The 230,686-nt window shown below is 59.4% G+C and carries 209 protein-coding genes (1 of these 209 running past the window's edge); 82 read left to right on the forward strand and 127 right to left on the reverse strand.

Features of this window, described 5'->3' with window-relative positions; translation table 11 throughout:
- Positions 1-91: 91 nt before the first annotated feature.
- The 4 genes from AC3IT6_RS20585 to AC3IT6_RS20600 form a co-directional block, all read right to left on the reverse strand.
- Positions 92-1,900: an aminopeptidase P family protein gene (locus AC3IT6_RS20585; protein ID WP_489352387.1), complete on the reverse strand. Its 1,809-nt coding sequence runs from the start codon at positions 1,898-1,900 to the stop codon at positions 92-94.
- A gap of 65 nt (positions 1,901-1,965) precedes the next feature.
- On the reverse strand, positions 1,966-3,123 hold the full coding sequence (locus AC3IT6_RS20590; protein ID WP_489352389.1) for a cysteine desulfurase family protein: 1,158 nt from the start codon (positions 3,121-3,123) through the stop codon (positions 1,966-1,968).
- Positions 3,124-3,329: 206 nt separating this feature from the next.
- Positions 3,330-3,944, reverse strand: a complete 615-nt coding sequence (locus tag AC3IT6_RS20595; protein WP_007993943.1) for a LysE family translocator — start codon at positions 3,942-3,944, stop codon at positions 3,330-3,332.
- Between the two features lie 101 nt (positions 3,945-4,045).
- Positions 4,046-4,315, reverse strand: a complete 270-nt coding sequence (locus AC3IT6_RS20600) for a hypothetical protein (RefSeq protein WP_008054245.1) — start codon at positions 4,313-4,315, stop codon at positions 4,046-4,048.
- A 289-nt stretch (positions 4,316-4,604) separates the two neighbouring features.
- On the opposite strand from AC3IT6_RS20600, the gene AC3IT6_RS20605 reads away from it, so the two are divergent.
- The 10 genes from AC3IT6_RS20605 to AC3IT6_RS20650 all read left to right on the forward strand — a co-directional run bounded on the left by AC3IT6_RS20605 (position 4,605) and on the right by AC3IT6_RS20650 (position 12,789).
- On the forward strand, positions 4,605-5,063 hold the full coding sequence (locus tag AC3IT6_RS20605; RefSeq protein WP_489352391.1) for a VOC family protein: 459 nt from the start codon (positions 4,605-4,607) through the stop codon (positions 5,061-5,063).
- Positions 5,064-5,310: 247 nt separating this feature from the next.
- On the forward strand, positions 5,311-6,258 hold the full coding sequence (locus AC3IT6_RS20610) for an IS110 family RNA-guided transposase (protein ID WP_489352329.1): 948 nt from the start codon (positions 5,311-5,313) through the stop codon (positions 6,256-6,258).
- A 270-nt stretch (positions 6,259-6,528) separates the two neighbouring features.
- On the forward strand, positions 6,529-7,731 hold the full coding sequence (locus AC3IT6_RS20615) for a PepSY-associated TM helix domain-containing protein (RefSeq protein WP_489352393.1): 1,203 nt from the start codon (positions 6,529-6,531) through the stop codon (positions 7,729-7,731).
- On the forward strand, positions 7,728-8,270 hold the full coding sequence (locus AC3IT6_RS20620; RefSeq protein WP_489352395.1) for a thiamine pyrophosphate-binding protein: 543 nt from the start codon (positions 7,728-7,730) through the stop codon (positions 8,268-8,270). Before AC3IT6_RS20615 ends, AC3IT6_RS20620 begins: the two co-directional genes overlap by 4 nt.
- Positions 8,267-8,596, forward strand: a complete 330-nt coding sequence (locus AC3IT6_RS20625) for a hypothetical protein (protein WP_489352397.1) — start codon at positions 8,267-8,269, stop codon at positions 8,594-8,596. The genes AC3IT6_RS20620 and AC3IT6_RS20625 overlap by 4 nt, the downstream gene beginning before the upstream one ends.
- A complete protein-coding gene (locus tag AC3IT6_RS20630; protein WP_489352399.1) occupies positions 8,593-9,168 on the forward strand; it encodes a DUF6162 family protein in 576 nt (191 codons plus the stop codon). The genes AC3IT6_RS20625 and AC3IT6_RS20630 overlap by 4 nt, the downstream gene beginning before the upstream one ends.
- Before the next feature lie 35 nt (positions 9,169-9,203).
- Entirely contained in the window at positions 9,204-10,130 is a 927-nt protein-coding gene (locus AC3IT6_RS20635; RefSeq protein WP_489352401.1) for a metal ABC transporter substrate-binding protein, read from the forward strand.
- Entirely contained in the window at positions 10,127-10,987 is an 861-nt protein-coding gene (locus tag AC3IT6_RS20640; RefSeq protein WP_489352403.1) for a metal ABC transporter ATP-binding protein, read from the forward strand. Before AC3IT6_RS20635 ends, AC3IT6_RS20640 begins: the two co-directional genes overlap by 4 nt.
- Positions 10,987-11,886, forward strand: coding sequence for a metal ABC transporter permease (locus tag AC3IT6_RS20645; protein WP_056727050.1), 900 nt, complete (start codon positions 10,987-10,989; stop codon positions 11,884-11,886). Before AC3IT6_RS20640 ends, AC3IT6_RS20645 begins: the two co-directional genes overlap by 1 nt.
- Complete coding sequence (locus AC3IT6_RS20650; RefSeq protein ID WP_489352405.1) at positions 11,887-12,789, forward strand: metal ABC transporter substrate-binding protein; 903 nt, start codon at positions 11,887-11,889, stop codon at positions 12,787-12,789.
- Positions 12,790-12,976: 187 nt separating this feature from the next.
- Here the strand turns inward: AC3IT6_RS20650 and AC3IT6_RS20655 are convergent, their stop codons facing one another.
- The 4 genes from AC3IT6_RS20655 to AC3IT6_RS20670 all read right to left on the reverse strand — a co-directional run bounded on the left by AC3IT6_RS20655 (position 12,977) and on the right by AC3IT6_RS20670 (position 16,981).
- Positions 12,977-13,204, reverse strand: a complete 228-nt coding sequence (locus AC3IT6_RS20655; protein ID WP_057713869.1) for an MbtH family protein — start codon at positions 13,202-13,204, stop codon at positions 12,977-12,979.
- A gap of 81 nt (positions 13,205-13,285) precedes the next feature.
- Positions 13,286-14,686 carry an aspartate aminotransferase family protein gene (locus tag AC3IT6_RS20660; RefSeq protein ID WP_489352408.1) on the reverse strand — a complete coding sequence of 467 codons (1,401 nt, stop codon included), beginning with the start codon at positions 14,684-14,686 and terminating at the stop codon, positions 13,286-13,288.
- Positions 14,687-14,978: 292 nt separating this feature from the next.
- Complete coding sequence (locus AC3IT6_RS20665; protein ID WP_489352410.1) at positions 14,979-16,304, reverse strand: ATP-binding protein; 1,326 nt, start codon at positions 16,302-16,304, stop codon at positions 14,979-14,981.
- Positions 16,301-16,981 (reverse strand): response regulator, encoded by a 681-nt coding sequence (locus tag AC3IT6_RS20670; RefSeq protein WP_489352412.1) that lies wholly within the window; start codon positions 16,979-16,981, stop codon positions 16,301-16,303. The genes AC3IT6_RS20665 and AC3IT6_RS20670 overlap by 4 nt, the downstream gene beginning before the upstream one ends.
- A 193-nt stretch (positions 16,982-17,174) precedes the next feature.
- Here AC3IT6_RS20670 and AC3IT6_RS20675 point away from each other — a divergent pair, with 193 nt between their 5' ends.
- The 4 genes from AC3IT6_RS20675 to dsbG all read left to right on the forward strand — a co-directional run bounded on the left by AC3IT6_RS20675 (position 17,175) and on the right by dsbG (position 21,590).
- Entirely contained in the window at positions 17,175-18,125 is a 951-nt protein-coding gene (locus AC3IT6_RS20675) for a tetratricopeptide repeat protein (RefSeq protein ID WP_489352414.1), read from the forward strand.
- A 125-nt stretch (positions 18,126-18,250) separates the two neighbouring features.
- Positions 18,251-19,993, forward strand: a complete 1,743-nt coding sequence (dsbD, locus tag AC3IT6_RS20680) for a protein-disulfide reductase DsbD (protein ID WP_489352416.1) — start codon at positions 18,251-18,253, stop codon at positions 19,991-19,993.
- On the forward strand, positions 19,993-20,847 hold the full coding sequence (locus AC3IT6_RS20685; protein WP_489352418.1) for a TlpA family protein disulfide reductase: 855 nt from the start codon (positions 19,993-19,995) through the stop codon (positions 20,845-20,847). Before dsbD ends, AC3IT6_RS20685 begins: the two co-directional genes overlap by 1 nt.
- Positions 20,823-21,590 carry a thiol:disulfide interchange protein DsbG gene (gene dsbG, locus AC3IT6_RS20690; RefSeq protein ID WP_150755976.1) on the forward strand — a complete coding sequence of 256 codons (768 nt, stop codon included), beginning with the start codon at positions 20,823-20,825 and terminating at the stop codon, positions 21,588-21,590. The genes AC3IT6_RS20685 and dsbG overlap by 25 nt, the downstream gene beginning before the upstream one ends.
- 94 nt (positions 21,591-21,684) lie before the next feature.
- Here dsbG and AC3IT6_RS20695 read toward each other — a convergent pair whose 3' ends face one another.
- Together AC3IT6_RS20695 and AC3IT6_RS20700 are read right to left on the reverse strand one after the other, a co-directional pair.
- Positions 21,685-22,497: an alpha/beta fold hydrolase gene (locus AC3IT6_RS20695; RefSeq protein ID WP_489352420.1), complete on the reverse strand. Its 813-nt coding sequence runs from the start codon at positions 22,495-22,497 to the stop codon at positions 21,685-21,687.
- A gap of 204 nt (positions 22,498-22,701) precedes the next feature.
- Positions 22,702-35,700, reverse strand: coding sequence for a non-ribosomal peptide synthetase (locus AC3IT6_RS20700; RefSeq protein ID WP_489352422.1), 12,999 nt, complete (start codon positions 35,698-35,700; stop codon positions 22,702-22,704).
- Positions 35,701-36,094: 394 nt separating this feature from the next.
- Here AC3IT6_RS20700 and AC3IT6_RS20705 point away from each other — a divergent pair, with 394 nt between their 5' ends.
- Positions 36,095-36,643, forward strand: a complete 549-nt coding sequence (locus AC3IT6_RS20705; RefSeq protein ID WP_046040580.1) for an RNA polymerase factor sigma-70 — start codon at positions 36,095-36,097, stop codon at positions 36,641-36,643.
- A gap of 148 nt (positions 36,644-36,791) precedes the next feature.
- Here AC3IT6_RS20705 and AC3IT6_RS20710 read toward each other — a convergent pair whose 3' ends face one another.
- The 3 genes from AC3IT6_RS20710 to AC3IT6_RS20720 all read right to left on the reverse strand — a co-directional run bounded on the left by AC3IT6_RS20710 (position 36,792) and on the right by AC3IT6_RS20720 (position 39,419).
- Positions 36,792-37,805: a GNAT family N-acetyltransferase gene (locus AC3IT6_RS20710; protein WP_489352425.1), complete on the reverse strand. Its 1,014-nt coding sequence runs from the start codon at positions 37,803-37,805 to the stop codon at positions 36,792-36,794.
- A gap of 75 nt (positions 37,806-37,880) precedes the next feature.
- Positions 37,881-38,699, reverse strand: coding sequence for a substrate-binding periplasmic protein (locus tag AC3IT6_RS20715; protein WP_489352427.1), 819 nt, complete (start codon positions 38,697-38,699; stop codon positions 37,881-37,883).
- 93 nt (positions 38,700-38,792) lie between these two features.
- On the reverse strand, positions 38,793-39,419 hold the full coding sequence (locus AC3IT6_RS20720) for a TetR/AcrR family transcriptional regulator (RefSeq protein WP_458370155.1): 627 nt from the start codon (positions 39,417-39,419) through the stop codon (positions 38,793-38,795).
- Positions 39,420-39,597: 178 nt separating this feature from the next.
- Here AC3IT6_RS20720 and AC3IT6_RS20725 point away from each other — a divergent pair, with 178 nt between their 5' ends.
- From AC3IT6_RS20725 to ppnP, 8 genes are all read left to right on the forward strand, one after another.
- Complete coding sequence (locus AC3IT6_RS20725; protein ID WP_489352429.1) at positions 39,598-41,400, forward strand: acyclic terpene utilization AtuA family protein; 1,803 nt, start codon at positions 39,598-39,600, stop codon at positions 41,398-41,400.
- 12 nt (positions 41,401-41,412) lie between these two features.
- Complete coding sequence (locus AC3IT6_RS20730) at positions 41,413-42,282, forward strand: SDR family oxidoreductase (RefSeq protein ID WP_150755986.1); 870 nt, start codon at positions 41,413-41,415, stop codon at positions 42,280-42,282.
- A gap of 3 nt (positions 42,283-42,285) precedes the next feature.
- Positions 42,286-43,902, forward strand: coding sequence for a geranyl-CoA carboxylase subunit beta (atuC, locus tag AC3IT6_RS20735; protein ID WP_489352432.1), 1,617 nt, complete (start codon positions 42,286-42,288; stop codon positions 43,900-43,902).
- A gap of 24 nt (positions 43,903-43,926) precedes the next feature.
- Positions 43,927-45,084, forward strand: a complete 1,158-nt coding sequence (atuD, locus tag AC3IT6_RS20740; RefSeq protein ID WP_489352434.1) for a citronellyl-CoA dehydrogenase — start codon at positions 43,927-43,929, stop codon at positions 45,082-45,084.
- The gene (locus AC3IT6_RS20745; protein ID WP_489352436.1) at positions 45,081-45,878 is read left to right on the forward strand and encodes an enoyl-CoA hydratase/isomerase family protein; all 798 of its coding nucleotides are present in this window, start codon (positions 45,081-45,083) and stop codon (positions 45,876-45,878) included. Before atuD ends, AC3IT6_RS20745 begins: the two co-directional genes overlap by 4 nt.
- 131 nt (positions 45,879-46,009) lie before the next feature.
- Positions 46,010-47,971, forward strand: coding sequence for an acetyl/propionyl/methylcrotonyl-CoA carboxylase subunit alpha (locus tag AC3IT6_RS20750; protein ID WP_489352438.1), 1,962 nt, complete (start codon positions 46,010-46,012; stop codon positions 47,969-47,971).
- 70 nt (positions 47,972-48,041) lie between these two features.
- On the forward strand, positions 48,042-48,584 hold the full coding sequence (locus AC3IT6_RS20755; RefSeq protein ID WP_489352440.1) for a 3'-5' exonuclease: 543 nt from the start codon (positions 48,042-48,044) through the stop codon (positions 48,582-48,584).
- A gap of 69 nt (positions 48,585-48,653) precedes the next feature.
- Positions 48,654-48,938 (forward strand): pyrimidine/purine nucleoside phosphorylase, encoded by a 285-nt coding sequence (gene ppnP / locus AC3IT6_RS20760; RefSeq protein ID WP_095946252.1) that lies wholly within the window; start codon positions 48,654-48,656, stop codon positions 48,936-48,938.
- Between the two features lie 84 nt (positions 48,939-49,022).
- On the opposite strand, the gene AC3IT6_RS20765 is transcribed toward ppnP, so the two are convergent.
- A complete protein-coding gene (locus AC3IT6_RS20765; RefSeq protein WP_489352442.1) occupies positions 49,023-49,829 on the reverse strand; it encodes an MOSC domain-containing protein in 807 nt (268 codons plus the stop codon).
- A gap of 188 nt (positions 49,830-50,017) precedes the next feature.
- Positions 50,018-50,953, reverse strand: a complete 936-nt coding sequence (locus tag AC3IT6_RS20770; protein WP_150726327.1) for a chemotaxis protein CheV — start codon at positions 50,951-50,953, stop codon at positions 50,018-50,020.
- A 462-nt stretch (positions 50,954-51,415) separates the two neighbouring features.
- Between AC3IT6_RS20770 and AC3IT6_RS20775 the strand changes: the two genes are divergently transcribed.
- The 4 genes from AC3IT6_RS20775 to AC3IT6_RS20790 all read left to right on the forward strand — a co-directional run bounded on the left by AC3IT6_RS20775 (position 51,416) and on the right by AC3IT6_RS20790 (position 54,545).
- Positions 51,416-51,886 (forward strand): hypothetical protein, encoded by a 471-nt coding sequence (locus tag AC3IT6_RS20775; RefSeq protein WP_150726326.1) that lies wholly within the window; start codon positions 51,416-51,418, stop codon positions 51,884-51,886.
- 501 nt (positions 51,887-52,387) lie between these two features.
- Positions 52,388-53,281, forward strand: coding sequence for a sensor histidine kinase (locus AC3IT6_RS20780; RefSeq protein WP_489356635.1), 894 nt, complete (start codon positions 52,388-52,390; stop codon positions 53,279-53,281).
- Positions 53,278-53,937: a response regulator gene (locus AC3IT6_RS20785; RefSeq protein WP_489352445.1), complete on the forward strand. Its 660-nt coding sequence runs from the start codon at positions 53,278-53,280 to the stop codon at positions 53,935-53,937. Before AC3IT6_RS20780 ends, AC3IT6_RS20785 begins: the two co-directional genes overlap by 4 nt.
- Before the next feature lie 293 nt (positions 53,938-54,230).
- Entirely contained in the window at positions 54,231-54,545 is a 315-nt protein-coding gene (locus tag AC3IT6_RS20790) for a hypothetical protein (protein ID WP_223449143.1), read from the forward strand.
- 64 nt (positions 54,546-54,609) lie between these two features.
- Here the strand turns inward: AC3IT6_RS20790 and AC3IT6_RS20795 are convergent, their stop codons facing one another.
- Positions 54,610-55,836 (reverse strand): molybdopterin molybdotransferase MoeA, encoded by a 1,227-nt coding sequence (locus AC3IT6_RS20795; RefSeq protein WP_489352447.1) that lies wholly within the window; start codon positions 55,834-55,836, stop codon positions 54,610-54,612.
- The gene (moaB, locus tag AC3IT6_RS20800; protein WP_150755993.1) at positions 55,820-56,359 is read right to left on the reverse strand and encodes a molybdenum cofactor biosynthesis protein B; all 540 of its coding nucleotides are present in this window, start codon (positions 56,357-56,359) and stop codon (positions 55,820-55,822) included. Before moaB ends, AC3IT6_RS20795 begins: the two co-directional genes overlap by 17 nt.
- A gap of 81 nt (positions 56,360-56,440) precedes the next feature.
- Between moaB and mobA the strand changes: the two genes are divergently transcribed.
- Complete coding sequence (gene mobA / locus AC3IT6_RS20805) at positions 56,441-57,043, forward strand: molybdenum cofactor guanylyltransferase MobA (RefSeq protein ID WP_150726322.1); 603 nt, start codon at positions 56,441-56,443, stop codon at positions 57,041-57,043.
- A 77-nt stretch (positions 57,044-57,120) separates the two neighbouring features.
- A complete protein-coding gene (locus tag AC3IT6_RS20810; protein WP_007994800.1) occupies positions 57,121-57,342 on the forward strand; it encodes a YgdI/YgdR family lipoprotein in 222 nt (73 codons plus the stop codon).
- 84 nt (positions 57,343-57,426) lie between these two features.
- Here AC3IT6_RS20810 and AC3IT6_RS20815 read toward each other — a convergent pair whose 3' ends face one another.
- From AC3IT6_RS20815 to AC3IT6_RS20830, 4 genes are all read right to left on the reverse strand, one after another.
- Entirely contained in the window at positions 57,427-58,317 is an 891-nt protein-coding gene (locus AC3IT6_RS20815; RefSeq protein WP_489352450.1) for a pseudouridine synthase, read from the reverse strand.
- A gap of 155 nt (positions 58,318-58,472) precedes the next feature.
- The gene (locus AC3IT6_RS20820) at positions 58,473-58,790 is read right to left on the reverse strand and encodes a hypothetical protein (RefSeq protein WP_008020364.1); all 318 of its coding nucleotides are present in this window, start codon (positions 58,788-58,790) and stop codon (positions 58,473-58,475) included.
- 172 nt (positions 58,791-58,962) lie between these two features.
- Positions 58,963-59,199 (reverse strand): glutaredoxin family protein, encoded by a 237-nt coding sequence (locus AC3IT6_RS20825; RefSeq protein ID WP_095946325.1) that lies wholly within the window; start codon positions 59,197-59,199, stop codon positions 58,963-58,965.
- 105 nt (positions 59,200-59,304) lie between these two features.
- Positions 59,305-60,513 carry an ammonium transporter gene (locus tag AC3IT6_RS20830; RefSeq protein WP_489352453.1) on the reverse strand — a complete coding sequence of 403 codons (1,209 nt, stop codon included), beginning with the start codon at positions 60,511-60,513 and terminating at the stop codon, positions 59,305-59,307.
- 328 nt (positions 60,514-60,841) lie between these two features.
- Here AC3IT6_RS20830 and AC3IT6_RS20835 point away from each other — a divergent pair, with 328 nt between their 5' ends.
- The 7 genes from AC3IT6_RS20835 (at position 60,842) to AC3IT6_RS20865 (ending at position 68,528) form a co-directional block, all read left to right on the forward strand.
- Positions 60,842-61,156 carry an ElaB/YgaM/YqjD family protein gene (locus tag AC3IT6_RS20835; protein WP_489352455.1) on the forward strand — a complete coding sequence of 105 codons (315 nt, stop codon included), beginning with the start codon at positions 60,842-60,844 and terminating at the stop codon, positions 61,154-61,156.
- 1 nt (position 61,157) lies between these two features.
- Complete coding sequence (locus tag AC3IT6_RS20840) at positions 61,158-61,547, forward strand: phage holin family protein (RefSeq protein ID WP_150755997.1); 390 nt, start codon at positions 61,158-61,160, stop codon at positions 61,545-61,547.
- On the forward strand, positions 61,544-61,888 hold the full coding sequence (locus AC3IT6_RS20845) for a hypothetical protein (protein ID WP_489352458.1): 345 nt from the start codon (positions 61,544-61,546) through the stop codon (positions 61,886-61,888). Before AC3IT6_RS20840 ends, AC3IT6_RS20845 begins: the two co-directional genes overlap by 4 nt.
- Before the next feature lie 216 nt (positions 61,889-62,104).
- On the forward strand, positions 62,105-63,433 hold the full coding sequence (locus AC3IT6_RS20850) for a deoxyguanosinetriphosphate triphosphohydrolase (protein ID WP_150755999.1): 1,329 nt from the start codon (positions 62,105-62,107) through the stop codon (positions 63,431-63,433).
- A gap of 178 nt (positions 63,434-63,611) precedes the next feature.
- A complete protein-coding gene (locus AC3IT6_RS20855; protein WP_458370168.1) occupies positions 63,612-64,019 on the forward strand; it encodes a response regulator in 408 nt (135 codons plus the stop codon).
- Positions 64,020-64,251: 232 nt separating this feature from the next.
- On the forward strand, positions 64,252-64,878 hold the full coding sequence (locus tag AC3IT6_RS20860) for a response regulator transcription factor (protein WP_008002663.1): 627 nt from the start codon (positions 64,252-64,254) through the stop codon (positions 64,876-64,878).
- An 8-nt stretch (positions 64,879-64,886) separates the two neighbouring features.
- Positions 64,887-68,528 (forward strand): transporter substrate-binding domain-containing protein, encoded by a 3,642-nt coding sequence (locus AC3IT6_RS20865; RefSeq protein WP_489352460.1) that lies wholly within the window; start codon positions 64,887-64,889, stop codon positions 68,526-68,528.
- A 101-nt stretch (positions 68,529-68,629) separates the two neighbouring features.
- Here AC3IT6_RS20865 and AC3IT6_RS20870 read toward each other — a convergent pair whose 3' ends face one another.
- The gene (locus AC3IT6_RS20870; protein ID WP_115948251.1) at positions 68,630-69,112 is read right to left on the reverse strand and encodes a GAF domain-containing protein; all 483 of its coding nucleotides are present in this window, start codon (positions 69,110-69,112) and stop codon (positions 68,630-68,632) included.
- A complete protein-coding gene (locus AC3IT6_RS20875; protein ID WP_489352463.1) occupies positions 69,109-69,999 on the reverse strand; it encodes an ATP-binding protein in 891 nt (296 codons plus the stop codon). The genes AC3IT6_RS20870 and AC3IT6_RS20875 overlap by 4 nt, the downstream gene beginning before the upstream one ends.
- Before the next feature lie 123 nt (positions 70,000-70,122).
- Between AC3IT6_RS20875 and AC3IT6_RS20880 the strand changes: the two genes are divergently transcribed.
- Positions 70,123-72,483, forward strand: coding sequence for a hybrid sensor histidine kinase/response regulator (locus tag AC3IT6_RS20880; RefSeq protein WP_489352465.1), 2,361 nt, complete (start codon positions 70,123-70,125; stop codon positions 72,481-72,483).
- Here AC3IT6_RS20880 and AC3IT6_RS20885 read toward each other — a convergent pair.
- The 3 genes from AC3IT6_RS20885 to msrB form a co-directional block, all read right to left on the reverse strand.
- Complete coding sequence (locus tag AC3IT6_RS20885; RefSeq protein WP_150759480.1) at positions 72,467-72,928, reverse strand: MarR family winged helix-turn-helix transcriptional regulator; 462 nt, start codon at positions 72,926-72,928, stop codon at positions 72,467-72,469. The two genes, AC3IT6_RS20880 and AC3IT6_RS20885, sit on opposite strands and share 17 nt — an antisense overlap.
- Positions 72,925-73,410 (reverse strand): glutathione peroxidase, encoded by a 486-nt coding sequence (locus AC3IT6_RS20890; protein WP_056727098.1) that lies wholly within the window; start codon positions 73,408-73,410, stop codon positions 72,925-72,927. Before AC3IT6_RS20890 ends, AC3IT6_RS20885 begins: the two co-directional genes overlap by 4 nt.
- Before the next feature lie 102 nt (positions 73,411-73,512).
- On the reverse strand, positions 73,513-73,908 hold the full coding sequence (gene msrB, locus AC3IT6_RS20895; protein ID WP_218479702.1) for a peptide-methionine (R)-S-oxide reductase MsrB: 396 nt from the start codon (positions 73,906-73,908) through the stop codon (positions 73,513-73,515).
- 226 nt (positions 73,909-74,134) lie between these two features.
- Here msrB and AC3IT6_RS20900 point away from each other — a divergent pair, with 226 nt between their 5' ends.
- Together AC3IT6_RS20900 and htpX are read left to right on the forward strand one after the other, a co-directional pair.
- Positions 74,135-75,346 carry a pyridoxal phosphate-dependent aminotransferase gene (locus AC3IT6_RS20900; protein WP_007973513.1) on the forward strand — a complete coding sequence of 404 codons (1,212 nt, stop codon included), beginning with the start codon at positions 74,135-74,137 and terminating at the stop codon, positions 75,344-75,346.
- Positions 75,347-75,661: 315 nt separating this feature from the next.
- Entirely contained in the window at positions 75,662-76,552 is an 891-nt protein-coding gene (gene htpX, locus AC3IT6_RS20905) for a protease HtpX (protein WP_007973520.1), read from the forward strand.
- A 188-nt stretch (positions 76,553-76,740) separates the two neighbouring features.
- Here htpX and AC3IT6_RS20910 read toward each other — a convergent pair whose 3' ends face one another.
- Positions 76,741-77,397: a thiopurine S-methyltransferase gene (locus AC3IT6_RS20910; RefSeq protein WP_489352469.1), complete on the reverse strand. Its 657-nt coding sequence runs from the start codon at positions 77,395-77,397 to the stop codon at positions 76,741-76,743.
- A gap of 102 nt (positions 77,398-77,499) precedes the next feature.
- Between AC3IT6_RS20910 and AC3IT6_RS20915 the strand changes: the two genes are divergently transcribed.
- Positions 77,500-78,267, forward strand: a complete 768-nt coding sequence (locus AC3IT6_RS20915; protein WP_489352471.1) for a DODA-type extradiol aromatic ring-opening family dioxygenase — start codon at positions 77,500-77,502, stop codon at positions 78,265-78,267.
- A 221-nt stretch (positions 78,268-78,488) separates the two neighbouring features.
- Here AC3IT6_RS20915 and AC3IT6_RS20920 read toward each other — a convergent pair whose 3' ends face one another.
- On the reverse strand, positions 78,489-80,162 hold the full coding sequence (locus AC3IT6_RS20920; RefSeq protein ID WP_150726297.1) for a DEAD/DEAH box helicase: 1,674 nt from the start codon (positions 80,160-80,162) through the stop codon (positions 78,489-78,491).
- Between the two features lie 422 nt (positions 80,163-80,584).
- On the opposite strand from AC3IT6_RS20920, the gene AC3IT6_RS20925 reads away from it, so the two are divergent.
- Positions 80,585-81,376, forward strand: coding sequence for a crotonase/enoyl-CoA hydratase family protein (locus AC3IT6_RS20925; protein ID WP_489352473.1), 792 nt, complete (start codon positions 80,585-80,587; stop codon positions 81,374-81,376).
- A 124-nt stretch (positions 81,377-81,500) separates the two neighbouring features.
- Here AC3IT6_RS20925 and AC3IT6_RS20930 read toward each other — a convergent pair whose 3' ends face one another.
- On the reverse strand, positions 81,501-82,256 hold the full coding sequence (locus AC3IT6_RS20930) for a spermidine synthase (RefSeq protein WP_150726295.1): 756 nt from the start codon (positions 82,254-82,256) through the stop codon (positions 81,501-81,503).
- Positions 82,257-82,406: 150 nt separating this feature from the next.
- On the opposite strand from AC3IT6_RS20930, the gene AC3IT6_RS20935 reads away from it, so the two are divergent.
- A complete protein-coding gene (locus AC3IT6_RS20935; RefSeq protein ID WP_150759484.1) occupies positions 82,407-83,753 on the forward strand; it encodes a class II 3-deoxy-7-phosphoheptulonate synthase in 1,347 nt (448 codons plus the stop codon).
- Positions 83,754-83,899: 146 nt separating this feature from the next.
- Here AC3IT6_RS20935 and AC3IT6_RS20940 read toward each other — a convergent pair whose 3' ends face one another.
- Both AC3IT6_RS20940 and AC3IT6_RS20945 read right to left on the reverse strand, forming a co-directional pair.
- The gene (locus AC3IT6_RS20940; RefSeq protein ID WP_489352476.1) at positions 83,900-85,129 is read right to left on the reverse strand and encodes a winged helix-turn-helix domain-containing protein; all 1,230 of its coding nucleotides are present in this window, start codon (positions 85,127-85,129) and stop codon (positions 83,900-83,902) included.
- A gap of 64 nt (positions 85,130-85,193) precedes the next feature.
- Complete coding sequence (locus AC3IT6_RS20945; RefSeq protein ID WP_007983517.1) at positions 85,194-85,409, reverse strand: DUF1127 domain-containing protein; 216 nt, start codon at positions 85,407-85,409, stop codon at positions 85,194-85,196.
- 95 nt (positions 85,410-85,504) lie between these two features.
- Here AC3IT6_RS20945 and AC3IT6_RS20950 point away from each other — a divergent pair, with 95 nt between their 5' ends.
- Positions 85,505-86,359 carry a LysR substrate-binding domain-containing protein gene (locus tag AC3IT6_RS20950; protein ID WP_150726292.1) on the forward strand — a complete coding sequence of 285 codons (855 nt, stop codon included), beginning with the start codon at positions 85,505-85,507 and terminating at the stop codon, positions 86,357-86,359.
- On the opposite strand, the gene AC3IT6_RS20955 is transcribed toward AC3IT6_RS20950, so the two are convergent.
- Entirely contained in the window at positions 86,349-87,083 is a 735-nt protein-coding gene (locus tag AC3IT6_RS20955) for a sulfite exporter TauE/SafE family protein (RefSeq protein WP_489356637.1), read from the reverse strand. The genes AC3IT6_RS20950 and AC3IT6_RS20955 overlap by 11 nt on opposite strands.
- Positions 87,084-87,210: 127 nt before the next feature.
- Between AC3IT6_RS20955 and AC3IT6_RS20960 the strand changes: the two genes are divergently transcribed.
- The 4 genes from AC3IT6_RS20960 to AC3IT6_RS20975 all read left to right on the forward strand — a co-directional run bounded on the left by AC3IT6_RS20960 (position 87,211) and on the right by AC3IT6_RS20975 (position 90,536).
- Positions 87,211-88,167, forward strand: coding sequence for a LysR family transcriptional regulator (locus AC3IT6_RS20960; protein WP_489352478.1), 957 nt, complete (start codon positions 87,211-87,213; stop codon positions 88,165-88,167).
- Positions 88,168-88,234: 67 nt separating this feature from the next.
- Complete coding sequence (locus AC3IT6_RS20965; protein ID WP_489352480.1) at positions 88,235-88,696, forward strand: MarR family winged helix-turn-helix transcriptional regulator; 462 nt, start codon at positions 88,235-88,237, stop codon at positions 88,694-88,696.
- Positions 88,697-89,065: 369 nt separating this feature from the next.
- Positions 89,066-89,485, forward strand: a complete 420-nt coding sequence (locus AC3IT6_RS20970; RefSeq protein WP_046031808.1) for an organic hydroperoxide resistance protein — start codon at positions 89,066-89,068, stop codon at positions 89,483-89,485.
- A gap of 34 nt (positions 89,486-89,519) precedes the next feature.
- Positions 89,520-90,536: an alpha/beta hydrolase gene (locus AC3IT6_RS20975; RefSeq protein WP_489352482.1), complete on the forward strand. Its 1,017-nt coding sequence runs from the start codon at positions 89,520-89,522 to the stop codon at positions 90,534-90,536.
- 191 nt (positions 90,537-90,727) lie between these two features.
- Here the strand turns inward: AC3IT6_RS20975 and AC3IT6_RS20980 are convergent, their stop codons facing one another.
- Both AC3IT6_RS20980 and earP read right to left on the reverse strand, forming a co-directional pair.
- Complete coding sequence (locus AC3IT6_RS20980; protein WP_007943632.1) at positions 90,728-91,297, reverse strand: elongation factor P; 570 nt, start codon at positions 91,295-91,297, stop codon at positions 90,728-90,730.
- Positions 91,298-91,345: 48 nt separating this feature from the next.
- On the reverse strand, positions 91,346-92,488 hold the full coding sequence (gene earP / locus AC3IT6_RS20985; RefSeq protein ID WP_489352485.1) for an elongation factor P maturation arginine rhamnosyltransferase EarP: 1,143 nt from the start codon (positions 92,486-92,488) through the stop codon (positions 91,346-91,348).
- Between the two features lie 124 nt (positions 92,489-92,612).
- Here earP and AC3IT6_RS20990 point away from each other — a divergent pair, with 124 nt between their 5' ends.
- Entirely contained in the window at positions 92,613-93,023 is a 411-nt protein-coding gene (locus tag AC3IT6_RS20990) for a hypothetical protein (RefSeq protein ID WP_489352487.1), read from the forward strand.
- 2 nt (positions 93,024-93,025) lie between these two features.
- Positions 93,026-93,508, forward strand: a complete 483-nt coding sequence (locus tag AC3IT6_RS20995) for a GreA/GreB family elongation factor (protein ID WP_489352489.1) — start codon at positions 93,026-93,028, stop codon at positions 93,506-93,508.
- A 15-nt stretch (positions 93,509-93,523) separates the two neighbouring features.
- On the opposite strand, the gene cysB is transcribed toward AC3IT6_RS20995, so the two are convergent.
- The 5 genes from cysB to AC3IT6_RS21020 form a co-directional block, all read right to left on the reverse strand.
- Complete coding sequence (gene cysB, locus AC3IT6_RS21000) at positions 93,524-94,498, reverse strand: HTH-type transcriptional regulator CysB (protein ID WP_046043380.1); 975 nt, start codon at positions 94,496-94,498, stop codon at positions 93,524-93,526.
- A gap of 112 nt (positions 94,499-94,610) precedes the next feature.
- Positions 94,611-95,114, reverse strand: coding sequence for a universal stress protein (locus tag AC3IT6_RS21005; RefSeq protein ID WP_414876599.1), 504 nt, complete (start codon positions 95,112-95,114; stop codon positions 94,611-94,613).
- A 95-nt stretch (positions 95,115-95,209) separates the two neighbouring features.
- Entirely contained in the window at positions 95,210-96,115 is a 906-nt protein-coding gene (locus tag AC3IT6_RS21010) for a 5'-nucleotidase (protein ID WP_489316795.1), read from the reverse strand.
- Between the two features lie 25 nt (positions 96,116-96,140).
- On the reverse strand, positions 96,141-97,094 hold the full coding sequence (locus AC3IT6_RS21015) for a putative 2-dehydropantoate 2-reductase (RefSeq protein ID WP_489352492.1): 954 nt from the start codon (positions 97,092-97,094) through the stop codon (positions 96,141-96,143).
- The gene (locus AC3IT6_RS21020; RefSeq protein WP_489352494.1) at positions 97,091-97,477 is read right to left on the reverse strand and encodes a thioredoxin family protein; all 387 of its coding nucleotides are present in this window, start codon (positions 97,475-97,477) and stop codon (positions 97,091-97,093) included. Before AC3IT6_RS21020 ends, AC3IT6_RS21015 begins: the two co-directional genes overlap by 4 nt.
- Here AC3IT6_RS21020 and AC3IT6_RS21025 point away from each other — a divergent pair.
- Both AC3IT6_RS21025 and AC3IT6_RS21030 read left to right on the forward strand, forming a co-directional pair.
- Positions 97,476-97,919 (forward strand): PilZ domain-containing protein, encoded by a 444-nt coding sequence (locus tag AC3IT6_RS21025; RefSeq protein WP_489352496.1) that lies wholly within the window; start codon positions 97,476-97,478, stop codon positions 97,917-97,919. The two genes, AC3IT6_RS21020 and AC3IT6_RS21025, sit on opposite strands and share 2 nt — an antisense overlap.
- Before the next feature lie 187 nt (positions 97,920-98,106).
- Entirely contained in the window at positions 98,107-99,183 is a 1,077-nt protein-coding gene (locus AC3IT6_RS21030; protein ID WP_007973561.1) for a 3-deoxy-7-phosphoheptulonate synthase, read from the forward strand.
- Positions 99,184-99,267: 84 nt separating this feature from the next.
- On the opposite strand, the gene AC3IT6_RS21035 is transcribed toward AC3IT6_RS21030, so the two are convergent.
- Complete coding sequence (locus AC3IT6_RS21035; RefSeq protein WP_007973562.1) at positions 99,268-99,555, reverse strand: GNAT family N-acetyltransferase; 288 nt, start codon at positions 99,553-99,555, stop codon at positions 99,268-99,270.
- 639 nt (positions 99,556-100,194) lie between these two features.
- On the opposite strand from AC3IT6_RS21035, the gene oprI reads away from it, so the two are divergent.
- Positions 100,195-100,446 (forward strand): outer membrane lipoprotei OprI, encoded by a 252-nt coding sequence (gene oprI / locus AC3IT6_RS21040; RefSeq protein ID WP_003199355.1) that lies wholly within the window; start codon positions 100,195-100,197, stop codon positions 100,444-100,446.
- Between the two features lie 123 nt (positions 100,447-100,569).
- On the opposite strand, the gene AC3IT6_RS21045 is transcribed toward oprI, so the two are convergent.
- From AC3IT6_RS21045 to AC3IT6_RS21060, 4 genes are all read right to left on the reverse strand, one after another.
- The gene (locus tag AC3IT6_RS21045; protein WP_489352498.1) at positions 100,570-101,544 is read right to left on the reverse strand and encodes a L,D-transpeptidase family protein; all 975 of its coding nucleotides are present in this window, start codon (positions 101,542-101,544) and stop codon (positions 100,570-100,572) included.
- A 499-nt stretch (positions 101,545-102,043) separates the two neighbouring features.
- Entirely contained in the window at positions 102,044-103,471 is a 1,428-nt protein-coding gene (locus tag AC3IT6_RS21050) for an IS1182 family transposase (protein ID WP_489352500.1), read from the reverse strand.
- Positions 103,472-104,227: 756 nt separating this feature from the next.
- A complete protein-coding gene (locus AC3IT6_RS21055; protein WP_007991769.1) occupies positions 104,228-104,521 on the reverse strand; it encodes a hypothetical protein in 294 nt (97 codons plus the stop codon).
- Between the two features lie 56 nt (positions 104,522-104,577).
- Positions 104,578-105,183 (reverse strand): arylesterase, encoded by a 606-nt coding sequence (locus AC3IT6_RS21060; protein WP_008049055.1) that lies wholly within the window; start codon positions 105,181-105,183, stop codon positions 104,578-104,580.
- Between the two features lie 10 nt (positions 105,184-105,193).
- Here AC3IT6_RS21060 and AC3IT6_RS21065 point away from each other — a divergent pair, with 10 nt between their 5' ends.
- The 3 genes from AC3IT6_RS21065 to greB are packed head-to-tail and all read left to right on the forward strand — an operon-like array spanning position 105,194 to position 108,913.
- The gene (locus tag AC3IT6_RS21065; RefSeq protein WP_046043370.1) at positions 105,194-105,877 is read left to right on the forward strand and encodes an ABC transporter ATP-binding protein; all 684 of its coding nucleotides are present in this window, start codon (positions 105,194-105,196) and stop codon (positions 105,875-105,877) included.
- Positions 105,877-108,381, forward strand: a complete 2,505-nt coding sequence (locus AC3IT6_RS21070) for an ABC transporter permease (protein WP_489352502.1) — start codon at positions 105,877-105,879, stop codon at positions 108,379-108,381. The genes AC3IT6_RS21065 and AC3IT6_RS21070 overlap by 1 nt, the downstream gene beginning before the upstream one ends.
- A 34-nt stretch (positions 108,382-108,415) precedes the next feature.
- Positions 108,416-108,913 (forward strand): transcription elongation factor GreB, encoded by a 498-nt coding sequence (gene greB / locus AC3IT6_RS21075; protein WP_007973570.1) that lies wholly within the window; start codon positions 108,416-108,418, stop codon positions 108,911-108,913.
- 3 nt (positions 108,914-108,916) lie between these two features.
- Here greB and AC3IT6_RS21080 read toward each other — a convergent pair whose 3' ends face one another.
- From AC3IT6_RS21080 to AC3IT6_RS21090, 3 genes are all read right to left on the reverse strand, one after another.
- On the reverse strand, positions 108,917-109,225 hold the full coding sequence (locus AC3IT6_RS21080) for a class I SAM-dependent methyltransferase (protein ID WP_489352504.1): 309 nt from the start codon (positions 109,223-109,225) through the stop codon (positions 108,917-108,919).
- A gap of 247 nt (positions 109,226-109,472) precedes the next feature.
- The gene (locus tag AC3IT6_RS21085; RefSeq protein ID WP_150726277.1) at positions 109,473-109,907 is read right to left on the reverse strand and encodes a DoxX family protein; all 435 of its coding nucleotides are present in this window, start codon (positions 109,905-109,907) and stop codon (positions 109,473-109,475) included.
- Between the two features lie 103 nt (positions 109,908-110,010).
- The gene (locus AC3IT6_RS21090; protein ID WP_489352507.1) at positions 110,011-111,432 is read right to left on the reverse strand and encodes an MltF family protein; all 1,422 of its coding nucleotides are present in this window, start codon (positions 111,430-111,432) and stop codon (positions 110,011-110,013) included.
- Positions 111,433-111,669: 237 nt separating this feature from the next.
- On the opposite strand from AC3IT6_RS21090, the gene AC3IT6_RS21095 reads away from it, so the two are divergent.
- The 3 genes from AC3IT6_RS21095 (at position 111,670) to AC3IT6_RS21105 (ending at position 114,657) form a co-directional block, all read left to right on the forward strand.
- Positions 111,670-112,476, forward strand: a complete 807-nt coding sequence (locus AC3IT6_RS21095; RefSeq protein ID WP_489352509.1) for a TatD family hydrolase — start codon at positions 111,670-111,672, stop codon at positions 112,474-112,476.
- A gap of 113 nt (positions 112,477-112,589) precedes the next feature.
- Positions 112,590-114,071 carry a methyl-accepting chemotaxis protein gene (locus AC3IT6_RS21100; RefSeq protein ID WP_489352511.1) on the forward strand — a complete coding sequence of 494 codons (1,482 nt, stop codon included), beginning with the start codon at positions 112,590-112,592 and terminating at the stop codon, positions 114,069-114,071.
- A 220-nt stretch (positions 114,072-114,291) separates the two neighbouring features.
- Positions 114,292-114,657, forward strand: coding sequence for a terminase (locus tag AC3IT6_RS21105; protein WP_489352513.1), 366 nt, complete (start codon positions 114,292-114,294; stop codon positions 114,655-114,657).
- Here the strand turns inward: AC3IT6_RS21105 and AC3IT6_RS21110 are convergent, their stop codons facing one another.
- The 3 genes from AC3IT6_RS21110 to AC3IT6_RS21120 form a co-directional block, all read right to left on the reverse strand.
- Positions 114,658-115,455: an acyl-CoA thioesterase gene (locus tag AC3IT6_RS21110; RefSeq protein WP_150753913.1), complete on the reverse strand. Its 798-nt coding sequence runs from the start codon at positions 115,453-115,455 to the stop codon at positions 114,658-114,660. It lies immediately after the preceding gene.
- A 245-nt stretch (positions 115,456-115,700) separates the two neighbouring features.
- A complete protein-coding gene (locus tag AC3IT6_RS21115; protein ID WP_489352515.1) occupies positions 115,701-116,459 on the reverse strand; it encodes a CHAD domain-containing protein in 759 nt (252 codons plus the stop codon).
- A gap of 100 nt (positions 116,460-116,559) precedes the next feature.
- Positions 116,560-116,838, reverse strand: a complete 279-nt coding sequence (locus tag AC3IT6_RS21120; RefSeq protein ID WP_034150181.1) for a hypothetical protein — start codon at positions 116,836-116,838, stop codon at positions 116,560-116,562.
- Between the two features lie 221 nt (positions 116,839-117,059).
- Here AC3IT6_RS21120 and AC3IT6_RS21125 point away from each other — a divergent pair, with 221 nt between their 5' ends.
- On the forward strand, positions 117,060-118,097 hold the full coding sequence (locus AC3IT6_RS21125; RefSeq protein WP_489352517.1) for a patatin-like phospholipase family protein: 1,038 nt from the start codon (positions 117,060-117,062) through the stop codon (positions 118,095-118,097).
- A 165-nt stretch (positions 118,098-118,262) separates the two neighbouring features.
- Here the strand turns inward: AC3IT6_RS21125 and AC3IT6_RS21130 are convergent, their stop codons facing one another.
- The 6 genes from AC3IT6_RS21130 to kdpF form a co-directional block, all read right to left on the reverse strand.
- Positions 118,263-118,961, reverse strand: coding sequence for a response regulator (locus AC3IT6_RS21130; protein WP_150753916.1), 699 nt, complete (start codon positions 118,959-118,961; stop codon positions 118,263-118,265).
- 48 nt (positions 118,962-119,009) lie between these two features.
- Positions 119,010-121,661 (reverse strand): DUF4118 domain-containing protein, encoded by a 2,652-nt coding sequence (locus AC3IT6_RS21135; RefSeq protein WP_489352520.1) that lies wholly within the window; start codon positions 121,659-121,661, stop codon positions 119,010-119,012.
- A 159-nt stretch (positions 121,662-121,820) separates the two neighbouring features.
- A complete protein-coding gene (kdpC, locus tag AC3IT6_RS21140; protein ID WP_489352522.1) occupies positions 121,821-122,366 on the reverse strand; it encodes a potassium-transporting ATPase subunit KdpC in 546 nt (181 codons plus the stop codon).
- Positions 122,367-122,496: 130 nt separating this feature from the next.
- A complete protein-coding gene (kdpB, locus tag AC3IT6_RS21145) occupies positions 122,497-124,554 on the reverse strand; it encodes a potassium-transporting ATPase subunit KdpB (RefSeq protein ID WP_489352524.1) in 2,058 nt (685 codons plus the stop codon).
- Positions 124,555-124,564: 10 nt separating this feature from the next.
- Complete coding sequence (kdpA, locus tag AC3IT6_RS21150; protein ID WP_489352526.1) at positions 124,565-126,259, reverse strand: potassium-transporting ATPase subunit KdpA; 1,695 nt, start codon at positions 126,257-126,259, stop codon at positions 124,565-124,567.
- Between the two features lie 9 nt (positions 126,260-126,268).
- A complete protein-coding gene (gene kdpF, locus AC3IT6_RS21155) occupies positions 126,269-126,358 on the reverse strand; it encodes a K(+)-transporting ATPase subunit F (RefSeq protein WP_007899818.1) in 90 nt (29 codons plus the stop codon).
- Between the two features lie 344 nt (positions 126,359-126,702).
- On the opposite strand from kdpF, the gene rfbB reads away from it, so the two are divergent.
- The 6 genes from rfbB to AC3IT6_RS21185 all read left to right on the forward strand — a co-directional run bounded on the left by rfbB (position 126,703) and on the right by AC3IT6_RS21185 (position 132,230).
- The gene (gene rfbB / locus AC3IT6_RS21160) at positions 126,703-127,785 is read left to right on the forward strand and encodes a dTDP-glucose 4,6-dehydratase (protein WP_489352528.1); all 1,083 of its coding nucleotides are present in this window, start codon (positions 126,703-126,705) and stop codon (positions 127,783-127,785) included.
- Positions 127,782-128,657 (forward strand): glucose-1-phosphate thymidylyltransferase RfbA, encoded by an 876-nt coding sequence (gene rfbA, locus AC3IT6_RS21165; protein ID WP_477798166.1) that lies wholly within the window; start codon positions 127,782-127,784, stop codon positions 128,655-128,657. Before rfbB ends, rfbA begins: the two co-directional genes overlap by 4 nt.
- A gap of 46 nt (positions 128,658-128,703) precedes the next feature.
- Positions 128,704-129,573 (forward strand): dTDP-4-dehydrorhamnose reductase, encoded by an 870-nt coding sequence (gene rfbD / locus AC3IT6_RS21170; protein WP_489352530.1) that lies wholly within the window; start codon positions 128,704-128,706, stop codon positions 129,571-129,573.
- A gap of 259 nt (positions 129,574-129,832) precedes the next feature.
- A complete protein-coding gene (eat, locus tag AC3IT6_RS21175; protein WP_489352532.1) occupies positions 129,833-131,197 on the forward strand; it encodes an ethanolamine permease in 1,365 nt (454 codons plus the stop codon).
- Positions 131,198-131,338: 141 nt separating this feature from the next.
- Entirely contained in the window at positions 131,339-131,506 is a 168-nt protein-coding gene (locus AC3IT6_RS21180) for a DUF2897 family protein (RefSeq protein WP_489352534.1), read from the forward strand.
- A gap of 166 nt (positions 131,507-131,672) precedes the next feature.
- Positions 131,673-132,230 (forward strand): TetR/AcrR family transcriptional regulator, encoded by a 558-nt coding sequence (locus AC3IT6_RS21185; protein ID WP_489352536.1) that lies wholly within the window; start codon positions 131,673-131,675, stop codon positions 132,228-132,230.
- Here AC3IT6_RS21185 and fabF (AC3IT6_RS21190) read toward each other — a convergent pair.
- Positions 132,227-133,501 (reverse strand): beta-ketoacyl-ACP synthase II, encoded by a 1,275-nt coding sequence (fabF, locus tag AC3IT6_RS21190; protein WP_489270960.1) that lies wholly within the window; start codon positions 133,499-133,501, stop codon positions 132,227-132,229. The two genes, AC3IT6_RS21185 and fabF (AC3IT6_RS21190), sit on opposite strands and share 4 nt — an antisense overlap.
- Before the next feature lie 30 nt (positions 133,502-133,531).
- On the reverse strand, positions 133,532-134,326 hold the full coding sequence (locus AC3IT6_RS21195) for an SDR family NAD(P)-dependent oxidoreductase (RefSeq protein WP_489352539.1): 795 nt from the start codon (positions 134,324-134,326) through the stop codon (positions 133,532-133,534).
- Between the two features lie 388 nt (positions 134,327-134,714).
- On the opposite strand from AC3IT6_RS21195, the gene AC3IT6_RS21200 reads away from it, so the two are divergent.
- Positions 134,715-135,989 carry a Wzz/FepE/Etk N-terminal domain-containing protein gene (locus AC3IT6_RS21200; protein WP_489352542.1) on the forward strand — a complete coding sequence of 425 codons (1,275 nt, stop codon included), beginning with the start codon at positions 134,715-134,717 and terminating at the stop codon, positions 135,987-135,989.
- A 90-nt stretch (positions 135,990-136,079) separates the two neighbouring features.
- On the opposite strand, the gene AC3IT6_RS21205 is transcribed toward AC3IT6_RS21200, so the two are convergent.
- The 29 genes from AC3IT6_RS21205 to mtnA form a co-directional block, all read right to left on the reverse strand.
- Entirely contained in the window at positions 136,080-136,409 is a 330-nt protein-coding gene (locus AC3IT6_RS21205) for a ComEA family DNA-binding protein (RefSeq protein ID WP_489352544.1), read from the reverse strand.
- Positions 136,410-136,521: 112 nt separating this feature from the next.
- On the reverse strand, positions 136,522-138,516 hold the full coding sequence (locus AC3IT6_RS21210; protein WP_489352547.1) for a polysaccharide biosynthesis protein: 1,995 nt from the start codon (positions 138,514-138,516) through the stop codon (positions 136,522-136,524).
- A gap of 83 nt (positions 138,517-138,599) precedes the next feature.
- Positions 138,600-139,637, reverse strand: a complete 1,038-nt coding sequence (locus AC3IT6_RS21215; RefSeq protein WP_489352549.1) for an MraY family glycosyltransferase — start codon at positions 139,635-139,637, stop codon at positions 138,600-138,602.
- Positions 139,634-140,599 carry a UDP-glucose 4-epimerase family protein gene (locus AC3IT6_RS21220; protein WP_489352551.1) on the reverse strand — a complete coding sequence of 322 codons (966 nt, stop codon included), beginning with the start codon at positions 140,597-140,599 and terminating at the stop codon, positions 139,634-139,636. Before AC3IT6_RS21220 ends, AC3IT6_RS21215 begins: the two co-directional genes overlap by 4 nt.
- Entirely contained in the window at positions 140,599-141,852 is a 1,254-nt protein-coding gene (locus tag AC3IT6_RS21225) for a glycosyltransferase family 4 protein (RefSeq protein ID WP_489352553.1), read from the reverse strand. Before AC3IT6_RS21225 ends, AC3IT6_RS21220 begins: the two co-directional genes overlap by 1 nt.
- A gap of 230 nt (positions 141,853-142,082) precedes the next feature.
- A complete protein-coding gene (locus AC3IT6_RS21230; RefSeq protein ID WP_489352555.1) occupies positions 142,083-144,077 on the reverse strand; it encodes a polysaccharide biosynthesis protein in 1,995 nt (664 codons plus the stop codon).
- Positions 144,078-144,391: 314 nt separating this feature from the next.
- A complete protein-coding gene (locus tag AC3IT6_RS21235; protein WP_489356639.1) occupies positions 144,392-145,570 on the reverse strand; it encodes a DegT/DnrJ/EryC1/StrS family aminotransferase in 1,179 nt (392 codons plus the stop codon).
- 86 nt (positions 145,571-145,656) lie between these two features.
- The gene (locus AC3IT6_RS21240; protein ID WP_489352557.1) at positions 145,657-146,283 is read right to left on the reverse strand and encodes an acetyltransferase; all 627 of its coding nucleotides are present in this window, start codon (positions 146,281-146,283) and stop codon (positions 145,657-145,659) included.
- Entirely contained in the window at positions 146,280-146,876 is a 597-nt protein-coding gene (locus AC3IT6_RS21245; protein ID WP_150726253.1) for a sugar transferase, read from the reverse strand. The genes AC3IT6_RS21240 and AC3IT6_RS21245 overlap by 4 nt, the downstream gene beginning before the upstream one ends.
- A 47-nt stretch (positions 146,877-146,923) precedes the next feature.
- A complete protein-coding gene (locus tag AC3IT6_RS21250; protein WP_489352560.1) occupies positions 146,924-148,144 on the reverse strand; it encodes a glycosyltransferase family 4 protein in 1,221 nt (406 codons plus the stop codon).
- Positions 148,145-148,149: 5 nt separating this feature from the next.
- Positions 148,150-149,280 (reverse strand): non-hydrolyzing UDP-N-acetylglucosamine 2-epimerase, encoded by a 1,131-nt coding sequence (wecB, locus tag AC3IT6_RS21255; protein ID WP_489352562.1) that lies wholly within the window; start codon positions 149,278-149,280, stop codon positions 148,150-148,152.
- 312 nt (positions 149,281-149,592) lie between these two features.
- Complete coding sequence (locus AC3IT6_RS21260) at positions 149,593-150,756, reverse strand: EpsG family protein (protein WP_489352564.1); 1,164 nt, start codon at positions 150,754-150,756, stop codon at positions 149,593-149,595.
- A gap of 239 nt (positions 150,757-150,995) precedes the next feature.
- A complete protein-coding gene (gene wbjC, locus AC3IT6_RS21265; protein WP_489352566.1) occupies positions 150,996-152,114 on the reverse strand; it encodes a UDP-2-acetamido-2,6-beta-L-arabino-hexul-4-ose reductase in 1,119 nt (372 codons plus the stop codon).
- A gap of 4 nt (positions 152,115-152,118) precedes the next feature.
- A complete protein-coding gene (locus tag AC3IT6_RS21270) occupies positions 152,119-153,153 on the reverse strand; it encodes a polysaccharide biosynthesis protein (RefSeq protein ID WP_150726248.1) in 1,035 nt (344 codons plus the stop codon).
- A gap of 7 nt (positions 153,154-153,160) precedes the next feature.
- A complete protein-coding gene (locus AC3IT6_RS21275; RefSeq protein ID WP_489352569.1) occupies positions 153,161-153,565 on the reverse strand; it encodes a hypothetical protein in 405 nt (134 codons plus the stop codon).
- 24 nt (positions 153,566-153,589) lie between these two features.
- Complete coding sequence (locus AC3IT6_RS21280; protein WP_489352571.1) at positions 153,590-154,795, reverse strand: glycosyltransferase family 4 protein; 1,206 nt, start codon at positions 154,793-154,795, stop codon at positions 153,590-153,592.
- Positions 154,792-156,045: an O-antigen translocase gene (locus tag AC3IT6_RS21285; RefSeq protein WP_489352573.1), complete on the reverse strand. Its 1,254-nt coding sequence runs from the start codon at positions 156,043-156,045 to the stop codon at positions 154,792-154,794. The genes AC3IT6_RS21280 and AC3IT6_RS21285 overlap by 4 nt, the downstream gene beginning before the upstream one ends.
- Positions 156,046-156,962: 917 nt before the next feature.
- Positions 156,963-158,021, reverse strand: coding sequence for an LPS O-antigen chain length determinant protein WzzB (locus AC3IT6_RS21290; protein WP_489352575.1), 1,059 nt, complete (start codon positions 158,019-158,021; stop codon positions 156,963-156,965).
- 55 nt (positions 158,022-158,076) lie between these two features.
- Positions 158,077-158,301 (reverse strand): hypothetical protein, encoded by a 225-nt coding sequence (locus tag AC3IT6_RS21295; RefSeq protein ID WP_489352577.1) that lies wholly within the window; start codon positions 158,299-158,301, stop codon positions 158,077-158,079.
- 23 nt (positions 158,302-158,324) lie between these two features.
- Positions 158,325-158,627, reverse strand: a complete 303-nt coding sequence (gene ihfB / locus AC3IT6_RS21300) for an integration host factor subunit beta (RefSeq protein ID WP_150726241.1) — start codon at positions 158,625-158,627, stop codon at positions 158,325-158,327.
- Between the two features lie 150 nt (positions 158,628-158,777).
- Complete coding sequence (locus AC3IT6_RS21305) at positions 158,778-159,065, reverse strand: hypothetical protein (protein WP_489352579.1); 288 nt, start codon at positions 159,063-159,065, stop codon at positions 158,778-158,780.
- Positions 159,066-159,276: 211 nt separating this feature from the next.
- Complete coding sequence (gene rpsA / locus AC3IT6_RS21310) at positions 159,277-160,968, reverse strand: 30S ribosomal protein S1 (RefSeq protein WP_007973639.1); 1,692 nt, start codon at positions 160,966-160,968, stop codon at positions 159,277-159,279.
- A 120-nt stretch (positions 160,969-161,088) separates the two neighbouring features.
- On the reverse strand, positions 161,089-161,778 hold the full coding sequence (gene cmk / locus AC3IT6_RS21315; protein ID WP_007985391.1) for a (d)CMP kinase: 690 nt from the start codon (positions 161,776-161,778) through the stop codon (positions 161,089-161,091).
- Positions 161,775-163,982, reverse strand: a complete 2,208-nt coding sequence (locus AC3IT6_RS21320) for a bifunctional prephenate dehydrogenase/3-phosphoshikimate 1-carboxyvinyltransferase (protein ID WP_489356641.1) — start codon at positions 163,980-163,982, stop codon at positions 161,775-161,777. The genes cmk and AC3IT6_RS21320 overlap by 4 nt, the downstream gene beginning before the upstream one ends.
- Positions 163,983-164,010: 28 nt before the next feature.
- Positions 164,011-165,123: a histidinol-phosphate transaminase gene (gene hisC / locus AC3IT6_RS21325; protein WP_489352581.1), complete on the reverse strand. Its 1,113-nt coding sequence runs from the start codon at positions 165,121-165,123 to the stop codon at positions 164,011-164,013.
- 12 nt (positions 165,124-165,135) lie between these two features.
- On the reverse strand, positions 165,136-166,230 hold the full coding sequence (gene pheA / locus AC3IT6_RS21330) for a prephenate dehydratase (RefSeq protein ID WP_102700283.1): 1,095 nt from the start codon (positions 166,228-166,230) through the stop codon (positions 165,136-165,138).
- On the reverse strand, positions 166,230-167,315 hold the full coding sequence (gene serC / locus AC3IT6_RS21335; protein WP_489352583.1) for a 3-phosphoserine/phosphohydroxythreonine transaminase: 1,086 nt from the start codon (positions 167,313-167,315) through the stop codon (positions 166,230-166,232). The genes pheA and serC overlap by 1 nt, the downstream gene beginning before the upstream one ends.
- 232 nt (positions 167,316-167,547) lie before the next feature.
- Complete coding sequence (gene gyrA, locus AC3IT6_RS21340) at positions 167,548-170,202, reverse strand: DNA gyrase subunit A (protein WP_056727165.1); 2,655 nt, start codon at positions 170,200-170,202, stop codon at positions 167,548-167,550.
- A gap of 416 nt (positions 170,203-170,618) precedes the next feature.
- Positions 170,619-171,695: an S-methyl-5-thioribose-1-phosphate isomerase gene (gene mtnA / locus AC3IT6_RS21345; protein ID WP_150753948.1), complete on the reverse strand. Its 1,077-nt coding sequence runs from the start codon at positions 171,693-171,695 to the stop codon at positions 170,619-170,621.
- Between the two features lie 108 nt (positions 171,696-171,803).
- Between mtnA and AC3IT6_RS21350 the strand changes: the two genes are divergently transcribed.
- The 5 genes from AC3IT6_RS21350 (at position 171,804) to AC3IT6_RS21370 (ending at position 176,772) form a co-directional block, all read left to right on the forward strand.
- Entirely contained in the window at positions 171,804-173,138 is a 1,335-nt protein-coding gene (locus tag AC3IT6_RS21350) for a TRZ/ATZ family hydrolase (protein ID WP_489352586.1), read from the forward strand.
- A 58-nt stretch (positions 173,139-173,196) separates the two neighbouring features.
- On the forward strand, positions 173,197-173,895 hold the full coding sequence (gene ubiG / locus AC3IT6_RS21355) for a bifunctional 2-polyprenyl-6-hydroxyphenol methylase/3-demethylubiquinol 3-O-methyltransferase UbiG (RefSeq protein WP_033055822.1): 699 nt from the start codon (positions 173,197-173,199) through the stop codon (positions 173,893-173,895).
- A 4-nt stretch (positions 173,896-173,899) separates the two neighbouring features.
- Positions 173,900-174,571: an N-acetylmuramic acid 6-phosphate phosphatase MupP gene (gene mupP, locus AC3IT6_RS21360; protein WP_057713765.1), complete on the forward strand. Its 672-nt coding sequence runs from the start codon at positions 173,900-173,902 to the stop codon at positions 174,569-174,571.
- Between the two features lie 166 nt (positions 174,572-174,737).
- Positions 174,738-175,478, forward strand: coding sequence for a YciK family oxidoreductase (locus AC3IT6_RS21365; RefSeq protein WP_007999919.1), 741 nt, complete (start codon positions 174,738-174,740; stop codon positions 175,476-175,478).
- 367 nt (positions 175,479-175,845) lie between these two features.
- Positions 175,846-176,772: a GGDEF domain-containing protein gene (locus AC3IT6_RS21370; protein ID WP_489352588.1), complete on the forward strand. Its 927-nt coding sequence runs from the start codon at positions 175,846-175,848 to the stop codon at positions 176,770-176,772.
- Positions 176,773-176,908: 136 nt separating this feature from the next.
- On the opposite strand, the gene AC3IT6_RS21375 is transcribed toward AC3IT6_RS21370, so the two are convergent.
- The 7 genes from AC3IT6_RS21375 to AC3IT6_RS21405 form a co-directional block, all read right to left on the reverse strand.
- The gene (locus AC3IT6_RS21375) at positions 176,909-177,670 is read right to left on the reverse strand and encodes an iron-containing redox enzyme family protein (protein WP_489352590.1); all 762 of its coding nucleotides are present in this window, start codon (positions 177,668-177,670) and stop codon (positions 176,909-176,911) included.
- A gap of 76 nt (positions 177,671-177,746) precedes the next feature.
- On the reverse strand, positions 177,747-180,206 hold the full coding sequence (locus AC3IT6_RS21380; protein WP_489352592.1) for an EAL domain-containing protein: 2,460 nt from the start codon (positions 180,204-180,206) through the stop codon (positions 177,747-177,749).
- Positions 180,207-180,394: 188 nt separating this feature from the next.
- Positions 180,395-182,212, reverse strand: a complete 1,818-nt coding sequence (locus AC3IT6_RS21385) for an ABC transporter ATP-binding protein (RefSeq protein ID WP_489352594.1) — start codon at positions 182,210-182,212, stop codon at positions 180,395-180,397.
- Complete coding sequence (locus tag AC3IT6_RS21390) at positions 182,205-182,807, reverse strand: DsbA family protein (protein WP_185754836.1); 603 nt, start codon at positions 182,805-182,807, stop codon at positions 182,205-182,207. The genes AC3IT6_RS21385 and AC3IT6_RS21390 overlap by 8 nt, the downstream gene beginning before the upstream one ends.
- A 36-nt stretch (positions 182,808-182,843) precedes the next feature.
- Complete coding sequence (gene trhO, locus AC3IT6_RS21395; protein WP_458370199.1) at positions 182,844-183,785, reverse strand: oxygen-dependent tRNA uridine(34) hydroxylase TrhO; 942 nt, start codon at positions 183,783-183,785, stop codon at positions 182,844-182,846.
- Positions 183,786-183,887: 102 nt separating this feature from the next.
- A complete protein-coding gene (locus tag AC3IT6_RS21400; protein ID WP_102702334.1) occupies positions 183,888-184,187 on the reverse strand; it encodes a BolA family protein in 300 nt (99 codons plus the stop codon).
- A gap of 12 nt (positions 184,188-184,199) precedes the next feature.
- Positions 184,200-184,724 carry a DUF2059 domain-containing protein gene (locus AC3IT6_RS21405; RefSeq protein ID WP_007997268.1) on the reverse strand — a complete coding sequence of 175 codons (525 nt, stop codon included), beginning with the start codon at positions 184,722-184,724 and terminating at the stop codon, positions 184,200-184,202.
- A 191-nt stretch (positions 184,725-184,915) separates the two neighbouring features.
- On the opposite strand from AC3IT6_RS21405, the gene AC3IT6_RS21410 reads away from it, so the two are divergent.
- Positions 184,916-186,310: a class II fumarate hydratase gene (locus tag AC3IT6_RS21410; RefSeq protein WP_489352597.1), complete on the forward strand. Its 1,395-nt coding sequence runs from the start codon at positions 184,916-184,918 to the stop codon at positions 186,308-186,310.
- A 128-nt stretch (positions 186,311-186,438) separates the two neighbouring features.
- On the opposite strand, the gene AC3IT6_RS21415 is transcribed toward AC3IT6_RS21410, so the two are convergent.
- The 3 genes from AC3IT6_RS21415 to pap form a co-directional block, all read right to left on the reverse strand.
- Positions 186,439-187,398: a DMT family transporter gene (locus tag AC3IT6_RS21415; RefSeq protein ID WP_489352599.1), complete on the reverse strand. Its 960-nt coding sequence runs from the start codon at positions 187,396-187,398 to the stop codon at positions 186,439-186,441.
- Positions 187,399-187,661: 263 nt separating this feature from the next.
- The gene (locus tag AC3IT6_RS21420; protein WP_489352601.1) at positions 187,662-188,846 is read right to left on the reverse strand and encodes a thiolase family protein; all 1,185 of its coding nucleotides are present in this window, start codon (positions 188,844-188,846) and stop codon (positions 187,662-187,664) included.
- A gap of 102 nt (positions 188,847-188,948) precedes the next feature.
- The gene (pap, locus tag AC3IT6_RS21425; RefSeq protein ID WP_489352603.1) at positions 188,949-190,469 is read right to left on the reverse strand and encodes a polyphosphate:AMP phosphotransferase; all 1,521 of its coding nucleotides are present in this window, start codon (positions 190,467-190,469) and stop codon (positions 188,949-188,951) included.
- Positions 190,470-190,622: 153 nt separating this feature from the next.
- Between pap and mnmC the strand changes: the two genes are divergently transcribed.
- The 5 genes from mnmC to AC3IT6_RS21450 all read left to right on the forward strand — a co-directional run bounded on the left by mnmC (position 190,623) and on the right by AC3IT6_RS21450 (position 198,069).
- Positions 190,623-192,602, forward strand: coding sequence for a bifunctional tRNA (5-methylaminomethyl-2-thiouridine)(34)-methyltransferase MnmC2/FAD-dependent 5-carboxymethylaminomethyl-2-thiouridine(34) oxidoreductase MnmC1 (mnmC, locus tag AC3IT6_RS21430; protein WP_489352605.1), 1,980 nt, complete (start codon positions 190,623-190,625; stop codon positions 192,600-192,602).
- A 170-nt stretch (positions 192,603-192,772) separates the two neighbouring features.
- Positions 192,773-194,545, forward strand: a complete 1,773-nt coding sequence (locus AC3IT6_RS21435) for an N-acetylglutaminylglutamine amidotransferase (RefSeq protein WP_489352607.1) — start codon at positions 192,773-192,775, stop codon at positions 194,543-194,545.
- A gap of 3 nt (positions 194,546-194,548) precedes the next feature.
- Positions 194,549-196,297, forward strand: a complete 1,749-nt coding sequence (gene ngg, locus AC3IT6_RS21440; RefSeq protein WP_489352609.1) for an N-acetylglutaminylglutamine synthetase — start codon at positions 194,549-194,551, stop codon at positions 196,295-196,297.
- Positions 196,298-196,467: 170 nt separating this feature from the next.
- Positions 196,468-197,658 carry an osmoprotectant NAGGN system M42 family peptidase gene (locus AC3IT6_RS21445; protein ID WP_489352611.1) on the forward strand — a complete coding sequence of 397 codons (1,191 nt, stop codon included), beginning with the start codon at positions 196,468-196,470 and terminating at the stop codon, positions 197,656-197,658.
- A gap of 183 nt (positions 197,659-197,841) precedes the next feature.
- Positions 197,842-198,069, forward strand: a complete 228-nt coding sequence (locus AC3IT6_RS21450) for a YheU family protein (RefSeq protein ID WP_056727184.1) — start codon at positions 197,842-197,844, stop codon at positions 198,067-198,069.
- A gap of 5 nt (positions 198,070-198,074) precedes the next feature.
- On the opposite strand, the gene csrA is transcribed toward AC3IT6_RS21450, so the two are convergent.
- The 3 genes from csrA to AC3IT6_RS21465 form a co-directional block, all read right to left on the reverse strand.
- Positions 198,075-198,260: a carbon storage regulator CsrA gene (csrA, locus tag AC3IT6_RS21455; RefSeq protein WP_150726220.1), complete on the reverse strand. Its 186-nt coding sequence runs from the start codon at positions 198,258-198,260 to the stop codon at positions 198,075-198,077.
- Positions 198,261-198,414: 154 nt separating this feature from the next.
- A complete protein-coding gene (locus AC3IT6_RS21460) occupies positions 198,415-198,747 on the reverse strand; it encodes a YnfA family protein (protein ID WP_150726219.1) in 333 nt (110 codons plus the stop codon).
- Positions 198,748-198,811: 64 nt separating this feature from the next.
- Positions 198,812-199,627: an SDR family oxidoreductase gene (locus AC3IT6_RS21465; RefSeq protein ID WP_150758262.1), complete on the reverse strand. Its 816-nt coding sequence runs from the start codon at positions 199,625-199,627 to the stop codon at positions 198,812-198,814.
- A gap of 279 nt (positions 199,628-199,906) precedes the next feature.
- On the opposite strand from AC3IT6_RS21465, the gene AC3IT6_RS21470 reads away from it, so the two are divergent.
- The gene (locus tag AC3IT6_RS21470; RefSeq protein ID WP_172435350.1) at positions 199,907-200,065 is read left to right on the forward strand and encodes a DUF3309 family protein; all 159 of its coding nucleotides are present in this window, start codon (positions 199,907-199,909) and stop codon (positions 200,063-200,065) included.
- Positions 200,066-200,123: 58 nt separating this feature from the next.
- On the opposite strand, the gene AC3IT6_RS21475 is transcribed toward AC3IT6_RS21470, so the two are convergent.
- The 10 genes from AC3IT6_RS21475 to AC3IT6_RS21520 all read right to left on the reverse strand — a co-directional run bounded on the left by AC3IT6_RS21475 (position 200,124) and on the right by AC3IT6_RS21520 (position 209,772).
- On the reverse strand, positions 200,124-202,217 hold the full coding sequence (locus tag AC3IT6_RS21475) for an LTA synthase family protein (RefSeq protein WP_489352614.1): 2,094 nt from the start codon (positions 202,215-202,217) through the stop codon (positions 200,124-200,126).
- A 337-nt stretch (positions 202,218-202,554) separates the two neighbouring features.
- On the reverse strand, positions 202,555-203,160 hold the full coding sequence (locus tag AC3IT6_RS21480; protein ID WP_489352616.1) for an START domain-containing protein: 606 nt from the start codon (positions 203,158-203,160) through the stop codon (positions 202,555-202,557).
- 96 nt (positions 203,161-203,256) lie between these two features.
- Complete coding sequence (locus AC3IT6_RS21485; RefSeq protein ID WP_046037440.1) at positions 203,257-203,511, reverse strand: YkgJ family cysteine cluster protein; 255 nt, start codon at positions 203,509-203,511, stop codon at positions 203,257-203,259.
- A 166-nt stretch (positions 203,512-203,677) separates the two neighbouring features.
- The gene (locus AC3IT6_RS21490) at positions 203,678-204,157 is read right to left on the reverse strand and encodes a translation initiation factor 2 (RefSeq protein WP_489352618.1); all 480 of its coding nucleotides are present in this window, start codon (positions 204,155-204,157) and stop codon (positions 203,678-203,680) included.
- An 80-nt stretch (positions 204,158-204,237) separates the two neighbouring features.
- Positions 204,238-205,677, reverse strand: a complete 1,440-nt coding sequence (locus AC3IT6_RS21495; RefSeq protein WP_347908207.1) for an aminotransferase-like domain-containing protein — start codon at positions 205,675-205,677, stop codon at positions 204,238-204,240.
- Between the two features lie 201 nt (positions 205,678-205,878).
- Positions 205,879-206,691, reverse strand: a complete 813-nt coding sequence (locus AC3IT6_RS21500) for an OmpA family protein (RefSeq protein WP_489352621.1) — start codon at positions 206,689-206,691, stop codon at positions 205,879-205,881.
- Complete coding sequence (locus AC3IT6_RS21505; RefSeq protein ID WP_458370210.1) at positions 206,688-207,044, reverse strand: DUF4398 domain-containing protein; 357 nt, start codon at positions 207,042-207,044, stop codon at positions 206,688-206,690. The genes AC3IT6_RS21500 and AC3IT6_RS21505 overlap by 4 nt, the downstream gene beginning before the upstream one ends.
- A 9-nt stretch (positions 207,045-207,053) precedes the next feature.
- Positions 207,054-207,893, reverse strand: a complete 840-nt coding sequence (locus AC3IT6_RS21510; RefSeq protein WP_489352624.1) for a substrate-binding periplasmic protein — start codon at positions 207,891-207,893, stop codon at positions 207,054-207,056.
- Positions 207,894-208,076: 183 nt separating this feature from the next.
- On the reverse strand, positions 208,077-209,006 hold the full coding sequence (locus AC3IT6_RS21515; protein WP_489352626.1) for an electron transfer flavoprotein subunit alpha/FixB family protein: 930 nt from the start codon (positions 209,004-209,006) through the stop codon (positions 208,077-208,079).
- A gap of 16 nt (positions 209,007-209,022) precedes the next feature.
- Positions 209,023-209,772 (reverse strand): electron transfer flavoprotein subunit beta/FixA family protein, encoded by a 750-nt coding sequence (locus tag AC3IT6_RS21520; RefSeq protein WP_150744440.1) that lies wholly within the window; start codon positions 209,770-209,772, stop codon positions 209,023-209,025.
- Between the two features lie 548 nt (positions 209,773-210,320).
- Between AC3IT6_RS21520 and AC3IT6_RS21525 the strand changes: the two genes are divergently transcribed.
- The gene (locus tag AC3IT6_RS21525) at positions 210,321-211,985 is read left to right on the forward strand and encodes an electron transfer flavoprotein-ubiquinone oxidoreductase (protein ID WP_489352629.1); all 1,665 of its coding nucleotides are present in this window, start codon (positions 210,321-210,323) and stop codon (positions 211,983-211,985) included.
- Positions 211,986-212,168: 183 nt separating this feature from the next.
- On the opposite strand, the gene AC3IT6_RS21530 is transcribed toward AC3IT6_RS21525, so the two are convergent.
- Positions 212,169-213,059 (reverse strand): AraC family transcriptional regulator, encoded by an 891-nt coding sequence (locus AC3IT6_RS21530; protein ID WP_150726208.1) that lies wholly within the window; start codon positions 213,057-213,059, stop codon positions 212,169-212,171.
- A 190-nt stretch (positions 213,060-213,249) separates the two neighbouring features.
- On the opposite strand from AC3IT6_RS21530, the gene AC3IT6_RS21535 reads away from it, so the two are divergent.
- Complete coding sequence (locus tag AC3IT6_RS21535; RefSeq protein ID WP_489352632.1) at positions 213,250-214,302, forward strand: NAD(P)-dependent alcohol dehydrogenase; 1,053 nt, start codon at positions 213,250-213,252, stop codon at positions 214,300-214,302.
- On the opposite strand, the gene AC3IT6_RS21540 is transcribed toward AC3IT6_RS21535, so the two are convergent.
- The 6 genes from AC3IT6_RS21540 to AC3IT6_RS21565 all read right to left on the reverse strand — a co-directional run bounded on the left by AC3IT6_RS21540 (position 214,299) and on the right by AC3IT6_RS21565 (position 220,123).
- Positions 214,299-215,102, reverse strand: coding sequence for an IclR family transcriptional regulator (locus AC3IT6_RS21540; RefSeq protein WP_489352634.1), 804 nt, complete (start codon positions 215,100-215,102; stop codon positions 214,299-214,301). The genes AC3IT6_RS21535 and AC3IT6_RS21540 overlap by 4 nt on opposite strands.
- Before the next feature lie 60 nt (positions 215,103-215,162).
- The gene (locus AC3IT6_RS21545; RefSeq protein ID WP_150753976.1) at positions 215,163-216,473 is read right to left on the reverse strand and encodes an MFS transporter; all 1,311 of its coding nucleotides are present in this window, start codon (positions 216,471-216,473) and stop codon (positions 215,163-215,165) included.
- 192 nt (positions 216,474-216,665) lie between these two features.
- Complete coding sequence (gene dgoD / locus AC3IT6_RS21550; protein ID WP_489352637.1) at positions 216,666-217,814, reverse strand: galactonate dehydratase; 1,149 nt, start codon at positions 217,812-217,814, stop codon at positions 216,666-216,668.
- Positions 217,815-217,862: 48 nt separating this feature from the next.
- Positions 217,863-218,483, reverse strand: a complete 621-nt coding sequence (locus tag AC3IT6_RS21555) for a 2-dehydro-3-deoxy-6-phosphogalactonate aldolase (protein WP_150726205.1) — start codon at positions 218,481-218,483, stop codon at positions 217,863-217,865.
- Between the two features lie 19 nt (positions 218,484-218,502).
- Positions 218,503-219,495 (reverse strand): 2-dehydro-3-deoxygalactonokinase, encoded by a 993-nt coding sequence (locus tag AC3IT6_RS21560; RefSeq protein ID WP_489352639.1) that lies wholly within the window; start codon positions 219,493-219,495, stop codon positions 218,503-218,505.
- Between the two features lie 145 nt (positions 219,496-219,640).
- A complete protein-coding gene (locus tag AC3IT6_RS21565; RefSeq protein WP_057713732.1) occupies positions 219,641-220,123 on the reverse strand; it encodes a GNAT family N-acetyltransferase in 483 nt (160 codons plus the stop codon).
- 216 nt (positions 220,124-220,339) lie between these two features.
- On the opposite strand from AC3IT6_RS21565, the gene AC3IT6_RS21570 reads away from it, so the two are divergent.
- Together AC3IT6_RS21570 and AC3IT6_RS21575 are read left to right on the forward strand one after the other, a co-directional pair.
- Positions 220,340-221,545 (forward strand): MFS transporter, encoded by a 1,206-nt coding sequence (locus AC3IT6_RS21570; RefSeq protein ID WP_489352641.1) that lies wholly within the window; start codon positions 220,340-220,342, stop codon positions 221,543-221,545.
- Positions 221,546-221,626: 81 nt separating this feature from the next.
- Positions 221,627-221,950, forward strand: coding sequence for a hypothetical protein (locus AC3IT6_RS21575; RefSeq protein WP_489352643.1), 324 nt, complete (start codon positions 221,627-221,629; stop codon positions 221,948-221,950).
- A 208-nt stretch (positions 221,951-222,158) separates the two neighbouring features.
- Here AC3IT6_RS21575 and AC3IT6_RS21580 read toward each other — a convergent pair whose 3' ends face one another.
- From AC3IT6_RS21580 to fabF (AC3IT6_RS21625), 10 genes are all read right to left on the reverse strand, one after another.
- A complete protein-coding gene (locus AC3IT6_RS21580; protein ID WP_458370219.1) occupies positions 222,159-222,719 on the reverse strand; it encodes a DUF1285 domain-containing protein in 561 nt (186 codons plus the stop codon).
- Positions 222,720-222,735: 16 nt separating this feature from the next.
- On the reverse strand, positions 222,736-223,344 hold the full coding sequence (locus AC3IT6_RS21585; RefSeq protein ID WP_489352646.1) for a DUF4823 domain-containing protein: 609 nt from the start codon (positions 223,342-223,344) through the stop codon (positions 222,736-222,738).
- 171 nt (positions 223,345-223,515) lie between these two features.
- Positions 223,516-224,484 carry a GTP 3',8-cyclase MoaA gene (locus tag AC3IT6_RS21590; protein WP_489352648.1) on the reverse strand — a complete coding sequence of 323 codons (969 nt, stop codon included), beginning with the start codon at positions 224,482-224,484 and terminating at the stop codon, positions 223,516-223,518.
- A 137-nt stretch (positions 224,485-224,621) separates the two neighbouring features.
- Positions 224,622-225,260, reverse strand: coding sequence for a TetR/AcrR family transcriptional regulator (locus AC3IT6_RS21595; protein ID WP_489352650.1), 639 nt, complete (start codon positions 225,258-225,260; stop codon positions 224,622-224,624).
- Between the two features lie 342 nt (positions 225,261-225,602).
- Positions 225,603-226,388, reverse strand: coding sequence for a TatD family hydrolase (locus AC3IT6_RS21600; protein ID WP_150753986.1), 786 nt, complete (start codon positions 226,386-226,388; stop codon positions 225,603-225,605).
- A 72-nt stretch (positions 226,389-226,460) separates the two neighbouring features.
- Positions 226,461-227,447: a DNA polymerase III subunit delta' gene (locus AC3IT6_RS21605; protein WP_489352652.1), complete on the reverse strand. Its 987-nt coding sequence runs from the start codon at positions 227,445-227,447 to the stop codon at positions 226,461-226,463.
- Complete coding sequence (gene tmk, locus AC3IT6_RS21610) at positions 227,440-228,072, reverse strand: dTMP kinase (RefSeq protein WP_489352654.1); 633 nt, start codon at positions 228,070-228,072, stop codon at positions 227,440-227,442. The genes AC3IT6_RS21605 and tmk overlap by 8 nt, the downstream gene beginning before the upstream one ends.
- A gap of 19 nt (positions 228,073-228,091) precedes the next feature.
- Positions 228,092-229,324 (reverse strand): endolytic transglycosylase MltG, encoded by a 1,233-nt coding sequence (mltG, locus tag AC3IT6_RS21615; RefSeq protein WP_489352656.1) that lies wholly within the window; start codon positions 229,322-229,324, stop codon positions 228,092-228,094.
- A 3-nt stretch (positions 229,325-229,327) separates the two neighbouring features.
- Positions 229,328-230,143 carry an aminodeoxychorismate lyase gene (gene pabC, locus AC3IT6_RS21620; protein WP_489352658.1) on the reverse strand — a complete coding sequence of 272 codons (816 nt, stop codon included), beginning with the start codon at positions 230,141-230,143 and terminating at the stop codon, positions 229,328-229,330.
- Positions 230,143-230,686: the 3' portion of a beta-ketoacyl-ACP synthase II gene (gene fabF, locus AC3IT6_RS21625; protein WP_103397063.1), read on the reverse strand. The gene runs 701 nt beyond the window's last position; only the last 544 of its 1,245 coding nucleotides appear in the window; the start codon falls outside the window, past its right edge; its stop codon occupies positions 230,143-230,145. The genes pabC and fabF (AC3IT6_RS21625) overlap by 1 nt, the downstream gene beginning before the upstream one ends.

Consider the following 230,686-nt stretch of genomic DNA (forward strand, 5'->3'; position numbering starts at 1 on the left):
TGCCCCGGCGAATCGTCGCCAATTCGCCAAAGTCAGAGCCTTTGTCGACTACATGAGCCAGGCGCTGGAGACAGCGCCCGGTTACAGCCAATCAGATAGTCGCGGTGCGAGTGTTCAGCCACTCCAGCGCAGCACCTTCGACCAACGGACTCAGGCGTCCGCGCACTTCGGCGTGGTAGGCGTTGAACCACTGTTTTTCCTCGTCCGACAGCAGCGAGGTTTCCAGGCAGCGCGTATCGATCGGGCACAGGGTCAGCGTTTCGAACTTCAGGAACTCGCCGAATTCGCTTTTGCCTGCCTCACGGTTCATCGCCAGGTTTTCGATCCGCACACCCCAACGACCCGGACGGTAGGTGCCCGGCTCAATGGACGTGATCATGCCGGGTTGCATCGCGGTTTGCGGTGCAGGCGCGGCCTGATAAGCGATGACTTGCGGACCTTCGTGGACGTTCAGGAAGTAACCGACGCCATGACCGGTGCCGTGACCGTAGTCGACACTTTCCGCCCAGATGGGCGCACGGGCGATGGCATCGAGCAGCGGCGACAGGATGCCTTTCGGGAACTGCGCGCGGGACAAGGCAATCACGCCCTTGAGCACGCGGGTGCAGTCGCGTTTTTGCTCATCGGTCGGTGTGCCCACCGCAACCATCCGCGTGATGTCGGTGGTGCCGCCCAGGTACTGGCCGCCGGAGTCGATCAGCAGCAGACCGTCCCCTTCGATCACCGCATGTTCTTCTTCGGTGGCATGGTAGTGCGGCATCGCGCCATTGGCATTGAACGCGGCGATGGTGTTGAAACTCAGCGAGACATAATCCGGACGGCGCTCACGGGCGGCGGTGAGTTTTTCGTCGATGGTCAGTTCGGTGATGCGCTCGCGCCCCAGCGCCGAGTCCAGCCAGGCGAAGAATTCGCACAGCGCTGCGCCGTCCTGTTCCATGGCCTGACGGATGTGTTCGGCATCGGCCAGGCTTTTTTGCGATTTGGCCAGGGTGGTCGGGTTCAGGCCTTCGATCAGCTTCACCCCGCTGTTCAGGTTGTCCAGCAACCCCGCCGTGACCCGCGCCGGGTCGACTTGCAGGCTCGCACCGCTCGGCACGGCGCGCAGTGCGGCGGCGACCTCGCTGTAATCGCGCAAGGTCACGCCGTCCTGCTCGAGGATGGCGCGCAGCTCGGCGCTGACTTTGCTCAAGGCGACAAACAGCGTGGCCTGCTGTTGATTGATCAAGGCGAAAGAAACAAACACCGGGTTGAACGACACGTCGCCGCCACGCAGGTTGAACAGCCAAGCGATGTCATCCAGGGTGGCGATGAAATGCCAGTCGGCACCCCGCGCCTGCAGGGTTTCACGCAGTTTGGCGAGTTTTTCGCCACGGCTGACGGTCGCCTGTGGTGGCAGGTGCTGATAGATCGGTTCGTTCGGCAGGCCTGGGCGGTCGCTCCAGACGCCGCTCAGCAGGTCGATGTCGGTGCGCAGGCGGGCGCCACGCTCTTCAAGTTTACCGCTCAGGGTCCGTGCCGAAGCCACGGCCATGACCGCGCCATCGACCGCGACAACGCCCCCCTCGGGGGTTTGCTCGGCCAGCCATTCCAGTGGCCCGGGTTGACCCGGTTGCAGCTTGACCAGGTCAATGCCGCTGCCCTTGAGTTCCTTGGTCGCCTGCTCCCAATAACGGCTGTCGGCCCAGACGCCGGCAAAGTCCGGGGTCACGATCAGGGTGCCGACCGAACCATGGAAACCCGATAACCACTGGCGCCCTTGCCAGTAACCCGGCAGGTATTCGGACAGGTGCGGGTCGGCCGACGGCACCAGCAAGGCGTGAATGCCCTCCCGGCTCATCAGTTCGCGGGTTTGCGCCAGGCGCTGGGGCACCGATCCATTGATCGAAAGCTGCGTATTCATCGTGTCTCCTGCTAATCACTTCATCATTATTGTTGAGTGCCGATCAGCGCCGGCACTTCGTCGCCCTATTGCCAGAATGCCGGAGCACTGGCGCAGGCTGCCTTGATCAGTTGAACCGCCTGGTCGATGTCCTGCTCGGTGGTGAAACGCCCGAGGCTCAAGCGGATGGTACGACCAGCCGAGCGGGCGTCGTGCCCTAGGGCCAGCAGTACATGGGATGGGGTATTGCTCGCGGAATTGCAGGCCGAGGTCGCGGAAAACGCGATCGAGGCCAGCAACGCCGCCGGGTTGAACTCACCTTCGTCGAAGGTCAGGCTCAGGGTATGGGGAATGCGCCGGGTCGGGCTGCCGTTGAGACGCATGCCTGGAACACTTTGCAATTGCTCGAGCAAGCGCTCACGCAAACGCACGATGGTGGCTTTCTCTTCATCGAACACAGCCGCCGCCAGTGCAAAGGCCGCGCCCATGGCCACGATCTGATGGGTCGCCAGCGTGCCGGAACGCAAACCGCCCTCATGCCCGCCGCCATGGATCTGCGCCTGCAAACGCTGTTGTGCACGTGGGCCGACGTACAACGCACCAATGCCTTTGGGGCCATAGAGCTTGTGCGCGGAAAACGACATCAGGTCCACCGGCCACTGCGCGAGATCGATCGCCACTTTGCCCGCGCCCTGTGCGGCGTCGACATGGAACAACGCCCCGCGATCACGCACGACCTGACCGATGGCGGGAATGTCGTTGAGGGTGCCCAGTTCGTTGTTGACCAGCATCAGCGACACCAGGAAGGTGTCCTCGCGCATGGCTTCGCTGACCGCTTGCGCCGTGATCAGGCCCTCGGCGTCCGGCACCAGATAGGTCACCGCGACACCGGCCTCATGCAGTTGCCTGGCGGTATCGAGAATGGCCTTGTGTTCGATCTGGCTGGTGATGATATGGCCGCCGCCAGTGCCGCGGGCCTGGGTCACGCCTTTGAGCGCGAGGTTGTTGGATTCGGTGGCGCCCGAGGTCCAGACGATCTGCCCGGGCGTCGCGCCGACCAGTTCGGCGACCTGACACCTCGCCTGTTCGACCGATTGCCGGGCCTGCTGGCCGAAGACGTGGGAGCTGGAGGCCGGGTTGCCGAAATTGCCGGTAAAGCCCAGACACTCGACCATCACCTTGATGACCCGCTCATCCACCGGCGTGGTGGCGGCGTAATCGAAATACAACGGACGTTTATTCATAAAAGACTCGCAGAGCGTGTTCCGGGATCAGGAAGCTCGTGACTGCAAACGGCAAAGCGCAGCCTTGTGAGCTGCGCGCTGTTTTCAGAACGCTACCAATACCTGATCGGATGCCGTTAAAGAAGAATTACTTCATTTAAAAGTGCGTAGGAACGCTCCTGAAAAGTCAGCTTAACAGGCATCGGGCAACCGGTTGAAGCAATGCGTCAGCTAAAGCTTTCAAGCAACAGCGGATACAGCGAACCCACGAGCAGCGCGGCCATGCCCCAATTGAACAGGCGCAGCCAGCGGCGATCCTTCAGAACGTTGCGCAACAGCGTGCCGCAAGCGGCCCAGACACCGACGCTCGGCAGGTTGATGATCGCAAAGACGGCCGCGATCACGATCACATTCGTGAAGTAACCCTGCATCGGCGTGTAGGTGCTGATAGCGCCAATGGCCATGATCCAGGCCTTGGGATTGACCCACTGGAACGCGGCGGCGCCCAGATAGCTGATCGGTTTCGCCTCGCCCTGCTGACTCTCCGACATGGGCCCGGAATGGGCGATTTTCCAAGCCAGATACAGCAAATACGCCGCCCCCACATAACGCAGCACGGTGTAGAGCAAAGGGTAAGTCTGGAACACCGCACCAAGGCCGAAACCGACCGCCACCACCAGAACAAAGAAGCCACAAGTGATGCCGAGCATGTGCGGAATCGTGCGGTTGAAGCCGAAGTTCACCCCGGATGCCAGCAACATGGTGTTGTTCGGGCCAGGTGTGATCGAGGTGACGAGGGCAAACAGGGCGAAGCCCAGCAGCAGGTCGAGTGAGAGCGTCATGGGTGGTAGTCCGTCAGGGTCGGTCAGGTGTTGACCCTATCGCACACCCTGGGCGAAACCCATGGACAGTTAGGCAAAACTTGGAGCAGTACAGTTTCGCCTCAGCTTGGACGACCGTGAAGCTGTACAGATCGCCCGGCGTTCATTTCACCCTGGTTGTCGAAGTTGAACGACTTTTGCGGCTGGCCGAGCAGTTCGGCTTTTTTCGCGTGGTATTCGTCGAAGGACAATCCGCGGCGGTTCAGCGCCTCCAGCGCCAGTTCCTTGCTTTCTTCAGCCGTGTAAGGCCGAAGCTCAGGGGAAACATGGCTGGCACATCCGGCGAGTACGGAGACGGCGAGCATCAGCAAAGTGGCAATCATCGGTTTCATTTTGGCGTCCTGGCGACTGGGTTCGAGGCAATGAACACAGGCTACTCGCGCCTCCCGGGCAGCAGAAATCAACGCTTTCAATAGTGGCTATCAAGAAATGGCGATCATTGTCGATGTGCTGGGAGAACGCGGCCCGGGAGCGCACTGGTTGGAGTCGACTTGATGGCACTTGAATGGCGCTGCTGCTCGTCGGGCACTCGGTGAGGCGAAAGAGGCTGGCCTATATTTATTCGGTCGTACAACGGCACAGGTACTTTCTATTCACAAAACAGGAACAAGGAGATCCATCATGAGCGTCAAACCCATTCCAGAGGGGTATCACAGCGTCACCCCCTATCTGGGCATCAACAAAGCCGCCGAAGCCATCGCCTTCTACAAAAAAGCCTTTGGCGCCATTGAAATCATGCGCCTGGACATGCCCGATGGCGGTGTCGGCCACGCCGAACTGCGCATCGGCGATTGCCCGATCATGCTGGGCACACCGTGCGATCAAGGGCCGCTGAGCAACCCGGACAATTCGCCGTCCGTGGGTCTGCATTTGTACGTGACGGATGTCGACAAGTCCTACAAACAGGCGATCGATGCCGGCGCAACCGTTGTGTCGGAGGTCAAGGATCAGTTTTACGGCGACCGTTCAGGGACCTTGAAAGATCCGTTCGGGCACCTGTGGTTCCTGGCCACGCACAAGGAAGACCTGACCCAGGAACAGATCGAGCAACGGGCCAAGGAGATGTTTGCCCAGGGTTGAAATCCCTGGTGCTGGAGCGGGCCTCTTCGCGAGCAGGCTCGCTTGTATGCTAGGACTTGAAGGGAGGAGGAGGGACAAGGCTCGATTCTGACTGTTAGCGCAGTACAGATCCGTGGGAGATTTCGCCCCTCCTCCTTTCACCCAAGCGCCGATAAAGAATGCATCTGGCTAGACCGACGATAGGAACAAGCCTGCGCCTCTGGGTGAGCCCTTCAAGTGCTCAAAACCATATCTCGGGGGATGTTCAATGGCAATGCCGGTTTCTGCTATCAAACCAATCGTGGGCGTGGATGTCGCCAAGAATGAATTGATGATCTATCAGGCCGAACTGGATCTGCTTGAGACGCTTCCCAATAACAAGCCAGCCATCAAGAAATGGCTGAAAGCCTTGCCGGCACCGGTCGATGTCGCGATTGAGTCGACCAATATCTATCACCTGGAGTTCGCCGACCTGGCCCATGAGGCCGGTTGCACCATTTACATGGTCGGCGGCTATGAACTGAGTCACTACCGCAAAGGTGTGAAGGTTCGCGCCAAAACGGACGCACTGGATGCAAAGTTGCTCGCTCGTTATCTGAAGAACGAGTATGAAGAGCTCCATCCATGGATTCCGCCATCGCCGCTGTACCGCTGCCTCTTGAGCCTTTTCCGCCGGCGCGCGGCGCTGGTTCAGGCGCGGGTTGGCCTGGTGCAGAGCTGGACAAATGAACCGCTGCTCAAAGCCGCTTTTGCCGAGCAAGTGGCCTCCATGCAGAGGCTTGAAGGGCTGGTCGAGAAAATGATCAACGACCGCCTGAAAGAGGCCGGCTTGCTTGCCCAGTTGAAGCGTTGCATGAAAGTTGAAGGTATTGGCTTTCTGACTGGCGCCCGCTTGATCGCGGCCTTTCAGCGAGGCGATTTCAGAAATGCAGATGCCTTCATCGCGTTTTTGGGGATGGATTTGCGGGTATCGCAGTCAGGACAAAAAGACGGTCGCCGCAGCCTGACAAAGCGAGGCGATCCGGAGGCGCGTCGGCTTTTGCACAACGCTGCCATGTCGGCCAGCCGCACAGCCGCCTGGAAAGGTTTTTACCAAGAACAAAGAGCTAAAGGGTTCAGTACTACGCAGGCACTGGTGATCTTGGCCCGTAAACTGGCCCGGATCGTATTTGCACTGCTGAAAGGGCAAGGTGAATACCAACCGAAAGCAGGTTGAGGGCTTCCCCTCAACCATAGAATCTCCCACAGGGGCCCCGCCTTCAACAGCACCGCCGACTTGCTGATCACTTGCGCAAGCAAGCCCGCCCACAAGCGTCGGCAATGAGAAACATTTTCTTTCATTTCCCCTTTCGGGATTTCCCCTGCTCATTCGTCCTACATAGATGCAGTCCTTTCGCCTAGGCAAAAGCCACGACTGGACCTTCAGGGCGCTCATCCCTGCGAAGCCCGCAGCCGAGCTGCCTCTCATCGAGCCAAGACCTCCAACATGTCAAAGAAGTCCCGTTCAAAAATCTGGTTCCTGGTCCATAGCTGGCTGGCGTTGCCGATCTGGTTTTTCGTGCTGATCGTCTGTGTGACCGGAACCCTGGCCGTCATCAGCCAGGAGATCGTCTGGCTGGCCAACCCGCCAATGCGCGCCAGCCAGCCCTCGGACGATGCTCCGCTGCTCAGCTACCAGCAGGTCCTCGAGGCCATCAACAGGGCCGAACCGCAGACCGTAGTGCAGAGCATCAGCCGCCCCGACGAGTCGCACTTCGCACTGGATGTCGAAGTCAGCTACCCCGACGGGCGCTCGGTGGTGATTTATGTCAATCCGTACAGCGGCGTGATCCAGGGCGTCGCGCCGGAGTTCAACTTCCGCGCCTTTACCCGCGCGCTGCACGCTTGGTGGCTGGTGCCGTTCACCAATGGTTACAGTTGGGGCTGGTACCTGGTGTCGTTTCTCGGCTTGCCCTTGCTGGCGTCGCTGATCACCGGGCTGGTGGTCTACAAACGCTTCTGGAAAGGCTTCTTCCGCCCGACCCTGCGCATTCGCCACGGCGCGCGGATTTTCTGGGGCGACTTTCACCGCTTGAGCGGCATCTGGTCGATCTGGTTCATCGCGGTGATCTCCGTCACCGGCACCTGGTTCCTGATCCAGGCCTTGCTGTCCGATAACCAGATTTCCATTTCCACGGAAAAGATCATCCCGGCGATGTCCCGCGAAGCGGTGCCGCTGTCAGCCGATGGCTCGCCCCCGACGCGTATCGACCTCGACCGCGCGATTGAAATCGCCACACAGGAAATCTCCGGGCTGGAAGCCAGTTTCGTCAGTCTGCCGGGTAATGCCTACAGCCACCTGGATGTCGGCGGACGCGGCTGGTATCCGTTGATGTTCCAGACCGCCACGATCAACCCGTACAACGGCGAAATCGCCGCCTCGCGCCTGATCTCGGACCGTTCGGCCCTGGAGTTCGTCACCGAGTCCATGCGCCCGCTGCACACCGGCGATTTCGGCGGACTGTGGATCAAGCTGATCTGGGCATTCTTCGGCCTGTTGCTGAGCATGATGGTGCTCAGCGGTCTGCTGGTCTGGACCAAGCGCACGGCGCTGGCCACGACTAATGCCTTCAAACGCAGCAACAAGAAACAACGCGACACCAGGGCACAACCGGCCACAAACAACGAAGTGTCGGAGGTCGACCTGTGAGCAAAGACATTGCAGCACCGCAACCTTCGCGCCTGAGTGTGTTCTGGCACCAATGGCGCTTTCACCTGAACGTCCTGTTGCTGCTCATCCCACTCGGTTTCATGCCCAAGTACTTCGCCGACGAGGCATTAATGCGCGGCGACAGTGGCCTTGGCGAACGGGAGGTCGGCGAAGTCCGGGTCGGCCCCTGGAGCCTGCGCCTGGCGGAATTGCGCAACTCAGCGCCGATGCTCGAAGGCCCCGCCGGCTACATGAAGGGTTTCAACGCCGCGCTGTGCGAGGCCTGTATCGGCCAGGTCAAGGCCACTTACCTGCGTATCGGCAAGCCCCGCAGCCTGCGCGCCGCCGGGGTGATTTTCTTCGGCGCCCCGTACCGCATGGGCGCGTCGCTGCCCGTCCCGGAAAAGACCAGTGCCGACGCCGAACTGTGGATCACCATGGAAGGCTGGGACGGTGCCATGCATCAGGCATCCATTCCGTTGAGCCAGGCCTCCCCCGCCACCATCGCCTGGTTGAACAAACAAGGAGGCAAACCATGATCAACCCTTTTCGCCCGCTCAACGCCTTGTTGCTGGTGCTCTGCGCCGGCTTCAGCGCCAGCGCCCTGGCCCATAACCCGATGTGCGAATGCAAGGCCATCGACGCGGAGCAGATCAAGTGCACCGGCGGTTTTTCCGACGGCAGCGGCGCTCCGGGCGTGACCCTCGATGTGATCGGCTACGACGAAACCATCCTGGTGCCGGGCAAGCTCGGGCCTGATTCGACCCTGACCTTCAAAAAGCCCGGCGCCGAGTTCTATGTGCTGTTCGATGCCGGCCCCGGTCACGTCGTGGAAATCGACCAAGCGGACATCGAGGCACCATGAGCACTCCAACAACTCAAGTCGTGCGCCCGGCCGGGGCCGGTCACGAAAGCCTCTACGTTCTGCTGTTGTGCCTGATGATCTTGGCGGTGGCCGGCTCGGTGGTACTTTGGCGTGGTGAACCCCATGAGCAGAGCAGCGTCAGCAGCCATCAACTGGATGCGCGCCGTGACCTCAGTGCATCCGAGCAAGGTATCTACGCCGATTTGCGGGTGACGCTGGACGAGATTCATTTGCTGCGCCAGGAACATCAAGCGCTGCCGACACCCGAGGCGCTGGCCGAGGAAGGGTTTGCACCGTTTGCCCGGGACGCAAGCTCCGTCAGCCGGGGCGGCCATGCCTGGCAATTGCTCGACGCCAAGGCCTATTTCGGCCAGAGCCAGACGCCGACGGTCGCCGGTTCGTTTCTGCTGCGCCTGAGCGCAACCGCCGATGCCGCACCGGACATCTGGCTCAACCGCGCCAACACGCTCACGGCACCGGCCGACCTCAGCGATTCCGCGCTCGAAAGCGCCGGCTGGCAGCAGGTCATCGCCCAATTCGATGCCGGCGTGACCCGCCAGCACCGGCACTGAACCCTCGCCTTTTTCCGAGAGAAGACCGCTTTCCCATGCCCAATTCATCTCACCGTAGTTTTTTGCGCCTGCTGCTGGTCGGCTTGCTCGCCTGCCTGCTGCCCTCACTGGCCAGCGCCGACGAAGCCAAGCGCCTGCGCATCGGCATCACCCTGCATCCCTACTACAGCTACGTGGCGAACATCGTCGGCGACAAGGCCGAGGTGGTGCCGTTGATTCCGGCCGGTTTCAATCCGCATGCCTACGAGCCCCGCGCCGAAGACATCAAGCGCATCAGCGGGCTGGACGTGATCGTCCTCAATGGCGTCGGTCATGACGATTTCGCCGACCGCATGATCGCCGCCAGCGAAACCCCGAACGTGCCGGTGATCGAAGCCAACGAAAACGTACCGCTGCTGGCCGCCACCGGCGTTGCCGCCCGCGGTGCCGGCAAGGTGGTGAACCCGCACACCTTCCTGTCGATCAGCGCCTCCATCGCCCAGGTCAACAACATCGCCCGGGAGCTGGGCAAGCTCGATCCGGCCAACGCCAAGACCTATACCGAAAACGCCCGCGCCTACGGCAAGCGCCTGCGCAAGATGCGCGCCGATGCCCTGGCCAAACTGACCCAGGCACCGAACGCCGAACTGCGGGTGGCAACCGTGCACGCGGCCTACGACTACCTGCTGCGTGAGTTCGGACTGGAAGTGACGGCCGTGGTCGAACCGGCCCACGGTATCGAGCCAAGCCCGAGCCAGTTGAAAAAAACCATCGATCAACTGCGTGAGCTGGACGTGAAGGTGATCTTCTCGGAGATGGATTTCCCTTCCACTTACGTCGACACCATCCAGCGCGAATCCGGGGTGAAGCTGTATCCGCTGTCGCACATCTCCTACGGCGAATACACCGCCGGCAAGTACGAAAAGGAAATGACCGGCAACCTCGACACCGTGGTGCGGGCGATTCAGGAGTCCGGCCAATGACATCGAAAGAAACCATCCTGGCCGATGCAGAATCCCCTGTGGGAGCGAGCCTGCTCGCGAAGACGCCCAGTCAGTCAACATCATCGTTGAATGACACACCGCTTTCGCGAGCAAGTCGAATCGTCGCACCGCCGCTCCCACAGGTTTCGGGGCCGACCCTGGATTTTGCTGACGTCAGCCTGACCCTCGGGCGCACGACGATCCTCGACAACGTAACCTTTCAGGTCCGCCCCGGCAGCGTGCACGCCCTGGTCGGCCCCAACGGCGGCGGCAAGAGTTCGCTGATCAAGACCCTGCTCGGGCAAATGCCGCATCAGGGTCGCTTGAGCCTGCAATGGCCCGCGGTGCCTGGGACCATCGGCTATGTGCCACAGGCGCTGGAGTTCGACCGGGGCTTGCCGATGACCGTCGACGATTTCATGGCCGCCATGTGCCAGCGTCGCCCGGCCTTTCTCGGTTTGAGCAAACACTACGCGACAGCGATTGGCGAGGCGCTGGAGCGGGTCGGCATGCAGGACAAACGCAAGCGCCGCATGGGCGCGCTGTCTGGCGGCGAACGGCAACGGGTGTTGCTGGCCCAAGGGCTGATTCCGCCTCCGCAACTGCTGGTGCTCGACGAACCGATGTCGGCCCTCGATGAGGCCGGCATCCGGGTGTTCGAACGCTTGCTCGGCGACTGGCGAGCAGCGGGCATTACGGTGCTGTGGATCGAGCACGACCTGGAAGCGGTCGGGCGCCTGGCCGATCACGTCACCGGGCTCAATCGCCGGGTGCTGTTCGACGCCACGCCGCAACAGGCGCTGACACCGGAGCGTCTGTTGACGCTGTTCTCGACCCACCCACGGAGCCTTGCCTGATGAGTTACGAAGCTTTTCGCCTGATGGTCCAGGGCTGGGCGTCGTCGGGTTATCTGCCCGAGGCGCTGGCCTATGGGTTCGTGGTCAACGCCTTGATCGCCGGGCTGCTGATCGGCCCGGTGCTGGGAGGCCTGGGCACGCTGGTGGTGGTCAAGCGCTTCGCGTTTTTCTCCGAGGCGGTCGGTCACGCTGCGCTGACCGGCGTGGCCATCGGCATTCTGCTCGGCGAACCCTACACCGGGCCTTACGGCAGCCTGTTCGGCTACTGCCTGCTGTTCGGCATCCTGCTCAATTACCTGCGCAACCGCACCGGCCTGGCGCCGGACACCTTGATCGGTGTGTTTCTCTCGGTGTCGCTCGCCTTGGGCGCGAGCCTGCTGCTGATTCTGGCGGGCAAGATCAACGTGCATATTCTGGAAAACGTGCTGTTCGGCTCGGTGCTGACGGTCAACGGCAATGACCTGCTGGTGCTGGCCATCGTCGGTTCGCTGGTCATGGCCCTGGCCTTGCCTTTGTACAACCGCATCATGCTCGCCAGTTTCAATCCGCAACTGGCGGCGGTACGCGGGGTGGCGGTGAAAACCCTGGATTACCTGTTCGTGATTCTGGTGACGCTGATCACCGTCGCCGCAGTGAAGGTCATCGGCGCGATTCTGGTCGGCGCCCTGCTGGTGATTCCGGCCGCCGCGGCACGCCTGCTCAGCCAATCGCTGAAGGGCTTTTTCTGGTGTTCGGTGCTGATCGCCACCGTCAGCACCCTGTGCGGGATTCTCGCGCCGATCGTCTTCGACCTGCCGATCCCGTCCGGCGCCGCAATCATCCTCGTGGCCGGTATCGCCTTCGCCCTGGCCGCCCTCGCGCGCGGCGTCGTCCCCAGCCTGAAAGGGAACCTTGGATAAATGACTTTTTCACTGCGTCAACTGACCCTCGCCGTTGCCCTGTGCGGGCTGGCGACAACGGCCATGGCCACCGACAACGGCAAACCGCTGCGTGTACTGGCCTCCTTGCCGATTACTTACGGGTTGGGTGAAGTCTTGCTCAAGGGCACCGATGTCAGCCTCGAACGCGCGGCCCCGGCCAACCTGCCCGGCAGCCGTCAGACCGCCTACTTCACCGGCCGTGGCGCCCCGGCGCTGGCCAAACTGGCGGACGAAGCCGATGCGGTGATCGGCCTGCGCTCACTGTGGCCGGATGACCCGCTGTACCCGATCTCCCGGCGCAGCAACATCCGTATCGTCGAAGTCGACGCCGCCCGCCCGGTGGACGCCGCCCTGCCCGGCATAGCCGTACAGCCCGACAACAAGGTCGAGGGGCTGAACAGTCAGCCGTGGTTCTCCAGCAATAACATGGGGCGCATGGCCGATGTGATGGCGGCGGACCTGGTACGCCTGGCGCCCGAGGCCAAGCCGAAAATCGACGCCAACCTGGCAGCACTCAAGCAGCGCTTGCTAAAGCTCAGTGCCGCCAGCGAAGCGCGGCTGGCCAATGCGGACAACCTCAGTGTGATGAGCCTCAGCGATCACTTTGGTTACCTGGTCGGCGGCCTCAATCTGGAATTGATCGAACAGGACGCACGCGCCGATGCCGAGTGGACACCCGAAGCGCTCACGCAATTGGCCACGACGCTCAAGGACAATGACGTGGCGGTGGTGCTGCATCACCGGCAGCCGTCGGATGCGCTGAAAGCGGTGATTACCGGGTCGGGTAGCCGGTTGGTGGTGTTGAGCACCGATGCCGAGGATCCGGTGGCTGAGCTGGAGGGGAATGTGGATCTGGTCATCAAGGGGCTTAGTGGCGTGTAACCTCAGTTGGACCGCGTTATCGTTCTTCGCGAGCAAGCCCGCTCCCACAGTGGATTTGTGTCGCGCCATAAATCCAATGTGGGAGCGGGCTTGCTCGCGAAAGCGGCCGGACAGACAACACAAACTCCAGACCTGAAAAAGCCCGCTGACTGTCACCAGTCCAGCGGGCTTCTTTTTGCATGACGGATCAGTGCGCCACAGCCGCCTGCTCGTCCATCTTCTGCCGCAGGCTCAACGGGCGCATGTCGGTCCAGGTCTCTTCGATGTAGGCCAGGCATTCCTTTTTCAGCCCGCTTTTGCCCACGGTGCGCCAGCCTTGTGGCACGGCCTTGTAGTCGGGCCAGATCGAGTATTGCTCTTCGTGGTTGACCACGACCTGAAAGAGGATGTCCTCGCGGTCGAATACTGACGTCATGGTGTCTCTCCATCGTTATCGGGCGGGCTGCGCTGTGTGCGCAGCCGTTATGTAGAAAGAACGTTCCGCAGGGCGGAAAATTTAAAGGCTGGCGGTGGCGGCGGCCAGGGCCCGGCCGAAGATTTCGGCCACGCGATCGATCTGCGCAGCAGTAATCACCAGCGGCGGCAGGAAGCGCACCACCGCGCCATGACGGCCACCGAGTTCCAGGATCAAGCCGCGCTTGAGGCATTCGCGCTGCACCAGGGGTGCCAGGCGGGCGAAGGCCGGCGGATGGCCTTGGGCGTCCAGCGCGCCCGCCGGGTCGACCAGTTCGACGCCGAGCATCAAGCCACGCCCGCGAATGTCACCCAGTTGCGCGAAGTCCCGCTGCAGGATGCGCAGGTGCTCGGCCAGGCGCTCGCCCATCGCGGCGGCATGCTCGCAGACCTTGTGTTCGACCAGATAACGCATCACCGCGGAACCGGCGGCCATGGCCATCTGATTGCCGCGGAACGTCCCGGCATGGGCGCCCGGCAGCCAGGTGTCGAGCCAGTCGCGATAGACCACCACCGCCAGCGGCAGGCTGCCGCCGATGGCCTTGGACAGCACCACGACATCGGGAATGATCCCGGCATGCTCGAAGGCGAACATCTTGCCGGTGCGGGCGAAGCCACTCTGGATTTCATCGACGATCAGCGCGACACCCGCCTGTTCAGTGATCCGCCGCACACCGCGCAACCAGTCCAGATCCACCGGGATCACCCCGCCCTCGCCCTGCACCACTTCCACGATCACCGCCGCCGGCAATTGCACGCCAGCCTCGGGATCGTTGAGCAGGTTTTCCAGGTAACTCAGGTTGGCATTGACCCCTTGCGCGCCGCCGAGCCCGAACGGGCAGCGGTAATCGTAAGGGTACGGCATGAACTGCACGCCACTGCCGAGCAAGGCGCCCAAGGGCTTTTTCGGCCCCAGGCTGCCCATCAGGCTCAACGCGCCCTGACTCATGCCGTGGTAACCCCCCTGGAACGACAGCACGGTGCTGCGACCAGTGGCGGTGCGCACCAATTTCAGTGCGGCTTCCACGGCATCGGTGCCGGTCGGGCCACAGAACTGGATCTTCGCTTCAGCGGCCAGTGCTGGTGGCAGCAAGCCGAACAAGTCCTGGACAAACTGATCCTTGACTGGCGTGGTCAGGTCCAAGGTGTGCAGCGGCAGTTCATCGGTCAGCACTTGTTGAATGGCTTCGATCACCACCGGGTGATTGTGCCCCAGGGCCAGGGTTCCGGCTCCCGCCAGACAATCGATGAAGGTTCGACCTTCGACGTCTTCGACATACAGGCCCCTGGCGCGCTTGAGTGCCAGGGGAATGCGCCGCGGATAGCTGCGGGCGTTGGATTCCTGCCGGCTCTGACGGGCGAGCAGCGGCGATTCGTTGAATTGATAAAGCGTCTCGGCGGGCGTCGCCGGCTGCTCTTCGATAAGGCTGGTAGCGACTGACATCTCTCGACCCCTCAATACGCTGTGGATAGTGACCAAAACTGCACACCGGGCAGGTACGCGCTCCGGTCACGGGGCGCACTTGTCAGGTTTTCCTGTTCTGGAAACGCATCAGCGCTGGAAGGATTTAGGCGGATGGAGAGAAGTTACAGTCGATGGCAAACACAGTTCCCTTGTGGGAGCGGCGGTGCGGCGATCCGACTTGCTCGCGAAGGCGGCGTAACAGTCGACATAGATGTTGAATGTGATGGCCTCTTCGCGAGCAAGCCCGCTCCCACAGGGTATGGTGGTGTTTTCAGACCGGTTGCAGCGGCATCGTCAGCTCAACCCGCAAGCCGTCCGGCCTGCTATCGAAATGCAGCGTGCACCCGCAACGCTGAACGATGGCCTGGACAATCGCCAGCCCCAGACCACAACCGGTGCTCTGGCCGTTGCGCCAGAAGCGCTGGGTCAGGTGTTGCAGATCTTCTTCGGCGATCCCCGGCCCATGGTCGCGCACCACGAACTGCACACGATTGCCGGTGGTTTCCAGGCTCAACTCCACCGTTTTGTCGGCAGCGGTATGGCGCAGTGCGTTGTCGAGCAAGTTGCGCAGCGCGGCAATCGACAGTACGGCGGGCATTTGTACCGGCGCGGCGGAAACCTTGTCCGGTGCCTGAAACCTGATGCGCTGGCGATCGCCGCTCGCCGCGTCCTGGATCGCCAGTTTCGCCACTTGCTCGGCATTGCATTGCACACCGTCGTCAAACGACAGACTGCCCTCGACGCGCGCCAGCAACAGCAATTGCTCAAGTGTGCGGTGCATGCGGTCGGCGCCCTCTTCGGCTCGGGCCAGGGACTGATCACGGGCACTGCCTTCAGTCATCCGCGCCACTTGCAGGTGGGTCTTGATCGCGGTCAACGGGCTGCGCAGTTCGTGAGCCGCATCCCCGGTCAGGCGACGCTCGCGCTCGATGGTCTTGCCGATGCGCTGGAGCAACTGGTTCTGGGTTTCCAGCAAAGGTTGCAGCTCGCTGGGCAGCGGCTGGATCTGCAAGGGTTCGAGAGAGTCGGCGCTGCGGCGCATCAAGGCGTCGCGCATGCGGTTGAGCGGCGCCAGCCCCTGGCCGATGCCCAGCCAGAGCAAACACAGACAACCGAGCAGCGCCACGCCCACCGGCACCGAAGCGGCCAGCAGGATCGACATGTTCAACGCCTCGCGCTCGATCTGCCGGTCGGCGGTGGTGATGCGCAGATCGCCCCGGGCCAGGGTAAAGCTGCGCCACGGCGCGCCGTCGATCATCTGATCGTGAAAACCGAGTTTCTCGGCCTCCAGGGTCTGCTGCGGCTCGGTGTGACTGCGGGCGAGGATTTCACCGCGCAACGAGCTGACCTGACAGGCCATGCCGCCCGGAATGTTCAGCTGTTCGGCACTGAAGTGGGTGCCCTCGCCCTTGCTCGGCACGGGTGGCAGCTGCTCCATCAGGCCGGCGACCATGCGTGCCGACGCGACCAGGCGCTGGTCGAGGGAAAACATCATTTGATTGCGCAAATCGCTGAGCATCCAGGCCGCGGCCAAGGCCCAGATCAAGGCAAAGGCGGCGCCGAGCGTCAGGCTCAGGCGCAAACGCAGACTCATCACTTCGATTCTTCTCCGCCATCAGCCGGCCCCAGGCGATAGCCCAGGCCGCGCACCGTCTCGACAATGCCGTTGCCGAGCTTGCGCCGCAGGTGATGGATATGGACGTTGAGGGCGTTGCTTTCCAGTTCGTCGTTGAAACCGTAGACGCTGTCCTTGAGTTGTTCGGTGGACAACACGCGGCCGCGGTTATGCAGCAAGGCCTGCAGCAATGACTGCTCGCGACGCGACAGGTCCACCGGCTGCCCCGCGAGCCTGGTTTCGCGGCTGCTCGGGTCGTAGGTCAGGGCGCCATGCTCGATCAGGTTGACGCTGCGCCCGGCCACCCGCCGCAACAGCGTGTGCAAGCGTGCAGCGAGTTCGCGCAAGTCGAACGGCTTGAGCAGATAATCGTCGGCGCCGGCCTGCAGGCCATCGACGCGGTCAGTGACCGAGTCCCGGGCGGTGAGGATCAAGACCGGCAACTCCAGGCCTTGATGGCGCAACTGCTGCAGCAGCTTGAGGCCATCTTCGTCCGGCAACCCGAGGTCGAGCACCATCACGTCGAACTCCGCCACCTTGAGCATCGCCCGGGCGGCGGACGCCGTGGCGACGTGTTCCACGGTCAGGCCCTGGGCGGTCAGGCCGGCGACGATACCGCTGGCGATCAATTCATCGTCTTCGCAAACCAGTACGTGCATGGTGAAACCTTCGCAAATATGACGATTGGATACACCGCCGATTAACCCCGGATTATGCCTGCGATCCAGAGAGTAACGATGGCGCGCCAGAATTGATTGAATGCAATACATATGTACCGCACCCATACCCACTCCTCTCAATAGTCTGTGTCGGGTAGCACTCAAATTCAATTCAACACAGGCACTTATTACTATGTATACCCACGAATCCGCGCTCAAGACACTTTTCAATCTGCGTGACGGGCTGGTCATGCAAACCACCCAAGTGACCGAACTGCAAACACAAGCCACGACCAAGGGTCTGGCATTGTACAACCTGGGCGAGTTCACCCAGTCGCAAACCTATCTGACGATCGGCGCGACGGCTGGCAATCGGGATGCGCAATACGCCTTGGGCGAAGTCTTCAGGCACCGGGCAAATGGCCTGACCGATGACGCAAAAAAATGGTATGGACTGGCCGCGGCGCAAAATCACGTGTACGCCTTGATGCGGCTGGGCGACGATGACTCGCTGAAAAAAGCCAAAGAACTGGCCCAGGTAGAGGCGGACAAAGGCAACGCCGACGCCATGCTTGAGCTGTACGAATTGGACCAGGACATTGCGACGCTGAAAAAAGCGGCCGATACCGGATCGATGGAGGCTCAGTACATTCTCGCGATCAAGTACGAGGAGGACAAAACGCTCATTGTCGACCAGACAGAGAGAGATACCGCCATCAACGACTTGCTGAAAAAAGCCGCTGACAATGGTTTCTCCAGAGCTATGCATTGGTCTGCCAATCGACCGCCGGCCCTCTGGGATCTCCCTGTCAGGCGTCAATTGGTTGAAAAACGCGCACAGCGCAATGATGTCTACGGACTGCTGAATTATGGCCGTGCCCTCGGTGGTTTCTACACAGCTGAAGATGGCACCGACGAATATGGCTTCACGGAGGATCCGGTCAAAAGTTACGGTTTGTTCTGGCTGATCACCGAAACCACCCGGGAGTTGCCCGTGCATACCCTGGCCACGCAGGACCTCCAGTCCGTTGCAACAGACATGACAGCCGATCAGATCGCCGCGGCCAAAGTCTTTGCCCGGCAGTGGGAGGCCGATCATCCACCAATGTCCGAGTACAGGCTGACCTATAACGATATCAAGTGACTAGGCGTGGCCAGTAACGCCAAGTTGTATCAGCCCAGGCGCACGCTCGATTTTTTGGCGTTAACACCCGGTTAATCGATGACCATCATCGTGGGCAAATTATGTAAGCCCCCCAGGTGTTGTCGATGCGTTACCTAGTTTTTTTGTTGTTGGCATTGTTTGCCAGCCTGGGCCAGGCCCAGGCTGGCAACAATCCATTTGAAACCAAACCCGACTTTCTTCCCGTCGACAAAGCCTTCACCTTCACTTCCGAACGCCTGGAATCCGGTGAGACTCAACTGTTCTGGCAAATTACCGACGGCTATTACCTGTACCAGAAACGCTTGAAGTTCGACGGATTGCCTGTCGGGCAGCATCCTGCGTTGCCGGAAGGTGAAGCCCACAGCGACGAGTTTTTCGGTGAGCAGCAAGTCTACCGTCAGGGCCTGGAACTGAAGATTCCGGCGGGGGCCAGCGGTCAGGTCAAGGTCAGTTACCAGGGCTGCGCCGATGCCGGTTTGTGTTATCCGCCGCAAACCAGAGTCGTGGACCTGGGCAATACCAATGCGCGGAATGCGGCCACTGAAGCACCGGACCAGGCGCTGGCCAGCGGCCTGCAACAACGGGCACTGGGCTGGAGCCTTTTGCTGTTCTTCGGCCTGGGCCTGTTGCTGGCCTTCACGCCTTGTTCATTGCCAATGCTGCCGATCCTGGCCGGGTTGATCGTCGGCAGCGGCGCTTCGCCCAAACGCGGTTTCGTCCTGGCCAGCAGTTACGTGGTCAGCATGGCGCTGGTGTATGCGGCGATGGGTGTCCTGGCCGCCTCCCTCGGGGCGAACCTGCAAGCCTGGTTGCAGAACCCCTGGCTGCTGGGCAGTTTCGCGGCGATTTTCGTTTTGCTGGCGCTGCCGATGTTCGGTTTCTTCGAACTGCAACTGCCAGTGGCAGTGCGTGATCGCCTGGAAAACGTCTCGCGCAATCAACGCGGCGGCAACCTGATTGGTGCCGGAGTGCTGGGTGCGCTCTCCGGTCTGCTGGTCGGCCCGTGCATGACCGCTCCGCTGGCCGGCGCCCTGCTCTACATCGCGCAAAGCGGTAACGCGTTGCATGGTGGGTTGATTCTGTTTGCCATGGGCATCGGCATCGGTGTGCCGCTGCTGTTGCTGGTGACCGTCGGCAATCGCTTCATGCCCAAGCCCGGCGCCTGGATGAACCTGGTCAAAGGCATTTTCGGCTTCCTGTTCCTCGCCACTGCATTGCTGATGCTGCGCCCGGTGCTGGACGAATCCCTGTGGGTCGGTTTGTGCGGTGCGCTGCTGTTGATCGTGGCCTACAGCGCCTGGAAACAGTCGGAAGGTTTTGGCCGTATCGCGCACCTGTTTGGCGCCAGTTCGTTGCTGCTCGGTTTATGGGGTGGCCTGTTGGTGATCGGTGCGGCCGGTGGCGGCGATGATCCGTTCAAGCCATTGCAGGTCTACCGCGCCTCGAACCAGGCTGTGGCCGCCGTGCCGGTTGGCCACGATGCCTTCACCACCATCAAGGATCCGCAGGCACTGCAACGGGAGCTCGACGCCGCGCAGGCTCAGGGCCAGTGGGTGCTGCTGGACTACTACGCCGACTGGTGTGTGTCGTGCAAGGTCATGGAAAAACAGGTGTTCGGCAAAGCCAATGTCAAGGAAGCCCTGAGCGATGTGCGCTTGCTCCGACTGGACGTCACCGCCGACAATGCCGCCAGCCGCGAACTGCTCGGCCGCTACAAAGTGCCAGGGCCTCCAAGTCTGCTGTGGATTGGCGTGGACGGTGAAGAGCGGCGCAGCCAGCGCATCACCGGCGAGGTCGATGCCGATACTTTCCTGCAACGCTGGACCACCACCCGAGACGCCCGTTAATGCTGACCTTCACCCTCGGCACCTTTGCCATCGCGCTTAATCACCTGCTGCTGATCAGTGCGCTGGCGCTGGCCACTTTTGTCGGCTGGCGGGTCGCCAAGCGTGGTGGTGAAAACCCCGAGTCGGTGCTGTTCAGCCTGTTTCTACTGGGCATGCTGGCGGCCCGAATCAGTTTCGTGGCGGCCTATTGGGTGCACTATCGCAATGATCCGTGGCAGGTCATCGACCTGCGCGATGGCGGTTTCCTCGCTTGGCCGGGGGTGGTCGTGGTTTTGCTCGCCACGCTGTATCGCGGCTGGCGTCGCCCGGGTCTGCGCCGTCCATTGGGCTTTGGCGTAGCCAGTGGCCTGGCGTTCTGGCTGTTGGCGACGTTCTCCCTGTCGATTTATGAACAAGGCACACGCCTGCCGGAAATCGCCCTGCGCAACGCCGCCGGCGAAACCGTGCAACTGGCCGACTACAAGGGCGGCCCGTTGGTGATCAACCTCTGGGCCACCTGGTGCCCACCGTGCCGCCGGGAAATGCCGGTGCTGGAAAACGCCCAGCAACAACGGCCGGACCTGACGTTCCTGTTCGTCAATCAGGCGGAAAGCATGCAAAGCGTCGCGACCTTTCTGGAAACCCAGGGTCTGAGCCTGTCCAACGTGCTGTTCGACGGCAGCGGACGTCTGGGCCAGGCCGTCGGTTCCATGGCATTGCCGACTACGCTGTTCTACAACCCCGAGGGTCGCCTGCTGGGCAGCCATCTGGGCGAGTTGTCGGAGGCCAGCCTGGCCCGCGCACTGGAAAACTTCGACACCGTACCCGCCACCTCTTCAAGGAAATTGCCATGCCCCGCCTCCGCCACCTGCTGACCCTGAGCCTCGGTGCCGCCCTGTTGCACCTGCCATCGGTGCAGGCCGAAGAGTTGCCCGATGCGATCAAGAAAATCGAGGCCAAGGGCGCGAAAATCGTCGGCCAGTTCGATGCCCCTGACGGCTTGCGCGGTTATGCCGCGCAATACCAGAACCGCGGCATGGCGCTGTACCTGACCCCGGATGGCAAACACGTGTTGCTGGGCAACCTGTATGACGCCGAGGGCAATGACCTGAGCAGCGCACCATTGCAGAAACTGGTGTATGCCCCGATGGCCAAGGAAGTCTGGGCCAAGTTCGAAACCAGCAACTGGATCGGCGACGGCAAAAAGGATGCGCCGCGCGTGGTGTACCTGTTCAGCGACCCGAACTGCCCGTACTGCAACATGTTCTGGGAACAGGCCCGGCCGTGGGTCAAGGCCGGCAAGGTGCAGTTGCGCCACATCATGGTGGGCATCATCCGCGAAGACAGCCCGGGGAAATCCGCCGCACTGCTCGCGGCCAAAGACCCGGAAAAAGCCCTGCAGGACCACGAAGGCGCTGGCAAGGACAGTTCGCTCAAGGCCTTGAAGGAAGTGCCGCCGGCGATTCAGGCAAAGTTCGCGGCCAACATGCAATTGATGGAAGAACTGGAGTTACAGGCAACGCCGGCGATTTTCTACATGGACGACAAGGGTAATCTGCAACAGCAGCAAGGCGCGCCGTCGCCGGACAAACTGGCGAAGATTCTCGGGCCGAAGTGACAGCACTGACGCCATCGCGAGCAAGCTCGCTCCCACAGGGAAAGGTGATTACCTGTGGGAGCGAGCTTGCTCGCGATGGCGTCGGTAGATTCGATTAATCCCGGTCGGCCAAAAACGCCAGCAAGGTTTCAGTCACAAACCCAGGATTCTCCAGATTGGAAATATGCCCCGCCTCCGGTACCAGCAACCACGGGCAGCCAATCAGCTCAGCCATTTCTCGGGCTTCACTCGGTGGTCGAGGCTTGTCCTGATCGCCGCACATCACCAGTGTGGTCGCTGCGTCCAGTTCGCCCAGACGCGATAACTGGTCATCGCGCCCAAATGTAATCCGCCCCATCGGCACGATGCTTTCACGCAGGCGATCCGCGGGTAGAGCCGCGAGGGAAGCACGAAAATCCCGGTAGAGCGCCGACTGCGGATCAATGCCCGGCCGGAAGAAAATCGGCACCACGATATCCAGCAGCGCTGGCGTGATGACACCCGCCTCTTCGATCTGCTTCAACAGTGAAAAGTAATACTGGCGAGTCGGCTCCGGTTCGGCGCCGAGGTAGGTGTCCATCAACACCAGGCCGTTGAGCCGGTGCGCTGCCGACAGCGCCAGGCGCACGCCCCACATGCCGCCAACCGACAAACCGACCAGCGTGACCCGCTCGATGTCCAGATGATCGAGCAGGACCAGAGCCTGACGCGCAATGTCATCCAGCGACGTCGTACCGACAGGCATTGGCCCCGATTCGCCGTGGCCCCACAGGTCCAGGGCGATCACCCGATACTGTTGCGACAGCGCGGCGATCTGCGGTGCCCACATCGCCTGATCCCACAGGTAGCTGCCGGCTAGCAGGACTGCCGGGCCGGTGCCTTGATCGATGTAGTGAAGGGGTTGTCCGTCCAGGGTTACGAAGGGCATCGAGTGTCTCCGCTAGAAAAAATGGAGCAGGAAGACTGAGCGGCTGACGGACAGCCGTCAATCGCCAGAATGTATGCGTTTGTACAATCGCCATCGCGGGCAAGCCCGCTCCCACAGGGTTCGAGGTGTTCACCCACCATGAGTACACCATCTAACTTGTGGGAGCAGGCTTGCCCGCGATGAGGCCGGTCCAGTCGCTCGAGATTACAACCCCTCCAGCTCCGCCATCAGGTCGTTCAAACGATCCACCTTCTCCTCGGTGATCTCGCTGGCCGCCAACCCGTCGATGTACCGGGCCAGCTCCTCCACCGTGCTGCACTCGAACATCGCCCGCAACGGCACATCCCGTTGCAGGGTTTTCTGCACCCGCGAGGCGATTTGCGTGGCCAGCAGCGAATGCCCGCCCAACTCGAAGAAGTTGTCGCGAACGCCCACCTTCTCGACCTTCAATACCTCGGCCCAGATGTCTGTCAGGGTCTGCTCCAGCTCATTGCGCGGCGCCTGGTAATCCTGGCTTTGCAGTTGCCCGATCTCCAGCGCCGGCAGGGCCTTGCGGTCCAGTTTTCCGTTGGCGTTGAGCGGCAGCTTGTCCAGCCACAGCCAGTGCAGCGGCACCATGTATTCCGGCAACTCGGCACGCAGGCGTTGCTTGATGCGCTCCAGGCGTTCAGCCGGATTCAACACCACATCCGCCGCGACCAGATAACCCACCAGATGCTTGCCGTTCACCCCTTCCTGAACGCCAACTGCGGCATCACGAGTCTCCGCTTGCTCATGCAGGCGAGACTCGATTTCACCCAGTTCGATACGGTAACCACGGATCTTCACCTGATGGTCGACACGGCCGACGTATTCCAGCACACCGTCACTGCGACGGCGGGCCAGGTCGCCGGTGCGATACAGGCGCTCACCCGGTGCACCGAACGGGTTCGGCACAAACACCGGTGCGGTGCGCAGCGGATCGCCGACATAGCCGCGGCCGACCCCGGTCCCCGCCACGCACAGTTCACCCACCGCGCCCAGCGGCACCAGTTCCAGCGCTCCGTCGAGCAGGTATAAACGGTTGTTGTCGGTCGGCGTGCCGATCGGCAGGTAGCTGCCGCGAGTCGAAGCCATATCTACGCGGAAGAACGCCACGTCATCCGAACACTCTGCCGGACCGTAGGCATTCACCAGCCCGATCTGCGGATAGCGCAGCAACCATTGATGCGCCAGTTCCGGCGGCATCGCCTCACCCGTCGGCAGCATCCAGCGCAAGCCGTCAAGGCTCATGCGCTCCTGGGCGAGCATGCCCTGGATCAGCGACGGCACGCTTTCCAGTACGGTGATGCCCTGGCCCTGTACATGGGCCAGCAAGCCCTGGGGATCGTGGGCGATGGTGTTCGGCACAATGTCCACCCGGGCGCCGAACAAGGGCGCGGCGAGGAACTGCCAGACTGAAATATCGAAGCTTTGCGAAGCGGTTTGCGCGATCACGTCGGCGTCGCTCAGGTTCAGGTACGGCACCTTGCTCAACTGGTTGTTGAGCATGCCGCGCTGTTCGACCATCACGCCTTTGGGCAAACCGGTGGAGCCGGAGGTGTAGATCACGTAGGCGAGGTTGTCCGATCCGCTGTAGACACCAGGATTGTCCGCCGACAGCGCAAGGGCCTGGACTTCCTCCCAGACCAGCAGCCGTGGCCGGCTGGCGCAGCCGGACTCGTCGAGCAAGGCCTGCGCCTGTTCACGACACGCTTGCGTGCACACCAGCAATGGCGTGCGGCTCAGATCGATGATCCGGTTCAGACGCTGACTCGGCAAACCCGGGTCCAGCGGCAAGTAACCCGCCCCCGCCTTGAAGCTGCCGATGATCATGCCCAGCAAATCGAGGCTGCGTTCGGCCAGCAAGGCCACCGGTTGATCGCGCCCGACACCGGCGGCGATCAACGCATGGCCGAGGCGGTTGCTGCGCTGGTTCAGCTCAAGGTAGCTGTACTGCTGATCAACACAACTGGCGGCAATCCGCTGCGGGTGCCGGGCGACTTGCGTTTCAAACAATGCAACGTAGCTCTGCTCCAGCGGGTAATCCTGTTCGCTCTGGTTGCAGCCATGGATGAGGAAGTCCTGCTCCTCGGCCCCCAGCAACGGCAGGTCGGCCATGTCGCCATGGAAACCGTCCACCAACGCCAGCAGCAGACGCTTGAACTCACCGAGCATGCGCTCGACTGTGGCCTCATCAAAATAGCGCTGGTCGTAAGACAGGTGCAAACCCAGGTCATCCCCCGGATAGCACACCGCTGTCAGCGGGAAGTTGGTGTGGGTCCGGCCCGAATCCGAGTTCGCGTTGAGGCTCTGCGCACGGTCCAGCACCGAGACCTCCACCGGAGCGTTTTCGAACACGAACAGGCTGTCGAACAGCGGCTGGCCCTTGGGCAGTTCGCTTTGCTCCTGAATGTTCACCAGCGGCAGGTATTCGTATTCACGCAATTGCATGTTGTGGTCGAGCAAACCGCTGAGCCACTGGCGCACGCTGCAACGCTGGCCGTCCTCGGGCATCTTCACCCGCAGCGCGATGCTGTTGATGAACAGGCCGACGGTGCGCTGCATCTGCGGCATGTCCACCGGACGCCCGGCCACGGTGACGCCGAACAGCACGTCGCGATCACCGCTCAAACGCCGCAGCACCAGCGCCCATGCCGCCTGGGCGAAGGTATTGATGGTCAGCTGATGGGCCTGGGCCAGTTCGCGCAATTGCGCGCCGTCACGGGCATCGAGCCTTGTGTAGCGGTCGCCGACGATCATGCCGCCGCTGTCGCCGGCATGTTCGCGCAGCAATGGCCGGTCGCTCGGGATCGGTGTGGTCCGTTCGAAACCCTGCAGGTTGGTTTTCCACCACTGCCGTGCTTCGGCCAGGCTTTGGTGCTGCAGCCAGCCGATGTAGTCGCGATAACGTGACACAAGCCCAAGCTGCGCTTCCCGACCTTCGCCGAGGGCGCTGTAGATCTCGAAGAAATCGTTCATCAGCAGCGAACGGCACCAGGCGTCGATGAGGATGTGGTGGTTGCTCATCATGAACCAGTAGCGCGCTGCGCCCACACGGATCAAACGCAAGTGGAACGGCGCATGATTGAGCAGATCGAACCCGGCCTCGCGTTCGGTCTTGAGCAGGGATTGCAGCTTCGGCTCCTGCTCGGCTTCGGCGAGATCGCGCCAGTCGAGGTATTCGATCGGCGTGCTGCCCGGTTTGTGGATCACTTGCAGCATGTCCTCGCCGACGTTCCAGCAGAACGACGCGCGCAACGCTTCGTGGCGGGCGATCACCGCTTGCCAGGCCTGGGCGAAACGCTGCGGGTCGAGTTCGCTGTTGATGCGGTAGCGGTCCTGCATGTAGTACAGGCCGGTGCCCGGCTCCAGCAAGGTATGCAGCAGCATGCCTTCCTGCATCGGGGTCAGCGGGTAGACGTCTTCGATGACGGCGGCCGGGACCGGCAGCGCATCCAGTTGCGTCTGGCTGAGATTCGCCAGCGGGAAGTCCGACGGCGTCAGGCCACCCGCGTCATCGCGCAGGCAATGTTCGATAAGGCTTTGCAATTCGCCGAGGTAAGCGTCCGCCAACTCGTCGATGGATTGCGGATCGAAGCGTTCGGCGCTGAAAGTCCAGCGCAGCACCAGTTCACCGCCATACACCTGACCGTCGACGCTCAGTTCGTTGGGCAGCGGGGCATTGCCATCGTGGGCCGCGCCAATGGCTTCATCCAGCGGATGGAACAGCGCGTCCGCCCCGAAGCTCTGGTCGAACTGGCCGAGGTAGTTGAAGGTGATCGGCGCCACCGGCAACCCGGCCATGCGCTGGCGACTCTGGTCATCGGCGAGGTAGCACAGCACGCCATAGCCCAGGCCTTTGTGCGGCACGGCACGCAATTGCTCCTTGATCGCCTTGATCGACGCGCCGTGCCCGGCGGCTTCTTCGATGTTCGACGGGGTCAGGCGCAGGGGATAGGCGCTGGTGAACCAGCCGACGGTGCGGGTCAGGTCGATGTCGTCGAACAGCGCTTCGCGGCCGTGGCCTTCCAGTTGAATCAGCGCCGATGGCTGACCGCTCCAGCGGCACAGCACGCGGGCCAATGCAGTCAGCAGCAAGTCGTTGACCTGGGTGCGATAGGCACTCGGTGTCTGTTGCAGCAACTGCCGGGTACGCTCGCTGTCGAGGCGTACGCTGACGGTTTGCGCATGCCGGTTCTGCCGCCCGCCCTCGGGGTGGTCGCAAGGCAAATCGGCGGTGGCCCCGGCCAGTTGCGCCTGCCACCAGCCCAGTTCTTCGCGCAGGGACTCGCTGCCGGCGTAGGCCTGCAAGCGTGCGGCCCAGTCCTTGAAGGCGCTGGTTTTCGCCGGCAGTTTCACCGACTGCTGCGCGTCCAGTTGGCGATACACGGTTTGCAGATCGTCCAGCAGCACGCGCCATGAAACGCCATCGACCACCAAATGATGAATCGCGATGAACAGTCGTTGCTGACCTTCAGGGCCATCGACCAGCAACACGCGCAGCAACAGCCCGTCTTCAAGGTCGAGGCTGCGCTGGGCATCGGCGAACAAGGCCGCGCATTTGTCCATGGACGAAACGTGCACCTGCCACAACACCGGCGCTTCGGACATCGACTGGTGCGCGGCATGCCATTGGCCGGCGACCTTGCTGAAACGCAGGCGCAAGGCGTCGTGCTGTTCGATCACCGCCAGCAGTGCTTGCTCCAGACGATGGGGTTCGAGGACGACAGTCGGTTGCAGCAACAACGCCTGGTTCCAGTGCTGGCGTTGCGGGACGTCGGTGTCGAAGAACCAGTGCTGGATCGGCGTCAGACGCGACTCGCCGATGATCAAGCCCTGCTCGGCGCTGACCTGCTCGCTGCGAGTGGCCACGGCGGCGAGGGTCTGCACGGTCTGGTGCTGGAACAGGTCGCGAGGGCTGAAGTGAATGCCCTGCTGCCGCGCCCGGCTGACCACCTGGATCGACAGGATCGAGTCGCCGCCCAGTTCGAAGAAGTTGTCGTTGAGGCCAACCTGTCCGACGTTCAGCACTTCGCACCAGATCTGCGCGAGGGTGATTTCGAGTTCGTTGCCGGGCGCCACGTAGTGTTGGCGATTCAGCTCCGGGTCCGGCGCCGGGAGCGCGCGGCGGTCGAGTTTGCCGTTGGCGGTCAGCGGCATGCTGGCCAGCAGGATCAGGTGCGTGGGCACCATGTAGTCTGGCAGCTGCGATTTCAGATACGCCTTGAGGGCTTCGCGCAAGACCGATTGCGGTGCTTCGTTCTGTTCGGCGACGTCCGTCACCAGATAGCCGACCAGTTGCTTGCCACTCGGTGCGTCGAGCGCAAGCACCACTGCTTCACGAATCGACGCATGCTCAAGCAAACGGGTTTCGATCTCGCCCAACTCGATGCGGAAGCCGCGAATCTTCACTTGATGGTCGATGCGTCCGAGGTATTCCACCAGGCCGTCGGCGCGCTGGCGCACCAGGTCGCCGGTGCGGTAGATACGCCCGCCGCTGGCGGCAAACGGATCGGCCACAAAACGCTCCGCGGTCATGCCCGGACGCTGGTGATATCCCTGGGCCAGGCCCGCGCCACCGACGTACAACTCGCCCGTCGCGCCCTGCGGCACCAACGCCAGGTTGGCGTCGAGAATGTAGGCCACGCGGTCGCCTATCACGCTACCGATCGGTACGCTACCGGCGCCCTCTTCCAGTACTTCAGGGGCAAGACTGGCCAGCGGCATGACCACGGTTTCGGTCGGGCCGTAGGCGTTGAAGAACTGGCTCGGCTTGAAGGCTGCGCGAATGCGCGCCAGGTGTTCACCGGTCAGCGCTTCGCCGCCGGTGATGATCATGCGCACCGGCAGGGTTTCATTTTGCGTTGCCAGCCATTGCGCCAACTGGCTGCCGTAGCTTGGGGTGAAACCGAGAACGTTGATCTGATGGGTGCGGATCAATCCGCAGATTTCTTCAGCGTCCCACTGGCCCTGCGCACGCAGCACCACTTGCGCCCCGCTCAACAACGGCACCAGCAAACGCTCGGTAGCGGCGTCGAAGTTGATCGAATAGAAGTGCAGTTCGCAATCGTCCGGGCGCATGCCAAAGCGCTCGATCACGGCGCGGCAGTGCATGGCGATTTCGCCGTGGGACACCACCACGCCTTTCGGCTTGCCAGTGGAACCCGAGGTGTAGATCAGGTATGCCTGATGTTGCGGCAGGCTGATCAACGGCAGCTCGGAAGTCGGGTAGCTGGCCAGTGCGGCGGTGTCTTCTTCAAGACACCAGCGGCCGACGGTCGCCGGCAATTCGCCCAACGCCTTGAACATCGCCGCATCACTGAGCAGCAAACCGATGCCGCTGTCTTCGATCATGTAGTGCAAGCGGTCCAGCGGGTACTCCGGATCCAGCGGCACATAGGCGCCGCCGGCCTTGAGGATCGCCAGCAGGCCGACGACCATCTCCAGCGAGCGCTCCAGTGCCAGCCCCACACGCACCTGCGGCCCGACACCACGCTCGCGCAGCATCCAGGCCAGGCGGTTGGCGCGGCTGTCGAGTTCGGCATAGCTCAAGGTCTGCCCGGCGAAGGTCAGGGCCGGAGCGTCATTGCGCATCAAGGCTTGCTCGGCGAACAGGTGATGGATGCACTGATCCAGCCGGTGTTCGCCCGGCTCGACGCCAAGACTGTCGAGCAGATGTTGTTGTTCGCCGCACGCCAGCAGCGGCAGCTCACTCAAGCGCTGCTGCGGATCGGCAATCAGCGCCTCCAGCAGGTTGCGCCAATGCCCGGCCATGCGCGCGATGCGCGGTTCGTCGAACAGATCGGTGCTGTAGGTCAGGCAGCAACCGAGGCGATGGTCGAGGTCGGTGACTTCCAGGTTGAGGTCGAACTTGGTCGCGCGGGCATCGTTGGCCAGGTACTCGACCGTCATGCCGGCCAGGCTGCGGCTTTGCTGGAACTCCCAGCGCTGCACGTTGCACATCACTTGGAACAACGGGTTGTAGGCCGCGCTGCGGGGTGGTTGCAAGGCTTCCACCAGATGATCGAATGGCAGGTCCTGATGGGACTGGCCTTCGATCACCGTGTGGCGCACCTGCTCGAACAACTCGCCCACGGACATCTGCCCGTCGAGCCGGCAGCGCAGCACCTGCGTGTTGAGGAACGCACCGATCAGCCCTTCGCTTTCCGGACGAATGCGGTTGGCCACCGGCGCGCCGATGCGCAGATCGGTCTGGCCGCTGTAGCGGTACAGCAACGTAGCCAGGGTGGCGGTCATAGTCATGAACAGGGTCAAGCCGTTTTGCGCGTTGAAGGCGCGGACCTTTGCCGCGAGCTCATCGCTGAGGTCAAAGCGATACAACTCCCCCTGATGGCTTTGCACCGGCGGACGCGGACGGTCGGCCGGCAACTCCAGCAACGGGTGTTCGCGGCCCAGTTGCGTGGTCCAGTAATCGAGCTGGCGCTGACGCTCGCCGGACTCCAGCCACTGACGCTGCCACACGCTGTAATCCAGGTACTGCACCGGCAACGGCGCCAGCGGTGATTCACGATCATCGACGAACGCTTCGTACAGCGCGCTGAGCTCCCGGGCAAAAATGTCCATCGCCCAGCCTTCGGTGACGATGTGGTGCAGGGTCAGAACGAAGTAGTGTTCCTGTTCGGCGGTCTTGACCAGACAGGCGCGCAGCAAGGGTCCGGTTTCCAGATCGAATGGCTGGTGCGCTTCGTCGTCGGCCAGTTGCTGCACCTGCCACTCGCGGACTTCGGCATCCAGCGCGGTGAAATCCTTCCACGCCATGCGCACGCCGGTTTGCGTGTGCACCTGTTGGCGGGCGACGCCGTCGATACTCGGGAACGTGGTGCGCAGGGTTTCGTGACGCAGGATCAGGGCTTGCAGCGCCGCCTCGAAACGCGCCACGTCGAGCACGCCGCGCAGCCGCGCCATGCCGCCGACGTTGTAGGCCGGGCTGTCGGGCTCCATCTGCCAGAGGAACCACATGCGCTGCTGGGAATAGGACAGCGGCACCGGTTGGCTGCGGTCGACTGTTTCAATTGGCGGCTGCTTGTTGGTGCTGCCGCTGGCCTGGATCAGGCGAACCTGTTCGGCAAAGGCACCGAGTTCGCTGTGTTCGAACAGCGCCCGCAACGGCAACTCGACGTCGCAGGCCTGGCGGGTGCGGGAAATGATTTGCGTGGCCAGCAGCGAGTGGCCGCCGAGGGCAAAGAAATCATCGCGCAGGCCGACTTGCGCCAGGCCCAGCACTTCGCGCCAGATACCGGCGATGCGTTGTTCCAGTTCAGTCACTGGCTCGACGTGCTCGCGAACCTGCCACTGCGGTTCCGGCAAGGCGCGGCGGTCGAGTTTGCCGCTCGGGCCGAGGGGCATTTGTTCCAGGCGCATCAGTTGCGCCGGCACCATGTATTCCGGCAGTTCGGCGGCCAATGCGCTTTTCAGGCGCGCGGTTTGCTCGGCTTCGTCCCCGGCATTGTTCGCTGCGGTGTAGTAACCGATCAACTGCGCCCCGGCCACGGTGTCGCGCACCAGCACCACGGCTTGCGCAACGCCGTCCTGGGCCAGCAGCCGCGCCTGGATTTCCTCCGGTTCAACGCGGAACCCGCGCAACTTGACCTGCTGATCGAGACGGCCGAGGTACTCGATCACGCCGTCCGCCGTCCAGCGTGCCCGGTCGCCGGTGCGATACAGGCGTGCGCCCGGCTCGCCCAATGGATCGACCACAAATCGTTCGGCAGTCAACGCCGGGCGGCCGAGGTAACCACGGGCCAGGCCAACGCCGCTGATGCACAGCTCACCCGGCACGCCGGCCGGAACGGGATTGAGATCGCTGTCGAGCACGCGGCAGATCACATTGCCCAGCGGCCGGCCAATCGGCGAGCGTTCGCCATCGGCGCTGGAGCATTGCCAGTGGGTGACGTTGATCGCGGTTTCGGTCGGGCCGTAACGGTTGTGCAGTTGCACCGCTGGCAGCTGCGCCAGCACCCGGTTGCGCAGCTCCGCCGGCAAGGCCTCGCCCCCGGAGAACACCCGGCGCAGGCTGGTGCATTCAGCGCTTAGTGGTTCGTCGATGAACAGCGAAAGCAGCGGCGGCACGAAGTGCAATGTGGTCACGCCGTACGCCTGCACCAACTGCGCGATGCGGTGCGGATCGCGGTGTTCGCCGGGACCGGCGATCAACAGGCGTGCGCCAGTGATCAGCGGCCAGAAGCACTCCCACACCGACACGTCGAAACTGATCGGCGCCTTTTGCATCAGCACGTCGCTTTCGTTCAGGCGATAAGTGTCCTGCATCCATTGCAGGCGCTCGGCCAGCGCCGCATGGGTGTTGCCGACGCCTTTGGGCTGGCCGGTGGAACCGGAGGTGTAAATCACATAAGCAAGGTTATCGCCATGCAGGTGCAGTCCCGGCGCATGGCTTGGCCAGTTGTCCAGGTGCAGGGTGTCCATGGCGATCACGCTGACACCCTCGCTGGCCGGCAAGCGCTCGAGCAATCGGGTTTGCGTCAGCAGCAATTCAACACCGCTGTCGCTGAGCATGTAGGCCAGGCGCTCGGCGGGGTAATCCGGGTCCAGCGGCACGTAGGCGCCACCGGCCTTGATGATCGCCAGCAGGCCGATCAGCAGTTGCGGCGAACGCTCGCAAGCGATGGCCACGCAGACGTCCGGCCCCACACCTTTGTCGCGCAAGTAATGGGCCAGACGGTTGGCCCGGGTGTGCAGTTCGGCGAAGTCCATCTGGCCGCCGTCCCACATCAACGCCGGGCGCTCAGGTGTCAGGCGGGCCTGTTGGTTGAGCCACTCAGGCAGACATTGACTGGCCGCTGCGCAGGGTGCGCTGGCCCAACCCGATTGCTGAAGCTGCTCGGCAGCCGTCAACAGTGGCAGGTCACCGACGGCGGTGTCCGCTTGCTCGCAGACAGCCCGCAGCAGGTTGCTGAAATGCTCGGCCAGACGCTCGATGGTCGCGACCTCGAACAATTCGCTGGCGTAGTCGAAGGACAAAGTCAGGCGACCGTTGCGGTCTTCTTCGCTGTGCAATTGCAAATCGAACTTGGCTTCGCGGCTATGCCACGGCAGCTCTTCGGCCAACAGCCCCGGCAGGCGCTTCAAGGCGCTGAGGTCGCGTTGCTGATGGTTGAACATGACCTGGAACAGGCCCTGCTCGCGGGCTTGCGGGAAGGCTTCCAGCAGTTGTTCGAACGGCAGGTCCTGATGCGCTTGCGCACCCAACGCCGCCTGACGGGTCTGCGCCAGCAGCTCAACGAATGGCAGGCGTGAGTCCACCTCGGCACGCAGCACCTGGGTATTGATGAAGAAGCCGATCAGGCCCTGGGTTTCCAGGCGCGGACGGTTGGCATTGGGCACGCCGATGCGGATATCTCGCTGGCCGCTGTAGCGCTGCAACAAGGTCTGGAACGCAGCCAGCAACAGCATGAAGGCGGTCGATTCATGGGCCTGGGCGGTCTGCCGAATCGCATCGCTCAGGGCCGCGCCCAGACGCACGGTGTGGCGAGCGGCGCTGTGCAGTTGTTGGGCAGCGCGTGGATGGTCGGTGGCCAGGCTCAGGGTTGGATGCTCATCACCCAAGCGGTCTTTCCAGTAGGCCAGTTGCCGCTCGCCCTCCCCTTGCGCCAGCCATTGCCGCTGCCAGCTGGCGTAATCGGCGTACTGCGTCGGCAATGGCGCCAGCAGCGCTTGCTGGCCCTGGGAGGCGGCCGCATACAGGCGCGAGAATTCGTCGATCAGCACATTCAGCGACCAGCCGTCAGCGATGATGTGGTGCATCGTCACCAACAACTGATGGTCTTCGTCGTCGAGGCGCACCAGCGTCACCCACATCAATGGGCCTTTCTCCAGATCGAACCGGGTCCGCGCTTCGTCCTCGCGGATCTGCTGTGCCCGGGCCTCACGCTCGGCAGCCGGCAGGTCGCTGATATCGATCAGCTGCAGGTTGAACCCGGCCGCCGCATCCACCTGTTGCAACGCCACGCCGTCACGTTCGAAGAATCGCGTGCGCAGGGATTCGTGGCGCTCGATCAACTGCTGGAAACTGGCGCGCAAGGCGTCCTCATCCAGCTCGCCGCGCAGGCGCAAGCCGCCGGGAATATTGTAGGCGCTGCTGTGCGGGTCGAGTTGCCAGGTGATCCACAGGCGGTTTTGTGCCAGGGATTGCGGCATCGGTTGCTGGCGCGAAAGCGCCGTGATCGCGCCCTGGGCCAGGCCACCGTCCTGTTGCTGGAGGGCCACGACATCGGCGAATGCGCCGAGGGTCGGCGCTTCGAACAGCAGGCGCAGGTTCAACTCCAGACCGAGCTCTTCACGCAGGCGCGCCACCACTTGCGTCGCCGCGATGGAGTTGCCGCCGAGCAGGAAGAAATGATCGTCGGCGCCCACCTGCGCAACTTGCAAGTGCTCACACCAGATCCGGCCGATCAGGCTTTGCAGCTCGGAGCCCGACTCGATCGGGCCTGCACTTTCGGTGGCGGCCGACGGGAACATCGCGTAGCTGTCGAGACTGCCGTCCGCCAGGCGACTGCGGCACGCCGAGCGTTGCAATTTGCCGCTGGACGTCTTGGGCAGCGCGCCCGGATTGAGTAGCAGCACCACGCTCGGCGCTTGCTGATACGCCTCGGCGACGGCTTGGCGAATGGCTTTGATCAAGGACTCGGGCGGCAGGATTTTCTGCACGCTGCGGCTGATTTCGGCCGCGATGCCGATGCCTTCCTGACCCTCGATGGTAACGGCGAAGGCGGCAACCCGGCCTTTGCGCACCACTTCCACTTCGCGCTCGACGGTCTGCTCGATGTCCTGCGGGTACAGGTTGTGCCCGCGCACGATCAGCATGTCCTTCAGGCGCCCGGTGATGAACAGCTCGCTGTTGCGCAGGAAGCCCAGGTCTCCGGTGCGCAGCCAGGTCTGGCCGGTGTGCCGAACGAAGGTCTTGGCCGACGCCTCGGGGTTGCGCCAGTAGCCTGAGGCGATGCTCGGCCCGCTGGCCCAGACTTCACCGACGACGTTGTCGGCCTGTTCGCTGAGCGCGACCGGGTCGATGATCAGCACCGCGTGCGCCGGCTGGCTGATACCGCAACTCATGATCGGGCTGCCCTCGCCCGCTTCGACACGGTTCTGCGCCAGGGCCTGATCGTCCACCCGCAGGTTGCCAATGCCTTTACCGCGCGCTGTGCCGGCCACGAACAAGGTGGCTTCGGCCAGACCGTAGGAGGCCATGAAACTGTCCGCGGTGAAGCCGCAGGTGGCGAACTTGTCGGCGAAGCGTTCCAGGGTGTCGAGGCGAATCGGTTCGGAACCGGAATACGCCACGCGCCAGCCACTCAGGTCGAGCCGTTCCAGGGCCGACTCGCTGACTCGCTCGCTGCACAAGCGATAGGCAAAATCCGGCCCGCCGCTGATCGTGCCGCCGTATTCGCTGATCGCCTCCAGCCAGCGCAGCGGCCGGCCGAGGAAATACGCCGGAGACATCAACACGCAAGGCACGCCGCTGAAAATCGGCTGCAGCAGGCCGCCGATCAGACCCATGTCGTGGTACAGCGGCAGCCAGCTGACGATGACGTCGTCGGGGTTCAGGTCAATGCCGAAACCGTGGCGAATCAGCAATTCGTTGGCCACCAGATTGCCGTGGCTGACTTGCACGCCTTTGGGCAGCGCAGTGGAGCCGGAGGTGTATTGCAGGAAGGCGATGTGATCGGCCTGCAAGTCCACCGCGACCCGGCGCTCGGCCAGTGCACCGTCGAGGGTATCGACACACAGCAGCGGCGGTGCCCCTTCGATCTGCTGCAACCCATCGCGCAGCCCGGCGCTGGTCAACAGCAAGCGCGGCTGGGCATCGCTGATGATCGACAGCAGGCGTTCCTGGTGATGACGGCGCGTCGACTCCGGCGGGTAAGCCGGCACCGCGATCACTCCGGCGTACAGGCAACCGAAGAACGCCGCGACGTAATCCGGGCCGCTGGGGAACAGCAACACGGCGCGATCGCCAACATCCGCTTGCGCCTGCAATGCGCCGGCAATCGTCCGCGCCCGCAGATCCAGTTCGCGATAGCTGAGCACCACAGCCTGATCCGGGGTCTCGGCAAGAAAGCGCAGGGCCACCCGATCCGGCGTCAGGGCCGCGCGGCGCTGAAGGGCTTGGACCATTGTGCTGGGGAGTTCGAACGCGTCGGTCATGAGGTTTCCTGCCTGAATTCGGCTGTAGGAGCGAGCTTGCTCGCGAAAAAAAGGAGAGCGCCGCGGAGTGTCAGGCGCCCATCGCCATCGTTGACGACCATCGTCGGAACGCCGCCCGGAGCGAGCTCGCTCCTACAGGGTTATGAGGATTGCGCTGTTCCATTCACCAATGAGAACGGATGACGTCTTGAAATAATTAGTTGCCGGCTGGAACACAAAGCGGACGGAAGCGAGTCAGCGTGTCGCAGTTATCACGCTGCATTCTTGAATGCCAATTAGTTATTTTTCTCATTTGACAATAATTATCATTAAGCATAATTTGTCGCTCGATGTGCAGGACGCCCCCCCGGTTCATTCGCCGTCCCACTAACCTTTTGGCAGCAGGGTGATTTCCATGATGGAACCAGTATCCACAAGCAGGTGCGATACACCGCTACTTCAGGCATTCGTCGACAATCGACTGATTCTGGTGAAGATCGCAGCCCGAATTACCGGTTGCCGCTCACGTGCCGAAGATGTTGTGCAGGATGCATTCTTCCGGTTGCAATCGGCCCCGCCCATCACCAGTTCGATCAAGGCCCAGCTCAGCTACCTGTTCCAGATCGTGCGCAACCTGGCGATCGACCACTACCGCAAGCAGGCGCTGGAGCAGAAGTATTCCGGCCCTGAAGAGGAAGGGCTGAATGTGGTGATCCAGGGTGCGTCACCGGAAACCTCGCACATCAATTTCTCGACGCTGGAGCACATTGCCGATGCGTTGACCGAGTTGCCGAGCCGTACCCGCTACGCCTTCGAGATGTATCGGCTGCACGGCGTACCGCAAAAAGACATCGCCAAGGAACTCGGCGTCTCGCCGACCCTGGTGAACTTCATGATCCGCGATGCGTTGGTGCATTGCCGCAAGGTGTCGGGCAAGCGTGGCGATATGGCTGCTCGCCAATAAGATCCGGGATCTGCATCGCGCCCTTCGCGAGCAAGCCCGCTCCCACAGGGTCCTGCGAACACAGGACAAATGTGGGAGCGGCGGTGCGACGATTCGACTTGCTCGCGAAGGCTGACTCAAGACCACAACGAACCTTGAGTCTCACGCCTCAAGCCAGTCTGCACCGATAAAAAAACCGCTCCCGCCCCAACACCATCAGGGCCGCGCGTTTGTGCGGGAAGTCGAACTCTTTCTCGCAGTGAAAGCACTGCTCCTGCATGTACCCGATCATCTTTGCGTTATCGGCACGCGGCTCGGCAACCACGCGCTGCGTGCGCGGATCATCGAGAAACAGGTAATGCACCAGCGCCGATAACCAGCTCGCCACCTTGTGCGGACCGCGATGATGTTCTTCGCCCACCAGCATGTGAATGCCACGGTCGTAATCGCTGGCCTCGTAGAACGGCGCGATGCGATCTTCCCTGGCCCAGTAGGCTTCGAAATAAGCGAACGGCTGATCGTCGAAACAACCGATCAGCGTCAGCGTATGCGGGTCGGCTTCGAGTTTACTCAGGTATTGGCGATGCTGTTCGAGGCTGCCCTCCTCCTGCCAGAAACTGGCGACACGCGGGCTGTTCTGCCAGCGGTTGAAGCGCGCCAGGTCTTGCTCGATGTCCAGCGCGCGCAGGGAAACCCGGGCACCCAGCCGCGCATCGAAGCGTCGATACACTTCACCCCGGGGTTTGACCGGCCGCCGTGGATGACGCTTGCCATCAGTGATGAGCATTTGCTGTGGATAGCTGCCGGTCAGTGAATGCCCCAGCCACGGTTGCGGCAACTGCCAGAACAAGGTGCGCTCGCAGAGATACTGACCGCTGACGGAAGTCGCAATCAGCAGGCCGCTGAACACGGCTTCGTCCGGCACGTCTTGCAGTTGCCAGACCAGGCGCTGACAGTCGGAGTCGCGAGCGAACAGCCAGTAACAGGCCGCCCACAACGCCTGCCCTTCAGGGCGACTGAAATGCGCCTCCATTTGCACGTGCAACTCGGGGCCACGAATCAGCCGCAGGGTGAGCAACGGTTGCCCATCCAGACTGAGGCTCAGACGGCAATCGGTTTCATCAGCGGCAAGACGGCTGCCTGTCGGCAGGCACAGGGCAGTCAGGTCATTCAAATTGGGCATGGGTCGGGCTCACGATAATCGTCGACAGTTCAACGAAGTGACGTGAGCCACGGCAGGAAATTTAACAAAAGACCGTCAATTGGCGACTTGTGGCGCCAGTCCTTTGCGCGGGACTGGCACCAGAGCAATCTTGTACGGATCGAAAATCTTCAGCATCTGGCCGTTGTTCCGCAAGCCTTGCAATAACTTGCTGAAGGCCTCGCCACTGATAGGCGCGGTAGGACGCAGTATGGCGTAGTGGTGATAGATCTGGTCGACGCGCTGGGACACCAGCAATTCATCGGCGACTTTTTTATTGCGCAAGAAGTAGTCGCTCAGGTAGGAGCGCGTGACCAGGGCAATGTCGGCCCGGTCGCGTAATACCATCAGCAGATTGCTGTCATGGGAATAGGTCAGCGTGGCGTTGTAGTTTTTCGCGAGGTACTGGGGATCGGCATTGAAGTTGGCGAACTCGTAGTGATAGCCGCTGAACAGTGCCAGGCGCTTGCCGTTCAGGTCGGAAAAATAGCTTTGCTGTCGATCGGGCAGGCGTTGCGCGACAAAAATCTCGGCGTCTTCCAGCCCCATGTCGACGGCCGTGTGGGGGATCTCTTCCCAACCCCAGGCGGGATTTTCGAAGATGGCCATGTCGACCCGGCCCTGCTTGAAGTCACCGAAGCGCCGGGGAATGGAAGTGGGCACCAGGACAAACTGGTAGTCGCTTTGCGATGCATTCAGGGCCTCGACCAGTTGCGGCAGCAACCCGGTATCGGCCCCGGATTCCGGGCGCACGGTGTAGGGCGGAAAGTGCGCGGCACCAATGCGCACCAGTTGCGCAGCCTGGGATGGCATCATCGTTGACGCCGCAAACATCGACAGCAACAGCCGCGAGGCTGACCGAATTGGCGAACCCATCAAAACGACCCCACTCCCCAATAAAACAGCATCAATGCATTCAAGCTAGGCGGTTTCTTCCAGTTAGCCAGTTTAATGCTGACCAACACTAACTTATTGCCGGTCTTCCAGCACCAGAATCAACGCCTCATCGGCCAACTGATCAAGGCTCATGCTGCCGTCGGCACGAAACCAGGTGGTGGTCCAGGACAATGCGCCGGTCAGGAACCGCCGAGTGATAAACACATCGCCGCGGATAAAACCGGCGGTCTTGGCTTCACCCAGTACCTGCAGCCAGATGTCTTCGTAGATATCCCGCAGCGCCAGGACCTTCGCCTGGCCCTCTTCGGACAGCGAGCGCCATTCGTAGACCAGCACGGCCATGGCCTCGCCGCTGCCGCCCATGATCGACTGCAACTCACAGCGGATCAGCGCCAGCACCTGCTCGCGCACACTGCCGGCCTCGGCGATGGCCGCATGCATCAACGCGGTGTTGTAGCGAATGGTCTCCTCCATCACAGCCCGCAGGATTTCGTCCTTGCTCTTGAAGTGATGAAAAATGCTTCCGGACTGAATGCCCACGGCGCCGGCCAGGTCGCGCACGGTCGTGCGCTCATAGCCTTTATTGCGGAACAGGTGGGCCGCCACTTGCAGCAACTTGCCACGGGCGCTGTCCGGATCGGTCAATTGGCCGTCGTCGACCAATTGGCGCATGACCCTCAGGGCTTTTTGCTCGTCCACCCATTCTCTCCTACAGTCGATCAATCAGTAACGCCGATCCCCCCGAAAACACCGGAGTTGCGCGGGCAATTTAAGCTGACGGATGCAACCAAGCAAGCGCTTGGGCAGAAGATAATCAAGTCATTTACAAACCAAGCGCTTGCTTGGTAATGTCGACGCACTTCGGTTGGAGGTGGCTATGGAATGGACTGCGCCTAAAACAATTCGCATCGGTTGCGCCAGCGCCTTCTGGGGCGATACCTCGACCGCTGCCGCGCAACTGGTGGAACAGGGGCATCTGGATTATCTGGTCTTCGATTACCTGGCGGAAATCACCCTGTCGATCATGGCCGGCGCGCGGATGAAAGATCCCCGGGCCGGCTATGCGGGCGACTTCATCGAAGTGCTCGCGCCCTTGCTGCCGCAGCTCGCGCAGCAAAACATCCGGGTTATCAGTAATGCTGGCGGGGTCAATCCCCAAGCCTGCGCCGCCGCCCTGCAAGCGGCCTGCGACAAGGCCGGGGTGGCGCTGAAGATCGCCGTGCTGCTGGGTGATGACCTGCAGCCGCAATTCAAACAGCTGGCCAACCTGGGCATTCATGAAATGTTCAGCGGCGCGCCCCTGCCATCGATGTGCGTCTCGACCAACGCCTACCTCGGCGCACCCGGCATTGTCGAAGCCCTGCGCCTGGGGGCGGACATCGTGATCACCGGGCGCGTGGTCGACAGCGCGGTGGTCAGCGCCGCGCTGGTGCATGAGTTCGGCTGGTCATGGCACGACTACGACAAGCTCGCCCAGGCGGCATTGGCCGGGCACATCATCGAATGCGGCGCCCAATGCACGGGCGGCAACTTCACCGACTGGCGCGACGTCCCCGACTACGAACACATCGGATTTCCCATCGTCGAAGTCAGCGCCGACAGCCAGTTCATCGTCAGCAAACCCGAAGGTACCGGCGGGCTGGTCACGCCGCTGACGGTGGGCGAACAGATGCTGTATGAAATCGGTGACCCACGTGCCTACCTGCTGCCCGACGTGGTGTGCGATTTCACTCAGGTCAAATTGCTGCAACAAGGCAGGAACGCGGTGCAGGTGCACGGCGCCAAAGGCCTGGCGCCGACCGCTCAATACAAGGTCAGCGCCACGTACCCCGATGGATTCCGCTGCACCGCCAGTTGCCTGATCGCCGGCATCGATGCCGTCGACAAGGCGCGGCGAGTCGGTGATGCGATCATCAACAAGACCTCGGAAATGTTCCGCCAGCGCGGCTGGGCGCCGTACAGCGACGTGAGTATCGAGTTGCTGGGCAGCGAGGCCACCTACGGCCCCCACGGCCAGCGTCAGGACAGTCGCGAAGTGGTGATCAAACTCGCGGTGCGCCATCCGGACAAGCAGGCATTGATCGTGTTCTCCCGGGAAATCGCCCAGGCCGCCACCGGCATGGCGCCCGGGCTGACCGGCATTGTCGGTGGCCGGCCGACGGTGTATCCGCTGATCCGGCTGTTCTCGTTCCTGATCGACAAAACCGCCTGCACGCTGGACATTGATTGCATGGGCCAGCGCCACCCGTGTGCCCTGCCCGCCCTCGATGTGCTCGACCCGCTGGACCTGCCAGCCCCGTTCGCCCCGCCGCAACCGGTTGGCCTGGCCGATGCCAGCGTGGCCCTGGTCAAACTGGCGGTCGCCCGCTCTGGCGACAAGGGCAACCACAGCAACATCGGCGTCATGGCCCGCGCGCCCGAATTCCTGCCATGGATTGCCGAAGCCTTGACCCCGGAAGTGATCGTCGACTGGATGGGCCACGTCCTCGATCCAATCCACGGGCGGGTCGAACGCTGGTACTTGCCCGCCAGCCACAGCCTGAATTTCCTGCTGGAAAACGCCCTCGGCGGCGGCGGTGTCGCCAGCCTGCGCATCGATCCGCAAGGCAAGGCTTTCGCCCAGCAACTGCTGGAAATCCAGATCCCGGTGCCGCAGCGCATCGCCGACCAGTTCAACTAGAGGATTGCCGCCATGGCCTACGATTCGATTTTCAAAGCCGATTTGTTTGCCGGCCAAAACATCATCGTCACCGGTGGCGGCAGTGGCATCGGCCGCTGCACCGCCCACGAACTGGCGGCCCTCGGTGCCCATGTGCTGCTGGTCGGGCGCAAGGCCGACAAGCTCAAAACCGTTGCAGCGGAGATCGCCGACGACGGCGGCAAGGCCGACTGGGCGGTTTGCGACATCCGCGAGGAAGAACCAGTGCAGCACCTGGTCAGCGAATTGATCCGCAAGCATGGCCCCATTCATGGCCTGGTCAACAATGCGGGCGGGCAGTACCCGTCGCCCCTGGCCTCGATCAATCAGAAGGGTTTCGAAACGGTGATGCGCACCAACCTGGTGGGCGGTTTCCTGATGGCCCGGGAAGTGTTCAACCAGTCCATGAGCCAGCACGGCGGCGCCATCGTCAACATGCTCGCCGACATGTGGGGCGGCATGCCCGGTATGGGCCACTCCGGTGCGGCACGTTCGGGCATGGACAACCTGACCAAGACCGCCGCTTACGAATGGGGTCATGCCGGGGTGCGGGTCAACGCCGTGGCGCCGGGCTGGATTGCCTCCAGCGGCATGGACACCTACGAAGGAGCGTTCAAGGCTGCGATTCCGACCTTGCGCGAACACGTGCCGCTCAAGCGCATCGGCACCGAATCGGAAGTCAGCGCGGCGATTGTTTTCCTGCTCAGCCCCGCAGCGGCGTTTGTCAGCGGCAGCACCTTGCGCATCGACGGCGCCGCCAGCCTCGGCGGTCGCGCCTGGCCGATCCATAAAGCGACCAACAGCCAGTCGTACAACGGTTTCCACCGCGCCTACATACCAGACGTATTGAAGGACAAGGAATAACCCATGCCGGTGATTCAGTCGTTACTCGATCCCCACAGCGAGCCGTTCGCCCAGAACCATGCGGCGATGCTGAGCGCCATCGAGCAAGTTCGCGTGCTCGAACAGAACCTGCTGAACAAGGCTGCCGAAGCCAAGCCGAAGTTCGAAAAACGCAGCCAACTGCTGCCTCGCGAGCGTCTCAACCTGCTGCTGGACCCCGGCGCGCCGTTTCTCGAACTGGCGAGCCTGGCCGGCTACAAGCTGCACGACGACAAGGATGGCAGCTCCGCCGGTGGCGGCTTGATCGCCGGGATCGGCTACGTGTCCGGCGTGCGTGTGCTGGTAGTCGCCAACAACAGCGCGATCAGGGGCGGGACCATCTCCCCCAGCGGCTTGAAAAAATCCCTGCGCCTGCAACAGATCGCCATGGAAAACAAACTGCCGGTGATCACCCTCGCCGAAAGCGGCGGTGCCAACCTCAATTACGCGGCGGAGATTTTCGTCGAAGGCGCGCGCAGCTTTGCCAATCAGGCGCGGATGTCAGCCATGGGGTTGCCGCAGATCACCGTGGTGCACGGCTCGGCCACTGCGGGCGGTGCCTATCAGCCGGGATTGTCGGATTACGTGGTGGTGGTGCGCGGCAAGGCCAAGCTGTTTCTCGCCGGCCCACCATTGCTCAAGGCCGCCACCGGCGAGGTCGCCACCGATGAAGAACTGGGCGGCGCCGAGATGCACGCACAAACCGCCGGCACCGCCGAATACCTGGCTGAAAACGACGCTGACGGCGTGCGTCAGGTGCGCGAGATCGTCGCCTTGCTGCCGTGGAACGAGCAGTTGCCCCCACTCCCCGAACGTCGCTGGGAGGAGCCGCTCTACCCCATCGACGAACTGCTGGGCCTGATCCCGGATGACCCGAAAAAACCCTACGACGTGCGCGAAATCATCGCCCGTCTCGCCGACGCTTCGAACTTTCTAGAGTTCAAGGGCGAGTTCGATCAGCAGACTGTGTGCGGTCATCTGAAAATCCAGGGCCGCGCCTGTGGCTTCATCGGCAACAACGGCCCGATCACGCCAAAAGGCGCGAGCAAGGCCGCCCAGTTCATCCAGCTGTGCGACCAGAGCCAGACGCCGCTGCTGTTTTTCCACAACACCACCGGGTTCATGGTCGGCACCGAATCGGAACAGCAAGGGGTGATCAAGCACGGCGCGAAGATGATTCAGGCGGTGGCCAACGCCCGGGTGCCGAAGCTGACCATCGTCGTCGGTGGCTCCTACGGCGCCGGCAACTATGCAATGTGCGGTCGCGGCCTCGACCCGCGTTTCATCTTCGCCTGGCCCAACAGCCGCACCGCCGTGATGGGTGGTGCACAAGCGGGCAAGGTACTGCGCATCGTCACCGAGGCCAAACAGGCCAAGGACGGCCTGGTGCCCGATCCGAAAATGCTCGACATGCTCGAACAGGTCACCGCGCAGAAACTCGACAGCCAGTCCACGGCGCTCTACGGCAGCGCCAACCTCTGGGATGACGGTTTGATCGACCCGCGCGATACCCGGACCTTGCTTGGTTATCTGCTGGATATCTGTCACGAGGCCCAGGTGCGGCCATTGCAAGCCAACAGTTTTGGCGTAGCCCGGCTCTAGGCCCGCTCAAGGAGAACAATAAAAATGATCTTCACCCAGGAACACGAAGCACTGCGCCGCACCGTGCGCCAGTTCGTCGAACACGAGATCAACCCGCACGTTGAGGAGTGGGAAAAGGCCGGACGCTTCCCCATCCACGAAATCTTCCGCAAGGCCGGCGACCTCGGCTTGCTGGGCATATCCAAACCGGAAAAATTCGGCGGCATGGGGCTCGACTACAGCTATTCGATCGTCGCTGCCGAAGAGTTCGGCACCATTCATTGCGGCGGCGTACCGATGTCCATCGGCGTGCAGACCGACATGTGCACCCCGGCGCTGGCCCGGTTCGGCTCCGATGAGCTGCGCGAGGAATTCCTGCGCCCGGCCATCAGCGGAGAGCAGGTCGGCTGCATCGGCGTCTCTGAAGTCGGTGCCGGCTCCGATGTCGCCGGGCTGAAAACCACGGCGCGCAAGGACGGTGACGACTACGTGATCAACGGCAGCAAGATGTGGATCACCAACTCGCCGAGCGCCGATTTCATCTGCCTGCTGGCCAACACCTCGGACGACAAACCGCACATCAACAAGTCGCTGATCATGGTGCCGATGAACACGCCGGGCATCAGCTTGAGCTCGCACCTGGACAAGCTCGGCATGCGCAGCTCGGAAACCGCTCAGGTGTTTTTCGACAATGTGCGCGTACCGCAGCGCAACCGCATCGGCCATGAAGGCGCGGGGTTCATGATGCAGATGCTGCAGTTCCAGGAGGAACGCCTGTTCGGCGCGTCCAACATGATCAAGGGCCTGGAGTACTGCGTCGACAGCACCATCGAATACTGCAAGGAGCGAAAAACCTTCGGCAACGCGCTGATCGACAATCAGGTGATCCACTTCCGCCTCGCTGAACTGCAAACCGAAATCGAATGCCTGCGGGCGCTGGTCTATCAGGCTACCGAGCAATACATCAAAGGCCAGGACGTCACGCGCCTGGCCTCCATGGCCAAGCTCAAGGCCGGGCGACTGGGCCGCGAAGTCAGCGACAGTTGCCTGCAATACTGGGGCGGCATGGGCTTCATGTGGGACAACCCGGTGGCCCGGGCTTACCGCGATGTACGGCTGGTGTCGATCGGCGGCGGCGCCGACGAAATCATGCTGGGGATCATCTGCAAACTGATGGGCATTCTGCCGGGGAAAAAGAAATGAACAACCTGCCGGTTTGCCAGACCTTACTGCTGGAGCTGCACAATGGCGTGCTGCACATCACCCTCAACCGCCCGGAATGCCGCAATGCGATGAGCTTGCAGATGGTCGCCGAGTTGCGCTCGGTGCTGGCCGCGGTACGTGATAAACCCGGGGTTCGCGCACTGGTGATCGGCGGCGTCGGTGGGCACTTCTGTGCCGGCGGCGACCTCAAGGACATGGCCAACGCCCGCGCTCAAGGCTCGACTGCGCACCGGGATCTGAACCGGGTGTTCGGCGCGCTATTGCAAGAGGTGCAACACGCACCGCAAGTGGTGATCACGGTGCTGCAGGGTGCGGTGCTCGGCGGCGGTCTCGGCCTGGCCTGCGTCAGCGATATCGCCCTGGCCGATCACCAGGCGCAATTCGGCCTGCCGGAAACCAGCCTCGGCCTGTTGCCTGCGCAGATAGCGCCGTTCGTGGTGCAACGCATTGGCTTGACCCAGACCCGGCGCCTGGCCCTGACAGCGGCGCGTTTTGATGGTCACCAGGCACGGCGCATGGGGCTGGTGCATTTTGTCGAGCACGATCCGCAGGCCCTGGCCGAACGTCTCGATGAGGTGTTGGCCCACGTGTTGTGTTGTGCGCCGGGGGCGAATGCGGCGACCAAAAAACTCTTGCTGGCCAGTGCCGGACAGCCGTCGGATGAGTTGCTTGATCAAGCGGCTGAATGGTTCAGCGAGGCAGTCACCGGAGCCGAAGGCATCGAGGGAACGATGGCCTTCGTGCAAAAGCGCAAACCGGGGTGGGCCTCCTGAAAAGCTTCGTCGGAACGCCGCCCGGAGCAAGCCCGCTCCCACACTGGATTTATGTCGTTCATAAACCCTGTGGGAGCGGGCTTGCTCGCGAAGAGGCCCGAACAGACATCGCAAAACCAAGGGAACAACCCATGCCCGGACTCAAAAAAATCCTCATCGCCAACCGCGGTGAAATCGCCTGTCGCATCCAGCGTACGGCCCAGGCGCTGGGCTATCGCACGGTCGCCGTGTTCAGCGACGCCGATGCCGATGCACTGCACGTGCGGATGGCCGACGAGGCGGTCAACATCGGTCCGGCCCCGGTGCAACAGTCTTACCTGAACATCCAGGCCATCCTCGACGCAGCCCGGCGCACGGGCGCGGATGCGATCCATCCGGGCTACGGTTTCCTCTCGGAAAACGCCGGGTTTGCCCTTGCCTGCCGGGACGCCGGCATCACCTTCATCGGCCCCAGCCCCGAGGCCATCGAACTGATGGGCAGCAAGCGCCTATCGAAGATCGCCATGATCGAAGCCGGTGTGCCGTGCATCAACGGCTATCAAGGCGCCGGACAGGACGACGCCACCTTGAGCCGCGAAGCCGAGCGCATCGGCTACCCATTGATGATCAAGGCCAGCGCCGGCGGCGGTGGACGCGGCATGCGCCTGGTGCACGACGCCAGCCACTTGCTGGAACAGATTCGTACCGCGCGCTCCGAAGCCCTGAACGGTTTTGGCAGCGGCGAACTGATTCTCGAACAGGCACTGGTCGAACCCCGTCACGTCGAGATCCAGCTGTTCGGTGATCGGCATGGCAACCTGATTTACCTCGGCGAGCGCGATTGCTCGGTGCAGCGCCGGCATCAGAAAGTCATCGAGGAAGCGCCCTGCCCGGTGATGACCGCTGAGCTGCGCCAAGCCATGGGCGAGGCGGCGCTCAAGGCCGGGCGAGCGGTGAAGTACGTCGGCGCGGGCACCGTGGAGTTTTTGCTGGATGCGCGCGGGCAGTTCTATTTCCTGGAGATGAACACCCGACTGCAAGTGGAGCACCCGGTCACCGAACTGATCACCGGGCTGGACCTGGTGGCCTGGCAGTTGAATATCGCCGAAGGGCAACCATTGCCGCTGCGCCAGGAACAGGTGCAACTCAAGGGCCACGCCATGGAAGTGCGCCTGTATGCCGAAGACCCGGCCCAGGGTTTCCTGCCGCAAACCGGGCGCGTCGTGGCCTGGGAACCGGCATCGCAGGACGGCGTGCGGATCGACCACGGCCTGATCGAAGGCCAGGTCATCAGTCCATTCTACGACCCGATGCTCGGCAAGCTCATCGCCCACGGTGCCACCCGCGAAGAAGCCCGGCGCAAATTGCTGCGGGCCGTGCAAGACAGCGTGTTGCTGGGGCTGCCAAGCAATCAACGCCTGCTTGCCAGCCTGCTGGAACACCCGCAGTTCGCCAGCGGTGATTTCAGTACCGGTTTCATCCCGCAGTATTTCGCCGACCACGCCTGCCTGCATCCCGAAACCCCAAGCTCGCACCACTTGGCCATCGCCGCCGCCCTGTTCTATCAGGCTGCGGCACAGGCTCACCCGGCCCCGCTTGGCGGTTGGCGCAACAACGCCAGCGTGCCGCTGCACTATCGCATCGGCCTTGAAGATCAGGACTGGCCGGTAGCGTTGCAGGCGACCCCGGGCCAACCGATGCGCATTCAGGTCGCCGAGCGCAGCCTCGAACTGAAGATCATTCACAGCGACGGACGCTGGGTCACCCTGGAAATCGAAGGCGTTCGCCAACGCCACGCTTATCGCCTGGAGGCCGGGCGTCTCTGGCTGTTTACCCGGCCGGGGAGTCTGCAGTTCATGGATCGCACTCAGGCGCAGGTCCGCAGCCAGGCCAATATCAGCTCCGGCACCCTCAAGGCACCGATGGACGGGGCGATTGTCGACGTCCTCGTCAACGAAGGCAGCCAGGTGACCAAGGGCCAACTGCTGGTGGTACTGGAGGCGATGAAAATGGAGCACCCATTGAAGTCGGGCATCGACGGTGTTCTCAAACGCTTGCAAGTCAAAGTCGGGGATCAGGTGAAAAACCGGCAGATTCTGTTGGAGGTCGAATAAGGCGCTAGGCGGAACTGCCGGGTTTGGCTACGCTCAAACCCTACAGGACGCGGATACCAGGAACCCTGCAATGCCTCATTGGCTGGTCATTGATCTGGAGGCCACCACCGATGAGGGTGGATGGCCCGTAACAGATATGGAAATCATTGAAATCGGTGCCACCCTGGTGGACCGCAAGGGACGCGAACTGGACCAGTTCCAGCGCTTCGTCCGGCCTTTGCGGCGGCCGTTGCTGACGCCGTTTTGCCGCGAGCTGACGCACATTACCCAAGCCAACATCGATGCCGCGCAACCGCTGGGCGAAGTCTGGCCGGCGTTTGAACGCTGGCTCGGCCAACACCACACGCGACTTGAAGGCTGGGTCAGTTGGGGCGATTACGATCGCAAACAACTGCTTCAGGATTGGCAGCAGCTGGGACTCGCCAGCGTGCTGGCCAACGTGCCGCACATGAACCTCAAGCAGCGCTTTGCCAAGGCTCGACGCCTGGAGCGCCCGCTGGGGCTCAACGGCGCCCTGCAACTGGCCGGCCTGCAGTTCACCGGCCAGCAACACCGGGCGCTGGAAGATGCGCGCAATACCGCACGCCTGCTGCCGCTGGTTCTTCCGCTTTAGACAGGTGACGACTCCCGGGGCCTTGTGCATACTGGCCGGCCCTTTTTAGCCCTTTTCGAGGAATCGCCCATGTTTAAAGTCAACGAGTACTTCGACGGCACCGTCAAGTCGATCGCCTTTGGCACCGCAGAAGGTCCAGCGACCATCGGCGTCATGGCTCCGGGCGAGTACGAATTCGGCACCAGCCAGCGTGAAATCATGCACGTGGTCAGCGGCGCATTGACCGTCATGCTGCCAGACAGCAGCGACTGGGAAACCTTCGCCGCCGGCAGCCAGTTCAACGTACCGGCCAACAGCAAGTTCCAGCTGAAAGTCGCCGTCGACACCGCTTACCTGTGCGAATACCGCGGCTAAGCCTGCGGGGCCTCAACCAAAAAAGTCGCCGCAATAAAAAATGCCCGTGTTTTTCGACACGGGCATTTTTTATTCTGCGCAAAATTACTCGAGGATCTCCACCGGCATGCCGACTTCCAGTCGACCGTTGCCGTCGTTGACCAGGTTCTGGCCGAACATTGCGCCGTCTGCCTGGGAACGGTATTTCTGCAAGGTGGCCAAGGGTTCGCGGTCGTCACTACGCTCCCCTGTCTGCGGGTCGATGGTAGTCAGGATACAGCGCGAACAGGACTTGACCACGCGGAACTCGACCTCGCCGATACGGATACGCTTCCAGCCGTCCTCGGCGAACGCTTCACTGCCTTCGATCACCAGGTTTGGCCGGAAACGCAGCATCTCCAACGGACGCCCGACCTGTTGCGACAAGTCCTCGAGAGAGGCCTGGCCAATCAGCAGCAGCGGATAGCCATCGGCGAACGCCACCTGGTCGTCATCCTTGCCGTAGCCGGCCTCCGTCATCCGCGCCCGATCCAGCGGCACCTGGACCAGGCGTGTCGGTTTTCCGATGAACTGGCTGACCCAGGCCCCTGCTTCATCGCCTGCATCGGGGACTCGCAAGGTATCGCGCCAGATCGTCACGCCACGCAGTTGTGCATCGTTACCGGGCAAGGCTATGTCGATCGGCGAATGGCCGGGCGCGCTAAGGGTCAAGCCGCCCTCGGCATTCCACAGCGCCGACAACTGGCTCATCTGCGCCACCGCACGCTGGGTCAGGAAACGACCGCTGGCCTCGTCCACCAGCATCCAGCGGCGATCGCCGTCCAGCCCGAGTTTATCGAGACCGATCGCTTGCAAGGTCTCGCCCTTGGCGGACTTCAACGGATAACGATACAGCGCGCTCAGACGCAACATGGCCAGCTCCCTGGGAGGTAAAAACGCCACCCTATACGAGCTTTACAACCGAATCAAAGACTGACGATCAGACACCGCAAACCTGTGGGAGCGGGCTTGCTCGCGAAGGCGGTGTGTCAGTCGATAACAATGCCAACTGTCACACCGCCTTCGCGAGCAAGCCCGCTCCCACAATTGTGCAGACCCGCTTAGGCCGGTACTTCGTCAAGCATCAGGCGCTGGCGCACCACGTCGACAAGTTTGTCCGGCTGGAACTTGGAGAGGAAATTGTCGCAGCCGACCTTTTTCACCATCGAGTCGTTGAAGCTGCCGGACAGCGAGGTGTGCAGCACCACGTACAAGCCGCGCAGGCGCGGGTCGTTGCGGATTTCGGTGGTCAGGCGATAGCCATCCATTTCCGGCATTTCCGCATCGGTAAAGACCATCAGCAGTTTTTCGGTCATGCCAACGCCGGTATCAGCCCAGGCCTTGAGCATGTTCAAGGCCTTCAACCCGTCGCTGGCGATGTGCATCTTCACGCCGAGCTGTCCCAGGGTATCGCGCAATTGCGCCAGGGCCACGTTCGAGTCATCCACCAGCAGCACCTCTCGGCCACGGGCGCGTTCCAGCACCGGATCCTCGAGCTTGTCGCGGGAGACCTTGGCGTTGTACGGGACGATTTCGGCCAGGACCTTTTCGACGTCGATGATTTCCACCAGTTGATCATCGACCTTGCTGATGGCCGTCAGGTAGTGCTGGCGGCCGGCGCTGCTCGGGGGCGGCAGGATGGCTTCCCAGTTCATGTTGACGATCCGGTCCACGCCACCGACCAGGAAGGCCTGAACCGAACGGTTGTACTCGGTGACGATAATCGTGCTGCCAGGCCCCGGCACCAACGGGCGCATGCCAATGGCCTGGGACAGGTCGATCACCGGCAAGGTCTGGCCACGCAGGTTGACCACGCCGCACACAAAAGGATGGCGCTGCGGCATCAGCGTCAACTTTGGCAACTGCAGGACTTCCTGCACTTTAAAGACGTTGATCGCGAACAATTGCCGTCCGGCGAGCCGGAACATGAGAATTTCCAGGCGATTCTCACCCACCAATTGCGTGCGTTGGTCTACCGTGTCGAGAATGCCGGCCATCAATGACTCCTGGTCTTGTTCGGATGAATTCACTTAAAGAAGGTTATCGGCTGTTTTTGCCGAAGCTTGACCCGTTCTAAAATGCCACGCCGCGCATTGATGTCATATTAACATCATGCTTTACTAGCACCGTGATTCCATCTGCTGCACCTCTGCGTCACGCGACCATGGTTCGCGCGAAAGGTTCCCCTGTGTAAGGGATTCCCCTATCAACAATCAGGTGCAACCTGATATTCGCAATATCCAATAGCCATTAATGTGACGCCATTCTCATTGCATGAACGGAGTCAGGCTTTTGTGTGCGATCGCAAGTAAGTGGCCAACCACCCTCTCGTGTTCCCCAGCCTGCCTCCGGGCCAGCCGCAGCTCGTTCACCCGACGACTCGGCAATGCCGGGGTTCCGACCGCCCTTGTCGACACACACGATATCCCCTCATTTGAAATGACGTTGTGGAGATAAGTATGCCGAACGACCGTAAAGAGTGGGCCCAGCGGCTCCCCGAGTTTCTCGTCGAAGCTGAAACACTCCTGGCTAAAACCGAGGAATGCCTGAGTCATCTGCAATTGATCAGCAATGACAAGGACGCCATCGACTGCATGCTCAGCATACTGCTCAAGCTGGCCAACAAGGCCGATGCCCTGGCGTTGGCGGCCGTGTCTGAATTTTCTCTGCATATTCATGGCCTGCTGAACCACGCCCAGAACACCATGAGCCTGCACGACGAGGCGCTGAGTGCCCTGAAAGACTGCCTGACCCTGATTGCCTGGCAACTCGAACTCATCGACCAGACCACCGGACAGCTCAGTCTCGACGACAGCGAGCAGGTTACCCTGATCGAAGCCTTTGCCTTTCAGGTCGGGCAAAGCCGATTTCGACCACCGGTCAATTCCAGGCCTTTCACCCTCGTATCCTATTCGGAACGACAGGCCTGAACTTGCCAAACCATGCCGTATGGCGTGTTTTAGTTATCAATACCGCGCTGTAACTTGAGTGCGCACATGTCGCAAATGAATACTCCATAGCTATAAGCGACAGCTTTTAACAACCACTATTGCCCATCGACAATTGCGTGCCTGTCTTGACCAGGGCATTGCCTGGTATCAACAACAAAACCCAGGGGCAATCGGCATTTTGCGACGGCAACAACCAACTTGTTCCATTATGGAACCGTCGTCCAGACGAGTGGGTTCCTGACTTTTCGGACATACATACGGACGCGACCAACGGTATCTTAAGTGCTACTATGCCGCCTGTTAGTTGACGCCAATTAATGGCAGTGTGAATTCAGCCGGATACAGCTCGCTCCGGTTCGGAGCTGAACTCTCCAACAAAAAGTACATCCCGTTGAAGTCGGCGCTCCACATTAAAAACAGGGGCCTGTCAGCCAGCATGACCGGTCAGCCCGCAGCGAACATCCATTGGCTCCATCCGCTATGCACGCCAGCCTCAAGTCAATCGCCATGTGGCCACCTTCCCGAGCATATGCACGCACATTCACGCTGTTGCTATGCACCTGCTCGACCCTCGGCAGTCTACTGGTCTATGGCTTGTCCATCCCGTTGCCCCTGTCGTTGCTGTTGCTCAGCGTTGCGGCGCTGACCAGTGTTGCCGTGCAGTACTGCCTCTCGCGCAAATCCATCAAGTTCCAGCCTCAGGAACTGGCCGACCGGCTGTTGCAGGTTCAGGAAAACGAGCGTCACCGGCTGAGCCGGGAACTGCATGACGACATCGGTCAATTGCTGACCGCCGCAAAACTGCAAAGTGACTGGCTCAAACGCCGGATGCCCGAAGAACTCCAGGAGCAATGCTCGGTCCTCTGCGACACGCTGGAAGAAACCCTGGCCAAAGTTCGCGACGTATCCGTCATTCTCAATCCCCGGCAGTTGACCAGCCTTGGGCTGGAAGCCAGTCTGCGGGCACACCTGCTCAAGACCCTGGCCAACACCCCGGTGCACTGGAGCCTGGAATGCCAGCAGCGCCTGACCGGCATACCGGAGGAAATGGCCGTGGCAGCTTTCCGTATCACCCAGGAAGCGGTCACCAACATCCTGCGACATGCCCAGGCCAAGAACCTGCTAGTGTGCCTGCAGCGCCTGCCCCAAGGTCTGAAGTTGCAGATCAGCGATGACGGTCAGGGCTTTGCGCCCGCAATAGACCCAGCTCGTGAAGGGCAACGCGGTATGGCCGGGATGTCGGAACGGATCGATCAACTGGGCGGCACACTGACCGTTACCAGCGAGCCGGGCAAAGGCACTCAAATCGAAGCTCTTTTTCCCTGGGCGCCCCGTGCGCTCGAACGGGCCAGTTCGAATAAGGTTATGCATTGACTTGTAATTTACTACTGGTGGATGACCACTCGCTGATCAGGGCTGGCGTGCGCGCCCTGGTAATGGATCTGCCAGGCTATGCCGTCATCGGCGAGGCCAGTGACGGCTCCCAGTTACTGGAAATGGTCGGGCATCTGTCCCCGGATATTGTCCTGCTGGATATTTCGATGCGCCAGACCGGCGGCCTCGAAGCCTTGCAGCAGCTCAAGCGAGTGCGCCCGCAGAGCAAGGTCCTGATCCTCTCGATGCACACCGACCCGGCCCTGATCATGCAGGCGCTGGAGTCCGGAGCCCATGGCTACCTGCTCAAGGACACTACGGCGACCGAACTCGAACAAGCACTGGAGGCGTTGCGCAACAACGAGCGCTATCTGAGCCCGGCTATTGCCCACACGGTGATCACTCAAGCGCTGACCCGAAACCAGAAACACCAGCCAGAACCTGCCGACTCGCACAACCTGACGGCACGTCAGCTGGAAATCCTGCGGTTGATCGTTCGCGGAAAATCCACCCGAGAGATCGCCAACGGCCTGGGGCTGAGCGTCAAGACCGTCGAAACCCACCGTTCGCAGATCATGAAGCGCCTGCAGATCTACGATGTGGCCGGCCTGGTGCTGTTTGCCGTGCGTGAACAAATCATCAGCCTTGATGACTAGGCACTTCTGCGGCACGTAACAGCGGCGAATCGTCAGGCAGATGCACGAGTAACGCCGCTGACCGCACCGAGAATCGCAGATTGTCCCCTTCCAGGGCAGGCGCGCACGAGTGAACATGCTGTCGACGCCAGAAACCCCTCCGTTAAAAGTCGAAAGAAAACGAATTATTTCCAGTCGGAAGGATTTGATCCCTACATGGCAGGATTTTTCTTACAAAACGTGAGGAATCGGCTCAATTGACCACAAATCTGAATTGGTAGACCTTGGGCTGCAGGACATCACAAGGACGTGCCATGCAATGCCAAAACCTCGCATCACCGGCCATTTCGGTCTTGCCGCTTACGGATAATAAAACTGCAGGCCATCGAGCTGAATGCAGTAACAGCACAAAAACCACGGGAGAAGTCGATATGGAACCTCGCGTCACCGAGCTGGAAACACACCTCAAGCACATACGCAGGGACATGGACGAAGTCCGGGGTGACGTCAAATCCATCAAGCACAGGCTTGCCTATTCAGCCGGCGGAACAGCCGTGATCCTCGGCCTCCTTGGCTGGATCGCCAACAGCCGTTTCGAACAGGTTATTTCATTGTTTCTGGCGCATTGAATTGCCATCCACACAAGACCCGGTTCAATCAACCGGGCCTTGTGTGACTAAGCCGTTGTAGCTATCAGCTCAGGACTTCGCTCAACGGAATGAAGTAAACGCTTTCGCCCTGAACCAGCGTGCGACCTTCTAGGACTTCTACCAGTCCATCAGCCCAGGCAGCGCTGCGAAGCACACCGGAACTCTGGTTTTTGTAGATCGTCGCCCTGCCGTTTTCCAGCCGTGCGCGCAAATACTCACGCCGATTGCCGGGTTGGAGCCAGTCAAACCCTGCCGGCACCTGCACCTTCAGCGGCTCAACGTCTTGCACACCCTGACGACGCAAGAGATAGGGCCTGGTCAACAAGGCAAAGGTCACGAGGGTCGATGCCGGATTGCCCGGCAAGCCAATCACAGGTACACCGCGAAAATGCCCGAACGTCAGCGGTTTACCGGGCTTGATGGCGAGTTTCCACAACGTCAGTTCGCCCTCTTCACGCAAGGCGATGCCCAGAAAATCGGCTTCTCCTACCGATACGCCACCGGTCGAGAGGATCAGGTCGACATCCTTCAACTCACCCAATCGGGAGCGAGTGGTTTCCAGATTGTCCGGCAGAATTCCCGCGTCGACGACCTCACACCCCAAACGCAGCAACCAGCTACACAACAACACCCGGTTGCTGTTGTAGATCTGTCCCGGCCCCAGCGTCTGCCCCGGCTCAATCAATTCGTCACCGGTAGACAGTACCGCCACACGCACCTTGCGAACCACCTCAAGCTCAGCGCATCCCAAGGAGGCAGCCAATCCTTGCTCGATCGGCCCCAGTTGCGTACCTGCTGGCAGAATCAACTCGCCGACGGTGGTTTCCTGGCCTTGCGGACGGATGTTCCGACCTTGGGTCAAGGCTTCAGTGAAACGTACTCGCTCATCGGCCTGAACCTCGGCGTTCTCCTGCATCTCGACGCAATCGGCACCGGCGGGAACAGGCGCCCCGGTGAAAATGCGTGCACAGGTTCCTGGCTGCAACGGATCGGGTGCCTGGCCGGCAAACACCTTCTGACTGACCACCAACGGCTCTCCCGTCCAGTCAGCCATGCGCAAGGCATAACCGTCCATGGCACTGTTGGGCCAGGGCGGCAGATCAAGCGTCGACACCAGATCTTCAGCCAGTACACGCCCCTGTACCTGCGCCAACGGCAAGCATTCGCGCTCGACAATCCTCGAAGCCTCGGCCATTTCCAGCAAGCGCGCCAACGCCTGCTCGACAGGCATCAGACTGCCAGCCTTGCCAGGCTTACCCACGGGATTCACAAGGCGCTGCCTGTTTCAAATGAGGCACGAAATTGCACGGGCGATGCCGCGAATCCAGCTGCTCGGCCAATATGCCGTGCCAACCGGTGCGCACGGCATTGGTCGAGCCCGGCAAGCAGCAAACCAGCGTGCCGTTGGCCAGACCGGCCAACGCCCGGGACTGAACGGTCGAGGTGCCGATATCGGCAACCGAGATCTGGCGGAACAGCTCACCAAATCCATCAACCTGTTTGTCCAGCAGGCAGCCGACGGCTTCCGGCGTGCTATCACGCCCGGTAAAACCGGTGCCGCCGGTGATCAGCACCACCTGCACGACATCGTCGGCAATCCAGTTGGCGACTTGCGCACGAATTTTGTACAGGTCATCTTTGAGCAACACCCGGGCTGCCAGGTAATGACCGGCAGCGGTCAAGCCGTCGACAAAGACCTGACCTGAGGTGTCGGTTTCCAGTGTGCGGGTATCGCTGACAGTCAGCACTGCAATATTGAGCGGTGCGAAAGGTACATCAGCCTTGGCTTTCATAGGCTCGTCCAGTTGTAGGAGAAACAGCCCGGTGTTATATCACAGCGCTCCGTTTTTTCGCCGCCCCCATGGAGGCCTGCCATGACCACGAATTCACAATTGCCACCCTGCTCCATTCTGCTCCTGGCGGGCGGCCGCGGCCAACGTATGGGTGGTCGGGACAAAGGGTTGCTGGACTGGCATGGCGAACCCCTGATTGCGCATCTGCATCGCAAGACCCGTCCGCTGAGCGATGACCTGATCATCTCCTGCAATCGCAACCTTGAGAAGTACGCCCCCTACGCCGACCAGTTGGTCCATGATGATGAAGGTGACTTCCCCGGGCCGCTGGCCGGTATTCGCGCAGGCCTGAAAGCGGCTCGCCATAGCCATCTGCTGGTCTTGCCCTGTGACGTTCCGGGCATTGATGCGGCGCTGATCGACAATATGCGCGAGACCGCCAACCTGCATCCGGACAAGCCGCTGATGGTGCGGCATGATGACCACTGGGAACCGTTGTTGTGCGTGATTCCTGTGCTACACAGTGCAGCTTTTGAAAATGCCTGGAACGAAGGTGAGCGCAGCCCTGGCCGATTGATGCGCAAGCTCGGCGCAACCGCGCTGCAATGCCCCGACAAAGACCCTCGGCTGGCCAACCTCAACACACCGGAACTTTTAAGCGGTCATGACACTGTGTCAGACTGACAATGATCCGGAACTTGCGCGGACGCTATACGTCTCAAGTTCAGCAACCACAGAATTCTTATTCGGAGACACAACTCATGACTCAACGGACCCTCGCCACTTTCATGCTTGCACTGGGCCTTGCCACCCTCGCCGGTTGTGCATCGCCTACGGTGATCACCTTGAATGACGGTCGCGAAATCCAGGCCGTCGACACGCCACAATTCGACAAGGATTCCGGTTTCTACGAATTCGAACAGCTCGATGGCAAACAGACCCGCATCAACAAAGATCAGGTTCGTACCGTCAAAGAGCTGTAATCCTGGTGCCACCGGATACAGAAAAGCCCGCTTGATGCGGGCTTTTTCATGCCTGGAGAACAGCTCTTCAGGGTCGCTCCTTGATCACCATTGCAGGGTGATTTCACTCTCGAACTCACGCGCCTGGCCCGTGACCGGATCGATAAATTTCAGCCCCTGAGCCAGCAGTTTCAAAGGATTGGCGTAGTCGTCCTGCGCATCCTTGAGCACCTCGGGGTAAAACGGGTCGTTGCAGATAGCGGCTCCCAACGCCGCCATATGTACCCGCAGCTGATGTTTCTTGCCCGTCACCGGGTAAAGACCATAACGCCAGAGATCCCCCTGTTTTTCCCTGACTTCGACCGCAGTCTCCGTGTTACTGGCTCCCGGCCCCTCCTGCATGCGAAAGAACGGTTCGCCATCGACCAGTCGGCTTTTATGCACCAACGGGAAAGCCAGGCCGGGCAACGCCTTTGCGATGGCTTCGTAGCGCTTTTCGATCTGCCGGGTTGGAAACAACGACTGATAAGCCGAACGAGTCTGCGGATTGGCGGAAAACAGCACCAGCCCCGCAGTATGTCGGTCGATGCGATGCAATGGCACCAGGTGCGGATTATCCAGGCGTCGGATCAAGCGCCTGAGCAGCGTCTGTTCGACGTATTCGCCAGCCGGCGTCACGGGCAGAAAGTGTGGTTTGTCGGCCACCACCAGATGCTCGTCCGCGTACAGGATCGACTCGGTCACCGGGATCGGCTTTTCATCCGGCACTTCACGAAAATAATGAATCCGCAAACCTTCCCGGTAGGCCAGGTCGAGGGCAATCGGCATGCCCTGCCCATCGAGGACCCGGCCACGGGCAATTCTGTCCAGCCATTGTTCACGACCGATGGCGCTGAAATGCTCACACAGGCAATCAACAACGGTCTGCCACGGGCCAGGTGGCAAGTAGAGCGTACTGGCCTGACTGTGTGCCGCGGAAAAAGAAGAAGTGGACATACGAAAGCTCTAACCTCAGTGCAGAGCGGCATTATCCAACAGCAAGGGGAATGAACCTAGGGGGCGTTCTCAATTAGTTTTCCCGTCGCCTTGCCCTGCACAACAGCAGGCCCGGCGCGGCGTGAAAACTAATTGAAAACGCCCCCTAAGATTCCTCAAGCCGGGATCTGTGTGCGCGCCGCCGCTTCGGTGTACTCCTTGAGCCAGCGCAGTACATCGACCGCCTCCCAGCGAGCAGGGTCGTACAGGGCGTACAACAATCCCTGATAACCCACGACATCGAGTTGCCGGTGATAACCCGCGCGTTGAAACAAGGCTTCGATTTCTGCGAAACAGGTATTGAAATGCGTTTTGTTGAAGGGCGTTTTCCCCTCGGTCACCAGACCATCCAGACGCAACTCAAGGACAGCCTCGCGCACGACGTCTGCGGACATCCGGTTCACGCTGTTCTTCAACTGTTCGACATTGACCACGATTCATCCCTCTCACGCCCGGGTTTGCCTGCTCACTCCCGAAAATAAGGAACGGCAAGGCAGGCACCGCGAATAACTGTATGCGCATACAGTATCCGATCAACGCCGAATAAGCCAAGGGGATCGATCGCAAAGTTCGACAGGCGGGAGATGCCCTGAACGCAAAAACCGTTTAACGCAGGAACGCCACCACCTGATCGGCACTGAACGGCCAGCCAAGTTCAGCACCGGTATCGACTCGCCGCAACACCGGAATTCGCAGACTGTAGGCTGCGAACCATGATTCATCGTCGGCGATGTCCACCAGCTCCACCAGCAGACCGCGCTCGACGAACTCCATCAACATGGCTTCGGCTACTTCACAGAGATGGCATCCAAGGGTGCCGAACAGCTGACATTCGGGAAGCATGAGCGCTCAACCAGAAAATGAAGTGACCATTCTAGGCCTGCCCCGAAAAACCGTCGAGCCATTGCGGCCCCTGCCCTGATGCCACCGACGATAAAAAGACCCGAGTCAGTCCTGGCTCACGGCGCCGATCTTGTGGATCGACAGGTCCGCGCCGTAATACTCCTCTTCCTGGCTCAGGCGCAGTCCATGCAACGCCTTGATCACGCCATACACCGCAAACCCGCCGGCCAGAGCCACAGTGACCCCCAGCGCAGTGCCGATCAACTGGCTGATCAGGCTGACCCCGCCCAACCCACCCAATGCGGTCTGGCCGAAAATGCCGCAGGCGATGCCGCCCCACACGCCACACAAGCCATGCAACGGCCACACACCCAACACATCGTCGATGCGCCATTTGCCTTGGGCCGCGGTAAAGCACCAGACAAACAGCGCCCCCGCGACGGCACCGGTGACCAGCGCCCCCACAGGATGCATCAGGTCGGAACCGGCACAGATTGCCACGAGCCCCGCCAACGGGCCGTTGTGCAGAAAGCCCGGGTCGTTGCGCCCGACAATCAGCGCCGCCACCGTACCGCCAACCATGGCCATCAACGAGTTCACCGCCACCAGTCCGCTGACACCTTGCAGGGTTTGTGCGCTCATGACGTTGAAGCCGAACCAGCCAACAATCAGGATCCACGAGCCCAACGCCAGAAACGGGATACTCGATGGCGCGAACGCGACCAGCCGACCGTCGCGATAGCGGCCATTACGCGGCCCGAGCAGCAGCACCGCCGCCAGTGCCAGCCAACCGCCCATGGCATGCACCACTACCGAGCCTGCGAAATCATGGAAACCGGCGCCAAAGCGCTCCAGCAACCAGGCTTGCAAACCCAGGTTGCCGTTCCAGACAATGCCTTCGAAGAACGGATAGATGAACGCGACGATCAACGCGGTTGCACACAGCTGGGGAACAAACCGGGCGCGCTCGGCGATCCCTCCCGAAATGATCGCCGGGATCGCCGCGGCAAAGGTCAGCAGGAAGAAAAACTTCACCAGTCCATAACCATGGTCGGCATTGAGCACAGCCGCTGGCTGCATGAACGTCACGCCATAAGAAACCCAATAGCCTATAAAGAAGTAGGCCAGTGTCGAAACAGCGAAGTCGCTGAGGATTTTCGACAACGCATTGACCTGGTTTTTCTGTCGCACGGTTCCGACTTCGAGAAAGGCAAAACCGGCGTGCATGGCCAGAACCATGACGGCGCCGATCAGAATGAACAGCGTGTTGGAGCTATGGACCAGGGTGTCCACAGCGTTTTGCAGATTTTCCATGGAATGGGCAGACCTTATGGCAGAAAAAAGCACCAAAGCAGTTCGCGACGACTGCCCATGCACCAAGTTGCAGCTTCAAGGCATCAGCGCACTGATCCCGTTGAACCACTTTGGCGCACGGACGCCGCCCGGGAAAAACGCGCCCCGGACGTTTACGCGAGTTTTTGATTGTTGGTCCTGCGGTTTTACTGAAATCATGCCCGGCTATAGCGCAATGGTGCGGACCGGCGCACCACGACCCAGCAAAAGTTGTACCAGTCATTTGTACTGAACCTTCGCCGAAGGCTCATACTCGAACGCATCAGAACGCCACTTAAGGAGATCCACCATGGCCCGCCCCCAGCCAAAGACTGCTCAAGAAATCCTGATGAACGACTTTCAGACACTGGTCAGTGACACCGAACGGTTGCTGGAGCACACCGCGACCCTGGCCGGCGATCAGGCCGACGAGCTGCGCGAGCAGATCCACGAAAGTCTCTTGCGTGCCCGTGAAACCCTGAAACTGACCGAAGACTCCCTGCGCGAACACGGCAAGGCTGCTGTCACCGCCACGGAAGACTATGTCCAGGCCAACCCTTGGCAATCCGTCGGGATCGCGGCCGGCGTGGGCTTCCTGATCGGCCTGCTGGCCAGCCGGCGCTGATATGTCGATCGGCGAATCCGGCCCGTCTGAAACGGGAACCAGCTCCTCATCGCGGCGCCTGGGTGCTGCCTTCGTTGGGTTGCTACACAGCCATGTCGAACTGTTCGGCATCGAGTTGCAGGAACAAAAAGCCCGCACCGTCAGCCTGTTGCTATTTGCCGGCCTGGCCTTGGTGTTTGCATTGCTGCTGCTGGTAGGGTTGTCGACGCTGGTGCTTATCGTGTTCTGGGACACGTATCGCCTGACCGCCATCATCGGGCTCTGTGTGTTCTACTCCCTCGCCGCCATATTCTGTGGAATGCGCTTGAGAGCGGCGATTTTCGATGAGTCCTCGCCCTTCCATGGCACTCTGGAAGAGCTGGCCAACGATCGGGAGCGCCTGCTGCCATGAGCCTGCCTGAACTGCCACAAAACAGCTCGCGCGCGGAAATGCGCAAGGCCTTGATCCGTTTGCGCATGGAAATGCACCGTCAGGAAATCCGCCACGAATCCGCGCAACTGCTGCAACCCTTGCAACGGGTACGCGGGATGACGCAAAACCTGCAGGACGGTTTCGGCATCAAGCACGCTCCACTCTGGGGCGTGGCCGCCGTCACCTTGCTGGGTTTTCTGACCGGCAAGGGTGCAAAAAACGGGGATGGCCTCAGCAGCCTGACCCGGCTGATCCGCCTTGGCACCACATTGGGGCCGCTGATCAAACTGATCATGCAGGGCTCTTCGCGCAAAGACTGATCAGTTTCTTTCAGGCTGCATTCTTGCAATGTCGACGGGATGCGCCCCTCTATCGAGGGGCGCAATCCAGTGCGCCTACCCGGTCGACAGGCACCCTCCAGAAAAAGATCTTGCAAGGAGGCCTCGATATCGACTCCGCCGGGTTGTAGTTCCGCTTGCAGGCCATGGCACGAAACGGGAAGCTAGGCCATCAGTCACCTGACGGAGAGACCCGCCTTGGATTGGCACACCTTGCTTACCCGCGAACGCCTCGGAAAACCTCTGCACAGCCCTGAAGAACTCGGCCGCAGCCCTTTTCACAAAGACCACGACCGCATCATTTTCTCGGGGGCTTTCCGCCGCCTCGGGCGCAAGACCCAGGTCCATCCGGTGTCCAGCAATGATCACATTCATACGCGCCTGACCCACTCACTGGAAGTCAGTTGCGTGGGTCGCTCACTGGGCATGCGGGTCGGCGAAACCATCCGCAGCACCCTGCCCGACTGGTGCGAACCCAGCGACCTGGGGATGGTGGTGCAATCGGCTTGCCTGGCACACGACATCGGCAACCCGCCTTTCGGCCATTCCGGTGAAGACGCGATCCGTCACTGGTTCCAGCAAGCCTCCGGCCGTGGCTGGCTGGATGCAATGAGTGAAGCCGAGCGCAATGACTTCCTGAATTTCGAAGGCAATGCCCAAGGCTTTCGGGTACTCACTCAACTGGAGTATCACCAGTTCGACGGCGGCACCCGACTGACGTATGCAACGCTGGGCACGTACTTGAAGTATCCATGGACGGCCAGGCACGCCGACTCGCTGGGATACAAGAAACACAAGTTCGGGTGTTATCAGAGCGAGCTGCCGCTGCTGGAACAGATCGCCCATAAACTCGGCCTGCCACAACTGGAGGACCAGCGCTGGGCGCGGCATCCGCTGGTGTACCTGATGGAGGCCGCCGACGACATCTGCTATGCGCTGATCGACCTGGAAGACGGCCTGGAAATGGAGTTGCTGGAATACGCCGAAGTCGAGTCCCTGCTGCTGGGACTGGTGGGCGATGACTTGCCGGAGACCTACCGCCAGCTCGGTCCCGGCGATTCGCGCCGACGCAAACTGGCGATCCTGCGCGGCAAAGCCATCGAGCACTTGACCAATGCCGCGGCCCGCGCCTTCGTCGAGCAACAGGAGGCGCTATTGGCCGGTACACTGCCCGGCGATCTGGTGGAACACATGCACGGTCCCGCCAAGCGTTGCGTGCTGAATGCCAAGGACATGGCCCGCAAGAAAATCTTCCAGGACAAGCGCAAGACCCTGCACGAGATCGGCGCCTACACCACGCTGGAAATCCTGCTCAATGCCTTTTGCGGTGCAGCACTGGAGCAGCACAACGGTCGGACCCCGTCATTCAAGAGCCGCCGCATCCTTGACCTGCTGGGTAACAATGCACCCGATCCTCACGGCCCGTTGCACACTTCGTTTTTGCGCATGATTGATTTCATCGCCGGCATGACCGACAGCTATGCCAGCGACATGGCCTTGGAAATGACCGGCCGCGCCAGCCACTGAGGTGTATCGATTGATCAGCCATTACGGCATTCGTTATGGCTGATCCCCCCTTCAACATCCAACAGCACTCAAGTTTCGTCGAATCGCCCTACAGCACATGGCGAGCAAACTGATCGCATGCCCGGCACTCTCGCGAAACAATCGCCCTCCCTTCTGTTCGACAGATGAAGTACGCCCCATGGCCGAAGACGATCTACGCATCCTCGTGGTGGAAGACCATCCCTTCCAACTAATAGCCACTCAATACCTGCTGGAAAGTTATGGCTTCACCCGACTCACGACCACCGACAGCGCCAAAGGCGCCATGCAGCAAATGCTCGAGGCCGATCAACCGTTCGACATCCTTTTATGCGATCAATGCCTGCCCGATCTGACGGGACTCGATCTGGTCCGGTTCGCCAGCCAGCGAGGGCTGATCAGACAGGCAATCATTCTGAGTAGCCTGACGACGTCTGAACTGGATGAACTTGAAAAAACGGCCATTGAACACGGGCTTCCATTATTGGGTTACTTGATAAAACCATTGAAACAATTTGAATTTAGAGGCTTATTGACCTCGGCATCACTATCGAAAAAACACATATGAAATCCGACAAATACACAGCAAAAAAAACCTACAAGAAACTTCCTTTTAAAGTGCACCAAAGCATTAGGTTTTTTCAGCTTTCCTAATAAGAAACCTAGTTAACACGTAGTCCCATTCTTTTTTATCTGTAGGATTTCTCCTATATTGCCGCTACAGCTCGGTCAGTTCATGCGTCCGTTCAAGTATCTGAGCTATGGTGCGCGCTTTATTTGAGCTCGCATGGGACTTGATTATGAACTCCGTTTTTATTGTCGACGATCACCCGGTTATCCGCCTTGCCGTTCGAATGTTACTGGAACATGAAGGTTACAAAGTCGTCGGCGAAACTGACAATGGGGTCGACGCCATGCAAATGGTTCGCGAATGCATGCCGGACCTGGTCATTCTCGACATCAGCATTCCAAAACTGGATGGCCTGGAAGTGCTATCCCGATTCAACGCAATGAGTACCCCCCTTAAAACGCTGGTACTGACAGCACAATGCCCGACACTTTTCGGTATTCGTTGCATGCAATCCGGTGCATCGGGCTATGTCTGCAAACAAGAGGACATCAGTGAACTGGTCAGCGCCATAAAAGCGGTATTTGCAGGTTACAACTATTTCCCGAGCGAGGCCTTGAACCCCGTCCGCGGAGATGAAACACGCTGTATCGAACTGGAACTGTTCAAATCGGTAAACGACCGGGAACTGATGGTCTTGCAACTTTTTGCCCAAGGTCGCACAAACAAGGAAATCGCCAAGGGCATGTTTCTGAGCAACAAGACCGTGAGCACCTACAAAAAGCGCCTCATGCAGAAACTCAAAGCCAAATCCCTGGTTGAACTGATCGAGATGGCAAAACGTAACGCGCTAGTGTGAGAACCTCGATGCCCAGCCGTTTGAAGGTCTATCTGATTCAAGTGACCGCAGGTCTATGCGTGAGCACCTCGTTGTTCGGGGCACCGGGCAATGAACACTACACGCTGCTCAGCCGCTCGAAGGCCGGGTCACTGGAGGTTCGGCTGGATGAATCCCAGCGACAATGGCTAAAACATAAAAACCAACTAAGGCTCGGTACGTCGGCCCCGGACTATCCCCCTTTCGACCTGACCACCAGTGGTCAGGACTATGAAGGATTTACCGCCGACTACGCTGGTCTTCTGGGAAAAGTAACCGGTTTGCCCGTCACGGTTCAGCGTTTCGATTCCCGAGGGGCCGCGATCGCTGCGTTGAAGAACGGCGAAGTCGATCTGCTTGGCAGCGCCAATGGATTCGAAGCTGACAATACCGACATTGCACTGTCCATACCCTATGCCGTCGACCAACCCGTATTGGTGACCCGCGAAGGGGAAACCCGATCCCTCACCAATGGCCTGGCCGGATTGCGCCTGAGCATGGTGTATCACTACTTGCCGCTGGCGGAAGTCAGGGCGTTGTACCCGAAGGCGATCATCACGTCCTATCCGTCCTACCAGAATGCGATCAATGCCGTGGCTTTCGATCAGGCGGACGTGTTTCTCGGTGACACCATTTCAACTCACTACATGATCAACAAGGGGTACTTGAACAACATCCGCATGGCCAACTTCGGCAAACATGAAGCCTATGGTTTCAGCTTCGCCGTTAACAGGAACAACCCCGAGCTGCTCGGCATCATCAACGCGATGATCACGGCCATCCCCTCCAGTGAACGAGAAAACATCGCCAAACGCTGGAGCGCCGGTAGCGACACTCTGCTGACCGATCAAAAGCTGCAACTCACTGACCGGGAAGAACGCTGGCTGACACACCACCCGATTGTGCGCGTCGTCGTCAACGAAGCCTTTGCGCCACTGACGTTTTTCGATAGCAATGGCAATTTCCGCGGGGTCACCGCGGATTTGCTTGAGCTGATCAGGCTGCGCACCGGCTTGCGCTTTGACATCCGGCGCAGTCGAAGCGATGACGAAATGATCAAACAGATCAAGGACAACAAGGCCGATGTGATCGCCGCGTTGCTTCCCAGCGCCCAACGTCAAACCCAGCTGAACTTTACTCGCCCCTTTCTGGAAAATTCCTACGTCCTGCTGACCCGCAAAGCCGCCGACAGCCCGACCAACCTCGCGCAGTTACAGGACAAGCGTCTGGCCATTGCCCGCGGCAATCCACTCATGGATTACCTGCGCAAAGAGTTCCCCCGGATCAAGTTGATCGAAACCCCGGACACATTCAGCGCCGTAGAGTCACTCGCCGAAGGCCAGGCCGAGGGCGCGGTGAACTCACTGGTCATTGCCAACTACTTCATTTCCTCGCGGCTGTTCGAGCACACATTGCAAATCAGCACCACCATCGGCACCGAGCAGGCGGCGTTTTCCCTTGCCACCGCTCGGGGCGCCAAAGAGCTGAATGCGATTCTCGACAAAGCGTTATTGAGCATCTCGCCGGAAGAGCTGGGCATCATCAACAGTCGCTGGCGCGGCTATTCGGCGTCCTCGCAAAGTACCTGGCGCAACTATCAAAGACTGTTCTACCAAATCGTCATCGGTGCCGGCGTGCTATTGCTGATTTCGATTGCGTGGAACGACTACATGCGACGCCAGATCAAGCAGCGCAAGGCCGCCGAGCGTGCGCTTAACGATCAGTTCGAGTTCATGCGCTCGCTGGTCAATGGCACGCCCCATCCGATCTACGTACGTGATCGCCAGGGGCTGCTGCAAAGTTGCAACGACAGTTACCTGCAAGCGTTCTGCGCCAGGCGTGAAGATGTCATTGGCAAAAGCGTCATGCAGGGATCGATGAGCAATGTGTTCGAAGCCCGGGAGTACCAGGCTGACTACCAGCGCGTGGTGGCCGAGGGCAGACCGTTGATCGTCGATCGCGAGCTGCACATTGGTGGCCGGCGGCTGACGATCTATCACTGGATTCTTCCCTATCGGGATTCCAGCGCAAAAGTGCAAGGCATTATCGGTGGCTGGATCGACATCAGCGAGCGGCGGCAACTGCTCGATGATCTGCGTTGCGCGAAAGAGCGCGCCGATAACGCCAACCGGGCCAAAAGCACGTTTCTGGCCACGATGAGCCATGAGATCCGCACACCGATGAATGCAATCATTGGCATGCTTGAACTGGCACTCAAGCGTCTTGATCATCAGCACCCGGAGCGTCCGGCCATCGATGTCGCGTACAACTCGGCGAAAGGCTTGCTCGAACTGATCGGCGACATTCTCGACATTGCCAGAATCGAATCAGGACGCTTGAGCCTGAGCCCGGAGCGCGTTAACCCCGGTGAGCTTGTGGCCTCGGTCGTGCGGATTTTCGAAGGCCTGGCCCGGCAGAAAGAACTCGAGCTGGTGCTGGAGTTTTCATCGGCCAACCCGACTTTCGATGTGTTGCTGGACCCATTGCGCTTCAAGCAAGTGCTGTCCAATCTGGTCAGCAATGCCATCAAGTTTACCGAGCAAGGCCAGGTCCGGGTCATTGTCGACCTGCACCCGGCAACGCAACCTGAGCGCGTGCAAATGCGGGTGCAGGTTCACGACAGTGGTATCGGGATCAGCGAACAGGATCAACAACGCCTGTTCGAACCCTTCGCTCAGGCCGACAACGCCATACAATCGGCCAGGGGGGGCGCAGGGCTGGGACTGGTGATCAGCCGCAACCTCTGCGAGATGATGGGCGGTAGTCTGCAATTGCGCAGCGAGCCGGGCGTCGGCACTCAGGTGGAGGTGTTGCTGCAGCTGGAAACGTTGCCGCTGCAACAGTCAGCCCAGGTGGCCGAGACGCAAATCGTCGTCGCCACAACCCCATTGAATGTTCTGGTAGTCGACGATCACTCGGCCAATCGTTTGCTCACGTGCCAGCAACTGGAGTTTCTTGGACATCAATTTACCGTCGCGGCCGATGGGCAGGAGGGATTGGCGGCATGGAAAGACCAACCGTTTGATCTGGTGATTGCCGATTGCAACATGCCGGTCATGAACGGTTACGAGCTGGCCCGTGCCATTCGCCAGCATGAACGACAAAACCATCGTCCTCCCTGCACCGTTTTCGGCTTTACCGCCAACGCCCAACCGGAAGAAATACAACGCTGCAAACAGGCCGGAATGGACGACTGCCTGTTCAAACCCCTCAGCCTCGGTGCCTTGAGTCAATGGGTGGAAGGCATTGAACCAACCCATGCTGCCCCGGCGTTCAGCCTGCGCGGGTTGAAACTGATGACCGGAGGCAACCCGATGTTGAACAGGCGATTGCTCAACGAGTTGGTGAGTAGCAACCGCCAGGATCTGCAAACACTGCTGCCACTATCCAGCTCCGGGGATACGCAGGCGTTGCAGGACATTGCCCACAAAATCAAGGGCGCAGCCCGGATAGTGCAGGCCTCCCGCTTGATCGACTGCTGCGAGGCGCTCGAAGCAGCCTGCCATGAGGATTCCGATCGCGAAAAAGTGGCTGGATGCTGCAAATCCATGGAACGCGCCATGCTTGAGCTGGAGGACGCGTTACTACGTCAGATCGAACATTACGACGAAGGTAAAGTGAAAGAGCCTTAACTATGCTCGGACCCTTGGCAGTGTGTTGACCGTCATGGAGAAACCCGCAAGCGCGATGCACCACATCGGGCTTGCTGGCCAACGCCGGCCTGGCATCTTGATCAGCAGTCGGTCAGGCGCAGGAAAATCGCCGCCAACTGTTCGATTCCGGCCTGGTCCTGCGCAGTGAAACGGGCGAGCTTCGGACTGTCGAGGTCGAGCACACCGATCAATCGGCCGTCCTTGACCAGTGGCACCACCAGTTCGCTGTTCGAGGCGCTGTCACAGGCAATGTGACCAGGGAACGCGTGCACATCTTCGACTAGCTGGGTCTGCAAGGTGGCTGCCGCCGTCCCGCATACGCCGCGCCCGAACGGAATTCGCACGCAAGCGATCTGTCCCTGAAACGGGCCCAGCACCAGTTCTTCATGACGGTTAAGGTAGAAACCGGCCCAATTCAAGTCATCGAGTTGATTGAACAGAAACGCCGAGAACTGTGCGGCATTGGCGATGAAATCCCGCTCGTCCGCCAGCAATGATTCCAGCTGCGCGTGCAGCATGCCGTAGCCTTCGAGGCCCTGGCCGCTCTTTTGTAAATCGATCATGCCTTGTGCTCCAACAGTTTCAGCCCGACCCAATAACGAGCAAATTGATAGGCGCAACGCCCATTGCGATTGCCTCGGCCGGTGGCCCAGCGTACCGCCAGGATGTCCAGTTCCTCGGTGCGCTGCCACGCCAGTCCGGCCTTGCCGGCCAACTGGCCGATCCAGTGCTCGACGACGTCGAGGAAATGTTCCTGGGTAAACGGATAGAATGACAGCCACAGGCCGAAGCGGTCCGACAGCGCGATCTTGTCTTCCACCGCCTCGCTCGGATGCAGTTCGCCATCGACCCGTTTCCAGTTTTCGTTGTCACTTTCCTTTTCCGGCACGAGGTGGCGACGGTTGGACGTGGCGTACAGCAAAACGTTGTCCGGCGCCTGTTCCAGCGAGCCATCAAGGACGCTTTTTAGCACTCGGTAATCACCCTCGCCCGACTCGAACGAGAGGTCGTCGCAAAACAGCACGAAACGCTGGGGCAGTTTGCCGATCTGTTCGACCACTCGCGGCAGGTCTGCCAGGTGATCACGCTCAATCTCGATCAGGCGCAAACCGGATTGAGCGTGCTCGGCCAGCAAGGCGCGCACCAGCGATGACTTGCCGGTGCCACGCGAGCCCCAGAGCAAGGCGTGGTTGGCCGGCATGCCGTCGAGGAACTGCCGGGTATTGCGCCCAAGCTGCTCGACTTGCCGGTCGACGCCGATCAGGTCCGACAAACGCATGTCGAGGCTGACTTCCAGCGGCATCAGATAACCGCCGCGCGACTCACGCTGCCAGCGCGCGGCCAGGCATTGCGTCCAGTCGATGGCTGGCCGTGGTGCCGGCAGCAACGGCTCGATACGGGCCAGAACGGCATCGGCGCGTTCAAGAAAAGCATTCAATCGGGAATCCACGACTTCTCCTCGGGCACGTTCACAGTAATGATGGTGATACAGCGACGAAACACAGCGTCACACAAGCGGCTGCCCCCGCAGTACAGGCCTCGCGAGAACATCAGTAGGCAGGCATGATCAACTATGCTTGAGCAGCGAAAGGAAACAGAAGTGGTTCACCCCCCCATGGATATCAAATTCACCAACCGGCTGTCATTCAAGCAAGCCCGGCTTACCGTGCTGGTTGGTTTCATTCTGGGCACGCTGCTCAGCCTGCTGCAAATAGGCATCGATTATGCCAGTGAAGACGCCTCCATCAATCGTGAAATCCTTTCATTACTGGAAATCAGCCACAACCCGGCCTCGCGAATCGCCTACAACATCGACGCCGAACTCGCCAAGGAACTGACCCTGGGCCTGCTACGCTCGCCAGCGATCATTGGCGCGAAACTGACCGACAACAACGGCATTGTGCTGGCCAACGTCAAGCGACCCGGTGTGGAAAACGGTTACCGGATGCTCAGTGACTTCCTGTTCGGCGCCAATCGACAGTTCGAAGACCGACTTTACCTGGATCATTTACCCAACGAATCCCTGGGTACGCTGCGGCTTAACGTAGACACTTACGCCTTCGGCGACCGATTCCTGCGCCGGGCCGAAGTGACCCTGCTCAATGGGTTCGCCCGCAGCCTGCTGCTGTCCGGCATCCTGCTGGCACTGTTCTATGTGATGCTGACCAAACCCCTGGTGCGGGTCATCCGTGAACTCAGCGGTCGCGACCCGAGCAGCACCGAGCCGACCTCACTGGAGTGTCCCGCCGGGCACGCCAACGATGAGATCGGCGTGCTGGTCAAGGTTGCCAACCAGCAATTCAAGAACACCACCACCGAAATCCAGCAGCGGCGCAACGCGGAAAACCGCCTGACCGAGTACCTCGGCCAACTGGAAAACATCGTCTCGGCCCGCACTGCCGAACTCAAGGCGATCAACGCCCGGCTGAGCCAATCCAACGAGGAACTGGAAGCCGCTCGCAGCACAGCACTGGACATGGCCGAAGCCCGTTCGGTGTTCCTCGCCAACATGAGCCATGAAATCCGCACGCCCCTCAATGGTTTGCTCGGGATGATCGCGCTGTCCCTCGACGGGCCGCTGAATGCCGAACAACAGCAACAACTGTCGATCGCCCATGACTCGGGCAAAGTATTGGTGGAACTGCTCAACGATATTCTCGACTTGTCGAAGTTCGATGCCGGTCAGCTCGAACTCGAACACATCCCCTTCGACCTCGGCTCGCTGATCGAAGACACCGCCAACCTGTTGTCGCAGAACGCCGCCCCCAGCGTCGAACTGACCTGCCTGATCGATCCGCATTTCCCGGCACTGGTGCTCGGCGATCCGACCCGGGTGCGGCAGATCGTCAGTAATCTGCTGTCCAACGCCCTCAAGTTCACCCGTTTCGGACGGGTCGACGTGCGCCTGTCGACGTTCGGCGACGGCGTCAGAATCGAAGTGTGTGACACCGGCATCGGCATCCCTCAGGATGCCCAGGTCAAAATCTTGCAGCCCTTCACCCAGGCCGGTGTCGGTATTACCCGCCAGTTTGGCGGCACCGGCCTGGGCCTGGCCCTGACCTACAACCTTTGCGAAGCCATGCAAGGGCGCCTGACGATCAGCTCAGAGCCGGGTTTTGGCAGCCAGTTCTGCGTGGATTTGCCATTGCCCAGCCATACCCGTGCAACGGCTGTTTCGCTCAAGGGCAAAGTCATTGCCATCACGGCCGCCAGCAGCGGGCTGGGCGAACTGCTCAACAGTCTGTTGCCTGGCTGGGGGCTGGACTATGAACGGCGTTCCATGGATGACCCACTGCTTGGCCTGGCAGCCGACGTGCTCATCACCGACTGCCCCGAATGCCTGTTCAGTTTGCGCCCCACCCTCAGCGCGCCGATCCTGCTGATCACCGCTTATGGCAATTTCATGCCCAGCGAAGAGGCCAACGCCCTCGCCCCCCTGCAACAACAGGCCCGCCCCTTGGCCCGCAATTCGCTGCTTCAGACGTTGCGGCGGATCCTGCAACCGCAAACCCACCCGATCAACGAGGCCCGGCTCGACACGCAATGCCCGCAACGCCGCGGGCGCGTGCTGTTGGTGGAAGATAATCCGGTCAACCAGTTGGTGGCCAAGGGCATGCTCGGCAAACTCGGTTGCGAGGTCACCACCGCGGCTCATGGTGGAGAGGCCCTGGATCAACTCGAGCAACGGGATTTCGACCTGGTGCTGATGGACTGCAACATGCCGGTGATGGACGGCTATGAAGCCAGCCGGCAAATCCGCCGCAGCGGACGCTGGCCCCAACTGCCCATCGTCGCCCTGACGGCCAACGCCATGTCGGAGGAGCGCGAACGCTGTCGTGCCGCGGGCATGAGCGACTACCTGGCCAAACCCTTCCGGCGCGAAGAACTGGCCGCCCTGCTGGACTTGTGGATCCCCGCTATGACAGTGCCTTGATCTGTCCCAACAGATGATCGAGGCCATCGCGCAAGTCGTTGAGACGATTCAGATCGACCCCGCTGTCGCACAACAGGCGCGCCTTGAGTGGCCCGACCTGATCGCGCAAGGCCGTGCCGGCTGGCGACAGGCTCAGATGCACTTCACGCTCATCGCGCGCCGAACGCTGACGCTGCACCAGTTGCAGTTGTTCCAGGCGCTTGAGCAAGGGTGTCAGCGTGCCGGAATCCAGGGCCAAACGCTCGCCCAGTGCCTTGACGGTTGGTTGCTCCGGGGCCGCTTCCTGCCACTCCCACAACACCAGCATCGCCAGGTACTGAGGGTAAGTCAGGCCCAACTGATCGAGCATTGGCTTGTAGGCGCGAATCACCGCCCGGGAAGCCGCGTACAGCTTGAAACACAGCTGACTGTCGAGCTTCAGGGAATCGATTGACAAAGTGTTCATTTGAGCAGGGCTTCGATCTCGCGGGTCAGGTCCTGCGGCTTGGTCGCCGGGGCGAAGCGCTTGACCAGTTGCCCGTCCTTGCCGATCAGGAACTTGGTGAAGTTCCACTTGATGCCCTGGGAACCCAGCACCCCCGGTGCGCGCTTTTTCAATTGCACGAACAGCGGATGGGCGTCGGCACCATTGACGTCGATCTTTTTGAACAGCGGGAAGCTGACACCGAAGTTCAGCTCGCAGAATTCGGAAATCGCCCCTTCGTTGCCCGGCTCTTGCTTGCCGAACTGGTTGCAGGGAAAACCGAGCACCACCAGGCCCTGGTCCTTGTAGGTCTGCCACAGCTCTTCCAGGCCTTTGTACTGCGGAGTGAAACCGCATTTGCTGGCCGTATTGACCACCAGCACGGCTTTGCCGGCGAAATCCGCCAGGGTCTTTTGCTCACCCTTGATCGTGGTGCAAGGGATGCTCAGCAGGTTGTCGCTCATGTTTGAGGCTCCAAGTGAATGGCAGAGACAACAAAATAGCGAGCAATTGAATTGCGTGCAATTTAAATATCGGGAAAGCGATCATCGGATCGCTTCGGGGACTTACTCGCGCGGTACCAGGTCCAGGCACACCGAATTGATGCAGTAACGCAGGCCCGTCGGCGGCGGACCATCAGGGAATACATGCCCCAGGTGCGCGTCGCATTTGGCGCAAACCACTTCGGTGCGGATCATGCCGTGGCTGACATCACGGATTTCGGTCATGGCGCTGTCGCCGATCGGCGCATAGAAACTCGGCCAGCCGCAGCCGGAATCGAACTTGGTCCTGGAGTCGAACAGCGGCTCGCTACAGCAGATGCAGTGGTAGACACCGTCGGTCTTGGTGGCGTTGTATTTGCCGGAAAACGGACGTTCGGTGCCTTTGAGGCGGCACACGTTGTACTGCTCTGGATCGAGCATCGCCTTCCATTCTTCCAGGGTTTTTTCCAACTTTTCCATGATCACACCTCAGCGGCTGAAAAAGCCCGATCTGTACCTTTTCCACGGATCGGGCGGCACGTATGATTGCGCCTCGTCAAACGCCAGTCTGGCAGCCAGACCACGCGCATTCAAACGGAAATATGGGTGCTGCATCTCAAGGCGTCAGGCCTGTGTGAATACGCAGGATTCCCAGCACGGTTGCCCAAACGCCGTCTGGATCGTTCATTTTCGGGAACACATCGCCATGCAGGTCAGCAAATCGAACAAGCTCGCCAACGTCTGCTACGACATTCGCGGCCCGGTGCTCAAGCACGCCAAGCGCCTGGAAGAGGAAGGCCATCGCATCCTCAAGCTGAACATCGGCAACCCGGCGCCCTTTGGTTTCGAAGCACCGGATGAAATCCTCCAGGACGTGATCCGCAACCTGCCGACCGCCCAGGGTTATAGCGACTCCAAGGGTCTGTTCAGTGCGCGCAAGGCCGTCATGCAGTATTACCAGCAAAAGCAGGTAGAAGGCGTCGGCATTGAAGACATCTACCTGGGCAACGGCGTTTCCGAACTGATCGTGATGTCGATGCAGGCCCTGCTCAACAATGGCGACGAAGTGCTGGTGCCGGCGCCGGACTATCCGTTGTGGACCGCAGCCGTGAGCCTGTCCGGCGGCAATCCGGTGCATTACCTGTGCGACGAGCAAGCCAACTGGTGGCCAGACCTGGCCGACATCAAGGCCAAGATCACCCCGAACACCAAGGCCCTGGTGATCATCAACCCGAACAACCCGACTGGCGCGGTGTATTCGAAGGAAGTGCTGCTGGGCATGCTGGAACTGGCCCGCCAGCACAACCTGGTGGTGTTCTCCGACGAGATCTACGACAAGATCCTCTACGACGATGCCGTGCATATCTGCACCGCCTCCCTGGCGCCGGACCTGCTGTGCCTGACCTTCAACGGTCTGTCCAAATCCTATCGCGTGGCCGGTTTCCGTTCCGGCTGGATCGCCATTTCCGGCCCGAAACACCACGCCCAGAGCTACATCGAAGGCATCGACATGCTGGCGAACATGCGCCTGTGCGCCAACGTGCCGAGCCAGCACGCGATCCAGACCGCCCTGGGTGGCTATCAGAGCATCAATGACCTGGTGCTGCCGCAGGGCCGCCTGCTGGAGCAACGCAACCGCACCTGGGAGTTGCTCAACGACATTCCGGGCGTGAGCTGCGTCAAGCCAATGGGCGCGCTGTATGCGTTCCCGCGGATCGACCCCAAGGTCTGCCCGATCCATAATGACGAAAAGTTCGTCCTCGACCTGCTGCTCTCCGAGAAGCTGCTGGTGGTTCAAGGCACCGCATTCAACTGGCCATGGCCAGACCACTTCCGCGTCGTGACCCTGCCCCGTGTCGATGACCTGGAAATGGCCATCGGACGCATCGGCGGCTTCCTCAAGTCCTACCGCCAGTAAGCGATCTGTCACCGTGCGACCTTCCCGCAGGTCGCACGGTGATTCATCCGGCAACATTTGTTTGCATTACGCCGCTGGCAGTCGCTTTGTCGCTGCCGGACAGCGCCTTGCCTGCTCGCGCCTAACAAAGGCGGGGCCTTCGACACGAATTGACTGACAAACACTTCCCGCATACTTGTCGGAAATGCCCTGCAAGCAGCTAGACTGTTGCCGTAGGACACAGTTTGAAATAGTCACCCGGTTGAATACCCCGGTGCAGCACCTTATATACCCCGCAGTACGCTACATCTTTAGCTTGAGGAGATTTCTACAACCATGATGCGCATCCTGCTGTTCTTGGCCACTAACCTGGCGGTCGTGCTGATTGCCAGCATCACCCTGAGCCTTTTCGGCTTCAACGGGTTCATGGCGGCCAATGGGGTTGACCTCAACCTCAATCAGCTGCTGATCTTCTGTGCGGTCTTTGGTTTCGCAGGTTCGCTGTTCTCGCTGTTCATCTCCAAGTGGATGGCGAAGATGAGCACCAGCACCCAGATCATCACCCAGCCACGCACCCGTCACGAGCAATGGCTGCTGCAAACCGTCGAGCAACTGTCCCGCGAAGCCGGGATCAAGATGCCCGAAGTCGGTATCTTCCCGGCCTACGAGGCGAACGCCTTCGCCACCGGCTGGAACAAGAACGACGCATTGGTCGCGGTCAGCCAGGGCTTGCTCGAACGCTTCTCGCCGGATGAAGTGAAAGCCGTCCTGGCCCACGAAATCGGCCACGTAGCCAATGGCGACATGGTTACCCTGGCGCTGATCCAGGGCGTGGTGAACACCTTCGTGATGTTCTTCGCACGGATCATCGGCAATTTCGTCGACAAGGTGATCTTCAAGAACGAAGAAGGCCAGGGCATTGCCTACTACGTGGCAACCATCTTCGCCGAACTGGTTCTGGGCATCCTGGCCAGCGCCATCGTCATGTGGTTCTCGCGCAAGCGCGAATTCCGTGCCGACGAAGCCGGTGCAAACCTGGCCGGCACCGCCGCGATGATTGGCGCCCTGCAACGCCTGCGGGCGGAACAAGGGCTGCCGGTACACATGCCCGACACCCTGAACGCCTTCGGCATCAACGGTGGCATCAAGCAAGGGTTCGCTCGCATGTTCATGAGCCACCCACCGCTGGAAGAGCGCATCGACGCTCTGGCTCGTCGCCGCGGCTAAGAGACTTCACAGCAAAAATGAAAAGGCCCGCAGCGATGCGGGCCTTTTTTGTCTGATCAAAAAGCTTCAGTGCTTTTCAGGGCCTCTTCGCGGGCAAGCCCGCTCCCACAAGGGATCGCGGTCAAATGTGGGAGCGGCGGTGCGACGATTCGACTTGCTCGCGAAGGGGCCAGTGCAGCTAACCGTTCCTACCGACTGGAAACCCGATACACCCGCTCCTCCAGCCGCGTGACACCTGCCTCCAGAAACTTCCCGCTCTCGCTCAACACATCCTGATCTTCCATGATCTTCAGCGCCCACGAGTCCCCGAACAACCGCCGCACCTCATCATCGAGCACAGCAAACGGCGGGCCGGGCATTTGCGCCTGGTCATAGTCCAGGGTAATCAACAGGCCAAGGGACTCCTTCGGCAGAATCCTCTTCAAATGGGCGGCGTAGCGCTCTCGCATTTCCGTCGGCAACGCGATCAACGCCGCGCGATCATAAAGTGCGGAGCAATCGGCAACATCGCCTGCCGTAAGCTCGAAGAAATCGCCGCACCACAGTTCAATGGAACCTGCCCGATAAACCTTGAACGGCCCCTGCTCGCTGACGGCCGGATCAAAGCCATGTTCGCTGAAAAACTCCTCGACGGCTTTTTCCGACAGTTCGACTCCCAGGACCTCATGACCTTGATGGGAGAGCCATAGCAAATCCAGGCTTTTTCCACATAACGGCACCAACACGCGTGCGCCTTCTTCAAGACTTAACGCTGGCCAGAACCGCTTCAGATGAGGGTTCACCTGCGGCAGGTGAAAGCCGATCTGGTTCGCCGCCCATTTCTTGTGCCAAAACTCCGGCTGCATAAATAACCCCGAAAATTCGATCAAAACACCCTAAAACTTATATTAGATTTAGATTAATGATCTGACTGAAGATGTTGCATCTTAACTCTCAGGAGCTCGTTCATGTTCCCCAGTCTGTACATATCCCACGGCTCCCCCATGCTCGCCCTGGAACCCGGTGCCAGCGGGCCGGCGCTCGCCCGCCTGGCCGCCGAGATACCGAAGCCCAAAGCCATTGTGATTGTTTCCGCGCACTGGGAAAGCAATGAGCTGCTGGTCAGCGGCAATCGACAACCGGAAACCTGGCACGACTTTGGTGGTTTTCCCAAAGCCCTGTTCGAAGTCCAGTACCCAGCCCCCGGCGACCCATCACTCGCCGCAGAGGTTGCCGAGTTATTGAAATCCGCTGGCTTTGCTGCACGTATCGACAGCAACCGGCCTTTCGACCATGGCGTCTGGGTGCCTTTATCGCTGATGTACCCGCAAGCAGACATCCCGATTGTCCAGGTTTCGCTGCCCACCCGTGGCGGCCCCGCCCTGCAGACCCGTGTTGGCCACGCGCTGGCCAGCCTGCGCGAACATGGCGTCCTGCTGATCGGCTCCGGCAGCATCACTCACAACCTGCGGGAACTGGACTGGCATGCCGGCCCCGAGAGCGTTGAGCCCTGGGCCCGGGCATTTCGCGACTGGATGATCGAGAAACTCGCAGCGAACGATGAAGCCGCGCTGCATGACTATCGTGCGCAGGCGCCAAACGCTGTACGCAATCATCCGAGTGATGAGCACTTGTTGCCGTTGTACTTTGCCCGCGCTGCCGGGGGGCAGTTCAGCGTTGCTCACCAAGGGTTCACCATGGGTGCACTGGGCATGGACATTTACCGCTTCGGCTGACAGACAGGCCGCGTCGCGGCCTTCGTCGGAACGCCGCCCGGAGCAAGCCCGCTCCCACATTTGATCGCATTCCTTCTGAAGTAACGCGGTCGCCTGTGGGAGCGGGCTTGCTCGCGAAGGGCGGCGACACAAATCAATCGCCGGCCACAAAACAGCAGGCAAAAAAAATCCCCGAACCAGTCGGGGATTTTTCATGTTCGATCAATCAGCCCGAGAGCGGATCAATCTTCGCGGTAGCGACGCAGCTTCAACTGCTTACCGGCAACGCGAGTGTCCTTCAGCTTGGTCAGCAACTTCTCAAGACCATCTTCCGGCAGCTCGACGAGGCTGAAGCTGTCACGTACCTGGATGCGACCGATCGCTTCACGCGCCAGACCACCTTCGTTGAGGATGGCGCCCAGCAGGTTCTTGGCAGCGATACCGTCACGCGCGCCCAGCGCGGTACGGCAACGTGCACGGCCTTCGCCCAGTGGCATCGGAGCACGACGCTCGCGGTCGCCACGCTCAGGACGATCACCGGAACGCTCTGGACGATCGCCACGCGGTGCATTGTTCGGCACCAGTGGACGTTCTTTCTCGATAGCGGCCAGGGTCAGCGCTTGAGCGTTGGTAGCCTTGCGCAGCAGAGCAGCGGCCAGGGCACGCGGGGTGCAACCGATGTCGGCGGTCAGACGATCCAGCAGATCGCCATGAGTCGATTCGGCATCAGCAACCAGCGGCGACAGGCTGTTGGTCAGTTTCTTGATGCGCGCATCCAGAACGGCTTGAGCGTCCGGCAGGCGAACTTCAGCAACCTTCTGACCGGTTACACGCTCGATCACTTGCAGCATGCGGCGCTCACGCGGAGTCACCAGCAGCAGTGCACGACCTTCGCGACCGGCACGGCCGGTACGGCCGATACGGTGAACGTAGGACTCTGGATCGTACGGCATGTCAACGTTGAACACGTGAGTGATGCGCGGAACGTCCAGGCCACGAGCAGCAACGTCGGTCGCCACAACGATGTCCAGACGGCCATCCTTGAGGGAGTCGATCACGCGCTCACGCTGGTTCTGGGCGATGTCACCGTTCAGCGCAGCGGCTTTGTAGCCTTTGGCTTCCAGGGCACTGGCCAGGTCCAGGGTCGCTTGCTTGGTGCGCACGAACATGATCAGGGCGTCGAAATCTTCCACTTCCAGCAAGCTGAGAACGGCCGAAGTCTTCTGGTCAGCGTGAACCAACAGGTGAGCCTGTTCGATCGCGGTAACGGTCTGGGTCTTGGTCTGGATCTTCACGTGTTGCGGATCGCGCAGGTGGCGTTCAGCAATGGCACGGATCGACTGCGGCAGGGTGGCCGAGAACAATACGGTCTGACGGGTGACAGGCAGGGCCTTGAAGATAACTTCCAGGTCGTCCATGAAGCCCAGTTTGAGCATTTCGTCGGCTTCGTCTAGAACCAGGTGGTTCACGGTCGCCAGTACTTTTTCGTCGCGACGCAGGTGGTCGCACAGACGGCCCGGAGTGGCGACAACGATCTGTGCGCCATTACGGATTGCTTTCAGCTGTGGGCCCATCGGCGCGCCGCCGTAGACAGCCACAACAGTTACGCCCGGCATTTGCTTGGCGTAGGTTTCGAAAGCGGTTGCAACTTGTAGCGCCAACTCACGAGTTGGCGCCAGGATCAGGGCTTGCGGTTCGCGCTTTGCAGGATCGATGCGATGCAGGATCGGCAGGGCGAACGCAGCGGTTTTACCCGTACCGGTTTGCGCCTGACCAATCATGTCGTGACCGGCCATGATGATCGGGATCGATTGCTGCTGAATAGCCGATGGCTCTTCGTAGCCAGTCGCGGTGACGGCTGCAAGAATATTCGGATTAAGATTAAAAGCGGCGAAGCCGCCGGTTTCCTGGGTCATGGGTCTGCCTCTAAGTGCATCCGCAAAGACCCATGCTCCAAAGCTGCGCGTGCCGTGTTGAGACTCAAGAGTCGCCCTGGCAGCTTTGTCGGCGGGGATTTGCGAAAACGAATGAATGAAAAGAATCGTCAAGGAAGAGTCCGCAGTACGGACGTGCAGCCGAAGCTGACTTCGGGGAATTGCTCTACCTAAACGCGGCCCGGCTAAAGGCCGGCGCGCACTATACCGGAATTTGCCCAAAAAGGGAGCTTTTTTTATCGGAAATTCACCGGATACACCGTTGTGTCACAGGCTTTGCGAATAATCGATCAGCCGTCTACTTTTCAAAGGCCCAGCCTTGCGGGTGATGGCGCTAAAACGGTTCACCCATTGCCGTGCAGACCGCCGGTCTGGCACGCCTTTCCCACCCCGAGGATCACTCCATGAATCAGCCCAGCTCCAGTCGAGTCAGCCGCGAACGGCATGGTCATGTGTTCATGATCGGTCTGGATCGGGTAGCCAAGCGCAATGCCTTCGATCTCGACCTGCTCAACGCATTGAGCCTGGCCTATGGCGAGTTCGAAGCCGACAGCGAGGCGCGGGTGGCGGTGGTGTTCGCTCATGGCGAGCACTTCACCGCCGGGCTCGACCTGGTCAATGCCAGCACCACGCTCGCAGACGGCTGGCAGGTTCCGCCCGGCGGCTGTGATCCGTGGGGGGTGTTCGCAGGTCCCCGGGTCAGCAAACCGGTAATTGTCGCCGCCCAAGGCTATTGCCTGACCATCGGCATCGAATTGATGCTGGCCGCCGACATCAACCTGTGCGCCAGCAACACCCGATTCGCGCAGATGGAAGTGCAACGCGGGCTCTTCCCGTTCGGCGGCGCCACCCTGCGTCTGCATCAAGTCTCCGGCTGGGGAAATGCCATGCGCTGGTTATTGACCGGTGATGAATTCGACGCCCGTGATGCCTTGCACCTGGGTCTGGTGCAGGAGGTCATGGCCAGTGAGGACTTGCTGCCCCGGGCGTTTGAACTGGCCGAACGGATCGCCCGGCAGGCACCGCTTGGGGTGCAGGCGACGCTGATGTCTGCTCGACAGGCCCGGTATGAAGGGGAAACCGCGGCGGCAAAGGCGTTGCCGCTGCTGGTCAAGAAGTTGATGGCCAGCGAGGACGTCAAGGAAGGTGTGCGGTCGATGGTGGAGCGGCGGCCTGGGGTCTTCAAAGGGCTTTGATTTTTATACTGGCTTTGATGGCCCTTTCGCGGGCAAGCCCGCTCCCACAGGGTCCGGTGAGCTCCGAAGATCTACTGTGGGAGCGGGCTTGCCCGCGAAGGGGCCAGTCCAGACAATCAATTAATCAGGTAGCCGGGCGAATGCACTTGATCAACGACTGCAACGAATACCCCAACCGCGGCGCCAGCGCTTCGGCGCGGGCGATCAGGCCGTCCATGTCCAGTTCCTGGTCCAGCTCCGACGGCACGATCAGAATCACGTTACCCTCCTTCACCGGCAGCTCCCAGTAATGTCGGTGGTACAAACCGCGCAACAAGGCGGCGCCCAAGGGTTTGCCATCATCGGTAGCCCACTGATTGATGACCAGCCAGCCGCCCGGATTCAATCGCTTCTGGCAGTTTTCCAGAAAGCTCCAGGCCAGATGCCCGACACCCGGACCGACGTCGGTATAAAGGTCGACGAAAATCAGGTCCGCCGATTCGGCGGTGTCCAGCAGCTCCAGCGCATCGCCAACGCGGATGTACAGGCGCGGATCATCATCCAGCCCCAGGTACTCGATGGCCAGGCGCGGCACATCCGGGCGTAGTTCGATGGCTTCGACATCTTCCAGCGGCAGGAACTTGAGGCAGGCCTGGGTCAGCGTCCCGGCGCCGAGGCCGAGAAACAGCGCACTTTCCGGTTGCTCGTGGCACAGCGCGCCGATCAGCATCGCCCGGGTGTAGTCGTACTCGAGCCAGCTCGGATCGGCCGTGAACACGCAGCTTTGCTCGATGGCATCACCGAACTCGAGAAAACGGTAATCGGCCACTTCCAGCACACGAATCACGCCGAACTCGTCCTGTACCTCGGCGAGCAGATGCTCGACGCGCTCCTCAGTCATTTCATCTCCTGATCGTCACCGGGGCCGGCAACGCAATAACACCGCGTGTAGAGAGCGGCAAAGGCGAGATTGTCGGCGAAGCGACGGGAACAGGTCACGCACTAATTTGCTGATAACATGGACGTCCGAGCGAAAACACTAGAGACCGTGATGAGCCAACCCTGGAGCCCTGACAGCTGGCGCGCCCTGCCGATCCAGCAACAACCCCGATACCCCGATGCCGCGCATCTGCAGCAGGTCGAGCAGACCCTGGCCAGCTATCCGCCGCTGGTGTTTGCCGGCGAAGCCCGGGAGTTGCGCCGTCAGTTTGCCGAGGTGACCCAGGGCCGAGCGTTTCTGTTGCAAGGTGGCGACTGCGCCGAAAGCTTCGCCGAATTCTCCGCGGCGAAAATCCGCGACACCTTCAAGGTGTTGTTGCAGATGGCGATCGTGATGACCTTTGCCGCCGGCTGCCCGGTGGTCAAGGTCGGGCGCATGGCCGGGCAGTTCGCCAAACCGCGTTCGGCCAATGACGAAACCATCGATGGCGTGACCCTGCCCGCCTACCGTGGCGACATCGTCAACGGCATCGGTTTCGACGAAAAAAGCCGCGTGCCAGACCCGGAACGCCTGCTGCAGTCCTACCACCAGTCCACCGCCACCCTGAACCTGTTGCGCGCGTTCGCCCAGGGCGGGTTTGCCGATCTGCATCAGGTGCACAAGTGGAACCTGGACTTCATTGCCAACTCGGCACTGGCGGAAAAGTACAGTCACCTGGCCGACCGTATCGATGAAACCCTGGCGTTCATGCGTGCCTGCGGCATGGACAGTTCGCCGCAGTTGCGCGAAACCAGTTTCTTCACCGCCCACGAAGCGCTGCTGCTGAACTACGAAGAAGCCTTCGTGCGTCGCGACAGCCTGACCAACGACTACTACGACTGCTCGGCCCACATGCTGTGGATCGGCGACCGCACCCGCCAGCTCGACGGCGCCCACGTCGAATTCCTGCGCGGGGTGAACAACCCGATAGGGGTCAAGGTCGGCCCGAGCATGAACCCCGACGACCTGATTCGCTTGATCGACGTGCTCAACCCGCAGAACGATCCGGGTCGCCTGAACCTGATCGCACGGATGGGCGCGAACAAGGTCGGCGATCACTTGCCGCAGCTGATCCGCGCCGTGCAGCGTGAAGGCAAACAGGTGCTGTGGAGTTCCGACCCGATGCACGGCAACACCATCAAGGCCAGCAGCGGCTACAAGACCCGCGACTTTGCGCAAATCCTTGGCGAGGTGAAGCAGTTCTTCCAGGTGCACGAAGCCGAAGGCAGTTATGCCGGTGGTATCCACATCGAAATGACCGGGCAGAACGTGACCGAGTGCATCGGTGGTGCGCGGCCGATCACCGAGGATGGCTTGTCGGATCGCTACCACACCCATTGCGACCCACGGATGAATGCCGATCAGTCGCTGGAGCTGGCGTTTTTGATTGCTGAGACACTGAAGCAGGTTCGGCGGTGAGTCATTAACCTTTTTGCTGCCTGATAGTCCGCCTTCGCGGGCAAGTCGGATCGCCGCACCGCCGCTCCCACAGGGTACGCGTCGTACACATTATTTGTGACCGGCGCAGTCATTGTGGGAGCGGGCTTGCTCGCGAAGAGGCCAGCTCAGTCACCGTCAATTTGTGTGAACGCCACCCGCAACCTTGCCGCACTCGCCCGCGGGCAATTGAGCTGAACCTGCGCCAGCCCCAGCCAATCCGCCATCTGCCGCAGATTGACCGCCAACGCCAGCATCCCCTCCTCATCCAGCCCCGCGTCCTCTTCATGCACCGCATGCACTGCCAAACGGCCCGCCGCCCGTTCGGCGCGCAGATCGACCCGCGCAGCAATCCGCTCGTTGTGCAAAAACGGCAGGACGTAATAGCCGTACACCCGCTTGTCTTGCGGTGTGTAGATCTCCAGCCGATAGCGGAAATCAAACAGCCGCTCGGTCCGGCTGCGCTCCCAGATCAGCGAATCGAACGGCGAGAGCAATGCACTGGCGACGACTTTGCGCGGCACTTTTGGCTCGGCCAGACAATAGGCCGGTTGCCGCCAGCCCTGAACTTCGCAGGTCAGCAACTCCCCGGCCTCGACCAACTCGGCCAAACGTGAGCGGCTGTCCGCAAGGTTCAAGCGGAAATAATCACGCAAGTCCTTCTCCGTACCGACCCCCAAGGCCGTTACCGCATGCCGCAACAGGCCGCGCTGGGCCTCGTCTTCACTCAGGACTGGGTGCGCAAGCACCGCCGAGGGAATCACCCGCTCCGGCAGATCGTAGAGCCTTTCGAATCCGCGCCGTCCGGCAACGGTCACTTCACCGGCAGCGAACAACCATTCCAGCGCATGTTTTTCCGCGCTCCAGTCCCACCAGGGGCCGGCCCGCTCCTGACGGGTCGACAGGCTGCCAGCGCCTAGCGCGCCCTGCTCCTCGACCGAAGCCAGCACCCGGCGAATGGTGTCTTGCTGTTCACGACCAAAGCGCGCCAATTGCTGATAGATGTCTTCGCCACGACTCGCACGCTGCATGCGCCAACGCATCAACGGGTACATGGAAAGTGGCAATAACGAGGCTTCATGGCCCCAATACTCGAACAACGTACGGCACCGGCCCTGACTCCAGGCCGCCTGATCGAGTAAATCGGAGGAGTAATTACCGAGGCGGGAAAACAGCGGAAGGTAGTGCGAACGCACCAATGCATTGACCGAATCGATCTGCAGAATGCCCAGCCGTTCGATCAGGCGATTGAGCGCAACAGCCTTGATCGCCGCTGGCGGCGACCGCCCGTTGAACCCTTGGGCGGCCAGCGCCAGACGCCGAGCCTGTTTGAGGGTAAAGGACAATGTTGCGGGCATGGGTGCCTCCTTGTCTGCTCGCAACCTACCTCACCGGTAAGGGGTTTGTGTAGCGTGCCATTCATCATTTATGCATCGGGTCATTCCAGAACGGTTTGATCGACTCGTTCTCCACATCCGCACGGCTCATGCCGATGTCCTTGAGCGCTTCGTCGCTCAAGCTCGCCAGCAGTTCGCGCTCGCGATGCAGTTCGTACCAGCGGCCGACCTTGTGCAGCAGATCGGATATCACGTGAATCGAGTGTTTTTCTGCACCATGGAACTCATGTTGACCTTTCATCTTGTTGCCCTCCGTTTGGATGGCTCCAGTCTCGCGCCGGGTCTAAGATCAATCCAACGAATGTTTCTGATGTCACATATCTCGGAGATTGATGGATGTCCGCCTACCCGAGTATCGATACCGAAGTGTTGCGCACCTTTGTCGCCATCGCCGACCAGGGCGGCTTTACTCGCGCCGGCGAAATCGTCAACCGCACCCAGTCAGCCGTCAGCATGCAGATGAAACGACTGGAAGAAGATGTGCTGCAGCGTCAGTTGTTCCAGCGCGACGGGCGGCAAGTGCGACTGACGGCTGAAGGCCAGGTGTTGCTCGGCTATGCGCGACGGATCCTCAAGCTGCACAGCGAAGTGTTCAACACCTTGCGTGAACCCGACATGGTCGGCACCGTGCGCATCGGCACGCCGGACGATTATGTGATGCGATTCCTCCCGGGGATTCTGCGCCGGTTTGCCCAGTCTTACCCGCTGATTCAGATAGAAGTGCACTGCGAATCATCAAAACAACTGTTGATGCGCCAGGACCTGGACCTGTCCATCGTCACCCGCGAACCGGGCAGTGAAATCGGTCAATTGTTGCGCAAGGAACGTTTTGTCTGGGCTGAAGCGCAATGCTACAGCGCTCACGAGCAGACGCCGCTGCCGCTGGCGATGTTCAACAGTGATTGCTTCTGCCGTCTGTGGGCCTGCAATGCCCTGGATGCCCGGGGGCGTGATTACCGGGTGGCGTACAACAGCGACAGCCTGTCGGCGATCATGGCGGTGGTCAGCGCCGGCCTGGCCGTCACGGCGCAGCTTGAAAGCCTGATCACCGCGGACATGCGCATCCTCGGTGAGGCCGAGGACCTGCCGCTGCTGCCCGAGGCCAGCATCATGCTCGTGCGCAACCTGCATAACCCGTCCCCCATCACCGAGTGCCTGGCCGAGCACATCGTAGAAGGCTTCAAACTTTAAAGGCGAGCATCACCGCACAGAACACCAGGAACCCGCAAAACAGCCCGCGCAGCAGCCGCTCCGGCAAAGCGTGGGCAACCTTCACGCCCCAACTGATGCTCATCAGCCCGCCGACCGCCAAGGGTAAGCCGATCACCCAGCTGACCTGATGGTGCGCGGCGTAAGTCACCAGCGTCACCCCGGTACTCGGCAAGGCCAGCGCCAACGACAACCCCTGCGCAACCACTTGGCTGGTGCCGAACAGACTGGTGAGCACCGGTGTCGCCACCACAGCGCCCCCCACGCCGAACAACCCGCCCATCGTGCCGGATGCAGCACCCAGTACGCCCAGCCAGGGCCATGAGTAGTTCATCTGCGAAGCCGTCGCGGCGGTGGCGGCGAACATGCGAACGAGGTTGTACGCCGACAGTGCGATTAGAAACGCGACAAAACCTATACGCATGGTTTGCGCATCAATGCCCACCGCCCAGATCGATCCGAGCCAGGCGAAGCAGAACCCCATGATCGCAAGCGGTAACGCGTGGCGCAGTTCGATCCGGTTGCGCTGATGATAGCGCCACAGCGCCAGCATCACGTTCGGCACCACCATCACCAGCGCCGTACCTTGGGCTATCTGCTGATCGAGCCCGAACAGCACGCCCAGCAGCGGAATGGCGATCAGGCCGCCGCCGATGCCAAACAACCCGCCGAGCGTGCCCAGCGCAGCGCCGAACACCAGATACATCAAGAACTCAATCACAGCATTTTCCCCCGTTGCTGTCAGGCCTTTGATCCTACGCAGTTGCTTCTGGCACGGAAACGCACAGCAACGCACAATGGCTGTGCCAAATTCGCACAGGCGCAAACCTGCCATGAACCCCAATCAACTGACCGACCAACTGGCCTTGTTCCTCGACGTGCTGGAAACCGGCAGTTTTTCCGCCGCCTCGCGCCGTCATCCGCTGCCCCCTTCGGCCGTGGCACGGCGTATCGACAGCCTGGAAAGCGCGGTCGGCAGTCAGCTGTTCCTGCGCAGCACTCATGCCGTACGCGCCACCCCTGCGGGATTGGCCTTTGCCGAGCGCGCACGGCGGATCGTCGCCGAGTTGCGCCTGGCCCGGGCCGAGGCCGTGTCCCTGAGCAGCGCGCCGGAAGGCCTGATTCGTATCGATGCGCCGGCAGCCTTTGGGCGGCGGCACCTGGCACCGGTAATTGCCGACTTCCTGATGCTCTATCCCGGGCTCGATGTGCAGCTGCACTTGATCGACAGCTTCGTCGACATGCAGGGCCTGAACCTCGGCAAGGTCGATCTGGTGTTGCGCGCCGGGCAATTGGCCGATACCCGGCTGGTGGCCACGCCACTGGCGAGCATGGTGCGTATCGCCTGCGCCAGCCCTGATTATTTGCAGCGTCGCGGCGTGCCGACCGAGCCGTCACAGCTAATGGAACACGACGGACTCGACTGGGATGGCCTGGCCCCGCCCTTCGCCTGGCGTTTCGAGCGCGACGGGCAAATGCAGTTGCACCGGCCGGCGCGGATCCGCATGAGCGCCAACAATGCCGAGGCGCTGGTGTGCGGCGCATTGGCCGGACTGGGTATCGCGCATCTACCGACCTGGCTGGCCAGCGAGTACCTGTTGCGCGGTGAGTTGCTGCCGTTGTTCTGCGACAGCGGCCTGCCGAAACCGGAAAGCGCCGGCATCTACGCCTTGCGCCTGGAACAGCAACCCAACTCCCGCAGTCGCTTGTTGCTGGAGTACCTGAAAACCCGCTTCAGCCCGGTTCCACCTTGGGATCTGGTGTTGCAAACCCATTTGCAACGGCACTGAGCAAAATTATCTGGCGCATTAAAGATTCGCCCGCTAGATTCTTCAGATCACAGATCAAGGCTTCGACATGACCACCGAGCGCAACACCCCGGACAACTGCGACAACCTGTTGCTGGACAATCAGGCCTGCTTCGCCCTGCATTCCACTTCGCTGATGATGACCAAGGTCTACAAACCCTTGCTGCAAGCGCTGGGCCTGACCTACCCGCAATACCTGGCAATGATGGTCTTGTGGGAACGGGACGGTTTGACCGTAGGCGAAATCAGCACGCGGTTGCTGACCGATCCTGGCTCGTTGACGCCGCTGCTCAAGCGCCTGGAAGCCGAAGGCCTGCTCAGCCGGACCCGCAGCCGCGAGGATGAGCGGGTGGTGATCGTCGAACTGACCGCACAGGGCCGGGCGTTGCGCGACAAGGCGCGGGATATTCCGCAGTGCATCCTCGGCGCCAGCGGGATGACCGTGGAGCGCCTGCAAAACCTGCAAGCGGAGCTGCAGGAGTTGCGTCGTCACCTGCAAGACAGCCTGTAATTTCAAGGCCAGCACAGCCCCCCCTGTGGGAGCGGGCTTGCTCGCGAAGGCGGTGTTTGAGTCAACACAAGAGTCGACTGATCTACCGCCTTCGTCGGAACGCCGCCCGGAGCAAGCCCGCTCCCACATTTGTTTTGCGCAGTACTGAAAAACCGGGTTCACCTCCCTCTCCTGAAAAAATCCCCGCTGCCCCTCGACAGCTCTAGTTCAATACTTCCAACCCAAACCGCCCCACAGCCTTTCGTCTTTTTCAAATTTCTTTGAAATTTTATCTTGCGCGCTAAATATTAGCGCGGTACATTCACATCGCACTTACTTAGCGCGCAAACATTTAGCGCAATAACACAAAACCTGAACGAGGCTTTCACCATGCAAACTCTCTACACCGCAATCGCAACTTCCACCGGTGGCCGTGACGGTCGTGCGGTTTCCAGCGACAACATCCTCGACGTCAAGCTCGCCACGCCGAAAGAACTCGGCGGTGCCGGCGGCGCAGCCACCAACCCTGAGCAACTGTTCGCCGCCGGCTACTCCGCCTGCTTCATCGGTGCCCTGAAATTCGTGGCCAGCCAGACCAAGCGCAGCATCCCGAACGACGCTTCGATCACCGCCCACGTCGGCATCGGCCAGATCCCGGGCGGCTTCGGCCTGGACATCGACCTGCACATCAGCCTGCCGGGTCTTGAACAAGCTGACGCACAAGCACTGGTCGATGCGGCCCACCAGGTCTGCCCGTACTCCAACGCCACCCGTGGCAACGTCGATGTGCGTCTGCACGTAACCGTCTAAGCGCTGACTACCCAGGCCCGAACAGGAAACGAACATGAACACTTTCAGCAAAGTCTTGACCGGTACCCTTCTCGCCCTGTCCATCAGCAACGCGTTCGCAGGTACCGGGGTTGAACACAACACCCAGGCATTCCTCGATGTGCTGAATGCCGGCACCGGCAAGCCGATGGAGCAAATGACGCCCGCCGAGGCCCGCGCCGTTCTGGTAGGCGCGCAGGCGGGAGTGAAGCTGACGCTGCCAAAAGCCGATGTCAGCCAGAAGACCATTCAAGTCGACGGCCAACCGATCAGCCTGACCATCGTCCGGCCGGCCGGGGTCAAGGGCGAGCTGCCGGTGTTCATGTTCTTCCACGGCGGTGGCTGGGTGCTGGGGGACTTCCCGACCCACGAGCGACTGGTGCGTGACCTGGTGACGGGTTCGGGTGCCGCGGCCGTGTTCGTGAACTACACGCCGTCGCCGGAAGCGCATTACCCGGTGGCGATCAACCAGGCTTATGCCGCAACCCGATGGGTGGCCGAGCACGGTAAAGAGATCAACGTCGATGGCCAGCGCCTGGCGGTAGCCGGCAACAGTGTCGGCGGCAACATGGCGGCGGTAGTTGCGCTGATGGCCAAGGACAAGGGCACTCCGGCGATCAGGTTCCAGGTGCTGCTGTGGCCGGTGACTGATGCCAACTTCGAAACCGCGTCCTACAACCAGTTTGCCGAGGGGCACTTCCTCACCAAAAACATGATGAAGTGGTTCTGGGACAACTACACCACCGACGCCAATCAGCGGAACGAGATCTACGCCTCACCACTGCGCGCGACCACCGCCCAGTTGAAAGGACTGCCACCTGCCCTGGTGCAGACCGCCGGTGCCGACGTGTTGCGCGACGAAGGCGAAGCCTACGCCCGCAAACTGGACGAGGCCGGTGTGCCGGTCACTGCGGTTCGCTATAACGGCTTGATCCACGACTACGGTTTGCTCAACGTGGTGAGCCAGGTGCCAGCGGTGCGTTCGGCGATGCTGCAGGCGTCTGAAGAACTCAAGCAACACCTGAAGAAATAGCGCAGTACCCCATGTGGGAGCGGGCTTGCTCCGGGCGGCGTTCCGACGAAGGCGATTTGCCAGACACATCGTCATTGCCTGACACGCCGCCTTCGCGAGCAAGCCCGCTCCCACAGGGGTTCAGCGTAGAATCTGACAGGCACAAAAAAGCCCGACTCAATGGTCGGGCTTTTTCATTCCTGAAGCTGTGCTTATTTGGCACGGCCTTTGTAGGAACCGCCTTCGCGGGTATCGATCTCGATCATGTCGCCGATTTCGATGAAGTCAGCAACCGACAGCTCGGTACCGTTCTTCAGTTTGGCAGGCTTCATTACCTTGCCGGAAGTGTCGCCGCGAGCGGAACCTTCGGTGTAGTCAACCTGACGCACGATGGTGGTCGGCAGCTCTACGGAAACCAGACGCTCTTCGAAGAAGATCGCTTCGCAAACATCGGTCATGCCTTCTTCAACGAAAGGCAGAACGGCTTCGATGTCTTCAGCGTTCAGCTCGTACATGGTGTAGTCGGTGGTGTCCATGAACGTGTAGGTGTCGCCGCTGATGAAGGACAGGGTCGCTTCTTTGCGGTCGAGGATTACGTCGTCCAGTTTGTCGTCGGCGCTGTAAACGATCTCGGTCTTGTAACCGGTCAGCAGGTTCTTCAGCTTGGTCTTCATGATCGCGCTGTTACGACCGGACTTGGTGAATTCAGCTTTCTGAACCAGCCAAGGATCGTTTTCGAGACGAATCACGGTCCCGGGTTTCAGTTCTTTACCAGTTTTCATTGCGAATATCCGAATTTGGATGGGATTTACAAAAATCTAGGCCGCGTATCATATCCAATTTCCATAAAACTGTACCAGCGCCGTGGCAAGATCGGCCTGCAAGGCCTGTTCCTGACACCACGCCTCGGCGTGTTTTTCCAGCTCTGGCCAGTGTTTACGGGTGAATTGCCAGTGGTCGGCTATTTTTTCACCGGCGTTCCACGCCCGCCAGAGACCGCTGATCGCCTCCCGCGCAGGCGCAGATAACCCTTTTACATAAAGTTCGAGGAAGGCTTCGAGCTTGTCCAGATGGATGTCTTCTTCCTGCTGGTAAATGTGCCAGAGAAATGGCCGGCCGGCCCATTGAGCGCGCACGAAGGAATCTTCGCCGCGCACGGCATTGAAATCGCAGCACCACAGCAACCGGTCGTATTGGTCCTGGCGGACGAATGGCAACACTTGCACGGTCAAAGCGTCACGCACATGCACGGCACCGACCGCCAAACCCTGCACACCGAGCCAACGCTCGACGTCGCCGAGAATCCGCCCTTCAGGCACCAGCAGATGAGTGGTCGTCGAATCGCCTGCCATCACATCGAGCCAACTGGCCAAACCGGTGTTTTCGTAGGCAAACAATGAGATCAGCTGCGCGCCGGGCGCAGGATCAATCCCCAAACCTTGCAGGAACTCTCTTTGAGCCTGCGGGTTTTGCTGAAATTGCCGACGCCGTTCCAGCAACCCGCGCTCACGCAGCAGTCCGCCTGTGCCCTTCTGGAACCCCGGAAAGAAAAAGAACTTCTGTACGCTTTTGTACTTCACCGAGGGCAAGCCGTGACAACCGATCACCCAGTCCTCGGCGCTCAGATAGTCGAGGTTCATCCACAGTGGCGGCTTTTCCCGTTCGACCATGGCGTCCATATAGGCGCTCGGCAATTGGCAGGCAAAGGCAGCAATCACCACATCGGCGGCTTCGGTCGGCTGCCACTCGGCGGGCCATTGGCGCACTTCGACGTCGTGCTGCCACTGCTGCACAGCGTGGATGTCGATTTCCGGGCACAGGCGCTCGAATGCTCGCAGGTCATCGACCCATAGACGCACTGCCAGCCCATGTTCGGCCACCAGTTGCCGGGCCAGTCGCCAGGTCACGCCGATGTCGCCGAAGTTGTCGACCACGGTGCAAAAAATATCCCAGCGGGTTTTCAATACAGGCATTCCAGGCTCCCGTTGGCAAAGGCGCCGATTGTCCGCATAAATTACCCCGTGCAGAAGAGCCGACGGCGATTATTCTTCATGCGACAATCGCCACTCGCCAGTGACCTTTCGCCAAGAGGCAATCATGCCCCACCGCCCCACTCCACGCCGATCCTTCCCGATCAGCCTCAACGCCCTGCAACTGACCGGCAGCATCGCCCTCGGCATGTGGTTGGGATTCATTGCCATTGTGCTGACCTGCTGGCTCGCTTCGCGCCTTCTGTTCAGCGAACAATTGGCACCTGTGGCGGCAGCTGTGGAACAACTGGGCAAACCACCGGTGGTGACTCAACCAGTGCCGGACATTCCGCCACAGAGCCCGCTGTTCGAGCAATATGAAGAAAACCTGCGCAAGAACGAGCAACAGCAACGGCTCGATCAGGCACGCAGCAGCAGTCGCAACCTGGCCAACCCGAACTGTCAGTTCTGGCTGCAACAGGACCGGACTGCACCCAGCGAAAAAAGCCGCGCCAACGTCCTGCAATTCTGCGATTGATCATGAATAAGCATACCGTCCACCAACTGATTCTCGACAAGCTGCGGATCGATCTCGACATCGCCGAACGGGCCGCGCAAACCGCCTACGAAACGGCGACCCATGAAGAAAACATCGCTGAGAACAAGTACGACACCCTGGGGCTGGAAGCGTCCTATCTCGCGGCCGGGCAAGCCAGGCGGGTCGAAGAGATTCGCCAGTCACTGAGCCTCTGCCAGAACCTGGCCCTGCGCCCGTATGACGATCAGCGGGGCATCGAAGTGGGCGCGCTGCTCGGGCTGGAGGACGAAAAGGGGCGCGAACAATGGCTGTTTCTGGCCCCCGATGCCGCCGGATTGAAGGTCGATCTGGTGGGGCAACTGATCACCGTCATCACCCCGCGTTCACCGCTGGGCAAATGCCTGCTGGGCAAGTTCGAGGGCGATGAGGTGGAGATTCTGGTAGCGGGCGCTCGGCAACAGTTCGCTGTCACCGAGGTGGTTTGACCGGCAGAAACGCTGTCAGTGAACGGGCAGCTCAACGCCCTCGAACAGCTCTTCCAGTTCCTGCTTGTTGTGGCACTGAATGGCCTTGGCCATGACTTCGCGGGTCAGGTGCGGCGCAAACTTCTCGATGAAGTCGCACATGAAGCCCCGCAGGAAGGTGCCGCGACGGAAGCCGATCTTGGTCACGCTGGACTCGAACAGTTCGCTGGCGTCGAGCACCACCAGGTCGCTGTCGAGTTTGCTGTCGACGGCCATTTTCGCCACGATGCCCACGCCCAGCCCCAGGCGAACATAGGTCTTGATCACGTCGGCGTCGGCAGCGGTGAACACCACTTTCGGCGTCAGGCCGCGATGGCTGAAGGCTTCGTCGAGTTTCGAACGGCCGGTAAAACCGAACACGTACGTCACGATCGGGTACTCGGCCAGTGCTTCGAGGGTCAGTTTCGACAGCTTGGTCAGCGGGTGGCCCTGAGGCACGACCACGCAACGGTTCCAGCGGTAGCACGGCATCATCACCAGGTCACCGAACAGCTCGAGCGCTTCGGTGGCGATGGCGAAATCCACGGTGCCGTCAGCGGCCATTTCGGCGATTTGCATCGGCGATCCCTGGTGCATGTGCAGGGCAACGTCCGGGTATTGCTTGATGAAATTGCTGATCACCGGCGGCAATGCATAACGCGCCTGGGTATGAGTGGTGGCAATCGACAGGGTGCCTTTCTTCTCGTTGGAGAATTCCTGGGCGATCTGCTTGATGCTTTCAACCTTGCGCAGAATCTCGCCAGCGGTGGTGATGATGCGCTCGCCGGCCGGGGTAACGCGGGTCAGATGCTTGCCGCTGCGGGCGAAAACCTCGACGCCCAGTTCGTCTTCCAGCAGACGGATCTGTTTACTGATGCCCGGTTGAGAGGTGTAAAGACTTTGGGCTGTAGCGGAAACGTTGAGGTCGTGGTGCGCCACTTCCCAGATGTAGCGCAATTGTTGAAGCTTCATATGAATCCCTCAAAGCAGGTAGACGCCACGGGCATCAGCGACGGTATATAACTATATTAATGGTACGAAGAATAAATCTAGAACTTTTTTATCAAATTGCCATTATTCTGTTCTAGCGATCCCCTTGCCGACGACGTTGCATCAGCGGCACCAGATAGACCGGTACCTTGGACAGTTGCAGCACACGGGCGGCGGTTCGCCCCAGAGGCGTTTCCGCACCCGCACCGTGGCTGTGACTTCCTACGATCAACAAATCCACGGAGAGTTTCTGCGCCTGGTCCAGAATCACCTGCGATGGGTCGCCCTGCACCACCCGTACTGCCTGAATCCGCTCCAGATCGTGCTCCCCTTCATCCCCCAACTCCTCACGAAAACTGTCGAGCACACGCTGCTCGATACTGGCAATCACAGTATTCAGGCCCTGGCTGTGAAACTCGTTCAGCGCCTGTTCATCGAGATAACTTTCGAGCACCGATTCAGCAAACAACCCCATGGGTTCAACCGCATGCACCACATACAAATCGGCATTGAAGATCCGGGCCAGCTCCAGGGCATGCTGCATCACCACGGGCGCGTACAGGCCAAGGTCAGTGGCATACAGCATCGAACGAATCATATGACCTCCTCGACTGCCAACATGGCGGAGATTTGATTCAGCTTAGCAGTGCCTTGGCGACTGCGACGTGCGGCGCAACGCATTGAACGGTGGGCTTAAACCTTTTGCTCGTTGCTTATGCCATGGGGCACATGACCGGTGGCGACGACTTCACGGGCCAATTCGCAGTGGCCGGCCTGATCGTCGAAAAACACATCGGCCGCGAAGGCTTCGAGAAAGGCCGACTTGGTCAGGCCGCCGAGGAACAGCGACTCGTCGAGACGGATGTCCCATTCGCGCAACGTGCGAATCACCCGCTCATGGGCCGGTGCCGATCGCGCCGTGACCAGCGCGGTACGGATCGGACAGGTGTCCTCCGGGAACTCACGCTGCAACAGGTTGAGGGCCGCGAGAAACCCTTTGAACGGCCCTCCGCGCAACGGCTCGCGGGCGGACTCACGCTCGCTGGCCTGGAACGCCTCCAGACCACCGGCCTGATAAATGCGCTCCGACTCATCGGAAAACAGTACCGCGTCTCCATCGAAGGCAATGCGCAACTCGTCGCTGGCCGCACGGCTGGCACCACCCGACAGAATGGTCGCGGCCGCGAACCCGGCGTCCAGTGCATTGCGTACGTCTTCGGCGTGGGTCGAGAGAAACAGGTCGCAGCCAAAGGCCTTGAGGTAGGGATACGGACTGCGCCCGCCGACAAAGGCCGCACGGGAAATTGCCAGTCCGTAGTGGTCAATCGAGTTGAACACCCGCAGCCCGGTGTCAGCGCTGTTGCGCGACACCAGGATCACCTCGACCCGGGCGCGGCCGAGGCTGTTGTTGAGGTTCAGGAGTTTCTGCACCAACGGGAAGGCATCGCCGGGCTCGAGGATTTCGTCTTCATGTTCGATCTGATACTGCCTGTAGGCTTCGACGCCACTCGACAGGTAGACCTTGTGGCTTTCGCTCAGGTCGAACAACGCCCGCGAAGAAATCGCCAGCACCAGCTTGTCGTCAATTGCCTTTGGCATGCCCTTCCCCCTCAGGTCGGTCGACTCAGGTGTTGCGTCGATCAATGAAACTCAAACTGCGATACAAGGCCTCGATGCGTGGCATCTCACACCCGGCTGCCTTCGCCGCCGCCAACGGCCGGGCGTAGATCGCGGCCAGTTCCAGCGGTCGCTTGTGCAAGTAATCGTGGTACATGCTCGGCCAGTAGTCGGGCATTTTCTCGGTCACCATGAACAAATGCTCGGCATACCCTGCCGGTACATCGTGCCCGCAGGCGATTGCCCCTTGCACCACTTCAGCCATCAGCGCCTTGATCAGCTCGCGACTGTCGGCATCGGCCATCAACGGTGTGGTGCTCGCCCCCAGCAAAACCGAGAGACCGTTGTAAGGGATATTCCAGACCAGTTTTTGCCAACGCGCCTGATGTAAATTCGCCATGGCCTGGGAATCGAGGCCGGCGCTGCGAAACAGTCCGACGCCCTCTTCGACAATTGCGCCGCGTGCCGGCCCATCGGCGGGACCGCTGTGATAACCCACATGCACCGCGCCCAGCGCCTGATGGGTGATGACACCCGGCGCCTCGCGATGGACGCAGATGTAGCAGAGCCCTCCGAGCACATGCAGCGAATCGGGGAGCAGCTCGCGCAGGCTGTCTTCGACGTCCAGGCCATTTTGCAACAGCAGTACCTTGGCGTTCGGTGCTGCCGCCTGCAGGATGGCGGGTGCCAGGTCGGTGTTGCTGGTAGTTTTCGCGCCCACCAGCAGCCAGTCGCAGGGCGGCATGTCTTCAGCCTTCGAGTAAGCCTGCACCGGGTTCAGTTTCAGCGCACCGTGGGGTGCGCTATCGACTTGCAACCCGTGCTCGGCCACAGCGGAAAACTCGCTGCGCAGCAGAAAATGCACATCAAAACCGGCACGCGCCAGCATCACCCCGTAGAAACCGCCGATTGCGCCGGTCCCGATAATGCCGATCGTCGGCCTGGCAACTGTTCCCATCATGGCAACTCCTCTGCTGTTCGACTCAGCGCCTGGCGCACGGCCCGATTGAGCTCGGTGTCGGTCAGGCGCGAGTTCAGTGCTCCAAAGAATTCGCCGTCGCGAACGACAAACAGCGCCGGCAAGTGAAAGACCTGATAACGCTCGACCACCCCGCCGTTGTTGCCGGCATCGATCCAGCACAGTCGATCGACTGCCAGGTCGAGTGTCGGCAATTGCTCGCGGGCAAAACGGCAACTGGCGCAGCCGACACTGGTGAAAATGACCAGCGATACACCGCTCATCGCCAGCAGCCGTTGGTCGACGTCAAAATCGGTCAGTTCCAATTCGACCACTATACTGGAGGGACCAATGTCAGATGGCCGACACATGGAGTCTGTGTTCATGGGACGATTCATTCCTCACCCTGACGATGTGCCCGTCGAGTTAACGTTGCTGAAACCCGAGTGTCTTTCGCGACGACAGCTGCACACTATCAGTCTCGGGGGCATGGCTTGCAATTATCACCGCGCGTGGCGCCACGGCACGGCGCTGGTGGTACGCATGCCGACCGTGAACCCGGACATGCGCTACCTGGGTTATGTGGCCTGGTGCCTGCGGCGCAAACGCGGTTATCTGGTGGGGATCGCCTTCGTTGATGAACAAACGCTGTTCAGCGCCCGAATGGGCGAGCAGGTGTGCCAGATCGAACGCTACTGCCGCCTGCATGACGCCCACGAAGACCTGCAGGATATCCAGGCCCTGGCCCTCGAATGGGTCCAGGAGCATGCCGACGAGTTCTCTCACGATTCGGTGCGCAAGGCTTTTGCGCAACCGGTGCTGGAATAGAGGCGTTCTTGATCGATTTGCCCCTCATGGCAGGGAAACTGACTGCGAAACCCCACCAAACCGGCGTCTGCCCATTGTCGAGCCACGGTGTAACGCGCTAAGGTTCGGCTCCCCGACGCGCTTAATTTGCTGTGCTCCGCCGCGCGGGTTCGCTGGCGGCCGGCACCCGTGACCTGACGAGTAAACGATGGCTGATTTACCGATCAACGACCTAAACGTCGCCTCCAACGAGACACTGATCACTCCCGATCAGCTCAAGCGCGATATTCCCCTGAGCGACGCCGCACTGCGCACCGTCACCAAGGGCCGCGAAGTCATTCGCAACATTCTGGATGGCACCGACCATCGCCTGTTCGTCGTCATCGGGCCTTGCTCGATCCACGACATCAAGGCCGCCCACGAATATGCCGAGCGCCTGAAGGTTCTCGCTGCCGAAGTGTCCGATACCCTGTATCTGGTCATGCGCGTGTATTTCGAGAAGCCACGTACCACCGTCGGCTGGAAAGGCTTGATCAACGACCCGTACCTGGACGACTCGTTCAAGATCCAGGACGGCTTGCACATCGGTCGCCAGTTGCTGCTGGACCTGGCCGAAAAAGGCCTGCCGACCGCCACCGAAGCCCTCGACCCGATCTCCCCGCAATACTTGCAGGACCTGATCAGCTGGTCGGCCATCGGCGCGCGCACCACCGAATCCCAGACTCACCGTGAAATGGCCTCCGGCCTGTCCTCGGCCGTCGGCTTCAAGAACGGCACCGATGGCGGCCTGACCGTGGCGATCAACGCCCTGCAGTCGGTTTCCAGCCCGCACCGCTTCCTGGGCATCAACCAGGAAGGTGGCGTGTCGATCGTGACCACCAAGGGCAACGCCTACGGTCACGTGGTGCTGCGCGGCGGCAACGGCAAGCCGAACTACGATTCGGTCAGCGTTGCGCTCTGCGAGCAGGCGCTGAACAAGGCGAAGATCAAGCCGAACATCATGGTCGATTGCAGCCACGCCAACTCCAACAAGGATCCGGCCCTGCAACCGCTGGTGATGGAGAACGTCGCCAACCAGATCCTCGAAGGCAACAAGTCGATCATTGGCCTGATGGTAGAAAGCCACCTGAACTGGGGCGCCCAGGCGATCCCGAAAGACCTCGCCGACCTGCAGTACGGCGTGTCGATCACCGACGCCTGCATCGACTGGACCGCGACCGAAAACACCTTGCGCAGCATGCATGCCAAGCTCAAGGATGTGCTGCCTAAACGCGATCGCAGCTGATCTGCCTGATTGGTTGCTTAAAAAGCGCACAAAAAAACGCCGGGCTGAACCCGGCGTTTTTTTATGCGTTCGTTTTGTTGAAGGTCACTGACTCAGCTTGGCCGCGTGCCGCTGGTGACGCTCCATGTAGCGCTCGACGTAGGAGCACGATGGAATGACGGTGTAGCCCATTTCGTCAGCGTACTCCAGCGCCTTCTCGGTCAAGGCTGCCGCAATACCGCGACCACGCAATGCGTTGGGCACGAAGGTGCGATAGATATCCAGGGTCTGTTTCCCCAGATCCATATAGGTCAGATAGGCACGATGACCGTCCACATTGGTCTCGAACTGATGACCAGCCTGGTCATGGTGGATGGACAACGCCTCGCTCATCACTACTCCTCGCGGGTCTGGAATTCCGACCCCTACCTTACCGATGTTTTTCCGGCGAAGGAACATCTACGCCACCCCGTGCCTGTATGGACACCGAGAAGAGCTGCACCGATCTCGCGCTACCGAGCACGTACAAATAGTAGGCACCATTGGCAGAAAATGCTCAAGGTGCGCTCGTCATCGTGCGGGTTGGCGGGTGCTGCTCCGGATCACGCAGGAATGGCTCGACCGAAGATCACTCGGGGTCGATAGCCTGTACATTGCCGGATGTTGAGACTTAAGACGAGCGCCCGTTGTTAAAGTCACCTGAACATCGAGAAAGATATTGAGAGGCGCCACACAAAAGCCGAACAAAAGTGTAGACGAATCCATGTAGGCGGACTTTAGCCAGACTGAAAAACAGCGCCGTGCCACAGGAACTTTTTCTCGTCGGCTCGCTCAGCCACGGGCCTTGCAGCTGGATGTTTTTTAAACAATTCAGTTAAAAGTTGCTCGAAAAAGAATCAACGCCTACAATTTTTTTTGCTTCTTGCGTCACGTCAGTTTTACTTACTACAAGTAATGGGTAGTATGTACGCCGGCTATTTCCTCAATCGGAGGAGATAGCTACTTAATAGAAAGTCCTTGAAGGGGAACACGATGAACAACGTTCTGAAATTCTCTGCTCTGGCTCTGGCCGCAGTTCTGGCTACCGGTTGCAGCAGCGCATCGAAAGAAACCGAAGCACGTCTGACCGCTACTGAAGACGCAGCTGCTCGCTCCCAGGCTCGTGCAGACGAAGCTTACCGTAAAGCTGATGAAGCTCTGGCTGCTGCTCAAAAAGCACAACAGACTGCTGACGAAGCTAACGAGCGTGCTCTGCGCATGCTGGACAAAGCTAGCCGCAAGTAATAATCCTTCGGGATTGTTATCAAGCCGACCCATTTTTTGGGTCGGCTTTTTTATTGCCCGGCGTTTCTCCAGGCAATAAAAAACCCGTCGACGCGGTCCGCGCCGACGGGCTCTTTGCCAGCGTTACTGCAGCGGGTCGACCGGCGTGCTCGACACCATCGGTACGACGCCGTTGCCCGGCACAGCGATCTCAACCGGCAGGCCGTCTTCAGCGGCGACCACATCACGCACCACATCCCAGTTCATGCGCAGGTTGTTGGTGATGTCTTCACGCTTGAGCATCGCATTGATGACTGCGGTGTGCTTGTCGACCACCGACGGATTGCCCTTGTCGTCCAGCGGCGTATGCGCCTCCAGATAGACCTTGCCGCCACTCAAACCAAACTTGTACGGATCGTTGATGATCCGCACCGACGTACCGACCGGCACCATGCCCGCCATTTCCAGCACGTTGTTGTTGAACATGCGGAAGCAACCGTGGCTGGTGCGCATGCCGATACCGAACTTCTTGTTCGAACCGTGGATCAGGTAGCCCGGTGTGCCCAGGGTGAACTTGAACGGCCCCAGCGGGTTGTCAGGGCCGGCCGGCACGACGTTGGGCAGCGGATCACCGTCGGCTGCGTGCTCGGCCTTGATCGAAGCTGGAGGCGTCCAGGTCGGATTAGGTGTCTTGGCGGTAATGTTGGTGTGGGCAATCGGCGAGCCCCAGCCTTCACGACCGATACCCAGCGGGAACGTGTACACCACGTTCTTGCCTTTCGGGTAGTAGTAGAGGCGGTACTCGGCCAGGTTGATCACGATGCCTTCACGCGGGCCTGGCGGCAGGATGAAGCGGGTCGGCAGAATGATTTCCGTGCCGGCGCCTGGCAGCCAGGCATCGACTCCCGGGTTGGCCGCGAGCATTTCCGTGTAGCCCAGATCGTAGGCGGTACCAAGGTCGGCGAAGGTGTCTTCGTACTTGGCCTTGATCACCTGCACCTGGCCGATGATGTCCTCACCGGGCGGTGGCAGGGGAAACTCCAATGCTGCGACTGGACCGGCCATAAAGAGGGCGGCAAGAGTCAGGCAGCGGGTGACGGCAGGAAAGCGCGGCAACATCCGGAAAATCCTTCGCATGATCAACAGAGATATAAGAGCGCGATTGTACACCGCCATCCGTTATTTCGGGGAGATGGCCCGATTGCAGGCAGTGCTAGGCGATTTTGCGATTTTCCTCGATCCCGTGTGGGGGCGAGCTTGCTTGTGATGGCTGTGTGGCAGGCGGCGTGGATTTTTGAGGGTGTACATATCCGTTTTTGCGGTCACGGCCGCTTATGGTTCCGCTCTTACAGCGGGTTACTTGGAAGAGCCCCAAGTAACCAAGGGCTCTTGCCCCTGACGTTCGGTGCCTCGCTCCGGTCCTGCTCCGTGGGCCCGCCGCCATCGGCCATCCATGGCCCAGAGTGTGTAAAAACCGGCTCAAGCAGCGTCGGCGCGCAGCGCAGACGCTGCTTTGGCCTGCTAATCACAGCTAAAGCGTTCCACGTAGCCGCAGCCGGTTCTCAGGGTCGCTACCAACACGTCACAGCGCTTCAATCGGGGCAAAACAAGGGCCTTTTCAGGCCGCCAGCGCTTTCACCAGATTTTGCGCACCGAGGATTTTCATCACTCGCTTCAAGTTGTAGGCGAGCACATTCAGGCTCATTTCGGTGCTCACCCCGGCAAGCCGCCGGGTCAAAAAGTGTGTCGCACCCATCCATTGTTTGAGCGTCCCGAAGGGATGTTCGACGGTCCGCTTGCGGATGCTCATCATCTGCGGCGCATTCTCCAGACGGACCTGCATTTCCTCCAGCACGGCTTCATGTTCCCAGCGACGAACCTTTCGCTCCCTGGCCGGTGTGCATTGCGCCTTTATCGAGCAGGACCTGCAGTTCGAGCTCCAGTAACTGTTCAGCGTCTTGCCATTGTCGACGTAAGAATTGCGCCAGATCAGCACTTCCTTGGCAGGGCAGACGTACACATCTTTGTCCGCGTCGTAAACAAACTCGTCATTGTTGAAGCGGCCATCGAATTTGGCGCGCGAGCTCAGCGTCTTCGGCACATAAGCGCTAATCCCTGCCTCGTGGCAGGCAAGGATCTCCCCGCTTTTGTAATACCCTCGGTCAGCCACCACCGACAACGATTCGAGTTTCATCGCCTCACGGGCCAGCAGCGCCATCGAGCTGAGCTGATCACGGTCATGACCCTCATTGGTCACCTCGTGCGCGACGATCAGATGATGCTTGGTATCGACCGCCGTCTGTACGTTGTAACCCACGATTCCTTTGCCGCTCGTCATCATGGAGCGCGCGTCCGGGTCGGTCAGTGAGACCTGTTTGTCCGGGGACTCCTCAAGCTGTATTTCAATCGCCTGAAGCGCCTTCATCTGCTCCTTCAGTTTGGCGATTTTCTCTTCCAGGCCGCCTTTGGGCCCTGAAGACTTGGTCTCTTCCCGATCAGCTGCATCCAGCGCCTTCAGATAATGGGCAATGCTCGATTCGATTTCTTCCATCCGGCGTTTCAGCTTGGCGCTGGTGAAGTTGCGGTCGCGGTGGTTCACAGCCTTAAATTTGCTGCCATCTATGGCGACGAAATTTTCCGTGAAAAGCCCCAATTGCTGACACAGCACAACAAACTGTCGGCAAACGCCTCGAATGGCCTTGCTGTTGTCTTTACGGAAGTTGGCGATGGTCTTGAAGTCCGGCATCAGTCGACCGGTAAGCCACATCAGCTCGACGTTGCGCTGCGCCTCGCGCTCAAGGCGTCGGCTCGACTGGATGCGGTTTAGATAGCCGTAGATGTAGATCTTCAGCATGACTGCCGGGTGGTAAGCCGGTCGGCCGGTTTCAGCGGGGACAGCGCTTTCAAAACCCAAGGTGATCAGGTCAAGTTCATCAACGAAGACATCGACAACACGCACCGGATTGGTGTCGCTGACGTAATCGTCCAGGCTCTCGGGGAGCAAGGTACTTTGACCTCGGTGTTCACCTTGAATGAAGCGTTTCATGGGCAGCCCTTGCGATGAAATCCTGGGAAATCATAGCAAGGGTTTGCTTAGAAGTTTTGACACACTCTGGGCCGGCGGCGGCTAACCCGGCATCCATGCCGGGTCGCCCACTGCGCAGAACCTCCACTCGGCCTCACGAGGGGGCGTGTACCGCAAAAGCAAAAGCGAGGCGGCCTACCGGTCGGCCTTTTCGCGGGTTTCGTTCGCCTGTGAGGCAACTGGTCGGCCGGTAGGCCGCCATCGCGAGCAAGTCGGATCGCCGCACCGCCGCTCCCACAATTTGATCGGTGGACATCAGCAAGACATTGGTCGACTGGCAGGCCGCCATCGCGAGCAGGCTCGCTCCCACAGAAGAGCAAAGGCAGAGCCGCGTACCCCCACGCTCTTCACCACTCATCAGGCCGAGCGTTAGCTCGCCTGCAGCTTTTGATCTTGATCCACCCGCCCCCTCGGAAGGCTGAGTGGAGGTGTTCATCCGGGGGTAGGCGCGCAGCGCCGTTCGGCGCAGCCGAACACATCGAGAGGAGGTCGAGCGAAGCCGACCGGAGGCGATGCCCCCTGGATGAATGCCGGAGCGAAGGAACCCCGAGCCTTAGCGAGGGGCCGTACGTTCGGGGCGAGCGTTTTTTTGCTTACTTTTTTTAGGCGCTTGTAAAAAAAGTGAGTCGCCGTAAGGGCGAAACCATAAGCCGCCGTTACCCGAACAACGGATATGTACACAATCAATAAATAACAGGGCTAGCACGCAATTACGGATCAAAGCTCGAACCGCAACTCCGGCCAAATCGGCGACGTCCCCCGCTTCTGCGACTCAAGAATGGCCCGGCACAACGAACACAGACGCTGGTCCTGAAACACCCGACGATCAACACTCGACCAGCGAGGCGAAGCCGGCAACAGACTGCCACACAAGGTCCGGTCCGCCGAACCGCCCAACTCCAGCTGACGGGTCACCAGATGCACCCGCACTTCCTGGCAGGCGAACAGATCCAGCTGCTCGTCAGGCTCGATCAGTTGATAGGCAAATAGTGACCAGGCGGGACGCGGCATCGGGGGCTCCAAATCGGGGGCGCCACCTTAGCCGAAAGCCTGCGTCTAGAAAAGTGTCATAACAGCGGTTTTAGAGTAGGCCAGACATTTTCCAGCAACTTGTCCTGGGCCCCGGCCGCCGGGTGTATGCCGTCGGCCTGCATCAAGTCCGGATGGCCGCCCACGCCGTCGAGGAAAAACGGCACCAGCGGGATCTTTTTCTCATCGGCCAGGTTGCTATAGACCTCGGCGAACGCCTTGGTGTAACGCGCACCGTAATTGGGTGGCAATTGCATGCCGAGCAGCAACACCTTGGCCCCGCTGGCTCGGGAACTGTCGATCATCGACGCAAGATTTTGTTGCAATTGAGTTGGCAGCATCCCGCGCAGGCCGTCATTACCGCCCAACTCGAGGATCACCAGTTCCGGTTTATGCTCTGCAAGCAGCGCGGGCAGGCGCGCCTGGCCTCCGGCACTGGTGTCGCCACTGATGGACGCATTGATCACTTTGTCGTCGAAACCTTCGCGCCTGAGCCGTTGCTCAAGCAGCGACACCCACCCCAGCCGGGTATCCAGCCCGAAACCGGCGCTGATACTATCGCCAACGATCAGGACTGTACCCGCCGCTGCGTTTTGGGCCATGCACATCAAGGCCAGGCCAGCACTCAAAAACCAGACACGCATCGGACTCTCCATGGGCGCAAGCATTCTCATCGCGAAGGACCTTAGCAAAGTGGTTCCCAGCGCGGAAGGTGAACTGACCATCCTGCACCAACTCAGCCTGGAACTGAACAAGGGCGATAGCCTGGCCATCGTCGGCGCTTCCGGTTCCGGCAAGTCCACCCTGCTGGGCCTGCTCGCCGGCCTCGACTTGCCAAGCAGTGGTGAAGTCACTCTCGCCGGGCAGGGCCTGAGCAACCTCGATGAAGACCAGCGCGCGCGCATCCGCGCCGAGCACGTGGGTTTTGTGTTCCAGTCATTCCAGTTGCTCGACAGCCTCAATGCCCTGGAAAACGTCATGCTGCCGCTGGAGCTCGATGGCCGCAAAGACGCCCGCGAACGCGCCACCCAATTGCTGCAACGGGTGGGACTGGGCCAACGCCTGACGCACTCGCCGCGCCAGCTCTCCGGAGGCGAGCAACAACGCGTGGCGATTGCCCGCGCGTTTGCCGCCGAGCCCGATGTGCTGTTCGCCGACGAACCGACCGGCAACCTCGACAGCCACACCGGCGAGCGCATCAGCGACTTGCTGTTCGAGCTCAACCAGGAGCGCGGCACGACCCTGGTGCTGGTGACTCACGATGAACGCCTGGCCCATCGCTGCCGGCGCCTGATCCGTCTTGAAGCCGGCCTGCTGGTCGCCCCTCTGGAGCCTTGATGGCACGTCTGCCGCTGTTGCGCCTGTTCAGTCTCGCCATCCGCCAATTGCTGCGCGATGCCCGCGCCGGTGAATTGCGCGTGTTGTTTTTCGCCTTGCTGGTGGCCGTGGCCGCCAGCACCGCCATCGGTTACTTTGGCGCGCGCCTGAACGGCGCAATGATGCTGCGCGCCACCGAATTCCTCGGTGCCGACCTGCTGCTCGAAGGCAGTTCACCGGCGCGCCCCGAACAGATAAGAAGCGGCACCGAACTGGGTCTGGAACACGCTCAAGTGGTGGAGTTCTCCAGCGTCATCGCCACCGACAACAGCATCCAGCTGTCCAGCATCAAGGCGGCCGATGACACCTACCCGCTACGCGGCGAACTGAAAAGCGCACCCGCCCCCTTCGCCACGCAAACAGTCGGTGGCGGACCGCAACCCGGTGAAGCCTGGGTCGAGGCACGCCTGCTGACCGCCCTGGACCTGAAGATCGGCGACAGCATCGATGTCGGCATGAAAACCCTGAAACTGGCGCGGGTACTGACTTACGAACCCGACCGCGCCGGCAATTTCTACAGCCTGACACCCCGAGTACTGATTAACCTCGACGACCTTGCGGCCACCCGCGTGGTGCAGCCCGGCAGCCGGGTCAGCTATCGCGAATTATGGCGAGGCGATGCTCAGGCACTCGAGACGTATCGGCAACTGATCAAGCCGGGGCTTGCCGCCAATCAGCGCTTGCAGGACGCCCGCGACGGCAACCGGCAGATCGGTGGCGCCCTGGGCAAGGCCGAACGCTACCTGAACATGGCCAGCCTGGTGGCAGTATTGCTCTCCGGCGTGGCGGTGGCGCTGTCGGCAACCCGCTTCGCCACCCGCCGATTCGATGCCAGTGCCTTGCTGCGCTGCCTCGGGCTGTCGCGCCGGGAAACCATGGTGTTGTTCAGCCTGCAACTGACTGTGCTCGGACTGCTGGCCAGCATCAGCGGTGCCCTCCTCGGCTGGCTCGCACAATTGGGCTTGTTTGCCCTGCTGCATGACTTGTTGCCGACCGACGTGCCTCCGGGCGGGCTGTTTCCAGCCATTGCCGGGATCGGCACCGGACTGGTGGCGCTGGCCGGTTTCGCCTTGCCGCCACTGGCGGCTCTGGGCCGGGTTCCGCCATTGCGCGTGCTGCGCCGGGACATGCTGCCGATCCCTTCCAGCACCTGGATGGTCTACGGCGCAGCGCTGGGCGCCCTCGCCCTGATCATGTGGCGCCTGAGCCTGGACCTGGTGCTGACCTTTGCCCTGCTCGGCGGCGGCGTGATTGCAGCGCTGGTGCTGGGCGGCTTGTTGTTGCTGCTGTTGAAGAGTCTGCGGCGCATGCTGGCGCGTGCGTCCTTGCCCTGGCGCCTGGGACTGGGCCAACTGCTGCGTCATCCCCTCGCTGCGGCGGGCCAGTCCCTGGCGTTCGGCCTGATTCTGCTGTCGATGGCGCTGATTGCGCTGCTGCGCGGCGAGTTGCTGGACACCTGGCAGAACCAACTGCCGAAAAATGCACCGAACTACTTCGCGCTGAACATCCTGCCAGCGGATAAGCAGGCCTTCACCGATCACCTGATTGCCGTGTCGGCGCAATCGGCTCCGCTGTACCCGGTGGTGCCGGGGCGCTTGATCAGCATCAACGGCGAACCGGTGCAGCAAATCGTCACCAAGGAGTCGGCCGGCGACCGGGCGATCCAGCGCGACCTGAGCCTGACCTGGGCCGCAGACCTGCCGTCGGGCAACAAACTCACGGCCGGCAATTGGTGGAACCAACAGACGCCGGACGATGTTCCTGGCGTATCGGTAGAAGGCAAGGTCGCCGAAAGCCTGAAAATCAAGCTCGACGACCATCTGGTTTTCAGTGTTGGCGGGGTCAATCGCGAAGCGAAAGTCACCAGCCTGCGGGAGATCAACTGGGACAACTTCCAGCCGAACTTCTTCATGATCTTCCAGCCCGGCACCCTCAAGGATCTGCCGGCGACCTACCTGACCAGTTTCTATCTGGCACAGGGTCACGACCAGCAGATTGTCGACCTGTCCCGCGCCTTCCCGGCGGTAACCATCCTGCAGGTCGAAGCCTTACTGGAGCAACTGCGCAGCATCCTCGCCCAGGTGACCCTGGCCGTGGAGTACGTGTTGTTGTTCGTGTTGGCGGCGGGCATGGCGGTACTCTTCTCCGGCTTGCAAGCGACGCTGGATGAACGCATTCGACAGGGCGCGTTGCTGCGGGCGCTGGGGGCCGAGCGGCAATTGCTGGTCAAGGCGCGACGTATCGAGTTCGGTTTGCTTGGCGCAGTCAGTGGCTTGCTGGCGGCGCTGGGTTCGGAAGTGGTGAGTTGGGTGCTCTACCGCTACGCCTTTGATCTGCCGTGGCATCCGCATCCATGGCTGTTGGTGCTGCCACTGGTGGGCGCCGTACTCATTGGTGGGGCCGGGGTGTTCGGCACCCGTCGGGCATTGAACGCCAGCCCGCTGACAGTCCTGCGCGAGGGTTGATAGACTCCAGCCATCCTCACCACAAGAAGCTGTCATGAGCCGTTACCGCCCTCCCCGCACCGCTGGCACCGCGCTGATCACCCCCGAGGGTGAAGCGCGGATGCGCGCCGAGTTCCATGAGTTGTGGCATGTACGTCGGCCCCAGGTTACCCAGGCTGTCAGCGAAGCCGCGGCCCAGGGTGATCGCTCGGAGAACGCCGAATACACCTATGGCAAAAAGATGTTGCGCGAAATCGACAGCCGCGTGCGTTTTCTCACCAAACGCCTGGAAGCGCTCAAGGTTGTCAGCGAAAAGCCCAGCGATCCGAACAAGGTCTATTTCGGCGCCTGGGTCACGATCGAGGACGAGGATGGCAAAGAGTCGCGCTACCGCATTGTCGGGCCCGATGAACTGGACCTCAAGCAGGGTCTGATCAGCATTGACTCGCCGTTGGCCCGCGCCCTGATCGGCAAGGCACTGGACGCCGAAGTCCGGGTCCAGACACCCACCGGTGAGCAGTGCGTCTACATCGTGGCGATCGACTACCCGTGAGCTTTAACGCCGGGTAATCAGCCCTTGCCGGGCAACGCGGGTCAGTTGCCGGATCACTTCAGGCGCATCTTCGAGGCTGGGGGATTGAATCACCGCCAGATCAAAACTGTCGTCGGCGAAACGAGCGAGCGACTCACCGTCTTCGACAAACTGGATCAGGAAGGCAGCGGGACCGCCGGTACGACGTGGCCAACCATCGAGATAACGCAAGAGCGTCGGCTGATGTTGGCCGCCAAGCAGGATTTTTGGATTGCGCTGGGTCAGGTGTGCCGTGATCGGCGCGGGACGTACAACGGCGTTTAGTGCATTCATTGTGTCGTGTCTCTGCCTCAAAAGTCTGCATGGCAGGTGAGAGGCAACACCGAACCAGCGCTTTAGCGGTATTTCGAAGCCTGTTCCGGCTTCTATCGGCAACTGGATGAGTCACCTGGCGCCCCGCAAGTAGCTGTTTAAATCGGCGCATGAGCAACATCCTAGAGAAGCTGACTGGACAGTGTCAAGAATGACGCTCAACAAAAAAGGCCCGCACAATGCGGGCCTTTTCGTTGAGCCAGAGCGGTCAACCGGCGATGACACGGTCCGCCGAGAGTTTGCCCGCACCTTCGATCAACACCGCGATACTGCCACCAAGCAAGGCCAGGGCGAATTCATAACCGTTGTTGGCCATGAACAGTCCGTTGCTGATGTGCACCGAGAAAATTGCGACCAGCGACAGAAAGATCAGGCCCAGTGCGGCCGGGCGAACCAGCAAGCCGATGATCAGGGCCAGGCCGGCGAAGAATTCGGTGCCGCCCGCCAGTGCCGCCATCAGGTAACCCGGCGTCAGTCCGAGGCTTTCCATGTACTGCGCGGTTCCAGCCAGACCATAGCCGCCGAATGCCCCGAAGAGTTTCTGCGAGCCGTGAGCGGCGAAAACAATGCCGACCACGATGCGCAGAACGGTCAGGCCGTAGCCAGCGCGGGTGGACAGTACCTTGTTGATCAGAGTGCTCATGCTGTTTCATTCCTTGTCAGTGTGTGTTGGTTGGCCGCTATATTAATCAGTAAATCGCATGTTAAAAGCGCAAAAAACCCGTCATAACAATCAGATTAGTTGATCATTTGCGTGAAGCAACCTTTTGTCCCTGGGGCTCCAACGACTCCCGCTCCCGGTCGAACGCCAAGTAGTACTTGTTCACGCTATTAACATAGCTGACGGGCCCCATACCCACTTGCTCCATGGCCACGCGTTCGACCTGGAAGAACCACTGGTTGGGATTCAAACCTCGCCGCCGGGCTTCGGCGCGCATGCCTTGCACCCGCTCCGGCCCGATGTTGTAGGCCGCCAGCACGAAGGCCATGCGTTCGCGCTCGTTGAGTTTGGGGCTGGCAAAGAACTTGCGCCGGATCATCGCCAGGTACTTGGCCCCGGCCTGCACATTGCCGTCAAGGTCCTGAATATTGTTGACCCCCACCCGCTGCGCCGCAGAAGGCGTGATCTGCATCAGACCGGTGGGGCCACCGCCACTGCGGGCGGCAGGTTGCAGGGCTGACTCCTTGAAGGCCAGCGCCGCCAGGTTCAGCCAGTCCATGCCCTGGGCATCGGCGTGTTTCTGCAGCACCGGACGAAGTTTTTCCAGGCGCTGCCGGTCCGCCTTGGCCAGCGGATAGTGCACTTGGTAGAGTCGACGATAGATCCGCAGGAACGCGGCGTCCTGATCCGATGGTTTTTTGTAGACAGTGAGGAAGCGATCAATGCTGGCCCGCAGCATCGAGGCATCACGGCGCACGAACCAGAATTCTTCTCCCGGCTCGCTGATGAGTACCTGCTTGTCGAAACGCAGCTTGGGCAGGATCTTGCCCCAGCGTTCGGCGATCGGCTGCTCGACGATGGTCAGGTGGAAGATCCCGCCCTGCACCATCTCCAGTACATCCTCGACGGCAAGGCTCGGATCGACCCATTCGATTGTGACCGGTGGCAGTTTGTGCAAGGCGAGCTTTTGATTGATCTGGCTGACGGCATCCCCGGCGGCGCTGCCGGCGGGTAACGCCAGGGTCTTGCCGGAAAGCTGTTCAAGCCTGGTGTAGCGACGTTCGCCCTTGATGCCCACCAGGACCAACGGGATGTTGCTGGCAATCGGCTCACTGGTGCTGACGGCGAAGCCCGGTTGCAGATCGAGCAATTCGCCTGGCGCCACCAGATCGCCCTCCCCTCGCTGCAATGCGCCGAGCAGTTGATCCTTGGCCTTGGGAATGATTTTGAGGGTAATTTCCTGACCGTCACGGGCGTGGCCGTTGAGGTATTGCTCGAACGCTCTCAGGCGATGGTATTCGACCCCGATCGCCTGCCCCTGGACTTCGCCGGAACTGTTGCGGCTCTGGTTGACCAACACCCGCAGCACACGACTGCTGCGAATTTGGGCAAGGTCGCGCACCTTGCTGGCCGGTACGGCTTGCAGCGGCCCGGGCAGACGCGCGACCGCCGACATCGGCAGTAGCAGCGAACAACACAGCAGTAGCAAAACCGAGGGACGAATCATCCACTCTCCGGAAAGAATATGAGGCCCGCTTCAATGACGAAAACCATCAAGCACGGCGACAAAAACAGAGCGCCAAAGGCGCTGGCAAAGTGCGAAAGACTGGCACAATGATGGCAAAACTACCAACCCGGCCTGGTCCGCGGCTCAAGAGACAGCGTTAACCCGTTGTAGTTCTTGGTTTTTCTTATAAATCCACGGCTCTGATATGCTTTCCGGCCTTTGGGCCGAGGTAGCACCATGCAACTCATCGATATCGGCGTCAACCTGACCAACGCCAGTTTTGCCGACAAACACCAGGCCGTACTCGACCGCGCCTACGCTGCTGGTGTGTGCCAACTGGTGCTGACCGGCACCAGTGTCGAGGGCAGTGAACAGGCCCTTGAGCTGTGCCAGCAACTGGACGAAAGCGCCCAGCGCCTGTTCGCCACTGCCGGTATTCACCCTCATTGCGCCAGCGACTGGAACGCCGACAGCGCCCGCCGTTTGCACTGCTTGCTCAACGAGCCGAATGTGGTGGCCGTGGGTGAATGCGGGCTGGATTTCAACCGTGATTTCTCGCCGCGCCCGCAGCAGGAAAAGGTCCTCGAAGAACACCTGGCCATGGCCGTCGAATTGCAGCTGCCGGTTTTTCTGCACGAACGCGACGCCAGCCAGCGTTTGCTGGAAATCCTGCGCGACTTCCGCGACCGACTGCCGGCCGCGGTGGTGCACTGCTTCACTGGCGAACAGAAGGCGTTGTTCAGCTACCTCGACCTGGACTTGCACATCGGCATTACCGGCTGGATCTGCGACGAGCGCCGGGGCACGCATTTGCATCCGCTGGTCAAGGAGATCAAGCGCGGACGCCTGATGCTCGAAAGCGATGCGCCGTACCTGCTGCCGCGCAGCCTGCGCCCCAAGCCGAAAAACGGGCGCAACGAGCCGGCGTACCTGACCGAAGTATTGCGCGAAGTGGCGCTGCATCGCGGGGAAAGCCAGGAAGATCTGGCGGCGCATACCACAGCCTGTGCGCGGGCGTTTTATGGCCTGCCATTGATCTCCTGATAAACATAAATCCCACAGGTTTGAAGTTGATCTGCATCAAGAATCTGCCACCTGAATAGCGGCACAATAATGGCACCTTGCCAAAACTGTTTCCGCTATCAGAGAAGACCTCCATGGGTGCCTGGCTTAGCAATATCTCGCTGAAATACAAATTCTGGGCGGTCAACGCCGTCGCTTTCGTCACCACCCTGTTGCTGGTGCTGTACGCGGTGCAGCTCGAACAGCAGGCCCGCAGTCATGCCGCCCAGGCTTCGGCTCAGTCGCAGGCGCGATTGCTTGGCGCCTGGCCTGCCGGGCAGCCACTGCCCGAAATCGATAACCTGCTGACGTTCAATCGCGGACAGGCGCCCTCACTGAATGAACAACCCATTCCCGAACTCATCAGTGCAAACGGCTGGGTCGAGATCAACCCGATGCCGCTGTTCGGTGACAATCCGTTGATGGGTGCCGAAGTGTTTACCCGTGCCGACGGCCAGCGGGTCGCCGTGATTGCCCACGGTCCGAGCCTGAGCCAGGTGTTCAACGAGCGTTTTGCCAACTACGCGGTGGCGGTGTTCATCCTGATGCTGGCAATGCTCGGCGCATCGCAGTTATTGATCCGCTTCCTGCTCAGCCAGCTCAACACCTTGAAAGACGTCATGTTGCACGTGGAGAAAACCGGCGATCTGTCGGCCCGCGTGCCATTGGCTTGCAGCGACGAAGTCGGGCAAATGGCCAACGCTTTCAACGCCATGCAGGCCGGTTATCAACGGGTGGTCAACACCGTCGCCAGCACCGCCCGGCAGCTGGACGTCGGCGCCGCGCGGCTGGCGGCCAGCATGAATGAAGTGCGCCACGGCATGCTCGGCCAGCAAAGCGAAACCGATCAGGCCGCCACGGCGATCAATGAAATGACCGCCACGGTCTATCACATCGCCCAACACGCGGGTGCCACCCGTGACCTTTCGCAATCGGCCAATACCCTGGCCGGCAGCGGGCAGGAGGTCGTGACACGGGTGCAGCGGTCGATTGCCGGACTGTCCACCGGCGTCCAGCAGACCGCCGAGATGATTCAACGCCTGGCCAAGGACAGCCAGAAGATCAACGGCGTGGTCAAGGTGATTCACAGCATCGCCGAGCAGACCAACCTGCTGGCGCTGAACGCCGCGATCGAAGCGGCCCGGGCCGGCGAGATGGGGCGCGGCTTCGCGGTGGTCGCCGATGAAGTACGCAACCTCGCCAAACGCGTGCAGGCCTCCACGGATGAAATCACCCTCATGGTCTCGGCGTTGCAGGCCGGTACGCGGGACGCCGTGGATTTCATGCAAGAGAGCTCGTTCAAGGCCGATGATTGCGTACAACAGGCGCAAGAGGCCGGCGCGGCATTGGCCGAGATCACCGGCGCGGTGGCGCAGATGCGTGAGAGCAATACACAGATCGCGGTGGCGGCCGAGCAGCAAAGCCAGGTGGCGGAAGAGATGAACCGGGCGGTGGTGAGCATCCGTGACGTGACCGAGAACACGGTGCAGCAGACGGTGACGTCGGCGACCACCAGCAATGAGCTGGCGGCATTGGCCGGGGAGTTGAGCAGGGCTATCGGTCAACTGAAACTTTGAGGGCCTCTTCGCGAGCAAGCCCGCTCCCACAGGTGACCGAGTTCTTTCATTAGAATGCGGACGAATGTGGGAGCGGGCTTGCCCGCGATGAGGCCGGAACCGGCAACATCAATCCAGACCATGACACCTATCGAGCCAATAGCCAGCCTTGATTCGCCGCCAGCATAGACCGGGCCTATTCTTAATCACATGTGTTCAACATGGATCGAGGATCAGCATCATGGGCAAACGTCACCCCAACCTTCCCGCCTGGCAATGGCGAGCGTACCCGAACAATCACCAGCACCCGACCAATCTGGTGCTGCACCTGATCGCGGTGCCGCTGTTCATCGTGGCGTTTCTGCTGATTGTGTCCGGGGTGTTCAGCCTGAGCCTGGCAAACATCGCCATCGGCGTGATCGGTATGATTGCGGCGCTGGCCTTGCAACGCCACGGCCACAGCCTGGAGACACAAGCCTCCGAACCCTTCAGCGATCGCAAGGATGCGGTATCGCGCTTGTTGGTCGAGCAGTTCCTGACGTTTCCGCGGTTCTTCCTCAGCGGTGGCTGGTGGCGCGCCTGGCGTGAGCGCCACCGCCGTCACTGATCAGGCGAACACGGTCACCGTCTGCCGGCTCATGGCGATCAACCGGCCATCCGCGCTCCACATTTTTGCGGCGGCATGCCCGTAGCCGTCGGCGGCGTATTCGGTTTCGACGAGGTATTTACACCAGTCCAGGGTGTTCAGTTCCAGCAGCGGCTGCACGAATTCGATGGTCCAGGTCAGCGTGCTACCCATCGCCGGCTTCTTCAAGAACGGCATCAGGGCCGGCGGCCAGGCGTCCACCAGCGCCAGGATATGCGCCTCGCTGATGGCCTCTTCCTTTACGTCGCCGCGCAAGCGTACCCAGCCGCCCATATACCGGGATGTACTACCGCTGAACGGCAGCCCGCCGATACTCCAGCGCATCGCCAGATGCCGCATGAACTCCGGGATGACGCCTTCGACAAAAGGCAATTCCTGGCACTCGTCCCAGTGCTTCATTTCAGGTGCCGGTTCAGCGGCCACCGCCACTTCCGAGGGGCGCGAGGCACCAAAGCTGCCCTGGATCAACGTCACCACCTGGCCCTTCTGCATCACCCGGCCCAGCACTTGGCTGACGGCCTTGCCTTCGCGCAGTACGTCGACCTCAAAACTGACCGGTACCTCGGGTTCAACCGGGCCGACGAAGGTGATTGCCAACGAACGCACCGGACGATCCGCCGGAACCCGGGCACGCATGGCTTCGTACTGCAAAGCGACCACCAGGCCACCGAAACTGGCCCGTCCCTGGGCCCAGGAGGCCGGAATAGACAGCTCCAGCGGCTGGCTGCGGACAGCGTCGAGCAGTTCGGAAAAACGCATGAAAACCTCTGGGATCGGAAAAAGATGAAGGGATCTTAACCAGCTGGCGAAGGCTATACAGCACCCATTCCGGCCAAAAGTACTGACAGAAGAGCCGTGCAGGTTTCATGTCGAACATAAAAACCCTGTGGGAGCGGGCTTGCTCGCGAAGAGGCCATCAGCTTAAGCATTAATGCTGACTGACACACCGCTTTCGTCGGAGCGCCGCCCGGAGCAAGCCCGCTCCCACATTTGATCGGTGGTGATCAGGATTTGAAGCAGTCGCGGCTGAATTTCTCCAGCACAAGGTCCGCACGCTGTTCAGCCTCGGCCATGGTAGTTTTCCAGACCGCAACACAGGGCTGCAAATCCGCTTCCCGTTCAGCCATGGCCAGCCATTGCACACAATCGTGCCAGTCACCCAGCGCGCCCTGGGCCGATTTCAATCGGGGCATGGCTGCTTTTGGCAAACGGTCCAGCTCGGGGTAAGCATCGATGCCATAGCGCACGCGCTTGATCAGCAGGCGCAGCCGATGACGGTCATGAGTCGGATCGTGCAGTGCCTCGTCGAGTTTTCCCCACTGCTTGCCCAGGCGCTTTTCGATGCGCTTGCGCAGACCCTTGAGCAATCCCTGGCGCTGGGCTGCACGCAGAAAACGCGGAAACGCATCGAGGACGATCAACATTTGCGCGAGTTCGGGGCTGGCCGCCACGGCCGGATAGGCCTCAGCCATTTGCGCCATGCGCCACTGTGCGGCTTGGGGTTGATGGTGCTGGAGCAGGTACGCCGCCAGCACTTCGCGATCACGTAATGGCGTGCTCAGGTCGCCCACCCGAGAAGCTGCCGCTTCCAGTTGTTCGACGCCGGGCAGCCCGCGCAAGGGGCGCAGCAGGCTGCGCAGCCGACGCATGGTTGTGCGCAGATCGTGTAACGCTTCAGGGTCAGTACGCTCTTTCAGGCGGGCCTGACAGGCCAGCAGACGAACTTCCAGGCCCAGAACCTGAGCCACCAGCCGATCGATCATGGGGGTTTACTCCGTAAACAGCGCCAGGTTGCAAGCTCCAGGCTGCAAGCTCGATGGGTCTTGCAGTTTGCAGCTTAGAGCTTGTAACCGCTTTTCGCTTTTAACGCCCCGCGCGCGACTCACGAATATAGAAACGAGCCTTTTCGGCTTTTTTGGTGCAGCCTTCGAACCCCTCGAATTGCTGCTGGGTCTTGGCCGCGGTCAACAGCGACAGGGCCTTGGAGTAGCTGACGGTCCCGGCGAAACCTTCGGCTTTGGCCAGGTCCAGTTCATGCCATGCCGCATCCAGGTTACTACCGCAGCTGTCGCGATAAGCGGTTTTGCCGGCACATCCGGCGAGCGCCAGGGCAATCAATGGCACGCAGATCCAGGCTTTCATCACTCACTCCTCAAAAATAGGTCAACAGTCGTGCAGGTAAGACGTTGTGGCACCTGAAAAGTGCCGTTGGTCCGCTGTGCAAACTATAGCGCTGACGAGAATAACCATGTGCCGCCATGGAGTGTCGAAAATACGACGCTCTTGTCCCCTCGAACGACCATGGCGATTGAAGCATGGCCCTCGATGGGTGCATTGTTGAACCATTGAAACGAGGGCGATTCATGAAAAAGCGTGTCGCACTGGTATTGGGCTCGGGCGGAGCCCGGGGTTATGCACATATCGGGGTCATTGAAGAGATCGAACGGCGCGGCTATGACATTGCCTGTATCGCCGGTTGCTCCATGGGCGCGGTGGTGGGCGGGATCTACGCCGCCGGCAAACTCAATGATTACCGCGACTGGATCGAGAGCCTGGACTATCTCGACGTGTTGCGCCTGGTGGACGTCAGTTTTCGTCTGGGGGCGATTCGTGGCGAGAAAGTCTTCGGGCAGATCCGCAAGATCGTCGGCGAGGTCAACATCGAAGATTTGCGTATCCCCTACACCGCGGTTGCCACCGATCTGACCAACCAGCAGGAAATCTGGTTCCAGGAAGGTTGCCTGCATCAGGCCATGCGCGCCTCGGCAGCGATTCCCAGCCTGTTTACCCCGGTGATGCAGGGCAATCGCATGCTGGTCGATGGCGGCATTCTCAACCCGCTGCCGATCGTGCCGGTGGTGTCGAGCCATTGCGACTTGATCATCGCGGTCAACCTCAACTCCACCAACCAGCGCCAATATCAATTGCCGGTCATCCAGCGTCCCGCCGCGTTCAAGACCCGCTTCGACAGCCTGATCAACTCCGTCGGCTCGAAGTTGCCGTTCCGCCGCAAACAGGCCGAGCAATTGTTGATTCTGGAACAGGAAGCCTTGAAGGCCGAAGGTGCGGAGCTCAACCCGTGGATCGAATCCGCCGAGCCCGAGGCGCAGCAACCCGCGGCCGCTCCGCAAGCCAGTGGCGCACCCCGCTCCGCCACCGGTTCGTTCATCATCGACAACGTCGGACCCGCGTCCTTGCTGGATTTGATCAACCAGAGTTTCGAGGTGATGCAGACGTCGCTGGCGCAGTACAAGATTGCCGGGTATCCGCCGGACATCCTGATCAACGTGCCCAAACGCGTGTGTCGGTTTTTCGAGTTCTACAAGGCGCCGGAGTTGATCGCATTGGGACGGGAGATTGCGCGGGATACGCTGGACCGGTATGAGAATGAGCAGAATTGAGCGTCTGAAAGTTCTCGGGTGACTATCAGGGCCTCTTCGCGGGCAAGCCCGCTCCCACAGTGAATCTTTGGTGTTCACAAAATGTGTGTCTAACCGAAATTCCTGTGGGAGCGAGCTTGCTCCGGGCGGCGTTCCGACGATGACGTCAGATCAGGCAACGAAGATCTAAAGGCTGCCCTCACTCAACAACCGATATCCCACCCCAGCCTCAGTGACAATGAATCTGGGTTGGGTCGGGTCATCCGCCAGTTTCTGGCGCAAGTGCCCGACCACGATACGCAGGTAGTGAGTGTCTTCGGTATGCGTCGGCCCCCAGATGTCCTTGAGCAATTGCTGCTGGGTGATCACCCGCCCCGGATGCCGCGCCAGTTGCGCCAGCACCGCGTATTCCTTGCGGGTCAGCGCGACTTCGACACCGTCGAGCAGCACCCGGCGATACGCCAGGTCGACCGTCAACGGACCGAAGCTCAGCGCTGCTTGTTGCATCTCGCCTGCGGGCGCCTGGCGCAATAACGCCCGAATCCGCGCGAGGAACTCCTGAATGCCGAACGGCTTGGTCACGTAGTCATTGGCGCCGCCATCCAGGGCCTCTACTTTCTGCCCTTCACCGGCGCGCACCGAGAGCACCAGCACCGGCACTGTCGACCACTCGCGAAAATCGCGCAATACCTGTTGGCCGTCCATGTCCGGCAAGCCGAGGTCGAGCACCAGCAAGTCCGGCTTGTTCAACGCGGCTTGCGCCAATCCTTCACTGCCGGTACCCGCCTCCAGCACTTTGTAGCCTTGGGAAGCGAGGCTGATGCGCAGGAATTTGCGGATCTGCGGTTCGTCGTCAATGACCAAAATGGTCGAGGTCTGGCTCATGAATTCACATCAACACAAAGAAGTGGCAAGAGAGTAGCGCAAGTGCGATCAGGCTTCACTTTCATATCCCGGCTGAGCCTGTAGCGGCAGGTGCAACGTGATGCAGGTGCCGCGCCCCTCGATGCCGTCGGCGACGCTGATGCGCCCGCCATGGGCACCGACCATGCCCTGACAAATCGCCAGCCCCAGCCCGGTACCCTGCCCGCCACGATCACCCTGCGCCGCGGTATAGAACATGTCGAAAATCTTCGCCCGTTCCTCTTCCGGTATCCCCGGGCCCTCATCACTGACCGAGAAAAACAACTCAGTGTCATCGGCCCCGGCGCGCAATTGCAAACGCCCGTGGGGTGGCGAAAACCGCGCGGCGTTTTCCATCACGTTGATCAGTGCCTGCTCGATCAGCGCGGCATGCACATACAGCAACGGTAACTCGGCCGGTACGTCGGTGCTGACCTGCAACGGCGCAAGGACTGCCCGCAGGCGATTGCGCGCGCTGCCGACGATGTCCGCCGGCGACACCCAGTCCCGCGCCAGCTTCAAGGCACCGTGGCCGAGGCGGGTCATGTCGAGCAGGTTTTGAATATAGCGATCGAGGCGCTCGGCTTCATCGCGGGTGCCTTCGAGCAGCTCACGTCTGTCCTCCAGCGGGATCGCTTCTCCCAGGGCCAGCAGGCTGTCGATACTGCCGCGCATGGACGTCAGCGGGGTACGCAAATCATGGGACACCGACGCCAGCAAGGCGCTGCGCAGTTGCTCGGTTTCGCCGTGCAGCCGCGCCGCTTCCAGATCATCGGCCAGTTGCGCCCGGGCCAGCGCCTGGGCCAGCGGCTGACTCAGCGCGGTCAACAAGCGTCGGCGCTGACCACTCAGGGTCTGGCCTTCCCTGGCGCACACGCCAAGCAAGGCCAGCGGGCCGTCCTCCACCGACAATGGCCACCACCACCAGCGGCCGAACGGCAAGGTGCCGGTGCCCGCACCCGCGGGTTGATCGTGTTGCCAGGCCCAATCGGCGGCGGCGCGCTCGGCTTCGCTGAACTCCAGCGGACCACCGGTTTCGACTTTCCAGCCGTTTTGCCCGTCGCGATTGAGCAGGCACAGTTGCACATCGCTCCAACCATTGAGGTGCTGGGCCGCCGCACTGACCACGGCCTGGCGGTCGGTGGCGGCGGTGAGTTTGCGTGACAGGTCGAGCAGTTCGGTGGTCTCTTCCTGGGTATCGCGCAATGCCTGCAATTGCCTGCGCTGGCGCGCCGCGAGGTTGCCGGTGAGGGCCGCCATCAGCAGGAAGAACAGCAGGGTCAGCACGTCTTCTTCGCGCTGGATTCTGAAAGAGAAATTCGGTGGAATGAACAGGAAGTCATAGGTCAGGAACGACAGCGCCGCACAGGCCAGCGCCGGCCCGAGACTGCTGCGCACCGCCACCAGCAATACCGCTGCAAGGAACACCAGGGAAATGTTCGGCAGTGGCAGCACGCCCGCCACGGCCCAGGCCAGGGCGCTGGCCAGAACCGTCGCGACCACAGCCAATGCGTAGTCGAACCAGACCAGTGAATGCATCGATCGCTGATGGGGTTGAAGCTGTTGGTGATCGCTGTCGAGAACGTTGATTTCCAGTCCGCGCGCATTACGCAGCAGACGCGCCGCCAGCCCGCCACCGAACAGACGTCGGCGCAAACGCGGCCGGGACTGGCCGACCAGCACCAGGCTGGCGCGGCGTTCGGCGGCATGCTGGATCAGGGTTTTCGCCACTTCACCGGCGCGCAGCAACACCACTTCGCCGCCCAGGCGCTCGGCCAGTTGCTGGGCGCTCTGCAGACGCAGGCGGGACTGCTCGTCACGCACGCGGCCGTTGTCTACGTGCACCAGGCTCCAGGGCAGGTGCCGCCGCTGGGCCACGCGACTGGCATGGCGCACCAGACGCTCGGCCTGGGCATCGCCGTCGACCCCTACCAGCAAACGCCCGCGCACGGCCGGCGCCGCTTGCCCCAACTGGCGATACCCTTGGGCCAGATCGTTATCGACCTGAGCCGCCGCGGTTTGCATCGCCAGTTCGCGCAGGGCCGTGAGGTTGGTCTGGGAAAAGAACGCGTCGATGGCCGCCCGCGCCTGCTCCGGTACATAGACCTTGCCATCGCGCAAGCGCTCCAGTAGTTCCCGTGGCGGCAAGTCGATCAGCAGCAGTTCGTAGGCTTCCTGCAACACCCAGTCCGGCAGGGTCTCGCGGACCTGCACGCCGGTGATGCCGCGTACCTGGTCGTTGAGGCTTTCCAGGTGCTGGACGTTGACCGTGGTGTACACGTCAATGCCGGCAGCGAGCAGTTCCTGAATGTCCTGCCAGCGTTTTTCGTGACGGCTACCGGGTGCGTTGGTATGCGCCAGTTCGTCGACCAGCACCAGCTTCGGTTTGGCGAGGAGCAGACCGTCGAGATCCATTTCTTCGAGCAACACGCCACGGTATTCCGAGCGCACCAAAGGCTGCTGCGACAAGCCGCCGAGCAATGCTTCGGTTTCGGCCCGGCCGTGGGTTTCGACGACGCCGGCGATCACTTTCACCCCTTGGCGTAACTGGGTGTGGGCCGCTTGCAACATGGCGTAGGTCTTGCCGACACCCGGCGCGGCGCCGAGAAACACCTTGAGCCGGCCACGGCCATCACGGGGCAGGTCTGCTAACAGCGCGTCGGCGCGGCCGGAGTTGCTCATGCTTGAAGCTCTCTTTTTTCTTGAAGGGAATGGGTGAACGTTCTACCGCCTTCGCGAGCAAGCCCGCTCCCACATTAGATCTTCAGTGGCCACAAGTTGTGTGTACGACACTTATCCAGTGTGGGAGCGGGCTGGCTCGCGAATGGCAGCGCCACGGACCTAAAGTTTTTCCAGCGCCAGGTTCAACTCAAGCACATTGACCACCGGCGGGCCTATCAGTGGTTGTTCGATGTGAGCGTCCAACAGTTGTTGCAGCGTCGCTACCGGCAGGTTGCGCGCCGCCGCGACACGCGCCAGTTGATAGGCAATCGCCGCCGGAGGCAAGTGCGGATCGAGACCGCTGCCGGACGTAGTGACCAGCGCCAATGGCACGGGCCCCTGGCCGGGTACCAGCAGTTTGCTGGTATCGTCGATCACCCGTGTCGCCAGCGCCGGGTTGCTCGGCGACAGGTTGCTGGCACTGCTCGACACGGTGGCAAAGGCACCGGCCGAAGGGCGCGGGTGAAACCAGGCGTCGCCGACGAAATCCTGGGCGATCAGCGAGGAGCCGCGGACCTTGCCCTCGGCATCCCGCACCAGGCTGCCGTTGGCCTGATCCGGGAACGCGACCTGGGCCACGCCGGTGACCACCAGTGGATAAGCGACGCCGGTGATCAGCGTCATCAGGACCAGCAGGCTCAGGGCCGGGCGTATCAATGTGGACATTTCAAAATCCTCGAATTGTAGGAGCGAGCTTGCTCGCGAAGAACCGGAGGGCGCTACGCTCATGCAGACAGAACGCGTTATCGTTAACTTCCATCGCGAGCAAGCTCGCTCCTACAGTGGGTGAGTGTGCTTAAACCAGATGCAACGCCGTCAACAGCATGTCGATCGCCTTGATGCCCACGAACGGCACCAGAATCCCGCCCAGGCCATAGATCAGCAGATTGCGCCGCAGCAACGCCGCCGCACTCGCCGCCTGCACCCGCACACCGCGCAGCGCCAGCGGAATCAGCACCACAATGATCAAGGCGTTGAACACGATCGCCGAGAGAATCGCGCTCTGCGGACTGCTCAGGTGCATCACGTTGAGCACACCCAGTTGCGGATAGATCGCGACGAACAGTGCCGGCAGGATTGCGAAGTACTTGGCCACGTCGTTGGCGATGGAGAAGGTCGTCAGCGCACCGCGGGTGACCAGCAACTCCTTGCCGATCTGCACCACGTCCAGCAGCTTGGTCGGGTCGCTGTCGAGGTCGACCATGTTGGCCGCTTCACGGGCCGCTTGCGTGCCGTCGTTCATCGCCATGCCGACATCCGCCTGGGCCAGGGCCGGGGCGTCGTTGGCGCCGTCGCCGCACATGGCGACCAGACGACCGTCGTTTTGCTCGTGACGAATGCGCGCCAGTTTTTTCTCCGGCGTGGCTTCGGCCAGCACATCGTCCACACCCGCCTCGGCAGCGATGGCAGCGGCGGTCAACGGGTTGTCGCCGGTGACCATGACGGTGCGGATCCCCAGTTTGCGCAACTCGGCGAAACGCTCGCGGATACCGGGCTTGACCACGTCCTTGAGGTGGATCGCCCCGAGCAACTTGCCGTCGGCACATACCAGCAGCGGGGTGCCGCCGCTTTGGGCGATCTTGTCGATTTCACGGGACAAGGCCGGTGCCAGGTCAGCACGCTTGAGACCCACGAACGCCAGCAACGAATCCACCGCGCCCTTGCGGTACACACGCCCTTGATAGTCGACACCGGACAAGCGGGTTTCGGCACTGAATGGCACAGATGTCAGCACCTCAGCGGACGGTTCCGGTTGCGGATGAGTGCCGCGCAGGTACTCGACGATCGACTTGCCTTCCGCAGTGTCGTCGGCCAGCGAAGCCAGCAATGCGCCCTCGGCCAGTTCTCCGGCTGTCACGCCAGGCGCGGCACACACCGCCGAACAACGACGGTTACCGAAGGTGATGGTGCCGGTCTTGTCCAGCAGCAGAACATGCACGTCCCCCGCCGCTTCCACCGCACGACCGGACTTGGCGATCACGTTCAGGCGCACCAGACGATCCATCCCGGCGATACCGATGGCCGACAGCAAGCCGCCGATGGTGGTCGGAATCAACGTGACCAACAGCGCCACCAGGAACACCAGCGGCAGACTGCCGTTGGCGAAGTGGGCGAACGGTTGCAGGGTCACCACGACCAGCAGGAAGATCAGGGTCAGGCCGATCAGCAGGATGTCGAGCGCCACTTCGTTCGGGGTTTTCTGACGCTTGGCGCCTTCAACCAGAGCGATCATGCGGTCCAGGGTCGACTCGCCGGGGTTGGCGGTGATCTTCACCAACAGCCAGTCGGACACCAGCCGTGTGTTGCCGGTGACGGCCGAGCGGTCGCCGCCGGACTCGCGGATCACGGGGGCCGATTCACCGGTAATCGCCGCTTCGTTGACTGCCGCGATACCTTCGATCACTTCGCCGTCACCGGGGATCATTTCCCCCGCTTCGACGCGCACCACATCGCCTTTGCGCAGGCTGGTGGCCGGCACCACTTGAAAGGTGCCGTTGCTGGTTTTGCGCCGGGCGCTGAGGCCTTCGCTACCGGCCTTGAGGCTGTCGGCGCGGGCCTTGCCGCGACCTTCGGCCAGGGCTTCGGCGAAGTTGGCGAACAGCACGGTGAACCACAGCCACACCGCGATTTGCGCGGCGACGAAGGTCGGCACCGCCGTGTCGGGAATGAAGCACAACACGGTGGTCAGGATCGCCGTCAGTTCGACCACCAGCATCACCGGCGCACGCTGCAACTGCCGTGGGTTGAGTTTGACGAAGGCTTGCAGCAGCGCCGGGCGCCACAAGGCCGAGATGGCGGTTTTAGTTTGTTCCGGCGCCTTGGCGGCGACGGTTTTGGTTACGGGCATATTCATCATCAGCTCCTTAGAAGCCCATACTCAGATGTTCAGCGATTGGGCCCAGCGCCAAAGTCGGCAAGAATGTCAGGCCGCCCACCAGCAAAATGGTCACGGTCAGCAGGGTCACGAACAGCGGGCCGTGGGTCGGGAAGCTGTTCTGCCCGATCGGCGCGGTTTTCTTCATCGCCAGGCTGCCGGCCAGGGCCAGGACCGGGAGGATGTAGCCGAAGCGACCGATCAACATGCCCAGGCCCAGCATCAGGTTGTGGAAGGGTGTGTTGGCGCCGAAACCAGCGAAGGCGGAGCCGTTGTTGGCACTGGCCGAGGTGTAGGCGTAGAGCAACTGGCTGAAACCGTGTGGACCGGGGTTACTCACAGCAGCGACCGGGCCTGGCAGGCTGGCGGCGATCGCGCTGAGCACCAGTACGCCAATCGGCATGACCATCAGGGTCACCACCAACAATTGCACCTCCCTGGCCTGCAGTTTCTTGCCGAGGTATTCCGGAGTACGACCGATCATCAGGCCGGCGAGGAACACCGCGATCAGCACGTTTAGCAACATGCCGTAGAGCCCGGCGCCAACGCCGCCGAAGATCACTTCGCCCACCATCATGTTGACCAGCGCCACCATGCCGCTCAGCGGATTGAGGCTGTCGTGCATGCCGTTCACCGAACCGTTGGACGCGGCCGTGGTGGTCACCGACCACAGCACCGTGGCAGTGGTGCCCAAGCGCGCTTCCTTGCCTTCCAGCGGTGCGGTCTGTTCGACGGCGACGTTGTTCAGGGCCGGGTTCGGCTGGTATTCAGCCCACAGCGAGGTCGCGCCGCCGATCAGGAACAGCGCCAGCATGCAGGCGATGATCGCGCGGCTCTGACGCAGGTCCTTCACGTAATGGCCGAAGGTGAACACCAGCGCGACGGGGATCAGAATGATCGAAGCCATTTCGAACAGGTTGCTCCACGCCGTCGGGTTCTCGAACGGATGCGTCGAGTTCACGCCGAAGAAACCGCCACCGTTGGTACCCAATTGCTTGATCGCAATCTGGCTGGCAGCAGGCCCCAGGGGAATGACCTGGTCGACGCCCTGCACCGTCACCGCGTTCACATACTGCGCGAAGGTTTGCGGTACGCCCTGCCAGACCAGATACAGCGCCAGCAGCAGGCACAGCGGCAGCAAGCCGTAGAGGGTGGCGCGGGTCATGTCGACCCAGAAATTGCCCAGAGTCCGGGTGGATTTACGACCGATACCTCGACACAGCGCGACCAGTACCGCCAGGCCGGTGGCGGCGCTGACGAAGTTCTGCACGGTGAGGCCAACCATCTGGCTCAAGTAGCTCAGGGATGCTTCACCGCTATAGGCCTGCCAGTTGGTGTTGGTCATGAAGCTGACGGCGGTGTTGAACGCCAGCGTCCACTCCTGACCCGGCAGGTTCTGCGGGTTCAGCGGCAAGTGGTCCTGGAACAACAGGATCGTGAAAAGCAACAGGAAACCTGCGAGGTTGAAAGCGAGCAGGGCCAGAGCGTATTTCTGCCAGCTCTGCTCAGTTTGCGGGTCAACCCCGGCCAGCCGGTAACAGCCACGTTCGACCGGCCCGAAGACCGGCGACAGCCACGTGCGCTGACCTTCCATTACCTTGTAGTAAAAGCGCCCGAGAAACGGCGCCGGGACCAATACCAGGGCGAAAAAACCGAGGATCAGCCAATAGTCATAACTGTGCATAACCGCTCCCTAGTTCCGGTCCGCGCGCAGCAGCGCAACCAACAGATAAATGAACAGCCCCACTGCGAGCAGCAGCGACACCCCGTCCAGAACGCTCATGGAAGTTCTCCGTGTTACGGCGTATTGCCGTGTGTGGAGTCATTGTCGGCAGGGAGGCTGTAAAGGAACGAGATCGAGGGTGCGGGAGAGGCATAAAAAAAGCGTAAAGAGTGGGTTTACGCCGGGGTTACAGGGTGCGGGGGAGGAGCTCCGGTGCGGAAAAACCGGGAGTGTCGCAGGTAGAACTCTAAATTGCGCGCGCGAGTAGTGAGTGACTGCTGCAAGTCGTGGATAATCCCGCCCGATTGGCGCGACGCAACCGAATGGGGTCAAGAACTCTTGCACCTCCCCGCTCGCGCCTGCAAGCTACCGCTATCCGCATTACTGAAGAAGGCTGGCCCAACGTGCGTATCCTTATTACCGGCGGAGCCGGTTTCATAGGCTCGGCCCTTGTCCGCGAGCTGATTCAACACACTGAGCATGATGTGCTCAACCTGGACAAACTGACGTATGCCGGCAATCTCGAGTCGCTGACCAGCATTGCCAACGACACTCGCTACGAGTTCGTTCAGGCCGATATTGTCGATCAGGCGACCGTCAGTGCGGTGCTGGCACGTTTCCAGCCTCACGCGATCATGCACCTGGCAGCGGAGTCCCACGTCGATCGTTCCATCGACGGGCCATCGGAATTCATCCAGACCAACATTGTCGGCACCTACAGCCTGCTCGAAGCCGCCCGTGCCTATTGGCACGCCCTCCCGGAGCCTGAGAAAAGCGCCTTCCGCTTTCATCACATTTCCACTGACGAGGTTTACGGCGACCTGCACGGTGTCGACGATCTGTTCACGGAAACGACTCCCTACGCGCCGAGCTCGCCCTACTCCGCCAGCAAGGCTGCGTCCGACCACCTGGTCCGTGCCTGGCAGCGAACCTATGGCTTGCCGGTGCTGCTGACCAATTGCTCGAACAATTACGGGCCGTTCCACTTCCCCGAGAAACTGATTCCGCTGGTCATCCTCAATGCCTTGGCCGGCAAGCCGCTACCGGTGTATGGCAATGGCCTGCAAGTGCGCGACTGGCTGTTCGTCGAAGATCACGCCCGGGCACTGCTCAAAGTGGTGACCACCGGCAGCGTCGGCGAGACCTACAACATCGGCGGACACAACGAACAAAAGAACATCGACGTGGTGCGTGGCATCTGCGCCCTGCTTGAAGAACTGGCACCGCACAAGCCCGAGGGCGTTGCGCATTACGCTGACCTGATCACGTTCGTCCAGGATCGCCCTGGTCATGACCTGCGCTACGCAATCGACGCCAGCAAGATTGAACGCGAACTGGGCTGGGTACCCGAAGAGACCTTCGAAACCGGCCTGCGCAAAACCGTTCAATGGTATCTGGACAACATGCAATGGTGCCGCCGTGTTCAAGACGGCAGTTATCAGGGCGAACGCCTTGGCGCCATCAATCCCAAGGAGCTGCTCGCATGATGAAAGGCATCGTTTTGGCGGGTGGCTCGGGCACACGCCTGCACCCGATTACGCTTGGAGTGTCGAAACAGCTGTTGCCGGTCTACGACAAGCCAATGATCTACTATCCGATCTCGGTGCTGATGCTGGCCGGCATCAAGGATATTCTGCTGATCTCCACCCCGCAGGATCTACCCCAGTATCGCAATCTGCTGGGCGACGGCAGCCAGTTCGGGGTGAATTTCAGCTTTGCCGAGCAACCCTCACCGGACGGTCTGGCCCAGGCTTTTCTGATTGGCGAAGAGTTCATTGGCGATGACCCTGTGTGCCTGATCCTCGGCGATAACATCTTCCATGGTCAGCACTTTGGCGAACAATTGCAGAACGCGGCAAAACGCACTTGCGGTGCCACCGTGTTCGGTTATTGGGTCAAAGACCCCGAGCGCTTCGGCGTGATCGATTTCGACAAAGATGGCCGTGCGCTTTCGATCGAAGAGAAACCGAAAAAGCCGAAATCCAGCTATGCCGTTACCGGCCTGTATTTCTACGACAACGATGTGATCGAGATTGCCAAGGCGGTGAAACCTTCGCCTCGCGGCGAGCTGGAAATCACCGACGTCAACAATGCCTATCTGCAACGTGGCGATCTGCAGGTCGAGCGTTTTGGTCGAGGATTCGCCTGGCTCGACACCGGCACCCACGATAGCTTGCTCGAAGCCTCTCAGTACGTGCAAACCATCGAACACCGCCAAGGTCTCAAAGTCGCCTGTCTCGAAGAGATAGCCTATGAACATGGCTGGATCGACCGCGAACAGTTGCTGGAGCGTGCCCGGTACTTTGGCAAAACCGGGTATGGCCAGTACCTGGCCAAACTGGCGGGGGAAGAGCAATGAACCTGTGCGAGCCCGGTTTGCCCGGTAACGAGACTGGACTGTTCCCGTGAAAATACTCATCAATGGCCGACACGGTCAGGTTTCACATGAATTGCAACGGCGACTGGGGGCTGTCGGCGAACTGATCGTATTGGGTCGCGATCAGCTCGATCTCGCGCAACCCGATCAGATTCGCCGTCAGGTGCAAAACGTCCGGCCCGATCTGATCATCAACGCCGCGGCCCATACAGCGGTTGATCTGGCAGAAAGCGAGCCGCAATCAGCCTTTGCCATAAACGCGGTAGCACCCGGCATCCTTGCCGAAGAAGCGCTGGCGCTCGACATCCCGTTGATACATTACTCCACGGACTATGTATTCGACGGGAGTAAAGCCGGACCTTACAACGAGGACGACACGCCAAATCCGCTCGGGGTGTACGGCAAGAGCAAACTGGCCGGCGAACAGGCCATCAGGGACGTGCAAGGTAAACATCTGATCCTGCGTACCAGTTGGGTCTATTCAACTCATGGCCGTAACTTTCTGCTGACGATGCAGCGTTTGCTGCAAGAGAAACCGGAGTTACGTGTAGTCGCCGATCAAATCGGCGCACCTACATGGGCCGGTACAATCGCCAACAGCACCCTTGCCCTGATTGAACGCTGGCAGGTGAACGACGTTGCAAACTGGGGTACTTATCACCTGAGTGCTCAAGGTGAAACCTCCTGGTTCGGCTTCGCCCAGGCTATCGGCGAAGCATTGCGACAACAGGGCAAGCCCTGCGCCGACCTGTTGCCGATCCCGTCCAGTGACTACCCGACACCCGCAGCCCGGCCGCTCAACTCGCGCCTGGATTGCAGTCGCTTGCAGCGCGATTGGGGTGTCAGTCAACCTGACTGGCAAACGGCATTGCGCGAGTGCCTCACTCAGCAAGCCTGAGCATCAACCGCTGCCCGCCCCTGCATTTAAATACCAAACCTGCGCGTTGCAGCGGTGTTGGGGAGCGGGTATGCGGGCTTGCTCGCGAAAGCCGCATTTGCAACAACTGCGCCCCTGACTGACGCACAAAATTCGTGCATCCAGTGGCGAACATCCCCGATACGACAGCTTTCAGCCCATTACGACGCACAATCGCGAAATGGCACGCCCACTGCACTGGTCTCCCCTGAGCTTTCCAAACCACTCAGGGAGCAAACCCATGAACACACAACTCAAACCCACGCTGGGCACCTTGCACCTGTGGGGCATTGCGGTCGGGCTGGTGATTTCCGGAGAGTATTTCGGCTGGAGCTATGGCTGGGGCGTGGCCGGGACCTTGGGCTTTCTGGTGACCTCGTTCATGGTCGCCACCATGTACACTTGCTTCATCTTCAGTTTCACCGAACTGACCACTGCCATTCCTCACGCTGGCGGTCCCTTTGCCTACAGTCGTCGCGCCTTTGGCGAGAAAGGCGGTTTGATCGCCGGGCTGGCGACACTGATCGAATTCGTCTTCGCCCCACCGGCGATTGCCCTGGCCATCGGCGCCTACCTCAATGTCCAGTTTCCAGCCCTGGACCCGAAACACGCGGCAGTCGGTGCCTACATCGTGTTCATGGGCCTCAACATCCTCGGCGTGAAACTGGCAGCGACCTTCGAACTGGTGGTCTGCGTATTGGCCGTCGCCGAATTGCTGGTGTTCATGGGCGTGGTCGCCCCGGCATTCAGCTTCAGCCATTTCGCCCTCAATGGCTGGGCCGGTTCCGACGTATTCGGTGCTCCGGCGATTGCCGGGATGTTCGCGGCGATCCCCTTTGCCATCTGGTTCTTCCTCGCCATCGAAGGCGCAGCCATGGCCGCCGAAGAAGCCAAGGACCCGAAACGCACGATTCCCAAGGCTTACATCAGCGGTATTCTGACCCTGGTGCTGCTGGCGATGGGCGTGATGTTCTTCGCCGGTGGCGTCGGCGACTGGCGCACCCTGTCGAACATCAACGACCCGCTGCCACAGGCAATGAAAACCGTGGTCGGCGAAAGCTCGGGCTGGCTGCACATGCTGGTGTGGATCGGCCTGTTCGGTCTGGTGGCGAGTTTTCACGGGATCATCCTCGGCTACTCGCGGCAGTTCTTCGCCCTCGCCCGGGCCGGTTACCTGCCGGTATCCCTGGCCAGACTGTCGCGTTTTCAAACCCCGCACCGGGCGATCATCGCCGGTGGTGTGATCGGCATTGCAGCCATCTACAGCGACGGCCTGATCAACCTCGGCGGCATGACGCTAACCGCCGCAATGATCACCATGGCCGTGTTCGGCGCCATCGTGATGTACATCATGAGCATGCTCAGCCTGTTCAAACTGCGTAAAACCGAACCGAACCTGGAGCGCACCTTCCGCGCCCCCTGCTACCCGTTGGTACCGTTCATTGCACTGATGCTGGCGGTGGTTTGCCTGGTGGCGATGGCCTGGTTCAACACGTTGATCGGCCTGATCTTCCTCGGCTTCATGGCGGCAGGTTTTGTGTACTTCATGCTCACCGCGCAACTGCGCGCCGACGCACCGGCGGATGCGATGCTGACCGGACTTTGAAAGCGTTCGAGTGAACCTTGAACAACAGGCATAGAATGAGGGTGATAACGACGGAACTGCGATGAAACCCCATCACTCAAAGTGGTATGCACGATCGGTTGGCGAGCCCTCGCCAACCCGCCTGCTTTCAAGGAGAGTCCTATGCCCTGGTATGCCTGGTTGATTCTGGTCGTTGCCATTGGCTCGATCGTTGGTGGTCTGATGATGCTGCGCGAGACCGCCAACAAGGTCGAACTGACCGAAGAGCAACGTAAGCGCGTCGCCGAACGCAATGCGGAAATGGACGCCAAGGAAGCGCAGGACCGCTGACTGAAAACCCCGCCTTGAAAGGCGGGGTTTGTTTTTGCGTGAAATCTCCTGAAATCATGCCGCTTAGTGCCCATATCGATGCATCTGCATGCTTTTAAGAAGTAGAAGTACAGTCACCATGCAATTTTCATTGGTTAATATGGCCGCATTGATGCGGAGATATCAGATGCGTTACTCGCAGGACCATAAAGCCCAGACCCACCAACGCATAATCAAGGAAGCTTCAGCGCGATTTCGACGCGACGGTATCGGCGCGACCGGACTGCAACCTCTGATGAAGGCACTGGGCTTGACCCACGGTGGCTTTTACTCGCACTTCAAGTCCAAAGGCGAACTGGTAGAGAAAGCCTTGCAAGAGGCTGGCGTACAAGTCGACGAGTTGTGCGCACAAATCTTCGCCGAGGAGCATCCACTCGAAGCCTTCATCGACGCTTATCTGTCCGAATGGCATCAAACCTCACCTCAGGAAGGCTGCCCACTGCTGACCATTTCTTCGGAACTGGGGCTGCGTGGTCAACCGAGTCCGACCAGCGACGTCGTACTCCAGGCGCGACTCGATCAGATCCAGCACACCCTTGACGGAGAGCGCACCGACGAACGCAGCATCGTCATCATGTCTACGCTGGTCGGCGCCTTGCTGTTATCGCGCAGCGTCGCCGACGCCGAGTTTGCCCAACGGATTCTCGACGTCGCACGCGATCACCTCAAGCACTCGCAGGATTAACCCTGCCAACGCTTGAACAGCACACTGGCATTGACCCCGCCAAATCCGAAGCCGTTGGACAACGCGTATTCGATGGCCATCGGCCGCGCGTTGCCATGAACGATGTCGACACCTTCAGTGGCAGGGTCCGGGTTCTCGAAATTGAGGGTCGCCGGCACGATCTGGTCACGGATCGCCAGCAGCGTAAAGATCGCCTCGAGTCCACCCGCTGCACCGAGCAAATGCCCGGTCGCCGACTTGGTCGATGTCACGGCGATGCCGTTTTGTGCACCGAACAACGCCTTGATCGCCGCCAGCTCACCCAGATCCCCCACTGGAGTAGAGGTTGCATGAGCATTCAGATGCTGAACCTGAGCCGGTGAAACACCTGCCTGCGCCAATGCCAACGACATCGCTCGCCGCGCACCGCTGCCGTCTTCGGGGCCGGCGGTCAGGTGATAGGCATCGGCGCTGGTGCCGTAGCCGACCAGCTCCGCCAGCGGGTGGGCACCCCGGGCCAGCGCATGGTCCAGAGACTCGATGACCAGCAGCCCGGCCCCTTCTCCCATGACAAATCCATCGCGACCACTGTCGAAAGGTCGCGAAGCGCGCTCAGGCGTTTCGTTGTAAGCGCTGGACAAGGCACGAGCAGCCGCAAACCCGGCAAGGCTGACCCGATCGATCGCCGCTTCCGCACCGCCGCACACCGCGATATCCGCCTCCCCCGCACGAATCAGCCGCGCCGCGTCGCCGATTGCCTGAACCCCGGCGGCGCATGCCGTGACCGGCGCGCCCAATGGCCCCTTGAAGCCATGCTGGATCGACACATGACCTGCCGCGAGATTGACCAGAAATGAAGGGATAGTGAATGGAGACAAACGTTTCGGACCACGGCTATCGGTGGTGCGCACCGCGTCGGCAATCGCGCCAAATCCACCCACACCTGAACCGATGATAGTGGCCGTGCGCTCCTGGGCATTGGCGTCCAATGCTTGCCAGCCGGCTTGCTCCAGTGCCTGACGCGCCGCTTCCATGGCGAACAGGATGAAGCGGTCCATCTTTTTCTGTTCCTTGGGTGGGGTTGCCCGGTCCGGATCGAACCCCGCCTCCGGATCGTCAGCCAGCGCAGGCACTGCGCCGCCAACCTTGGCCGGCAGATCGGCAACCACCTCTTGCGGTAAATTACGCAGCCCGGAGCGTCCGGCCAACAGCCGCGCCCAGACTGCTTCGACACCGCTCCCCAGCGGCGACACCAGGCCCATGCCCGTTACAACCACACGACGATCACTCATACCGCAATACCTCAGTCGATTAGGGGCGTTTCATTTGTAACGCGCAGCGGCTTTGCTTTTGGAAAGATTGGGCGCCATCACATGGCGTGCCGCAACAAAGGCATCCCAGTCGGCGGCATCCGGCAGCGAAGGAATGGTGACCAACTCGCCCTGATCCAGACCCGACAGTGCCGCGTCGACCATCTCGCCCGCTTCCATGACCATCTCGGCCGGAATCTGCGAAGCATCGATACCAGAGCGTTCCCAGATTTCGGTACGTGTGACGCCTGGCAGAACGGCTTGAACCTTGACGCCGGTGCCGTCCAGTTCGGCGTTCAAAGACTGAGTCAAACTCAGAACATATGCCTTGCTGGCACTGTACGTCGCATTGAAACGCTCAGGGAACAGCGCGACAACTGAAGCAATATTAATGATCGTTCCTCGCCCCGCCTTGGCAAAGCTTGCGGCTGCTGCTGAGGCAAGCCGCGTGACAGTTGTGACGTTCAACTGAATCAAGCGTTCCAGTTGATCCAGATTGGCATTAGCCAATAGTCCATCCGCAGCCACACCCGCGTTATTGAGCAAGAGGCTGATACTTGAATCGCTGCGTAACCGTTGTTCGAGCTTCAGAACGTCCTCGCTTTGGGTCAAATCGGCCTTGAGCACTTCCACCTGAACACCATGCTCGGCGCGCAGCTTGCTGGCGGTGGTTTCTAGGCGATCCTGATCGCGAGCAACCAACAGCAAATTAAAACCACGCGCAGCCAAACGCTCGGCGTAGATCGCCCCGATGCCGGATGAAGCTCCAGTGACGAGGGCTGTACCTTGGAACTGGGTAGTATTCATGACTATGCTCCTGGGGACACGAGGATGAGAACAAGGTTTTTATTATAAGCATAATTCAAAGGTTTTATTACACACATAATTTTAGTGCGCGGACAAGCGGACAAGCCAAAAAATATGGCCCCTTCCTGTCCCTTCCTTCAGCACAACGGTAATTCGAACGCTTACAGCAGCGCATCAAAGACCTGGCCGCCGCCTTCCATGGATTCTGCCGGTCCGCCGAGTAGGAATAGACTGCATAAAATAGCCGTTTAACTTGTCAATAGCTTGCCGCCAGAATGTAGATACGGGAGAATGCAAAATATTTCTAAATATTTTTCACCAACACAGTCAGCGAAGACCGATAGAGCATTTCTCAACGCCAGCTGACTTTTTGTGACTTGAGGGTTTCATGAACTTCCCTACAAAAATACGTCCTGACAGTGAGCGTCATGAAATCGATATTGCAGAGTTTCTTCACGACTTATGGAACCAAAGAAGGATTATTCTACTCTTCACCGGGCTTTCCACAGCAGCCGCAATAACTTATGTATTAACGGCGCAACCTCAATATAAAGTGCAGAACGAAATCAGGCCTGCAGCGACTACAGATTTGGATATGTTAAACGAGTCCGGTCTTTATAAGATTCAACCAGAGCAAGCCTTAAGACGTATTGGTTCGTCCATGGGTTCTTATACCGAACGTTTAAGTTTCTTCCAGACCAATCCGGATTTACTCGCCTCCATACAAACCGACGGCGAGTCAATCGAAGAGACCCTCGAACGTTTCAATATAAATGCGTTTACGATTGAGCAAATCGATCCTAAAAAAACCTCTAATCTTTCGGAGGCAATTCGATTTAGCGTAGAGTATCCATCTGGCGTGGATGGGGTGGCTATTGTTAACAACTTCACCGAGTTTGTAGTCAAGCGCGAAAAAGAGAAGGTCGAAGCGGACTTTAAAACTCTTGTTGAGAACCGGATCGCGCAAACAGAAAGAAAGCTGTTATCCAAGAAAGCTGCATACGAAGCCAACAAAGACTCGGAAATCGCAGAACTCCTTGAAAAGGATCAGTTAAATAAAGAAACTCTACAGGACGAACTCAAAGCCCTGCGGCAACAATTGCAAACTCGTCGACAAAATCGTGTGAAACAGTTGGATGAGGCAATATCGATTGCCAAAAAGCTGGGAATTGTTGCGCCTACCACGCCATCAGCCCTTGGAGAGGCTGGGCAGACAAGGCAAGGCAACATGATTCGCACAGAAGTAAGCAACCAACAAATACCTCTTTATTTTATGGGCCAGTCGGCACTTGAAGCAGAGCGCACAACACTCGTCTCCCGAAACTCTGATGACTTTACTGAACCTCGCGTTGATGAAATCCAGAAAGAACTCAGCCTCCTCGCCAACAACCGAAAAGTTGCCCTGCTTAAACAGCGTAATAACGAAGAACTGTTCTTAAAAGGCTTAGGTGAGATCCGGGAAGAGCTGGCACACCTGAAAAACCTGCATGTCAATTTTGAACAATTTAATCTGGTTAATATCGACAGACCGGCGTCTCCCCCGCAAGGCCCTATCAAACCGAAGAAAGCGTTAATCGTTGGCTTAGGTTTGATATTCGGACTGATGCTCGGAACAATGCTCGCTGCTGCCCGGACAATCATGCTGCCTAAAAAACCCGACTGACAAACGCACTGCAGGCTAAAAGCTGCAAGCTTATTTCCCGCTCCAATAAAAAGGCCGATCAATGATCGGCCTTTTTTCTGACTCTCGCGATTAATTCACTTCAATCTTGTCTCGGTTACTTTCCAGAATTGCCTTACCAATCCCCTTGACCTCAAGGAGTTCATCCACTGACGCAAACGGCCCATTATTGTCACGGTACGCAACAATTGCCTTGGCCTTCGCCTCCCCAACACCGGCCAGCTCACGTTGAAGTGTTGGTGCATCTGCACCATTGAGATCAACTTTATAGGCCTTCGCTCTAGTAGCAGCTTCCGTGACCACGGAAGACTCAACAGCTTTAGCTTCCGGAGCAGCAATAGCTGCAACAGAAGCGCCGCTCAAAAGGGCAAAAACCAAAGAGTAGAAGTAACCTTTACGCATGATGATGCTCCATGACATGAATTGAAAGAAGAAGCTTTTCCTAAGCTGCTCTCTAAACTTAGGCTATGTCATGGGACTGTCAAAAACGTGTACGTTTCAGAATATGAAACAATCAGGGTTCGAGGCGGCGCTGCTGGTAGATCCAGTCGACAATCTCTCCGTCTGGGGCATAACCGCTGACCGTGTCGCGCAACAGCTGGCGGACGCGCGCATAGTCGTCCTGATCCACCGCAGCGAGCAACTCGGTCAACTTGACCTTCAGCAAATCCCAGGACAGGTGATCCTCGTTGGCCGACATGATCATCGGGTGCTGAGTGGCCGCCACGTTGTCACCGATCAGCAGCTCTTCGTAGAGCTTCTCGCCCGGACGCAGCCCGGTGAATTCGATAGCGATGTCACCATGCAGGTTTTTTTCCGAGCGGACGCTCAGGCCGGACAAATGGATCATCTTCTCGGCCAGCTCGACGATCCTCACGGGCTCGCCCATGTCCAGGACAAAAACATCACCGCCCTGCCCCATGGAGCCCGCCTGAATCACCAGCTGCGCCGCTTCAGGGATGGTCATGAAGTAACGAGTGATCTTCGGATGGGTAACCGTCAATGGCCCGCCCGACTTGATCTGTTTGTGAAACAACGGAATGACCGAACCAGAAGACCCCAGAACATTGCCAAAACGTACCATGGTGAAGCGCGTCTTGTTTACCCGCGAAATGTTGCTCGTATCTCCGAACAACACCGGCGCCAACTCACGACTCAGCGCCTGCAGCATCAACTCGGCCAGCCGCTTGGTGCTGCCCATAACATTGGTCGGGCGCACGGCCTTGTCTGTCGAGATCAGGACGAAGTTGGCAACACCTGCCTTCAAGGCAGCCTCGGCCGTATTGAGCGTACCCACCACGTTGTTCAGCACGCCTTCAGCAATGTTGTGCTCAACCATCGGCACGTGTTTATACGCGGCGGCATGGTAGACAGTGTCAACCCGCCACGTTTTCATCACGTCGAGCAACTTCTCCGGATTGCGCACGGAACCGAGAATCGGCAATAGACGGACGGACAAAGACTCACGAGCAATCCGCTGTTCAAGTTCGGACAAGATGCTGTAGAGATTGAATTCACTGTGCTCGAACAACAGCAGCGTAGTTGGATGCAGGGCAAGAATCTGTCGGCACAACTCTGAACCGATGGAGCCACCGGCCCCGGTGACAAGAACAGACTGTCCCTTGATGCAATGTTCAAGCAAGTCGCCCTGGGCCGGAACCGCATCCCGGCCCAAGAGGTCAGCGATGTCCACTTCCTGGATGTCGTCGACCTTTACCCGCCCGCTGGCCAGGTCCATGAAACCGGGAACGCTTCGAACGTGAAGCGGGAAACCTTCGAGATAACCAAGAATTTCACGCCGCCGCCCACGGTTTGACGAAGGGATGGCCAGCAGGACTTCCTGGGCCCCGGTGTTATCGATCATCTGCTGGATATGCTTGGGTTTATAGACCTGCAAACCGGAAATAACCCTGTCGGCAATCCCGCTATCGTCATCGATAAACGCCACCGGGCGCATGAGGCGCCCCATCCGCAAGGCAGCGACCAACTGGTTACCGGCTGAGCCCGCACCGTAAATGGCAACTTTCGGCAAGCCATCGTCCCGATTGGTAAACGGGACATGCTGAGCCGCACTGAACCAGTCGCCCAAGAAGTACTGACGCATGCCCAGGCGAAGCCCGCCGATCATGATCAGACTCAACCACCAGTAGTTGAAAATGATTGAGCGTGGGACGACGTTTTGGTGATTGCTGTACCAATAAACAACTACACCAAGAATCAGTGACGACAAGCTGACCGCCTTGATGATCGCAATCAACGCATCGTTGCCGAAATAGCGCATGACTGCGCGATACATGCCAAATCGGATGAACAACGGGATTGCAACTACCGGGGCACTCAAAAAAAGCCAGGTATGGACGATCAGTGGATTGACCATATCATCAATGCCGAGGCGAACCAGAAAAGCCAACCACAACGCTGCCCACACGAGAACGACGTCGGCCGCAACCTGAATGAGCCGTTTTTGACGGCGTGACAGCTCAAGTAACAGTTTGCGCAATTTATCCATAACCCCGTCGTACACCTCGAACCACTCCCCATGACCTTGCTTGATCAGTGTACATCTCCAGACGCACCAGTTAACTCAAATAATCATAAATCAGCTATTGAGGGCCTGGTTTTTTCGATTTCACCCGCGTGAAACTTGATCGCCAGAATCACGAGAGGGAGGTAGGCGACTATCAGCCCCAGCACACCATCTACTCCAAAGGAAGTCACGCAAACCGCCACGGGTAGCAACCAGCCGACATTGATTGCTCCGACAGCAAGAGTGACTGGCAAATGCTTGCGATACCGGCGTGATGCAAACTGATAGGCGTGACTACGATGAGCTTCATAAACTTTGTCACCGCGAACCAGGCGACGAATCAAGGTAAAGGTTGCGTCTACAACAAACACCCCCAACAGGATCAGCCAGGCCCAGAGCAACTGCGGTGCTATCCAGGCAGCCTGAATCGAGATGACACCGAGCGCCATGCCGATGAATCCGCTTCCAGCGTCTCCCATGAAGATGCGTGCAGGGGGAAAATTCCAGAACAGAAATCCTCCAACCGCCATCGCCAACAGTCCAGGAACCCACATCTGGCTTTCGAATCCATTCAGCCAATAAAGCAGACAAGCACCCAGGCACGCCGAAATCGCTTCAACACTGGCTATACCATCGATTCCGTCCATGAAATTGTAAAGATTGAGCATCCAGACAAGATAGACCGCCGCCAGGATGCATCCCAGCCAACCAAGATCCACAGCCAATCCAAACAAGGTGATCGGAGGCAGACCTCCCAGGCAGAACAAGGACCAGGCGGCCGCACAGAAATGGCCTAACAAGCGCCAACGTGCTGCTATATGACCATGATCATCTATGAAGCCGATAATTGCGATCAGGCCACCCGCCCCCCCGATAGCGATCAACAGTGGCATGGTTGCCAACTGCGCCCATGCCAGAAATGGCAGCGCCAACAAAAATGCGATGACGATCGCGACACCGCCGCCCCTGGGAGTGGGTACTGAATGAGAACTGCGAGCATTGGGGACGTCGACAATACTTCGCGCCAATGCATAACGACGTAATACAGCTGTCAATATTAAGGAAACACTCGCCACTGCAGGAATTAACCACCAATAGATCATTGTTGTTTACTTTCTTGAAAATGTTGTGCGGTAGCCTTCAGTGCGTCATCTGCCGAGACCGGAGGTGTCCACCCCAGCAATGAGCGAGTTTTGCTGATGTCTACCTGCAAGGATCCACATAACCGGTTTGACAGGGCTTTCCTTCCGAGCAATGTAGCCACGCCGCGCAGGATGCCGGCAGGTATTGGTACAAGCCGAGCTGTACGCCCAAGGGCAAGCGCTATCTTGCGCAGCAATTGAGTGGTGGAAAGATCCTCACCATCACTGACCAGAAAGGTCTGATTAGCGGCCGCCGGATGACTGATACAGGTAACAATCAAATCCACCAGATTGTCCAATGCTACGAGACTGCGGCTGTTGTGAATCGCCCCAAATGGCAAGGGAATACCTTTATCGAGCCATCGCATCATGCTTTGAAAGTTAGCCTTGACCCCGGGACCGTAAACCAACACTGGCCTTATGATCACGACCTCCATCCCGGTCTCCACGGCCAATTCACGCAACCGGTCTTCGGCTTCCATCTTGGATATCCCGTAGGGATCTGCCGGGGCTGGCGTGTCCTCGGGAGAATACGTGAAACCCAAATCGGTACTTTCGCCGTTCACCTTGATGGAACTGATGAATACGAAGCGTCGGACGCCTGCAGACGCAGCCTGGCGCGCGAGATTCACTGTACCTTCAACATTGACTCGCCTGAATGCCGCCAAGGGATCGGTTTCGGTATCATTCATCACATGAACGCGAGCCGCGGCATGTATGACAACGTCTACGCCGGTGAGACCGTTTTTCCAGGACGTAGCACCATCGATACTGTCAACGTGGATCGACGAGACTTTACTCTGAAGTAATTGCGACCCATTACGCAGTGCGGCAATGACAGTGTAGTTTCTTGCGACCAGACACCTTAGCGTCGCGCCACCAACAAACCCTGTTGCACCGGTTAAAAATACGGTCTTCGACATTATTGGGCGATCCTTCGCAAAGTAGCAACTCGAAACAACTCTTCCAGACGCCCCATAAGTGCAGGTTTGGAAAAGTGGCTCAAATAGTAGGAGCGACCTGCACGCCCCATAATTTCACGTTGAGCAGGGGATGTGGTGGCCAACTGCAGAGTAATCCGCACAAGCCCCTGGATATCACCTGAGGGGCAGGAAAATCCCCCGCCTGACTCTTCGATTACCCGTGCAGCCTCCCCATTGATCATGCCCAGGATCGGCTTGCTCGAAGCCATATACGCCTGGACCTTCCCGGGAATCGTTTTCTCGAATACATCATTGGTTTTCAATGAAACCAGCAACGCATCGGCACAAGCAAACACCCCTGGCATCTCGCTCAGAGGGTGTCGTCCCAGCAGCAATACGTTGCTCAAGTTTCTTGTCGTGACTTGTTCATGCAACCATTTGCTCATACGTCCATCTCCCACGATCACCCAACGCACTGCCACTTTGTCCTTCAATGCTTCTGCGGCCTCCAGGATCGCGGGGAAATCCTGCGCTTCGCCTAAATTTCCTGCAAAAACAATGGTGAAGACCGAGTCATCTCGCTCTAGCAAATTTGAAGTGGGAGGAGTGGAGGCCGAAAAGTCATCCTCAGCCCAACTTGGAAAATAAATCAAACGCTCTGGGGTGATTTCCTTGGTGCAATATTGTTTTACGTTGTCGGCAAAACCTTTGGATTGTAAAAGCAAATAATCAGCACGATTGTAGATTGCACTGACCACGCGTCCGACCAAAGCCAACAAGGCAGGCTGACGGAGTACCCCTACAGCCCTCAGAGTTTCCGGCCAAAGATCAAGGACCCAGACAAATACCGGGACCTTTTTTATCCGTCCTAACACAACTGCGGGAATCGCAGCCATTATAGGAGAAACTGCGTATACGAAAACCGCATCAAACTTTTCATTTCGAAGTTTGAAAACGCCAAGTGTGGAAGCGCTGAGAAAAAAAGAAACGTAATTGAAAATCAGGCTGACACTGCGCTTTCCACGCGAAATTAATGGAACTCTAACTATGCGCGCGCCGAAGTAGCTTTTGAAACGCTCAGGACTGGCACTAAATTCCGAATAAACCGAACCCTCAGGGTAATTTGGCCATCCGGTCAACACACTGACCTCATGACCATTTTCCGAGAAGGCACGAACCAGGTCATTGATACGCATATTCTCCGGCCAAAAATACTGTGTAACTATCAGGATCTTTAATTTATTTTCATCCATTCCTGCAGCTCAACTCAGCATTTATCCGTTTATACAATCAAGCTATTGCACACAATCCCATTTACTTTATCGGCAATATTCGGCATGCGGTACCCAGCGTACCGTAGCCATTACGCATAGTCGGAGCTCCATGACAACGATTTGAGAAAGCAGTTTTTCCCAAGCTACCCCCCAAATTAGACGATGTGTGGAGCCTGTCAAAAAAATGTCTGTTTCGGAATGTGAAACAATCAGGGTTCGAGGCGGCGCTGCTGGTAGATCCAGTCGACAATCTCTCCGTCTGGGGCATAGCCGCTGACCGTGTCGCGCAACAGCTGGCGGACGCGCGCATAGTCGTCCTGATCCACCGCAGCGAGCAACTCGGTCAACTTGACCTTCAGCAAATCCCAGGACAGGTGATCCTCGTTGGCCGTCATGATCATCGGGTGCTGAGTGGCCGCCACGTTGTCACCGATCAGCAGCTCTTCGTAGAGCTTCTCGCCCGGACGCAGCCCGGTGAATTCGATAGCGATGTCACCATGCAGGTTTTTTTCCGAGCGGACGCTCAGGCCGGACAAATGGATCATCTTCTCGGCCAGCTCGACGATCCTCACGGGCTCGCCCATGTCCAGGACAAAAACATCACCGCCCTGCCCCATGGAGCCCGCCTGAATCACCAGCTGCGCCGCTTCAGGGATGGTCATGAAGTAACGAGTGATCTTCGGATGGGTAACCGTCAATGGCCCGCCCGACTTGATCTGTTTGTGAAACAACGGAATGACCGAACCAGAAGACCCCAGAACATTGCCAAAACGTACCATGGTGAAGCGCGTCTTGTTTACCCGCGAAACGTTGCTCGTATCTCCGAACAACACCGGCGCCAACTCACGACTCAGCGCCTGTAGCGTCAACTCGGCCAGCCGCTTGGTGCTGCCCATAACATTGGTCGGGCGCACCGCTTTATCTGTCGATATCAAAACAAAGTTGGCGACACCCGCCATTAACGCCGCTTGAGCGGTATTGAGTGTGCCGATTACGTTATTTAGCACACCCTCGGCAATGTTGTGCTCGACCATCGGCACGTGTTTATACGCGGCGGCATGGTAGACAGTGTCAACCCGCCACGTTTTCATCACGTCGAGCAACTTCTCCGGATTGCGCACGGAACCGAGAATCGGCAAAAGACGGACGGACAAAGACTCACGAGCAATCCGCTGTTCAAGTTCGGACAAGATACTGTAGAGATTGAATTCACTGTGCTCGAACAACAGCAGCGTAGTTGGATGCAGGGCAAGAATCTGTCGGCATAACTCTGAACCGATGGAGCCACCGGCCCCGGTGACAAGAACAGACTGTCCCTTGATGCAATGTTCAAGCAGGTCGCCCTGGGCCGGAACCGTATCCCGGCCCAAGAGGTCAGCGATATCCACTTCCTGGATGTCGTCGACCTTTACCCGCCCGCTGGCCAGGTCCATGAAACCGGGAACGCTTCGAACGTGAAGCGGGAAACCTTCGAGATAACCAAGAATTTCACGCCGCCGCCCACGGTTTGACGAAGGAATGGCCAGCAGGACTTCCTGAGCCCCGGTGTTATCGATCATCTGCTGGATATGCTTGGGTTTATAGACCTGCAAACCGGAAATAACCCTGTCGGCAATCCCGCTATCGTCATCGATAAATGCCACCGGGCGCATGAGGCGCCCCATCCGCAAGGCAGCGACCAGCTGGTTACCGGCTGAGCCCGCACCGTAAATGGCAACTTTCGGCAAGCCATCGTCCCGATTGGTAAACGGGACATGCTGAGCCGCACTGAACCAGTCGCCCAAGAAGTACTGACGCATGGCCAGGCGAAGCCCGCCGATCATGATCAGACTCAACCACCAGTAGTTGAAAATGATTGAGCGTGGAACGACGTTTTGGTGATTGCTGTACCAATAAACAACTACGACAAGAATCAGCGACGACAAGCTGACCGCCTTGATGATCGCAATCAACGCATCGTTGCCGAAGTAGCGCATGACTGCGCGATACATGCCAAAGCGAATGAAAAGCGGAATAGCAATCACAGGAGCGCTAATAAATAACCAGACGTGCTGAACAAACGGGTTGACCATCTCGTCTGGTCCCAGACGCACAATAAACGCCATCCATAAGGCTACCCACACAAGAACGACGTCGGCCACAACCTGAATGAGCCGTTTTTGACGGCGTGGCAGCTCAAGCAACAGTTTGCGCAATTTATCCATAACCCCGTCTTACACCTCGAACCGCTCACCTATTGATCATGCTGACGAGTGCACGTCTGCGACGCTCTCGTAACTTTGAAATAACTTATCTGGTTCAATACATTGAAACCGGTAGCGCCATAAGGGAGCCAAATCACCATCACGGGGCGTGTGCAAGGAATGCAGGCCTCGACCGATACTACCGGCAAGAACTGAAAACCGTGAGGAGAAGGGGATCAGATATCGCGAATATCAGGCGGTTTTTCGCCATCCCCTTTTCCTCACCAGCAAGAACCGACTCGCACCAAAAGGAAATTGTGAGGCCCCAAACAGGTCTAAGGCTTCACGGCTTGCTGCATAACACTGCGAATCGCCTCGCAGGTCTTTTGGATTTCGGCTTCAGTCAACGTCGGGTGTACCAAGAACATCAAGCTTGTCTCACCCAGCTCTTTCGCAATAGATAGTCGTACTTCTGGACGCCAGCCCGTATCGTCGAACGCCTTCTCGAGGTACACCTCAGAGCAAGAACCCGAAAAACATGGAACGCCAAGAGCAGAAATCTCGGACAGAATACGGTCTCGGCTCCAGTCAGCCTTCAACTGCTGCGGCTCTACGAACACATAACATTTATAGGCAGCGTGAGCATAGTTTTCGGAAACCGCTGGAGCACGCAAACCTTTAAGCTCACGAGCCTGCGACCAAATACGTTCCGCATAATTGATTCGGCTAGCACGCCACTGCGCCATGCGACGAAGCTGAATCCGGCCTATGACCGCTTGCACTTCCAGCATCCGCCAGTTCGTACCAAAGCTCTCATGCAACCACCGGAAGCCTGGTTGATGCTCCCGTTCGTAAATGGCTTCCCAGCTCTTTCCATGATCCTTGAATGCCCACATTTTCAACCAGAGGGTGCGGTCATTCGTCGTGACCATCCCACCTTCCCCCCCAGTGGTCATGATTTTGTCCTGGCAAAACGACCAGGCGCCTATATGACCAATGGAACCTACGGAGCGTCCCTTATACTTCGCACCATGTGCCTGGGCGCAATCTTCGATTACCTTGACATCATGAAGTGCTGCCAACTCCATGATCGGATCCATATCACACGGCCAGCCGGCCAAATGCACACAGATAATACCCCGGGTACGAGGGGTCAAGACGGCCTGGATTGTCTGTGCGGTAATGTTCTGGGTATCGCGGTCGACCTCGGCGAAGACCGGAATCGCACCGGCATTGACAATGCTGGAAACTGAGGCGAGGAAGGTGCGAGGCGTAACGATGACCTCGTCTCCACGCCCAATACCCAGCGCAATCAGTGCAAGGTCAAGTGCTACAGTGCCGTTCGCCAGGGCGACGGCATATTCAGTGCCTGCCCATGTGGCGAACTCTTTCTCAAACTCGCGGCATTCCTGTCCGGTCCAGTAGTTGACCTTATTGGAAAGCACTACGTCGCGAACGGCATCGGCCTCTTCCTCAGTGAACGAAGGCCAAGGAGAAAATGGGGTATTCAACACGGTTTTTACCTGCCACACATAATTAATAAAGAACCATCGGTAATCCAGGCCGGCCAATCAGTCACGTGTATCCGATGGTTAAACACTCAGGATCTCACGATCGCTCGAGCGGGCACTCCTGCGACCGTCATGTTATCAGAGATATCGCAGATCACCGCGGCTCCGGCCCCCACCATCACGTTAGAACCTATGCTGAGCACCTGTCTGACGCAGGCACCGATACCAATCCAGCTTCCGTCGCCGACGGTTACCGCACCAGCCAACCGCGCACCTGGACTGACATGCACGCACGCCCCAAGAACACAGTCGTGATCAATGCTGCAGCCGGTGTTCAGAATTGCCCCTTCACCAACGATCGAATAGGCATTGACTACTGCTGATGCAAACACGACGGTTCCGGACCCGATCTTAGCGTATCGGCTTATGATCGAAGAAGGGTGCATCAAAACAGGAAGTTGTGCGCCTGAGGCTTTCAGTTCGTCCATTTTACGTCGACGGACACTGTTGTTGCCAATAGCAACCAGAACTCCATCAAACTCCCCTACACGGCCGAGCAAGTCGCTGGTGTTTCCAACGACCGGCCAAACCCCGATGGAAGACACTTGTGGCCATGCGTCATCAAAGAACTCTATGACTTGCCATCCACAACACTCCGCCGTGTCAGCGACAACTTTTCCATGCCCACTCGCGCCAAGAATTGCCAGCCTCTTCATTTTTTTGACCCGGTGAACTTGGTCATTGTTACTTCACCCTCAGCGCTGATCCCATCCCGGATCAAAACTTTTTTGATGGTGAGAAAAATAATTTTCAGGTCGAGCCACAGCGACTGATTGTCTACATACCAAACATCAAGTTTGAATTTTTCTTCCCAGGACAACGCATTGCGACCATTTATCTGTGCCCACCCGGTAACCCCGGGTCGCGCATCATGCCTGCGAACCTGCACTTCATCGTACAGAGGCAGATATTCCATCAATAGCGGGCGAGGCCCTACCAAACTCATATCCCCCTTGATGACGTTCCACAACTCCGGCAACTCATCCAAGCTGCTGGATCGAAGAAATCTGCCAAAATCTGTCATTCGCTCAGAATCAGGTAACGGATTACCGTTGGCGTCCAACGCATCCCGCATAGTGCGAAACTTAACCATCTCAAAGGGTTTACCACCGAGACCCGGCCTGACTTGTCGAAACAAAATCGGAGACCCCAATCGCTTGCGAATCAGGTATGCGACAATCGCGATCACGGGAGACAAGACAATCAACCCGGCTACGGAAGCCACAATATCGAAGAAGCGTTTTGACATCGAAGGTCCTTGAAAGACAAATTATTGTGGGGAAAAAGCGTTGGAGTTCATTTCGACAAACGCTTGAAGTGCTCACCAAAACGCTTGACACCGACATGCAAGGACAGCTCTCTGTGATAGAACGCCAATCCGTTTTCAGCCATGTCCTTATGCCCTTGTACCGAGACATCTATCAAGGCCAGGACCGCGTCCGCAAGAGCCTGCGGATTGTCTGACTCGCTGACAACTCCACAACCGGCGTCGCGCACAAGATCGGCAGCATCACCGTCTACCGCCATCAAGATCGGCTTACCGGCCGCCATATACGCCTGGGTTTTAGAAGGAATAGTGATGGTGAACAACGGATCCTTCTTCAAATGTACAAGCAAGGCATCGGCGCTGGAAAGATAGGCTCCCACTTCAGGCATCGGAACAGCAGGCAGGAAGAATACATTGTCGAGCTGTCTGCTTTTCGCAAGTGCTTCCAGCCTGGAGGCCTCAACTCCCCCGCCCAGGAAGATAAACGCTACTTGACTGGCCTTTTCCTGCAACAACTGTGCAGCTGCAATGACTGTATCAAGCGACTGCGCCTTGCCCATATTTCCAGCGAACAGAATTCGAAACTTCGAAGTCACTGGAAAATTGGCCGGTGGATTACTCGAAGTGGAACGAACCATATCTTCGGCACACCAGTTGTAGATGACATCGATTTTTTGCGAAGGCACTCCCCGCTCGATCAATAGATGCTTGAAACCAGGAGACAATACGACAATCTGGTCTACGTGACCGTATACCCAATCGCAGACGCGAGAGACAATTTTCAGGAGCTTTTCGTTGGAAAACATCCCTGTGGCCTTGAGCGTGTCAGGCCACATATCCTGAATATCGTATACCACGGGCACACGCCGAAAAAAACGAACCAGCGCCGCCGCAATACCTACCGTCAATGGAGGATGGTAGGCATAAATGACATCCGGTTTTTTCGCCCGAAAAAGGCCATACAGCAAAATACTGGCTGCAAAGCTTATGTAGTTAAAAAGTCGGCCGACACCACTCTGCCCATGGCTTGGGTAGAGTGGTACACGCGTCACATGGACGCCGTCGATGACTTCGCGCTGCAAGGGTTTGATCCTATAGCCAGGATACAATTTACCACCGGGATAGTTTGGAAACCCGGTGACAACCTCGACTTCAAAACCCTGCGCAACTAACTCACGAGCAAAAACAAGCCCTTTGAACGTAGGCTCAGGATCAAACCACTGAGTGAACAGTAAAACACGAATGGTCATTCGTATTAGTACCTTCTCCAAACGGTCCGCATGACATAATCACGATAGCTGTGAATGATTCGAACCACTTTCTCAGCCACGTTAGGCATGCTGTAGTCCGCTACAAGTCGCAGCGTACGCTCTTCGTCACGATCCTGACCTTCCAGCACTTGCAAGCCCTGCATCACCCGCTCGATCTCGAGACCAACCATCATTACCGCGGCCTCTTCCATGCCCTCTGGACGCTCATGAGCTTCCCGAATATTCAACGCAGGGAAGTTAAGAATGGAAGATTCTTCGTTGATCGTGCCGCTGTCAGAAAGGACTGCCTTGGAATCAAGCTGCAACTTGTTGTAGTCCTTGAACCCCAATGGTTTGAGCAAGCGAACATTTTCATGAAACTTCACACCCATGGCGTCAACCCGCTTCTGGGTACGTGGGTGGGTCGAAACAATAACGGGATAGCCATAATGCTCGGCGACCGTATTCAGAACCTCGACTAGCTTGCCGAAATTTTTATCGGAATCGATATTCTCTTCGCGGTGTGCGCTAACGACGAAAAACTTACCCTTCTCCAGACCGAGACGAGCAAGGACATCCGACGCTTCAATGCCTTCACGGTAATAATTGAGCACTTCAAACATCGGGCTACCGGTCTTGATTACCATGTCAGGCGAAAGACCTTCGCGCAGCAAGTAATCACGAGCGATCGTACTGTAAGTCAGATTGATATCCGCAGTATGATCGACAATACGACGATTGATCTCTTCGGGAACACGCATGTCGAAACAGCGATTACCAGCCTCCATATGGAAGGTCGGGATCTTGCGGCGCTTAGCAGGAATGACTGCCATGCAGCTATTTGTGTCTCCCAAGACTAACAGAGCCTCTGGCTCAATCTCGGCCAGGACGCGGTCCACACTAATAATCACGTTACCGATAGTTTCGGCGCCAGTGGCACCCGCAGCGTTCAGAAAATGATCAGGCTTGCGGATCCCTAAGTCCTGAAAGAAAATTTCATTCAGTTCGTAATCGTAATTCTGCCCGGTATGGACAAGTACGTGATCACAATACTGATCCAGAGCAGCCATTACGCGCGACAGACGAATGATCTCCGGACGGGTTCCCACTACGGTTACGACTTTTAATTTTTTCATGATTTTAAACGTCACATTTCAAAAAGTGATAGATAAGTAATTAACACGAGCCAGTGCTTTCATCATCAGCCAGCACGATAAAAGCGCTTAACTCGTCGGCAACCCCGTCACACATCACTGTGTAACCTTCGCTTTTGTCACAGCTGCTGACCAGGCCTGACTGAGGACTGCGCTCTCACTGGGCTGGCATAATGACACATTTGAGTCCAATTCTTTGAGTATCGTCGGCGCACCATCCAAAGGCGACCATTTTAGCATCGCGCCCCGACCCCGACACCAGCACGTCGTCAGTAGACAGCGCGCCTGGCACCATCACTCGCTTACCTTATTCGCAGCGTTGAAGTCTTCGTAATACTGTTGCGTTCGCAGTCGACCATCACCTTCTTCATTGGTCAGCACATATTTTATATATGACTGATAGGGAGTAAATGGCATCGCAGAACTGGCAGAAACAAAAAGCAACAATGAAGCGAGACTAACAGCCGCAACACTTGCAGCTACCATTGCGCGAGCAGGCTCCCGCAACTGCCTGAGAATGTCGTATATGATTACCGCCTGTGCAAAACAAGCCAGATATTGAATGCGGTTCCATATTAGAGCAAAATCAAACAAAAATGATTGCGCACCGATCAAACATATAAGCGCACCAATTGACACTAACTCTCGACGCGTTATTTCTTTTATATACAGCTTGGCCAACCCAAGCAGCATACAATTCAAAACCAAATAACCGGCCCCCGCTATTGAACGCTGGGAAAAACCAAAACCAGCATAGACACTGAGTTTCTCGGAAACGAACGGAATATTTGCGACGGCACCCAAGCCGAGAGCCACTTGGCCTGAACCGATACCAACACTATAAAAAAGCAAACAGACTGCAATATAGATCCATACATGCGTGATCAGGTAACGAATTCCGCGAAGAAAGAATATGGGCGCATACATAAGCGCCGAGTACTGAAAACCCATCGCTATGAAAAAACCAAAAAAGGCTTTCTTCGACCGTCCGAAAACAAAGCTTTCCATTGACAAAAGCATAATGGAAACAGCAATAGACTGACGTATCGTCCCCATCTCCAATGGAATATACACCCAACAAAAAACAAAAGCCAAACCAAGTGAAACACGCGAATCAAACCGATAAAAAAATCTGCACGCACAATATGTATTGAAAGTACCAACTAAAAACAAAAAAAACTGAAAGTTACCAACCCGAGAAACAAGGTAATTCAACAAATAGAAAAGTGGTTCCATTGAGACCACATCTCGTGGAAAATCCATAAACGCGGAGTTTTCTATGGCATTATAATATTGCTCATAAACCACCCAATCGAAGCCTGTTTCGAATCTAAATGCGCAAATTAACCAAAAGGCGAGTAATGCTACGAAAAAGCTTATGCCAGTCTTCGTCTTAATGAACAGTCCTGGAATTGTTATGACCCAAAGCAAGACACCAATACCAAGATAAAAAAACATGACAATCCTTTCCTTAACACCTACAGACCAAAGACGGCGACTAACGATCCGAATATTTAAAATTTATTAACCGTTACATCCATCTTACCGTGATCTAATTAGACCTGCCATCTTAATAGGCCGCATCACCTGAACGAACATACGCCAGCATGTATCATCAAATCAACACTGCAGGGTCATGCGAAAAATGACTCCCTGCCCTGCTCGCTCAGGCGATCAAAGCAGAGAGCATTTCCAACCTAGGCCTCGCTGCCGACCGGACGTGCGTACGTGTCCGGTAGCTCGCGATCAAAAATTTCGTTCGCCCAAAGCATCACAATCATCTCCTCATCCCCGGCATTGGTGATGTCATGAGTCCAACCCGGAACCGTCTCAACGATTTCCGGTTGATCACCGGTGGTGTACAACTCATAAAACTCGTCAGATACGATATGCCTAAAGCGAAAACAAGCCCTACCTTTTATTACCAAAAACTTTTCAGTTTTCGAATGGTGGTAGTGACCACCACGTGTAACACCCGGATGAGCGGTAAAGTATGAAAATTGGCCACTGTCTCCGGTTTTCAGCATCTCGACAAATACCCCTCTAGGATCACCGTACTTTGGAACCTGGTAGGTGAAACTCTCGGGAGGTAAATAGCTGACATAGGTGGAGTAAAGCGCACGCACCAAGCCAGTACCTACCGGCTCTGTGATCAAGGTGTCACGACTTTCGCGAAACGCCTCCAACTGCTTTGCCAGAGCTCCAACACTGATACAGTATTGAGGCTGGACGTCTACGAATCCATCATCTGACAACTTTCCATCCATCGCTGAAATGAAGTGCTTGATAACATCATCGATATAGACAAGATTAATATTTGCGTGTCGGTCATTGATAGTAACCGGCAGTCCACGCGCAATATTATGGCAGAACGTTGCAACTGCCGAGTTGTAATTCGGCCGAGCCCACTTGCCAAAGACATTTGGAAGCCTGAACAAGTAAACGGGTGAACCAGACTTTTCCGCGAGCGCGGTCAGCGCCTCTTCAGCACCAAGCTTGCTATGGCCGTACAGATTATCCTGCTCAGCCTGAATGGATGAAGTATAAAGTACTGGCACCGGTTTACCGCATGCTGATACCGCTTCACAAAGAGCTTGCGTCAAGTCCGTATTACCGGCCTTGAACTCTTCCGGATCTTGTGGTCGATTCACTCCTGCCAAGTGAAATACAAAATCCACACTGCTTATTAGTGCCAATAACTGATTGATACTATCGTCCCGAGTGAACCGGACGACTTCAATATCAGCGCGCTCGTTCAGATGCGCTATCAAGTTCTTGCCCACAAAACCATTGGAACCGGTGACCAGCACTTTCATGGTTTCACTCCTCCGGCGTCGCGTGTTCACCACGCTGAATAGCGCGCATAAAGTCCAGCTTCAACAGCAGGTTCTTCATACCTTCGATATCCAGTCTCTCGGTATTATGGGAGTTATAATCTTCAGTGCGAGAAATCTTTTCCTCCCCTTGCTCCACAAATTTTGCGTAGTTCAAATCGCGTAGATCAGGCGGCACTCGGAAGTAATCACCACGATCTTCCGCGCAGGCCATTTCTTCACGACTCAACAGCGCTTCATACAGCTTTTCGCCATGGCGAGTACCGATCACTTGAATCGGGTGCTCCGGCAGATTGAGCATTTGAGTCAGCGCATTGGCAAGAGTTTCGACTGTAGCTGCTGGCGCTTTCTGCACAAACAGGTCGCCATTGTTGCCGTGCTCAAAAGCGTACAACACCAAATCCACCGCATCCGCCAGAGTCATCATAAAGCGAGTCATGCTAGGGTCGGTCAGGGTCAAAGGCTTGCCGTCGCGAATCTGCTGAATGAACAGCGGAATAACCGAACCTCGCGAAGCCATGACGTTGCCGTAGCGCGTTCCGCAAATGACAGTCTTCTCATCATCAGCACTACGCGACTTGGCTACCATCACCTTCTCCATCATCGCCTTGGAGATTCCCATTGCATTGATGGGATAAACGGCCTTGTCAGTACTCAAGCAAACAACGCGCTTGACACCATTTTGAATAGCAGCTTCAAGTACGTTCTCCGTACCCAGGACATTGGTCTTCACAGCCTCCATAGGGTGGAACTCGCAGGATGGAACCTGCTTGAGCGCCGCCGCGTGGAAAATGTAATCGACGCCACGAGTGGCATTCAGGACGCTCTGGTAATCACGAACATCACCAATATAGAATTTCAGCTTGGAGCTCGCGTAATGCTTACGCATGTCATCCTGCTTTTTTTCATCCCGACTAAATATGCGAATCTCGGCAATATCGGTATCAAGAAAGCGCTTCAAGACAGCATTACCAAAGGACCCGGTACCACCGGTGATCAAAAGCGTCTTATTCTGAAACATAATATCCTCACAACATTATTTGTTTCAAACAGCCACAAGAAGACTCATATTCTTTGCCTTGAAAACTGATGACAACAAACATCAGGAATACAATGCAAAAAAACAAATCTGACACGTGTGCCGATTGATTGTTAGCTAGTGTATTTAACACCGACAAATACACAAACAGGCACAGGAGCACCAAGGTTTTAGCACTCATTTTCCACAGTACTGCATTTTTCCATGTGCCGCGCCAGAAAAGCCCCATCACGACTATTGGCAGAGTAACTCCCAGAAAATCTGGATCGCTAGTCAGCCGCGGAAAGATGGTCACCCACTGCGAGCCATCGTCACTTTCTACAGTCACCAGCAAAGCACAGGCCATGCCCAACATAAGAGGAGGCAGAAGAACCTTGCCTAATTCATTGGACATAAATCACACTCCACAAGCACAGAGCTATACGACCAAATCAAGAAGTTGGGACGTAATGTGCTTCACTTCAAACACTTCTTTAAAACGCACCGGCCCCAACTCACTCATTACCCTCATCTTATCAGTATCGCGCAGCAACACCTCGATAGATTCGAGCAACTTATCAGGTTCTCCAGCTTCAACACTGATGCCTACGCCTAATGAGGCTATATAGTCCCCATAATCCGTCGAGGACTCTACCGACGCGATAATAGGCAAACCCACTCTCAAATAATCTATCGTTTTAGATGGAAAGCTTGGGACATCAACATCCCTGACCGTACATACAAGAGCGAGATCACAGGATTTTATCAACCCCACATACTCATCTCGAGGTATACGTGGAATCCAGATAAGATTTCCACCGCATTGCTCGATACTTGCCTCCACAAGTGACTCAAGGGAACCACTCCCGATCACGAGAAACGTTACGGGAGAACCACGCTGCTGCGAAAGCTTAGCGGCCCCTATCAGGTCTTCAAGACCTCGACCGTGAACGAGTTGGCCACCAAAAACAACAAGCGGCCTATCCTGCGGCAAAGAATACTTTTGGCGAATATCGGCACGATCCACCCCAGGCAACGTAGTTTCTTTCCCCCACACTGGGGTGATGCAAATTTTCTGCTCATCGCGAATAGGGTAATGAGTACGAAGGTAAGTTTCGTTCGCAGGCGACATACACGCAATCACATCGAATTTGCGTATCAGCGTCTCTTCAACCTTTCTTGCTACAAAGAAAGAAACACCAGACGAAAACAAACCGATTTGTCGGTGATGATGCGGAAAGAAATCCCACTGAATCAATAGCGACGTAAGCTTTTTGTTTCGGGCCAACAACATAATTGGCAAAGCCATGGTAATGGCAGGTGAAAACCCAATCACCGCATCAAATTTACGTTGCTTGACCAGCTTTCGCGAAATCGAATATGCAGAAAATGACGAGAGGCTCCACTTCAGGATACGAGTAACGAACCCAAATGGGGAACTCACCAACACCGGAGGGATCGAAATCACTTCGACCCCGTTTCCCAGCTTTAGATTCGAACGGGTGCTGCCGGGTTTTGCCGACCAGTCGAGACATAGCACGGTCACCTCATGCCCCAACTCCTGGAAAGAATCGGCCAATTCATTTGTAAGCCAAGGATCATTTTCAGACAATGAAAACTTGGTACACATCATAAGAATCTTCATGACTTCCCTCTCTTAAACCAAAATCCCAGCCCTACGGCCATGAATATGGAAAGCAACCCGTAAGTAATCACGTGCGCATACACTGGAGCCATAGACCCAAAAGTACTCAGCAGCATGAGAAACACGCTAAAAATAAAAATACCTTGTGCGAATTCGAATATTATCGACACTCGCACAGCACCTCTAGCCATGAATATCAAAGATATTGCAGACGCGATCGTTCGAAAAATATCTCCAACCATTTGAGGTAAAAAATAGTCAGTCATCGGAAGAAACTCGTCTGAAAAAACCAACTTAACAACAATATTTTTCAGACTATAAAGAGCGATAAAACCTAACATGAGAGCTGACAACAACCACAATAAACTGATTTTAAACTCTTTAATAACCAAGTTAAGATTGGCTGCTGATGCATACCGAGGCAACACATAATTCATCAAAACAACACCAACGAACTGCATATAGACATCAGACAGCTTAATCACACCCTGCCACAGCCCCACCTGCTCCCAGCCAAACCTCTGCGCCATACCATCACGCATCAAAATTTGCGCAACTGGAACGGATGTAGAACCTACCAAGGCCAAAACTGAAAAAGACAACAGGTGACGCATTCTAACCCTATCGACCAGGAATCTCGAAAAATGGAATAGCTCTCTCCGGCCTGAAGCCATAAACAACAATGTGACAATTGCGGTTAATGCCGGCATTAGCATTACCGAGTACGCAGCACCGTCAAAACCAAACGAGTTGACTGCAAGGGCCAACACAAGCGTACCAAGTACGGTTCCTAATATATTGACCTTCGCATAGAAAACGCTCTCACCACGACTGCTTGCCTCTGCCTGAACCAAGCTTGCGTAACCCACAATCGCTTGAACCAACCCAAGGCCTACGAAAAGAGCGGTAAACCCTCCCTGCATCAAACGACTTGAAAGTGCGGTGGAGAAAAGCATCAATAACAGTGCAACAATTGCAGAGATTACGGTCGTTAGTGTAAATGCCGTAGCAAACCAGGCCTTCCCCTCCTTCGATGCAACAGGTGACTCCGCCAGGACCTTGATCAAACCATTGGTTATTCCGCCGCCGGCAAACATGCCCGTAATAGCAACCAGTGTCATGAGCTGACCAAGCAATCCAAAACCATCCGGCCCCAACTTCCAAGCCAGTAGTTTTATTACTATGAGCCCTGCTACGGCCTTCACTAGTATTGAGGAGGCGAAATGGATACCAGCTTTCAACCTTGCCAAACTTCAAACCTCATCGCAGTGCCCTTTTTCTTGCAGCCTGGAATCACGCCAAGAAAGCTACACCCAAGCAGTGGCGTCCACTGCTGGGTAATCCATCACTTAAGCACACGTCCCAATACGAATGGAGCAACAAAAGCTACGCCCCCTGAATTCCTTTATCCAAGCAACCATCAGTGCCACCATCAAACACACCCTTACGTGCTACCAGACGAGAAATGCTGGCCACACAGCAACGTACGACTGAGAAAACCCGCAAATTCAACACACTTACCGCTCCAGAGTCAACCCTCACTCATCAGCCAGAACGCCTTGCTCAAGGCACGCTGCCGATACAAACCGGGAGTAAGCCTTGAAATGACAAATAGCTCTCAGTAATCGGGCTCGAAACCAATACCGAAACCCGCCAACCAGGCCATTCAAAGCCCCCATCGGACTGTGTCCGTACAGCTACAGAAAATTGATTATACCTGTGCGCACGTAGCATCGCTGCCACACAATTCGACAATCTCACCATCAAGCACAAATTCATTCCTGTCGACCCAAATCCGTCGGAATTTACCGGTGGCACGCTCAAGCAACGCAAGACCGAGCAAAATGCACAGACTCTGATCTCCAGACGAACGGGCGCATGGCAAAACTGTAGGTTTAAATGGGAATTCCCAGAATGAAAAATCAAGGCCGAGTCTTCAGAATACCGACAAATAGCCAGCAACTTCTTCAACTAAATAGCTTGATAGATGTTACGAATGGGGGGGGGGGGCAGAAAAAGAGTCAAAAGTGCAGGATATCAACCAAAAAACTGAAGAATATGCATTACCCTAATCACTTCGCCCCCCATTGAGAAGCAACCGCATCATGATACGCGCGAAAACTTGATCAATCCGCCAGTCATTGATATGACAAGGGCTACCAAATCTTCACTGAGAAAAAACCGACTTCTTGGATGAACCCGAAGGAAGGAAATAGCACACCAAGACAAGGCCCACCCCCAACAACACGCCAAAGAGAAAACTGAACATAATTATTAAAGATTTTTTAGGTTTTATAGGGTTGATCGGTGGCTTCGCATCTCCATCCAAGCGATAGGCGACAACATCCTGAAGATTTGAAGAAATGGACTTGTAAAACGCCCGCGTTGACTCAAGATCCCGCAGACGCCCAATGAAAGGGTCATTCGTACCTCGCGTCTCCAGGTTTTCAATTTCCGCCTCCAGCGCTTTAGTGCCACGCATGTAAATGAGCTGCCCATCGACGCTGCCAGCGATTTGAACCGCGGGATTGCCAGTAATAATAGGAGGTTTCTCCAATCCAATGGCGCTTGCAACCCGAAGAGCTTCACGCAGTTTTGTGATGGTATCCTCTCGGACTTTTTGAGCATTTTCACGCAAATCGGCAATTTGTCGATCAAGACTGCGAACCTTGACATCCGCTTCATATGAAACGTTTTTTATTATTTCCTGCTGCGCCAACTTGCCTGCTCGATGAATATATTCTTGCGCCCATTGCGCAGCTTGGTCGGGGTTACTACTTTGAATAGTAACCACATACTCATCAGGAAGATCTTTTCTTGACTGAGACACAATCAAGCGTTTGGAAAGCTCGGAATAAAGAAGATTACTGCCGGCCTTATCCTCGTCTTTACTTGATCCGGGGGCCATTACTTCAGCAATGAATGTTTGACGGAGAGTCTCACCTTTTAAACTTTGCAAAAAAATCGAGTAAACATCTTTAACTGTAATAGGAACCAACTCTGTTTCGCTGCTTCGGCCGTAATTTAGATTCGCAATATCATTGTAAGTAGGAGGCATAGCAAATGCACTTGCCTCATAAACCGGGCGGGCCAAAAAAGCGTAGGCTACGGCAATCAAGGTCACTACACTTGTAGTAGCGAAAATCGTCCATTTTTTTTTCCACAGTACGCGAAAAATATCGGAGATATCAATCTCGCCCCTGTCATTGGATTCTTTACTATTCAAAATTCTTGATTTCCACTAGAGACTGATCGCTCAGCCCATCAAATCTTCAGCCCAATCAGGTACGGCTTCGCCTTTGCTTAAAAGCCATCGCCAAAAGCGGACCAAGCAAAATACCACCTAGCAAAAATGTCGCTACGAAAACAGAAACCGGGAGTGGCTGCGTTGTCATCCCCAAAAAAGAAATAGAGGTAAGCTGCTGATTCTCAAGCATAAAAACTAGAATAGCAGCAAAAAACACTAGCAAACACAGCCCTAGAACAGCCTTTCTGAAACTATTCATTAGAGCCTACTCCGGAAAACTCACTAAAACTCACCGGCATCATCCTCATCCTCATTCACCCGATCCCTAAGCTCTTTCCCCGGCTTGAAATGCGGAACGAACTTGCCGTCGAGACTGACAGACTGGCCGGTTTTCGGATTGCGACCTACCCGTGGCGCGCGGTAGTGCAGAGAGAAGCTGCCAAACCCCCGGATTTCGATACGATCCCCGGTAGCCAGACATTGGGACATTTGCTCAAGCATGGTCTTGATGGCCAGCTCCACATCCTTGGATGAGAGCAGCCCTTGATGGGTGACAATTCGTTCGATCAACTCCGACTTCGTCATATTTTTCCCTTCTTTTTCAAGCAGCTAGGTCAGCGCTTCAAAGGTTTTAGCACGCCCGCAAGATTTTGAACAGCCCGAGTTTTTCCATCTATCCCACCACCCCAAAATGCTTGATTCCTGGAAGGGGAAGACTTCTGGGCGATCACAATGTCATCGGCAAATCACCAACATACTGCGCGTCAGGAAACCTGCCGGGTTGAATCCAAAGGGGAATCCCTCCTCCTCTTCCTTGATATCATCAGACCTTGCTACAACCTTGTAGCCTGCCCCACTGCACTCCTTGGCCGCGCGCTTGTAACACCGCTCCCATCTCGAACCGAGCCCCGAACAATCCACCTCAATACCACTAACCCCACGCACCGCGTGAGTTTTGGCATTGGTGGTACAACCCGCCAGCATCAGTACCAGCACCGCCACTGCGACAATGAGCTTGTTCATTCACATCCTTTTGCCAGAAAGCCTACGGGCGATCATCAGTCTCAGGCTAAAGACTAGCTGCAAATAAGCGTTTGATCCGACTAAACAATCAGACCTTCTTTCGGCGTTTTTGGTTCACGACCCAAGCAGTTACAGCCTCGCTTGATTCACCAAACTCCAGGCACAAAAAAGGGCGACCGAAGTCGCCCTTTTTTTTTCAGAAAATCAGAACTTAGTTCTGCTTTTCCATTTGTGCACGCAGCAGGTCACCCAGAGTGGTGGCCACAGGAGCATCAGTAGCTACTGGCTTGTCGCGCAGGCTCTGGATTGCTTCTTTCTCGTCTTCAACGTCTTTCGACTTGATCGAGAGCTGAATTACACGGCTCTTGCGGTCAACGCTGATGATCTTGGCTTCTACTTCTTCGCCTTCTTTCAGAACGTTGCGCGCGTCTTCAACGCGGTCACGGCTGATTTCGGAGGCTTTCAGAGTCGCTTCGATATCGTCGGCCAGAGTGATGATGGCGCCTTTAGCGTCAACTTCCTTCACGATGCCTTTAACGATGGCGCCTTTGTCGTTCTCTTGAACGTACTCGGAGAACGGATCGCTTTCCAGTTGCTTGATACCCAGGGAGATGCGCTCGCGCTCTGGGTCAACCGACAGGATAACGGTGTCCAGCTCGTCGCCCTTCTTGAAGCGGCGAACGGCTTCTTCGCCCACTTCGTTCCAGGAGATGTCGGACAGGTGAACCAGACCGTCGATGCCGCCGTCCAGACCAATGAAGATACCGAAATCGGTGATCGACTTGATGGTGCCGGAGATTTTATCGCCCTTGTTGAACTGGCCAGAGAAATCTTCCCATGGGTTAGATTTGCACTGCTTGATGCCCAGGGAGATACGGCGACGCTCTTCGTCGATGTCCAGAACCATAACTTCCACTTCGTCGCCGACTTGTACGACTTTCGAAGGGTGGATGTTCTTGTTGGTCCAGTCCATTTCGGAAACGTGTACCAGACCTTCAACGCCTTCTTCCAGCTCAGCGAAGCAGCCGTAGTCGGTCAGGTTGGTTACACGCGCGGTAACGCGAGTGCTTTCTGGGTAACGGGCTTTGATAGCAACCCATGGATCTTCGCCCAGTTGCTTCAGGCCCAGGGAAACACGATTGCGCTCGCGATCGTACTTCAGAACCTTGACATCGATCTCGTCGCCAACGTTGACGATTTCGGAAGGATGCTTGATACGCTTCCAAGCCATGTCGGTAATGTGCAGCAGGCCATCGACGCCACCCAGATCGACGAATGCGCCGTAATCGGTGAGGTTCTTGACGATACCTTTGACTTGTTGGCCTTCCTGCAGGGATTCCAGCAGAGCTTCGCGCTCGGCGGAGTTCTCGGCTTCCAGGACGCTACGACGGGAAACGACAACGTTGTTGCGCTTCTGGTCCAGCTTGATGACCTTGAATTCCAGCTCTTTGCCTTCCAGGTGCGTGGTGTCGCGCACTGGACGGACGTCAACCAGAGAACCTGGCAGGAACGCACGGATGCCGTTAACGTCGACAGTGAAGCCGCCTTTAACCTTACCGTTGATAACGCCCTTGACCACTTCTTCGGCTGCGAAGGCTGCTTCCAGAACAATCCAGCATTCAGCGCGCTTGGCTTTTTCACGGGACAGCTTGGTTTCACCAAAGCCGTCTTCAACCGAGTCCAGAGCAACGTGAACTTCGTCACCGACGTTGATGTTCAGTTCGCCAGCGTCGTTGTAGAACTGCTCAAGCGGGATGAGTGCTTCAGACTTCAGGCCAGCGTGAACGGTTACCCAGCGAGCCTGGTAATCGATATCAACGATAACACCGGTGATGATGGAGCCTGCCTGAAGGTTCAGGGTTTTTAGGCTTTCTTCAAAGAGTTCCGCAAAGCTTTCGCTCATTTTAATTCCTGTCGATGAGGGCGAAGAATACGCCCATCTCCACACCCCAGACGGTGTGGGTTAGTTTCATTTAAAAGAAGCCACCGCAGGACTATGACTGGTCCCCTGCGGCCTTCTTGGTCACCCGGCGATATCGCGAATGGCGATCTCGCTCATGATGCGTTCCAGCACCTGGTCAATGGATAATTCCGTGGAATCCAGCTGTATGGCGTCAGCCGCCGGTTTGAGCGGGGCTACCGCTCGCTGGGTGTCACGCTCATCGCGCGCACGTATCTCATCTAGCAGACTCGACAGACTAACACCCTCGACCTTGCCCTTCAACTGCAAATATCGACGACGAGCCCGTTCCTCGGCGCTGGCGGTCAGAAAAATCTTCAGCGGCGCGTCAGGAAAAACCACCGTGCCCATATCGCGACCATCCGCCACAAGGCCCGGCGCTTCCTGAAAGGCTCGCTGGCGCTGCAGCAGCGCCTCGCGTACAGCGGGCAGTGCAGCCACCTGGGAAGCGCCGGAACCGACGCTTTCGGTGCGAATGACATCGCTGACTTCATCACCTTCCAGAATGATGCGTTGCAACTGACCGTCCGTCGCTGCGATGAACTGCACATCCAGATGAGCGGCGAGTTTCTTCAGCAACTCTTCATTGGTCAGGTCAACACCATGGTTATGCGCGGCGAAGGCCAGCAATCGGTACAACGCACCGGAATCCAGCAGGTTCCAGCCCAGGCGCTTGGCCAGGATCCCGGCTACCGTGCCCTTGCCCGAGCCGCTTGGCCCATCGATGGTGATGACCGGTGCAATGTTGATCACGACTGTGCCTCTTGTGCCACGCGGATACCGACCTGTGCGCACAGCGCCAGGAAATTCGGGAACGACGTCGCGACGTTGGCGCAATCATGAATGCGGATCGGCGCACTGGCGCGCAGCGAAGCAACGCTGAACGCCATGGCGATACGGTGATCACCATGGCCGTGTACTTCACCGCCGCCGATCTGGCCGCCGTCGATGATGATGCCATCCGGGGTTGGCTCGCACTTGACGCCCAGCGCCAGCAAGCCATCAGCCATGACCTGGATACGATCCGACTCCTTGACCCGCAGCTCTTCGGCGCCACGCAACACGGTGCGCCCTTCGGCACAGGCGGCGGCGACGAACAGCACCGGGAACTCGTCGATCGCCAGCGGAACCAGCGCCTCGGGAATCTCGATACCCTTGAGTTTAGCTGCACGTACGCGCAAGTCAGCCACCGGTTCGCCACCCACTTCACGCTGGTTTTCCAGAGTGATGTCGGCGCCCATCAGGCGCAGGATATCGATCACACCGGTACGGGTCGGGTTGATGCCGACGTGTTCCAGCACCAGTTCCGAACCTTCGGCGATCGATGCCGCCACCAGGAAGAACGCCGAGGACGAAATATCACCCGGGACTTCAATGTGGGTCGCAGCCAGCTTATTGCCGGACTCGACCGATGCTGTCGCACCGTTGACCGTTACCGGGTAGCCGAAACCACGGAGCATGCGCTCGGTATGGTCGCGGGTCGGAGCAGGCTCGGTAACCGTGGTCTTGCCTTCGGCATACAGACCGGCCAGCAGCAGGCAGGACTTAACCTGGGCACTGGCCATCGGCATGGTGTAGGTCAGACCCTTGAGCTTGTTGCCACCGCGAATGATCATCGGCGGACGACCTTCGGCGGCGGTTTCGATCACCGCACCCATTTCGCGCAGCGGATTGGCCACGCGATTCATCGGGCGCTTGGAAAGCGAAGCGTCGCCGGTCAAGGTGCTGTCGAAGTTCTGCGCAGCCAGCAGGCCGGACAGCAGGCGCATCGAAGTACCGGAGTTGCCCAGGTAGATCGGGCCCGGTGCCGGCTTCAGGCCATGCAGGCCGACGCCGTGAATGGTCACACGACCGTGGTGCGGACCTTCGATGACCACGCCCATGTCACGGAATGCCTGCAAGGTCGCCAGGGCATCTTCGCCCTCCAGGAAACCTTCGACTTCGGTGACGCCTTCGGCCAGGGAGCCAAGCATGATCGAACGGTGGGAAATCGATTTGTCACCCGGTACGCGAATCCGACCGGACAGGCGGCCACCAGGTTGAGCCAGGAAAATCAGATCGTTGGAATTCATAGCGTCCACATAGGCCCTGCGGGCCAGGATTTTACTGAAATGCTCGCGGGCAACACGGGCGCGAGTGAAAACGCCCAGCAATTGGTGCCCATCCCCTGCATCGACCGCGTCGCGCAAGGCGTCGAGGTCGCTGCGAAATGTATCGAGTGTGCGCAGGACAGCTTCGCGGTTGGCGAGGAAGATGTCGTGCCACATGACCGGGTCGCTTCCGGCGATTCTTGTGAAATCGCGGAAACCGCCCGCAGCGTAACGGAAGATCTCAAGATTTTCATTGCGCTTGGCCAGTGAGTCGACCAAACCGAACGCCAGCAAGTGCGGCAGATGGCTGGTCGCGGCCAGTACTTCGTCGTGACGCTCGACCTGCATGTGCTCGACATCGGCACCCAGTTCGCGCCACAAACGGTCGACTACCGCCAGGGCTGCAGGATCGGTTTGCTCCAGCGGCGTCAGGATCACTTTGTGGCGACGGAACAGCTCGGCGTTGGAAGCTTCCACCCCACTCTGCTCCGAACCGGCAATCGGATGCCCCGGCACGAAGGATGACGGCATCTTGCCAAATGCTTCGGTGGCCGCACGCACCACATTGCCCTTGGCACTGCCGACATCGGTCAGGATTGCCTGCCCCAGATCCATGCCCGCCAGACGCGCGAGCACTTTCTCCATGGCCAGGATCGGCACCGCCAGTTGGATGACGTCGGCGCCCTGACAAGCAACGCCCAGGTCTTCCTCGCAGCGATCCACCACACCCAACTCGACCGCGAGCTTGCGCGATTGTGGATCGAGATCGACCCCGACCACTTCGCGGCACAGACCGCTTTCACGCAAACCCTTGGCAAACGAACCGCCGATCAAGCCGAGACCGACCACCACCAGGCGACCGATCATAGGTTCAGCAGATTGCAGCGCAGTGACATCAACCACGAGCCAGAACCTTGGTCAGCGCTTCGAGGAAGCGGCTGTTCTCTGCTGGCAGGCCAATGGTGATGCGCAGGTGGTTCGGCATGCCGTAGTTGGCCACCGGACGCACTATCACACCTTCACGCAGTAAGCCCTGGAACACCGGGGCCGCGACCTGACCGAGATCGACGCAGATGAAATTGCCTTTGGACGGAATCCAGCTCAGCGCCAGCTCACGAAAACCGGCTTCCAGTTGCTGCATGCCGGACTCGTTCAACTGACGGCTTTGCGCCAGATACTCTTCGTCCTTCAACGCCGCACAGGCCGCGGCCAAGGCCAGGCTGTTGACGTTGAACGGCTGGCGCACACGGTTCAGCACGTCTGCGACCACCGCCGTGGACAAGCCATAACCCACACGCAGCGCTGCCAGGCCATAGGCCTTGGAGAAGGTACGGGAAACCAGCAGGTTCGGATAAGCCGCCAGGAAGTCCAGGCCATCCGGCAGATCGCTGCCTTCGGCGTACTCGATGTAGGCCTCGTCCAGTACGACCAGCACATGCTCCGGCACATCCTGCAGGAATTCGTCCAGCGCCTCGGCGTCGAACCAGGTCCCGGTCGGGTTGTTCGGGTTGGCAATGAACACCACGCGGGTGTTGGCATCGATCGCCGCCAGCATGGCAGGCAGGTCATGCCCCCAATCCTTGGCTGGAACCACCTTGGCCTGTGCGCCGACCGCCTGGGTGGCAATCGGGTAGACCGCGAACGCATGCTCGCTGAACACGGCATTCAGGCCCGGTGCCAGATAAGCACGCGCGACCAACTCCAGGATGTCGTTGGAACCGTTGCCCAGCGTGACCTGGTTGAGTTCGACGCGGCACTGCTCGGCCAACAGGCTCTTGAGCGCAAAACCGTTGCCGTCCGGATAACGGGTCAGCTCGGGCAGCGCATCGCGGATCGCCGCCAGCGCCTTGGGGCCAGCGCCCAGCGGGTTTTCGTTGCTCGCCAGTTTGACGATGCTGGCTGGATCGAGATCCAGCTCACGCGCCAGTTCGTCCACGGGCTTGCCCGGAACGTAAGGCGAAAGTTGTTGCACGCCCGGCTGTGCCAGAGCGAGGAAATTGCCACTCATTTCTACCGCCCCTTAGAGAACTGCTTTCGGGTAGGAACCCAGCACCTTGAGTGCCACTGCTTCCTGACTGATCTTTTCCAGCACACCTTTGACCAGCGGGTCACGATGATGGCCGACGAAGTCGATGAAGAACACGTAGGTCCATTTACCGCTGCGCGACGGACGAGTCTCGATTCGCGTCAGGTCGATGCCATTGTCGTGGAACGGCACCAGCAACTCGTGAAGCGCACCCGGCTTGTTGCTCATCGAAACGATGATCGATGTCTTGTCGTCGCCAGTCGGTGGCACTTCCTGGTTGCCGATCATGAGGAAGCGCGTGGAGTTATCCGGACGGTCCTCGATTTTTTCGGCCAGACGGGTCAAGCCGTACAGGCCGGCCGCCATGTCGCCGGCAATCGCCGCCGAGTTCCACTCACCCTTGACCCGCTTGGCCGCTTCGGCGTTGCTGGACACCGCCACGCGCTCGACATTCGGATAGTGGGCGTCCAGCCACTTGCGGCACTGGGCCAGGGACTGGGCGTGGGAGTAGATGCGGCTGATGCTGTCGGTCTTGGTGTTTTCGCCGACCAACAGGTGATGGTGGATACGCAGCTCGACTTCGCCGCAGATCACCATGTCGTGTTCAAGGAAGCTGTCGAGGGTGTGGTTGACTGCGCCTTCTGTGGAGTTCTCCACCGGCACCACGCCAAAATTCACCGCCCCCGCCGCCACTTCACGGAACACTTCGTCGATCGCCGCCATCGGCTTGCTGATCACCGCGTGGCCGAAGTGCTTCATGGCCGCCGCCTGGGTGAACGTACCTTCAGGGCCGAGGTAAGCCACTTTCAGCGGCTGCTCGAGCGCCAGGCACGAAGACATGATTTCGCGGAACAACCGCGCCATTTCTTCGTTGCCCAGCGGCCCCTGGTTACGCTGCATGACACGCTTGAGCACCTGAGCTTCACGCTCAGGACGATAGAACACCGGCACTTCGCCTTCGGCCAGCGAGGCCATCTTTACTCGCGCGACTTCCTGGGCGCAGCGCGCACGCTCACTGATCAGCTCCAGGACCTTTTCGTCCAGGGCATCAATGCGCAGGCGCAGTGCCTTGAGTTCTTGCTCAGACATTAGCCGTGTTCCTTCTCGAACTCTGCCATGTACGAAACCAGCGCGTTGACCGCGTTGATGTCGACGGCGTTATAGATGGAGGCGCGCATGCCGCCCACGGAACGGTGACCCTTGAGGTTCAACAGGCCACGCTCGTCGGCACCGGCCAGAAACGGCTTGTCCAGACGATCATCAGCCAGGCGGAACGGCACGTTCATCCACGAGCGATCCGACTTGTTGATCGGGTTGCTGTACAGGCCACTGGCATCGATGAAGCCATACAGCGTGCGCTGCTTGACTTCGTTGAGCTTGCCGATGGCCTCGACGCCGCCCAACTCCTTGAGCCACTCGAACACCAGGCCGGACAAGTACCAGGCCAGGGTCGGCGGGGTGTTGTACATCGAACCGTTATCGGCCGCGACCTTGTAGTTGAGCATGGTCGGGCAAATGGAGCGCGCATGACCCAGCAGGTCTTCGCGAACGATGTTGACGACGATACCACTCGGGCCGATGTTTTTCTGGGCGCCGGCGTAGATCATGCCGAAGCGCGAAACATCCACCGGGCGCGACAGGATGTCCGAGGACATGTCGGCGACCAGCGGGATATCACCGGTCTCGGGAATCCATTGGAATTCCAGGCCGCCGATGGTTTCGTTCGGCGCGTAGTGAACGTAGGCCGCGTCTTTCGACAGCTTCCATTCGTTCTGGCCGGGAATGGCGAAGTAGTCGTAAGGCTTGGCGGTGCCGGCAACATTGACGTGGCCGAAGCGCGAAGCTTCTTCGATGGCTTTCTGCGACCAGATACCGGTGTCGATATAGTCGGCAGAGCCGTTTTCCGGCAACAGGTTCAGAGGAATCTGAGCGAATTGCTGGCTGGCGCCACCTTGCAGAAACAGCACTTTATAGTTCGACGGGATATTCAGCAGATCACGCAGATCCTGCTCGGCCTTGGTGGCGATGGACACGAACTCATCGCTGCGATGGCTCATTTCCATGACCGACAGACCCTTGCCGTGCCAGTCGAGGAGTTCACCCTGGGCGCGCTGCAGGACAGCTTCGGGAAGCGCCGCAGGACCGGCACAGAAGTTATAGGCTCTCTTGCTCACATCCAATCTCGCTCTGATTTGGTGGTATCACGCAATAAATCATCAGCCGACACCAATACAATGTGGGAGCGGGCTTGCTCGCGAAAGCGGTTGGACTGGCGACATCTTCATTGGATGTCAGTCCGTCTTCGCGAGCAAGCCCGCTCCCACACTGGATCTTCGTGGGTGTCGAAATTTTCTCATCGGACAAACAACAAGGGGGCGAATTTTCATCCGCCCCCTGCTTACCCGCTTATTCCTGTGGTTCTTCGTCAGCGGCGGCGTCGAGTTGCTGGTCTTCGGCAACGTCGTCGATCACGACCTCACCGACAAACCCCTCACCCTCTTCACCTTCCAGCTCTTCGCCCTCGACTTCCGACGGCTCCTGAACCCGCTCCAGCCCGACCAGTGTTTCGTCGTTGGCCAGTTTGATCAGGGTCACGCCCTGGGTGTTACGACCCAGGCTGGACACTTCGTCGACGCGGGTGCGCACCAGGGTACCCTGGTCGGAAATCAGCATGATTTCCTCGCCGTCGAGCACCTGGACCGCACCGACCAGACGGCCGTTACGCTCGTTGCTGACCATGGCGATAACGCCCTGGCCGCCACGCTTGTACTCAGGGAACTCGGTGATCGCCGTGCGCTTGCCGTAGCCACGCGCCGAAGCGGTGAGGATCTGGCTGCCTTCTTCCGGGATCAGCATGGAAATCAGCTTCTGGCCTTCCGGCAGGCGCATGCCGCGCACACCGCGGGCGGTACGGCCCATGGCTCGAACGTCGGATTCCTTGAAGCGGGTGACCTTGCCGCCATCGGAGAACAGCATCACTTCGCGCTCGCCATCGGTGATGGCCGCGGAAATCAGCACGTCGCCTTCGTCCAGCTCCAGCGCGATCAGGCCGACGCTGCGTTGACGGCTGAAGGATTCCAGCGGGGTCTTCTTCACGGTGCCGTTGGCGGTGGCCATGAAGATGTAGTGACCTTCGGTGTATTCCTCGACCGGCAGCATGGTGGTGATGTATTCACCGTCATCCAGCGGCAACAGGTTGACCAGCGGACGACCACGGGCAGCGCGGGACGCTTCAGGGATTTCGTAGGTTTTCAGCCAGTACACCTTGCCCTTGCTGGAGAACAGCAGCAGCGTGGTGTGGCTGTTGGCAACCAGCAGGTGAGCGATGTAGTCCTCATCCTTGACGCCGGTCGCCGACTTGCCTTTACCGCCACGACGCTGGGCCTGGTACGCAGCCAGCGGCTGGGTCTTGGCGTAGCCACCGTGGGAAATGGTCACGACGCGCTCTTCTTCCGGGATCATGTCACCCAGGGTCAGGTCGAGACGGGCATCGAGGATTTCGGTACGACGCACATCGCCGTATTCGGCGCGAATCACTTCCAGCTCTTCGCGGATCACTTCCATCAGGCGCGTGGCGCTGTTGAGGATGCGGATCAGCTCGCCGATCTGGTTGAGGATCTCTTGATACTCGGCCAGCAGTTTTTCGTGTTCCAGACCGGTCAGGCGGTGCAGACGCAGTTCCAGAATGGCTTGCGCCTGTTCTGGCGACAGGAAGTACTTGCCGTCGCGCAGACCGTATTGCGGATCGAGGTTTTCCGGACGGCACGAATCGGCGCCGGCACGTTCGACCATCGCCACCACGGCCGAGGATTCCCAAGGCGTGCTGATCAGCGCTTCCTTGGCTTCCGACGGCGTTGGCGACGCCTTGATCAGGGCGATGACCGGGTCGATGTTCGACAGGGCAACCGCTTGACCTTCAAGGATGTGACCACGTTCGCGCGCCTTGCGCAGTTCGAACACGGTACGACGGGTCACCACTTCGCGACGGTGACGCACGAAGGCTTCCAGCAGGTCCTTGAGGTTAAGGATCCGCGGACGGCCGTCGATCAGCGCGACGATGTTGATACCGAACACCGCTTGCAGCTGGGTCTGGGCGTAGAGGTTGTTGAGGATGACCTCAGGCACTTCGCCGCGACGCAGCTCGATCACGACGCGCATACCGTCCTTGTCGGACTCGTCGCGCAGTTCGGTGATACCTTCGAGCTTCTTCTCTTTGACCAGCTCGGCGATCTTCTCGATCAGACGTGCCTTGTTCAGCTGGTAAGGGAGTTCGGTGATGACGATCTGCTGACGACCACCGACCTTGTCGATGTCTTCGATCATCGAGCGGGCGCGCATGTAAATGCGTCCGCGACCGGTGCGGTAGGCTTCGATGATGCCGGCGCGACCGTTGATGATCGCGGCGGTCGGGAAGTCCGGACCGGGGATGTATTGCATCAGCTCGTCGACGGTCAGTTCAGGGTTGTCGATGAGCGCCAGGCAACCGTCGATGACTTCACCGAGGTTGTGCGGCGGAATGTTGGTCGCCATGCCCACGGCGATACCGCTGGAGCCGTTGACCAACAGGTTGGGAATACGGGTCGGCATGACCGCCGGGATCATTTCGGTGCCGTCGTAGTTCGGCACCCAGTCCACGGTTTCTTTATGCAGGTCAGCCAGCAGCTCGTGCGCCAGCTTGGTCATGCGCACTTCGGTGTATCGCATGGCCGCGGCGTTGTCGCCGTCCACCGAACCGAAGTTGCCCTGGCCGTCTACCAGCAGGTAGCGCAGGGAGAATGGCTGCGCCATCCGAACGATGGTGTCGTACACCGCGGTATCACCGTGCGGGTGATACTTACCGATCACGTCACCGACAACACGGGCAGATTTCTTGTACGGCTTGTTGAAGTCATTGCCCAGCTCGCTCATCGCGAACAGCACGCGCCGGTGCACGGGCTTCAAGCCATCGCGCGCATCCGGCAGTGCCCGCCCGACAATTACGCTCATCGCGTAGTCGAGGTAGGACTGCTTCAGCTCGTCTTCGATATTGACCGGGAGGATTTCTTTGGCCAGTTCGCCCATGAGAAGCCTGATTCCTTTTTCTGGTGAAACTTCGTCAGGACCAACGAAGCTCGCCGCTGCAGGCTCAGTGCCATGCATTGGCTTACAACAAATCAACGAGTTATGCCATGGATCTGCGCAGTACGGGTCGCCACTTTGGGCAACCCTGGAAACCGCCGGATGTTATCACAAGAGCCGCCACGCACCTATCCCCCAGATGCGCATGGAGAGTAGTTAGTTGACCGGTGACAGGCTTGAAGGGGACGAGAGAGGCTTAGAGCTGTGTTGAATGGAGAATTTGTGGCTGATTCTGGTTGATTTGTTGGCTTTGAGGGCCTCTTCGCGGGCAAGCCCGCTCCCACAGGTTTTGTGAACACCATAAAACACTGTGGGAGCGGGCTTGCCCGCGAAAGCGATTGAATAGACGCCAAAGATAATTAATGCAGACGCTTACGGCACATCAACTGCGCCATCTTCGCCGTATCCGGGCGTTCGACGATGCCTTTTTCGGTGACGATCGCATCGATCAGATCCGCCGGCGTCACGTCAAACACCGGGTTAAAGGCATGGACATCAGCGCCGACGCGCTTGCCACCGACCTCCAGCAACTCGCGACCATCACGCTCTTCAATCGGAATGTCATCGCCACTGGCCAGGTTCATGTCGATGGTCGAACTCGGCGCCACCACCATGAAGCGCACGCCGTGGTGCATGGCGTTGACGGCCAGTTGATAGGTGCCGATCTTGTTGGCCACATCGCCATTGGCGGTGATCCGGTCCGCGCCGACGATGACCCAGGTAGGGCCTTTGGTCTTCATGATATGCGCCGCGGCGGAATCGACATTGAGGGTCACGGGAATGCCTTCATTGGCCAGTTCCCACGCGGTCAGCCGCGAGCCCTGCAGCCATGGGCGGGTTTCGTCGACATAGACCTGCTCGACCATACCCTCGATGAATGCGCCACGAATCACCCCCAGCGCGGTGCCAAAGCCGCCCGTGGCCAGCGCGCCGGTATTGCAGTGGGTGAGGATCGCCTGGGCGTTGCCCTGATGCTTGCGGATCAGGTCCACCCCCAGTTGCGCCATGGTCAGGTTGGCTTCGCGATCACTTTCGTGAATGGCGATGGCCTCGGCCTCCAGTACCGCCAGCGGATCGGCATTGTCCTTCAGGCGATCAAGCCGGTCGTGCATGCGACCCAGCGCCCAGAACAGGTTGACCGCAGTAGGACGGGAATCGGCCAACAGCATGAAATCCTCTTCCAGTGCAGCGTACCAGTCGCCACCCTCGGCAATCCGGGCACGGGCCGCCAGTACGATGCCATAAGCGGCGCTAATGCCGATGGCCGGCGCGCCACGCACCACCATCGAGCGAATGGCTTCGGCCACGCCAGCGGCGCTGGTGTAGGCAATCCAGGTTTCCTCGAACGGCAAAATACGCTGATCCAGCAGATGGAGAGCGCCATCACGCCAATCGATGGCCTTTACCTTTTCCGCAGCCAACAGTCGATCGCGCATCCCTCACCCCGCACTCATGAACAAAAGCCGCCGATTATAGCGATCCCCCCGCGAAGACGCTCGGGTATACTTCGCCATCCCTTACAAAAGCACTGGAACCGACCCTCGATGCCGAACACTGCCGCTGCGCTCGACCTGTTATTGCTGCCGACCTGGCTGGTACCCGTCGAACCCGCTGGTGTTGTCCTCAAGGAACATGGCGTGGGCATCCGTGATGGACGCATCGTGTTTATCGGCCCACGTTCCGCCGCGCTGAAGCTTAACGCAACCGAAACCCGCGAATTGCCCGACATGCTGCTCAGCCCCGGCCTGATCAATGCCCACGGGCACGCGGCGATGACACTGTTTCGTGGCCTGGCCGATGACCTGCCATTGATGACCTGGCTGGAAAACCACATCTGGCCCGCCGAAGCCAAGTGGGTCGACGAGGACTTCGTGCGCGACGGCACGGATCTGGCCATTGCCGAGCAAATCAAAGGCGGCATCACCTGTTTCTCTGACATGTACTTCTTCCCGAAGGTTGCCAGTGAGCGCGTGCACAACAGCGGCATTCGCGCGCAGATCGCGATTCCGATCCTCGATTTCCCCATTCCGGGCGCCGCTACCGCGGACGAAGCCATTCGTCAGGGCGTTGAACTGTTTGGCGATCTCAAGCACCACGAACGCATCAAAGTCACCTTCGGCCCCCATGCACCCTACACCGTGGGCGACGAAAACCTGGAAAAAATCCGGGTGATTGCCGAAGAGCTGGACGCTTCGATTCACATGCACGTACATGAAACCGCCTTCGAAGTGCAGCAATCGGTCGAGCAGCGCGGTGAACGACCGCTGGCCCGCCTGGCGCGCCTGGGCTTGCTGGGGCCGCGCTTCCAGGCGGTTCACATGACCCAGATCAGCGAAGAAGACCTGGCGTTGCTGGTAGAAAGCAACAGCAATGTGATTCATTGCCCGGAGTCGAACCTGAAGCTGGCCAGCGGGTTCTGCCCGGTCGAGCGTTTGTGGCAGGCCGGGGTCAATGTTGCGGTCGGCACCGACGGCGCAGCTAGCAACAATGACCTGGACCTGCTTGGCGAAACCCGCACTGCAGCCCTGCTGGCCAAGGCTGTCGCCGGCTCGGCCACCGCGCTGGATGCCCATCGTGCCTTGCGCATGGCCACCCTCAATGGCGCCCGGGCATTGGGTATCGAGGCCGAAACCGGCTCGTTGGAAATCGGCAAAGCGGCGGACATGGTGGCTTTCGACCTCTCCGGCCTGGCCCAGCAGCCGGTCTACGACCCGGTTTCGCAGCTTATATACGCCACCGGCCGGGACTGTGTGAAACACCTTTGGGTTGCCGGCAAGCAACTGCTCGACGACCGTCGCCTGACACGCCTGGATGAACAACAGCTTGGCACTGTCGCGAAGGCCTGGGGCCAGCGCATCAGCGGCCGCACCGAATCGTAAGCACCCTGGAGCACAATCCGGGGCAACAGGATTTTTCAAGTTTTAGAGGACTTAAACCATGAGCAACGTCGACTACGCCGAAATCGCCAAATTCGAGGCCCTGGCCCATCGCTGGTGGGACCGCGAAAGCGAATTCAAACCGCTCCACGACATCAACCCGCTGCGGGTCAACTGGATTGACGAGCGGGTCAACCTGGCCGGCAAGAAGGTCCTCGACGTCGGTTGCGGCGGCGGCATCCTCAGCGAAGCCATGGCTCAGCGCGGCGCGACCGTGATGGGCATCGACATGGGCGAAGCGCCGTTGGCGGTTGCCCAGCTGCATCAGCTGGAGTCGGGCGTGAGCGTCGAATACCGGCAGATCACCGCCGAAGCCCTGGCCGAGGAAATGCCCGAGCAGTTTGACGTGGTCACCTGCCTGGAGATGCTTGAGCACGTGCCGGACCCGTCGTCGGTCATCCGTGCCTGCTTCCGCATGGTCAAGCCCGGCGGCCAGGTGTTCTTCTCGACCATCAACCGCAATCCGAAGGCGTACCTGTTCGCCATCGTCGGCGCCGAATACATCATGAAGCTGCTGCCGCGCGGCACCCACGATTTCAAGAAATTCATCCGCCCTTCCGAACTCGGCGCCTGGAGCCGCATGGCCGGCCTGACCGTCAAGGACATCATCGGCCTGACCTACAACCCGCTGACCAAGCACTACAAACTGGCCTCCGACGTGGACGTCAATTACATGATCCAGACCCTGCGCGAGGAATAAGCCGATGCCAATCAGAGCAGTTCTTTTCGACATGGACGGCACCCTGCTCGACACCGCGCCGGACTTCATTGCGATCTGTCAGGCAATGCGTGCCGACCGCGGCTTGCCACCGATGAACGACAAGCACATCCGCGACGAGATTTCCGGCGGCGCCAAGGCGATGGTCGCGGTGACCTTCTCAATGGACCCGGAATCGCCGGGGTTCGAGGAACTGCGCCTGGAGTTCCTGGAGCGCTACCTCGTCGGTTGTGCAGTCCACAGCAAACTGTTCGACGGCATGGGCGAACTGCTGGCGGACATCGAGAAGGCCAACCTGATCTGGGGCGTGGTCACCAACAAGCCGCTGCGCTTCGCCGAGCCGATCATGCAACAGCTGGGGCTGGCTGAACGCTCGGCGCTGCTGATCTGCCCGGATCACGTGAAGAACAGCAAACCGGACCCGGAACCGCTGATCCTTGCCTGCAAGATGCTCGACCTGGACCCGGCCAGCGTGCTGTTCGTCGGCGATGACCTGCGCGACATCGAGTCGGGCCGTGATGCCGGCACCAAGACTGCTGCGGTGACCTTTGGCTATATCCACCCGGATGATAATCCGCGGCATTGGGGTGCGGATGTGGTGGTCGATCATCCGCTGGAGTTGCGCAAGGTGCTCGATAGCGCGCTTTGCAGCTGCTAAGTCGAATCGCTTTTTTGTAGGAGCGAGCTTGCTCGCGAAAAACCTGAGAACGCCGCTGGGTGTCAGGCTTTACGCGTAATCGTTGACGACCATCGTCGGAACGCCGCCCGGAGCTAGCTCGCTCCTACAAGGGCAGCGCCTGTCTTCTGATTTGTCGAGGTTTTTTATGTTTGATTATTCCGCCCGCCCCGAACTGCTCAAGGATCGGGTCATTCTGGTCACCGGCGCAGGACGCGGCATCGGCGCCGCTGCGGCAAAAACCTACGCGGCCCACGGCGCAACCGTGCTGCTGCTGGGCAAGACCGAAGCCAACCTGACCCAGGTCTACGACGAAATCGAAGCCGCCGGCCATCCACAACCGGCGGTGATCCCGTTCAACCTCGAAACCGCCCTGCCCCATCAATACGATGAGCTGGCGGCGATGATCGAAAGCGAATTCGGGCATCTCGACGGCCTGCTGCACAATGCCTCGATCATCGGCCCGCGCACGCCGATCGAGCAGCTTTCCGGCGAAAACTTCATGCGGGTCATGCAAGTCAACGTCAATGCCATGTTCATGCTCACCAGCACACTGCTGCCGCTGCTCAAGCTGTCGCAGGATGCCTCGGTGGTGTTCACGTCCAGCAGCGTCGGCCGCAAGGGACGTGCGTACTGGGGCGCTTACGGCGTCTCCAAATTCGCCACTGAAGGCCTGATGCAAACCCTGGCTGACGAAGTCGATACCGTGGCCCCGGTACGCTCCAACAGCATCAACCCGGGCGCTACCCGCACTAGCATGCGCGCCCAGGCTTACCCGGGCGAAAACCCACTGAACAACCCGACGCCCGAGGAGATCATGCCGGTCTACCTCTACCTGATGGGCCCGGACAGCACCGGTATCAATGGCCAGGCGTTCAACGCCCAGTAACGACCGCACGTCGCTTTTTGGTGCCGCGCCAGCTTCCTGTCGCGGCGCTCGAACTCGAGCCAGGCACCTGTCAAACAAACGTCGCACGCAGCGCTACACAGCTAACAGATAAGTCACAACTAATTGATTTAATACAGATTTTATTCGGATGAACCGAATGGCACGACTTTCGCTCTAAGTTTGCTCAGACACGCAACGTGAAAGCAGACGGGGGTGAAGCTTGAGTGCTGAGATTACTCATCTTCTACAAAGCGGATTAAACTTGTACGAAATGTCCTACGGGACTGACGGACCAGTACGACGCGCAGCCCTAAGCCGCTCTCACCCTGCTTGTAAGACAGCCTTACTGCTTAGGGGCGCACGCCTTATGAAACCACCTTCCCAGACCAACGCAATTGACTTCGATAGCGCCAAATTGCAGCGCCTGGGCTTTGGTCAGCAGCCGCCTCTTCTGGAAAGGCCTGTCAGTCTTGCGCAATTGCGCCAGCAACTGAGCCTGCAGTTGCAAACCAGTCTGGAGCCGCAACGCATTCTTGGGACTTTCTATCGCGAAATTCAGCGATTGGTGCCGTTGGACGCCTTGTGCTACCTGCACAAGAGCAGTGACCTGCGCCTGGAGTTCGGCCAGCGCGGCCACCATTCCATCAGTTACAGCCTCAGCCACGAAGGCGAACACCTGGGTGAGCTGATTTTCCGTCGCAATCAGCGTTTCAGCGAACAGGAACAGGGCAATCTCGAATCACTGCTGGCCGCGCTGCTTTTCCCGATGCGCAACGCGCTGCTTTACCGTACCGCCACCCAAAGCGCACTGCGCGACCCGCTGACAGGCGCGGGTAACCGCATCGCCATGGACCAGACGCTGCAAAGGGAAATCGAACTGTCCCGGCGCCATCTGCAACCGTTGTCGGTGCTGATGCTGGACATCGATCATTTCAAGCAAGTCAATGATACCCATGGCCACAGCACAGGCGATGACGTACTCAAGGCGGTCGCCGCCACGATCAAAAACCAGCTGCGCAACGTGGACATGGTGTTTCGCTATGGCGGTGAAGAGTTCCTGATCCTGCTGTCCAATACCAGCCGCGAGGCCGCGGCCATGGTCGGTGAGCGGCTGCGGTTTGCAGCGCAGTCTGAAGAGTACCTGGCCGATGGTCATACGATCGTGCTGACGGTCAGCCTCGGCTGTTCGACCCTGTTGCCCGGCGAGTCTGCCGAAAGCCTGTTGCGACGGGCAGACAGCGCGTTGTATGTGGCCAAGCGCGAAGGTCGTAACCGGCTGGAGATGGCAGGCTGATTTTTCAGCCACGATACAAATCAATGTGGGAGCGGGCTTGCTCGCGAATGGGATCTGACCTTCAACGATGATGTTGACTGACAGTCCGTATTCGCGAGCAAGCCCGCTCCCACAGTTGTTTCAAGCAGACGTTGAATCAGCCTTCGGCCAGTGCCATCCGCTCACGCACGACCGGTGCCCGCTCTGCGTGCTCCAATTGCATGCAACGTTCGAGAAACAGGTGCATGTAGTCGTAACTCTTGCAAACGGCCTGACGCAACTCCACCTGCAGGGATTTGCTCGGGTTGGTGCCCGCCAATGTGCAGATGATCTCCAGGGCTTCCCATGGATGGGCATCGTCGTACTGGGCATGCATCTTCAGCCACTTCATCGCCCGCTTGCGATCTTCCTCGGGAAACGAGGCGGAGTAGATACCGTTGGAACACACTACCGCCGACCATTCCCCGGTCGCCCCTTCGATGGCGTAGTTGGTGGCGGCAATCGCAACGATCAGCGAGTCGGATGAACTGGTGTGCCAGCACCAATGGCTCAAAGCGTGAAGCTCCGGTGCAACCTGCTGTGCCTGCAGGTCTTCCAGGCTGACACCGTGCGCGCGACTCCAGTGCACCCAGTAATCGGCGTGGTTCAATTCGACGCGGATGTTGCGCATCAGCCAGCGACGGGCCATGTCTTCGCCGGGATGACGGGCAAAGCGTGTCTTGGTCAGGTTTTGTGCCATATACAACGCGAACTGTTCGACCACCGGCCAGCCACCGATCAGGTACTGGCGCATGGTCTTCGCACTGAGTTTGTTGTCTCGCATGCGTTGGTACAGTTCGTGTTCGACAACCCGGCGCTTGCTCTCGCTGCAATCCTGGATCAGGCGCTGGGCCCAGGCAGGGTAACTTGCAGCTTCCATGAGCGGTCCGGTTCGGATGAATGTGTCGATCACTGTCGAGCTCCTTTTGATTGTGATTGTGAGACCGGCAGGAATTTCAACGGAACGTGCCAGGCGCCTTGAATAACAGCGGCTGAGGTCTGGCAGGACGACTTAACAAGCTATCGCCGGTAAACAACTGCGGGCGTTCAATCACATACCCTTGAGCGTAATCCACCCCGATCTCCAGCAATGCCTGCTCGATCTGGGGCGTTTCGACAAACTCGGCAATCGTGCGCTTACCCATCACATGGCCGATGTGATTGATCACTTCGACCATGGCGCGGTTAATCGGGTCGTCCAGCATATCCTTTACGAAACTCCCGTCGATCTTCAGGAAGTCTACAGGCAAATGTTTCAGGTATGCGAATGAGGACATTCCGGCACAAAAATCATCCAGTGAAAAATGGCAGCCTAAGCCTTTGAGTTCATTAATGAATCGAATGGCGCTGCCAAGATTTGAAATGGCGCTGGTTTCAGTAATTTCAAAACAAATCATTTCAGGCGGAACCGAATACGTCACAAACTGTTCACGCAAAAAGTCCAGGAACGCCTCATCCCCGATCGTCGTGCCTGACAGATTGATCGCACACATGGCCAGTGGCCCGGGGCCTTGCTCGGCCCGGCATTGCGCAATGATCTTGAACACGTTCTGCACCACCCAACGATCCAGCGAGCTCATCAGGCCATAACGCTCGGCAGCCGGAATGAAGCTGTCAGGCAAGATCATCCGCCCGGCTTCATCATGCAATCGCAGCAGAATTTCAATGTGCCCGCCGCCCTGATCGACATGACCCAAGGGGGCAATTTCCTGGGCATACAGGCAGAAGCGGTCTTCCTCCAGCGCCATGTGCAAACGCTGCACCCAGGCCATTTCGCCGAAGCGCAGGGACAATTCCGAGTCATCCGGATGATAGACCTGGACCCGGTTCCGGCCCTTTTCCTTGGCCATGTAGCACGCCATGTCGGCAGCACGCAGCGAGGTTTCGAGCGTCGTCGGATTCTGTGCGACATGGACCAGCCCGATACTGACAGTGGTCACGAAAGGCCGGCCCTTCCAGACAAAATGCAGATTCTGCACAGTCTTTCGCAGGCTTTCGGCAATTTTCTCCGCCGCTTCCGGTGCGCAGTTTTCCAGCAGGATGCCGAACTCGTCGCCGCCAAGGCGCGCCAGGGTATCGCCTTCGCGCAGCCCGGATTGCAACAAGGCACAGATATGCCGCAACAGTTCGTCGCCCGCCGCGTGGCCGCAGGTATCGTTGACCAGTTTGAACTGATCCAGATCGAGGAACATCAGGGCATGGCGACCCGCGTAGCGGGTCAGGTTATGCAGCGCCTGTTCCAGGCGATATTCGAACTCTCGGCGGTTGGCAAGCCCGGTCAAGGCGTCGTGGGTCGCCTGCCACGACAGATTGGCGATGTATTGCCGCTCCTGGGTCATGTCATGCAGCACCAGCACCGTCCCGCTGACTTTGCCGGCATTGCGGATCGGCGCGCCCACCAGCGTGACCGACACCGTGCTGCCATCCAGGCGTTGAATCAGCTTGGAGTGTTCACTGCCGCCACTGAGCTGGCCGCTCAGAATATGTTCGATCAGAGTGAAACCGTCGGACTGGGCATTTTCGTCCAACAGGTTGAACAGCGCCGCCAGCGGCAACCCCGTCGCCTGCTCGGCCTTCCAGTGGGTCAACGCTTCGGCCGCCGGATTCATGTAGGCAATCGCACCGGAAACATCCGTGGTGATCACGCCGTCGCCAATTGATTGCAGGGTGATCTGCGCCCGTTCTTTCTCCAGTTGCAATGCATCGGCGAAGGCATGGCGCTGCTTGAGCAGTTTATGGGTGCGCATCAAGGCCAATGCAATCAAGCCCAGGGCGGTGGCGAGGTTGGTCACCAGCAACAGTCGCAGGATCATCCGCGAGCCTTCGCCCAAGGCATCGCTGAAGGCCTTCGCCGCCGGTGTCACACTTTCGTTGATGACGAATATCTGATCCTTCCAGCGCTTGATATCGGCATCGGTGGCCTGCCTGGTGGTGATGCGTTGATGCATCTCCCGCGCAATGGCATCGAGTTGCACCAGATACGCGTCGCCCACTCTCCAAAGGTCGATGGCTTTCTCGTGGTAACTGAAGTGCCGGAAATTCAGGTACAGCCAGATCACACTGGTGATGTCATCCGGATGGTTGCCGCCCTTGAGGATCGCCACACGTGCCGCCTCGATGTTCGGCGGCCGATGATCGAGCGCCACACGTAATTCATGCCCGCCCTGAGGCACGGAAATGGCGTTCTGGTATTTATGAAAAATCGCTTCGTCGCCGCTGTCGGCGTAGAGGTTGAGGTAATAGATGGCGTCTTTCTGGCCCTTGGACCATAGGCTTTCGCCGGCAACATAGCCGCGAACCGCCGACAGCACGTAAAGGCTAACGCCGCCCAACAAGGCTTGAAACACCACAACGGCGATAAATGGCCAGACGATGCCCAACAACCGTGGCGTTCCGAGAGTCCGGGTTTGATTCATGTGGTCCCTTGCATTAGCACTGCCTGCTCGTCTTCCGGACGAAATCGCTGTAGCTAGACTAGGTTGCGATTCCAATCCCGGCAAGCGACACGCTATGCCCGGTGGGAGTATCGCGGCCGCTGAATCCGGTCGCGGCGATGTTTTTTTATAGTAATGAAGTAGCGTCCTGTAACCTTGATATCATCTCGCTACAACCGCTGCAAATGACCGTAGAGCTTGGCGTATAGACCACCCTCGGCAATCAGCTGCTGATGATCGCCATCCTCGGCAACTTGCCCGCCGTCGAACACCAGCACACGGTCAGCCTGTTTTACCGCCGAAAGTCGGTGGGCGATGATCAACGTGGTGCGGTTGCTCAGGAAACGCGCCAGCGCCTGGTGCAGGTTGTATTCGGTGGCGGCGTCCAGCGCGGAGGTGGCTTCGTCGAGGATCACCACCTTGGGCTCGGCCAGTACCATCCGGGCGATGGCCAGGCGTTGACGCTGCCCACCGGACAACCGCACCCCGGAGCGCCCGACGACGCTGTCCAGGCCATTGGGCAAATCCCGGACCGTGCCGTGCAATTGGGCGATTTCCAGCGCTTGCCAGCAGGCCTCGTCACTGCGTTCGCGGCCCATGGTCAGGTTGGCCCGGATGGTGTCGTTGAACAGCGCCGGATGCTGCAGCACCACGGCAACATTTTCCCGCACGGTTTCCAGGCCGATTTCCTGCTGGGGCGAACCGCCGAAGCGAATGGTTCCGGCCAACGGCGTGTACAAGCCCAGCAGCAGTTGCACCAGCGTGCTCTTGCCGCCGCCACTGGCGCCGACGATCGCGACCTTTTCGCCAGGGGCGATGGACAGGTTCATCTGGTTCAGGACCAGTTCATCGCCGTAACCGAAGCTCAGCCCCTGTACTTCCAGCCCGACCGTCTCGCGACCGACGAAAGGGTCGACGCCGCCCGGGTAGTCTGGCTCATCGGCCCGGGACAGCAGCTCGTTGATCCGCGACAGCGCACCGCCGGCAGCGTAATAGGCATATTGCAGGTTCAGCAGCTGTTCAACCGGACCGATCATGAACCACAGGTAACTGAACACCGCGAGCATCTGGCCGATTGAAAGGTCGGAAAACAGCACGGTGAGCATCGCCGCGGCCCGAAAAATATCGATGCCGAACTGGAACAGCAAACCGCTGGCCCGGTTCGACGCATCGGTTTTCCATTGCGAATTCACCGCATAATCACGCACGTCCCGGGCCCGTTGCCCCAAGCGACCGAGGAAAAACCCCTGGCGGTTGCCAGCGCGAACTTCCTGGATGGCATCCAGCGTTTCGGTCAGCGCCTGGGTAAAGCGCGAAGTGCTGTCGTTCTCGAGTTTCTTCAGGTGTTTGACCCGCTTGCCCAACTGCACCGTAGCGTAGATCACCAGCGGGTTGAACAGCAGAATCAGCAATGCCAGTTTCCAGTGCATCCACATCAGAATGCCCGCCGTACCGACCAGGGTCAGCATGGCCACGAGGAAACGGCTGAGGGTTTCGCCGACGAATTTGTCCAGCGTGTCCAGGTCCGTCACAAGGTGCGTGGTCACCGTACCACTGCCCAGGCTTTCATATTCGCCAAGGGAAATACGCTTGAGACGTTCGATCAGGCGAATGCGAATGCGGTAGACGATGTCCTTGGCCAACCCGGCGAACAATTTCGCCTGCACCACGTTGAACAGCAACGCCATGCATCGCAGGGTCAAGGTCACCAGCAGCATCAGGCCGATGTAGCCCGCGGCTTTCTGCCAGCCTTCGGGCAGCGCGTGGTTCATGATCTTCAGCGCGGCATCACCATTCCCCAGCAACACCTCGTCCACCAGCAACGGCAGGAGCAAGGGAATCGGCACGCTGCACAAGGTCGCCAGCACGGCCACGCCGTTGGCGATCCACAGGGATTTCTTGTGATGCAGGGCCAGGCGGCGGATTTCCGCCCAGCTCAGACGGTCGACACGTTTAGCGGTAGCAACATCATCGGGCAGGTCATGCACAGGCAGCACGCTCCAGCCAGCGGCCGAGCAGCGGGGACAACTCGCTCAACGGCTGATAGCCATTGGTCAATAACGCCAACTGCCCATTTCGCTCAGCCAGCAACGTAGGAAAACCGGCGATGCCCAGGTCCTGGACCCAAGTGAAATCGGCAGATGTCGCGGCGTGCGTATCGGCACGGTCAAACGCGGCGGCGAATTCAATTCGTGGTAGACCGGCCTGCTCTGCCAGCTCCACCAGGACACTGGCGCGCGTGACATCGCGACCTTCAGCGTAAAAGGCGTGCTGAATCAGCCCGAGCAGTTTCCACGCACAATCCGGCGCCAGGTTGCGTGCAGTCACCAGCGCCCGGCAGGCAGGTTCGGTGTCGTAGACAAAACCGTCAGGCAACGCGCCTTCGCGCTTGAACGGCTGGCCGGTAGCCTCGGTGACCGCCTGCCAGTGTTCAAGAATGTAGCGCCGGGTGGTCGGTTCCAGCGCAGCGCCACTGCCAGTGCGCAAACCACCCACCACCAGATGCACGTCCACACCGGCCGCCGCCGCCTGCTCTACCAATGCGTTTGCAACCGGAGCAAAGCCCCAGCACCAGGAACACATCGGGTCCATCACATAGAGCAGGCGCGCAGACATGGTTCAGACCTCGGAGGATGCTTGCTTGTAGTTGAAGCCGATCGGGTGAGGCTGGTTACGAGCCTTGGCCAGTTCGATCTGCTTCTGCCGGTCGATCGCGCTGCGACGGGTCTTCTCGCTCAGCTTATCCCAGCAATGCGGGCAACTGATGCCGGCCACGTAATGCTCGGACGCGCGGTCTTCCACGCTCACCGGCGTGCGGCAGGCATGACATTGATCGTAGTCGCCTTCGCTCAGGTCGTGACGAACGGTCACGCGGTTGTCGAACACGAAGCAGTCGCCCTGCCACTTGGTTTCTTCCTGCGGCACCTCTTCGAGGTACTTCAGGATGCCACCCTTGAGGTGAAAAACCTCACCGTAGCCCTCGCTGAGCATGTAGCTCGAGGCCTTCTCGCAGCGGATGCCACCGGTGCAGAACATCGCGACCTTCTTGTGCACGGCCGGATCGAAGTTGGCTTTGATGTAATCGGGAAATTCGCGAAAACTGGTGGTTTTCGGGTCGATGGCGCCTTCAAAGGTACCGATCGAGACTTCGTAATCGTTACGGGTGTCGATCAACAGCACTTGCGGGTCGCTGATCAGCGCATTCCAGTCCTGTGGATCGACGTAGGTGCCGACCTTTTTGTTCGGGTCCACGCCTTCCACGCCGAGGGTGACGATTTCTTTCTTGAGTTTGACCTTGGTGCGGTAGAACGGCTGTTCATCGCAGTACGACTCTTTATGGTCGATGTCGTCCATGCGCGGGTCGTTCTTGAGCCAGGCCATCAGCCCGTCGATGCCTTCGCGGCTGCCGGACACGGTGCCGTTGATGCCTTCTTCGGCAATCAGCAGGGTGCCTTTGATGCCGTTGTCGACCATAGCTTGCAGCAGGGGCTCGCGCAGGGCGACGTAATCTTCCAGGGTGACGAACTTATACAGTGCCGCCACGACAATCTGTTGTGTCATGGGTAAATCTCCAGGTGGCTACCCTCGTAAGGGGTGAACCGGATGCGAAAAAAAACGCGCCGGGTTAGCGGCGCGTTGGGCATTCTAACAAAAAACCGCTGTTTAGTGCTTGCTGCCGCCAGCACAGGTCGGCGAGGCAGGGGCCGCGTCGATCTGTGCCCATTCCTCTGGCGTGTACGTATGTAGCGCCAACGCATGGAACTCGCCCATCAGCTCGCCGAGCGTGCCGTAGACCTTCTGGTGGCGCTTGACCCGGTTCAGGCCTTCGAACTGCGTACTGACCACCACAGCCTTGAAATGGGTTTGCAGCCCACGGCTATGCATATGGCTTTCATCCAGCACTTGCAGATGCTCGGGCTGAAGCAGGGCGAGCGTCGATTCGATGCGTTGTTGCATGGTCATACCGAACTCCGCTTAAGGCTTTTTCTTGGCTGGAGCGGCCGCGTCTTTCGGCGTCAGCTCAGCGGTCATGTCAGCCAGCAGCTTGTTGACCACCGGCACCGCGCTTTCCAGCTTGGCCTGGGTCATCTGGGCCGATTGCTGGGTCAGCTGAGGCATTTTTTCCAGGACTTTCTTGCCCAGTGGCGACTGGTAGAACGCAACCAGGTCCTTGAGCTCGGATTCGGTGAAGTTGGTGGTGTAGAGCTTGACCATGTCCGGTTTCAGCTTGTTCCAGCCAATGGCCTGGTCCAGAGCGGCGTTGGCCTTGGCCTGGTAGGTTTCCAGCACGGCTTTTTTCGACTCAGGAGCTTTGGTTTGTTCGAAACGCTGGGCAAACATCTGCTGTACTTGCATGTACACCGGGGTGCCCAGTTTGTCAGCGTGCGCCATGGTCAGGAAAGCCTCGGCACTGGCGTTATGGCTGGCGGTGTCGGCAAGAACCTGGCCGCTGGCGCAGACCAAAGCAACGGCGGTACAGATGGCACGAAGACGAGTCATCGAGTTTCCTTTTCTAGCTGGCGAGGTAAAACCCCAAGGGCGTCCATTCTGCGCCTAAAAAAGTGTGTCGCTCAACCCCAAGCCTTGTCGCACCTGATTTAGAGGGGTTGGATGGTCAAATTCAGACTGATGGAACCACGGCCGTCGATCACGGCCTAAACTGCGCAATCGGACCTACAGGAGTGAGCAAGATGAGCCGTATCGAAACCGACAGCCTCGGCCAGGTTGAAGTCCCGGATGAAGCCTACTGGGGCGCTCAGACGCAACGCTCGCTGATCAACTTCGCCATCGGCAACGAACGCATGCCGCTGGCCGTGTTGCATGCCCTGGCGCTGATCAAGAAAGCCGCGGCCCGGGTCAACGATCGCAACGGCGACGTGCCCGCCGATATCGCCCGCCTGATCGAGCAGGCGGCCGACGAAGTGCTCGCCGGCGACCATGACGACCAGTTTCCGCTGGTGGTCTGGCAAACCGGCAGCGGCACCCAGAGCAACATGAACGTCAATGAAGTGATCGCCGGTCGCGCCAACGAGCTGGCCGGCAACCCCCGTGGCGGCAAGTCCCCGGTGCACCCCAACGATCACGTCAATCGCTCCCAGAGCTCCAACGATTGCTTCCCCACCGCCATGCACATCGCCGCCGTCCAGGCGGTGCAACAGCACTTGCTGCCGGCGATCAGCGAACTGTCCGGCGGACTGGCCGAGCTGGCCGCCCGCCATATGAAACTGGTCAAGACCGGCCGTACGCACATGATGGATGCGACACCGATCAGCTTCGGCCAGGAAATCTCGGCCTTCATCGCGCAACTCGATTACGCCGAGCGGGCAATCCGCAGCGCACTGCCCGCGGTCTGCGAACTGGCCCAGGGCGGAACGGCCGTCGGCACCGGGCTCAATTCACCCCACGGCTTCGGTGAGGCCATCGCCGCAGAATTGGCCGCCCTCTCCGGATTGCCGTTCATCACCGCGCCGAACAAGTTCGCCGCGCTGGCCGGCCATGAGCCGCTGACCACGCTGTCCGGTGGGCTGAAAACCCTCGCCGTGACGCTGATGAAAATCGCCAACGATCTGCGCCTTCTGGGTTCCGGCCCGCGTGCCGGCTTCGCCGAAGTCAGGCTGCCGGCCAATGAGCCGGGAAGTTCGATCATGCCGGGCAAGGTCAACCCGACCCAGTGCGAAGCATTGTCGATGCTGGCCTGCCAGGTGCTGGGCAACGACGTCGCCATCGGCTTTGCCGCCAGTCAGGGCCACTTGCAGCTGAACGTGTTCAAACCGGTGATCATTCATAACCTGCTGCAATCGATCCGTTTGCTGGCTGATGGCTGCAGCAACTTCCAGCAGCACTGCGTGGCCGGTCTGGAACCGGATGCGGAAAAAATGGCTGAGCACCTGGAGCGTGGCCTGATGCTGGTGACGGCGCTCAACCTGCACATCGGCTATGACAAATCGGCGGAAATCGCCAAGAAAGCCTACAGCGAAGGCCTGACCTTGCGCGAGGCGGCATTGCAGCTCGGGTATCTGACTGACGAAGAGTTCGATGCGTGGGTGAGGCCGGAGAATATGCTGGAGGCTGGGGCCAAGGGCTGAATCTGTAGCGCCTGATCGTCCGTCATCGCGGGCAAGCCCGCTCCCACAAGGACTGAGTCGATCACAAATATGATGGTCGACGACAAACCTGTGGGAGCGGGCTTGCTCGCGAAGAACGATAACGCGAATTAACCTGCAGCAATCCGCATCCGCCGCGCCTTGAGCCCCGCAATCAACGAAGGCCCCAACGCCACCAACGCCGACCCCAGCACCACCAACACCGCGCCGCCATAACCCAGACCATTGATCGTCTCGGCATGCACATAGTCGGGCCACAGCCACGCCGCCATGGCAACCGCGGCAAAGGTCACCAACGGCGTAACGGCCAGCGTCGCGCTGACCCGGGAGGCTTCCCAATGGGCCAAGGCCTCGGCAAACGCACCATAGGCAATCAGGGTGTTGAGGCAGCACGCCAGCAGCAACCAACCCTGCAACGGGTTCAATTGCAACGCTTCGAGCGGATGCACCCACGGCGTCAACAACAGTGCGCAAAACAGGTAGATCACCATCATCACCTGCAGTGAATTCCATACCGTCAGCAATTGCTTCTGCCCCAAGGCATAGAAAGTCCAGACCGTGGACGCCAGCAGCACCAGCAGTACGCCCGCGGTGTAGTCGGTCAGCGACGTGAGCAACTCACTCAAGCGCTGATTGAAAAACAACGCAAAGCCGATCAGCAGCACCAGCAGGCCAATCCCCTGCCCCAGGCTGAAACGCTCCTTGAACACAAACAGACTGGCGATCAGCAGCATGATCGGGCCCATCTGCACCACCAGTTGCGCGGTGCCGGGACTGAGCAGGTTCAGGCCCATCAGATACAACACATAGTTACCGACCAGGCCGAGCACCGCCATCAGCACCAGCCAGCCACCACGAGGACCGAGCACTTTGCGGCTGGGCAGGCGCCTGGTGGCCGCCAGGTAAATGAACAGACAACCGCCGGATACCAGCAGGCGAAACCAGGTCACCGTCACCGGGTCCATCACCAGCAATATCTGCTTGAGCTTGATCGGCAGGATTCCCCACAACAACGCGGTCAACAAGGCCAGGAACAGACCGTAACCCCAGCGACCCGATGAAATGTGCATGTGAACCCCAACGCCAACTGACAGGAGTCGTCATTCTAGGCCCGGCGCCTTGGCGTACACAGGCACAGTTTCGGACTGGCCGCGAATGAAACTGTGCGGGTCGTAATCTTCAGGTGATGTTTTTTGACCGTGGCGCACCCATCGCGAGCAAGCTCGCTCCCACAGGTTTTGCGACGTACACAACATTTGTTATCGCCGCTGAACACTGTGGGAGCGAGCTTGCTCGCGATGACTATCTAACTGACAACGAGAAATATCGAGGCTTAACGCACCGCTTCAAACAGCCCGGTTGCCCCCATCCCGCCACCCACACACATGGTGACGATGCCGTAACGCAGATTGCGTCGCTGCAATTCACGAACCAGATGCCCGACCTGGCGCGAGCCGGTCATGCCGAACGGGTGACCGATGGAAATCGAACCGCCGTTGACGTTGTACCGGGCATTGTCGATTTCCAGCCGGTTGCGGCTGTACAGGCACTGCGAGGCGAACGCTTCGTTGAGCTCCCACAGGTCGATGTCGTCAATCCGCAAGCCTTTGGCCTTGAGCAGTTTCGGTACCGAAAACACCGGGCCGATGCCCATCTCGTCCGGCGCGCAACCGGCCACGGTAAAACCGCGGAAGAACGCTTTCGGCTTGAGTCCCAGTTCCAGTGCTTTCTCCAGGCTCATCACCAGGGTCATGGACGCACCGTCAGACAGCTGCGAAGAGTTGCCCGCCGTGACCGAGCCATCTTCAGCGAACACCGGCTTCAACCCGGCCAGACTTTCCAGGGTGGTGTCCGGGCGGTTGCAGTCATCGCGGTCGACGATGCCGTCGAGGATCTGTGCCTGACCGGTGGTCTTGTCTTCGACGCGGTACTTCACCGCCATCGGCACGATTTCATCGGTGAACAGCCCGGCAGCCTGAGCCTCTGCGGTACGCTGCTGGCTTTGCAGCGCGTACAGGTCCTGCTCCTCACGGCTGACGCTGTACCGACGCGCGACGACTTCAGCAGTCTGGCCCATCGGGAAGTAGATGCCCGGCACCTGCTCCTTGAGCAGAGGGTTGATCAGATTGTCGTTATTGACGCTGTTCATGGTCAGGCTGATGGACTCGACGCCGCCGGCGACGATGATGTCGCTGCAACCCGAAGCGATCTGGTTGGCGGCAATGGCGATCGCCTGCAAGCCCGAGGAACAGAAGCGGTTGAGGGTCATACCGGCCGTGCCAACACCCAGGCGCGACAGCACCGCGACGTTGCGACCGATATTGAAACCCTGGGCGCCCTCGTTGGAGCCGGCGCCAACGATGCAGTCCTCGACGCTCGCCGGATCGATACCGGCGCGCGCCAACAGTGCATCGACACAGTGTGCCGCCATGTCGTCCGGGCGGGTCATGTTGAATTTACCGCGAAAGGATTTGGCCAGGCCGGTCCGCACGCTGTCGACGATCACCACTTCACGCATGACATACCTCATTGTTGTTATCGGTTGAGAGTGGACCGAGCATAAGTCCAGCCCTTGACCGACCGCGACAATCATTCACCTCGCATATGCGTAACCATCGCCTCAATCCTTGTCCTTACGCTTGCGTTCATGCCGGTCGGATTTTTCGAAAGCCTCCTCCAGTGCCCGGTTGATGGTGCGCAGCACCTTGACTCGTGCCCAGCGCTTGTCGTTGGCTTCCACCAGGGTCCATGGCGCAATCTCGGTGCTGGTACGGTCGACCATGTCACCGACCGCCGCGCGATAGTCATCCCATTTTTCACGGTTGCGCCAGTCGTCTTCAGTGATCTTGAAGCGCTTGAAGGGAATCTTTTCGCGCTCCTCGAAGCGCTCCAGTTGCGTCTGTTTGTCGATGGACAGCCAGAACTTGACCACGATCACACCGGCGTCGGTAACCTGCTCCTCGAAATCGTTGATCTCGCTGTAGGCGCGCAGCCAGTCTGCCGGGCTGCAAAACCCTTCGATGCGCTCCACCAACACCCGGCCATACCAGGAGCGGTCGAACACGGTGAACTTGCCCCGGGCCGGCAGGTGCCGCCAGAAACGCCACAGATACGGTTGCGCCCGTTCTTCCTCGGTGGGCGCGGCAATCGGCACGATGCTGTACTGGCGCGGATCAAGCGCTGCCGCGACCCGGCGGATCGCCCCGCCCTTGCCTGCCGCGTCGTTGCCCTCGAACACCGCCACCAGCGCGTGGCGGCGCATGCGCTTGTCACGCATCAACCCGGAAAACCGCGCCTGCTCGGTGATCAGCTGTTCCTCGTAATCATCCTTGTCCAGGTGCAGGGTCAGGTCCAGGCTGTCGATCAGGTTCACTTGATCGACACTGGGGAACACTGGCGCGGCGCTGACCTTTTCCGGATGGATCTTCGGTCGCTTCAATGCGCCTTGCAGGCCCGCCAGCAGAATCCGCCCCACGGCCAGGCTCCGATAATGGGCATCCACCCCGGCGATCACATGCCACGGTGCATAGTCGCGACTGGTGCGGCGCAGCACCCGCTCGCCATACTTCACGAACCTGTCGTAGGTTTGCGATTGCTGCCAGTCCAGCGGGCTGATGCGCCAGCTGTGCAGCGGGTCGTCGGCCAGCGCCTTGAGGCGTGCCTTCATTTGCTTCTTGGAGAGGTGAAACCAGAACTTGAAGATCAGCGCACCTTCATCGCAGAGCATCTTTTCCAGGCGCTCGGCGGCATTGATTGCCTGGTCCAGTCGCGGATCCTTGAACTCGCCATGGACCCGCCCCTGCAGCATCTGGCTGTACCAGTTGCCGAAGAAAATCCCCATGCGCCCCTTGGCCGGGAGCATCCGCCAGTACCGCCAGGCCGGCGGCCGCGCCAGTTCTTCGTCGGTTTGCTGATCGAACGTGCGGACCTCGATCAAGCGCGGGTCCATCCACTCGTTGAGCACCTTGATCGTCTCGCCCTTGCCGGCACCTTCGATGCCATTGATCAAAATGATCACCGGGAAGCGGCGTTGCTGCTGCAATTCGAATTGCGCTTCGAGCAACGCTTCGCGCAGGGCCGGGACTTCGGCGTCGTAGATTTCTTTGTCGATGGCGTGATCGATTTCGGCGGATTCAAACATGAGCGGCTCCCTTCCAGATGTGAGCAAGACTAGCGGATTGAACTGAAGGCCAGCAGAGATTCTCCCGGTCTCGGCCAATGCATACCTTGCCACGGATCAAGCACCACGCCTGCGATCGGCTAGAATGGCGGCCTTGCCGTTGCCGAGCCTGCCATGAAACCTGTATTGCCCCACGCCCAGCTCGACTGGGACGACCAAGGTCGCCCGTATTCGCGAGTGTTCGACGATGTGTATTTCTCCGACCAGTCGGGGCTGGACGAAACCCGCTATGTCTTTATCGAACAGAACCGTTTGGCCGAGCGCTTTGCGGCCTTGCCCGAGGGCGGGCGGCTGGTCATCGGGGAAACGGGGTTCGGCACCGGGCTGAATTTCTTGTGCGCCTGGCAGGTGTTCGAGCAACACGCGGCGGCCGGTGCGCGGTTGCATTTTGTCAGCGTCGAGAAATACCCGTTGAGCCCCGACGACTTGCAGCGGGCCCTGGCATTGTGGCCGGAACTCAAGGTGTTTGCCGATCAACTGCTTGAGCAATACGTGGCCATCCATCAGGGCTTTCAGCGCCTGACGCTGGACCACGGCCGCGTGACCCTGACGCTGCTGATCGGCGATGCACTGGAGCAACTGCCGCAACTCGATGCCCGAATCGACGCCTGGTTCCTCGACGGTTTCGCCCCGGCGAAAAACCCCGACATGTGGACCGCCGAACTGTTTGCCGAGCTGGCGCGCCTGGCCGCCCCCGGTGCTTCCATCAGCACCTTCACCAGCACCGGCTGGGTGCGGCGCCTGCTCAACGCCGCCGGCTTCAAGATGAAACGCACCCCCGGCATCGGCCACAAATGGGAAATCCTGCGCGGCGAGTTCCTCGGCTGGTCCCAGGAAACGCCGGCCCCGGCCCTGGATAAACCCTGGTTTGCCCGCCCGGCCCCGCTGACCGGCGAGCGCCAGGCACTGGTGATCGGTGCCGGCCTGGCCGGTTGTGCCAGCGCCGCCAGCCTCGCCGCGCGGGGCTGGCAAGTGACAGTGCTGGAGCGTCATGACGACATCGCCCGGGAAGCCTCGGGCAACCCGCAGGGCGTGCTCTACCTGAAGTTATCCGCCCACGGCACGGCGCTGTCGCAAATGATCGTCAGCGGTTTCGGCTACACCCGACGACTGCTCGAACACTTGCAACGGGGTCACGACTGGGACGATTGCGGCGTGTTGCAACTGGCCTTCAATGCCAAGGAAGCCGAACGCCAAGTGCAATTGGCCGCGGCATTTCCGGCGGACTTGCTGCACCTGCTGGATCAACCCGAGGCACAGGCCGTGGCCGGTATCGGGTTGGCACACGGGGGCCTGTTCTATCCCGAAGGCGGCTGGGTTCACCCACCGGCGCTGTGCCAGTGGCAGGCTGCGCATCCACAGATTCAACTGCTCACCCACCACGATGCGCTGGAACTGCGCAAGGTTGAGGGCCGCTGGCAAGCCTGGGACGGCGAGCGCTTGCTTGCCAGCGCACCCGTGGTGGTACTCGCCGGTGCGGCTGAAATCCAGCGTTTCCCCGAGAGCGCCGAGTTGCCGCTCAAACGCATTCGCGGGCAAATCACGCGCCTGGCGCAAACCCCGCAAAGCCAGGCCCTGAGTACCGTGGTGTGTGCCGAAGGCTATGTCGCCCCCGCCCGTTTGGGCGAACACACCCTGGGGGCCAGTTTCGATTTCAAGAGCGATGACCTGACGCCGACCACGGCAGAACACCTGGGCAACCTGGCCATGCTCGAAGAGATTTCCCACGATCTGGTCGAGCGGCTGGAGATCGAACACCTCGACCCCGAGCATCTCCAGGGTCGCGCTGCATTTCGCTGCACCAGCCCCGACTACTTGCCAATCGTCGGCCCATTGGCCGACACCCAGGCGTTCGCTGAGGCTTATGCAGCGCTGGGCAAAGACGCCCGGCAGGTGCCGGACGTCGAATGCCCATGGCTTGACGGTTTGTACGTCAACAGCGGTCACGGCTCGCGCGGCCTGATCACTGCGCCGCTGTCCGGAGAGCTGCTGGCAGCCTGGCTGGACAACGAACCCCTGCCATTGCCCAGAAGCGTGGCCGAGGCCTGTCACCCCAACCGGTTTGCCCTGCGGCGTCTGATCCGGGGCAAGTAGTCGATACAGCAGCCGAAGTCGCCCTCACGGGGCGATTCGGCCGTGGTCTGGCGCGCATATAACTCATCGGTCTAAAACTCCCCTTACCGAGGAAGGTCACTTTCTGAGTACCCGCCGTTTTGGCGCGGTATCGATCGACCCTCCCCAACGGAAAAACCGGTAAGGAATTTATGTGCGGATTAGCTGGCGAGTTACGTTTTGATCATCAACCTGCAGACCTTGCAGCCATTGAGCGAATCACCCATCACCTGGCCCCCCGCGGCCCCGACGCCTGGGGCTTTCATAGCCAGGGGCCGGTTGCCCTGGGCCATCGGCGCCTGAAAATCATGGACCTGTCGGACGGCTCGGCGCAGCCGATGATCGACCCGCAACTGGGCTTGTCCCTGGCCTTCAACGGGGCGATCTACAACTTTCCGGAACTGCGCTCGGAACTGGAAAGCCTGGGTTACGCCTTCTATTCCGGTGGCGACACCGAAGTCTTGCTCAAGGGTTATCACGCCTGGGGCGAAGCCTTGCTGCCAAAACTCAACGGCATGTTTGCCTTTGCCATTTGGGAACGCGATGCCCAACGCCTGTTCATCGCCCGCGACCGTCTCGGTGTGAAACCGCTGTACCTGTCGCGCACCGGCCAGCGCCTGCGCTTCGCCTCGGCCCTGCCGGCATTGCTCAAGGGCGGCGACATCAACCCGCTCCTCGATCCTGTGGCGCTCAATCATTATCTGAACTTCCACGCCGTGGTCCCGGCACCGCGCACTTTGCTGGCGGGCGTTGAAAAACTGCCGCCGGCCACCTGGATGCGCATCGAAGCCGACGGTCGCACCGAGCAGAAAACCTGGTGGACCCTGCCCTACGGCCCTCACGCCGATGAGACGGATTTGACCCTCGAAGACTGGCGCGACCGTGTGCTCGACAGCACCCGCGAAGCAGTAGCGATTCGTCAGCGTGCGGCGGTGGATGTCGGCGTGCTGCTGTCCGGTGGTGTCGACTCGAGTTTGCTGGTGGGCCTGTTGCGGGAAGTCGGCGTGGACAATCTGTCGACCTTCTCCATCGGCTTCCAGGATGCCGGCGGCGAGCGTGGGGACGAGTTCCAGTATTCGGACCTGATCGCCCGACACTACGTCACGCAGCATCACCAACTGCGCATCGATGAAAAGGAAATCATCGAACAGCTGCCCGCCGCGTTCCGCGCCATGAGCGAACCGATGGTCAGCCACGACTGCATCGCCTTCTACCTGTTGTCCCGGGAAGTGGCCAAGCATTGCAAGGTGGTTCAGAGCGGCCAGGGCGCCGATGAACTGTTCGCCGGGTACCACTGGTATCCGCAAGTGGACGGTGCGAGCGATCCATATGCCGCGTACCGCGAAGCGTTTTTCGACCGCAGTTACGACGACTACGCCGCCACCGTGCAGCCGAAATGGCTGACCGCGAATGACGCCGCCGGTGACTTCGTCAAAGCCCACTTCGCCCAGCCCGGAGCCGATGCGGCAGTGGACAAGGCTCTGCGTCTGGACAGCACGGTGATGCTGGTGGACGACCCGGTCAAACGCGTCGACAACATGACCATGGCCTGGGGCCTGGAAGCGCGCACGCCGTTTCTCGACTACCGCCTGGTGGAGCTGTCGGCACGAATTCCGGGGCGTTTCAAGCTGCCGGACGGCGGCAAGCAAGTCTTGAAAGAAGCGGCGCGACAAGTGATTCCCAGTGAAGTGATCGACCGCAAGAAAGGTTACTTCCCGGTGCCGGGCCTCAAGCATTTGCAGGGCGATACGCTGGAATGGGTGCGCGAGCTGCTGCTCGATCCCAGCCAGGATCGCGGCCTGTTCAAACCCGCGATGCTCGACCGTCTGCTGACTGATCCACAGGGGCAATTGACACCGTTGCGCGGCTCGAAGCTGTGGCAACTGGCAGCCCTCAACCTGTGGCTCAGCGAACAAGGAATCTGAACGATGAAACCTCACGCCACGGCTTTCAGCCAACGCCTGTTGCGCGGCCAGTCACCTTCCTACGAACGCTTGCAGGCACGTCTGGCCGAGGATCGCTGTGAACTCGGCGGGGCGCCGATTGCCGTGCATTGCGGCTGGGGCCGCTTGCTGATCGGCCATACCTTTGCCGATGCCGCGAGCCTGGCCGGCGAGTTGCTCAACGAGCAGCCCGGCGAGCGGGACATTGCCCTGTACGTCGCCGCGCCCCAGCAAGTGCTGGGGCTGGAGCCGACGCAGCTGTTCCTCGACCCGTCCGATACCTTGCGCCTGTGGTTCAGCGACTACCGTCAGGCGACCCGGGTGTTTCGTGGTTTTCGCATTCGACGCGCGCAAAGCGATGCCGACTGGCAGGCCATCAACCAGCTGTATCAGGCCCGCGGCATGCTGCCGATCGATGCCACCCTGCTCACTCCGCGTCATCTGGGCGGCCCGGTGTACTGGCTGGCCGAAGACGAGGACAGCGGCGCGGTCATCGGCAGCGTCATGGGTCTCAACCACCACAAGGCCTTCAACGACCCGGAAAACGGCAGCAGCCTGTGGTGCCTGGCGGTCGACCCGCATTGTGCGCGGCCAGGTGTCGGTGAAGTACTGGTGCGGCATTTGATCGAACACTTCATGAGTCGCGGGCTCGCCTGCCTTGACCTGTCGGTGCTGCACGACAACCGCCAGGCGAAAAGCCTTTACGCCAAGCTCGGCTTTCGCAACCTGACGACCTTCGCCATCAAGCGCAAGAACGGCATCAATCAGCCGCTGTTTCTCGGGCCCGGCCCGGAAGCCGCGTTCAACCCCTACGCACGGATCATTGTCGAGGAAGCGCACCGTCGTGGCATCGATGTGCACGTCGATGACGCCGACGCCGGGATGTTCACCCTCAGCCATGGCGGGCGCCGGGTACGCTGCCGTGAATCCCTGAGCGACCTGACCAGCGCCGTCAGCATGACCCTGTGCCAGGACAAAAGCCTGACCCACAAAGTGCTCAAGGCTGCCGGGTTGAACCTGCCGGCGCAGCAATTGGCGGGTAACGCCGATGACAACCTGGCGTTCCTCGATGAACACCAGCGCGTAGTAGTCAAGCCACTGGATGGTGAACAGGGCCAAGGGGTGGCAGTGGATTTGCGCACCATCGAGGAAGTGCAGCAAGCCATAGAAGCCGCTCGCCACTTCGACAGCCGCGTGCTGTTGGAACATTTCCACGAAGGCCTGGACCTGCGCATTGTGGTGATCGGTTTTGAAGTGGTCGCCGCCGCCATTCGCCGGCCGGCCGAAGTGGTGGGCGACGGCCAGCACTCCATCGGTGCATTGATCGAAGCCCAGAGCCGGCGGCGACAAGCGGCCACGGGCGGCGAAAGCAAGATCCCGCAGGACCAGGAAACCCAGCGCACCCTGCGTGCCGCCGGATACGACTACAGCAGCATTCTGCCGGCCGGTGAGCACCTGTTCGTGCGACGCACGGCGAACCTTCATACCGGCGGCGTGCTTGAAGACGTCACGGCGATCCTGCACCCGACGCTGGTGGACGCCGCCATCCGCGCGGCCCGGGCGCTGGACATTCCCATGGTCGGCCTCGACCTGATGGTGTCCGCCGCTGACCAGCCGGACTATGTGTTTATCGAAGCCAACGAACGGGCCGGGCTGGCCAACCATGAACCGCAGCCGACGGCAGAGCGGTTTGTGGATTTGTTGTTTCCGTACAGTCAGCCGGTGGTCTCTTAGCCATGTGTTGTCTGGACTGGCCCCTTCGTCGGAACGCCGCCCGGACCAAGCCCGCTCCCACATGTGATCGCATTCCCCTGTGGGAGCGGGCTTGCTCGCGAAGGCGGCCTGACAGACAACACAATTCCCTCATCGAAACCATCGATGCGCTCAACTCATCAGGAGTTTCCATGATCAGCAAAATCCCTGAACCGGACCTCGGTTACCTGCAAAAAGTCCTGCTGGAAATGCTCGCCATTCCAAGCCCCACCGGGTTCACCGACACCATCGTGCGCTACGTCGCCGAACGCCTTGAAGAACTGGGCATTCCCTTCGAACTGACCCGTCGCGGCACCATCCGCGCCACGCTCAAGGGCAAGAAGAACAGCCCCGACCGCGCCGTTTCCGCCCACCTGGACACCATCGGCGCGGCGGTGCGCGCGGTGAAGGACAACGGCCGCCTGACTCTCGCGCCGGTCGGCTGCTGGTCCAGCCGCTTTGCCGAAGGCAGTCGAGTCAGCCTGTTTACCGACAACGGCGTGATCCGCGGCAGCGTTTTGCCGCTGATGGCTTCCGGGCACGCATTCAACACCGCCGTGGATGAAATGCCGATCAGTTGGGATCACATCGAGTTGCGACTGGACGCCTACTGCGCCACCCGTGCCGACTGCGAGTCGCTGGGCATCAGCGTCGGCGATTTCGTCGCCTTCGACCCGCTGCCGGAGTTCACCGAAAGCGGCCACATCAGCGCCCGCCACCTCGACGACAAGGCCGGGGTGGCCGCGCTGCTGGCGGCGCTCAAAGCCATCGTCGACAGTGGCGAAGACCTGATGATCGACTGCCATCCGCTGTTCACCATCACCGAGGAAACCGGCAGCGGTGCCGCGGCGGCGTTGCCCTGGGACGTCAGTGAGTTCGTCGGCATCGACATCGCACCGGTCGCGCCTGGCCAACACTCCAGCGAGCACGCGGTAAGCATTGCGATGCAGGATTCCGGCGGGCCGTATGACTATCACCTGTCGCGCCACCTCTTGCGCCTGGCCAGCGACAACGAGTTGCCGGCACGCCGCGACCTGTTCCGCTACTACTTTAGCGACGCCCATTCAGCAGTGACCGCCGGCCACGACATTCGCACCGCCCTGCTTGCCTTCGGCTGCGACGCCACCCACGGTTACGAGCGCACCCACATCGACAGCCTCGCCGCCCTGAGCCGCCTGCTCGGTGCATACATCCTCAGCCCGCCCGTGTTTGCCAGCGATGCACAACCGGCCAAGGGCTCACTGGACCGCTTCAGCCATCAGCTTGAACATGACACACAGATGGAAAGCGATACGCGGGTGCCTTCGGTGGACAGCCTGGTGGGGCAGCGGTCGGAGAACTGATTCAGGCTCTTCATCGCCTGGTAAACCGCCTTCGCGAGCAAGCCCGCTCCCACAGGGGAATGCGACCTACTGTGGGAGCGGGCTTGCTCGCGAAGACGCCGGACCAGACGACACATCAGCCCAAGGCTAGCCGCAACAGCCCATTGGCCGTAGCATCGCGCCATTGATCCAACCGAGGTGCCTATGCTGATCCCCCACGACCAACTTCAAGTCGACACCCTCACCCGCCTGATCGAGGATTTCGTGACCCGCGACGGCACGGACAATGGAGACGACACTCCACTGGAAACCCGCGTACTGCGCGTGCGCCAGGCCTTGACCAAGGGCCAGGCACTGATTGTCTTCGATCCGGAAAGCGAGCAATGCCAACTGATGCTCAAGCACGACGTGCCCAAGCACCTGTTTGACTGAGGCCTTCAGCGCTCCTTGGTTTTCGCCAGTTTGTTCTGGATGCGTTCGTAGATTTCGCAGCGATGCACATTGACGTCCTGAGGCGCTTCAACGCCAAAGCGAACGTTGCTTCCGTTGATCGCGAGAACACGCACGGAAATGTTGTCACCGATGGAAATGGTTTCGCCCACAATGCGAGTGAGTACGAGCATGAGGAGTGTCCTTCAGGGGTTACTGGCCCTTGAAGATGCCCGGCCCGCGGTACGCCTACAATGCTCCGACAGCAAACCAGACCGGACTGACAGCCCCTGACGCACCACGCTTACGGAAAGGTCTGACAGGTTGGTTGATTGTAGGGCCGATCTGTCAGGATGCGGAGAATCGCGGCCCGAACAGGATGATACTCGCGCCGATCACACACAGCGCCACACCAAGCCAGTCCGAACCCAGAGGACGAATCCGCTCGACCACGGCCAACCAGCCGATTGAGGCAATGATGTAGATGCCACCGTAAGCGGCGTAGGCGCGGCCGGCGTAGCTTGCTTCGATACGGGTCAGTAGCAGGGCGAACAGGGTCAGGCTGAGGAGCGCCGGCACCACCCACCACATGCTTTTACCCTGGCGCAGCCACATCCAGAAGGCAAAGCAACCGGCAATTTCGAACAGCGCAGCGAGGAAAAACCACAGGTAATTGAGCATGCAAGCGTCTCGCGAGGATGGCCGATGGCGGCCACCCTAACCATAGCGTTGCCTGCGGGCAAGATCAGCTTGCCGATTGCCTGGCCTTGGCGCGCATTTTGTCGGCCATGGCGGTCATTTCGTTGTAGAGCAATTGCGGGTTCTTCTGCTTGATCGCCCAGGCCATGCGGCCCTGTTCGTGGGGCAGGATCATGAACTCGCCGGCGGCGACCTGCTGATAGATGTAGTCGGCGATGTCGGCGGCACTGATGGGCGAGCTTTCCAGCAACTTGCCGACCTGGGCTTTCATGGCCGGGGTCGGGCCACGGAAGGAGTCCAGCAGGTTGGTCTGGAAGAACGACGGACACACCACATGCACGCCGACTTCCTGATGCGCCAGCTCGATCAGCAGGCTTTCGGACAACGCCACCACGCCCGCCTTGGCCACGTTGTAGTTGCTCATCGCCGGGCCTTGCATCAGCGCGGCCATGGACGCGATGTTGATGATCTTGCCTTGGCTTTTTTCCAGCAGTGGCAGGAAAGCCTTGCAGCCCTTGACCACGCCCATCAGGTTGATCGCGATCTGCCAGTCCCAGTCCTCCAGGGACAACTCACTGAAGAACCCGCCAGACGCCACGCCCGCGTTATTGACGATGACATCGATGCCGCCGAGCTTGACTTCGCAGGCCTGGGCGAACGCCGTCAACTGGCTGTAATCGCGTACGTCACAGCGCTGGATAAAACCGTCGCCGCCCGCTTCGCGGACCAGCTTGAGGGTTTCCTGCAACCCGGGCTCGCTGACGTCCGACAAGGCCAGTTGCCAGCCTTCACGCGCCCAGCGCAGCGCGATTTCGCGACCCAGGCCCGAGCCTGCACCAGTGATCATCATGCGATTTTGCATAGCAAACAGCCTTGTTGTTCTCGGAAGATGCACCGAGTGTAGCGAAGGAAATTGCCCGACCCACGCTCCATCAGATTGCTGAATGGCCCGAGCAAACTGCGGGAGTGTCTGAAACAACTAAGGCAACAAAAATAGAAATAAGAACCTGCTCGAAATACTTGAAAAAAACCTGGAATTTTCCTGCAAACGCAAGAGTCGGAATTTTTAAGCAGCTCGAATTTACTTCATTCCCGCTGAGCTTGATTGGCATGGTCAATCCACTGCATTTTCGACAAGGAAATAGACATGGGCACAATACTGATCATCATTCTGATCCTGTTACTGATCGGTGGTTTACCGGTCTTCCCGCACTCCAGAAGTTGGGGTTACGGCCCGTCCGGTATCATCGGCGTCGTATTGGTGGTGCTGTTGATCCTGCTCTTGCTTGGCCGAATATAAATATCCGCCAGGCAAAAAAAGAGGCCCTTGAAGGGCCTCTTTTCTATTGCGTCACAACTTAGTCCGGCGTGCCATCAACAACACCAGCGGTGTTGTCCAGCAGGCTCTTGGTCGCTGTTTGCAGGAACGCTTCGAGCTTGAGTTTCAACTCGGCGGTACGCGGCACATCAGCAATGACTTCGGCGCGAGGCTTGGTACCCAATTCATACTGATACAACTTCGGCGCCATGTCCTTGTCCTTCGGCAGGACCAGAATCTGGTCTGCGGTGAGGATGGCCGTGGTCTGCTCGCTGCCCGACGGCTTGATCACACCAATACCCATGTCGCCTTCCGGCAGGTTGAGCAGGTCGCGCCCCCAGCACTGATGACGCACTTCGCCACCGATGCGGCCCATGATGGTCGGCACGACGTCGATCTGAGTGCCCACGGTGTGGTCACGCTGGCCGAATTTTTCCTGGATGCCCGGCGCAATCATCAGCATCGGCACGTTGAAGCGGCCCAGGTCCATTTCGGTGATCTGCTGTTCGTTACCAAAACCGTGGTCACCGACGATGACAAACAGGGTTTCCTTGAAGTACGGCTCCTTGCGGGCCTTTTCAAAGAACTGGCCCAGTGCCCAGTCCGCGTAACGCATGGCGGTCAAGTGCTCGTTCAGGTTGCCGCGATTGGTCACGGGCTCGACCGGCAATGGCGTCGGCAAGGCGTAAGGCGTGTGGTTGGACAGGGTTTGCAGCAAGGCATAGAACGGCTTGCCGTTTTCCCGTGCCTTGAGCTCGACCAGGCCACGGTCGAACATGTCCTGGTCGGACACGCCCCAGGTCGGATCAGAGAACACCGGATTCACGAAATCGTTACGGCCGATGAAGTTGGTCATGCCCTGGTTGCTGAAGAAACCCGACTGGTTGTCCCAGGCGAAATCGCCGTTGTAGACATACACGTCGTCGAAGTCACGGGCGCTGAGCAACTGCGGCAGACCGGACAGCTTGTGGCTGCCTTCCGGGGTCTGCATCAGGTATTCGAAGCCCGGCAGGTTCGGGAAGCAGGCCATGGTGGCGAACATGCCCTGGTGGGTATGGGTGCCGTTGGAGAAGAAGCGGTCGAACAGCAAGCCTTCCTTCGACAGTTTGTCGAGGTACGGCGTGATGTTGCCCGGCCCACCCAGCGCACCCACCGAGTGACCGGCCATGCTTTCCATCAGGATCACGACGACGTTCTTGATCGGCAGGGTCTTGTCGGCTGGTGGGGTGTAATCGCGACGTACCGCTGCGGTCTCGCCATCCACCAGTTTGTCATCCGCCATCACCAGCATGTCGCGCACGAGTTGTTGGGCTTGTGGCTGTGGCAGCGTGGCTTTCCAGATATTGTCGCGATCTTCGGACATCCGGCTCTTGGCGGCGGCGACCAGAGAAAGCGTACCGTTGAGACCCAACTGGTTGGCGAAGTTGGAGTCTGTGGTGTAGACATCACCCCAGCGCATCGGCGGGCCTTGACGCAAGGTGCCACGGGCCGCGACGACGCAGATCAGCAGGCAAACCACGAACACGCCAATGCGTGCATACCACGGCGCTACCTTGCGTGTGCCGATGCTGCCGCCACTGAACGGGCCACGAGGGCGGGTCGCACGGTCGGCACCCTTGAATGCCATGCTCAGGATCACGGTACCCACGGCCCACGCCAGCAGATAGCGGACCACCGGAAAACCATACCAGAGCATGCTGGCCACGGTTTTCGGGTCTTCCTTGACGTACTGGAAGACCAGCCCGTTCAGGCGCTGGTGGAACTCACGATAGAAGTCCATCTCCATCAGGCCCAGGAACAGCGCAATGCTGGAGACGATCGTCAGCCAGAGACGGAACAGCCCGCGTGCGGCCATGGCCCGGGCACTGAACAAGGCCAGCAGCAACGGAATACTGAGATAGACCACCAGGCGCAGGTCGAAACGCAGACCGTTGGCGAATGCCTCGAGGAAGGTCGAGGCCGGGGTATCGAGGATCATCGAGCTGTTGTAAGCCAGCAGCGCGACGCGCAGCAGGCTGAACATGACCATCATGACCAGGGCACACAACAGCGTGTAGGCCAGATGCGATTTGACGGTCGGTTGCAGCAGGCGACTAGAAGCTCGCTGCTGACTCAGGGCGTCCGGGATTGCCATGTCGTTTTAGGACCCATTGGAAGTTGAAGTTTCAAAAATACAGCTGCGCCTTGCCCTCTTTTCGGCCCGTACAAGGCCTGGGGGTTTGCGCGGTGCGCAAATGTTGCACGATCAACGGCAGCATTGCCATTGATAACTACCCTCATCCCGACTGTTTCATCCTGCATTCAGCAATACGCAGCGCCTTACGGGAGAGCCGGCGAATTGTCTTGGAGAGTGGGTGAAAATTTCGTGCAACGCATATCCGGAAACAAATTAAAGCCTGCGCACCGGTCAAAAACGCAAACGCCCCGATCGAATCGGGGCGTTACGAAGTCACCTCAAAAGAGCGACACAGTTACTTCTCGGCGCGTTCCTTGAGGGCTTTCAAGGTATTGAACGGGGCATCCACCACGAACTTGTTGGCCACCATCGACGGCACGCTGCCGCCCGGTTCGGTGTGCACCTGATAGGTCACTTCGATCTGGTCGCCCTTGGGTACGAACTTCCAGAAACCGTCGACCTTGGCGACCCGGACGAAGCCTTTTTCTTCAGGAACGTATTTCGGTACGCCTTCGAGCTTGCGGGTCAGGCTGCCATCAGCCCCTTCGAGGGTGGTGATGTGCAACACCGAATCTCGCGGAGTAACCGGCCACGGGGTGTTGAACTGAGTGTAGGTCCAGCTCTGGTCACCTTCGTGCTTGAGCAGCTTCTGGGTTTTGCATTCGTGAATCCAGGCGCAGGCTCCGGGCACGTCTTCCTGCAACGCACGCAGCTTGGCCATGGTGGTTTTCATCAGCGTGACGCCCTGGTAGGCCTTGTAGTCGGAGCCGGCCACTTCACTCAGGGAGATCTTGATGCCGTCTTCGTCTTTTTTGACTTTCCAGTCTTCGGCCAGGGCCGTCGAGGTAACCAGCGCAACCGTCAAACCACACAGCACAGTCATACGATGCAGCGAACCCATAGTCTTATTCCTTATTGTTGAAGTTCCATTCGTTGGGCTTGCACCTCCGATCACCTTCAGGTTTTTCGGAGGTGATCGCAGGTGCAAGCCCACACATCACGCCGCCGTCATTTGCTCCCACCAGCCAATCAACCGGATGGCTTCTTCGCTGCTGCTTCCGCACACCTCGGGGTCGGCCTCGAAGGCAGAACACACCGCCGGCCGTTCTGGCTGGCCGAAAATACTGCACAGGTTATCGGAGGAAAGTTGCAGGCAACGCTGCCCCGCGGCCTTGCCGTTGGGCATACCGGGAATCGGTGAACTGATGGAAGGGGCAATGCAACAGGCGCCACAGCCCTCACGGCATTTCATGACGACAAGCTCCTCGCGACGAGCAGTGTGTTAAAGGACGGGGCACAGAGTACCCGCTAAAACAGTTGTTTTAAATTACCTGCGAGCGGGTTTTTCAGCTCAACCGAGCATGACCGACCAGTCTCCGACAAAGCGTCTGGTCTGCGGCTCGCGGATCGGGATGAGATTACTGCTTGAACTCGAAATCCAGTGCCGCGCCTTCGACCTCGTGGCGCTCTTCATTTCGCAGTTGCAGCTGCATTTCATTGCTGAGCAGGCGGCCGTTGAGCTGGAACGGACTGCTGCCGCTTTTGTCACCGAACATCTGGGGTAACAACGGTTCACGCCTGGTCAACGGCACCGTACCGACAGGCTTCAGCTCCTGAACCATGTCCCGGGGCAAACTCAAGTCCAGATTGGCAGATGGAAGCTCAGTCTTTACCACCTCGCTGGCCGGTTTCGATTTGGAGGCAATGGGCGCACGCTTTTTCACGGACGCAGCCTGCTTACTGGCCGCCGAGGCTTTTTTCGCAGGTGCGGTTTCTATCGGTGCGACTTGGAAACTGCCGGTAGTCTGATCCTGCTCGGTAGCCGCCATGACGGATGCCGGCTGAATACTCGCAATCAGGCAGAGCAAAAGCCAGGCGGCAGGAAAAGTCGGTTTCATGTATCCCACGGTGGGTGCAAACGGCAGAGATGCATATGCTCGCCTGTTGCAGCCCACATGACAAGCGCAGCAGCAGCCTGTTACAAACCGCTAGCCATCTCCTGGCAGAGTTGGGTGGCCAGCATGCCCAGGGTCATCAAAGCGCGCTCGGCTTCACGGTTCCACGGGATGCCGCAATTGAGCCGGATGCAGTGATTGAATTGCTCGGTATTACTGAAGATCAGTCCCGGCGCAATACTGATGCCCTGCTGCAACGCCCGCACGTGCAACTCTTGCGTGTTGACCCGCCCCGGCAGACTGACCCACAGAATGAAGCCACCGGTAGGCCGGGTCATCTGCGTGCCTTCCGGGAAATACTGCTGCACGGCCAACTGGAAGGCACTGAGGTTTTTCCGGTATTCCTGACGGATGAAGCGCAAATGCCGGTCGTACCCGCCATTTTCCAGATACGCGGCAATGCCCATCTGGGTCACGCTGCACGCGGAATGCGTGCTGAAGGTCTGCAAGCGCTGGATTTCCTGCTGGTACTTGCCGGCAATCATCCAGCCGATCCGCACGCCAGGCGACAGGGTCTTGGAGAAGCTCGAGCAATAGATCACCCGATCCAGCCGATCGTAGGCCTTTAGGGACTTGGTGCGCCCCTGCTCGAACATCAGCTCACCGTAGATATCGTCTTCGACAATCTGGATATCGAAGTCCGACGCCAGGCGCAGCAATTGTTTCTGCCGCTCCTCCGGCATGGTACCGCCCAATGGATTGCTCAGACGGGTGGTCAGCACCAACGCCTTGATCGACCATTGGTTGGCCGCCAGTTGCAGGGCTTCCAGGCTCATGCCCGTGGCGGGATCGCTGGGGATCTCGATGACCTTGAGGCCCAACAGATCGGCCAGTTGCAGCAACCCGTAATAGGTCGGCGATTCGGCCGCGATCAGATCACCGGGACGGGTCAGCACACGCAAGGACATCTGCAGCGCATCGACGCAACCGTGGGTGATCACCACTTCCGACGGATCGACGACCACGCCGGCATCGCGCATGCGGATCGCCACCTGTCGGCGCAACGGCTCGAAACCGGGGCTGAACATGTAGCTGAAGGCCCGCGGGCTATGGAAGCGGGTGACTTTGGCCAATTGCTGATGCAGTGCCCGCACCGGCAAATAGTCGACACTCGGCACCGCAGCGCCCAGCGGGAAGACACCTTCACGACGGGACTCGACCAGGACTTGCTGAATGATGCTGCTGCGGGTAACCAGGCCGGGGCGCTCGACCCGGGCGATGTCCGGCGTCGGTGCAGTGAGTGCCGGTGTCTGGTGCACGTAGTAACCCGACTGCGGCCGGGCGCGGATCAGCCCCTGATCCTCGAGATTGGCATACGCCTGCAACACCGTCGCATGGCTGACATTGAGCTGCGAGCTCATCTTGCGCACCGAAGGCACGCGCTCTCCCGGCTGATAGACCCCACGGCGGATGTCTTCGGCCAGTTGTTGAGCAATACGTTGATAGAGCAAAAGGTTGGTCATGACGCAGCACTCGATTTCACGGGCATTTTATTCTTGTGTGAAACAATACCGGAACAGTTTAGAAGTGTACGGGAACAGTTGCCACAATAGTCGACCGTACAGTGCAGTGTCAGCAAAATCTGTACTGTTTTGTGCGGTAATCGGCAGGCAAAAAAAAACCCGGCACTGCATGGCAGGCCGGGTTTTCCAGCGACGCAACCCTTAGCGGGCAGCGCCGAGCTGGCCCTTTTCGTCGGAAAACACAATTTCCACCCGACGATTCTGCGCTCGGCCCCGTTCCGACGCATTCGCGTCCACCGGATACTCGTCGCCATAACCCTCGACCTGGATACGCTTGTCGTCGACCCCCAGGTCCATCAGCACGTCAGCCACCGATTGTGCGCGGTCGCGGGACAGCTTGAGGTTTTCCTGCTTGCCCCCGGTACTGTCCGTATAACCCTCGATCCGCACCACACGCTTGGGGTTGAGTTGCAGGAACTGCACGATCTTCAACACCACACGGTTGGCCGACGGTTTCAATTCCGCTTCGCCCGTGTCGAACAGCATGTCGCCCAAGGTCATCACCAGACCACGGTCGGTCTGGCTGGTGGTCAATGCGAGGATCTGCTCCTCGAGCCATTTGCCTTGCTGCTGCACGCTGAACAGTTTGGATTCACGCAGTGCCAGTTGCAGTCGCTGCCGTTCAAGTTCGAGTTTCGCCGCTTGCTCTTCGTTGAGCACCTGATTGGTGTGTTCCCGGGCAATGGCGCTGTAACGCTGGCTCAGGTAGGCGTAATGCACCACGTCCGAACCACTGCCCCAATAGCTGGACAGGCGATCGGCGCGGGCCAGAGACTCACCGGCGCGAATAACGTCCTTGGGGGCGATTCGCAGCACATTGGAGTCTTCCTTGACCTTCTGAAAGTCGGCACCAGCCTGCTGCAACGCAGTCTCGCTGTGCTGGCTGACGCAGCCAAAGAGGCTCGCGCAGCCTGCCAGGATCAAACCACCGAGGGTTTTGCTCTTGAGAGTCATTGGGCATCTCCCAGTTGCTTGCGCAGGCGGGCGATGCGGGTGTTGAGCACGTTCAACTGTTCCTCGCTCTTGGCCGTCAACACCTTGGCTTCAGCCAGACGCGCATCGAGCTCGGCCTGTTCGGCCCGCATGCGTGCGTTTTTGAAGGATTGATCGGTCATGTTGCCCTTGGCGCGATTGAACTTGTCTTCGGCCAGTTTCATTTCCGGCACATCGTCGGCGGTGGCGCCCACGGCCTTGGCCTGCTCGAGTGCCTGTTCGGTCAGGCGAATCTGTTCATTCGGCGCAGGATCGGTTGCACAACCCGCCAGGGCGACAAAGGCCACGGCAGCGAAAAGAGGTCGAATACTCACTGAAAATCCTTACTGTTTTGGGGTACTGACGGGTTGTTGCGGGGGGCTTGGCTGTGGTTGTGAGCGTTGTGCTTTCCATCGCTCGATATTGCGCATCAGCACGGCCTCCGTCAGTCCGGACGCGGGCAATTCTGTCATCTTTTTGGCCAACTGTCCGCGCAACCATGGATCGTTGCAGGCAGAGTCATGGGAAATCGCCAGGTACAGGCCAGGCTTGTCGATCGGTTGCGAGCGCGCGACCAGATCGCCAGCCATGCCCAGTGTCTGTACAGTCGCCATGCCCGAGTAACGCCCTGCCAGTACAAATTCGACCTCGCCCAACAGCAGCTTCTGAAAGGCCTGGGTCAGGTTGGACGTGCGCGTGAGGCTCAGTTGCTGTCCGGCAAAGTTGCTGAATTGCGCGGTCAATCGGGCCTTTTCCGACACAGCACCGGGATGGCCGTGCAGGTCCTGCGCTTCGTTGTAGACCAGCGCCGAGTCCTTGCGAGTCCAGACCAGATAGTCGTTTTCCAGCAAGGGTGGATGGATGTAGTCCAGGGTTTCCAGCTCGCTGACGGCCAACGTCGCGTCCGCCAGCATGTCCATGCGCCCGCTGCGCACTTCGTCCAGGGCCTGGGCGCGTTTGCCGGCATAAAGCAGTTCGACCTTGAGCCCCAACTCCCCCGCCACTTGCTGCAGTAAATCGGCGCTGGCACCGATCAGGTATTTGGGGTTCTGCGGGTCTTGCCACAGGTACGGTGGCGCATCCGGGCTGCCGGTGACCACCAGGCGTTCGCATTTGCCTGCGGCGACAGACAGCGCCGGCAATAGCGTCAATCCCAGCAAGCTCCACACAAGTCGCAGATCCATGGCAATTCACTCCACTTGGATGTAACACCTGTAGGAGCGAGCTCGCGATGGTCGTTAACGATGACGTGTTCATTCTGGATAAACGCGGCGCCCTTGAACCCATCGCGAGCAAGCTCGCTCCTACAAAAAGGCAAAAAAAAGCCCGACCAAAAGGCCGGGCTCTTTATAAGTGAAGCAGCCGGATTAGACCAGCTTCTCCAGCTCAGGGATGGCTTCGAACAGGTCCGCCACCAGGCCATAATCGGCCACCTGGAAGATCGGCGCTTCTTCGTCCTTGTTGATCGCAACGATCACTTTGGAGTCTTTCATGCCGGCCAGGTGCTGGATCGCGCCGGAGATACCGACGGCGATGTACAGCTGTGGAGCAACGATCTTGCCGGTCTGACCGACCTGCATGTCGTTCGGAACAAAACCTGCGTCGACCGCGGCGCGCGATGCACCGACGGCAGCGCCCAGCTTGTCGGCCAGGGCGTACAGGTGTTTGAAGTTGTCGCCGTTCTGCATGCCGCGACCGCCGGAAACGACGATCTTGGCAGCGGTCAGTTCCGGACGATCGGACTTGGCCAGTTCTTCGCCAACGAAGCTGGAGATGCCAGCGTCGTGGGCAGCAGCAACGGCTTCAACGGCAGCGGAACCACCAACAGCTGCAACCGGGTCGAAACCGGTGGCACGCACGGTGATCACCTTGACCGCAGCGTTCGATTGAACGGTAGCGATGGCGTTACCGGCGTAGATCGGACGCTTGAAGGTGTCGGCGCTTTCTACCGAGATGATCTCGGAGATCTGGTCAACGTCCAGGGCTGCGGCAACGCGCGGCAGGATGTTTTTGCCGTTGGAAGTAGCGGCAGCCAGGATGTGGCTGTAGCCCTTGCCCAGCTCAGCTACCAGCGGAGCAACGTTTTCCGGCAACTGGTGAGCGTAGGCGGCGTTGTCGGCCACCAGCACTTTAGCCACGCCAGCGACTTTCGCAGCGGCTTCAGCCACGGCGCCAACGCCCTGACCTGCAACCAGTACGTGCACGTCGCCGCCGATTTTGACAGCAGCGGCCACGGTGTTCAGCGTGGCCGGGGCCACTGCTTTGCCGTCGTGTTCAGCGATTACCAAGATAGTCATGATTCGGCTCCTTAACTCAAAGCACCTTCGCTTCGTTTTTCAGTTTCTCGACCAGTTCAGCCACCGACTTGACCTTGATACCCGCGCTGCGTGCAGCCGGCGCTTCGACTTTCAGGGTCTTGTTGGTGGAGGCGGTGGAAACGCCCAAAGCGTCCGGAGTCAGCACTTCGAGAGGCTTCTTCTTGGCTTTCATGATGTTTGGCAGAGACGCGTAGCGCGGCTCGTTCAAACGCAGGTCGGTGGTGACGATGGCCGGCAGTTTCAGGGAAACTGTCTGCGCGCCGCCGTCGACTTCACGGGTGACAGCTACGCTGTCGCCGCTGATTTCGACTTTGGACGCGAACGTGCCCTGACCGTAGCCGCTCAATGCAGCGAGCATCTGGCCAGTCTGGTTGTTGTCGCTGTCGATGGCCTGTTTGCCAAGGATCACCAGCTGAGGCTGTTCCTTGTCGACAACAGCTTTCAACAGTTTGGCAACAGCCAGGGACGTCAGGTCTTCGGCGGACTCGACGAGGATGGCGCGGTCGGCACCCAGAGCCAGCGCGGTGCGCAGTTGCTCTTGAGCGGTGGACGGGCCTACGGAGACGACGACGATTTCAGTCGCAACACCCTTCTCTTTCAGGCGTACGGCTTCTTCCACGGCGATTTCGCAGAACGGGTTCATCGACATCTTGACGTTGGCAAGATCGACGCCGGAATTGTCCGCCTTGACGCGAACCTTGACGTTGTAATCCACAACGCGTTTGACAGCTACAAGAACCTTCATGGATTCCTCGTTACTCTCCGGTGAAAAGAAAGTCGCCTAGGCGAACCTGGCGGTTGATGCTCATCGGGCGCAAGGGCACCTCCAAAAACGCCGGCAAAGCTGTCAAGTGACCATCGCTCATGATCTGAATGACCGTTCGTCAGTGGTGACTGACGAGTCATTCAACATCGCGGCGTGTAAACTGCACATCAAACCCGCGCAGCGCATCACTCTCTACTGCCATCGCCCTGTCTTTAGAGGTGCTCTTGAAACCAACAGTCAGCCTACGGCGAGCGCAAAACCGCCCGTATCTTGACCGGAACGCCTATTCCGGTCAATACGCCAAAATGGCCGTTCATAAGGCGCGTGACTTTGATTTCTCTGGCTTTGAGCCAATTCAAACAAACGTTTGTATTGGACGCTGAGAGTGGTGTAGATATAATGCGCCACACAAAGAGAAAGGTGGTCAATCGATTGTCCGCTCCCGGCGCTGTTCCGGGATTCATGGATGCGACACCCGACTTCCAAATTAGAAAAAAAACTGTTGAGCCTTGAGTAGGAGATAACCTGTGGAACGCGAATACATGGAATTCGACGTGGTCATCGTCGGTGCCGGCCCCGCTGGTCTTTCCGCCGCCTGCCGCTTGAAGCAGAAGGCCGCCGAAGCCGGTAAGGAAATCAGCGTCTGCGTGGTCGAAAAAGGCTCCGAAGTCGGTGCTCACATTCTGTCCGGTGCCGTATTCGAACCTCGGGCTCTGAACGAACTGTTCCCGAACTGGAAAGAACTAGGCGCGCCGCTGAACACGCCGGTGACCCGCGACGACATCTTCGTGCTCAAGAACGCTGAAAGCGCGCAGAAAATTCCAGACTTCTTTGTGCCCAAGACCATGCACAACGAAGGCAACTACATCATCTCCCTGGGCAACCTGTGCCGCTGGCTGGCCCAGCAGGCCGAGAACCTGGGCGTGGAAATCTACCCGGGCTTCGCCGCTCAGGAAGCGCTGTTCGACGAAAACGGCGTGGTTCGCGGGATCATCACCGGCGACCTCGGCGTCGACCGCGAAGGCAATCCGAAGGAAGGCCTGTACACCCCGGGCATGGAACTGCGTGGCAAGTACACGCTGTTCGCCGAAGGTTGCCGTGGCCACATCGGCAAGCAGCTGATCAAGCGTTTCAACCTGGACACCGACGCTGATGCCCAGCACTACGGCATCGGCCTGAAAGAAATCTGGGAAGTCGACCCGGCCAAGCACCAGCCAGGCCTGGTGGTGCACACCGCCGGTTGGCCGATGGACATCATGGGCACCGAGAACACCGGTGGCTCGTTCCTCTATCACCTGGAAAACAACCAGGTGGTTGTCGGCCTGATCGTCGACCTGTCCTACAGCAACACCTACCTGTCGCCGTTCGACGAGTTCCAGCGCCTCAAGCATCACCCGGTGCTTGCTCAGTACCTGGAAGGCGGCAAGCGCATCAGCTACGGCGCACGTGCCATCAGCAAGGGCGGCCTGAACTCGCTGCCGAAAATGGTGTTCAAGGGTGGCGCGCTGATCGGTTGCGACCTCGGCACCCTGAACTTCGCCAAGATCAAAGGCAGCCACACCGCGATGAAGTCCGGCATGCTCGCCGCTGAATCCGTGGCTGAAGCTCTGTTCGCCGAGAAGGATGGCACCGAAGAGCTGACCACCTACGTCGACGCGTTCAAGAACAGCTGGCTCTACGAAGAACTGTTTGCCAGCCGCAACTTCGGCCCGGCGATCCACAAGTTCGGCGCCATCGTCGGTGGCGGTTTCAACTGGCTCGACCAGAACATCTTCGGCGGCAAACTGCCGTTCACCTTGCACGACACCAAGCCGGATTACGCTTGCCTGAAACTGGCGGCCGACTGCAAGAAAATCGACTACCCGAAACCGGACGGCAAGATCAGCTTCGACAAATTGAGCTCGGTGTTCATCTCCGGTACCAACCACGAAGAAGAGCAACCGTGCCACCTCAAGCTGGCCGATGCAAGCATCCCGATCAGCAAGAACCTGCCGCTGTACGATGAGCCGGCACAACGTTACTGCCCGGCTGGCGTGTATGAAGTGATCACCATGGAAGACGGCGAGAAGCGCTTCCAGATCAACGCCCAGAACTGCGTTCACTGCAAGACCTGCGACATCAAGGATCCTGCACAGAACATCACCTGGGTGGCACCGGAAGGCGCTGGCGGCCCGACTTACCCGAACATGTAAGCCGAACTGCGAACATCAAGGCTCCCGAAACGGGGGCCTTTTTGTTGCGTGCGATTCAAGCCAAACCACAAAACCCATTGTGGGAGCGGGCTTGCTCGCGAATGCGGTTGATCCTTCACCACTTGTATTGACTGATCCACCGCTTTCGCGAGCAAGCCCGCTCCCACAGGGTCAGTTGGTGGATCAGGCCGCGCGCTCGTCTCCGGGATTACGCTCGAAGTACCGCTTGTACTCGCGACTGAACTGCGACGTGCTCTGATACCCCACCCGATGCGCCACTTGCGCCACACCCAGCCCCTCCCCCACCAACAACTGCTGCGCCCTGAGCAGACGCAATCGCTTCAGGTACTGCACCGGCGACAACAAGGTGCTGCGCTTGAAATGCTCGTGAAAGGTCGACGCACTCATGTTCGCGCAACTGGCCAGGGTCTCGACGTTCAGCGGTTCGGCAAAATGCGCATGCAGATGACTGAGGGATGCCGCGATCCGGGCGAATTGCCCCTGCTGCTCAACCAGCGCCCGCAACACATCGGCTTGCGGACCACGTAATGCGACGAACAACAATTCGCGCAAACGCGCTTGCCCCATGATCTGGCATTCCAGCGGATCGTGCAGGCAACGCAACAGCCGCTCGACACAACCGCGCATGGCGTCATCGAGCACTGCCGAGGTCATGGACTCAGGCGTTTGCGCCGGAATATGCCGCCCTGGCGCCAGGCCCATCGCCAACACCAGTTCGCCCAGCATCACCCGGTCAATCGCAACGGAAACACCCAGCATTGGCCCGTCCGGCGCGGCAAAGGTTTCACACTCGAACGGCACCGGCAGCGCCTGAATCAGGTAGTGCCCTGCGCCATATTCCAGGGTGCGCGGCCCCAGATACGCCAGTTTGCTGCCCTGGGCGATGATCACCAGGCTCGGCTCGTAGATCTGCGGCCCACGGGCCACATCGCAACTGGCCCGCAGAACCTGCACACCTGGCAAGGCAGTCGGGACAAAACCGTCGCGAGTGGACAGCGGTTCGATCAGCGAAACCAGGGTGGCATTGGCATCAAGATGACGGGTCAGCAACATCGGAGCTCTTCACAAAAAAATCACGGAAAAAGGGACAAAAGCATCATCGCAGATCCGCTGGCCAATGCGACGGCTCACACCCGCATGCCGGAGGAATAGGCATGACACCCGGAGGAATCGCCATGGCCGGTACAGGGTTCGGCGCCCAGAATGCGCCACCTCACCCGTCACCGCTCTTGCGAGGTTCACCATGTACACCGCCATCGGATACGCCGCCCAGTCGGCCACCACTCCCCTCGCCCCCGTGAAATTCGAACGTCGCAGCCCAAGGCCTGACGACGTTGCCATCGAGATTCTCTACTGCGGCGTCTGCCATTCCGACATCCATCAGGCCCGCAACGAGTGGGGCATTGCCGTTTACCCGCTGATGCCCGGCCACGAAATCGTAGGCAAAGTTACTACCGTCGGTGCGAATGTCACCCAACACAAAGTCGGCGACTTGGTCGGTGTTGGCTGCATGGTCGACTCGTGCCGCAGCTGCGAAGCCTGCCAGGCCAACCTGGAGCAATACTGCCTCGAAGGCCCGACCTTGACCTACGCCACACCGGACCGGGTCGACGGCAGCAACACCATGGGTGGCTACTCCGACAGCATCGTGGTCAGCGAGCACTTTGTGGTGCGTATCCCCGAGTCACTGGACCCGGCCAGCGCCGCGCCGATCCTGTGCGCCGGCATCACCACCTACTCACCGCTCAAGCACTACGGCGTGAAGGCCGGTGACAAGGTCGGGATTCTCGGCATGGGTGGCCTGGGCCACATGGGCATCAAGTTCGCCAAGGCCATGGGCGCCGAAGTGACGCTGTTCACCCGTTCGGCAAGCAAGGCCGAAGAGGCTCGCCGCCAGGGCGCGGACCATGTGATCGTGTCTACCGATGACGCGCAGATGCAGGCTGCCGCCGGTCACTTCGACTTCCTGCTCGACACCATTCCGGTGCAGCACGACCTCAACCCTTACCTCGATACGCTGCGATTCGACGGCGTGCATATTCTGGTGGGGTTGATCGAACCGGTGGAGCCGCCGGTACATGCCGCCAAACTGGTATTGGGACGTCGCGTGCTCGCCGGCTCGCTGATCGGCGGCATCGCAGAAACCCAGGAAGTGCTGGATTTCTGCGCCGAGCACAACATCACCTGCGACATCGAAATGCTCGACATCCGCCAGATCAACGAGGCTTACGCCCGCATGATCGCCGGTGACGTGAAGTACCGCTTCGTCATCGACATGGCGACCCTCAAGGTTTAAACCTTAAGGCCAAGCTCCGCCGACAGCCGGGCCGTGACCCCTTTGATCAGGGGAATCAGCTCGGCCATTTTTTCCAGCGGCATATACGGCACGGTACTGGCGATGCTGATGCCGGCGACGATGCGCTTGCTGGCATCACGGATCGGCGCCGCCACGCAGCGGATCGACGGTTCGTTGTCTTCCAGGTCGAAGGCGTAGCCGCCGGCCACGTACTCGGCCATGCGCTGCTCGAACTGCTCCCAGGACTGCTCAGGGTGCTGCGGCCAGAACTGGTTTTTCCCACCCACCGGCAGGCTGACTTCGTACAGGCGCTGCCACTCTTGCGGCGAATCATCGAGCATCAGCGCCTTGCCGATCCCGGTGCGCGCCAACGGCATGCGATGGCCGACCCGCGAACGCATTTCCGGGCCATTGCGCCCCGGATTCTTGTGCAGGTACAGCACTTCGTCGCCTTCACGGATCGCCAGGTGAATGGTGTCGCCGGTCAACGCCGACAACTCATCCAGATACGGCCCGGCCAGGGTCACCAACGGCAACTCTTCACGGGCCTGAAAGCCCAGCTCGATCAGTTTCGGCCCCAGCAGATAACCGACTTGTGGCACCACCCGCAGATAACGCTCATCCACCAGGCAACTGGCCAGGCGATGGGTGGTGCTGCGCGTGGTGCCGATCAGCCGGGCGATTTCCTTGAGATCGCGGGCGCCGCTGGCCACGGCATGAACCACACCCAACCCGCGAAGCAGGGTCTGGGTGCCGGTCGGCGCGGCGTCCTTGGCGATTTTTGGGGCGTCTTCCTGCATATCCAGCCTTTACCGTTGAGCGAGTGAACGGGCGGCATTATGGTCGCCCGCAGGCCACGACTACAACTTGATACGCTCGACCTTGCCCACCAGCAAGATGTAGGAAAGTGCACCGATCAACGCCAGCACCGAAATGTAGGTGATCGCCGGGGCAAAAGAATCACCCGTCGCGAGGAAACCGATCACGATAGGCGTGGCAATCGCCGACAGGTTGCCGATGAAGTTGAACACCCCGCCGGTCAGCCCGAGCAAGCGCGCCGGGGCCAAGGTCGACACCAGCGACCAGGTGATCGAAGCCAGGCCATTGCCGAAGAATGCCAGCGCGAGGAAGGCAATCACCAGCGGCGTCGACTCGACAAAGTTGGCGCCGATGATCGAGGTGGAAATCAGCAGACCGCTGATGATCGGCAACTTGCGGGCGAAGCCTACCGTGTACCCGCGACGGATCAAAAAGTCCGAGAAGAAACCGGAACACAGTACGCCGACAAAGGCCGCGAGAAACGGCAGCGACGCCAACAGGCCGGACTTGATGAAGTCCATGCCGCGGTACTTCACCAGGTACGTCGGGAACCAGGTGAGAAAGAACCACAGGGTCGAGTTGAGGCAGAACTGCCCGAGGTAAATGCCCCAGAGCTTGCGCTTGGTCAGGACGATGCCCAAGTCGGTCCAGCTGAACTTGGCTTTGACCTTGGCCTGTTCGGCCTGGATATCCACCAGCCCGCCGCCCTCGCGGATCAGGTCAATCTCTGCGTCATTGGCGCCTTTGAAATCCCGCGGCTCGCGATACACCGCGTACCAGATCACCGCCCACACAATGCCCACCGCGCCGGTGGTGACGAACACCATGTGCCAGCCGAATTCGTGCTGCAGCCAGGCCAGCACCGGCGTCAGGAAGGCCAGGCCGACGAACTGCCCGGAGGTGTAGAAACCGATGGCCGTGGCGCGCTCGCGCTCGGGGAACCAGGTGGTGACCACGCGGCTGTTGATCGGATACGCCGGTGCTTCCAGCGCACCGACGGCCATGCGCAACACGAACAGCGCGATGAAGCTGCTGACGAAGCCGAGCATCACCGTGGCCACTGACCACAGCAGCAAGGCGACGCTGTACAGAATCCGTGGCGGCACGCGGTCCACCAGCCAGCCGCCGGGGATCTGCATGGCGGCGTAGGTCCAGCCGAACGCGGAGAAGATCAGGCCGACGTGGATCGGGTCGATGCCCAGGTCACTGGTCAATGCCGGGGCGGCAATCGACAGGTTGCTGCGGTCCAGGTAGTTGATCACCACGGTGATGAACAACAGCACCATGATGAAAAAACGCTTGCGGCTGGGCGTCACCAACGACGCCTGCCCGGTGAGGGTTTGCGGTTGCATGAGGGGTGCCTCTTCTTATGGTTATTGAGGTCGTAAACAGGGTTAACGCAGATCTCACTACCTATGGAGATCAAATGTGGGAGCGGGCTTGCTCGCGAAAGCGGAGTGTCAGCCAACATCTATGTTGAATGTGCTGACCTCTTCGCGAGCAAGCCCGCTCCCACATTAGATTTGTGTTGAGTCAGGAAGAACTCACCACTCGGCAAAACTGCCATCGGCATGGCGCCAGATCGGGTTGCGCCAGCGGTGGCCGATGGCGGCGCGTTCGATCACGTACTCCTCGTTGATCTCGATACCCAGGCCCGGGCCGTTCGGGATTTTCACGAAGCCTTTGTCGTAGTCGAACACCCGTGGATCTTTGATGTAGTCGAGCAGGTCATTGCTCTCGTTGTAGTGGATGCCCAGGCTCTGTTCCTGGATGAACGCGTTGTAGCAAACCGCGTCCAGTTGCAGGCAGGCCGCCAGGGCAATCGGGCCCAGCGGGCAATGCAGCGCCAGCGCCACGTCGTAGGCTTCGGCCATGTTGGCGATCTTGCGGGTTTCGGTGATGCCGCCGGCGTGGGACGCATCCGGCTGGATGATGTCGACATAACCTTCGCTGAGCACGCGCTTGAAATCCCAGCGCGAGAACAGCCGCTCACCCAGGGCAATCGGCGTACTGGTCAGCGGCGCCAGTTCTTTCAGCGCTTCGTAGTTTTCGCTCAGCACCGGCTCTTCGATGAACATCAGCTTGTACGGATCAAGCTCCTTCATCAGCACCTTGGCCATGGGCTTGTGCACCCGACCATGGAAGTCCACGCCTATGCCGACGTTCGGGCCGACGGCATCGCGCACGGCAGCGACGTTGGCCAGGGCCTGGTCGACCTTGTCGAAAGTGTCGAGGAATTGCAGCTCTTCGGTGCCATTCATTTTCACCGCGGTGAAACCACGCTCGACCGCTTCTTTCGCCGCCCGCGCGGTGTCCGCCGGACGGTCGCCGCCGATCCACGAATACACACGGATCTTGTCCCGCACCTGACCACCCAGCAGGTCGCTGACCGACACACCCAGCGCCTTGCCCTTGATGTCCCACAAGGCCTGGTCGATACCGGCCAGGGCGCTCATGTGGATCGCACCGCCACGGTAGAAGCCGCCGCGATAGAGCACGGTCCAGATGTCTTCGATGTTGCGTGGGTCTTTGCCGATCAGGTAGTCGGACAATTCTTCAACGGCAGCGGCAACGGTGTGGGCGCGGCCTTCGACCACGGGCTCGCCCCAACCGGTGACGCCCTCGTCGGTTTCGACCTTGAGGAAGCACCAGCGCGGCGGAACGATGAAGGTGGTCAGTTTGGTGATTTTCATCTTTTGGCTCTCTTATTAGATGCAGCGCGCTCGGCGCTCAAAGAAGTCTTAGCGAAGGGCTTTCCAGGCAGCGACGTAGGCCTTGGCATTGGCCGCCACTTGCGCAGGCGTCATGCCCGGTTTGAACAGGCCGGAACCGAGGCCGAAACCTTTGACGCCAGCGTCGATGAACGACTGCATGTTGTCTGGCGTGATCCCGCCGACCGGCGCCAGAAGGGTCCCGGCAGGCAATACGGCGAGCCAGGCTTTGACGACTGCCGGGCCCATCTGCTCGGCCGGGAACAGCTTCAGCACATCCGCGCCTTCCGCCAGTGCCGCGAAGGCTTCGGTCGGCGTGGCGACACCCGGCGACAGGTACAGGCCCGCCGCTTTCGCCGCGCGCAAGACCTTCGGATCGCTATGGGGCATGACGATCACCTGGCCACCCGCAGCTTTCACTTGCTCGACCTGCTCCGGCGTCAACACCGTGCCGGCACCGATCAGGCAATCGGCGGGCAAGGTACTGCGCAGGATGCGGATACTTTCGTACGGCTCAGGGGAATTGAGCGGCACTTCGATGACGCGAAATCCGGCGGCGTACAGGACTTCGCCGATGGCCGCCGCTTCCTGCGGGCGCAGGCCACGCAGGATCGCGATCAGGCCGTTTTGCGCCAGGGCTTGTTTGAGCATGTCAGGACTCCAGTCAGGTTTAACGGGATGCGGTGCACGTGACCAGGCCGGCAGCCAGTGCCAGTTGCCACAATCCGCGTTCGGTGGCCTGTTCGGCCAGGATCACCCGGGCAAAACCGCAGGCGTCGAGCGCACGGCTGTAGCGGGCACAGAGTTGGGTGTTGCCGATGAGGATGATCGAAGGCAGATGCACACTGTTGCGCCGGCGCCGCTGAACGCTGGCCAGGGCCGACAGTTCATGGCCTATCAGCAGGCCTGACAGATAATCCGCTTGCGCCGCAGCGCTTAGTACACCAGTCAGCCCGAGACTGCGGGCACTGAACATCGTCGACAGCGCACCGATTTCACCGTCCGCCGACAACGCGACCTTCACGCCGCGATCAAACGCATCGCCATCGAAAGACGCACCACATTGTTGGGTGCGTCCGAGAATGCTGTGTTGACTGAGCACAGCGAAGACTTCGCCGGTCATGAAAGTATCGAAATGCATGATGCAGCCGTCGGCCACTTCCACCCATTTCGAATGGCTGCCCGGCAGGCCGATCAGCAGATCAGCGCCCGCCTCGCTCGCCAGGTTTTGCAGCACGCCGAGCACCTGGGTTTCTTCACCGCGCATCACATTCGGCAAAGGCGAACGCTCGATGACGCCGGGCACGATGTGTACATCAACGCCGCGCAGGCTGCGCACGGTTTGCAAGGAAGTACCGAGCGTGGCGACGTTCGCCGGTGTGTCGCGGTAGGCCGCTTCGCTCCAGCCCTGGGCACTGCCGACCATGCCGCAGGCAATCACCGGCAAATGCGGCTGGGCATCGAGCCAGTTGCCGCAAGCCTCATCGAAGGCCAGTTCGAAACCATCGGCGCATTCCCGGCCGCCAATGATTCGCGGCGCTTTCGGCAGTTGCATGATCCCCGACGACAGCGAACGCTGTTCGAGCACTTGGCCGTCTTCAGCCAGTTTGTAAGCACGTAATGAGGTTGTCCCCCAGTCGAGCGCGATCAATTGCGCCTGCATCGCTTCACCTGTTCTGGTTTTTGGCAGTGAGTGAGCGCGACTATAAACCTGAGACGGGACAAATCTCAATATATAAATATCAATCCCATATTATGAGACAAGACAAAAAAATCGCAGCCCGAAAGCTGCGATCTTTTAAAAGCGATCAGTTACCCGCTGCAAAATCCCGCAACACCGCCCCATCCATCCGATAGCGCACCCACTCCTCCTGCGGCTGCGCGCCCAGGGATTTGTAGAAGTCGATGGCCGGCGTATTCCACTCCAGCACGCTCCACTCGAACCGCCCGCAATCATTGGCGCAGGCGATTTTCGCCAGGTGCCGCAGCAGGGTCTTTCCCGCGCCACCGCCGCGCTGTTCCGGGGTGATGTAGAGGTCTTCGAGGTACAGGCAGTTGCTGCCAAGCCAAGTGGAATAGCTGAAGAAGAACACCGCGAAACCGATGGGTGCACCCTCGCGCAGGCAGATCAGGCCATGGGCGGTGGCGCCTTCGCTGAACAGGCTGCGCTCGATATCGGCAACGCTGGCGATGACTTCATGGCGGGCACGTTCGTAGTCGGCCAGTTCAGTGATGAACGCGAGGATTTGCGGTGCGTCACTGGGGGTCGCCGGGCGGATTTCGATCGTCATGGACGTGCCTTGTCAAAAGTGGAAAACGCCATACTAAGTCGACGCGGTACTTGTGGCGAGGGGCTCCCTCGCCACAAAAACTGATCCGCCGCAAAGTGTCTGGAAGCTTTACTCCGGCCAACACTAACCCTGGAATCGATAACCTCGGACCTAATATTCGGTCACTGCATGGTTAGATACCTGCGCTGCTCATCTAGCCGGTCAAGGAACCGCGTCATGTCTACCGCAACACCTCCAGTTTCAAGCAAGCTGTTCGGCCTGTTTTGCCTCGCCAGTTACCTGTTGTCGCTGTCCTACGGTTCGACGTTTTTGCTCTCATTGCTGATTGGTTCGCGCGGCGGTAACGAACACGACGCCGGAAGTGTGATTTCGGCAGCGATGCTCAGCACCTTTGCGGCGGTGATTATTTCCGGTCATTTGTCCGACCTGCTCGGCGCCGCCCGATCGGTGGCGCTGTTCGGTGTATTGCTGGTGGCGGCCAGCCTGGGCTTCGCCCTGACCCCGGGCTTCGGTCACCTGCTGCTGTTTTTCGGGCTGCTGCTGGGCCTGGGCTGGGGCGTGTTCTACACCCTGGGGCCGATCATCGTGGCGAGTCTGGTGACACCCGCGCAGCGCGCCAAATACTTCGCCCTGCTGTCCGGCAGCATGATGACCGGGATCGGCAGCGGCCCGTTGCTCGGCCGCGCGGCGAGTGTGCTCGGCTACCCGGTGACCGCGGCGTTTTATCTGGCAGCGCTGGCCAGCCTGATCGGCGTATTGCTGTTCTGGCGCCTGGATCGACAACTGAAACCGGCGCCCGCGCAATCTGGCAGCGTGTCGCGGATCTCCTGGCGCGCAGCGGCTCAGGTGCTGTCCTCCAGGGCCGTATTCCCGATCATCATGGTTGGCCTCGGCGGTTGTGTGTTCGGTGGTCTGTCGAGCTTTCAAACCAGTTACGCGGCGGCGCACTCACTCGACTATTCGCTGTTCTTCCTCGGTTTCATGAGCGCGGCGATCAGCGGCCGCATGCTGGTTGCCGGTTTCGTGGTCAAGCGCGATCCATTCCGTGCGTCGTGCGTGCTTTCGGGGTTGATGCTGGCATCGATCGTGATGTTCGGTTTTGTCGTCGACAGCAGCTTCAGCTACGTGCTCGCGGCGGTGATGCTTGGGATCGGCTACGGCCTGACCTACTCGGTGATCAACGGCCTGGCCGCCAATGAAGCGCCGAACGGCACCACCGCGCAATCCTTGCTGCTGTTCAGTCTGTCGTACTTCATCGGCGTGTTCGGCTTTCCATTGCTGGCCGGGAAAATCATCGTCGAGCAAGGCATGGCTACGCTGTTGCTCACCGTGCTGGCAGTTGCCTCGCTCAACTGGCTGATCACCCTGGGCCGGTTGATCTGGCGTAGGGCCACAGCGGTCAGGGCACTGGAGCAGGCCTGAGCCGTTCGTCGTTGACAATGCACCCATCCGGATCGAGGGCGGACTAATCAGGTAAGGACTCTACTCGTTGGAGACACCGCCATGACCCTGTCCAGGTTGATCGCCCTCGTTCTCACTGCGCTTTTGTCCGCAGCCTCCTTCGCCGGGACCATCGGCTCGAGTACCGGCCCGACCAATCCGGTGGAAAAACCCAGGGCCCCCGCCATCCAGAGTGCCCCCGGCATGAACACCGATGGCACGACGATCGACCATAACCTGCCGCCCTCCACCGGCACCGACCCGCGGGTTCAAGGCAATGACGCGGGACGTCAGGGCGGGACGAACCTGCCAGACAAAAAAACACCCGGCAGTGGTGGCCTCGGTTCAAGCACCACCGAGGACGAGGAAAGCAATTTGAGCCAATAATGAAGCCAGGAGAAATCCCATGCCTCGTGGAAGCAAAACCAAATACACCGCCGAGCAAAAGCGCAAGGCGGGTTAAGGCCAGTTTTCTGTGCTGAAGCTGATGGCCTCTTCGCGGGCAAGCCCGCTCCCACAGGGAATGAGGGTGTTCACAGATGTTGTGTTCGCCTGACAACCTGTGGGAGCGAGCTTGCTCCCACAGGGTCAGGGGTCAGGGCTCAAGGCCGATGGGGAAAAACTCGCCGCCACTCCATACACCGAGCCAGCGCTGGCCGTCGATCTCGCGACTCACCGCCAGTTCCACTAATTGATAGAACACGTTGCGATGGATCAAGGCTTCAAGATTGCTGCGCACGTGCACGTAAGGGGCTGGCTCTTGCGTTACCGGGTCGATGACCACGCGCATCGGATGATCGGCGCCGGCCTCGGAGGTCTCATCGACGTTGGTGGTAAAGCGCAACAGCTGCGTCTCGCCCTCGCCTTCCACGTCCACCGCGATCGCCACGAACGGCGCATCATCGACCTTGATGCCGACCTTTTCCACCGGAGTGATCAGGAAATAATCATCGCCGTCGCGGCGAATGATGGTGGAGAACAGCTTGACCATCGGCTTGCGCCCGATCGGCGTGCCCTGGTAATACCAGGTGCCGTCGCGGGCGATGCGCATGTCGATGTCGCCGCAGAAATCGGGATTCCACAGGTGCACCGGCGGCAAGCCTTTGGTCTTGGGGATTTGCCCCAGCAGGTCGTTGGCTTTTTGCGGGCCACTCATGGCGTTCTCCTTGAAATTACTGGTCGCTGAGCCCCAACAGGCTGCGCGCGTATTGTTCCAGCGGCGGGCCCATCAGGTCTTCGGGTTTTTTATCGTGGAACGTCAGTAAACCGCCACGACTCTTGATGGTTGCAGTATCAATCAAATACTGGGTGCTGGTCTCGATCAACATGATCTGAATCATACCGCTGTCGATGCCGAGACGATCCAGGGCTTCCTGGTCCAGCCACTCGTCCGAGTTGCCGATACGGTCGTCAGACTTGGCGAAGCGGGTGTAGAGCAGATAGTGCGCACCGGCGGCACGGGCTTCGCCCATGGCCTGGTCGAGGCCCTCCGGCGTACGGGCACGGCGGACCATCGGAAAGTATTCGACGAAGCCATCGAACGCGACTTCGGCAATCACGTTGGGCCGCGGGTAAACGGCGCTGCCGGGCGGCATGAAAGCGCCCTGGGCGATGTAGACGAACGAGTCCGGCTGAATGCGCAGGTTGTTTACGCGATGGCTGTCACTGTGATCGAGTAACCCCGCATCGCTCATATGGTAACGAGTCCCTTCGGCCATATCGCTGACGTTCATGCAGCCACCAAGTGCCAAAACGGCCAGCAGCAAAACCAGGCTACGCATCCTATCCTCCAGAGGCCGGTGTCGGAAAACCGGCGAATGGCCGTAGGATGCAGCTTCCGCGCCAGTCCAAGTTGATCGTTGCCTGATCAAACGCAATCGCGGGCAAGCCACGCTCCCACAGGGTTTACGCAAAACCTTGTGGGAGCGTGGCTTGCCCGCGATGAGGCCGGATCAACCGCCGATAATTTTCATCACAGTCGCACCACCAGAGAACGCCACTTCCTGCTTGTCCCCCAAGGCTTTCACCAGCAGCCGCTGCAAGGCCGGCAGGGCCTGATGGCGCGGCTTGTCCAGCAGGTCGCCGATGTAATGGCGATTACTCGATGACAGACAACCATGCAGCCACCCGGTGGAAGATAAACGCAAGCGTGAACAGGTCCGGCAGAAGGGCACGCTCTCATTGGCGATCACGCCGAAATAACCCTGGCCGGGAATTTCATAGCGAACGGCCGTCGCATCGACAGGTGCGTCGGCTTGCAGATATTCGTAGCGCTCGCCGATCAGGCTCAGCAATTGCTGGAGGCTGACGAACTGTTGCAGAAAGGCGTTGGAATCGCTGGCCAGGTGGCCCATGCGCATCAGCTCGATGAAGCGCAGCTCATAACCGCGCTCCAGGCAGTAGTCGAGCAGCGGCATCACTTGATCGAGGTTCTGTCCGCGCAGCGGCACCATGTTGACCTTGATCTTCATGCCGGCCGCACTGGCCTCGCTCATGCCATTGAGCACGGTGGCCAGGTCGCCACCCCGGGCAATGCCGCGGAACGCACTGGCGTCGAGGGTATCGAGGGAGACGTTGAGGCGCCGAATGCCGGCGTTCACCAGCAGCGGCAGTTTCTTCGCCAGCAACTGGCCATTGGTGGTCAGACTGATGTCTTCCAGGCCCATCTGCCCGACCGCCGTCATGAACGCTTCGAGTTTCGGACTGACCAGCGGCTCGCCACCGGTGATGCGCAGACGCTCGATCCCCGCCGCTTCAATCAGATAAGCCACGCCGCGCGCCATGGCCTCGGCCGACAATTCATCCTGCGCAGCCACCAGCCGCTTGCCGTTGGGCACGCAGTAGGTACAGGCGTAATTGCAGGCTGAGGTCAGACTGATTCGCAAGTTGCGAAAACGCCTGCCTTGACGGTCAACGATCATGGTCACTCCGGCGGAAGAATATCGGGCCGCTAAAACTTGACTCAGAAATCAAGTTTTAGCAAGTCCTCTACCTGAGTATATTCCTGCGGTACTGCGCCAAGTAGCGAAATCATGGCGCAATAAGGCAACTGAATGGCTCAGCTGCCGGAAGTGTCGGTGTCACGCTTGCGCTTGTTGCCCATGCGCACGCCAATATCCATCAGGAACTGGAAGAAACCTTCCTGATCTTCCAACACATTGCTCCAGAACGGCGAGTGATACAGCGCGACGGCACCGTGCACCAGCGCCCAGGACGCGCAGTAATGGAAGTAAGGCGGCACGTCTTCCAGCTTGCCTTCGCTGATCCGGCCCTTGATCAGCAAGGTCAGGCGTTCGAAGTTCGAGGCACGGATATTGTGCAGCTCCTCGATCATCTCCGGCACCTGGTTGCCCTTGACCACTTTCTCTTCGAGGCGGTCGAACAGGCGATAGCGTTGTGGATCGCGCATGCGGAATTCGAAGTAGGCCCGGGACAGGGCCTCCTTGTCCTTGTCGACATCGGCCGAATGCAGCAGAGCGTTCAAATCGCGCTCGTAGTCGAGCATCAGGCGCAGATAGATTTCCGCCTTGGATTTGAAGTGCTTGTAGATCGTGCCTTTGCCGATACCGACGGCATCAGCAATCATCTCGACGGTGACACTGTCTTCACCTTGTTCGAGGAACAGCTTGAGCGCGGTATCGAGAATTTCCTGCTCGCGGCGACGGAATTCACGGACCTTACGAGGTTCTTTATGCATAAGAAAAGGTCTGTCGGGGTCAAAATTCGAAGCCGCGTATTATGCCTAACTTACGCAAAAATGCACGGATCATCCGACCATATCTGCGCTTTCTGGTCATTCCGCGCACGTTTACAGGGTGATGAGAACTCTTCCGAAGCGCACGTATTCCAAATTTGTTTAAAAACCCTGACCAGCAAACTGGACGAGGCGCAATCCTGATCAATACTTGAACTGTCGGCGGGGCATCTCCCCCAAGTGTCACGCCGATATTGGTACCAACGGACCGCGTGCCATTGTTTTACTCCTAATGGTCTTAACCCGGATTCACCCCCCAGAACCCGGGTTTTTTTTGCCTGCGATTTAACCTTTTACATGTGCCAGCGGGAACAGTCGCTTGAAATTCGCCGTGGTTTGCTCGGCAAACCGCTCGTAGGGCTCACCACGCAACATTGCCAGAAATTCCGCAACTTCACGCACGTACTGCGGCAGGTTTGGCTTGCCGCGATAGGGAATCGGCGCCAGGTACGGCGAGTCGGTTTCCACCAGCAAGCGGTCGGCCGGCACCTTGCTGGCCACATCGCGCAACGCGTCGGCATTGCGGAAAGTGACAATCCCGGACAGGGAAATGTAATAGCCCATGTCCAGCGCAGCCTTCGCCATCTCCCAGTCTTCGGTGAAGCAATGCAGCACGCCCGCCTGGGGCAGCGCTGCTTCACGCAGCAAGTCCAGGGTATCGGTGCGGGCGCCACGGGTGTGGATGATCACCGGTTTGCCGGTCTGTTGCGCCGCTTGCAGGTGCAGGCGGAACGATTCCTGCTGCAACTCTGCCGCTTCCGGCTCGTAGTGGTAATCGAGGCCGGTTTCGCCAATGGCGACCACCCGCGGATGGTTGAGCTCGTGCAACAGCCAGTCCAGCGCCGGCGCGGCACCCGGCTGCACATCCAGAGGGTGCACGCCCACCGAGCAGTCGACGTCGTCATAACGTTCGGCCAGGGCCTTGACGTCGGCCGCGTTGTCCGCGCTGACACCGATACACAGAAAGTGCCCTACCCCACGCTGCCGGGCAGCCTCCAGGGCAGCATCCAGGGAGCCGTCGTGGGCGGTCAGGTCGAGGCGATCAAGGTGACAATGGGAATCTACGAGCATAAAGGGCTGCTACTTGCATCGAATGGGTGGGACGGTCGGATGTTCTGATACTCAGAGTCTAGGCGCAGACAGTCATCGCTGGGCAGGCAACGACGCCCATTGCACCAACAATGCCTCCAGCAGCAAAGCCGGGTTGAGGTTGGCCTTGCTCAGGACTTTCTGTCGCTGGGCGAGGATCCAGTCCTGGATATCGAGGACTTTGCCCTGGGCGCTTTTCTGCGCCAGGTATTGCACGACCTTGCGCATGTCGGTCAGGCCGAGGCCGGCTTCGTCCTGGGTCAACTGATAGCGCAGGATCAGGCTCGACCAATCGCAGAACCAATCGAACAGGCGCAACATCGGAATGTTTTTCCATTCTTCGGCCAGCTGCGTCGGCGACTGCTGTTGCTTGAGGAGTTTTTTCACCCCTTCCACCACTTGTGCGCGTTGTTCACGCACGCCCTGGGCCTGGAGATTGACCGCCGCCAGTGGCGAACCGGCGGCCAGCGTCAGCAGTTCGACGCGCTCGTCTTCGGAACACTCCGGCAACGCCTGAGCCAGCCACTTCAAGCTCATGGCCTCGCCCGGCAGCGGACAGGCCTGCTGCACGCAGCGACTCTTGATGGTTGGCAACAAGCGGCTCGGCTGATGGCTGACCAGCAACAGAACGGTATCGCCGGACGGTTCTTCAAGGCTTTTGAGCAAGGCGTTGGCGGCGTTGATGTTCATCGACTCGGCCGGTTCGATCAGCACCACTTTACGCCCGCCCAACTGCGCGGTCTGCACCACGAAACCGACCAGGTCGCGAACCTGATCGACCTTGATCGCCTTGTCGGCTTCTTCCGGCTCCAGGATGTAGTTATCCGGGTGGCTGCCAGCCTTGAGCAGCAGGCAGGATTTGCATTCTCCGCAGGCTTGCAGCGCGTTCGGGCGCTGGCACAGCAAGCTGGCCATCAAGCGCTCGGCCAGTGCCCGCTTGCCGATTCCCGCCGGGCCATGCAGCAGGTAGGCGTGCGCATGCTGGGCGCGACCGGCCAGTTGCTGCCAGAGGGTTTCCTGCCACGGGTAGGCCTCAGCCACGGCTCAACTCCAGCAGGCGCGGCAGCAAGGCATCCAGCGATTGCTGAACCTTTGCCAACGGTTGGGCAGCATCGACCAGCACATAACGCGCCGGATCCGCCTTGGCACGCTTGAGGAAGGCACTGCGCACGGCATCGAAAAAGGTCCGACCTTCGAGCTCGAAGCGATCCAGACGACCACGAGCGCTGGCGCGGGCCAGGCCGACCTCGACAGGCAGATCGAAAATCAGCGTCAGGTCCGGGCGCAGTTCGCCCTGGACGAAAGTTTCCAGGGTCGCGATGCGCTCCAGCGACAAGCCGCGACCGCCACCCTGGTAAGCGTATGTCGAATCAGTAAAACGATCACACAGGACCACCGCACCGCGGGCCAGCGCCGGGCGAATCACTTCGGCCAGGTGCTGGGCTCGCGCCGCGAACACCAGCAGCAACTCGGTATCCGCGTTCATGACTTCGTCGACCGGGGCCAGCAGCACTTCACGGATGCGCTCGGCCAACGGCGTGCCACCCGGCTCGCGGGTCAGCACCACCTCGATGCCGGCGGCGCGCAGGCGCTCGGCCAGGTATTCGCGATTGGTGCTCTTGCCGGCGCCTTCCGGGCCTTCCAGAGTAATAAACAAGCCGGTCACAGGCAGTCCTTAGTCAGAGTCATTGCGGGCTTTCCGGTGCGTTGGCATCGGGTTCTGGTGTTTCAGGAGCTGGCGCAGGATCTTGCGCCGGCACCTGCGGCAGCGCCTCGGGAGCCGTGTTCGGTGAAGCGGCCGGGATCGGTGCCAGCTCCTGCGAAGTCTTCGCCTCCTGCGCACCATTTTGTTCAGTCTGGGTCGGCGATGTCTCTGGCGCGGCAGCGGGTGACGGGCTGGAGCGGTAATCGGCGCGACGCTTGAGCTGGAACTCCTTCACGGCATTGTTGTGGGCATCCAGGTCGTCGGAGAACACGTGAGTGCCATCGCCACGCGCCACGAAGTAAAGACTGTTGCCCTCCACCGGATTGAGTGCCGCATGGATGGCTTCGCGACCGACCATGGAAATCGGCGTCGGCGGCAGGCCCGCATTCATGTAGGTGTTATAGGGCGTCGATTCCTTGAGGTGAGCCCGGGTCAGCTTGCCGCTGTAGCGGTCGCCGAGGCCGTAGATCACCGTCGGGTCGGTCTGCAGCAGCATGCCCATCGCCATGCGCCGCACAAACACACCGGCAATCTGCCCGCGCTCCTGTGGCACACCGGTTTCCTTTTCTACCAGCGAAGCCATGATCAGCGCCTGGTAGGGTTCGGTGTACGGCGTATCTGCAGCGCGCTTCTCCCACTCCTTGGCGAGCACTTCATCGAGGCGGTCGTAAGCGGTTTTCAGCACCTCGACATCGGACATGCCCCGCACGTAACGATAGGTGTCAGGGAAGAAGCGCCCTTCCGGAAAAATCCCGGTGTGGCCGAGCTTGTCCATGACCTGGCTATCGCTCAAACCGTTGAGGCTATGATCGAGCTTTTCTTCCTTGGCCAGCGCTGCGCGGACCTGACGGAAATTCCAGCCTTCGACCAGGGTCAGGCTGTACTGAACCATTTCCCCGCGTTTCCACAGGTCGATCAGGCCTTCGACGGTCATGCCAGGTTGAATGCGGTATTCCCCGCTGTGCAGGGGTTGTTTGGCGAGGTTGAAGCGCCAATACACCCGCAGCCAGAATGCGTCCTTGATGACGCCATTGGCTTCGAGTCGGTAGAAGGTGCGGGTCGGCGTAGTGCCCTTGGGCACATCCAGCAATTGTTCCTGGGCAATGTTCAGCGGCTGTGCCAGCGCCGAATGGATCTTCCAGGCTGAAGCACCCATCAGCAGCCCCGCCAGAACCACTCCGGTTTCCAGCAGCAGCAAGAGTTTACGTCTCACGTATCAAGCATCCAGTAGCACACGGGCAATGGTTTGGAGTTTACGGGTGAGCGGCCCAACCGGCCAGTGAAGAGCAGCATAGGCGCGCACCGGCCAGATACCATACACGCTGTTGCAGACAAAGACTTCGTCAGCCCATTGCAGCTGTTCGAGAGGGATATCGGTGACTTGCGTGGGAATTCCCAGCGACTTGGCTTGAAACAATATTTCGGCGCGCATCACGCCTGCCACGCCGCAGCGCTTGAGGTCAGCAGTGATGAGCACGCCATCACGCACCAGGAACAAGTTACTGAACACACCTTCAATCACCCGTCCGGCCTGATCGAGCATCAAGCCTTCGGCATGCTCGGTGTCCTGCCATTCGGCACGGGCGAGGACTTGTTCAAGACGATTCAGGTGCTTGAGACCGGCCAGTAATGGCTGCCTGGACAATCGCGTGACGCAGGGAAACAGACGTACCCCCTGCTCACCGTGCGCGGCAGGGTAAGCCGCCGGTGGATTGCCTTGCAGAATGCGTCGGGCCTGGGCCGAAGGATCGGGGGCGTAACCGCGCAGACCGTCGCCACGAGTGAGAATGAGCTTGAGCACCCCGTCACCCAGTGCCGCGGCGTAGGCCAGCAACTCGCTGCGGACCAACTCATGATCGGCAGTCATTGCCAAACGCGAACAGCCGTCCGCCAGACGCGATAGATGCCGGTCCAGCAACACGGGCTGCCCGTTGCGCACGGCGATGGTCTCGAACAGACCATCGCCATAAGCCAGGCCGCGATCCTTCAGCGACAAAGTGTCAGCCGGCTGACCGTCGACCCAGCTGTCCATCAGCCTGCGAACCGGCGGAACACCAGCGAGCCGTTGGTGCCGCCAAAACCGAAGGAGTTGGAAACGACCACATCGATATCCATGTTGCGCGCCGTGTGCGGCACGAAATCGAGGTCGCAGCCTTCGTCCGGCTCATCGAGGTTGATGGTCGGCGGTGCTACCTGGCTATTGATCGCCAGCACGCTGAAGATCGCCTCGACCGCGCCCGCCGCACCCAGCAGGTGACCGGTCATGGACTTGGTGGAACTGACAGCCAGCTTGTAGGCGTGATCGCCGAACACCGACTTGATCGCATTGACTTCGGCCAGGTCGCCTGCGGGAGTCGACGTGCCGTGGGCGTTGATGTACTGCACTTGATCGCCGTTGATTTTGGCATCGCGCAGCGCATTGGTGATGCAACGCGCTGCACCTGCGCCATCGGCTGGCGGCGAGGTCATGTGGTAGGCATCGCCACTGGTACCGAAGCCGATCAGCTCGGCATAGATGGTCGCGCCACGCGCCTTGGCGTGCTCGAGCTCTTCCAGCACCAGCGCACCGGCACCA

The sequence above is a fragment of the Pseudomonas sp. KH_017 genome (assembly GCF_057840285.1).

Coding starts and splice junctions, on each gene's coding strand:
- AC3IT6_RS20585 (WP_489352387.1), bottom strand. CDS start 1,900: ATGAATACGCAGCTTTCGATCAATGGATCGGTGCCCCAGCGCCTGGCG.
- AC3IT6_RS20590 (WP_489352389.1), bottom strand. CDS start 3,123: ATGAATAAACGTCCGTTGTATTTCGATTACGCCGCCACCACGCCGGTG.
- AC3IT6_RS20595 (WP_007993943.1), bottom strand. CDS start 3,944: ATGACGCTCTCACTCGACCTGCTGCTGGGCTTCGCCCTGTTTGCCCTC.
- AC3IT6_RS20600 (WP_008054245.1), bottom strand. CDS start 4,315: ATGAAACCGATGATTGCCACTTTGCTGATGCTCGCCGTCTCCGTACTC.
- AC3IT6_RS20605 (WP_489352391.1), top strand. CDS start 4,605: ATGAGCGTCAAACCCATTCCAGAGGGGTATCACAGCGTCACCCCCTAT.
- AC3IT6_RS20610 (WP_489352329.1), top strand. CDS start 5,311: ATGGCAATGCCGGTTTCTGCTATCAAACCAATCGTGGGCGTGGATGTC.
- AC3IT6_RS20615 (WP_489352393.1), top strand. CDS start 6,529: ATGTCAAAGAAGTCCCGTTCAAAAATCTGGTTCCTGGTCCATAGCTGG.
- AC3IT6_RS20625 (WP_489352397.1), top strand. CDS start 8,267: ATGATCAACCCTTTTCGCCCGCTCAACGCCTTGTTGCTGGTGCTCTGC.
- AC3IT6_RS20630 (WP_489352399.1), top strand. CDS start 8,593: ATGAGCACTCCAACAACTCAAGTCGTGCGCCCGGCCGGGGCCGGTCAC.
- AC3IT6_RS20635 (WP_489352401.1), top strand. CDS start 9,204: ATGCCCAATTCATCTCACCGTAGTTTTTTGCGCCTGCTGCTGGTCGGC.
- AC3IT6_RS20640 (WP_489352403.1), top strand. CDS start 10,127: ATGACATCGAAAGAAACCATCCTGGCCGATGCAGAATCCCCTGTGGGA.
- AC3IT6_RS20645 (WP_056727050.1), top strand. CDS start 10,987: ATGAGTTACGAAGCTTTTCGCCTGATGGTCCAGGGCTGGGCGTCGTCG.
- AC3IT6_RS20650 (WP_489352405.1), top strand. CDS start 11,887: ATGACTTTTTCACTGCGTCAACTGACCCTCGCCGTTGCCCTGTGCGGG.
- AC3IT6_RS20655 (WP_057713869.1), bottom strand. CDS start 13,204: ATGACGTCAGTATTCGACCGCGAGGACATCCTCTTTCAGGTCGTGGTC.
- AC3IT6_RS20660 (WP_489352408.1), bottom strand. CDS start 14,686: ATGTCAGTCGCTACCAGCCTTATCGAAGAGCAGCCGGCGACGCCCGCC.
- AC3IT6_RS20670 (WP_489352412.1), bottom strand. CDS start 16,981: ATGCACGTACTGGTTTGCGAAGACGATGAATTGATCGCCAGCGGTATC.
- AC3IT6_RS20675 (WP_489352414.1), top strand. CDS start 17,175: ATGTATACCCACGAATCCGCGCTCAAGACACTTTTCAATCTGCGTGAC.
- dsbD (WP_489352416.1), top strand. CDS start 18,251: ATGCGTTACCTAGTTTTTTTGTTGTTGGCATTGTTTGCCAGCCTGGGC.
- AC3IT6_RS20685 (WP_489352418.1), top strand. CDS start 19,993: ATGCTGACCTTCACCCTCGGCACCTTTGCCATCGCGCTTAATCACCTG.
- dsbG (WP_150755976.1), top strand. CDS start 20,823: ATGCCCCGCCTCCGCCACCTGCTGACCCTGAGCCTCGGTGCCGCCCTG.
- AC3IT6_RS20695 (WP_489352420.1), bottom strand. CDS start 22,497: ATGCCCTTCGTAACCCTGGACGGACAACCCCTTCACTACATCGATCAA.
- AC3IT6_RS20700 (WP_489352422.1), bottom strand. CDS start 35,700: ATGACCGACGCGTTCGAACTCCCCAGCACAATGGTCCAAGCCCTTCAG.
- AC3IT6_RS20705 (WP_046040580.1), top strand. CDS start 36,095: ATGATGGAACCAGTATCCACAAGCAGGTGCGATACACCGCTACTTCAG.
- AC3IT6_RS20710 (WP_489352425.1), bottom strand. CDS start 37,805: ATGCCCAATTTGAATGACCTGACTGCCCTGTGCCTGCCGACAGGCAGC.
- AC3IT6_RS20715 (WP_489352427.1), bottom strand. CDS start 38,699: ATGGGTTCGCCAATTCGGTCAGCCTCGCGGCTGTTGCTGTCGATGTTT.
- AC3IT6_RS20725 (WP_489352429.1), top strand. CDS start 39,598: ATGGAATGGACTGCGCCTAAAACAATTCGCATCGGTTGCGCCAGCGCC.
- AC3IT6_RS20730 (WP_150755986.1), top strand. CDS start 41,413: ATGGCCTACGATTCGATTTTCAAAGCCGATTTGTTTGCCGGCCAAAAC.
- atuC (WP_489352432.1), top strand. CDS start 42,286: ATGCCGGTGATTCAGTCGTTACTCGATCCCCACAGCGAGCCGTTCGCC.
- atuD (WP_489352434.1), top strand. CDS start 43,927: ATGATCTTCACCCAGGAACACGAAGCACTGCGCCGCACCGTGCGCCAG.
- AC3IT6_RS20745 (WP_489352436.1), top strand. CDS start 45,081: ATGAACAACCTGCCGGTTTGCCAGACCTTACTGCTGGAGCTGCACAAT.
- AC3IT6_RS20750 (WP_489352438.1), top strand. CDS start 46,010: ATGCCCGGACTCAAAAAAATCCTCATCGCCAACCGCGGTGAAATCGCC.
- AC3IT6_RS20755 (WP_489352440.1), top strand. CDS start 48,042: ATGCCTCATTGGCTGGTCATTGATCTGGAGGCCACCACCGATGAGGGT.
- ppnP (WP_095946252.1), top strand. CDS start 48,654: ATGTTTAAAGTCAACGAGTACTTCGACGGCACCGTCAAGTCGATCGCC.
- AC3IT6_RS20765 (WP_489352442.1), bottom strand. CDS start 49,829: ATGTTGCGTCTGAGCGCGCTGTATCGTTATCCGTTGAAGTCCGCCAAG.
- AC3IT6_RS20770 (WP_150726327.1), bottom strand. CDS start 50,953: ATGGCCGGCATTCTCGACACGGTAGACCAACGCACGCAATTGGTGGGT.
- AC3IT6_RS20775 (WP_150726326.1), top strand. CDS start 51,416: ATGCCGAACGACCGTAAAGAGTGGGCCCAGCGGCTCCCCGAGTTTCTC.
- AC3IT6_RS20780 (WP_489356635.1), top strand. CDS start 52,388: ATGCACGCCAGCCTCAAGTCAATCGCCATGTGGCCACCTTCCCGAGCA.
- AC3IT6_RS20790 (WP_223449143.1), top strand. CDS start 54,231: ATGCAATGCCAAAACCTCGCATCACCGGCCATTTCGGTCTTGCCGCTT.
- moaB (WP_150755993.1), bottom strand. CDS start 56,359: ATGAAAGCCAAGGCTGATGTACCTTTCGCACCGCTCAATATTGCAGTG.
- mobA (WP_150726322.1), top strand. CDS start 56,441: ATGACCACGAATTCACAATTGCCACCCTGCTCCATTCTGCTCCTGGCG.
- AC3IT6_RS20810 (WP_007994800.1), top strand. CDS start 57,121: ATGACTCAACGGACCCTCGCCACTTTCATGCTTGCACTGGGCCTTGCC.
- AC3IT6_RS20815 (WP_489352450.1), bottom strand. CDS start 58,317: ATGTCCACTTCTTCTTTTTCCGCGGCACACAGTCAGGCCAGTACGCTC.
- AC3IT6_RS20825 (WP_095946325.1), bottom strand. CDS start 59,199: ATGCTTCCCGAATGTCAGCTGTTCGGCACCCTTGGATGCCATCTCTGT.
- AC3IT6_RS20830 (WP_489352453.1), bottom strand. CDS start 60,513: ATGGAAAATCTGCAAAACGCTGTGGACACCCTGGTCCATAGCTCCAAC.
- AC3IT6_RS20835 (WP_489352455.1), top strand. CDS start 60,842: ATGGCCCGCCCCCAGCCAAAGACTGCTCAAGAAATCCTGATGAACGAC.
- AC3IT6_RS20840 (WP_150755997.1), top strand. CDS start 61,158: ATGTCGATCGGCGAATCCGGCCCGTCTGAAACGGGAACCAGCTCCTCA.
- AC3IT6_RS20845 (WP_489352458.1), top strand. CDS start 61,544: ATGAGCCTGCCTGAACTGCCACAAAACAGCTCGCGCGCGGAAATGCGC.
- AC3IT6_RS20855 (WP_458370168.1), top strand. CDS start 63,612: ATGGCCGAAGACGATCTACGCATCCTCGTGGTGGAAGACCATCCCTTC.
- AC3IT6_RS20860 (WP_008002663.1), top strand. CDS start 64,252: ATGAACTCCGTTTTTATTGTCGACGATCACCCGGTTATCCGCCTTGCC.
- AC3IT6_RS20865 (WP_489352460.1), top strand. CDS start 64,887: ATGCCCAGCCGTTTGAAGGTCTATCTGATTCAAGTGACCGCAGGTCTA.
- AC3IT6_RS20870 (WP_115948251.1), bottom strand. CDS start 69,112: ATGATCGATTTACAAAAGAGCGGCCAGGGCCTCGAAGGCTACGGCATG.
- AC3IT6_RS20880 (WP_489352465.1), top strand. CDS start 70,123: ATGCTTGAGCAGCGAAAGGAAACAGAAGTGGTTCACCCCCCCATGGAT.
- AC3IT6_RS20885 (WP_150759480.1), bottom strand. CDS start 72,928: ATGAACACTTTGTCAATCGATTCCCTGAAGCTCGACAGTCAGCTGTGT.
- AC3IT6_RS20890 (WP_056727098.1), bottom strand. CDS start 73,410: ATGAGCGACAACCTGCTGAGCATCCCTTGCACCACGATCAAGGGTGAG.
- msrB (WP_218479702.1), bottom strand. CDS start 73,908: ATGGAAAAGTTGGAAAAAACCCTGGAAGAATGGAAGGCGATGCTCGAT.
- AC3IT6_RS20900 (WP_007973513.1), top strand. CDS start 74,135: ATGCAGGTCAGCAAATCGAACAAGCTCGCCAACGTCTGCTACGACATT.
- htpX (WP_007973520.1), top strand. CDS start 75,662: ATGATGCGCATCCTGCTGTTCTTGGCCACTAACCTGGCGGTCGTGCTG.
- AC3IT6_RS20910 (WP_489352469.1), bottom strand. CDS start 77,397: ATGCAGCCGGAGTTTTGGCACAAGAAATGGGCGGCGAACCAGATCGGC.
- AC3IT6_RS20915 (WP_489352471.1), top strand. CDS start 77,500: ATGTTCCCCAGTCTGTACATATCCCACGGCTCCCCCATGCTCGCCCTG.
- AC3IT6_RS20920 (WP_150726297.1), bottom strand. CDS start 80,162: ATGACCCAGGAAACCGGCGGCTTCGCCGCTTTTAATCTTAATCCGAAT.
- AC3IT6_RS20925 (WP_489352473.1), top strand. CDS start 80,585: ATGAATCAGCCCAGCTCCAGTCGAGTCAGCCGCGAACGGCATGGTCAT.
- AC3IT6_RS20930 (WP_150726295.1), bottom strand. CDS start 82,256: ATGACTGAGGAGCGCGTCGAGCATCTGCTCGCCGAGGTACAGGACGAG.
- AC3IT6_RS20935 (WP_150759484.1), top strand. CDS start 82,407: ATGAGCCAACCCTGGAGCCCTGACAGCTGGCGCGCCCTGCCGATCCAG.
- AC3IT6_RS20940 (WP_489352476.1), bottom strand. CDS start 85,129: ATGCCCGCAACATTGTCCTTTACCCTCAAACAGGCTCGGCGTCTGGCG.
- AC3IT6_RS20945 (WP_007983517.1), bottom strand. CDS start 85,409: ATGAAAGGTCAACATGAGTTCCATGGTGCAGAAAAACACTCGATTCAC.
- AC3IT6_RS20950 (WP_150726292.1), top strand. CDS start 85,505: ATGTCCGCCTACCCGAGTATCGATACCGAAGTGTTGCGCACCTTTGTC.
- AC3IT6_RS20955 (WP_489356637.1), bottom strand. CDS start 87,083: ATGTATCTGGTGTTCGGCGCTGCGCTGGGCACGCTCGGCGGGTTGTTT.
- AC3IT6_RS20960 (WP_489352478.1), top strand. CDS start 87,211: ATGAACCCCAATCAACTGACCGACCAACTGGCCTTGTTCCTCGACGTG.
- AC3IT6_RS20965 (WP_489352480.1), top strand. CDS start 88,235: ATGACCACCGAGCGCAACACCCCGGACAACTGCGACAACCTGTTGCTG.
- AC3IT6_RS20970 (WP_046031808.1), top strand. CDS start 89,066: ATGCAAACTCTCTACACCGCAATCGCAACTTCCACCGGTGGCCGTGAC.
- AC3IT6_RS20975 (WP_489352482.1), top strand. CDS start 89,520: ATGAACACTTTCAGCAAAGTCTTGACCGGTACCCTTCTCGCCCTGTCC.
- AC3IT6_RS20980 (WP_007943632.1), bottom strand. CDS start 91,297: ATGAAAACTGGTAAAGAACTGAAACCCGGGACCGTGATTCGTCTCGAA.
- earP (WP_489352485.1), bottom strand. CDS start 92,488: ATGCCTGTATTGAAAACCCGCTGGGATATTTTTTGCACCGTGGTCGAC.
- AC3IT6_RS20990 (WP_489352487.1), top strand. CDS start 92,613: ATGCCCCACCGCCCCACTCCACGCCGATCCTTCCCGATCAGCCTCAAC.
- AC3IT6_RS20995 (WP_489352489.1), top strand. CDS start 93,026: ATGAATAAGCATACCGTCCACCAACTGATTCTCGACAAGCTGCGGATC.
- cysB (WP_046043380.1), bottom strand. CDS start 94,498: ATGAAGCTTCAACAATTGCGCTACATCTGGGAAGTGGCGCACCACGAC.
- AC3IT6_RS21005 (WP_414876599.1), bottom strand. CDS start 95,114: ATGATTCGTTCGATGCTGTATGCCACTGACCTTGGCCTGTACGCGCCC.
- AC3IT6_RS21010 (WP_489316795.1), bottom strand. CDS start 96,115: ATGCCAAAGGCAATTGACGACAAGCTGGTGCTGGCGATTTCTTCGCGG.
- AC3IT6_RS21015 (WP_489352492.1), bottom strand. CDS start 97,094: ATGATGGGAACAGTTGCCAGGCCGACGATCGGCATTATCGGGACCGGC.
- AC3IT6_RS21025 (WP_489352496.1), top strand. CDS start 97,476: ATGGGACGATTCATTCCTCACCCTGACGATGTGCCCGTCGAGTTAACG.
- AC3IT6_RS21020 (WP_489352494.1), bottom strand. CDS start 97,477: ATGAACACAGACTCCATGTGTCGGCCATCTGACATTGGTCCCTCCAGT.
- AC3IT6_RS21030 (WP_007973561.1), top strand. CDS start 98,107: ATGGCTGATTTACCGATCAACGACCTAAACGTCGCCTCCAACGAGACA.
- AC3IT6_RS21035 (WP_007973562.1), bottom strand. CDS start 99,555: ATGAGCGAGGCGTTGTCCATCCACCATGACCAGGCTGGTCATCAGTTC.
- oprI (WP_003199355.1), top strand. CDS start 100,195: ATGAACAACGTTCTGAAATTCTCTGCTCTGGCTCTGGCCGCAGTTCTG.
- AC3IT6_RS21045 (WP_489352498.1), bottom strand. CDS start 101,544: ATGTTGCCGCGCTTTCCTGCCGTCACCCGCTGCCTGACTCTTGCCGCC.
- AC3IT6_RS21050 (WP_489352500.1), bottom strand. CDS start 103,471: ATGAAACGCTTCATTCAAGGTGAACACCGAGGTCAAAGTACCTTGCTC.
- AC3IT6_RS21055 (WP_007991769.1), bottom strand. CDS start 104,521: ATGCCGCGTCCCGCCTGGTCACTATTTGCCTATCAACTGATCGAGCCT.
- AC3IT6_RS21060 (WP_008049055.1), bottom strand. CDS start 105,183: ATGCGTGTCTGGTTTTTGAGTGCTGGCCTGGCCTTGATGTGCATGGCC.
- AC3IT6_RS21065 (WP_046043370.1), top strand. CDS start 105,194: ATGGGCGCAAGCATTCTCATCGCGAAGGACCTTAGCAAAGTGGTTCCC.
- AC3IT6_RS21070 (WP_489352502.1), top strand. CDS start 105,877: ATGGCACGTCTGCCGCTGTTGCGCCTGTTCAGTCTCGCCATCCGCCAA.
- greB (WP_007973570.1), top strand. CDS start 108,416: ATGAGCCGTTACCGCCCTCCCCGCACCGCTGGCACCGCGCTGATCACC.
- AC3IT6_RS21080 (WP_489352504.1), bottom strand. CDS start 109,225: ATGAATGCACTAAACGCCGTTGTACGTCCCGCGCCGATCACGGCACAC.
- AC3IT6_RS21085 (WP_150726277.1), bottom strand. CDS start 109,907: ATGAGCACTCTGATCAACAAGGTACTGTCCACCCGCGCTGGCTACGGC.
- AC3IT6_RS21090 (WP_489352507.1), bottom strand. CDS start 111,432: ATGATTCGTCCCTCGGTTTTGCTACTGCTGTGTTGTTCGCTGCTACTG.
- AC3IT6_RS21095 (WP_489352509.1), top strand. CDS start 111,670: ATGCAACTCATCGATATCGGCGTCAACCTGACCAACGCCAGTTTTGCC.
- AC3IT6_RS21100 (WP_489352511.1), top strand. CDS start 112,590: ATGGGTGCCTGGCTTAGCAATATCTCGCTGAAATACAAATTCTGGGCG.
- AC3IT6_RS21105 (WP_489352513.1), top strand. CDS start 114,292: ATGGGCAAACGTCACCCCAACCTTCCCGCCTGGCAATGGCGAGCGTAC.
- AC3IT6_RS21110 (WP_150753913.1), bottom strand. CDS start 115,455: ATGCGTTTTTCCGAACTGCTCGACGCTGTCCGCAGCCAGCCGCTGGAG.
- AC3IT6_RS21115 (WP_489352515.1), bottom strand. CDS start 116,459: ATGATCGATCGGCTGGTGGCTCAGGTTCTGGGCCTGGAAGTTCGTCTG.
- AC3IT6_RS21120 (WP_034150181.1), bottom strand. CDS start 116,838: ATGAAAGCCTGGATCTGCGTGCCATTGATTGCCCTGGCGCTCGCCGGA.
- AC3IT6_RS21125 (WP_489352517.1), top strand. CDS start 117,060: ATGAAAAAGCGTGTCGCACTGGTATTGGGCTCGGGCGGAGCCCGGGGT.
- AC3IT6_RS21130 (WP_150753916.1), bottom strand. CDS start 118,961: ATGAGCCAGACCTCGACCATTTTGGTCATTGACGACGAACCGCAGATC.
- AC3IT6_RS21135 (WP_489352520.1), bottom strand. CDS start 121,661: ATGAGCAACTCCGGCCGCGCCGACGCGCTGTTAGCAGACCTGCCCCGT.
- kdpC (WP_489352522.1), bottom strand. CDS start 122,366: ATGTCCACATTGATACGCCCGGCCCTGAGCCTGCTGGTCCTGATGACG.
- kdpB (WP_489352524.1), bottom strand. CDS start 124,554: ATGAATATGCCCGTAACCAAAACCGTCGCCGCCAAGGCGCCGGAACAA.
- kdpA (WP_489352526.1), bottom strand. CDS start 126,259: ATGCACAGTTATGACTATTGGCTGATCCTCGGTTTTTTCGCCCTGGTA.
- kdpF (WP_007899818.1), bottom strand. CDS start 126,358: ATGAGCGTTCTGGACGGGGTGTCGCTGCTGCTCGCAGTGGGGCTGTTC.
- rfbA (WP_477798166.1), top strand. CDS start 127,782: ATGATGAAAGGCATCGTTTTGGCGGGTGGCTCGGGCACACGCCTGCAC.
- eat (WP_489352532.1), top strand. CDS start 129,833: ATGAACACACAACTCAAACCCACGCTGGGCACCTTGCACCTGTGGGGC.
- AC3IT6_RS21180 (WP_489352534.1), top strand. CDS start 131,339: ATGCCCTGGTATGCCTGGTTGATTCTGGTCGTTGCCATTGGCTCGATC.
- AC3IT6_RS21185 (WP_489352536.1), top strand. CDS start 131,673: ATGCGTTACTCGCAGGACCATAAAGCCCAGACCCACCAACGCATAATC.
- fabF (WP_489270960.1), bottom strand. CDS start 133,501: ATGAGTGATCGTCGTGTGGTTGTAACGGGCATGGGCCTGGTGTCGCCG.
- AC3IT6_RS21195 (WP_489352539.1), bottom strand. CDS start 134,326: ATGAATACTACCCAGTTCCAAGGTACAGCCCTCGTCACTGGAGCTTCA.
- AC3IT6_RS21200 (WP_489352542.1), top strand. CDS start 134,715: ATGAACTTCCCTACAAAAATACGTCCTGACAGTGAGCGTCATGAAATC.
- AC3IT6_RS21205 (WP_489352544.1), bottom strand. CDS start 136,409: ATGCGTAAAGGTTACTTCTACTCTTTGGTTTTTGCCCTTTTGAGCGGC.
- AC3IT6_RS21210 (WP_489352547.1), bottom strand. CDS start 138,516: ATGGATAAATTGCGCAAACTGTTACTTGAGCTGTCACGCCGTCAAAAA.
- AC3IT6_RS21215 (WP_489352549.1), bottom strand. CDS start 139,637: ATGATCTATTGGTGGTTAATTCCTGCAGTGGCGAGTGTTTCCTTAATA.
- AC3IT6_RS21220 (WP_489352551.1), bottom strand. CDS start 140,599: ATGTCGAAGACCGTATTTTTAACCGGTGCAACAGGGTTTGTTGGTGGC.
- AC3IT6_RS21225 (WP_489352553.1), bottom strand. CDS start 141,852: ATGGATGAAAATAAATTAAAGATCCTGATAGTTACACAGTATTTTTGG.
- AC3IT6_RS21230 (WP_489352555.1), bottom strand. CDS start 144,077: ATGGATAAATTGCGCAAACTGTTGCTTGAGCTGCCACGCCGTCAAAAA.
- AC3IT6_RS21240 (WP_489352557.1), bottom strand. CDS start 146,283: ATGAAGAGGCTGGCAATTCTTGGCGCGAGTGGGCATGGAAAAGTTGTC.
- AC3IT6_RS21245 (WP_150726253.1), bottom strand. CDS start 146,876: ATGTCAAAACGCTTCTTCGATATTGTGGCTTCCGTAGCCGGGTTGATT.
- AC3IT6_RS21250 (WP_489352560.1), bottom strand. CDS start 148,144: ATGACCATTCGTGTTTTACTGTTCACTCAGTGGTTTGATCCTGAGCCT.
- wecB (WP_489352562.1), bottom strand. CDS start 149,280: ATGAAAAAATTAAAAGTCGTAACCGTAGTGGGAACCCGTCCGGAGATC.
- AC3IT6_RS21260 (WP_489352564.1), bottom strand. CDS start 150,756: ATGTTTTTTTATCTTGGTATTGGTGTCTTGCTTTGGGTCATAACAATT.
- wbjC (WP_489352566.1), bottom strand. CDS start 152,114: ATGAAAGTGCTGGTCACCGGTTCCAATGGTTTTGTGGGCAAGAACTTG.
- AC3IT6_RS21270 (WP_150726248.1), bottom strand. CDS start 153,153: ATGTTTCAGAATAAGACGCTTTTGATCACCGGTGGTACCGGGTCCTTT.
- AC3IT6_RS21275 (WP_489352569.1), bottom strand. CDS start 153,565: ATGTCCAATGAATTAGGCAAGGTTCTTCTGCCTCCTCTTATGTTGGGC.
- AC3IT6_RS21280 (WP_489352571.1), bottom strand. CDS start 154,795: ATGAAGATTCTTATGATGTGTACCAAGTTTTCATTGTCTGAAAATGAT.
- AC3IT6_RS21295 (WP_489352577.1), bottom strand. CDS start 158,301: ATGAATAGTTTCAGAAAGGCTGTTCTAGGGCTGTGTTTGCTAGTGTTT.
- ihfB (WP_150726241.1), bottom strand. CDS start 158,627: ATGACGAAGTCGGAGTTGATCGAACGAATTGTCACCCATCAAGGGCTG.
- AC3IT6_RS21305 (WP_489352579.1), bottom strand. CDS start 159,065: ATGAACAAGCTCATTGTCGCAGTGGCGGTGCTGGTACTGATGCTGGCG.
- rpsA (WP_007973639.1), bottom strand. CDS start 160,968: ATGAGCGAAAGCTTTGCGGAACTCTTTGAAGAAAGCCTAAAAACCCTG.
- AC3IT6_RS21320 (WP_489356641.1), bottom strand. CDS start 163,982: ATGATCGGTCGCCTGGTGGTGGTCGGTCTCGGCTTGATCGGCGGTTCG.
- hisC (WP_489352581.1), bottom strand. CDS start 165,123: ATGAGTGGCAATTTCCTCGCTCTGGCACAGCCGGGCGTGCAACAACTT.
- pheA (WP_102700283.1), bottom strand. CDS start 166,230: ATGTCTGAGCAAGAACTCAAGGCACTGCGCCTGCGCATTGATGCCCTG.
- gyrA (WP_056727165.1), bottom strand. CDS start 170,202: ATGGGCGAACTGGCCAAAGAAATCCTCCCGGTCAATATCGAAGACGAG.
- mtnA (WP_150753948.1), bottom strand. CDS start 171,695: ATGCGCGATCGACTGTTGGCTGCGGAAAAGGTAAAGGCCATCGATTGG.
- AC3IT6_RS21350 (WP_489352586.1), top strand. CDS start 171,804: ATGCCGAACACTGCCGCTGCGCTCGACCTGTTATTGCTGCCGACCTGG.
- ubiG (WP_033055822.1), top strand. CDS start 173,197: ATGAGCAACGTCGACTACGCCGAAATCGCCAAATTCGAGGCCCTGGCC.
- mupP (WP_057713765.1), top strand. CDS start 173,900: ATGCCAATCAGAGCAGTTCTTTTCGACATGGACGGCACCCTGCTCGAC.
- AC3IT6_RS21365 (WP_007999919.1), top strand. CDS start 174,738: ATGTTTGATTATTCCGCCCGCCCCGAACTGCTCAAGGATCGGGTCATT.
- AC3IT6_RS21370 (WP_489352588.1), top strand. CDS start 175,846: ATGAAACCACCTTCCCAGACCAACGCAATTGACTTCGATAGCGCCAAA.
- AC3IT6_RS21375 (WP_489352590.1), bottom strand. CDS start 177,670: ATGGAAGCTGCAAGTTACCCTGCCTGGGCCCAGCGCCTGATCCAGGAT.
- AC3IT6_RS21380 (WP_489352592.1), bottom strand. CDS start 180,206: ATGAATCAAACCCGGACTCTCGGAACGCCACGGTTGTTGGGCATCGTC.
- AC3IT6_RS21390 (WP_185754836.1), bottom strand. CDS start 182,807: ATGTGTTCCTGGTGCTGGGGCTTTGCTCCGGTTGCAAACGCATTGGTA.
- trhO (WP_458370199.1), bottom strand. CDS start 183,785: ATGACACAACAGATTGTCGTGGCGGCACTGTATAAGTTCGTCACCCTG.
- AC3IT6_RS21400 (WP_102702334.1), bottom strand. CDS start 184,187: ATGACCATGCAACAACGCATCGAATCGACGCTCGCCCTGCTTCAGCCC.
- AC3IT6_RS21405 (WP_007997268.1), bottom strand. CDS start 184,724: ATGACTCGTCTTCGTGCCATCTGTACCGCCGTTGCTTTGGTCTGCGCC.
- AC3IT6_RS21410 (WP_489352597.1), top strand. CDS start 184,916: ATGAGCCGTATCGAAACCGACAGCCTCGGCCAGGTTGAAGTCCCGGAT.
- AC3IT6_RS21415 (WP_489352599.1), bottom strand. CDS start 187,398: ATGCACATTTCATCGGGTCGCTGGGGTTACGGTCTGTTCCTGGCCTTG.
- AC3IT6_RS21420 (WP_489352601.1), bottom strand. CDS start 188,846: ATGCGTGAAGTGGTGATCGTCGACAGCGTGCGGACCGGCCTGGCCAAA.
- pap (WP_489352603.1), bottom strand. CDS start 190,469: ATGTTTGAATCCGCCGAAATCGATCACGCCATCGACAAAGAAATCTAC.
- mnmC (WP_489352605.1), top strand. CDS start 190,623: ATGAAACCTGTATTGCCCCACGCCCAGCTCGACTGGGACGACCAAGGT.
- AC3IT6_RS21435 (WP_489352607.1), top strand. CDS start 192,773: ATGTGCGGATTAGCTGGCGAGTTACGTTTTGATCATCAACCTGCAGAC.
- ngg (WP_489352609.1), top strand. CDS start 194,549: ATGAAACCTCACGCCACGGCTTTCAGCCAACGCCTGTTGCGCGGCCAG.
- AC3IT6_RS21445 (WP_489352611.1), top strand. CDS start 196,468: ATGATCAGCAAAATCCCTGAACCGGACCTCGGTTACCTGCAAAAAGTC.
- AC3IT6_RS21450 (WP_056727184.1), top strand. CDS start 197,842: ATGCTGATCCCCCACGACCAACTTCAAGTCGACACCCTCACCCGCCTG.
- csrA (WP_150726220.1), bottom strand. CDS start 198,260: ATGCTCGTACTCACTCGCATTGTGGGCGAAACCATTTCCATCGGTGAC.
- AC3IT6_RS21460 (WP_150726219.1), bottom strand. CDS start 198,747: ATGCTCAATTACCTGTGGTTTTTCCTCGCTGCGCTGTTCGAAATTGCC.
- AC3IT6_RS21465 (WP_150758262.1), bottom strand. CDS start 199,627: ATGCAAAATCGCATGATGATCACTGGTGCAGGCTCGGGCCTGGGTCGC.
- AC3IT6_RS21475 (WP_489352614.1), bottom strand. CDS start 202,217: ATGGCAATCCCGGACGCCCTGAGTCAGCAGCGAGCTTCTAGTCGCCTG.
- AC3IT6_RS21480 (WP_489352616.1), bottom strand. CDS start 203,160: ATGGGTTCGCTGCATCGTATGACTGTGCTGTGTGGTTTGACGGTTGCG.
- AC3IT6_RS21485 (WP_046037440.1), bottom strand. CDS start 203,511: ATGAAATGCCGTGAGGGCTGTGGCGCCTGTTGCATTGCCCCTTCCATC.
- AC3IT6_RS21490 (WP_489352618.1), bottom strand. CDS start 204,157: ATGAAACCGACTTTTCCTGCCGCCTGGCTTTTGCTCTGCCTGATTGCG.
- AC3IT6_RS21495 (WP_347908207.1), bottom strand. CDS start 205,677: ATGACCAACCTTTTGCTCTATCAACGTATTGCTCAACAACTGGCCGAA.
- AC3IT6_RS21500 (WP_489352621.1), bottom strand. CDS start 206,691: ATGACTCTCAAGAGCAAAACCCTCGGTGGTTTGATCCTGGCAGGCTGC.
- AC3IT6_RS21510 (WP_489352624.1), bottom strand. CDS start 207,893: ATGGATCTGCGACTTGTGTGGAGCTTGCTGGGATTGACGCTATTGCCG.
- AC3IT6_RS21515 (WP_489352626.1), bottom strand. CDS start 209,006: ATGACTATCTTGGTAATCGCTGAACACGACGGCAAAGCAGTGGCCCCG.
- AC3IT6_RS21520 (WP_150744440.1), bottom strand. CDS start 209,772: ATGAAGGTTCTTGTAGCTGTCAAACGCGTTGTGGATTACAACGTCAAG.
- AC3IT6_RS21530 (WP_150726208.1), bottom strand. CDS start 213,059: ATGTTGCTGACCCGTCATCTTGATGCCAATGCCACCCTGGTTTCGCTG.
- AC3IT6_RS21535 (WP_489352632.1), top strand. CDS start 213,250: ATGTACACCGCCATCGGATACGCCGCCCAGTCGGCCACCACTCCCCTC.
- AC3IT6_RS21540 (WP_489352634.1), bottom strand. CDS start 215,102: ATGCAGGAAGACGCCCCAAAAATCGCCAAGGACGCCGCGCCGACCGGC.
- AC3IT6_RS21545 (WP_150753976.1), bottom strand. CDS start 216,473: ATGCAACCGCAAACCCTCACCGGGCAGGCGTCGTTGGTGACGCCCAGC.
- dgoD (WP_489352637.1), bottom strand. CDS start 217,814: ATGAAAATCACCAAACTGACCACCTTCATCGTTCCGCCGCGCTGGTGC.
- AC3IT6_RS21555 (WP_150726205.1), bottom strand. CDS start 218,483: ATGCTCAAACAAGCCCTGGCGCAAAACGGCCTGATCGCGATCCTGCGT.
- AC3IT6_RS21560 (WP_489352639.1), bottom strand. CDS start 219,495: ATGCAGGCGCAATTGATCGCGCTCGACTGGGGGACAACCTCATTACGT.
- AC3IT6_RS21565 (WP_057713732.1), bottom strand. CDS start 220,123: ATGACGATCGAAATCCGCCCGGCGACCCCCAGTGACGCACCGCAAATC.
- AC3IT6_RS21570 (WP_489352641.1), top strand. CDS start 220,340: ATGTCTACCGCAACACCTCCAGTTTCAAGCAAGCTGTTCGGCCTGTTT.
- AC3IT6_RS21575 (WP_489352643.1), top strand. CDS start 221,627: ATGACCCTGTCCAGGTTGATCGCCCTCGTTCTCACTGCGCTTTTGTCC.
- AC3IT6_RS21580 (WP_458370219.1), bottom strand. CDS start 222,719: ATGAGTGGCCCGCAAAAAGCCAACGACCTGCTGGGGCAAATCCCCAAG.
- AC3IT6_RS21585 (WP_489352646.1), bottom strand. CDS start 223,344: ATGCGTAGCCTGGTTTTGCTGCTGGCCGTTTTGGCACTTGGTGGCTGC.
- AC3IT6_RS21590 (WP_489352648.1), bottom strand. CDS start 224,484: ATGATCGTTGACCGTCAAGGCAGGCGTTTTCGCAACTTGCGAATCAGT.
- AC3IT6_RS21595 (WP_489352650.1), bottom strand. CDS start 225,260: ATGCATAAAGAACCTCGTAAGGTCCGTGAATTCCGTCGCCGCGAGCAG.
- AC3IT6_RS21600 (WP_150753986.1), bottom strand. CDS start 226,388: ATGCTCGTAGATTCCCATTGTCACCTTGATCGCCTCGACCTGACCGCC.
- pabC (WP_489352658.1), bottom strand. CDS start 230,143: ATGGACAGCTGGGTCGACGGTCAGCCGGCTGACACTTTGTCGCTGAAG.